216 protein-coding genes, 1 other RNA gene, 1 pseudogene and 1 riboswitch (2 of these 219 only partly in view) are annotated in these 230,686 nt (G+C 25.3%); of the genes and pseudogenes, 180 read left to right on the forward strand and 38 right to left on the reverse strand.

What is annotated here, in order from left to right; all coding sequences use genetic code 11:
• Window positions 1-590: the 3' portion of a type I phosphomannose isomerase catalytic subunit gene (locus T364_RS0100275; RefSeq protein WP_027127764.1), read on the forward strand. It extends 466 nt beyond the left edge of the window; the window shows 590 of its 1,056 coding nt (coding positions 467-1,056); the start codon falls outside the window, past its left edge; the stop codon is at window positions 588-590.
• 44 nt (window positions 591-634) lie between these two features.
• Here the strand turns inward: T364_RS0100275 and T364_RS0100280 are convergent, their stop codons facing one another.
• The gene (locus T364_RS0100280; protein ID WP_027127765.1) at window positions 635-1,327 is read right to left on the reverse strand and encodes a GntR family transcriptional regulator; all 693 of its coding nucleotides are present in this window, start codon (window positions 1,325-1,327) and stop codon (window positions 635-637) included.
• 97 nt (window positions 1,328-1,424) lie between these two features.
• Window positions 1,425-2,195, reverse strand: a complete 771-nt coding sequence (locus T364_RS0100285; RefSeq protein WP_035945154.1) for an IclR family transcriptional regulator — start codon at window positions 2,193-2,195, stop codon at window positions 1,425-1,427.
• A 234-nt stretch (window positions 2,196-2,429) separates the two neighbouring features.
• Here T364_RS0100285 and T364_RS0100290 point away from each other — a divergent pair, with 234 nt between their 5' ends.
• The 6 genes from T364_RS0100290 (at window position 2,430) to T364_RS0100315 (ending at window position 7,456) form a co-directional block, all read left to right on the forward strand.
• A complete protein-coding gene (locus tag T364_RS0100290) occupies window positions 2,430-3,440 on the forward strand; it encodes a TRAP transporter substrate-binding protein (protein ID WP_027127767.1) in 1,011 nt (336 codons plus the stop codon).
• A 25-nt stretch (window positions 3,441-3,465) separates the two neighbouring features.
• Window positions 3,466-3,933, forward strand: coding sequence for a TRAP transporter small permease (locus tag T364_RS0100295; protein ID WP_027127768.1), 468 nt, complete (start codon window positions 3,466-3,468; stop codon window positions 3,931-3,933).
• A 12-nt stretch (window positions 3,934-3,945) separates the two neighbouring features.
• Window positions 3,946-5,253 (forward strand): TRAP transporter large permease, encoded by a 1,308-nt coding sequence (locus T364_RS0100300; RefSeq protein WP_027127769.1) that lies wholly within the window; start codon window positions 3,946-3,948, stop codon window positions 5,251-5,253.
• Window positions 5,254-5,304: 51 nt separating this feature from the next.
• Window positions 5,305-6,135 (forward strand): 5-dehydro-4-deoxy-D-glucuronate isomerase, encoded by an 831-nt coding sequence (gene kduI / locus T364_RS0100305; protein WP_027127770.1) that lies wholly within the window; start codon window positions 5,305-5,307, stop codon window positions 6,133-6,135.
• A gap of 19 nt (window positions 6,136-6,154) precedes the next feature.
• A complete protein-coding gene (gene kduD / locus T364_RS0100310; protein ID WP_027127771.1) occupies window positions 6,155-6,928 on the forward strand; it encodes a 2-dehydro-3-deoxy-D-gluconate 5-dehydrogenase KduD in 774 nt (257 codons plus the stop codon).
• Between the two features lie 192 nt (window positions 6,929-7,120).
• On the forward strand, window positions 7,121-7,456 hold the full coding sequence (locus T364_RS0100315; RefSeq protein ID WP_035945155.1) for a cupin domain-containing protein: 336 nt from the start codon (window positions 7,121-7,123) through the stop codon (window positions 7,454-7,456).
• Between the two features lie 114 nt (window positions 7,457-7,570).
• Here T364_RS0100315 and T364_RS0100320 read toward each other — a convergent pair whose 3' ends face one another.
• A complete protein-coding gene (locus tag T364_RS0100320; protein WP_027127773.1) occupies window positions 7,571-8,479 on the reverse strand; it encodes an AEC family transporter in 909 nt (302 codons plus the stop codon).
• Between the two features lie 344 nt (window positions 8,480-8,823).
• Here T364_RS0100320 and T364_RS0100325 point away from each other — a divergent pair, with 344 nt between their 5' ends.
• From T364_RS0100325 to T364_RS0100340, 4 genes are all read left to right on the forward strand, one after another.
• Window positions 8,824-9,750, forward strand: coding sequence for a tripartite tricarboxylate transporter substrate binding protein (locus T364_RS0100325; protein WP_027127774.1), 927 nt, complete (start codon window positions 8,824-8,826; stop codon window positions 9,748-9,750).
• 66 nt (window positions 9,751-9,816) lie between these two features.
• Complete coding sequence (locus tag T364_RS0100330; RefSeq protein ID WP_027127775.1) at window positions 9,817-10,266, forward strand: tripartite tricarboxylate transporter TctB family protein; 450 nt, start codon at window positions 9,817-9,819, stop codon at window positions 10,264-10,266.
• Window positions 10,267-10,278: 12 nt separating this feature from the next.
• Window positions 10,279-11,748 (forward strand): tripartite tricarboxylate transporter permease, encoded by a 1,470-nt coding sequence (locus T364_RS0100335; protein WP_027127776.1) that lies wholly within the window; start codon window positions 10,279-10,281, stop codon window positions 11,746-11,748.
• 28 nt (window positions 11,749-11,776) lie between these two features.
• Window positions 11,777-12,439 (forward strand): RraA family protein, encoded by a 663-nt coding sequence (locus T364_RS0100340; protein WP_035945156.1) that lies wholly within the window; start codon window positions 11,777-11,779, stop codon window positions 12,437-12,439.
• A gap of 175 nt (window positions 12,440-12,614) precedes the next feature.
• On the opposite strand, the gene T364_RS0100345 is transcribed toward T364_RS0100340, so the two are convergent.
• Window positions 12,615-13,382, reverse strand: coding sequence for an IclR family transcriptional regulator (locus tag T364_RS0100345; RefSeq protein WP_035945157.1), 768 nt, complete (start codon window positions 13,380-13,382; stop codon window positions 12,615-12,617).
• Between the two features lie 130 nt (window positions 13,383-13,512).
• On the opposite strand from T364_RS0100345, the gene recG reads away from it, so the two are divergent.
• From recG to T364_RS0100405, 12 genes are all read left to right on the forward strand, one after another.
• Complete coding sequence (recG, locus tag T364_RS0100350; protein WP_027127779.1) at window positions 13,513-15,567, forward strand: ATP-dependent DNA helicase RecG; 2,055 nt, start codon at window positions 13,513-13,515, stop codon at window positions 15,565-15,567.
• A 78-nt stretch (window positions 15,568-15,645) separates the two neighbouring features.
• Window positions 15,646-17,361, forward strand: coding sequence for a proline--tRNA ligase (locus T364_RS0100355; protein ID WP_027127780.1), 1,716 nt, complete (start codon window positions 15,646-15,648; stop codon window positions 17,359-17,361).
• A gap of 71 nt (window positions 17,362-17,432) precedes the next feature.
• Window positions 17,433-19,220, forward strand: coding sequence for a GTPase HflX (hflX, locus tag T364_RS0100360; protein ID WP_027127781.1), 1,788 nt, complete (start codon window positions 17,433-17,435; stop codon window positions 19,218-19,220).
• A gap of 271 nt (window positions 19,221-19,491) precedes the next feature.
• Window positions 19,492-20,562 carry an aspartate carbamoyltransferase gene (gene pyrB, locus T364_RS0100365; protein ID WP_027127782.1) on the forward strand — a complete coding sequence of 357 codons (1,071 nt, stop codon included), beginning with the start codon at window positions 19,492-19,494 and terminating at the stop codon, window positions 20,560-20,562.
• A gap of 9 nt (window positions 20,563-20,571) precedes the next feature.
• Window positions 20,572-21,375 carry a dihydroorotate dehydrogenase electron transfer subunit gene (locus tag T364_RS0100370; protein ID WP_027127783.1) on the forward strand — a complete coding sequence of 268 codons (804 nt, stop codon included), beginning with the start codon at window positions 20,572-20,574 and terminating at the stop codon, window positions 21,373-21,375.
• A 13-nt stretch (window positions 21,376-21,388) separates the two neighbouring features.
• Window positions 21,389-22,315, forward strand: coding sequence for a dihydroorotate dehydrogenase (locus T364_RS0100375; RefSeq protein ID WP_027127784.1), 927 nt, complete (start codon window positions 21,389-21,391; stop codon window positions 22,313-22,315).
• 36 nt (window positions 22,316-22,351) lie between these two features.
• Complete coding sequence (gene pyrF / locus T364_RS0100380; protein ID WP_027127785.1) at window positions 22,352-23,077, forward strand: orotidine-5'-phosphate decarboxylase; 726 nt, start codon at window positions 22,352-22,354, stop codon at window positions 23,075-23,077.
• On the forward strand, window positions 23,071-24,267 hold the full coding sequence (locus T364_RS0100385) for a dihydroorotase (protein ID WP_027127786.1): 1,197 nt from the start codon (window positions 23,071-23,073) through the stop codon (window positions 24,265-24,267). The genes pyrF and T364_RS0100385 overlap by 7 nt, the downstream gene beginning before the upstream one ends.
• 3 nt (window positions 24,268-24,270) lie before the next feature.
• On the forward strand, window positions 24,271-24,894 hold the full coding sequence (gene pyrE / locus T364_RS0100390) for an orotate phosphoribosyltransferase (protein ID WP_027127787.1): 624 nt from the start codon (window positions 24,271-24,273) through the stop codon (window positions 24,892-24,894).
• A gap of 91 nt (window positions 24,895-24,985) precedes the next feature.
• A complete protein-coding gene (locus T364_RS10190) occupies window positions 24,986-25,534 on the forward strand; it encodes a YdcF family protein (RefSeq protein ID WP_027127788.1) in 549 nt (182 codons plus the stop codon).
• Window positions 25,535-25,548: 14 nt separating this feature from the next.
• Window positions 25,549-25,743 carry an ElyC/SanA/YdcF family protein gene (locus T364_RS10905; RefSeq protein WP_027127789.1) on the forward strand — a complete coding sequence of 65 codons (195 nt, stop codon included), beginning with the start codon at window positions 25,549-25,551 and terminating at the stop codon, window positions 25,741-25,743.
• A complete protein-coding gene (locus T364_RS0100405) occupies window positions 25,743-26,168 on the forward strand; it encodes a GNAT family N-acetyltransferase (protein ID WP_027127790.1) in 426 nt (141 codons plus the stop codon). The genes T364_RS10905 and T364_RS0100405 overlap by 1 nt, the downstream gene beginning before the upstream one ends.
• 50 nt (window positions 26,169-26,218) lie before the next feature.
• Here T364_RS0100405 and T364_RS0100410 read toward each other — a convergent pair whose 3' ends face one another.
• Window positions 26,219-28,516, reverse strand: coding sequence for a bifunctional dihydroorotate dehydrogenase B NAD binding subunit/NADPH-dependent glutamate synthase (locus tag T364_RS0100410; protein WP_027127791.1), 2,298 nt, complete (start codon window positions 28,514-28,516; stop codon window positions 26,219-26,221).
• A gap of 23 nt (window positions 28,517-28,539) precedes the next feature.
• Window positions 28,540-29,439 (reverse strand): LysR family transcriptional regulator, encoded by a 900-nt coding sequence (locus T364_RS0100415; protein ID WP_027127792.1) that lies wholly within the window; start codon window positions 29,437-29,439, stop codon window positions 28,540-28,542.
• Window positions 29,440-29,861: 422 nt separating this feature from the next.
• Here T364_RS0100415 and T364_RS0100420 point away from each other — a divergent pair, with 422 nt between their 5' ends.
• The 4 genes from T364_RS0100420 (at window position 29,862) to T364_RS0100435 (ending at window position 32,951) form a co-directional block, all read left to right on the forward strand.
• Entirely contained in the window at window positions 29,862-31,046 is a 1,185-nt protein-coding gene (locus T364_RS0100420; protein ID WP_027127793.1) for an iron-containing alcohol dehydrogenase, read from the forward strand.
• Between the two features lie 123 nt (window positions 31,047-31,169).
• Window positions 31,170-32,045, forward strand: a complete 876-nt coding sequence (gene lgt, locus T364_RS0100425) for a prolipoprotein diacylglyceryl transferase (protein ID WP_027127794.1) — start codon at window positions 31,170-31,172, stop codon at window positions 32,043-32,045.
• A gap of 44 nt (window positions 32,046-32,089) precedes the next feature.
• On the forward strand, window positions 32,090-32,491 hold the full coding sequence (locus T364_RS10195) for an META domain-containing protein (protein ID WP_027127795.1): 402 nt from the start codon (window positions 32,090-32,092) through the stop codon (window positions 32,489-32,491).
• Window positions 32,492-32,513: 22 nt separating this feature from the next.
• Complete coding sequence (locus T364_RS0100435; protein ID WP_027127796.1) at window positions 32,514-32,951, forward strand: ACT domain-containing protein; 438 nt, start codon at window positions 32,514-32,516, stop codon at window positions 32,949-32,951.
• A 44-nt stretch (window positions 32,952-32,995) separates the two neighbouring features.
• Here T364_RS0100435 and T364_RS0100440 read toward each other — a convergent pair whose 3' ends face one another.
• Both T364_RS0100440 and T364_RS0100445 read right to left on the reverse strand, forming a co-directional pair.
• Entirely contained in the window at window positions 32,996-34,102 is a 1,107-nt protein-coding gene (locus tag T364_RS0100440; protein WP_027127797.1) for a M20/M25/M40 family metallo-hydrolase, read from the reverse strand.
• Between the two features lie 100 nt (window positions 34,103-34,202).
• Complete coding sequence (locus T364_RS0100445; protein ID WP_027127798.1) at window positions 34,203-34,709, reverse strand: KdsC family phosphatase; 507 nt, start codon at window positions 34,707-34,709, stop codon at window positions 34,203-34,205.
• Window positions 34,710-34,843: 134 nt separating this feature from the next.
• Here T364_RS0100445 and T364_RS0100450 point away from each other — a divergent pair, with 134 nt between their 5' ends.
• The 7 genes from T364_RS0100450 to T364_RS0100480 are packed head-to-tail and all read left to right on the forward strand — an operon-like array spanning window position 34,844 to window position 41,292.
• Complete coding sequence (locus T364_RS0100450; protein WP_027127799.1) at window positions 34,844-36,067, forward strand: FtsW/RodA/SpoVE family cell cycle protein; 1,224 nt, start codon at window positions 34,844-34,846, stop codon at window positions 36,065-36,067.
• A gap of 48 nt (window positions 36,068-36,115) precedes the next feature.
• Window positions 36,116-36,304, forward strand: coding sequence for a DUF896 domain-containing protein (locus tag T364_RS0100455; RefSeq protein WP_027127800.1), 189 nt, complete (start codon window positions 36,116-36,118; stop codon window positions 36,302-36,304).
• Window positions 36,305-36,312: 8 nt separating this feature from the next.
• On the forward strand, window positions 36,313-37,704 hold the full coding sequence (gene asnS, locus T364_RS0100460; RefSeq protein ID WP_027127801.1) for an asparagine--tRNA ligase: 1,392 nt from the start codon (window positions 36,313-36,315) through the stop codon (window positions 37,702-37,704).
• A 36-nt stretch (window positions 37,705-37,740) separates the two neighbouring features.
• Window positions 37,741-38,781 carry an alpha/beta hydrolase gene (locus T364_RS0100465; RefSeq protein ID WP_051532583.1) on the forward strand — a complete coding sequence of 347 codons (1,041 nt, stop codon included), beginning with the start codon at window positions 37,741-37,743 and terminating at the stop codon, window positions 38,779-38,781.
• Complete coding sequence (locus T364_RS0100470; protein ID WP_027127803.1) at window positions 38,781-39,083, forward strand: hypothetical protein; 303 nt, start codon at window positions 38,781-38,783, stop codon at window positions 39,081-39,083. The genes T364_RS0100465 and T364_RS0100470 overlap by 1 nt, the downstream gene beginning before the upstream one ends.
• Window positions 39,084-39,095: 12 nt before the next feature.
• Window positions 39,096-40,880, forward strand: a complete 1,785-nt coding sequence (locus tag T364_RS0100475) for a bifunctional glycosyltransferase family 4 protein/polysaccharide deacetylase (RefSeq protein ID WP_027127804.1) — start codon at window positions 39,096-39,098, stop codon at window positions 40,878-40,880.
• A 19-nt stretch (window positions 40,881-40,899) separates the two neighbouring features.
• Window positions 40,900-41,292, forward strand: a complete 393-nt coding sequence (locus T364_RS0100480; RefSeq protein WP_035945160.1) for a YybH family protein — start codon at window positions 40,900-40,902, stop codon at window positions 41,290-41,292.
• 22 nt (window positions 41,293-41,314) lie between these two features.
• Here the strand turns inward: T364_RS0100480 and T364_RS0100485 are convergent, their stop codons facing one another.
• A complete protein-coding gene (locus T364_RS0100485) occupies window positions 41,315-41,773 on the reverse strand; it encodes a NanQ anomerase/TabA/YiaL family protein (RefSeq protein ID WP_027127806.1) in 459 nt (152 codons plus the stop codon).
• Window positions 41,774-41,869: 96 nt separating this feature from the next.
• Window positions 41,870-43,171 carry an ATP-dependent nuclease gene (locus T364_RS0100490; RefSeq protein WP_027127807.1) on the reverse strand — a complete coding sequence of 434 codons (1,302 nt, stop codon included), beginning with the start codon at window positions 43,169-43,171 and terminating at the stop codon, window positions 41,870-41,872.
• Between the two features lie 104 nt (window positions 43,172-43,275).
• On the opposite strand from T364_RS0100490, the gene T364_RS10200 reads away from it, so the two are divergent.
• The 10 genes from T364_RS10200 (at window position 43,276) to T364_RS0100540 (ending at window position 54,201) form a co-directional block, all read left to right on the forward strand.
• Window positions 43,276-43,980, forward strand: a complete 705-nt coding sequence (locus tag T364_RS10200; protein ID WP_051532584.1) for a murein L,D-transpeptidase catalytic domain family protein — start codon at window positions 43,276-43,278, stop codon at window positions 43,978-43,980.
• Between the two features lie 93 nt (window positions 43,981-44,073).
• Window positions 44,074-46,557, forward strand: a complete 2,484-nt coding sequence (locus tag T364_RS0100500; protein WP_027127808.1) for an AMP-binding protein — start codon at window positions 44,074-44,076, stop codon at window positions 46,555-46,557.
• A gap of 128 nt (window positions 46,558-46,685) precedes the next feature.
• Window positions 46,686-47,972: a GTPase ObgE gene (gene obgE / locus T364_RS0100505; RefSeq protein WP_027127809.1), complete on the forward strand. Its 1,287-nt coding sequence runs from the start codon at window positions 46,686-46,688 to the stop codon at window positions 47,970-47,972.
• Window positions 47,972-48,889, forward strand: a complete 918-nt coding sequence (gene miaA / locus T364_RS0100510) for a tRNA (adenosine(37)-N6)-dimethylallyltransferase MiaA (RefSeq protein ID WP_027127810.1) — start codon at window positions 47,972-47,974, stop codon at window positions 48,887-48,889. The genes obgE and miaA overlap by 1 nt, the downstream gene beginning before the upstream one ends.
• 67 nt (window positions 48,890-48,956) lie before the next feature.
• Entirely contained in the window at window positions 48,957-49,466 is a 510-nt protein-coding gene (locus T364_RS0100515) for a hypothetical protein (protein WP_027127811.1), read from the forward strand.
• Window positions 49,453-49,866: an ATP-binding protein gene (locus T364_RS0100520; RefSeq protein WP_027127812.1), complete on the forward strand. Its 414-nt coding sequence runs from the start codon at window positions 49,453-49,455 to the stop codon at window positions 49,864-49,866. Before T364_RS0100515 ends, T364_RS0100520 begins: the two co-directional genes overlap by 14 nt.
• 1 nt (window position 49,867) lies before the next feature.
• Window positions 49,868-50,218: an STAS domain-containing protein gene (locus T364_RS0100525; protein WP_027127813.1), complete on the forward strand. Its 351-nt coding sequence runs from the start codon at window positions 49,868-49,870 to the stop codon at window positions 50,216-50,218.
• A 25-nt stretch (window positions 50,219-50,243) separates the two neighbouring features.
• Entirely contained in the window at window positions 50,244-51,809 is a 1,566-nt protein-coding gene (gene rny, locus T364_RS0100530) for a ribonuclease Y (protein WP_027127814.1), read from the forward strand.
• Between the two features lie 232 nt (window positions 51,810-52,041).
• Window positions 52,042-53,172, forward strand: coding sequence for a cyclically-permuted mutarotase family protein (locus T364_RS0100535; protein WP_027127815.1), 1,131 nt, complete (start codon window positions 52,042-52,044; stop codon window positions 53,170-53,172).
• A gap of 27 nt (window positions 53,173-53,199) precedes the next feature.
• Entirely contained in the window at window positions 53,200-54,201 is a 1,002-nt protein-coding gene (locus tag T364_RS0100540) for a substrate-binding domain-containing protein (protein WP_027127816.1), read from the forward strand.
• A gap of 206 nt (window positions 54,202-54,407) precedes the next feature.
• Here T364_RS0100540 and T364_RS0100545 read toward each other — a convergent pair whose 3' ends face one another.
• The 6 genes from T364_RS0100545 to T364_RS0100570 form a co-directional block, all read right to left on the reverse strand.
• Window positions 54,408-55,631: a uracil-xanthine permease family protein gene (locus T364_RS0100545; protein WP_027127817.1), complete on the reverse strand. Its 1,224-nt coding sequence runs from the start codon at window positions 55,629-55,631 to the stop codon at window positions 54,408-54,410.
• A gap of 73 nt (window positions 55,632-55,704) precedes the next feature.
• Window positions 55,705-56,337 (reverse strand): thiamine diphosphokinase, encoded by a 633-nt coding sequence (locus tag T364_RS0100550; protein ID WP_035945163.1) that lies wholly within the window; start codon window positions 56,335-56,337, stop codon window positions 55,705-55,707.
• Window positions 56,338-56,382: 45 nt separating this feature from the next.
• Entirely contained in the window at window positions 56,383-57,219 is an 837-nt protein-coding gene (locus T364_RS0100555) for an endonuclease/exonuclease/phosphatase family protein (RefSeq protein ID WP_027127819.1), read from the reverse strand.
• Window positions 57,220-57,231: 12 nt separating this feature from the next.
• Window positions 57,232-57,807 (reverse strand): D-sedoheptulose 7-phosphate isomerase, encoded by a 576-nt coding sequence (gene gmhA, locus T364_RS0100560; protein ID WP_027127820.1) that lies wholly within the window; start codon window positions 57,805-57,807, stop codon window positions 57,232-57,234.
• A 16-nt stretch (window positions 57,808-57,823) separates the two neighbouring features.
• Window positions 57,824-58,696, reverse strand: coding sequence for a LysR family transcriptional regulator (locus T364_RS0100565; protein ID WP_027127821.1), 873 nt, complete (start codon window positions 58,694-58,696; stop codon window positions 57,824-57,826).
• 92 nt (window positions 58,697-58,788) lie between these two features.
• Entirely contained in the window at window positions 58,789-59,421 is a 633-nt protein-coding gene (locus T364_RS0100570) for a hypothetical protein (protein WP_027127822.1), read from the reverse strand.
• A gap of 145 nt (window positions 59,422-59,566) precedes the next feature.
• Here T364_RS0100570 and T364_RS10205 point away from each other — a divergent pair, with 145 nt between their 5' ends.
• The 8 genes from T364_RS10205 to T364_RS0100610 all read left to right on the forward strand — a co-directional run bounded on the left by T364_RS10205 (window position 59,567) and on the right by T364_RS0100610 (window position 65,917).
• Window positions 59,567-60,337: a phosphatase gene (locus T364_RS10205; RefSeq protein ID WP_035945164.1), complete on the forward strand. Its 771-nt coding sequence runs from the start codon at window positions 59,567-59,569 to the stop codon at window positions 60,335-60,337.
• A gap of 75 nt (window positions 60,338-60,412) precedes the next feature.
• A complete protein-coding gene (locus T364_RS0100580; protein ID WP_027127823.1) occupies window positions 60,413-61,366 on the forward strand; it encodes a nitronate monooxygenase in 954 nt (317 codons plus the stop codon).
• A 127-nt stretch (window positions 61,367-61,493) separates the two neighbouring features.
• Entirely contained in the window at window positions 61,494-62,459 is a 966-nt protein-coding gene (locus tag T364_RS0100585; protein WP_035945166.1) for a KpsF/GutQ family sugar-phosphate isomerase, read from the forward strand.
• 151 nt (window positions 62,460-62,610) lie between these two features.
• Window positions 62,611-62,814: a DUF1858 domain-containing protein gene (locus tag T364_RS0100590; RefSeq protein ID WP_027127825.1), complete on the forward strand. Its 204-nt coding sequence runs from the start codon at window positions 62,611-62,613 to the stop codon at window positions 62,812-62,814.
• A 115-nt stretch (window positions 62,815-62,929) separates the two neighbouring features.
• Window positions 62,930-63,027, forward strand: a riboswitch (purine riboswitch).
• A gap of 70 nt (window positions 63,028-63,097) precedes the next feature.
• On the forward strand, window positions 63,098-64,411 hold the full coding sequence (locus T364_RS10210) for an NCS2 family permease (protein ID WP_051532585.1): 1,314 nt from the start codon (window positions 63,098-63,100) through the stop codon (window positions 64,409-64,411).
• A 97-nt stretch (window positions 64,412-64,508) separates the two neighbouring features.
• Window positions 64,509-65,462, forward strand: coding sequence for an AEC family transporter (locus tag T364_RS0100600; RefSeq protein WP_081775635.1), 954 nt, complete (start codon window positions 64,509-64,511; stop codon window positions 65,460-65,462).
• A 24-nt stretch (window positions 65,463-65,486) separates the two neighbouring features.
• On the forward strand, window positions 65,487-65,624 hold the full coding sequence (locus tag T364_RS11170) for a hypothetical protein (RefSeq protein ID WP_169733513.1): 138 nt from the start codon (window positions 65,487-65,489) through the stop codon (window positions 65,622-65,624).
• A gap of 11 nt (window positions 65,625-65,635) precedes the next feature.
• Window positions 65,636-65,917 (forward strand): hypothetical protein, encoded by a 282-nt coding sequence (locus T364_RS0100610; RefSeq protein WP_035945167.1) that lies wholly within the window; start codon window positions 65,636-65,638, stop codon window positions 65,915-65,917.
• A 78-nt stretch (window positions 65,918-65,995) separates the two neighbouring features.
• Here the strand turns inward: T364_RS0100610 and T364_RS0100615 are convergent, their stop codons facing one another.
• Window positions 65,996-66,649: an HAD family hydrolase gene (locus T364_RS0100615; protein WP_027127828.1), complete on the reverse strand. Its 654-nt coding sequence runs from the start codon at window positions 66,647-66,649 to the stop codon at window positions 65,996-65,998.
• A 168-nt stretch (window positions 66,650-66,817) separates the two neighbouring features.
• Here T364_RS0100615 and T364_RS0100620 point away from each other — a divergent pair, with 168 nt between their 5' ends.
• Entirely contained in the window at window positions 66,818-67,798 is a 981-nt protein-coding gene (locus T364_RS0100620; RefSeq protein ID WP_027127829.1) for a hypothetical protein, read from the forward strand.
• Between the two features lie 96 nt (window positions 67,799-67,894).
• Here the strand turns inward: T364_RS0100620 and T364_RS0100625 are convergent, their stop codons facing one another.
• Window positions 67,895-68,785 (reverse strand): fumarylacetoacetate hydrolase family protein, encoded by an 891-nt coding sequence (locus T364_RS0100625; RefSeq protein ID WP_027127830.1) that lies wholly within the window; start codon window positions 68,783-68,785, stop codon window positions 67,895-67,897.
• A gap of 327 nt (window positions 68,786-69,112) precedes the next feature.
• Between T364_RS0100625 and T364_RS0100630 the strand changes: the two genes are divergently transcribed.
• Window positions 69,113-69,391 carry an HU family DNA-binding protein gene (locus tag T364_RS0100630; protein ID WP_027127831.1) on the forward strand — a complete coding sequence of 93 codons (279 nt, stop codon included), beginning with the start codon at window positions 69,113-69,115 and terminating at the stop codon, window positions 69,389-69,391.
• Window positions 69,392-69,453: 62 nt separating this feature from the next.
• Window positions 69,454-69,837 carry a methylglyoxal synthase gene (gene mgsA / locus T364_RS0100635; RefSeq protein WP_027127832.1) on the forward strand — a complete coding sequence of 128 codons (384 nt, stop codon included), beginning with the start codon at window positions 69,454-69,456 and terminating at the stop codon, window positions 69,835-69,837.
• A 49-nt stretch (window positions 69,838-69,886) separates the two neighbouring features.
• Here the strand turns inward: mgsA and T364_RS0100640 are convergent, their stop codons facing one another.
• Entirely contained in the window at window positions 69,887-71,026 is a 1,140-nt protein-coding gene (locus T364_RS0100640; protein WP_035945168.1) for a M20 metallopeptidase family protein, read from the reverse strand.
• A gap of 211 nt (window positions 71,027-71,237) precedes the next feature.
• Here T364_RS0100640 and T364_RS0100645 point away from each other — a divergent pair, with 211 nt between their 5' ends.
• The 31 genes from T364_RS0100645 (at window position 71,238) to nadD (ending at window position 102,045) form a co-directional block, all read left to right on the forward strand.
• A complete protein-coding gene (locus T364_RS0100645; RefSeq protein ID WP_027127834.1) occupies window positions 71,238-71,585 on the forward strand; it encodes a CidA/LrgA family protein in 348 nt (115 codons plus the stop codon).
• Window position 71,586: 1 nt separating this feature from the next.
• Entirely contained in the window at window positions 71,587-72,282 is a 696-nt protein-coding gene (locus T364_RS0100650) for an LrgB family protein (protein WP_027127835.1), read from the forward strand.
• 14 nt (window positions 72,283-72,296) lie between these two features.
• Entirely contained in the window at window positions 72,297-72,923 is a 627-nt protein-coding gene (locus T364_RS0100655) for a histidine phosphatase family protein (RefSeq protein WP_027127836.1), read from the forward strand.
• A gap of 10 nt (window positions 72,924-72,933) precedes the next feature.
• Window positions 72,934-73,770: a diaminopimelate epimerase gene (gene dapF / locus T364_RS0100660; RefSeq protein WP_027127837.1), complete on the forward strand. Its 837-nt coding sequence runs from the start codon at window positions 72,934-72,936 to the stop codon at window positions 73,768-73,770.
• Between the two features lie 168 nt (window positions 73,771-73,938).
• The gene (locus T364_RS0100665) at window positions 73,939-74,811 is read left to right on the forward strand and encodes an alpha/beta hydrolase (RefSeq protein WP_027127838.1); all 873 of its coding nucleotides are present in this window, start codon (window positions 73,939-73,941) and stop codon (window positions 74,809-74,811) included.
• A 12-nt stretch (window positions 74,812-74,823) separates the two neighbouring features.
• Window positions 74,824-75,477 (forward strand): N-glycosylase/DNA lyase, encoded by a 654-nt coding sequence (locus T364_RS0100670; RefSeq protein ID WP_027127839.1) that lies wholly within the window; start codon window positions 74,824-74,826, stop codon window positions 75,475-75,477.
• 74 nt (window positions 75,478-75,551) lie between these two features.
• Window positions 75,552-76,871, forward strand: coding sequence for a tRNA (N6-isopentenyl adenosine(37)-C2)-methylthiotransferase MiaB (gene miaB, locus T364_RS0100675; RefSeq protein WP_035945169.1), 1,320 nt, complete (start codon window positions 75,552-75,554; stop codon window positions 76,869-76,871).
• An 11-nt stretch (window positions 76,872-76,882) separates the two neighbouring features.
• Window positions 76,883-78,142, forward strand: coding sequence for a transcription termination factor Rho (gene rho / locus T364_RS0100680; protein ID WP_027127841.1), 1,260 nt, complete (start codon window positions 76,883-76,885; stop codon window positions 78,140-78,142).
• Complete coding sequence (locus T364_RS0100685; RefSeq protein WP_051532587.1) at window positions 78,142-79,260, forward strand: LysM peptidoglycan-binding domain-containing M23 family metallopeptidase; 1,119 nt, start codon at window positions 78,142-78,144, stop codon at window positions 79,258-79,260. The genes rho and T364_RS0100685 overlap by 1 nt, the downstream gene beginning before the upstream one ends.
• 157 nt (window positions 79,261-79,417) lie before the next feature.
• Window positions 79,418-80,446: a PTS sugar transporter subunit IIC gene (locus tag T364_RS0100690; RefSeq protein ID WP_035945170.1), complete on the forward strand. Its 1,029-nt coding sequence runs from the start codon at window positions 79,418-79,420 to the stop codon at window positions 80,444-80,446.
• A 457-nt stretch (window positions 80,447-80,903) separates the two neighbouring features.
• Window positions 80,904-81,947, forward strand: a complete 1,044-nt coding sequence (gene ispG / locus T364_RS0100695; RefSeq protein WP_027127844.1) for a flavodoxin-dependent (E)-4-hydroxy-3-methylbut-2-enyl-diphosphate synthase — start codon at window positions 80,904-80,906, stop codon at window positions 81,945-81,947.
• 73 nt (window positions 81,948-82,020) lie between these two features.
• Window positions 82,021-82,461: a hypothetical protein gene (locus tag T364_RS0100700; protein ID WP_027127845.1), complete on the forward strand. Its 441-nt coding sequence runs from the start codon at window positions 82,021-82,023 to the stop codon at window positions 82,459-82,461.
• Window positions 82,462-82,487: 26 nt separating this feature from the next.
• Window positions 82,488-82,937, forward strand: coding sequence for an RNA polymerase sigma factor (locus tag T364_RS0100705; protein WP_027127846.1), 450 nt, complete (start codon window positions 82,488-82,490; stop codon window positions 82,935-82,937).
• Between the two features lies 1 nt (window position 82,938).
• Entirely contained in the window at window positions 82,939-83,262 is a 324-nt protein-coding gene (locus T364_RS0100710) for a hypothetical protein (RefSeq protein ID WP_027127847.1), read from the forward strand.
• 11 nt (window positions 83,263-83,273) lie between these two features.
• Entirely contained in the window at window positions 83,274-83,708 is a 435-nt protein-coding gene (locus tag T364_RS10215) for a hypothetical protein (RefSeq protein WP_035945171.1), read from the forward strand.
• Between the two features lie 60 nt (window positions 83,709-83,768).
• Window positions 83,769-83,854: signal recognition particle sRNA small type (gene ffs / locus T364_RS11010), an RNA gene on the forward strand.
• A gap of 76 nt (window positions 83,855-83,930) precedes the next feature.
• The gene (locus T364_RS0100720; protein WP_027127848.1) at window positions 83,931-85,160 is read left to right on the forward strand and encodes a cation diffusion facilitator family transporter; all 1,230 of its coding nucleotides are present in this window, start codon (window positions 83,931-83,933) and stop codon (window positions 85,158-85,160) included.
• Window positions 85,161-85,173: 13 nt separating this feature from the next.
• Window positions 85,174-87,366, forward strand: a complete 2,193-nt coding sequence (locus T364_RS0100725; RefSeq protein ID WP_027127849.1) for an ATP-dependent helicase — start codon at window positions 85,174-85,176, stop codon at window positions 87,364-87,366.
• A gap of 8 nt (window positions 87,367-87,374) precedes the next feature.
• Complete coding sequence (gene lpxC, locus T364_RS0100730; protein ID WP_027127850.1) at window positions 87,375-88,202, forward strand: UDP-3-O-acyl-N-acetylglucosamine deacetylase; 828 nt, start codon at window positions 87,375-87,377, stop codon at window positions 88,200-88,202.
• A gap of 78 nt (window positions 88,203-88,280) precedes the next feature.
• Entirely contained in the window at window positions 88,281-88,718 is a 438-nt protein-coding gene (gene fabZ / locus T364_RS0100735; RefSeq protein ID WP_027127851.1) for a 3-hydroxyacyl-ACP dehydratase FabZ, read from the forward strand.
• A gap of 20 nt (window positions 88,719-88,738) precedes the next feature.
• A complete protein-coding gene (gene lpxA / locus T364_RS0100740; protein WP_027127852.1) occupies window positions 88,739-89,512 on the forward strand; it encodes an acyl-ACP--UDP-N-acetylglucosamine O-acyltransferase in 774 nt (257 codons plus the stop codon).
• Window positions 89,512-90,315: an LpxI family protein gene (locus T364_RS0100745; protein WP_027127853.1), complete on the forward strand. Its 804-nt coding sequence runs from the start codon at window positions 89,512-89,514 to the stop codon at window positions 90,313-90,315. The genes lpxA and T364_RS0100745 overlap by 1 nt, the downstream gene beginning before the upstream one ends.
• A 16-nt stretch (window positions 90,316-90,331) precedes the next feature.
• Entirely contained in the window at window positions 90,332-91,411 is a 1,080-nt protein-coding gene (gene lpxB, locus T364_RS0100750) for a lipid-A-disaccharide synthase (protein ID WP_027127854.1), read from the forward strand.
• Window positions 91,405-93,186, forward strand: a complete 1,782-nt coding sequence (locus T364_RS0100755) for an ABC transporter ATP-binding protein (protein WP_027127855.1) — start codon at window positions 91,405-91,407, stop codon at window positions 93,184-93,186. The genes lpxB and T364_RS0100755 overlap by 7 nt, the downstream gene beginning before the upstream one ends.
• 13 nt (window positions 93,187-93,199) lie before the next feature.
• Entirely contained in the window at window positions 93,200-93,949 is a 750-nt protein-coding gene (gene rph / locus T364_RS0100760) for a ribonuclease PH (protein ID WP_147386019.1), read from the forward strand.
• Window positions 93,950-93,958: 9 nt separating this feature from the next.
• Window positions 93,959-94,543: an XTP/dITP diphosphatase gene (locus tag T364_RS0100765; protein WP_027127857.1), complete on the forward strand. Its 585-nt coding sequence runs from the start codon at window positions 93,959-93,961 to the stop codon at window positions 94,541-94,543.
• Between the two features lie 145 nt (window positions 94,544-94,688).
• Entirely contained in the window at window positions 94,689-95,999 is a 1,311-nt protein-coding gene (gene hslU, locus T364_RS0100770; protein ID WP_027127858.1) for an ATP-dependent protease ATPase subunit HslU, read from the forward strand.
• Window positions 96,000-96,009: 10 nt separating this feature from the next.
• On the forward strand, window positions 96,010-99,525 hold the full coding sequence (smc, locus tag T364_RS0100775) for a chromosome segregation protein SMC (RefSeq protein WP_027127859.1): 3,516 nt from the start codon (window positions 96,010-96,012) through the stop codon (window positions 99,523-99,525).
• Window positions 99,526-99,616: 91 nt separating this feature from the next.
• Window positions 99,617-100,636, forward strand: coding sequence for a tetraacyldisaccharide 4'-kinase (gene lpxK, locus T364_RS0100780; RefSeq protein ID WP_027127860.1), 1,020 nt, complete (start codon window positions 99,617-99,619; stop codon window positions 100,634-100,636).
• Window positions 100,629-101,465, forward strand: a complete 837-nt coding sequence (locus tag T364_RS0100785) for a hypothetical protein (RefSeq protein WP_027127861.1) — start codon at window positions 100,629-100,631, stop codon at window positions 101,463-101,465. The genes lpxK and T364_RS0100785 overlap by 8 nt, the downstream gene beginning before the upstream one ends.
• Before the next feature lie 13 nt (window positions 101,466-101,478).
• Complete coding sequence (gene nadD / locus T364_RS0100790) at window positions 101,479-102,045, forward strand: nicotinate (nicotinamide) nucleotide adenylyltransferase (protein WP_027127862.1); 567 nt, start codon at window positions 101,479-101,481, stop codon at window positions 102,043-102,045.
• A 20-nt stretch (window positions 102,046-102,065) separates the two neighbouring features.
• On the opposite strand, the gene T364_RS0100795 is transcribed toward nadD, so the two are convergent.
• Both T364_RS0100795 and T364_RS10910 read right to left on the reverse strand, forming a co-directional pair.
• Complete coding sequence (locus tag T364_RS0100795; RefSeq protein WP_027127863.1) at window positions 102,066-102,608, reverse strand: DJ-1/PfpI family protein; 543 nt, start codon at window positions 102,606-102,608, stop codon at window positions 102,066-102,068.
• A gap of 7 nt (window positions 102,609-102,615) precedes the next feature.
• On the reverse strand, window positions 102,616-103,212 hold the full coding sequence (locus T364_RS10910) for a hypothetical protein (protein ID WP_051532588.1): 597 nt from the start codon (window positions 103,210-103,212) through the stop codon (window positions 102,616-102,618).
• A 109-nt stretch (window positions 103,213-103,321) separates the two neighbouring features.
• Between T364_RS10910 and yqeC the strand changes: the two genes are divergently transcribed.
• The gene (yqeC, locus tag T364_RS10225; protein ID WP_035945184.1) at window positions 103,322-104,014 is read left to right on the forward strand and encodes a selenium cofactor biosynthesis protein YqeC; all 693 of its coding nucleotides are present in this window, start codon (window positions 103,322-103,324) and stop codon (window positions 104,012-104,014) included.
• Window positions 104,015-104,055: 41 nt separating this feature from the next.
• Here yqeC and htpX read toward each other — a convergent pair whose 3' ends face one another.
• Window positions 104,056-104,895, reverse strand: a complete 840-nt coding sequence (gene htpX / locus T364_RS0100810) for a zinc metalloprotease HtpX (protein WP_027127864.1) — start codon at window positions 104,893-104,895, stop codon at window positions 104,056-104,058.
• 139 nt (window positions 104,896-105,034) lie between these two features.
• Between htpX and T364_RS0100815 the strand changes: the two genes are divergently transcribed.
• The 9 genes from T364_RS0100815 (at window position 105,035) to T364_RS0100855 (ending at window position 111,702) form a co-directional block, all read left to right on the forward strand.
• Window positions 105,035-105,952 carry a Ppx/GppA phosphatase family protein gene (locus T364_RS0100815; protein WP_027127865.1) on the forward strand — a complete coding sequence of 306 codons (918 nt, stop codon included), beginning with the start codon at window positions 105,035-105,037 and terminating at the stop codon, window positions 105,950-105,952.
• A gap of 9 nt (window positions 105,953-105,961) precedes the next feature.
• On the forward strand, window positions 105,962-106,231 hold the full coding sequence (locus T364_RS0100820) for an acylphosphatase (RefSeq protein WP_027127866.1): 270 nt from the start codon (window positions 105,962-105,964) through the stop codon (window positions 106,229-106,231).
• Between the two features lie 198 nt (window positions 106,232-106,429).
• Window positions 106,430-106,999: a J domain-containing protein gene (locus T364_RS0100825; RefSeq protein ID WP_027127867.1), complete on the forward strand. Its 570-nt coding sequence runs from the start codon at window positions 106,430-106,432 to the stop codon at window positions 106,997-106,999.
• Window positions 107,000-107,079: 80 nt separating this feature from the next.
• Complete coding sequence (gene glmU, locus T364_RS0100830; RefSeq protein ID WP_027127868.1) at window positions 107,080-108,426, forward strand: bifunctional UDP-N-acetylglucosamine diphosphorylase/glucosamine-1-phosphate N-acetyltransferase GlmU; 1,347 nt, start codon at window positions 107,080-107,082, stop codon at window positions 108,424-108,426.
• 5 nt (window positions 108,427-108,431) lie between these two features.
• The gene (locus tag T364_RS0100835; protein ID WP_027127869.1) at window positions 108,432-109,406 is read left to right on the forward strand and encodes a ribose-phosphate diphosphokinase; all 975 of its coding nucleotides are present in this window, start codon (window positions 108,432-108,434) and stop codon (window positions 109,404-109,406) included.
• Window positions 109,407-109,545: 139 nt separating this feature from the next.
• Window positions 109,546-110,154 (forward strand): L-threonylcarbamoyladenylate synthase, encoded by a 609-nt coding sequence (locus T364_RS0100840; protein ID WP_027127870.1) that lies wholly within the window; start codon window positions 109,546-109,548, stop codon window positions 110,152-110,154.
• 15 nt (window positions 110,155-110,169) lie between these two features.
• Window positions 110,170-110,610: a hypothetical protein gene (locus T364_RS0100845; RefSeq protein ID WP_027127871.1), complete on the forward strand. Its 441-nt coding sequence runs from the start codon at window positions 110,170-110,172 to the stop codon at window positions 110,608-110,610.
• An 18-nt stretch (window positions 110,611-110,628) separates the two neighbouring features.
• Complete coding sequence (locus T364_RS0100850) at window positions 110,629-110,895, forward strand: hypothetical protein (RefSeq protein ID WP_407717291.1); 267 nt, start codon at window positions 110,629-110,631, stop codon at window positions 110,893-110,895.
• 105 nt (window positions 110,896-111,000) lie between these two features.
• Complete coding sequence (locus tag T364_RS0100855) at window positions 111,001-111,702, forward strand: Bax inhibitor-1/YccA family protein (RefSeq protein WP_027127873.1); 702 nt, start codon at window positions 111,001-111,003, stop codon at window positions 111,700-111,702.
• A gap of 39 nt (window positions 111,703-111,741) precedes the next feature.
• On the opposite strand, the gene T364_RS0100860 is transcribed toward T364_RS0100855, so the two are convergent.
• Window positions 111,742-113,106, reverse strand: coding sequence for an MATE family efflux transporter (locus tag T364_RS0100860; RefSeq protein WP_051532589.1), 1,365 nt, complete (start codon window positions 113,104-113,106; stop codon window positions 111,742-111,744).
• A 216-nt stretch (window positions 113,107-113,322) separates the two neighbouring features.
• On the opposite strand from T364_RS0100860, the gene T364_RS0100865 reads away from it, so the two are divergent.
• The 9 genes from T364_RS0100865 to T364_RS0100905 all read left to right on the forward strand — a co-directional run bounded on the left by T364_RS0100865 (window position 113,323) and on the right by T364_RS0100905 (window position 121,439).
• Window positions 113,323-114,102, forward strand: coding sequence for a threonine/serine exporter family protein (locus tag T364_RS0100865; protein WP_027127875.1), 780 nt, complete (start codon window positions 113,323-113,325; stop codon window positions 114,100-114,102).
• A gap of 1 nt (window position 114,103) precedes the next feature.
• Window positions 114,104-114,544, forward strand: a complete 441-nt coding sequence (locus T364_RS0100870) for a threonine/serine exporter family protein (RefSeq protein ID WP_027127876.1) — start codon at window positions 114,104-114,106, stop codon at window positions 114,542-114,544.
• A gap of 3 nt (window positions 114,545-114,547) precedes the next feature.
• Window positions 114,548-115,018, forward strand: coding sequence for a Cys-tRNA(Pro) deacylase (gene ybaK, locus T364_RS0100875; RefSeq protein WP_027127877.1), 471 nt, complete (start codon window positions 114,548-114,550; stop codon window positions 115,016-115,018).
• A 12-nt stretch (window positions 115,019-115,030) separates the two neighbouring features.
• Complete coding sequence (locus T364_RS10230) at window positions 115,031-115,684, forward strand: NUDIX hydrolase (protein WP_035945172.1); 654 nt, start codon at window positions 115,031-115,033, stop codon at window positions 115,682-115,684.
• A gap of 9 nt (window positions 115,685-115,693) precedes the next feature.
• Window positions 115,694-116,485, forward strand: coding sequence for an HAD family hydrolase (locus T364_RS0100885; RefSeq protein WP_027127878.1), 792 nt, complete (start codon window positions 115,694-115,696; stop codon window positions 116,483-116,485).
• A 52-nt stretch (window positions 116,486-116,537) separates the two neighbouring features.
• Window positions 116,538-117,326, forward strand: coding sequence for an HAD family hydrolase (locus T364_RS0100890; RefSeq protein WP_027127879.1), 789 nt, complete (start codon window positions 116,538-116,540; stop codon window positions 117,324-117,326).
• Window positions 117,327-117,449: 123 nt separating this feature from the next.
• Window positions 117,450-118,835, forward strand: a complete 1,386-nt coding sequence (locus T364_RS0100895; protein ID WP_027127880.1) for a sodium/glutamate symporter — start codon at window positions 117,450-117,452, stop codon at window positions 118,833-118,835.
• 2 nt (window positions 118,836-118,837) lie between these two features.
• Entirely contained in the window at window positions 118,838-120,253 is a 1,416-nt protein-coding gene (locus T364_RS0100900; RefSeq protein ID WP_027127881.1) for a M20 family metallopeptidase, read from the forward strand.
• A gap of 16 nt (window positions 120,254-120,269) precedes the next feature.
• Complete coding sequence (locus T364_RS0100905) at window positions 120,270-121,439, forward strand: M20 metallopeptidase family protein (protein WP_027127882.1); 1,170 nt, start codon at window positions 120,270-120,272, stop codon at window positions 121,437-121,439.
• Between the two features lie 98 nt (window positions 121,440-121,537).
• Here T364_RS0100905 and T364_RS0100910 read toward each other — a convergent pair whose 3' ends face one another.
• Complete coding sequence (locus T364_RS0100910) at window positions 121,538-122,920, reverse strand: TldD/PmbA family protein (protein WP_027127883.1); 1,383 nt, start codon at window positions 122,918-122,920, stop codon at window positions 121,538-121,540.
• Between the two features lie 233 nt (window positions 122,921-123,153).
• Here T364_RS0100910 and T364_RS0100915 point away from each other — a divergent pair, with 233 nt between their 5' ends.
• On the forward strand, window positions 123,154-123,633 hold the full coding sequence (locus tag T364_RS0100915; protein WP_027127884.1) for a GNAT family N-acetyltransferase: 480 nt from the start codon (window positions 123,154-123,156) through the stop codon (window positions 123,631-123,633).
• Between the two features lie 344 nt (window positions 123,634-123,977).
• On the opposite strand, the gene T364_RS0100920 is transcribed toward T364_RS0100915, so the two are convergent.
• Window positions 123,978-124,547, reverse strand: a complete 570-nt coding sequence (locus tag T364_RS0100920) for a nitroreductase family protein (protein WP_027127885.1) — start codon at window positions 124,545-124,547, stop codon at window positions 123,978-123,980.
• A gap of 147 nt (window positions 124,548-124,694) precedes the next feature.
• Between T364_RS0100920 and trhA the strand changes: the two genes are divergently transcribed.
• From trhA to lsrF, 10 genes are all read left to right on the forward strand, one after another.
• Window positions 124,695-125,324, forward strand: a complete 630-nt coding sequence (gene trhA / locus T364_RS0100925) for a PAQR family membrane homeostasis protein TrhA (RefSeq protein WP_035945173.1) — start codon at window positions 124,695-124,697, stop codon at window positions 125,322-125,324.
• Between the two features lie 12 nt (window positions 125,325-125,336).
• Window positions 125,337-125,483: a hypothetical protein gene (locus T364_RS11175; protein ID WP_169733514.1), complete on the forward strand. Its 147-nt coding sequence runs from the start codon at window positions 125,337-125,339 to the stop codon at window positions 125,481-125,483.
• A 13-nt stretch (window positions 125,484-125,496) separates the two neighbouring features.
• Window positions 125,497-127,992: an AMP-binding protein gene (locus T364_RS0100935; protein WP_027127887.1), complete on the forward strand. Its 2,496-nt coding sequence runs from the start codon at window positions 125,497-125,499 to the stop codon at window positions 127,990-127,992.
• A gap of 154 nt (window positions 127,993-128,146) precedes the next feature.
• Window positions 128,147-128,350 carry a cold-shock protein gene (locus tag T364_RS0100940; protein ID WP_027127888.1) on the forward strand — a complete coding sequence of 68 codons (204 nt, stop codon included), beginning with the start codon at window positions 128,147-128,149 and terminating at the stop codon, window positions 128,348-128,350.
• 64 nt (window positions 128,351-128,414) lie between these two features.
• Window positions 128,415-129,005: a DNA-3-methyladenine glycosylase gene (locus T364_RS0100945; RefSeq protein ID WP_027127889.1), complete on the forward strand. Its 591-nt coding sequence runs from the start codon at window positions 128,415-128,417 to the stop codon at window positions 129,003-129,005.
• A 27-nt stretch (window positions 129,006-129,032) separates the two neighbouring features.
• Entirely contained in the window at window positions 129,033-129,881 is an 849-nt protein-coding gene (locus tag T364_RS0100950; RefSeq protein ID WP_027127890.1) for an alpha/beta fold hydrolase, read from the forward strand.
• A 173-nt stretch (window positions 129,882-130,054) separates the two neighbouring features.
• Window positions 130,055-130,681, forward strand: a complete 627-nt coding sequence (locus tag T364_RS0100955) for a dihydroxyacetone kinase subunit L (protein WP_027127891.1) — start codon at window positions 130,055-130,057, stop codon at window positions 130,679-130,681.
• 34 nt (window positions 130,682-130,715) lie between these two features.
• Window positions 130,716-131,714 (forward strand): dihydroxyacetone kinase subunit DhaK, encoded by a 999-nt coding sequence (locus T364_RS0100960; RefSeq protein WP_027127892.1) that lies wholly within the window; start codon window positions 130,716-130,718, stop codon window positions 131,712-131,714.
• A gap of 48 nt (window positions 131,715-131,762) precedes the next feature.
• A complete protein-coding gene (locus T364_RS0100965; protein ID WP_027127893.1) occupies window positions 131,763-132,095 on the forward strand; it encodes a VOC family protein in 333 nt (110 codons plus the stop codon).
• 29 nt (window positions 132,096-132,124) lie between these two features.
• On the forward strand, window positions 132,125-133,000 hold the full coding sequence (gene lsrF, locus T364_RS0100970; RefSeq protein ID WP_027127894.1) for a 3-hydroxy-5-phosphonooxypentane-2,4-dione thiolase: 876 nt from the start codon (window positions 132,125-132,127) through the stop codon (window positions 132,998-133,000).
• Window positions 133,001-133,030: 30 nt separating this feature from the next.
• Here the strand turns inward: lsrF and T364_RS0100975 are convergent, their stop codons facing one another.
• The 9 genes from T364_RS0100975 to codB form a co-directional block, all read right to left on the reverse strand.
• Window positions 133,031-133,972: a sugar-binding transcriptional regulator gene (locus tag T364_RS0100975; RefSeq protein WP_027127895.1), complete on the reverse strand. Its 942-nt coding sequence runs from the start codon at window positions 133,970-133,972 to the stop codon at window positions 133,031-133,033.
• A gap of 72 nt (window positions 133,973-134,044) precedes the next feature.
• Window positions 134,045-134,926: a homoserine kinase gene (gene thrB, locus T364_RS0100980; protein ID WP_027127896.1), complete on the reverse strand. Its 882-nt coding sequence runs from the start codon at window positions 134,924-134,926 to the stop codon at window positions 134,045-134,047.
• The gene (gene thrC / locus T364_RS0100985) at window positions 134,914-136,404 is read right to left on the reverse strand and encodes a threonine synthase (protein WP_027127897.1); all 1,491 of its coding nucleotides are present in this window, start codon (window positions 136,402-136,404) and stop codon (window positions 134,914-134,916) included. The genes thrB and thrC overlap by 13 nt, the downstream gene beginning before the upstream one ends.
• A 144-nt stretch (window positions 136,405-136,548) precedes the next feature.
• Window positions 136,549-137,946, reverse strand: coding sequence for an MATE family efflux transporter (locus tag T364_RS0100990; protein WP_027127898.1), 1,398 nt, complete (start codon window positions 137,944-137,946; stop codon window positions 136,549-136,551).
• A gap of 192 nt (window positions 137,947-138,138) precedes the next feature.
• Window positions 138,139-139,590, reverse strand: a complete 1,452-nt coding sequence (locus tag T364_RS0100995; RefSeq protein WP_027127899.1) for a TrkH family potassium uptake protein — start codon at window positions 139,588-139,590, stop codon at window positions 138,139-138,141.
• A 12-nt stretch (window positions 139,591-139,602) separates the two neighbouring features.
• Window positions 139,603-140,958 carry a Trk system potassium transporter TrkA gene (gene trkA / locus T364_RS0101000; protein WP_027127900.1) on the reverse strand — a complete coding sequence of 452 codons (1,356 nt, stop codon included), beginning with the start codon at window positions 140,956-140,958 and terminating at the stop codon, window positions 139,603-139,605.
• Window positions 140,959-141,041: 83 nt separating this feature from the next.
• Window positions 141,042-141,374: a DMT family protein gene (locus tag T364_RS0101005; protein WP_027127901.1), complete on the reverse strand. Its 333-nt coding sequence runs from the start codon at window positions 141,372-141,374 to the stop codon at window positions 141,042-141,044.
• A 160-nt stretch (window positions 141,375-141,534) separates the two neighbouring features.
• Entirely contained in the window at window positions 141,535-142,770 is a 1,236-nt protein-coding gene (gene codA, locus T364_RS0101010) for a cytosine deaminase (protein ID WP_027127902.1), read from the reverse strand.
• 10 nt (window positions 142,771-142,780) lie between these two features.
• Window positions 142,781-144,022 carry a cytosine permease gene (gene codB, locus T364_RS0101015; RefSeq protein ID WP_027127903.1) on the reverse strand — a complete coding sequence of 414 codons (1,242 nt, stop codon included), beginning with the start codon at window positions 144,020-144,022 and terminating at the stop codon, window positions 142,781-142,783.
• 239 nt (window positions 144,023-144,261) lie between these two features.
• On the opposite strand from codB, the gene T364_RS0101020 reads away from it, so the two are divergent.
• Genes T364_RS0101020 through T364_RS0101030 form a run of 3 tightly spaced genes read left to right on the forward strand, consistent with a single transcriptional unit; the run spans window position 144,262 to window position 145,733 of the window.
• Entirely contained in the window at window positions 144,262-144,552 is a 291-nt protein-coding gene (locus T364_RS0101020; protein WP_027127904.1) for a hypothetical protein, read from the forward strand.
• Between the two features lie 42 nt (window positions 144,553-144,594).
• On the forward strand, window positions 144,595-145,380 hold the full coding sequence (locus tag T364_RS0101025) for an HAD-IIA family hydrolase (RefSeq protein WP_035945175.1): 786 nt from the start codon (window positions 144,595-144,597) through the stop codon (window positions 145,378-145,380).
• A gap of 14 nt (window positions 145,381-145,394) precedes the next feature.
• Window positions 145,395-145,733, forward strand: a complete 339-nt coding sequence (locus T364_RS0101030; protein WP_027127906.1) for a hypothetical protein — start codon at window positions 145,395-145,397, stop codon at window positions 145,731-145,733.
• Window positions 145,734-145,757: 24 nt separating this feature from the next.
• Here T364_RS0101030 and T364_RS0101035 read toward each other — a convergent pair whose 3' ends face one another.
• Window positions 145,758-146,786: an aromatic acid exporter family protein gene (locus T364_RS0101035; protein ID WP_027127907.1), complete on the reverse strand. Its 1,029-nt coding sequence runs from the start codon at window positions 146,784-146,786 to the stop codon at window positions 145,758-145,760.
• 231 nt (window positions 146,787-147,017) lie between these two features.
• Here T364_RS0101035 and T364_RS0101040 point away from each other — a divergent pair, with 231 nt between their 5' ends.
• The 3 genes from T364_RS0101040 to T364_RS0101050 all read left to right on the forward strand — a co-directional run bounded on the left by T364_RS0101040 (window position 147,018) and on the right by T364_RS0101050 (window position 150,549).
• The gene (locus T364_RS0101040; protein ID WP_027127908.1) at window positions 147,018-148,334 is read left to right on the forward strand and encodes a tetratricopeptide repeat protein; all 1,317 of its coding nucleotides are present in this window, start codon (window positions 147,018-147,020) and stop codon (window positions 148,332-148,334) included.
• Window positions 148,335-148,555: 221 nt separating this feature from the next.
• Complete coding sequence (locus tag T364_RS10235) at window positions 148,556-149,956, forward strand: thiol-activated cytolysin family protein (RefSeq protein WP_051532590.1); 1,401 nt, start codon at window positions 148,556-148,558, stop codon at window positions 149,954-149,956.
• 8 nt (window positions 149,957-149,964) lie between these two features.
• Window positions 149,965-150,549 carry a hypothetical protein gene (locus tag T364_RS0101050; protein WP_027127909.1) on the forward strand — a complete coding sequence of 195 codons (585 nt, stop codon included), beginning with the start codon at window positions 149,965-149,967 and terminating at the stop codon, window positions 150,547-150,549.
• Window positions 150,550-150,676: 127 nt separating this feature from the next.
• Here the strand turns inward: T364_RS0101050 and guaA are convergent, their stop codons facing one another.
• Window positions 150,677-152,215, reverse strand: coding sequence for a glutamine-hydrolyzing GMP synthase (gene guaA, locus T364_RS0101055; protein ID WP_027127910.1), 1,539 nt, complete (start codon window positions 152,213-152,215; stop codon window positions 150,677-150,679).
• A 62-nt stretch (window positions 152,216-152,277) separates the two neighbouring features.
• Window positions 152,278-152,679 carry a single-stranded DNA-binding protein gene (locus T364_RS0101060; RefSeq protein ID WP_027127911.1) on the reverse strand — a complete coding sequence of 134 codons (402 nt, stop codon included), beginning with the start codon at window positions 152,677-152,679 and terminating at the stop codon, window positions 152,278-152,280.
• Between the two features lie 189 nt (window positions 152,680-152,868).
• On the opposite strand from T364_RS0101060, the gene polA reads away from it, so the two are divergent.
• From polA to T364_RS0101360, 58 genes and pseudogenes are all read left to right on the forward strand, one after another.
• Complete coding sequence (gene polA, locus T364_RS0101065; RefSeq protein ID WP_027127912.1) at window positions 152,869-155,574, forward strand: DNA polymerase I; 2,706 nt, start codon at window positions 152,869-152,871, stop codon at window positions 155,572-155,574.
• A gap of 21 nt (window positions 155,575-155,595) precedes the next feature.
• The gene (gene whiA, locus T364_RS0101070; protein WP_027127913.1) at window positions 155,596-156,519 is read left to right on the forward strand and encodes a DNA-binding protein WhiA; all 924 of its coding nucleotides are present in this window, start codon (window positions 155,596-155,598) and stop codon (window positions 156,517-156,519) included.
• Complete coding sequence (locus tag T364_RS0101075; protein WP_027127914.1) at window positions 156,503-157,435, forward strand: bifunctional riboflavin kinase/FAD synthetase; 933 nt, start codon at window positions 156,503-156,505, stop codon at window positions 157,433-157,435. Before whiA ends, T364_RS0101075 begins: the two co-directional genes overlap by 17 nt.
• On the forward strand, window positions 157,398-158,141 hold the full coding sequence (locus T364_RS0101080; protein ID WP_051532595.1) for a segregation and condensation protein A: 744 nt from the start codon (window positions 157,398-157,400) through the stop codon (window positions 158,139-158,141). The genes T364_RS0101075 and T364_RS0101080 overlap by 38 nt, the downstream gene beginning before the upstream one ends.
• A gap of 19 nt (window positions 158,142-158,160) precedes the next feature.
• Window positions 158,161-159,621: a murein biosynthesis integral membrane protein MurJ gene (gene murJ, locus T364_RS0101085; protein WP_027127916.1), complete on the forward strand. Its 1,461-nt coding sequence runs from the start codon at window positions 158,161-158,163 to the stop codon at window positions 159,619-159,621.
• The gene (locus tag T364_RS0101090; RefSeq protein ID WP_027127917.1) at window positions 159,621-161,195 is read left to right on the forward strand and encodes an Eco57I restriction-modification methylase domain-containing protein; all 1,575 of its coding nucleotides are present in this window, start codon (window positions 159,621-159,623) and stop codon (window positions 161,193-161,195) included. Before murJ ends, T364_RS0101090 begins: the two co-directional genes overlap by 1 nt.
• Before the next feature lie 109 nt (window positions 161,196-161,304).
• Entirely contained in the window at window positions 161,305-163,056 is a 1,752-nt protein-coding gene (locus tag T364_RS10240; protein WP_081775636.1) for a DEAD/DEAH box helicase, read from the forward strand.
• A 75-nt stretch (window positions 163,057-163,131) separates the two neighbouring features.
• The gene (gene mltG / locus T364_RS0101100) at window positions 163,132-164,145 is read left to right on the forward strand and encodes an endolytic transglycosylase MltG (RefSeq protein WP_081775640.1); all 1,014 of its coding nucleotides are present in this window, start codon (window positions 163,132-163,134) and stop codon (window positions 164,143-164,145) included.
• Entirely contained in the window at window positions 164,145-165,800 is a 1,656-nt protein-coding gene (locus tag T364_RS0101105; protein WP_245596488.1) for a B12-binding domain-containing radical SAM protein, read from the forward strand. The genes mltG and T364_RS0101105 overlap by 1 nt, the downstream gene beginning before the upstream one ends.
• Window positions 165,801-165,809: 9 nt before the next feature.
• Window positions 165,810-167,168, forward strand: coding sequence for a tRNA lysidine(34) synthetase TilS (tilS, locus tag T364_RS0101110; RefSeq protein WP_027127920.1), 1,359 nt, complete (start codon window positions 165,810-165,812; stop codon window positions 167,166-167,168).
• A gap of 130 nt (window positions 167,169-167,298) precedes the next feature.
• Window positions 167,299-169,479, forward strand: a complete 2,181-nt coding sequence (gene ftsH, locus T364_RS0101115; RefSeq protein ID WP_035945188.1) for an ATP-dependent zinc metalloprotease FtsH — start codon at window positions 167,299-167,301, stop codon at window positions 169,477-169,479.
• A gap of 113 nt (window positions 169,480-169,592) precedes the next feature.
• Window positions 169,593-169,850: a 30S ribosomal protein S15 gene (rpsO, locus tag T364_RS0101120; protein ID WP_027127922.1), complete on the forward strand. Its 258-nt coding sequence runs from the start codon at window positions 169,593-169,595 to the stop codon at window positions 169,848-169,850.
• A gap of 86 nt (window positions 169,851-169,936) precedes the next feature.
• Window positions 169,937-171,277 carry a TrkH family potassium uptake protein gene (locus tag T364_RS0101125; protein ID WP_027127923.1) on the forward strand — a complete coding sequence of 447 codons (1,341 nt, stop codon included), beginning with the start codon at window positions 169,937-169,939 and terminating at the stop codon, window positions 171,275-171,277.
• A 15-nt stretch (window positions 171,278-171,292) separates the two neighbouring features.
• A complete protein-coding gene (locus tag T364_RS0101130; RefSeq protein WP_027127924.1) occupies window positions 171,293-171,970 on the forward strand; it encodes a potassium channel family protein in 678 nt (225 codons plus the stop codon).
• Window positions 171,971-171,994: 24 nt separating this feature from the next.
• Window positions 171,995-173,884, forward strand: a complete 1,890-nt coding sequence (gene mnmG / locus T364_RS0101135; protein WP_027127925.1) for a tRNA uridine-5-carboxymethylaminomethyl(34) synthesis enzyme MnmG — start codon at window positions 171,995-171,997, stop codon at window positions 173,882-173,884.
• The gene (gene rsmG / locus T364_RS0101140) at window positions 173,884-174,585 is read left to right on the forward strand and encodes a 16S rRNA (guanine(527)-N(7))-methyltransferase RsmG (RefSeq protein WP_027127926.1); all 702 of its coding nucleotides are present in this window, start codon (window positions 173,884-173,886) and stop codon (window positions 174,583-174,585) included. Before mnmG ends, rsmG begins: the two co-directional genes overlap by 1 nt.
• Before the next feature lie 23 nt (window positions 174,586-174,608).
• Entirely contained in the window at window positions 174,609-179,006 is a 4,398-nt protein-coding gene (locus tag T364_RS0101145; protein ID WP_027127927.1) for a translocation/assembly module TamB domain-containing protein, read from the forward strand.
• 15 nt (window positions 179,007-179,021) lie between these two features.
• Complete coding sequence (locus tag T364_RS0101150; RefSeq protein WP_027127928.1) at window positions 179,022-181,106, forward strand: BamA/OMP85 family outer membrane protein; 2,085 nt, start codon at window positions 179,022-179,024, stop codon at window positions 181,104-181,106.
• Window positions 181,107-181,146: 40 nt separating this feature from the next.
• Window positions 181,147-181,623 (forward strand): OmpH/Skp family outer membrane protein, encoded by a 477-nt coding sequence (locus tag T364_RS0101155; RefSeq protein WP_027127929.1) that lies wholly within the window; start codon window positions 181,147-181,149, stop codon window positions 181,621-181,623.
• A 19-nt stretch (window positions 181,624-181,642) separates the two neighbouring features.
• Entirely contained in the window at window positions 181,643-182,656 is a 1,014-nt protein-coding gene (gene lpxD / locus T364_RS0101160) for a UDP-3-O-(3-hydroxymyristoyl)glucosamine N-acyltransferase (RefSeq protein WP_027127930.1), read from the forward strand.
• A 243-nt stretch (window positions 182,657-182,899) separates the two neighbouring features.
• The gene (locus T364_RS0101165) at window positions 182,900-183,490 is read left to right on the forward strand and encodes a TIGR03936 family radical SAM-associated protein (protein WP_027127931.1); all 591 of its coding nucleotides are present in this window, start codon (window positions 182,900-182,902) and stop codon (window positions 183,488-183,490) included.
• 40 nt (window positions 183,491-183,530) lie between these two features.
• Complete coding sequence (gene serS, locus T364_RS0101170) at window positions 183,531-184,799, forward strand: serine--tRNA ligase (RefSeq protein WP_027127932.1); 1,269 nt, start codon at window positions 183,531-183,533, stop codon at window positions 184,797-184,799.
• 526 nt (window positions 184,800-185,325) lie between these two features.
• The gene (locus tag T364_RS0101180) at window positions 185,326-186,315 is read left to right on the forward strand and encodes a class II fructose-bisphosphate aldolase (RefSeq protein WP_027127934.1); all 990 of its coding nucleotides are present in this window, start codon (window positions 185,326-185,328) and stop codon (window positions 186,313-186,315) included.
• 126 nt (window positions 186,316-186,441) lie between these two features.
• On the forward strand, window positions 186,442-187,119 hold the full coding sequence (locus tag T364_RS0101185; RefSeq protein ID WP_027127935.1) for a response regulator transcription factor: 678 nt from the start codon (window positions 186,442-186,444) through the stop codon (window positions 187,117-187,119).
• Window positions 187,120-188,451 carry a sensor histidine kinase gene (locus T364_RS0101190; RefSeq protein ID WP_027127936.1) on the forward strand — a complete coding sequence of 444 codons (1,332 nt, stop codon included), beginning with the start codon at window positions 187,120-187,122 and terminating at the stop codon, window positions 188,449-188,451.
• 97 nt (window positions 188,452-188,548) lie between these two features.
• Window positions 188,549-188,923, forward strand: coding sequence for a hypothetical protein (locus T364_RS0101200; RefSeq protein WP_027127937.1), 375 nt, complete (start codon window positions 188,549-188,551; stop codon window positions 188,921-188,923).
• Window positions 188,924-189,056: 133 nt separating this feature from the next.
• Entirely contained in the window at window positions 189,057-190,430 is a 1,374-nt protein-coding gene (locus T364_RS0101205) for an MATE family efflux transporter (protein WP_027127938.1), read from the forward strand.
• Between the two features lie 19 nt (window positions 190,431-190,449).
• Window positions 190,450-191,229 carry a Cof-type HAD-IIB family hydrolase gene (locus tag T364_RS0101210; RefSeq protein WP_027127939.1) on the forward strand — a complete coding sequence of 260 codons (780 nt, stop codon included), beginning with the start codon at window positions 190,450-190,452 and terminating at the stop codon, window positions 191,227-191,229.
• A gap of 28 nt (window positions 191,230-191,257) precedes the next feature.
• Window positions 191,258-191,821: a metallophosphoesterase gene (locus T364_RS0101215; RefSeq protein WP_027127940.1), complete on the forward strand. Its 564-nt coding sequence runs from the start codon at window positions 191,258-191,260 to the stop codon at window positions 191,819-191,821.
• 94 nt (window positions 191,822-191,915) lie between these two features.
• Complete coding sequence (locus T364_RS0101220) at window positions 191,916-193,970, forward strand: BglG family transcription antiterminator (protein ID WP_027127941.1); 2,055 nt, start codon at window positions 191,916-191,918, stop codon at window positions 193,968-193,970.
• Window positions 193,971-194,132: 162 nt separating this feature from the next.
• A complete protein-coding gene (locus T364_RS0101225) occupies window positions 194,133-194,564 on the forward strand; it encodes a PTS sugar transporter subunit IIA (protein ID WP_027127942.1) in 432 nt (143 codons plus the stop codon).
• A gap of 50 nt (window positions 194,565-194,614) precedes the next feature.
• Window positions 194,615-194,890 (forward strand): PTS sugar transporter subunit IIB, encoded by a 276-nt coding sequence (locus T364_RS0101230; RefSeq protein ID WP_027127943.1) that lies wholly within the window; start codon window positions 194,615-194,617, stop codon window positions 194,888-194,890.
• A 43-nt stretch (window positions 194,891-194,933) separates the two neighbouring features.
• Window positions 194,934-196,271 carry a PTS ascorbate transporter subunit IIC gene (locus tag T364_RS0101235; protein ID WP_027127944.1) on the forward strand — a complete coding sequence of 446 codons (1,338 nt, stop codon included), beginning with the start codon at window positions 194,934-194,936 and terminating at the stop codon, window positions 196,269-196,271.
• A 72-nt stretch (window positions 196,272-196,343) separates the two neighbouring features.
• Complete coding sequence (locus tag T364_RS0101240) at window positions 196,344-197,165, forward strand: transketolase (protein WP_027127945.1); 822 nt, start codon at window positions 196,344-196,346, stop codon at window positions 197,163-197,165.
• Between the two features lie 14 nt (window positions 197,166-197,179).
• Window positions 197,180-198,121, forward strand: coding sequence for a transketolase family protein (locus tag T364_RS0101245; RefSeq protein WP_027127946.1), 942 nt, complete (start codon window positions 197,180-197,182; stop codon window positions 198,119-198,121).
• Between the two features lie 18 nt (window positions 198,122-198,139).
• A complete protein-coding gene (gene fsa / locus T364_RS0101250) occupies window positions 198,140-198,784 on the forward strand; it encodes a fructose-6-phosphate aldolase (protein ID WP_027127947.1) in 645 nt (214 codons plus the stop codon).
• 20 nt (window positions 198,785-198,804) lie between these two features.
• Window positions 198,805-199,473: a deoxyribose-phosphate aldolase gene (gene deoC / locus T364_RS0101255; protein ID WP_027127948.1), complete on the forward strand. Its 669-nt coding sequence runs from the start codon at window positions 198,805-198,807 to the stop codon at window positions 199,471-199,473.
• A gap of 57 nt (window positions 199,474-199,530) precedes the next feature.
• A complete protein-coding gene (locus T364_RS0101260; protein WP_027127949.1) occupies window positions 199,531-200,337 on the forward strand; it encodes a Cof-type HAD-IIB family hydrolase in 807 nt (268 codons plus the stop codon).
• 96 nt (window positions 200,338-200,433) lie between these two features.
• The gene (locus tag T364_RS0101265) at window positions 200,434-201,192 is read left to right on the forward strand and encodes a transporter substrate-binding domain-containing protein (protein ID WP_027127950.1); all 759 of its coding nucleotides are present in this window, start codon (window positions 200,434-200,436) and stop codon (window positions 201,190-201,192) included.
• Between the two features lie 260 nt (window positions 201,193-201,452).
• The gene (locus tag T364_RS0101270; protein ID WP_027127951.1) at window positions 201,453-204,638 is read left to right on the forward strand and encodes a helicase-related protein; all 3,186 of its coding nucleotides are present in this window, start codon (window positions 201,453-201,455) and stop codon (window positions 204,636-204,638) included.
• Between the two features lie 110 nt (window positions 204,639-204,748).
• Window positions 204,749-206,089 (forward strand): AAA family ATPase, encoded by a 1,341-nt coding sequence (locus tag T364_RS0101275; RefSeq protein ID WP_027127952.1) that lies wholly within the window; start codon window positions 204,749-204,751, stop codon window positions 206,087-206,089.
• Window positions 206,076-206,798, forward strand: a complete 723-nt coding sequence (locus tag T364_RS0101280) for a hypothetical protein (RefSeq protein WP_027127953.1) — start codon at window positions 206,076-206,078, stop codon at window positions 206,796-206,798. Before T364_RS0101275 ends, T364_RS0101280 begins: the two co-directional genes overlap by 14 nt.
• 17 nt (window positions 206,799-206,815) lie before the next feature.
• The gene (locus T364_RS0101285; RefSeq protein WP_027127954.1) at window positions 206,816-210,499 is read left to right on the forward strand and encodes an Eco57I restriction-modification methylase domain-containing protein; all 3,684 of its coding nucleotides are present in this window, start codon (window positions 206,816-206,818) and stop codon (window positions 210,497-210,499) included.
• A 20-nt stretch (window positions 210,500-210,519) separates the two neighbouring features.
• On the forward strand, window positions 210,520-210,894 hold the full coding sequence (locus tag T364_RS0101290; RefSeq protein WP_027127955.1) for a hypothetical protein: 375 nt from the start codon (window positions 210,520-210,522) through the stop codon (window positions 210,892-210,894).
• Window positions 210,895-210,922: 28 nt separating this feature from the next.
• Entirely contained in the window at window positions 210,923-212,035 is a 1,113-nt protein-coding gene (tcmP, locus tag T364_RS0101295) for a three-Cys-motif partner protein TcmP (RefSeq protein WP_027127956.1), read from the forward strand.
• Window positions 212,036-212,050: 15 nt separating this feature from the next.
• On the forward strand, window positions 212,051-212,758 hold the full coding sequence (locus T364_RS0101300; RefSeq protein WP_027127957.1) for a DUF5131 family protein: 708 nt from the start codon (window positions 212,051-212,053) through the stop codon (window positions 212,756-212,758).
• 44 nt (window positions 212,759-212,802) lie between these two features.
• Entirely contained in the window at window positions 212,803-214,662 is a 1,860-nt protein-coding gene (locus tag T364_RS0101305; protein WP_027127958.1) for a hypothetical protein, read from the forward strand.
• Window positions 214,646-215,515 (forward strand): hypothetical protein, encoded by an 870-nt coding sequence (locus T364_RS0101310; RefSeq protein ID WP_027127959.1) that lies wholly within the window; start codon window positions 214,646-214,648, stop codon window positions 215,513-215,515. Before T364_RS0101305 ends, T364_RS0101310 begins: the two co-directional genes overlap by 17 nt.
• The gene (locus T364_RS0101315; protein ID WP_027127960.1) at window positions 215,515-216,261 is read left to right on the forward strand and encodes a DUF6339 family protein; all 747 of its coding nucleotides are present in this window, start codon (window positions 215,515-215,517) and stop codon (window positions 216,259-216,261) included. The genes T364_RS0101310 and T364_RS0101315 overlap by 1 nt, the downstream gene beginning before the upstream one ends.
• Before the next feature lie 6 nt (window positions 216,262-216,267).
• Window positions 216,268-216,966: a hypothetical protein gene (locus T364_RS0101320; RefSeq protein WP_027127961.1), complete on the forward strand. Its 699-nt coding sequence runs from the start codon at window positions 216,268-216,270 to the stop codon at window positions 216,964-216,966.
• Between the two features lie 20 nt (window positions 216,967-216,986).
• Window positions 216,987-217,688, forward strand: coding sequence for a hypothetical protein (locus tag T364_RS10915; protein WP_051532591.1), 702 nt, complete (start codon window positions 216,987-216,989; stop codon window positions 217,686-217,688).
• Between the two features lie 778 nt (window positions 217,689-218,466).
• Window positions 218,467-219,420, forward strand: a pseudogene (gene msrAB / locus T364_RS10250) (bifunctional peptide-methionine (S)-S-oxide reductase MsrA/peptide-methionine (R)-S-oxide reductase MsrB); the annotation flags it as partial.
• Between the two features lie 204 nt (window positions 219,421-219,624).
• Complete coding sequence (locus tag T364_RS10920; protein WP_027127962.1) at window positions 219,625-223,302, forward strand: S6 family peptidase; 3,678 nt, start codon at window positions 219,625-219,627, stop codon at window positions 223,300-223,302.
• Window positions 223,303-223,545: 243 nt separating this feature from the next.
• Window positions 223,546-224,568: an ABC transporter substrate-binding protein gene (locus tag T364_RS0101340; RefSeq protein ID WP_027127963.1), complete on the forward strand. Its 1,023-nt coding sequence runs from the start codon at window positions 223,546-223,548 to the stop codon at window positions 224,566-224,568.
• Window positions 224,569-224,662: 94 nt separating this feature from the next.
• Window positions 224,663-225,784, forward strand: coding sequence for an ABC transporter ATP-binding protein (locus T364_RS0101345; RefSeq protein WP_027127964.1), 1,122 nt, complete (start codon window positions 224,663-224,665; stop codon window positions 225,782-225,784).
• Window positions 225,774-227,429 carry an ABC transporter permease gene (locus T364_RS0101350; protein ID WP_027127965.1) on the forward strand — a complete coding sequence of 552 codons (1,656 nt, stop codon included), beginning with the start codon at window positions 225,774-225,776 and terminating at the stop codon, window positions 227,427-227,429. Before T364_RS0101345 ends, T364_RS0101350 begins: the two co-directional genes overlap by 11 nt.
• A gap of 56 nt (window positions 227,430-227,485) precedes the next feature.
• Window positions 227,486-229,210, forward strand: coding sequence for a sensor histidine kinase (locus T364_RS0101355; RefSeq protein WP_027127966.1), 1,725 nt, complete (start codon window positions 227,486-227,488; stop codon window positions 229,208-229,210).
• Window positions 229,188-229,994 carry a response regulator transcription factor gene (locus tag T364_RS0101360; protein ID WP_027127967.1) on the forward strand — a complete coding sequence of 269 codons (807 nt, stop codon included), beginning with the start codon at window positions 229,188-229,190 and terminating at the stop codon, window positions 229,992-229,994. Before T364_RS0101355 ends, T364_RS0101360 begins: the two co-directional genes overlap by 23 nt.
• A 25-nt stretch (window positions 229,995-230,019) precedes the next feature.
• Here T364_RS0101360 and T364_RS0101365 read toward each other — a convergent pair whose 3' ends face one another.
• Window positions 230,020-230,686, reverse strand: the 3' portion of a protein-coding gene (locus T364_RS0101365; protein WP_027127968.1) for an IclR family transcriptional regulator. The gene runs 107 nt beyond the window's last position; only the last 667 of its 774 coding nucleotides appear in the window; the start codon falls outside the window, past its right edge; it ends in the stop codon at window positions 230,020-230,022.

Here is a 230,686-nt window from a genome sequence, read left to right on the forward strand (position 1 = left end):
AATACTTCAGAGAACAAGATTTAAATGCGATGTTAAATTGTTTAAATAAAATTGAAGTAAAAAAAGGAGAAACATATTTAGTAAAGGGAGGAATTCCACATGCGATTGGAGCAGGGTGCCTTATTTTAGAAGTTCAAGAACCAACTGATTATACAATTAGAGTTGAAAAAACAACTCCTTCTGGATTTCTAATAGATGATAAAATGTGTCATCAAGGATTAGGATTTGAGAAAATGTTTGAATGCTTTGATTTTGTTGGTTATTCTGAAAAAGAGATAAGAAATAATTTTCAAATGAAAGAAACAGAAATTTTTTTTGAAGATGGTAGAGAAGTTAACGAAATAATAACTTATAAAGATACTTCGTGTTTTTCCTTAATAAGATTAGTGATAAATAATAAAATAAAAATAGAAAAGAATGAAACTTATACATGTTTATATGTTATTTCAGGAATAGGAAAAATAGAAGATGAATTACAGGAAATAAAATTAGAAAAAAATGTACAAATATTTATTCCAGCAAATAAAGAATTTAATATAGTGGGAGAAAAATTGAATATTTTATTAATAAAAGGACCAAATGTAAAATAAAAAATATAAAAATAGCAGATTTACTTTAATTAATCTGCTATTTTTTATTTTAAAAAATAATGAGGATATCTTTTTAAATATGTAGAAATAACATGCTTAAATTTAGATAAATGTTCTGAAACAAAAGAGTCAATAATATCTATTTTTTTATATTTAATGATATTTACTATTTCTTGGTGTTGTTCGAAAGTTTTTGTAGCATTTGAAATCTGTAAAGCATCGATAAGTCTTAGTCTATCAAAATGTGTTGCTAATCTTTTGATACTTTTCCAAACATTGGATTTACCATAATATTCAAATATAATAGAATGGAATTCATTATCAAGATCAAAAAATTTATGTAAATTTTCATCAAAATCAATGATAATTTTTTGATAAGCTAGATTTTTTTCTAATGATTTTAATAATGGTTCTGGAATTTTATCTTCACAAGCCATAGTTAAAAGTTTCTTTTCACATAAATCTCTTAAAAATAAAGCTTCTTCTACTAATTTTAAATCTATTTTAGAGACGAAAGAACCTTTTTGAGGGAAAACATCAATTAACTTTTCCTCGGTTAATCTAACAAGAGCTTCCCTTATAGGTGTTCTACTAATATTTAGAAGATTTCCTAATTCGATTTCACTAATACATTCACCAGGTTCAATATTCAAAACCATAATATTCTCTTTTATTACTCTATAGGCATATTGACGACTATTTTCATTTTTGTTTTTAATTACATTATCTAATTTCATTTTTTCTCCTTGATTCGCCAATAAACTTGGAATTTACATTTAAGATAGTATAATTATACCATAATAATACTAGAATACAAATAAAAAAATAAAAAAATTATACAATACTTTTTATATTTAATTCTTCAAATTCTTTAGATATTGTAGATGAGTGTTCTTTTAATAAAGTTTTTATATTAAGAATATGTTGTTCAGTAGCTCGAATGGTTGAAAGGCTAACTCCTAGAGCTCCTCTGATATTATTATTAATATAAATAGGAACAGCAATACAACAAGCATCTGATGTCACTTCTCCAAATTCAGAAGCAAAACCATTTTGTTTAGCTAGATTGATAATATTAAGTAAATCTTCAACATTATCAATAGTATTTTTTGTAAATTTTTCTAATTTATCAGAATATAAATTTCTAATAGCTGATTCAGAATATTCCATAAGGAAAACTCTACCTAAAGCTGTACAATATAAAGGCAAATTATGACCAATAGATGAAAGAAGCTTTATTGGATAAGAAGATTCAACTTTAGTAAGATAAAGAACTTCATGATTATTGTTAATCCCTAATTGACATGTTTCATTGCATTTTTCTGAAATGATTCTCATATGAGATTTTATAATATTTAATCCACTTTTATTTTCTAAATATGATTGTCCTATCTTAAAAACTGATAAACCGATAGAATATGTTTGAGATATTGGATCTAAAATTATCATTTCTAAATCTGTAAGAGTTTTTAATATAGGAGAGAGAGTACTTTTAGGGATATTTAGTGATTTTGAAATATTTGAAAATGTTAATTTACCAGAATTTTTTGCTATAGTATTTAAAATATTTATTACTCTTTCTGTTGGTTTGTGAATATTATCCATATTTTTCCTACTTTCTATAATTTTTCTATTTAAAATAATATCAGAAAAAAGAAAAAAAATCTACTTAAATATAAAGAAAATATATAATATGTATTTATTTAGAAAATATATCTATAAAAAAGACAAAAAATATAAAAAAAGTCTTGACACTATAAAAAAAATATAGTATATATTTAATATACTTAAATACGAACCAGTTCTTAAATACGAACATAAAAAATAGGGAGGATTTATATGAAAAAAGTATTATTTGTTGGAAGTTTATTAGCAATGGGAATTTTAATGGGATGTTCTGGAGACAAAGGAAAAGCTGAAGGGAAACAAGAGACTGTAAAAACTCAAGTTTTAAAAGTAGCATTTAACCAATCAGAGAATCATCCTCAATACAAAGCTTTAGAAGAATTTGGTAAAAAATTAGAGGAACAAACAAAAGGAGCATATAAATTAGAAATTTCTCCTAATGAATTACTAGGAGACCAAAGAGCAACAGCAGAATTAGTCCAAAATGGAGTTATTCAAATGTCTGTTGTTGGAAATCCTGTAGTTGAAAGTTTTAACTCAGATTTCGCTGTAATTGGATTACCATACTTATATGATAGTTTAGAGCATCAAAAGAAAGTATTTTTATCAGATGTGTTAGATCCATTATTTGAGTCAGTAAAATCAAGTGGATTTGAAGTAATAGGAGCCTTTACAGCAGGAGCAAGATGTTTATATACTGATAAACCAATGGTAAAACCAGAAGATTTAAAAGGATATAAATTTAGAGTAATGCAATCTGATACAATGAAAAAAATGGTAGATTATATGGGTGGAATAGGAACTCCTATGGGACAAGGTGAGGTTTATACAGCAGTTCAACAAGGAGTTATTGAAGGAGGAGAAAATAATGAAGTTACTTATGTTGATTTAAAACATTATGAAATAGCACCATATTTCTCTTATACTAACCACTTAATGGTTCCAGATTTAATTATAATTAATGAAAAATTATATAATGGAATGACACCAGAAAATAGAAAAATATTTGATGATTTAATGAAACAAACAATTGAAAATGAATTTGAAGTTTGGAATGAAAATGTAGAAGTAGCTAAAAAAGTAGCAACAGATAATGGAGCTAAATTTATAGAAGTAGATATAAAACCATTCCAAGAAAGAGTAAAACCACTACAAGAAGAAGTAGCAAATAGATCAGAAATGACTAAGAAAATATACTCAGATGTAAGAGCATTAGCACAATAATTAAATGTCTATTAGAGGTAAACATATGGAAAAAATAAAAAATATTTTAGACAAGATTATTGAAAAATTTTGTATAGCAATAATGGGTATAATGACTCTTCTAGTTACATGGCAAGTTATAACAAGATATTTTTTTAATAATCCTAGTATAGTAACAGAGCAAACATCACAATATCTTTTTGTTTGGTTAGTAATGTATGGTTCTGCTTATGTATTTGGGAAAAGAGAACATATGCAAATATCATTTATTAGAGATTTGGCTTCTCCATCTATCAGAAAAATAATTGATATTATTCAAGAAATAATTATAACTATATTTGTTATAACAGTTATGATTTATGGGGGGTATTTTACATCTCTTAGACAAATGGGACAAGTAGATGCAGCTTTACAAATACCTATGGGGGTTGTTTATTCTGCTATTCCAATAAGTGGGATATTTATAATATTTTATGCAATTTTAAATATAACAAAAATTGCTAAAAGAGATTAAAAGGAGAAATATATGGATTTAGCAGTACAAGTAGGATTAATAATATTTATATCATTGGCAATATTTTTAGCTTTAGGAGTTCCTATAAGTATTAGTATAGGTCTTTCTTCTACAATGGCAATGTTATTGATTTTGCCTTTTGACGGGGCTATGATAACATCAGCTCAGAGAGTATTTATAGGAACAAATTCATTTTCATTGTTAGCTATTCCATTTTTCATTTTAGCTGGGAATATAATGAATACAGGTGGAATAGCTATAAGACTTATAAATTGTGCTAAATTATTTGGTAGAAGATTCTATGGACCATTGGCACAAGCTAATGTTGTAGCAAATATGTTATTTGGGGCTATTAGTGGTTCAGGTGTTGCAGCTGCAGCAGCTGTAGGAGGAACAATTTCTCCAATTGAAGAAAAAGAGGGATATGATAAAAAATTCAGTGCTGCAGTAAATATATCCTCAGCTCCAACAGGAATGCTGATACCACCAAGTAACACCTTAATTGTATACTCAACAGTTGCTGGAAGTGTCTCTGTATCAGCTTTATTTATTGCAGGTTATTTACCTGGAATATTATGGGGAATTGGTATAATGATAGTAGCAGCTATTATGGCTAAAAAATTAAATTATAAATCTGAATCTGATATAAATAAAAAAATAATAATAAAAACAATATTAGATGCAATTCCAAGTTTATTATTGATTATAATAGTAATAGGTGGAATATTAAAAGGAATATTTACAGCTACAGAGGGTTCAGCGATAGCAGTTGTTTATTCACTATTTTTATCTTTTATTTATAAAGAAATGAAAATGAGTGATTTACCAAAAATATTTTTAAGTTCAGCTCAAATGACAGCAATAGTTATTTTTATGATAGGAGTTTCTTCTATAATGTCTTGGGTAATGGCATTTGCTCATATACCACAAAAAATAGCTGAAATACTTTTAGGTATTACAGATAGTAAAATAATTATATTAATAATAATGAATATATTATTATTAATAGTTGGTACTTTTATGGACCCAACACCAGCAGTATTAATATTTACACCTATATTTTTACCAATAGTACAAAGTTTTGGAATGACACCTGTTCATTTTGGTATAATGTTGGTATTTAACTTATGCATAGGAACTATAACACCACCAGTAGGACCAATATTATTTACAGGATGTAAAGTTGGGGGAGTGACCATTGAAGATGTATTTAAGTGGTTATTACCATTCTATGGAATAACAATAATAATTTTATTTATAGTAACATTTGTACCAGCATTTTCACTATTCTTACCTCAAGTTTTAGGTTTGATAAAATAATAAAGATTTGATAAAATATATATAATAGAAACAGATTATTAGGAGGATTATATGGAAATTCGTTATGCTTCAAGTAATAAAGATGCTAAGGCATATGATACAACAAGACTTAGAGAAGAGTATTTAATACAAGATTTATTTACACCAAATAATATAAAATTAGTTTATTCACATTATGATAGAATAATTGTTGGAGGGGTTTGTCCAACAACAGAAGAAATAAAATTAGAGGGAAGTAAAGAACTAGGTTCTAATTTCTTTTTAGAGAGAAGAGAAATGGGAATTATAAATGTTGGAGAAGCAGGTGTAGTTACATTAGATGGGGAAGAATATACTTTAAATAATAAAGATGCTATTTATATAGGAATGGGAATAGAAAAAGTAACATTTAAATCTTTGAATCCAGAAAAACCAGCTAAATTTTATCTAAATTCAGCACCAGCTCATCATAAATATCCAACAGTAAAAATTGGATTAGAGGATGCTAGAAAAGTAAAATTAGGAAGTATTGAAACATCAAATAAAAGAACAATAAACCAATATATACATCCAGATGTTTGTCAATCATGTCAACTAGTTATGGGAATGACTATGTTAGAAGATGGATCTGTATGGAATAGTATGCCTTGTCATACACATGATAGAAGAATGGAAGTTTATTTCTATTTTGATATGGAAGAAGACACAAGAATATTCCATTTAATGGGAGAACCAACAGAAACAAGACATATAGTGATGAAAAAAGAAGAAGCAGTGATTTCACCTTCATGGTCAATTCATAGTGGAGTAGGAACAGCAAGTTATACATTTATTTGGGGAATGGTTGGGGAAAATCAAACATTCACAGATATGGACCATATAGCAATGAAAGATTTAAGATAGTATTATTTAGGAGGAAATTATGTTAAACGAATTCTCAATGGATTTCTTTTCTTTAAAAGGAAAAGTTGCAATAGTAACAGGAGGAAATACTGGACTAGGGCAAGGATATGTAGTAGCTTTTGCTAAAGCTGGAGCAGATTTATTTGTAGTTACTTATGATAGAGAGTGGGAAGAAACAAGAAAATTAGTAGAAGCAGAAGGAAGAAAAGTTCACTTTTATCAAGCTGATTTAACAGATAGAAAACAAGTTACAGCTTCAGTAGAAGAGTGTATGAAAGTTTATGGAAAAATAGATATTTTAGTAAATAATGCTGGAACAATAAGAAGAGCTCCATTATTAGAGTATAAAGACGAAGATTGGGAAGCAGTAATAAATATAAATTTAAATGCTGTATATTACATGAGTCAAGATGTAGCAAAAGTTATGGCAAAACAAGGAAGTGGAAAAATAATTAATATAGCTTCAATGTTATCATTCCAAGGAGGAAAATTTGTACCGCCATATACTGCAAGTAAACATGGAGTAGCAGGAATAACAAAAGCTTTTGCTAATGAGTTAGCTTGTAAAAATATTCAAGTTAATGCAATAGCTCCAGGATATATAAAAACAGCTAACACAGCACCTATTAGAGCTGATGAAAAAAGAAATGCTGAAATATTAAGTAGAATACCAGCAGATAGATGGGCTGAACCATTTGATTTGATGGGAACAGTAGTATTTTTAGCAAGTAGAGCATCAGACTATGTAAATGGACATATATTAGCTGTAGATGGTGGTTGGTTAGTTAGATAATTATAATTTAAGGATAAAAGGTGTAATAGGAAGGTTATTACACCTTTTTTTATAAATAAAAAATAATATTTAAATTATTTTGTTGGTTTTTATTAGAAAATTATATATAAGGAATTATTCTAAATATAGAAAATAAATAATGATTTGGAAATTAATTTTAATATTAGTTAAATTGAATTGGAGTGTGAAGAAATGATACAAAATTTTTTTATAAATGATGAAATAAAATTTGAAGATTTAGGAGATGGAGTAAAAAGAAAAATATTAGCTCATAATAACCCTTTAATGATAGTTGAAGTTCATTTTAACAAAGGGGCTAAAGGATATCAACATAAACATAAGCATTCACAAGTTACATATATATTAGAGGGAAAATTTCAATTTATAGTAAATGGAAAAGAAAGAATAGTACAGAAAGGAGATAGCATTTATATAGAAAGTGAGACATTACATGGAACTACTTGTTTAGAGCAAGGAATATTATTAGATATATTTACTCCAGAAAGAGAAGATTTTCTAAAAATATAAAATATAATTAAAATTTACATATAATATTTTAAGAAGTTATATTATAATTTTAACTATTTTAGTTAAAATTAAGTAAAAACCTACTATATTAATCATATAGTAGGTTTTTATTTATCATATTATAAAAACTAGAGAAATCATAATAATTACACTAATAACAATAGAAATAGAGCTAATAAATCCAGCTAATCCTATATTACCATTACATTTATCTACAAATACAGGACTAAGCCCTGAAATAGGAGCAAACATTATAATTGTAATTATTTTCCTAATATCTAGGGGAAAAGGTAAAAAATTATAAAAAATTAAAGACATAATGGAAGCAAATAAATATCGTATTCCTAAAATACTTAAAGATTGAGTAAGATATTCTTTTTTAAATTCTATTTCAAACATCATTCCTATCATTAACATAGACAAAAAAGTATTAGATATTCCAATTGGTGTTATAAAATTTATAAAAGAAATAGGAATTTTAATATCATTAAATGATAAAATTACTAAAATAATGTATACTAAAAATGCTGGTGAAAAAAATAATTTTAATAAAATTTCTTTTAAATTTTGAGCAGAAGAGTTTTTTATATATAAATTGGCTATAGCATAAGCTCCTCCTATACAAAAAGGAGCATTACCAGTATCAAACATACAAGCTCCTATAACTCCAATAGGTCCTAAAATATTAGATAAAAAAGGAATTGTAAAAGAACCCATATTATATCCTGTACTAGATATTATATATAATGCTCTAGTTTTATTATCTTTATTCCTTGAAATAAAGGCCCCAATTTGTAAAAGTATAAGGTTACAAAAAACTCCCAAAAAGATAAAGATGATAAGAGAATTATTTTTATCAAAATTTTGAAAACTAATTATAGTTGCAGCAGGTAATGTAATATTTATAGCTATTTTGGATATTAATTTATAATCCTCTTTTTTAAAGAAAGAAATTTTTTTTAAAAAATATCCGAAAAAGATTATAAAAACAAGAGAAATTACTTTTAATAGAATTTTTTCCATAAATCCCTCCATAAAATAAAAAATATAATTTAAACTTAATTATATATTATCTATAAAAATATAAAAAGAAAAGTAAAAAAAAAATATTTATTTTCATATATGAAAATTTGATTACGAAATAAAATTTATAAAATATAGATTATAAAAAAATAGAATTAAAAAAATAGAATTAAAAAAATAGAAACGTTGTATTTTCATATATGAAATTTTTTTTAGAAAAAATAATTGATAAAAAATAAAAAATAATGTATAACTATATTAATTAATGATTAGAGATTATAAAAAATACTTAAATCTCTAAAAAAAAACAAAATGTATTGTATTTAAAACAAGGAGGAGTTGTTATGAGAAAAAAATTGGTAGCACTATTATTTATGATTTTAGGTATTTTTACCTTTGGAAAAGATTATCCAAGTAAAAATATCAACTTAATTGTTCCATTTGCAGCAGGAGGAGGAACTGATGCTGTAGCAAGAAAATTAGGAAGTTTATTAGAGAGAGAGTTAGGGCAACCAGTTATAATAGTAAATAGAACAGGAGGAGCAGGAGCTGTTGGAATGACAGCAGGTTCTACATCAAAGAAAGATGGTTATACAATTACAATGATAACAAGAGAAATTGTATCTTTACCATTAATGAAATTATCACCAATAACATATAAAAATTTTGATTTAGTTTCACTTGTTAATATGGACCCAGCAGTAGTTTTAGTAGGAAAAGATTCTAAATATAAAACTTTCCAAGATATTTTAGATGATGCAAAAGCTAGACCAGAAAAAGTTAAATTTGCAAGTACAGCTAAACCTAATTTCTATGCTTTAGCAATAGAAAATAAAGTTGGGGTCAAATTTAATCACATTCCTTACAATGGAGCAGGAGAAGTTGTTCCAGCTTTATTAGGAAATCATGCTGACTTTACTTTAATGGGACCAGGAGAAGCAATAGGACAAATTAAATCAGGACAATTTAGAGCATTAGGATTAATGGCTACAGAAAGATCTGCGACTTTACCAGAAATACCTACATTAGGAGAATTAGGATATAATATAGTTTCTGGAACTTGGAGAGGAATAGCTGTACCAAAAGGAACAGACCCTGAAATAGTAGCTACACTAAACAAAGCAATAGAAAAAGTTACAAAATCAGAAGACTTTAACAACTTTATGAATAATGCAAACTTTGGTGTAAAATATTTAGGACCTAAAGATTTTGAAAAATTCATAGAAGAAGATACAGCAGTAATAAAAGAAATTGTAGATAATTTAAAATAAGTAATTAATGTGTGTTAAAGAAGGGATTTTTATTAATCCCTTTTTTAAATGAAAAAGGAGGAAGTTTTGTTAGAAAAAGTATTTTCTATTTTATTATGTATTATTAGTGCAGTGGTATATTATTCTGCTAGTAATTTTGATATGAGTTATATTGGAGATAGTGGGTTAGGACCCGACTTTTTTCCAAAAGTGATTTCTGTTATATTATTTATATTAAGTACTCTAATTTTTGCTTTTAAAGTGATGGAAGAGAAAAAAGAAAGAAATAAAGAAAAAGCTAATCAAAGTCCTAAGTCGACTTTATTAACTATTGGTTTTTTTGCTGTTTATATTTTTTTAATAGGAAGATTAGGATATTTAACATCAACAATGTTATTTTCTTTTGCAGTAATTTCTATTTTAAAGAAAAACTCATTAATGTTAAAAATAATATATTCAGTAGTTTTTCCAGTAGGACTATATCTTTTATTCACATATGCGTTTAAAGTATCTTTACCAGTGGGAATATTAATATAGGAGGAAAAAATTATGTTAGGAAATTTATTAACAGGTTTAGGAACAGCTTTACAAATAGGAAACTTTATATATTTAGTTTTAGGTGTAGGTGGAGGGATAGTAATAGGGGCATTACCAGGTCTTACAGCAACAATGGGAGTTGCTATACTATTACCTTTTACTTTTGGAATGGATGCAGTTACAGGTCTTATAATGCTAGTTGGTATATATGTAGGGGCTATTTATGGTGGTTCTATATCAGCAATACTTTTAAATACTCCTGGAACTCCAGCATCAGCAGCTACATGTTTTGATGGATATCCATTAGTAAAACAAGGACATCCTGCTAAAGCTTTAAGTGCTTCAACTATAGCTTCAGCTTGTGGAGGATTAATAAGTTGTGTGGCTCTTGTAACAATTTCACCAGTTTTAGCGAAATTTGCTTTAAGGTTTTCAGCTCCAGAATATTTTGCTTTGGCTTTGTTTGGATTAACAATAATAGCAAGTATATCAGCTGAAAATTTCTTAAAAGGAATAACAGCTGGAGTTGTGGGATTATTAATCTCTACAGCAGGAATGGATTATATTACAAGTTATCCAAGATTTACTTTTGGGATAGTAGATTTATTAAATGGATTTTCAGTTATTCCAGTTTTAATAGGATTATTTGCTGTATCAGAAGTTTTTAACCAAATAGAAGCTTTAATAAATGAAAAAGAAATAAAAACAAATATTAAGATGGATAGATCTTACATGAATTTATCTGAGATTAAGTATTGTGCACCTACAATTTTAAAATCAGGAATAATTGGAACATTTATAGGAGCTATTCCAGGAGCAGGGGCAGATATAGCAGCTTTTGTTTGTTATAATGAAGTAAAAAGAAGTAATAAAAATGAAAAATTTGGAGAAGGAAATCTTAAAGGAATTTGTGCACCAGAAGCAGGAAATAATGGTGTAACAGGTGGAGCATTAGTACCATTGTTAACTCTTGGAGTACCAGGGGATGCAGTAGCAGCTGTACTTTTAGGAGCTTTAATAATTCAAGGATTAACACCAGGACCATTATTATTTGAACAAAATCCAGAAATTGTTTATGGATTATTTAGTTCAATGATTTTAGGTAATATACTTTTATTAGTTATTGGATTAGCAGGAATAAAATTCTATAGTAGAATAGTTGAAATTCCAAAAATAATGATGATTCCTAGTATTTTAATGTTATCATCAATAGGTTCTTATTCAATGAATAATAGTATATTTGATGTAGGAGTAACATTTGCTTTTGGAATAATGGGATATATTATGGGAAAAATAAAAATGCCTAGTTCACCTATTGTTTTATCTGTAATATTAGGACCTATGTTAGAAACAAATTTAAGAAAAGCAGTTCTTATGTATGAAGGGTCATATGCTTTTCTATGGACTAGACCAATAACTATAGTATTTTTATTGTTATCTGTGTTATCAGCATATTCAGCAATAAAAAAACAAAAAAAATAAAAATATAGTTTAGAGAGGGGAATCGATTATGGTAAATATAAATGAAAAAGAATTATTAGAAGTAATAAAAGAAAAATTAAATACTTCTGTTATTGGAGATATATTAGATTCTTATGGATATTATCATCAAATTTTACCTCCACAAATAAAAGCTATGAAAAAAGGACAAAGAATAGTTGGTTATGCAATGCCTGTATTAATGATAGATGTTTTTGGTCCTCAGGAAAAACCTTTTGGAAGATTAACAGAAGCACTAGACCAAATAGAAGAAAATGAAATTTATATTTGTACTGGTGGAACTCAAAGATGTGCTTATTGGGGAGAATTATTAACAACTACTGCTAAATATAGAGGAGGAGTAGGAGCAATAATAAATGGATATCATAGAGATACAAGACAAATTGAAAAAATAGATTGGCCTGTATTTAGTATGGGAAGTTATGCTCAAGATTCAGGAGTAAGAACTCAAGTTGTAGATTTTCGTTGTACTATTGAGATTGGAGGAGTTACTATTCATAATAGAGATTTGATAGTAGCAGACGAAGATGGAGTTGTAGTGGTTCCAAAAGAAGTAGAAGAAAAAGTTATAGAAGAAGCTTTAGAAAAGATAAAGGGTGAAAATAAATTTGTAGAAGCCATAAAAAACGGAATGAGTTCAACAGAAGCATTTAAGAAATTTGGGGTTTTATAGAATTTATTTTTATTAAAAAATTATTTCTAAAAATATATATTAATAAGGATTAACTTTTATATTTTTTATAGAAGTTAATCTTTTTTTATTTTGATATATTTCTTAGAAACTATAAATTAAAATAAAAAACTACATCTTTTTACTTATATTAAGTTATAAGATGTAGTAATTGTAATTATTTAAAATATTTTAATCTTTTTGAAATTTCAGAAGAAGATTTTTTCATTTCAGAAATTAAAAAATTAGTTTTTTCTTGAGTTAAATCATCAGAAAAACAAGGACAACTGATAGCAGCAATAATTTTATTTGTTTCAGTTAAAATTGGGACAGCAACAGCTTTAATTTCTTCTGAATGTTCCATATTGTCAAAAGAAAGTTTATTAATATTAATTTTAAAAAGTTCTTTTTTCAATTCTTCTCTATCAGTAATTGTATTCTCTGTATATTTTGGTAAAATAGGTGGAAGTAATTTATTTAATCTACTTTCACTAAGTTGACAAATTAAAATTTTACTAGCAGCACCTGCATGTAAAGGATAAATAGAATTTTCGTTTACTGAAACTTTAATTAAATCACCACTGACAATTTTTGCTATGCACCTAATTACATTATCATCTAATACACTTAATTTAAAAGTTTCTTTAAATTTTAAAGAAAGCTCTTCTAAATATGGGTGAGCTATATTTTTTATTAAGGTATATTTATCATTTTTATTTGAAAAAATAGAAAATTTTTCTCCAAGAGAATATAGATGGTCTTCAAAATTTAAATAATTTAATTCTGTTAATACAGATAATAATCTATGAGTAGTAGCTTTAGGTATATTTAATTCTTTTGAAATAGTAGCTTGATTTGCTTTTTCCTTATTATATAAAAAATCAAAAATTTTATCAGCCTTTTCAATGGCAGGAACTTTTTTTTCTGTAATAACTCTCTCTTTCAATTATATCACCTCTTATTTTTTTATATTATACAATATAATTTTTAAATATAAAACTTATTTTTATCTTTCTTTATTAAATAGAAAAATAAAATATGATATAATAAAAAATAAAAAAATATTGGAGAAACTTATGGAAAATAATTATGAAATAATTTTTGAAAAAGTAGAAAATTTAGAGAATTTAACTCCTAAAGAAAAGAAGAATCTTCTATCTTTAGGAATTTTAACATTAAAAGATTTGATTTATTATTTTCCTAGAGCCTATGATGATAGAACAAATATAAAAAAAATAGAAGAGTTAAGAGGAAATGAATATGTGGTATTAAAAGTACAATTTTTAACTATAACAAATCCATATCTTCCCTCAAGAGTAAAAATGACTAAAGCAAGAGCTACAGATGGAACTGGAGTTATAGATGTAGTTTGGTTTCAAATGCCTTATCTAGCAAAAACTTTAAAAGTTGGAGAAGAGTATATACTGATAGGTCAAGTAAAACCTGGATATAATTTTCAAATGACAAATCCAGAATATAAAAAAGTATCCAATCAACAGGAAGTTTCAAAGGGAGAAATATTACCTATATATAGTACAACAAAAGCATTTACTCAAAATTCTTTAAGAAAAATTTTAAAAAAAATATTAAATAATTATTCAAAATATTTTTATGAAAATATTCCAAATGAAATTGTAGAAAAATATAAAATTTTAGATAGAAAATCTGCTTTGAAAGAAATTCATTTTCCAGAAAATAAAAAATTATTAGAAGAAGGAAAAAGAAGATTTGCTATAGAAGAATTATTAGTATTAGAAATGGGAATTTTACAGAATAAATATGTATCTGGAAATTTACATGAAAGAAATTATAAGTTAAAAGATAATAGAAATTTAGTAAAAAATTATCTTGAAAATTTAGGTTTTCAATTGACAAAAGCTCAGAAAAAAGTTATTACAGAAATATATAAAGAATTAAATGAGGGAATATATATAAATAGGCTTATACAAGGTGATGTTGGAAGTGGAAAAACTATAGTAGCAATGGTTTTATTATTATATATAATAGAAAATAATTATCAAGGTGTAATAATGGCTCCAACAGAAATATTAGCTACACAACATTATCTTTCTGTAAAAGAAGAATTTGAAAATTTAGGAGTGAGGGTAGATTTATTAACTGGTAGTGTAAAAGGCAAGAAAAAAGAAAAATTACTTGAAGATATAAAAAATGGAGAAGCTCAACTTTTAATAGGAACTCATGCTTTAATTGAAGATAATGTAGAATTTAAAAATTTAGGATTAATAGTAATAGATGAACAACATAGATTTGGAGTTGTACAAAGAAAAAAATTAAGAGATAAAGGAATTTTGTCTAATTTATTAGTAATGAGTGCTACTCCAATTCCAAGGTCTTTAGCTTTAAGTATATATGGAGATTTAGATGTATCCATAATAGATGAATTACCACCAGGAAGAAAACCTATAAAAACTAAATGGATAAATAATGATAGTGATTTACAAAAAGTTTATGAGTTTATTGAAAAAAAATTAAAAGAGGGAAGACAAAGTTATTTTATAGTACCATTAATAGAAGACAGTGATAAAATTTCAGCAAAATCTGTTGAAGAATATAGAGTAGAAATAGAAAATATATTTTTTAATAGAAAAATAGGAATTCTTCATGGAAAAATGAAAAATCAAGAAAAAGATGAAATAATGAAACAATTTAAAAATAAAGAGATAGATATTTTACTTTCTACAACAGTAGTAGAAGTTGGGGTAAATGTGCCTAATGCAAGTATTATTACAATTATTAATGCAGAAAGATTTGGATTATCTTCATTGCATCAATTGAGAGGAAGGGTTGGAAGAGGAGAGTATCAATCTTATTGTTTCTTAATTTCTAATAGTGATAATGATAATACTAAAGCTAGAATGAGAATAATGGAAAAAACAAATGATGGTTTTGAAATAGCTGAAGAAGATTTAAGGCTTAGAAAAGCTGGAGAAATATTTGGTGTAAAACAATCTGGTTTTAGTGATTTAAAATTTATAGATATAACTCAAGATGTTAAAACTATAAAACTTGTAAAAGAAATTTGTTTAGATTATTTAAATAAAAATAATGGAAAAATAAATAACGAATATTTATCAAGAGATATTTTAGATAAATTTAAAGAAAGTATTTAAAAAACTTTTAAAAAATAAAAAAGTATGATAGAATGAAGAGTACAATTTGAAGAAATTTTAAGGAGGAAAGAGGGAATAATGAGATTTAGTAAATATTATATAAAAACTCTAAAAGAAACCCCAAAAGAAGCAGAAATAGTAAGTCACAAACTATTACTTAGAGCAGGAATGATAAAAAAATTGGCTAGTGGAGTTTATACTTATTTACCAATGGGATATAGAACTCTTAGAAAAGTAGAAAATATTGTAAGAGAAGAGATGAATAAAGCAGGGGCTGTAGAGTTATTTATGCCTGTATTACAACCAGCTGAAATATGGCAAGAGTCAGGAAGATGGGATGTAATGGGTGCTGAAATGATTAGACTTAAAGATAGACATGAAAGAGATTTTGTGTTAGGACCTACTCATGAAGAAGTAATAACTGATATTGTTAGAAGTGATATCTTTTCATATAAAGCATTACCAATAAATTTATATCAAATACAAACTAAATTTAGAGATGAAAGAAGACCTAGATTTGGACTTATGAGAGGAAGAGAATTCCTTATGAAAGATGGATATTCTTTTTCAGTAGATAGAGAAGGACTTGATAAAGAATTTGATAATATGCAACAAGCTTATTCAAAAATATTCTCAAGATGTGGATTAGATTTTAGAATAGTTGATGCTGATTCAGGGGCAATTGGTGGTAGTGGTTCAAAAGAATTCCATGTTATGGCAAACTCAGGAGAAGATGAATTAATTTTCTGTGATTCTTGTCATTATGGAGCAAATGTAGAAAAAGCTACAAATGTAATAACAAATCTTCCTAAAGAAGAATTAAAAGAACCAGTATTAGTTCCAACTCCAAATATTGCAAAGATAGAAGATGTTGTAAAAAGTTTAGAAGTAGAAATAGAAAGAACAGTTAAAGCTATAATGTATAAAGATGTAGTTAATGATAAACCTTATATGGTATTAATAAGAGGGGATATAGAAGTTAACGAAGTTAAAGTAAAAAATCTTATAGATACAATAGATATAGTTATGTTAACTGATGAAGAAATTCAAAAATTAGGATTATTTAAAGGATTCATAGGACCATATGGATTAGATTTAAAATCAAAAGGAATAACAGTTATAGCTGATGAGTCTGTAATAAATATTCCTAACCACACAGCTGGAGGAAATCAAAAAGATACTCACTATTTAAATGTAAATTATGGAAGAGATTATACAGCTGATATAGTAGCTGATGTAAGAAAAGTTAAAGAAGGAGATATCTGTTCAATCTGTGGAAAACCTTTAAGAGTAGCAAGAGGAATAGAATGTGGACATATATTTAAATTAGGTAAAAAATACTCTACTCCAATGCATGCAGTTGTATTAGATGAAAATGGAAAAGAAGTTGTTATGGAAATGGGATGTTATGGAATAGGAATTTCTAGAACAATGTCAGCTGCTATTGAGCAAAATAATGATGAAAATGGTATTATTTGGTCAACAGCAATTGCTCCATTTATAGTAGATGTAATAGCAACTAATATGAAAGATGAAGCTCAAGTTTCTTTAGCTGAAGAGTTACATAATTTATTAGAAGAAAATGGAATAGAAACTATTTATGATGATAGAAATGAAAGAGCTGGTTTCAAATTTAAAGATGCTGACTTAATTGGATTCCCATTTAAAGTAGTTTGTGGTAAAAAATCTTCTGAAGGAATTGTTGAATTAAAAATAAGAAGAACAAACGAGACTATTGAAATTGAAAAATCAAAAGTAGTTGAAACTGTAAAAGAATTAATGAAAAAATACTAATTAAAGAGAACGACTTTTTAGTCGTTCTTTTTAGAAAATAGAAAAATAAGTAATCAATATAGGAGGATAAAATGATAGGTGGAAATATCCAAGGAGTTAAAGATTATTTATTAAAAGAACTTGAAAATTTATTTGAAGAAAAAATAGAAAAAGGAAAATTTTTAAGAGAAGATATTATTTTAAAAATTGTAGAAATTAGTACTTTAATAAATAAAGAAATTAGTATAGCAATAGATAGAAATGGAAAAATTTTAGATATCAATATAGGGGATAGTGGAAGTGCTACTTTACCAAAAGTAGAGTATAAAGAAAGAAAACTTTGTGGAATAAGAATTATTCATACTCACCCAAATGGAAATCCAAAACTTTCAGATGTAGATATCTCAGCACTTATAGAATTAAAATTAGATGCTATTTCAGCTGTTGGAATTAATAAAGATGGAAAGATAAATGGAATTTCAATGGGATTTTGTAAAGTTCAAGACAATAATATTTTACATGAAGAGTATTTATCTAAAAATCTTTCTACTGTAGAAGATTATAATTATTTAGCTAAAGTTCAAGAAATTGAAAAAGAGTTAAGAGCTAGAAATATAGATGAAGATTATAAAGAATATGCTATTTTAGTTGGAAGAGAGAGTCAAGAAAGTTTAGATGAGTTAAAAGAACTTGCTAGTGCTTGTGATATAGAAACAGTACATATGATATTACAAAAAGGAAGTAAAATAGATAAAAGTTTTTATATTGGAAGTGGAAAAGTAATAGAACTTGCTAGAGCTAAACAAATTAGGGCAGCTAATTTAATAATATTTGATGAAGAGTTATCAGGAATACAAATAAGAAACTTAGAAGATAATATAGGGTGTAGAGTAATTGATAGAACATCTTTGATATTAGAAATTTTTGCAAGAAGAGCTAGAACAAAAGAAGCAAAAATTCAAGTGAAATTAGCTGAATTAAAATATAAAGGAACAAGATTAATAGGTTTTGGAACTGAGTTATCTAGAATTGGTGGAGGTTTAGGAAATAGAGGGCTTGGAGAAACAAAACTAGAGTTAGATAGAAGAAAAATAAAAGATGAAATATCTAATTTGAAAACAGAATTAGAAAAAATAAAAAAAATTAGAGGAACTCAAAGAGAAAAAAGAGAAAAATCTAATATGGGAAAAATTTCTTTAGTAGGTTATACAAATGTTGGAAAATCTACTCTTAGAAACTTAATTGTAAAAAATTATTGTAAAGACAATAGTAATAAAACAGAAGATGTTTTTGCTGAAAATATGTTATTTGCTACTTTAGATACTACAGTTAGAGTTGTAGAATTAAAAGATAAAAAAGAGGTTGCTGTGATAGATACAGTTGGTTTTATTAGAAAACTTCCACATGACTTAGTAGAAGCTTTTAAATCTACATTAGAAGAAGTAATTTTTTCTGATATATTAATACATGTAGTAGACTCATCAAGTGAAAATTTATTTAAAGAAATTTCTGTTGTAGAGGGAGTTCTTAAAGAACTTGGTTGTGAGGATAAGCCAACAATATTGGCTCTTAATAAAACAGATAAAATAAGTGAAGAAAAATTGTTGGAGATAGAGGAAAAATTATCAGCTTATGAAACAGTGAGAATAAGTGCAAAAGAGAATATAAATGTAGATTTATTATTAGAAAAAGCAATAGAAAAATTACCAGAAGATTTAAGAAAAATAGAATATATAATTCCTTATACAGATACTTCTGTATCAGCATATATTCATAATAATAGTTCTGTTTTATCAGAAGAATATCAAAATGAAGGAATATATATAGTTGCTATGGTAGATGAAAAAGTGTATAATAAATGTAGAAAGTATGAAAAATAAAGAATAATAAAATTTTTAGTAATAGTCCAAAAATATTCTTGAATAAAAAAGAAAAATGTGATATAATCTCTAAAATTGTGAAAAAACAAAAGGAGGGTATTGAAAACATAATGAAAGGACTTATAAAAAATTTTTCAAAATTTTTTTATAAAGAAAATCTTTTAAATCTTTTTATTTTTCAATACACCATTTATAATTATTTTAATATTTCAAGGAATAGGAATTACTAAAATTGTAATTTTTATTCCTTTTTTTATGAAAGGGGATAGCTGTGAGAAACTTTATTTCAATGAAAGAATTTGACAGAGAGGAAATTTTAGAAATCTTAAAAAGAGCTGAAGAATTAGAGAAAGACCCAAAACAGGAGTTAATTCATAATAAAATAGCTGCGACTCTTTTCTTTGAGCCTTCTACAAGAACAAGATTATCTTTTACATCAGCTTGTTTTAGAATAGGAGCGAAAGTTTTAGGGTTTGATAGTCCAGATGCTACTTCTTTAAAAAAAGGAGAAAGTTTAAGAGACACTATAAAAATGATAAATGGATATTCTGATATTGTAATAATGAGACATTTAAGAGATGGGGCAGCAAAATTTGCTGGAGATGTATCTGATATACCTATTATAAATGCTGGAGATGGGGCTAATGAACATCCTAGTCAAACTCTTTTAGATTTATATACAATAAAAAAAGAATTTGGAACTCTTGATGGATTAGTTACAGCTTTCGTAGGAGATTTAAAATATGGAAGAACAGTACACTCACTAGCAAAGGCTCTTTCAAAATTTCAATGTAAAAAATTCTATTTTGTAGCACCAGATGAGTTACAAATTACAAAAGAAATAATAGATGAGCTAGAAGAAAAAGGAATAGAATATGAATTAGTTGATGATTATAAAGAAATATTAAAAGAAGTAGATGTTCTTTATATGACTAGAATTCAAAGAGAAAGATTTGAGAAACCTGAATTATACGAAAAATTAAAAGATGTATATATTATTTCAAAAGATACAATTCTTGGAAAATGTAAAGAAAATATGATAATTTTACATCCATTACCAAGAGTAAATGAAATAAATATAGATTTAGATGATACAAAACATGCTTTATATTTCAAGCAAGCTAAAAATGGAGTTCCTATTAGAGAAGCAATGATAGGAATAGCTCTTGATAAATTAAATATAAATTACAAAGAAAAAGAAAAAAATGAAATAATTTTTTCAAAAGAACAAGTTTGTGAAAATCATAATTGTATAACAAAATTTGAGCAAACAGATAATAAGATAGAAATAATAAATGGTAAAAAATTCTGTTATTATTGTGGAAGAGAGATAAAAAAATAGGAGGAGAATATGTTTTTAGAAGATTGCAAAGTTTTAGAAAATAAGCAAGTTTTTGGTACTTATTATCTAATGAAATTAAAAGGAGAGAAGTCTATCAATGTAGCAAAAGCTGGACAGTTTTATATGTTACAATGTAAAGGGCAAGGAACAATCCTTAGAAGACCTATAAGTTTACACTACATTAATAAATCAGAAAATATTTTAGAATTTTATTATGAAGTAAAAGGATTAGGAACAAAAGAGTTTGCAAATTTAAAAGAAGGAGATACTTTAAATATCCAAGGACCATTAGGAAATGGATTTACAACTGATATTGAAAACAAAACAATAGTAGTTGTTGGTGGTGGAATGGGAATAGCTCCTACAAAACTTCTAGTAGAAAGATTAAAAGAAAATGGAAATAAAGTAATCTATATTTGTGGTGGAAGAAATAAAGGTGCTTTAGAAATAATAAAAAATATAAATCTTGAAGGAATAGAAACATATATAACTACAGATGATGGTTCTTTAGGAATTAAAGGAAATGTAACTATGCCACTAAGAACTTTATTAGAAAAAGGTGGAATAGATGGAGTTTATACTTGTGGACCTCATAAAATGTTAGAATTTGTAGGAAAAACTGCTCAAGAATTTGGAGTTTATTGTGAAGTTTCATTAGAAGAGAGAATGGCTTGTGGAGTAAAAGCTTGTGTAGGATGTTCAATCTTAACTAATGAAGGAATGAAAAAAGTTTGTCATGATGGACCTGTTTTTGATAGCAGAGTGATAATAGATATTAATCCAAAAAATCTAGAACCATGTGGATGTAAATAAGGGAGGAAATAGAATGAGTAATAAGTTAAAAGTTAACTTTTTAGGAGTTGAATTTGATAATCCAATTCTTACATCTTCTGGATGTTTTGGTTTTGGATTAGAATATAAAGATTATTTTAATCCTAATGAATTAGGTGGAATTGTATTAAAAGGTCTTACTTTAGAACCAAGAACAGGAAATATGGGACCAAGAATAGCTGAAACACCTAGTGGAATTTTAAACTGTGTTGGACTTGAAAATCCTGGAATAGATGTATTTGAAAAAGAGATAATTCCAAAATTAAAAAAAGAAGGAGTTACAACAAATTTAATTGCTAATATAAACGGAAGTACAGTAGAACAATATGTTGAAATAGCAAAAAGAGTAAATGAGATAGAAGAAATAGCTTTAGTTGAATTAAATATTTCTTGTCCAAATGTAAAAGATGGAGGAATGGCTTTTGGAGCTAATCCAGAAGTAGCAGGAAGAACAACTAGAGAAGTTAAAAAAGTTTTAACAAAAAAACCATTAATAGTAAAACTTTCTCCAAATGTAACTAATATAGTAGAAATTGCTAAAATAGTAGAAGCTAACGGAGCTGATGCTATATCAATGATAAATACTCTTTTAGGTATGAGAATAGATATAAAAACAGGAAAACCAATTTTAGGAAATATTATGGGTGGAATGTCTGGACCAGCAGTAAGACCAATAGCTGTAAGAATGGTATATCAAGTGGCTCAAAATGTAAATATTCCTATAGTTGGAATGGGAGGAATAAATTCTTGGGAAGATGCTATAGAATTTATTATGGCTGGAGCAACTATGGTATCTATAGGAACAGGAATATTCCCTAATCCAATGTTACCTGTTGAGGTAAAAGAAGGATTAGAAAAATATGTAGAAGAAAATAATTTAGAAAATTTACAAGATATAAGAGGAATAGCTTTTAGAAAATAATAAAATTAAAATAAAGTTTAAGGAGAGATAAAAATGATAAATGCAAAAGATAGATTAATAATAGCTTTAGATTTTCCTACAATGGATAAAGCAGTTGAATTAGTAGAAAAATTAGGAGATACAGCTTCTTTCTATAAAGTTGGTCTTGAATTATTTTTAAATTCTAAAGGAAAAATGGTAGAGTATTTAGCTGAAAAAGGTAAAAAAATATTTTTAGATTTAAAATTCCACGATATTCCTAATACTACAGCTATGGCTTCTGTATTTGCTGCTAAAGAAAATGTATTTATGTTTAATGTACATGCTTCAGGTGGTAAAAAAATGATGGCTAAAGTAGTTGAAGAAGCTAAAAAAATAAATGATAAATCTTTATTAATAGCTGTAACTATTCTTACAAGTTTATCAGAAGAAGAAGTAAAAGAAACATTTATGACTGAAGTAAGTATAAAAGAATTAGCTATGAATTTAGCAAGACTTACAAAAGAAGCTGGAATGGACGGAGTAGTTTGTTCTCCATGGGAAGCTAAATATATAAAAGAAGCTTTAGGAAAAGAATTTAAAACTGTATGTCCAGGAGTAAGACCAGCTTGGTCAGCTACTAACGACCAAACAAGAATAATGACTCCAAAAGATGCTATGTTAAATGGTTGTGATTTCTTAGTAGTTGGAAGACCTATAACAAAAAATGAAGACCCAGTAAATGCTACAAAAATGGTAATAGCTGAAATAGAAGAAGGATTAAAAGAGGGAAATCTATGCTAATAAAAAATGGATTAGTAGTTGTTGATGGAGAAATAAAATTTAAAGATATATTAATAGAAAATGAAAAAATTGTTGAAATTTCTGATGAAATTATAAAAGATGGAGAAGAAATTTTAGATGCAAAAGGTCATTATATAATCCCAGGAATAATAGATCCTCATGTACATATGAGAGACCCAGGACTTACTCATAAAGAAGATTTTGAAACAGGAAGTAAAGCTTGTGCTAAAGGTGGAGTTACAACTTTCTTTGATATGCCAAATACAATTCCTAATACAATAACAGAAGAAGAACTTTTGAAAAAGAAAAAAGATGCTATTGGAAGAAGTTATGTTGATTATGGATTTTATTTTGGTGGAAGTAAACTAGATAATAGTACAGAAGTAGAAAAAGTTAAAGATTTAGTGGTAGCTACAAAAGTTTTTATGAATGTTTCAACAGGAAATATGTTAGTAGAGGATGAAAAAATATTAGAAAATATTTTTAGAGCTTCTAAATTAGTGGGAGTACACGCAGAAGGTGAAATGGTACAAAAAGCTATAGAACTTTCTGAAAAAACAGGAACTCCTGTATATCTTTGTCATTTATCTACAAAAGAAGAAGTAGAAATGGTAAGAGAAGGAAAGAAAAAAGGATTAAAAATATATGGAGAAGTTACACCACACCATTTATTTTTAAATGAAAAAGATGTTTTAAAAAATTCTCTTTTAAGAATGAAACCTGAATTAAAAACAAAAGAAGACAATGAGGCTTTATGGGAAGGAATAATAGATGGAACTATTGATACAATAGGAACAGACCATGCTCCTCATAGATTAGAAGAAAAATTAGAAAAATTAACTTTTGGAATACCAGGAGTTGAGCATTCTTTAGAAATGATGTTAAAAGGTGTAGCTGGTGGAAGAATTACTTTAAATGATTTAACTAAAATAATGAGTGAAAATACTGCAAAAATATTTGGTATAAAAAATAAAGGAAAATTAGAAATTGGATATGATGCAGATTTAGTAATTATTAATTTAGAAACAACAGAAAGAATAAAAAAAGAAGAAGTTGTATCTAAATGTGGATGGACACCTTATGATGGATTCTTAAAAGGTGGAGAAGTTCTTACTACAATTGTAAGAGGAAATGTAGTGTATAATAATAAAAAATTTATTAATAAAAAAATTGGTAAGGAAGTGATGTAAAAGATGGATAGAGCAAGAGGAGTAGCACATTCATTATTATCTGTAGGAGCTGTAAAATTAAATGTAGGACAACCATTTACATTTGTATCTGGAATAAAAAGTCCAATATATTGTGACAATAGAAAAATGATAGGTTATCCAGAAGAAAGAAAAGTTGTAGTTGATGGATTTATAGAAGTTTTAAAAGAAAAAGAATTTGATGTAATAGCTGGTACAGCAACAGCTGGAATTCCTTGGGCTGCTTTTATAGCTGAAAGATTAAATGTTCCAATGGCATATATTCGTTCTGAGAAAAAAGACCACGGAGCTGGAAGACAAATTGAAGGAGCAGACTTTGAAGGAAAAAAAGTAATCGTTATAGAAGACTTAATTTCTACAGGAGGAAGCTCTATAAAAGCTGTTCAAGCTGCTAAAGAAGCTGGAGCTACAGAAGTTGAAGTTGTAGCAATATTCTCATATCAATTTACAAAAGCTGAAGAAAACTTTGCTAATGCTGGAGTAAAATTAACAAACATATCAGATTTTACAACTTTAATAGGATTAGCAACAGAACAAAAATACTTAACAGAAGAAGAAAAAGAAATAGCTTTAAAATGGAATAAATCACCTAATACTTGGGGTGTATAAAAAATTATTAGTTAATAGGTCAGATTATCTGACCTATTTTTTTATGAAAAAATTTATGATATAATTTATAAAAATTATTATGGAGAAAAAAATGTTTTATATTGTTAAAATAGTATCACTTTTAATATTTTCACCTTTAATATTTATTTTAGGATTTATAATATTTGGAATTTTATTTTTAAAAAATAAAAAAATAAAATTAGGAATATTTTCTTTTTTATTGGGAACTGTTTTATATTTATTTTCTTGTGATTTCTTCATATCTAAACCTATAATTTATCTTGAAAAACAAAATGTAAATTTGGAATATAAAATTGAAGATATGGATAGTTATATACTTCTTTGTGGTGGAATAAGAAGTAATACTTTAATGGGAATAATACCAGGACAAGAAGCAGTAGAAAGAATTATTACAGTAGCTAAACTTTATAACAAAAATCCTAAACCAATATATATTACAGGTGGGAAAGTATTAGAAAAAGCAGTGAGTGAAAGTTCTATATATAAAAAAGAATTAATTGATTTAGGAATACCAGAAAAGGATATTATATTAGAAGAAGATAGCAGAAATACTAAAGAAAATGGAATTTATACTAAAAAACTTATGAAAAAAATGAACATAAAAGAGGAATACTTGTAACTTCAGCTATTCATATGAAAAGAAGTATGGAAGTTTTTAAAGATAAGGAGATTGAATTTTATCCATATCCTTGTAATTTTTATGGAATTACTAAGAATAGAGGGATTCAAAGTTATATACCAAATTATCTAAATTTAAAAAATTTTAATTCTACTTTATGGGAATATTTTGGAATTATTTATTATAGATTGAGATATAAAGGAGAATAATGATAAGAGAATTTAGAAAAATTGACTTAGATGAGATTATGCAAATTTGGTTAGAAACAAATATAAAAACACATAATTTTATAAGTAAAAAATATTGGGAAAATAATTATTCTTTAGTGAAAGAAATAATTCCTAAGAGCAAAGTATATGTTTTTGAAGAAAATAATAAAATAAAGGGATTTCTTGGAATAGTTGAAGAGAATTATATTGCTGGAATTTTTGTAAAAGAGGAATTTCAAAATCAAGGAATAGAAAAAAAATTAATTGATTTTATAAAAAGTAAAAAAGAAAATTTGTTTTTAAATGTTTATGACAAAAATATTAGAGCTAAGAAATTTTATTTTTCTAATGATTTTAAAATATTGAAAGAGATAAAAGATAATGAATTTAAAGAAAAAGAATTTTTATTAGAATGGAAAAAATAAAAAATACAGGACTTTTTATTTTTAAAAAGGCCTGTATTTTAAATTATAAATTAATTATTTTTAAATTTTATATATTCATCAATAGCTTTGGCAGCTTTTTTTCCAGCTCCCATAGCAAGAATTACAGTAGCAGCTCCAGATACAGCATCTCCACCAGCAAATACTCCTTCTCTACTAGTTTGTCCATTATCATCAGCTACAATACATTTCCATTTATTAATATCAAGATTTTTTGTAGTAGATGAGATTAATGGATTAGGAGAAGTTCCAAGAGCCATTATAACAGTATCAACATCCATTATAAAATCAGAATTTTCTAACTCAATAAAAGAAGCTCTACCTGATGAATCTTTTTCACCAAGAGTAGTTTTGATACATCTCATACCAATGACTTCTCCTTTTTCATTTCCTAAAATTTCTTTTGGAAGAGTAAGAGCATCAATTATAATTCCCTCTTCTTTGGCATGATGTACTTCTTCTAATCTAGCTGGAAAATCTTTTTCACTTCTTCTATAAACAATATGAGCTTCAGCTCCTAATCTTTTGGCTGTTCTAACGGCGTCCATAGCTACATTTCCTCCACCAATAACAGCAACTTTTTTTCCTACTTTAATAGGAGTTTCATATTCATCAAGATATCCTTTCATAAGATTTACTCTTGTTAAAAATTCATTGGCTGAAAGAACACCATTTAAATTTTCTCCAGGAATATTCATAAATTTAGGAAGTCCAGCTCCACTTCCAATAAATACAGCTTCAAATCCCTCTTCATCTAATAATTTATCAATAAGTTTAGTTTTTCCTATAATTTCATTTGTTTTAAAAGTAACACCTAATTTTTTGATATTATCTATTTCTTTTTGAACAACTTCATCTTTAGGTAATCTAAATTCTGGGATACCATAAGTTAAAACTCCTCCAGTTTTATGCAAAGCTTCAAAAATAGTTACATCATATCCCATTTTTGCTAAATCTCCAGCTACAGTAAGTCCAGCTGGACCACTTCCAATAACAGCTACTTTATGGTTATTTTTTTTAGAAATTTGAATTTCAAAACTATTTTTTAATAAGTAATCTCCAACAAATTTTTCAAGTTTTCCAATAGCTACAGCTTCACCTTTTATACCTAAAATACATTTTCCTTCACATTGAGTTTCCTGAGGACAAACTCTACCACAAACAGCAGGAAGAGAGGTATATTTCATTAAAATTTTTCCAGCTTCATCAATATTTCCTTTTTTAATCTCTTGAATAAAAGCAGGAATATCTATACTAACAGGACATCCTTGCATACAAAGAGGATTTTTACAATTTAAACATCTACTAGCTTCTTTTTGAGCCTCTTCTAAAGTGTACCCAAAAGTAACTTCTTTAAAATTTGTAGCCCTTATTATAGGATTTTGTTCTCTTACGGGAACTCTTTTATTTTTTGGAAGATTTTCAAGAGAAGTATACTCTTCTTCATGATTATCAATTGGACAATCTTTAGCTGAATGAGTATCTCCATCATTTTCTTTAAGTAAAGCTCTTCCTTCTTCTGTTTTATACATCATTTGTCTTCTCATTGCTTCATCAAAATCAACTAAATGTCCATCAAATTCAGGTCCATCTACACAAGCAAACTTTATTTTATCTCCAATTCTTACACGACAAGCTCCACACATTCCTGTTCCGTCAACCATTAGAGGATTAAGACTTACAGTAGTTTTTATATTATATTCTTTTGTTTTTAAACAAACAAACTTCATCATAATCATAGGACCAATAGCAACAACACAATCATATTTTTTACCCTGATTTTTTATTAAATCATCAATAACATCAGTTACTAAACCATGATATCCATAACTTCCATCATCAGTAGTAATATAAAGATTTTCTGCTACAGCTTTCATTTCTTTTTCAAGAATTAAAAGATTTTTAGTTTTTGCTCCAATTATAACATCAGCTTTAAGTCCATTTTCATGGAACCATTTAACTTGAGGATAAACAGGAGCAGTTCCAACTCCGCCAGCTACAAAAAGAACTTTTTTATTTTTTAAATTTTCTAAATTCTCATGAAGAAATTCACTTTCTACTCCTAATGGTCCAACTACATCTTGGAAGAAATCTCCTTCATCTAAAGTTCCAATATCTTTTGTGCTTTTTCCTAAAACAAAAAATACAATAGTGACAGTTCCATTTTTTCTATCGTAGTCACATATAGTAAGAGGAATTCTTTCTCCAAACTCATCTTTTTTAACAATTAAAAACTGCCCTGGTTTAGCTGCTAAGGCTAAATCTTTAGCTTCTATATTCATAAGACAAATTTTTTCACTAAGCCACTCTTTTTTTAATATTTTATACATAGATTTTCACCTCTTTATGGAAATTAAATTTGTTTATTTTCTTTATTTATAGATAATAAAGCTAATTTTGTAAATTCAGAAATAATATAAGGTTTCTGAGTATTTTTTTTGTAAGCAATAAAAAATTCTCTTTGGCTATAAGAATTTCTTATTTTATAATATACAACTCCTTCTAATTTTTCTACAGAACCAGGAACAAAGCCAACACCTAAATTTTTAGAAACTAATGAGTTTACAGTTTCAAAATCTTTTGTTTCTAAAATACAATTTAGATTAAAATTTAAAGATTCACAAATTTTATCTATATTTTTTCTAGCTTTTATTCCTTTCATAAGTAAGATAAAGTTTTCATCTTTAAAAGAAGATAAGTCTATAAATTCATCTTTTATATTTGATGTAATAGGATTTGTTTTAGGAACTGCTAATAAAATATCTTCAGTAACAATCTTTTTATAAATAAGTTTTGGATTAAAATCCACAAAAGCAGATATTACTAAATCAACTTCATCTTCTAATAATATTTTCTCAAGATTATAAGGAGAATCTTCTATTATTTTTATTTGAACATCTGGAAATAGTTTTCTAAATTCAGGAATAATTTTTGGTAAAAAATATCTTCCATAAAACTGAAAAACTCCTATACCTAAAGTTCTTTTTTTACAACTGGATAAGCCTTCTAATTTTTCTTTTAAAATTTTGACCTCTGATATGATTTTTTCACTTTCTTTTAAAAAAAATTCTCCAGCATATGTAAGGGAGACTCCTTTACTAGTTCTTCTAAAAAGTTGAAGTCCTAATTCATCTTCTAGTTTATTAATGGATTGACTTAATGCTGATTGACTAATAAAAAGATGTTCTGCTGCTTTAGAAAAATTTTTAAATTGTGCTATATAAAAAACATATTCCATATCTTTTAAAGTCATAAATACTCCTTAAAATTTATTATAAGTTTTTCTAATAGTAGTATTATAAATTAATATTTCAAAAAAAGCAAATTTATTGTTATAATTATTTTATCAAAAGATAGGTATTAAAAGTATTAAGTATTTACCATCTTGTTTCCTTAAACTTATATTATAAAAAATAAAACAGATTGTTAGCCCCTCTCTGTTTTATTTTTTTATATTAAATAATGAATGAGATTAAAAATCAAGTTTTATATTAAAAAAAGTTTTTATATATGGAATTTTTTTTAAACAGTAATAAATATTATTGTAGAAATAAAATATAAAAATTTTCATATAAGGAAAAAAGAAAAAGAATAAATCTTGACGAAAGTTTTTAAGAAATATATACTATTTAATAAGAAAGATTTCATAATAAAAAATTTGAGGAGGGGTAAATAATGATGAATTTTAATTATTACACACCAACTAAAGTTATTTTTGGAAAAAATGAAGAAAATAATGTAGGAAAATTTGTTTCAGATTTTGGAGGAAAAAAAGTTTTAATTCACTATGGGGGAGGAAGTGCTGTTAGAAGTGGATTAATAGATAAAGTAAAGAAATCTTTAGAAGAATCAGGAATAGAATATGTTGAATTAGGAGGAGTAAAACCAAATCCAAGATTATCATTAATATATGAAGGAATAAAATTGTCAAAAGAAAATGGAGTAGATTTTATATTAGCAGTTGGAGGAGGAAGTGTAATTGACTCTGCCAAAGGTATAGGATATGGAATATCTAATCCTGAAATAAAAGATGTATGGGATTTATATCTAGGAAAAGAAAAGGCTAATACTTGTGCTCCTATTGGAGTTGTTTTAACAATAGCAGCTGCTGGAAGTGAAATGAGTGGAGGAAGTGTTGTAACAAATGAAGATGGACAAGTAAAAAGGTCATATAATACAGACTATTCAAGACCTAAATTTGCTATAATGAATCCAGAAATTACTTATACATTACCAGAATATCAAATTTCAAGTGGCTCAGTAGATATAATGATGCATATTCTAGAAAGATATTTTACTCCAGAACCAAACTTAGAAGTTACTGATGAAATTTCTGAAGGAATTTTAAGAACAATGATAAAAAATTCAAGACTTTCATTAGAAAATCCTAAAAATTATGATGCTAGAGCTGAAATAATGTGGTGTGGTTCATTGGCTCATAATGGACTTACAGGTTGTGGTGGAATTGGTGATTGGGCAAGTCATCAATTAGAACATGAGTTAAGTGGAGTTTATGATGTGGCTCACGGAGCTGGATTAGCAGCTGTTTGGGGTTCATGGGCTAGATATGTTTATAAAGAAAATCCTAATAAATTTGCAAGACTTGGAGAAAAAGTTTTTGGAATAGAGAAAATTGAAAATGTTGATAATATGGCTATAAAAACTATAGAAGCTATGGAAAATTTCTTTAGAAGTATAAAAATGCCGATTTCAATAAAAGAATTATTGGATAGAGAAATAACAAATGAAGAGGTTTTAATCTTAGCTGAAAAATGTAGTAATAATGGTCAAAGAACAATAGGAAGTTTTAAAAAATTAGATAAAGAAGATATGAAAAATATTTATTTAATGGCTAGATAAAAATAAAAAATAGTCTTTTCTTTGAATTTAAGGAGAAGACTATTTTTATTTATTGCAAAATATTTTTTTACATGATAAACTAAGTAGAAACCAAAAAATATTACTTGATTAAAGGTGATGAAGATGAATCCAATATTTTTAACAATAGGAAAAATAAAAATAACTTATTATGGACTTATGTATGCTATATCTTTTTTATTAGGAATTGAATTAGGAAAAAGAGCAGCGAAAGAAAAAGGATTTAATCCAGAACTTATAGAAAATTATGCTTTTGTAGCTATGATTTCAGGATTACTTGGTGGAAGAATTTATTATGTACTTTTTAATTTAGATTATTATTTACAATATCCAGAAGATATAGTAGCTGTTTGGAAAGGTGGAATGGCTATTCATGGTGGAATAATAGGTGGAATAATAGGAACTTGTATATATGGATATATAAAAAAAATAAATCCTTTACAATTAGGAGATTTTGCAGCAGGACCATTATTATTAGGACAAGGAATTGGAAGGATAGGAAATCTTATGAATGGAGAAATTTATGGGGTACCTACTTTTACTCCATTAAAATATATTTTTTCTTTAAAACCTAATTTTTATGAATGGTTTAATCAATATAATAGTTTATCAATTTTTGAAAAAGCACAATTTCAAGAAAAAGTTCCATGGGGATTAGTTTTTCCTCTTTCAAGTCCCGCTGGACAAGAATTTCCAAATTTACCATTACATCCAGCAATGTTGTATGAACTTGTTCTTAATTTTTTAGGCTTTATATTTATATGGTTTTTCTTAAGAAAAAAAGACTATCCTGTTGGAGTAGTTTGGTGTTCGTATATTATAATTTATAGTATTATAAGAATATTTGTAAGTTTCTTTAGAGCAGAAGATTTAATGCTTTTAGGTTTTAGAGCTCCTCATGTAGTAAGTTTAATAATGATAATAATAGCAAGTATTTTTATTGTTTTTTTAAACAAAAATAACCAAAGTTTAAAAAAATAAGTCAAAAGAATTGAAGTAATAAATAAAAACTTTTAGGAGGAAAAATGAAAAAAATATTTTTAGGATTATTATTTTTATTATCTTTAATGGGATGTACAAATTCAATGATAAGCAAAAATGAGAATCTTGTAGGGAAACAATATGTATTAGTTCAACAAGCAAAGGATTACCAAATAACTCTTAATTTTGCTGAGAATAATTTCTTTGGTTTTGCAGGGGTAAATAATTATTTTGGTAAATATGAAGTTCAAAATAAGAAAATAACTTTTGGTGCAATAGGAAGAACAATGATGGCAGGACCTCAAGAAATAATGAAAGTAGAAGATGAGTTTTTATCTAAAGTAGAGAAATCTACTTCTTATGAAATTACTAAAGATGAACTTATATTAATGACAGATAAAGGAGAAAAACTTATATTTAAGTTAGTAGAAACTCCTAAAAAATAATAGGCTTTGGAGATGAGAATAAATGAAGAATAAATATTTGATAGTTAGTAAAGAAATATTACCAGATTATTTTGATAAAGTTATAGAAGCAAGAGAATTATTAGAACAGGAAAAAGTTAAAAATATTAGTGAAGCTGTAAAAATAGTAGGAATAAGTAGAAGTACTTATTATAAATATAAAGATTTTGTTTTTCTACCTTCTGATAAGTCACATGGAAGAAAAGCTCTTATTTCAATAACCTTAGAACATACACAAGGGAGTTTATCAAATGTTTTAAATTATATTAGCTCAGTAAATGGAAATATTCTTACAATAAATCAAAATATGCCAATGAATGATGCAGCGACTGTAATTATTTTAATGGAAGTTCTTCATTTAACAATATCAATTGAAGAAACTATAGAAGGAATAAAAAGGCTTTCTAATGTAATAAATTGTAAATTAATGTCAATTGAATAAAAATTTAAAAAAACTGCCAATTTTAATTGGCAGTTTTAAATTTATTATTTTCTAATTAATTCAATAAGTAATTTTGTAGTATTTATTAAGTTATCAATAGTAATTTGTTCAGAAGTTGTATGAACTTTATCCATTCCACAACCTAAATTAACAGCTTTAATTCCTTTTTCTACCATGTTGTTAACATCACTTCCTCCACCACTAACAGCAAGTTCGGGAGTAAGTCCAGCTTTTTCACAAGCTTCTTTAATTTCTTTTATGAAACTATCATCTTCTGTATATTTATATCCAGAATAAGAATGAGTTAATCCTCCTTCAAAAGTTCCACCAAATTTTTCACAAGCTTCTTGGATACATTTCATCATGTGTTCTCCTTGAGCCTTTAATTTATCATTGTCTCTACTACGAGCTTCTCCTAAAATTTTAACTTTTTCAGGAACAATATTAGTAGCATAAGAAGCTTCTATTGTACCAATGTTAGCTGTAGTTTCTTCATCTATACGAAGAAGTTTCATATTAGAAATAGCATGAGCAGCCATTTGAATAGCACTTATTCCCTTCTCAGGAGCAACTCCAGCGTGAGCACTCTTACCTATAAATTCTCCAGTTAATTTTAATTGACCAGGAGCAGCTGTTATTATTTTTCCAGCATCTCCACCACTATCAAGAACAATTCCTTTTTTTGCAGTTATTTTAGAATAGTCTAAATTTTTAGAGCCTTTAAGTCCAATTTCTTCACAAATAGTAAATACAGCTTCTATAGTAGGATATTTTAAATTATTTTCTTTAGCGAAACGAACAGCTTCTAAAATACAAGTAATTCCAGCTTTGTCATCAGAACCTAGTATAGTAGTTCCATCAGATTTTATAATATTTCCTTCAATAATAGGAACAATTCCTTTTCCAGGTTTAACTGTATCCATATGAGCTGACATCAAAATAGGTTCTAAAGATTTATCTCCTTCTATTTTACAGTAAAGGTTTCCAACACTTCCTCCAACTATTTTATATGCCTCATCAAAAGAAACTTCTGCTCCAATTTCTCTAAAATCAGAAGCTACTTTTTCAGCAAAAACTTTTTCTTCTAAACTCTCACTATCTATTTTTACATAATTTATAAAAGTATTAATTAGTCTTTCTTGATTAATCATTAAATCACTCCTTTATAAAAAATTTCTATAAATATTATACTATAAACAAATAATAAAATAAAGCTTTTTTTGAAAATAATGTATTGTTATTAATCAAAAATTATTGAGCTGTAGAAGAAAAATTATTTACAATATTTTTCCATAAATTTTGTTCTTTTAGAATTTTTTCTAAAATTTCTCTAACAGCTCCATCTCCACCATTTTTAGAAGAAATAAAATGAGAAATTTCTATTATTTCAGAAGCAGAATTTTTAGGACAAGCAGAAAATTTACAAAGAGACATAACTTCTAAATCATTTAAATCATCACCAATATAAGCAGTTTCCTCTAAAGTTAAATTATATTTATTTAAAAGTTCTTTTAAAGCCATAATTTTATTGTGACATCCTTGAATAATATCAGTAATTCCTAATTCTTTTCCCCTTCTTTCAACTAAAATAGAAGTTCTTCCAGTAATAATAGCAATTTTTAAACCTTGTTTTATACTTTGAGAAATAGCAAGTCCATCTTTAGCATTGAAAGCTTTCATTTCATTTCCCATATTATCAAGATATATTTTTCCATCAGTTAAAGTTCCATCAACATCAAGAACAATTAATTTTATCATTTAGATAAATCATCTCCTCCCTTAAATTTTATTTTATTATATCATAGAACAATACAAAGTAAAAAAAATTAAATAATTATTATAAAAAATATATTCTTTATGATATAATTTAAAGAAAAAAATAGGTGGAAACTGTGAAAATAGAAAATAAAAGTATTTATTTTGAAAAAAATCAAATTGAAAAAAAAATAAAAAAAGATAGAATTTCAATCGAAACTAAGAGAAAAAGAAGAACAATTTTTACGATAATTTTTTTATTATTGATTATTTCAACTCTTAATTTATATAGTGTAGCTTATTATGAGGAAAATAGTTTTACATTAGGAAAATATTTATTTTTTGTATTTATTGGTGCTTTTAGTTTGATGTTTTTTAATATATTTAATTATAAAATATTTAAAAAAGAAAAAATGATAAAATTTATATATTCAGCATCAATTCTTTTATTGATATTTGTATTTATTGGTGGAAAAGTATTACCAGGAGTAGTAAAAACTATTAATGGGGCAACAGGATGGATTCGTTTAGGACCAATAAATATACAACCAGCGGAGATATTAAAAGTTCCTTTTATAATAATTGAAGCTTATATCTTTTATAAAAAAGAAAATGATTCTATATTTAAATTAATAGGGATAAGTTTTGGGATATTTTTAAGTTTTGCAGGATTTATTATTTTACAAAACGATATGGGAACTGTTATTCATTATTTTGCTATATATTTAGTTATGTTATTTATGAGTGGAATAGATAAAAAAGTTATAATAAAGGTTGTTAGTGGATTTGGAATTTTAGGAATAGTAGGATTAGTTGGACTTTATAAATATGGAAATATTTTTTTTGATGGATATAAAGTAAGAAGAATAACTATGTATATAGATGGATTATTTAACGATGGATATATAGGAAATATTGATATTGGTTATCAAGTAGCTCAATCACTTTTGGCTTTTGGAAATGGAGGTGTATTAGGAGTAGGTTATGGAAATGGAGTTCAAAAATATAGTTATTTACCAGAAATACACACAGATTTTATAATGGCTTTATTAGGTGAAGAAATGGGATTTTTAGGTGTATGTATTATTGTTTTATTTTTCTTTTTATTGTATAATATTATGATAGATATTGGGATAAATTCAAAAGACTTTTTTGGAAAATATTTGGCTATAGGAATTGGTGGTATGATAATGAGTCAAGTATTGATTAATCTTTTTGTAGCAGTAGGGTTACTTCCTGTATTTGGAATTCCAATGCCTTTATTTAGTTATGGAGGAAGTTCAATTTTAACTGTAATGACTTCTATAGGAATAGTTTTAAGTATAAATAATTATACTTCTATTACGTTTGACAAAATATAAAATAAACTGTATAATTATTTCATTGAGTATATGGAGGATTAAAATATAATGGAAATGAAAGATATAATAACTAAAGTAAATTATTTTTCAAAACTTTCAAAAGAAAGAGAACTTACTCCTGATGAAAAAGAAGAAAGAGAAAAATATAGAAAACTTTATTTGGAAAAATTTAGAGCTCAAGTAAGAGGGCACTTAGAAAATATAAAAATAGTAGATGCTAATGAAAAATTAAATTAGGGGGAGCAATGAGTAAAGTAACAGTTAGAGAGCTTTATAGAAGCGAAAAAGAATTATTAGGAAAAGAAGTAGAAATTTCAGGATGGGTCAGAAAATTAAGAGACCAAAAAAACTTTGGATTTATAGAAGTTAATGATGGTTCTTTTTTCAAAGGAATTCAAGTTGTATATGGAGCTGAATTAGAAAACTTTGAAGAAATATCTCACTTATCTATATCTTCAACAATAACAGTAAAAGGAATATTTAAAGAATCAGAAGGAAAAGGACAATCTTCTGAAATAGTTGCAAATTCTGTAGAGATAATTCAGAAAGCAAGTTTAGATTATCCTTTACAAAATAAAAGACAAACATTTGAATATTTAAGAGATATTGCTCATTTAAGACCAAGAACAAATACATTCTCAGCTGTTTTTAGAGTAAGGTCAGTATTAGCTTATGCTATACATAAATTCTTTCAAGAACAAAATTTCGTATATGTTCATACTCCAATAATTACATCTTCAGACTGTGAAGGAGCTGGAGAAATGTTTAGAGTAACAACTCTAGACTTAAATAATCTTCCTAAAAAAGAAGATGGAACAGTTGATGAAACAAAAGACTTTTTTGGAAAAACTACTAGTTTAACAGTTAGTGGACAATTAAATGTAGAAACTTATTGTTCAGCATTTAGAAATGTTTATACATTTGGACCAACTTTTAGAGCTGAAAATTCTAATACTTCAAGACATGCTGCTGAATTCTGGATGATAGAACCAGAAATTGCTTTTGGAGATTTAACAGCTAATATGGATTTAGCAGAAGCAATGGTAAAATATGTAATAAAATATGTAATGGATAATTGTCCTGAAGAAATAGAATTCTTTAATAAATTTATAGAAAAAGGATTAGTTGATAAATTAAATAATGTATTAGATAATGAATTTGCAAGAGTAACTTATACAGAAGCTATAGATATTTTACTTGCTTCTGGAGAAAAATTTGCTTATCCAGTTAAATGGGGAATAGATTTACAAAGTGAACATGAAAGATTTTTAGCAGAAAAACACTTTGGAAAACCTGTTTTCTTAGTAGATTATCCAAAAGAAATAAAAGCATTCTATATGAAACTAAATGCAGATGGAAAAACAGTTAGAGCTATGGATTTATTAGCACCAGGAATTGGAGAGATTATTGGTGGTTCTCAAAGAGAGGATAATTTAGAAGTTTTAGAAAAGAAAATGGATGAATGTGGATTAAATAAAGAAGATTATAAATTCTATCTTGATTTAAGAAGATATGGAAGTTTCCCTCACTCAGGATATGGATTAGGATTTGAAAGAATGTTAATGTATATTACAGGGATGACAAATATCCGTGATGTATTACCATTCCCAAGAACACCAGGAAATGCAGAATTTTAATAAAAACTAAAAATAATTGTGAAAGGAGATAAAATTATGATTAAACTTTTAGTAGTTATAATAGTGATTTTTCTCCTTTTTTATTTAGATAAAATGGATAAGAAAAAAGAAAAAACTTTAAAAAGAAAATTAGAAAGAGTAAAATCTTATAAAGAAGTTGTAAGTTTGGATGATTATGAAAAAATAATAAAAAAATATTCTTTAGAAGAAATTGATGAAAGAGTTAATATTCAAGAAAAATTTATAACTTCAAAACATGTAAATGAAAAGATGAGATATCTTTTAATTACTCCTAAAAATCAAGAGATAAAAAATTTACCTCTAGTATTTTTATTTCATGGAATAAGAGATTATCCAGAAGATTGGATAACTAGAGGAATGTTATTAGAAAATTATTTTGAATTATTAGAAAAAAAACTTATTAAGCCAATGGTATTTATAATTCCAGCAGCAGGATTTAATGGAGAAAGTTGGTATAGTAATTTTTATAAAGATGAGAAACATAAATATGAAAATTATATAATGGATGAATTATATAAAGAAGCTAAAAAAATATCTAATGGAAAAATAGGAATAGCTGGTTTTTCTATGGGAGGGTATGCAGCTTTAAAAATTGGATTAAAACATATTGAAGATTTTCAAATTATTGGAAGCTTTTCAGGAGCAGTAAGTATAATAAGAATGAGCTTAAATAGAAGAGTTATAAGACTTATGAAATATTTATACATACCAAAGATATTTTTTAAAAAAAGTCAAGATAAAATAAACTTTTTAAGAATATTTAGTCCTTGGGGATGGAGAATTTTAAAACAAGACCCATACACAATTATAAAAAAAATGGAACCTGAAAAATTTAAAGGAAAAAGTATCTATATAAGTGTTGGAGAAGAAGATAAAGAACCTTATTTAATGTTGCAACAATGGACAGATATAGTTGGAAGATTAAAAAAATATAATGTGGATTTTCAAGGATATATTTATAAAAATCAATATCATACTTGGAGTTTTATTTCAAAAGATATAGAAAATTTTCTTAAATATTTTAGTAAAAAAATAGATAAAGAGGTGGAAGAATAATGAAAAAAAATTATATAATATTATTACCTATAATTTTTTTATGTTCTTGTACTTCTATAAAATATTATGAACAATATGAATTTTTAATAAAATACGACCAATTAGTGATGAATTTTGATGAAACTTTGGAAAATCCAATAAAGAAATCCCAGTTAAAAAAATTAAATAAAGAATTTAGGTTAATGGAAAGACAATTATATGAAAAAAATGAAAACTTTATAAGAATAAATGAAAATATAGTTAAAGAATATAGTAAAAGTATAGAATATTATAAAAATATAATAAAAGATTTAGAAGATTAAGGAGAGTATTGTATGAATATATTAATGGCTCTTTCTCAATTAGAGGTTACAGGGGCTGAAGTTTATGGAGTAACTTTGGCTGATGAACTTATAAAAAGAGGAAATAATGTTTATATAGTTTCTGATACTTTAACAAAACCTACTAAGGCTGAATATTTTAAAATTGAATTTAATAAAAGAAGTTTATCTCAAAGAATTTCTCATGTAAAAGAGCTTCTAAGAATTATAAAAGAAAAAGATATTCAGGTGGTTCATGCTCATTCAAGAGCATCTTCTTGGAGTTCGGCAATAGCTTGTAAAATAGCAGGAATTCCTTTAATAACAACAACTCATGGAAGACAACCAATACACTTTAGTAGAAAACTAATAAAAGGTTTTGGAGACTATGGAATTACAGTATGTGAAAATATTTATAGACAACTTATAGATAAATTAGGAGTAAAAGAAAATAAAATTTGTGTTTTAAGAAATCCTGTAAGTTGTGAAGAATATGATTTTTCTGAAAATAGTATAAAAGAAAAAATAATTATTTCGATAATAGGAAGATTATCAGGTCCTAAAGGAGAAATTTGTTATGATTTATTAGAAAGATTATATAAAAATGAAAAATATCAAATCCAAGTAATAGGTGGAAAAGAAATTCCAGAAAGATTTAAAAAATTTCAAGAGAAAGTAAAATTTTTAGGATATGTAAATGATGTTCCTCAAAAAATAAAAGATTCTAGTATAATTATAGGAGCTGGAAGAGTTGCTATAGAGGGAATACTTTCTGGAAGACCTGTAATAGCAGTAGGAGAACAAGAATATATAGGGCTTGTATCAGAAAAAAATATTGAAAAAGCTCTTAGTGGAAATTTTGGAGATGTAGTAATTGAATATAATGGAGTAGATATTTCTAATATAGAAAAAGATATTGAAGAGGGAATAAATTTAAAAAAAGATGAACTTTTAAGATTAAGAGATATTATCAAAGAAAATTTTTCTATAAAAACTATTGTTGATAATATAGAAAAAATTTATTCAAAACAATATGTTTTAAAGAAAAAATATGAAATTCCAGTTATTATGTACCACAGAATAATAAGAGAAACTGATGAAAAAGGTGTTCATGGAATATATGTTTTAGATAAAGTTTTTGATGAACAAATGAAGTATCTAAAAGAAAATGGATATCAAACAATCACTTTTGAAGATATAAAGTCTGGAAAGTATAGAGAAAGATTTAATCGTGGAAATAAATGGATTATGATTACTTTTGATGACGGATATAAAGATAACTATGAAGTTGCTTTTCCAATTTTAAAAAAATATGGATTTAAGGGAACTATATACCTTTTAGGTGAAGCAAAATATAATAGTTGGGATGTAAATAATCCTAAAAATCCAGAGAAAAAATTTATTCTTATGGATGATGAAGAAATTTTAGAAATGCAAGAGTATGGAATAGAATTTGGAGGTCATACTTTAAATCATCCAATGTTGGCGAGATTAGATTTAGAAAAAGTTAAAAAAGAAATTTTAGAATCTAAAAAAATAACAGAAAAAATGCTTGGTAAAAAAATGAATTGTTTCGCTTATCCATATGGAAATTTAAGTGAAGAGGTAAAAGATATTGTAAAAGAAGCTGGTTATGAATTTGCTGTAGCTACTGATAGTGGAGATATAACTTTTGATAAAGATTTATTTCAAATAAGAAGAATAGCAATATTCCCTAAAAATAATATGTTTAATTTTAAAAGAAAAGTTAGTGGAAAATATAATTTTGTAAAAATTAAAAGAGAACAAAGAAAAAAATAAAATTAATAAGGAGAATATTATGGAGATAGAAAAAGAAATCAAAGAGCTTATAAAAAAAGCAGATTTAGCTATAAAAGAAGAAAGGTTTGATGATTTAGTTGAATTTTATTCAAAAGATGCTATCTTAGTTATAAAACCAGGAACTTATGCTAGAGGAAAAAAAGAAATTAAAGAAGCTTTTATAAGAATTGCTAAATATTTTAAAAATAGTATAGTTCCAACTCAAGGAAAAATGATATTTTTAGAAGCTGGAGATACAGTTCTTGTTCTATCACAAACTTTTTTAGATTCTAAAAATAAATTAGAATCTGAATACTCAATGGAAAGAAAAGCAACATATATTTATAAAAAAATAAATGGAAAATGGCTTTGCTCAATAGATAATTCATATGGAACAACTTTATTAGATTAAAAAATAGCACGATTATTTCGTGCTATTTTAATATTTTATAAACAACTTTTTTTATAGATTTTTTTTCATTTACTTTTAAGCAAGGCATATGAGGTTCATCAGTAAAGAAAATTATAAAATCTTCAGGAGAAAGAGTAAAAATTGTTTCTGGAGATTTTTTAAATAATTCAAAATCATTTTCAGTATTAAATGGTTCTGCTATTTCTAGTCCTTCATCAGATAATAGAACACCATAATTTTCTATACCATCTATAACAATTTGAATATCTATATATTTTTTATGAGTTTCAAAAAGAGCTTCTTCTATATCTTTAGTTGATTCAATTTCTTGAATATTAAAAAACACTTTTTCTCCATCAATTATATTTTTTCCAACAGTTCTTTTTTTATATTCCTCTTTTAGGATACTATCAATAGCTTTATCAAGATTTTCTGATAATCCTTTATATAGTCCTATATTTTTTAGTTTTCCTACTATCATTTGCAACCTCCTAAAGAAAATTTAATCTAATTTAATTATATTATATAAAATAAATATAGTAAAAGAAAAATCAAGAAAAAAATTCCATTAATGAAATTACTCATAAATTTTTCTTATTTTTCTTTCTAAAGAATCAGACATTTTGTAATTTTCTTCAGAAATATATTTAAGAGCATTAAAAGGTTTATTTTTATAAGAAGTTCTATCTTTTTTTTCATTATAAATTTCTTCTTCAATATCATTATCGAATGCAAGAGAAATTCCTAAATCTCCGTCAACAAGTGATTGAATTTGTTTATTTTTTTTATTTGAATTTTCTATTTCTTCTTCTGTTCTCCATGAATGATTGTCTTTATCATAAACAGCAACATAAGGAATTCTAAAATTATTTAATAAAGTAATAAATTGAGGAATTGTACTTTTACTACCACATTCAATAATAGAATAATCATATTTGAATATATTTAAAAGTTTTCCAAGAAAAGCAATAACAATTTTATCTGTTTGTCCTTCTACTAAAATTACTTTTTTAGCAAAAAATAATTCAGCACGGTCAGGATTAATCCAATAGTTCATATTAAAGGCTTTAATATCATCATCTTGAAAAATATCTTTATTAGTTTGCCAGAAAGAAATTTTATTTTTTAAATTTTTTATAATACAGATAGATTTATATTGTTTTAAACCTACAAAACAACTTGAAAAAGTTTTTAAATAAATATTTACACCTCTATTAGAAAGTTTTATAAAATAATTATATAACTCTCTTTGTTTTTGAGGATTAAGATATAGTTCAGGTTCTTCAAATAAGATAATGGCATTTCCTAAAAGAGTAGTTTCTTTATCTAAAGACTCTAATGTAATTTGTTTTATAAATTCAAAGAATAAATATCTATAAATTTCTCCGTTTTTATGTCCTAATTTAATTTCTTTGTATAAATTTTTTAAGTCATTCTCAATTTTTTGAGATTTTTCAGGATTTTTTATTAAAAGTTTGTAGAAAAAATTACCAACTTCTTTAAAATCTTCTTCTATTTTTCCATGAATATGAATAAAAGGAATTTTTTCAATAAATTCTAAGTATTCTTCAAAACTTATTTCTTTCCAGATATCTCCTGTTTTTAAATAAAAAGTTTTTTCTAAATTAGGTTTTATAACAATTTTTAACTTATAAACTTTAGAATTTTCTAATAATATAAGCTTTATTTGCGAATAATCTACTTTAGGTGGTATATCAGTCTTTTCAATTTTTGCCTTATTAAAAGCAAATGAAATAGCAGAAATAATATTATTTGTTCCCTCAATACTTTGACCTAAGAAAAGCATAAGTTCTCTAAAGTGTATATCTATTTTTTTTATCTTTTGCCAATTTCTTATTGAAATTAATTTTAATCTCATATGTCCTCCTAAAATAATTAATAAATTTTGATTTATTTTCTACTATATGATAATATTACAATATAAATAAAAAAAATTCAAAGGAAATTTAGAAAAGAGGTACAATGAAAAAGATTTTTTTTATATTTAGTTTTCTTACTATAAATTTTATTAGTTTTTCTCAAGAAGAAATTTGTAAAAATTTTCAAGAAAAAGAAATTATTAAACAAGAAAAAAACTTGTTAGAAAAAATTTCAATAAAGGAATTTTATAAAAAAAGTAAATTAAATGAAAAAATAGATTTTAAAATTTTTAAAATGTCTGTAGATGGTTATAATAAAATAAAAAATAAAAATGAGGATTATTTGATAATTATAGATTTTTCAAAAGAATCTTCTAAAAAAAGATTTTATCTCATAAATCTTTTTGAAGGGAAGATAGAGGCTGAAACTTATGTGGCACATGGAAAAAATAGTGGTATAGAAAAAGCAATTAGTTTTTCAGACCAAACTAATTCTTATAAAAGTTCTATGGGATTTTTTTTAACAAGAAATCACTATAATGGAAGATATGGATATTCAATTAGATTAAAAGGATTAGAAAAAGGAATAAATTCTAATGCTTTTGTAAGAGGAATAGTACTTCATGGAGCAAAAGAGTCGGAAGAAAGTTATTTAAAGCAATATGGTTTTTTGGGAAGAACAGAAGGATGTCCAGCAATTCCATTAAGTTTAGTAAAAAATATATTAGGAAGGATTCCAGAAAATACAGTTTTATTTATTTATGGAGAAGATGAAAAATATTTTGAAAAAAGTTGTTTAATAAAATAAAAAATAACTATTCTATGATATTGTCAAAAAAAAACTGCTGTGATATAATAATAGAAGATTTCTTACAACTGTTATATAAAAAGGAGAATTATTGTGATATTTTTAAAAGAAAGTGAAAAAGTTGCACTTATATATGATGATAGAAAAATAACTTATAGTGAAACAGCAAAAGGAGCAAAAAGTTTCTCAGAAAAATTAGATATTCAGAGAGATGATAGGGTAGTTATTTTTATGGAAAATAGACCAGAGATTTTATATGGTTTATTAGGAATTTTTGACAAAAGAGGAATATCTGTTAATCTAGATGGAAGTTTTACTGGAGAAGAATTAGTTTATTATTTAAAGGATTGTACACCTAAATATATAATTTGTTCTCATAAAACTTATGAAGAAGCTAAAAAAGGAGTAGAATTATCAGGGCTTGATATAGAAATTGTTATAGGAGAAGAAGTTCCTCTTGATTATAAAGGAACTGATTTAAAAATAGAAATTGACGAAAAAGAAGAAAAAGATAAAGTAATGTTTATACTTTATACTTCTGGAACTACAGGAAATCCTAAAGGAGTTATGCTTACTTTTGATAATTTATTAGTTAACTTAGAAGGATTAATGAAATATAAAATGTTTAATTCAGATGATAGAGTTTTAGGAATATTACCAATGCATCATATTTTACCTTTATTAGGTTCTGGGTTATTACCAATAGTTTACGGAGCAACATTAGTATTTTTAAAAGAAGTATCTTCTCAAGCTTTGGTAGATGCTTTAAAAAAATATAAAATTACAATTATTATTGGAGTTCCTAAATTATGGGAAATGTTGCATAAAAAAATAATGGGAAAAATAAATGAAAAAGCTATACCAAAAGGAATATTTGCTCTTGCAAAAAAAATAAATAATAAATCTTTTAGTAAAAAAATATTTAAAAAAGTTCATGAAGGATTTGGTGGTGCTGTTCGTTTCTTTGTTTCAGGTGGTTCTAAATTAGATAAACAAATATCAGAAGATTTTTTAACTTTAGGATTTGATATTTGTGAAGGATATGGACTTACAGAAACAGCTCCTATGATAAGTTTTACTCCTATTAATAAAGTAATTCCAGGTTGTGCTGGAGAAATAATAAATGATGTAGAAGTAAAAATTACTGATGAAGGAGAAATTTTAGTTAAGGGTAGAAATGTAATGAAAGGTTATTATAATAAGCCTGAAGCTACTGCAGAAGCTATAAAAGATGGATGGTTTTATACAGGAGATTTAGGACATGTAATTGGAAAAAATCTTTATGTTACAGGTAGAAAAAAAGAAATGATAGTTTTATCTAATGGAAAAAATATAAATCCTATTGAGATTGAACAGTGGTTAATTAGTAAAAGTGATTTAATAAAAGAAGTTGCTATAATTGATTATGAAAATAAATTAACAGCTTTAATATATCCTGATTTTTATAAATTACATGATGATGGAGTAACTAATATTTTAGAAACATTTAAATTAGGAGTAATAGATGAGTATAATAAACAAGCTCCAAGTTATAAAAAAGTATTAGATGTAAAAATAGTTCAAGAAGAATTTCCTAAAACAAAAATAGGAAAACTTAGAAGATTTATGCTTAAAGATTTATTAGAAGAAAAAAAAGTAGAAAAAAAAGAAATTGAAGAACCTAATACAAAAGAATATAAAGAAATTTCTAAATATATAAAATCATTAAAAAATAAAGTTATATCACCAAAAGACCATTTAGAATTAGATTTAGGTTTAGATTCCTTAGAAATAGTTGAGTTATTAACATTTATAGAAAGTAGTTTTGGAATAAAAATAGATGAAAAAACTTTAGTAGAAAATGCTACAGTTGAAAAATTAGCAGAATATGTAGAAAAAATATCAAAAGAAGAAGTTAATCATACTAATGTAAAATGGAAAGATTTGCTTACTGCAGAGGTCAATATTACAAGCTTCCCTAAATCTAATTTAGTTGGAAAACTTGTAAAATTACTTTTAAAAATATTTGTATTTACTTTTTATATAAAAATTGATAAAAAAGGTCTAGAAAATACAAAGACAAATGAACCTGTTATTTTTGCTGGGAATCATCAAAGCTTTTTAGATGGATTTATGTTAAATCAAACTTTTTCTAATGATGTATTAGATAAAACTTGTTATTTTGCGAAATCTAAATATTTTGTAAAACCTCACATGAAATTTATGGGAGAAAATTCAAATATAATTTTAGTTGATATTAATAAAAATTTGATTAATTCTTTACAACTTTTAGGAAAAGCTATAAAGTCAGGGTATAACATAGTGATTTTCCCTGAAGGAACAAGAACAAGAGATGGAAAATTAGGTAAATTTAAAAAATTCTTTGCCATATTAGCTCAAGAATTAAATATTCCAATAGTTCCATTTGTAATAAAAGGAGCTTATGATTTATATCCACCAAGTGCGAAGTATCCTCGTTCAGGAAAAGTAAGTATAGAATTTTTAGATAAAGTTTATCCAGATAAAAATCTTTCTCATGAAGAATTTGCTGAAAAAATAAAAGAAATAATAGCTAAAGAATTAAAAGAGGATAAATAAAATAATTTTGAAATAAAAAGTTCTCAAATATTAAAAAAATATTTAGAGAGCTTTTTTTTTATAATAAAAAATGATATAATAAAATAGAGATAATCTGTAAAAAAATAAAAATGAAATAAGGAGAATACATGTTTATAGATGAAATAATTATTACAGTAAAAGCTGGAAATGGTGGAGATGGAGCTGCTACTTTCAGAAGAGAAAAATATATTCAATTTGGCGGACCAGATGGTGGAGATGGAGGAAAAGGTGGAGATGTTATATTTTTAGCTGACCCTAATATCAATACTCTTATAGATTTCAAATTCAAAAAGAAATTTGCTGCTGAAAATGGTGGTAATGGAGCAAAAAAAAGATGTTTTGGTAAGAATGGAGAAGATTTAATAATAAAAGTCCCTGTGGGAACTCAGGTAAGAGATTTTGAAACAGGAAAATTATTATTAGATATGAATGTTCCTAATCAAAGTAGGGTATTTTTAAGAGGAGGAAAAGGTGGATTTGGAAATGAACACTTTAAAAACTCTATAAGAAAAGCTCCAAAAATGGCAGAAAAAGGAAGAGAGGGAGCAGAAGTAAAAGTAAAATTAGAATTAAAACTTTTAGCTGATGTAGCTTTAGTAGGATATCCTTCTGTTGGAAAATCAAGTTTTATTAATAGAGTTTCTGCAGCAAAATCAAAAGTTGGTGCATATCATTTTACTACTTTAGAGCCAAAATTAGGAGTTATCAGAATGGCTGAAGAAAAATCTTTTGTTATTGCTGATATTCCAGGACTTATTGAAGGAGCAAGTGAAGGAGTAGGGTTAGGAGATAAGTTCTTAAGACATATTGAAAGATGTAAAATGATTTATCATATAGTTGATGTAGCTGGAATTGAAGGAAGAGACCCAATAGACGATTATAATAAAATCAATGAGGAATTAAGAAAATTTAGTGAAAAGTTAGCAAATAAAAAACAAATAGTTTTAGCTAATAAAATGGATTTATTATGGGAAATGGATAAATATGAAGAATTTAAAAAGTATGTGGAAGAAAGGGGAGCAAAAGTTTATCCTATTTCAGTAATATTAGGAGATGGAATTAAGGAAGTTATAAATGATACATATGGACTTTTAGAGAAAATTCAAAGAGAACCATTAGAAGAAGAGGAAGATGTATTAAAAGTTATAAAAGCACAAAAAACTGATAAAGCACCATTTATAATTACTAAAGACGAAGATGGAGTATTCCAAGTTGAAGGAGCAATGGTAGACGGAGTATTATCAAAATATGTAATAACTTATGATGAAGAATCTGTAATAACTTTTGTACATATGTTAAAAAATCTTGGAATGGAAGATGCTCTTAGAGAAGCTGGAGCTGTAGATGGAGATACAATAAGAATTATAGATGTAGAATTTGAATATGTAGAATAATAGAGGTTTTTATGAAAGGAATAGTTATAGCTGGACCTACAGGTGTTGGAAAAACAGATTTATCTTTAAAATTAGCAAAAGAATTAGATTGTTATATTATTTCTTCTGACTCAGCACAGGTTTATAAAGATATGAATATAGGAACTGCAAAAATTTTAGAAGAAGAAATGAAAGGAATAAAACATTTTATGTTAGATATTGTAGAACCTATTTCAAAATATAGTGTTGGTGACTATCAAAAAGAAGTAGATAAGATATTACAAGAGACAGAAAAAGAAAATAAAAATATCATTCTGACAGGAGGAACAGGTCTTTATATAGGAGCCATAACAGAGGGACTTTCTGATTTGCCTTCAGGAGATGAAAATTTAAGAAAAGAATTATCAAAACTTTCTACAAATGAATTATATGAAAAATTAAAAGTTTTAGATTGTGAAAGTATTAAAAATATCCATATTAACAATAGAAAAAGATTAGAAAGAGCATTAGAAGTTTGTCTTTTAACAGGAAAAAAATTTTCAGAACTATCTAAACAAAATATTAAAAATAACAATTACTCATTTTTAAAAGTTTGTTTAACAAGAAATAGAGAAAATCTATATAAAAGAATAGATAAAAGAGTAGATATAATGGTTGAAAATGGTCTTGTTGAAGAGGTTAAAAATATTTGTGAAAAATACGGTAAAGAAATAATAAAAAAAATAAATATAATAGGTTATAGTGAAATTATAGATTATTTTAATGGAGAAATATCATTAGAGGAAGCTATTTCTAATATAAAAAGAAATTCTAGAAGATATGCTAAAAGACAACTTACTTGGTTTAGAAATCAAGATAATTATATTTGGTTTAATTTAGATGAGGAATCGGAAGAAAGTATATTAATTCAGATAAAAAACTTATTTTACAGATTATAAACTAACAATTAGCTTGATAAAATCAAATACTTATGATATTATAGAATAAGATTTCTAGGAGAAAAAGATGAAAAAAATATTATTCTTAATTATGTTTTTATTGTTTATAGGTTGTAGTAATATTCAAAATAGAGATACTGAAAATATAAATAATTTAAGAATATGCGAAAAATATTGTGATAATTGGGAATTAGATAAATTAGAGTCAGAACTCCAAAAAATTCAAAATAAAGATTTAGTAAAAAAATTTGAGAAATGTTTAGAAGAAAAAATACTTTATAAAAAAGAATTAGATAATTTTTTACAAAAAATAATAATTTCTATAAAAAATAATCAAATTTCAGAGATAGAAGATAAATTTCAAAATAGTATTTCAAATAAAAAAATTATAAAAATATTAAAAAATTCTGATTTTTCAGAAGTAAATATAATATTTAGTAAACCAGAATTTTATAAAAAAACTGCAAAAAATAAAGTAGCTTTTATATTTTTGGAAGAAGTTATTTATCTCTCTATAGATTATAAGATTATTAATGGAGAATGGAGGATAATAAGAGTAAAGGATGGAAGAGAATAGTAATTCAAAAAAAAATGAAATAAAAATTTCAATATCATCAACTTTAGAAAATTTATCTGTTATAAGAGCTCTTATAAGAACTTATTTAAATAGTTATAAAATAGATGAAAGAACTATTATGGAAATATTAACTATAACTGATGAATTAACTACTAATGTTGTAGAACATGGATATCAATATAAACCTGGAGAACTTATTATTTGTATAGAAAAAGATGAAAATCTGATAAAATTAGTTGTAGAAGATAATGGAGTAGGTTTCGATGACTCAAAAATGAGTAAAGAAGAAGGCGGAATGGGTTTAATGATAGCAAAAAAAATGTCAGATAATTTTAAAATTGAAAAAAAGATAAATGGAACTAAATTTAAAGTAGAAAAGAGATTAAAGGAGGAAAAATAATATGAATACAGAATTTAGTATTGTAGAAAAAAGAGAAGGAGAGGTTATTATATATAGTATAACTGGTGAGTTAGATGCTTTAGTGGCTCCTCAATTAAAAGATAAAATTTCTCATGAAATTGAAGAAGGAGAGAAAAATTTTATTATTAATTTTGAAGAGGTTGTTCATATTAATAGCTTAGCTTTAGGAATATTAAGAGGAAAATTAAAATCAGCTAGAGAAGCTGGTGGAGATATAAAATTGGCAAAATTAAATGAACATATAAAATCAATATTTGAAATGATAGGATTAGATGAATTATTTGAGATATATGAAACAGAAAAGGAAGCATTAGAAAATTTTAATAAATAATAAATTATTATAGAAAGGATTGAATATGAATTATATATTAGGAGTAGGATTAGGAATAATCGGACTTAGTATAATTTTTGCTTTATTATACAAAAAGTCTGTTATAGATAAAAAGATAGAAGAATTAAAAAATATGGAAGATGAACAATTAAAAGGGCAAATTAAAGCTAAAGAAATAATAAAAAATGCTGAATCAGAAGCATTAATAGTAAAGAAAGATATAGAATTAAAGGCTAAAGAAATAGCTTATCAAATAAAAGAGGAAGCTGAGAAAGAAATAAAAGCTTCTAAAAATGAAATATTACAAAAAGAATTAAGAATAACAAGAAAAGAAGAAAATATTGATAATAAATTAGAAAAAATAGAACAAAAAACATTAGAACTTGAAAAGCAAGAAGAAGTTTTAGAAGAAAAATTACAAGAAATAGAGAATTTAAAATTAAAAGAAGAAGAAGAACTTGAAAAAATATCAGGACTTTCTAAAAATGAGGCTAAAGAACTTCTTATTTCTAAATTAAAAGATAGTTTAACACATGAAACAGCAATGGTTATAAAAGATTATGAAGCTAGATTAGAAGAGACAAAAGAAGATATGGCTAAGAGAATAATTTCAACAGCAATAGGAAAAGCTGCTTCTGAATATGTTGTCGACTCAACAGTGTCAGTTGTAAATCTTCCAAATGACGAAATGAAAGGAAGAATTATTGGAAGAGAGGGAAGAAATATACGGACTATAGAATCTTTAACAGGAGTAGATGTAATTATAGATGATACTCCAGAAGCCGTAGTTCTTTCAAGTTATGATGGAGTTAAAAGAGAAGTAGCAAGAAGAGCTATTGATAAATTAATTTCTGATGGAAGAATACATCCAGGAAAAATAGAAGAATTAGTTAATAAAGCAAGAAAAGAAATAGAAAAAGATATTATAGATACTGGAGAACAAGCTATCTTAGAAGTTGGAGTACAAGGACTTCATCCAGAAATTGTAAAAACTTTAGGAAAATTAAAATATAGAACAAGTTATGGACAAAATGTGTTAGTGCATTCAATAGAAGTTGCAAAACTTTGTGGAGTATTAGCTGCTGAATTAGGATGTAATGTAAAATTAGCTAAAAGAGCTGGGCTTTTACATGATATAGGAAAAGTTTTAGACCATGAAACTGAATCTTCTCATGCAATAATTGGAGGAGAATTTTTAAGAAAATTTGGAGAAAAAGAGGAAGTTATCAATGCTGTAATGGCTCATCATAATGAAGTTGAAAAGAAAACGGTTGAAGCTGTATTGGTTCAGGCAGCAGATGCTGTATCTGCTTCTAGACCTGGTTCGAGAAGAGAAACTTTATCTGCTTACTTAAAGAGATTAGCTTCTCTAGAAGAAATAGCAAACTCATTTAAAGGAGTTGAATCTTCTTATGCTATTCAAGCTGGAAGAGAAATGAGAATAATTGTAAATCCTGAGACAATTTCGGATGATGAAGCTATAATTATGGCTAGAGAAATGGCTAAAAAAATTGAGGATACAATGCAATATCCAGGTCAAATAAAAGTTACTATTTTAAGAGAAACAAGAGCTACAGAATATGCAAGATAAATAAAAATTAATTTTAAATAGCTGAGTTAAAATAAAATTTTACTCAGTTATTTTTTTTAAAATTATTATATAAAAATTAATTTTCAATAAAATTAATGTACTAAAAAAGTTTAAAATATTTTTTTTTAATAAAAAAAGAAAAAAGTGTTGACTTTTTTTTAAAAAAAAGGTATATTTTAAATATGAACGCGAGAACAGTTTTTATAAAAATTATAAATTATGGAGGGATTGTATGAAAAAATTTGCTTTAGTTTCACTTATTTCTATTTTAGCTTTAACAGGATGTACAAATGTAAAAGCTCCTAATGTTGAGAAAAAAATAACTTGGGAACATGCAGGAAATTTACCAGCGCAAAAAGGATTTGAGAAAAATATTGGAGTAGCTGGAGTTTTATCAGGAACACTTGAAAATAAATATGTTGTTGTAGGTGGAGGAGCAAATTTCCCATTTGAACCAGTTGCTGTAGGTGGAGCAAAAAAAACATATTCAGATATTTATTTATTAGAAGCTGATGGAAGTAAATTAAATACAGTTGATCATATTAATTGGATAAATGAAATAGGATATGGAGCTTCTGTAACAACAAAAGACGGAGTATATTATTTAGGAGGATCTACTAATCCAGAAGGAGATAATGATATCTTATTAGTGAAAGTTGTAGAAGGAAAATTAAAAGTTGAAAAAATAGGAGATTTACCTTTTACACTACAAAATGGTGGAGCAGTTGAAAAAGATGGAAAATTATATGTATTTGCTGGAAAACAAGATGGTCAAGCTACAAATAAATTATGGTCTTATGATTTAGCAACAAAAGAAGTTAAAGAATTAGCTCCAATACCAGGAGCATCTGGAAGAACTCAAGCAGTAGGACAAATATTAAATGGAGAATTATATGTATTTGGTGGAGGAACTTCAGTAGCTTATACAGATGGATATAAATACAATTTTTTAACTAATGAATGGACAAAAGTTGCTTCTGTAGAATTAGATGGAAAAGGAATATCAGTATTAGGAGCAAACTCAGTTAAATTAAATGATTCTGAAATGTTAGTTATTGGAGGATTTGATAAAGCTATTTGGGATGATGCAAATTATAATTTAGGAACTTTAAAAGGTAAAAAATTAGAACAATATAAAGCTGGATATTTTGGAGCAGATCCTAAAGATTTCAATTGGAATAAAAATATATTAGTATATAATGCTACTAAAAATGAATGGAGAACTTTAGGAGAAATACCATTTGATGCTCCATGTGGAGAAGGATTAGCTATAATTAATAATAAAATTTATTCAATAAATGGAGAAATAAAACCAGGTGTAAGAACAGATAGAATGTTTGCTGGAACAATTTTAAGAAAATAATAAAATATAAAAAAGAAGGAGCTTACTATGATTACTCAAAAAGAAATAGCAGAAAAATTAGGAATTAGTAGAACAACTGTTGCAAGAGCTATTAATGGAAGCCCTTCTATAAAAAAAGAAACAAAAGAAAAAATAATGGAGCTAGTGAGACAATATAATTATGAAAAAAATTATATAGGTAGCTCACTAGCTATAAAAAATAAAAAAATTATTTATGCACTTGTTGTAAAATCTAAAAATGAATATTATACAACTGAAATAAATAGAGGTCTTCAAGAAGCAAAAGATGAATTTAAAGCTTATAATATAAAATTTAAAATAATACAAACAGATATAAATGATGAAAAGGCCCAGTTAATTAAATTAGAAGAAATATTAAAAGAGAAAATAGATGGATTAATAATAACACCATTAGCTAAAGAAAAAGTCTATAAAATGTTAAAACCATATATTCCAGAATTGAAAATAGTATCTATTGGAATAAGGTTGAATAGAAATATATCTCATGTAGGACCTAACCATAAAAAAATGGGTAGAATAGCAGGAGAAATAATGAAAAATATTCTACGAGATGATGAAAAGATTTTAATTATAGATAATGGTAATGATAAAATTTCTTCTAAAGATTATTTAGAAGGATTCTTAAGTAAGATTAAAGAAACTAAATTAACTATATTAGGTCCTATAAAAGGAGAAGGAATAGACAATACAGTTTCAATATTAAAAAAATATGCTAAAGATGGAGAATTGAAAGGAATATATATAAATAGATATTCTCATGATTCTTTAGAAAAAGTTCCAAAAGAATTATTAATGAATAAGAAAATAGTTACTAATGGAATGGAAGATAAGATAATAAAACTTATCAAAAATAAAATTGTTACAGCTACTATAATGGAGGAAGTTTTTTTAGAAGGTTATACTGCAGGTAAAAAGATATTTGAATTGTTAATTAAAAATAAAATAGTTGATAATAATTGGGAAATATTAAAGCCTAGAATAATTTTTTTAGAAAACTTAACAGATTAATAAAGTTAAAAGAAACAAATATGTTTCGATTCTTATATTTTTAAATTTAATATTCATAATAATTTTTTTAAACAATGATATTTTTACTTAATTTAATAATGGAAATTTGAAGTTTATAAATTGTTATAAAAACTAAAATATAAAAAGCTGGAGAAATTTTAATTTCTTCAGCTTTTTTCATTTAAATTTATAACTAAAATTAAAAATTAATCAACATCAGGAAAAATTTTATTTAAAATAATTCCAACAATAGCAGCAATAGCAAGTCCAGAAAGAGAAACTGTTTTCCAAATAACAATGTTATCAATTCCAATTCCTAAAACTAAGATAAGAGAAGAAATAAGTAAATTTCTTGATAATGAAAAATCTAATTTAGATTCAATAAGAGTTCTCATACCAATCGATGCAATCATTCCAAATAATATTACAGAGATTCCACCCATGACAGGAGAAGGAATTGTTTGTAAAATTACTCCAAATTTTCCAATAAAAGATAGAATTATAGCATAACAAGCCGCAATTCTTAAAATAAAAGGGTCATAAACTTTTGTTACTGCTAAAACTCCAGTATTTTCTCCATAAGTTGTATTAGCAGGACCTCCTAAAAAACCAGCAGCAATAGTAGCCAATCCATCACCTAAAAGTGTTCTACTTATTCCAGGATTTTTAAAGAAATCTTTTCCAACTACAGCTCCATTAGTAGTAATATCTCCAATGTGTTCTATGAATACTACAAGAGCTATAGGAGCAATTGCAAGAACACTAGTTAAAGAAAATTTAGGAAGAGTTGTAATTGAAGTTATAGCATCATTAGAGAATCCAATCCAATTAGCTTGTAAAATAGGTGTAAAATCAACTAATCCCATAAATATAGAAATAATATATCCAATTGTTACAGAGATTAAAATAGGTATTAATCTAAAAAATGATTTTCCAACAGATGAAAAGAAAACCATACTTATAACTACAACAAGAGCAACTATAAAACTTTTTATATCAAAATGTCCATTAGAATATCCAGACATAGAAATAGCAGTAGGACTAAGTCTTAATCCAATGACTACTATAATAGGTCCAACTATGATTGGTGGAAAGAAAGATTTAATTTTTTCTATTCCATATATTTTAACAAGATAACTCATTATAACATAAATTAAACCAGCACTAATAATACCACCTTTTACTGATGCAATTCCTTCTTCTTTTAAAACTAAAGATATAGCCCCTATAAAAGCAAAGGAAGAGCCTAAAAAAACTGGAACAATTTTTTTAGTACAAAAATGAAAAATGAGAGTTCCTATACCTGCACAAAGTAAAGCAACAGAAGGATTTAATCCAGTTAAAAAGGGAACTAATACAGTTGCTCCAAACATAGCTAAAACATGTTGAAGACCTAATATTAATTTTCCTTTAGTAGAAATTTCATTCATAAAAAAACCTCCAAATAAAATAATTTTCGGAGGTAATTTTATCATAAATAACATAAAATATCAAATAAAAAAATTAAATATTTTCTATAATTCCAATTAATTTACCAGAAGAAAAACTAATATTAGCTGAATTAGAAATAATAATATTACTATTACAAAGACTTTCTCCTCTTTTTAAATTATAATTAGAGAGAGGATACTTGAAACCTGAAAGAGAAAGATTAGTAACTTCATCACTCATAGGAATAAAAGAAATAATAAAATTTACTTTATTATAAATTGTATGTTCATTTTCAACTTTGAAAATGAATTCTTTTTCATCAATATAAAAAATATTTTTATATTTGAAAAGGAAATTAAGATTAGTAAGAAAATGGTCAGTTCTTCCTCCTAATCCACCTAAGATATAAATTTCATCAAAATTTAAATCAGTGACATATTTTATGATAAGCTCACCATCAGTAAAATCTTTATCTTTATTAAATTTTACAACTTTACAATTTGATTTTTTTAAATTTTCTAATTGATAATTTCCTAAAGAATCAAAATCTCCCCATATTTCTAGTGGGGTAATACCTAAATCTAAAGCATATTTTAATCCACCATCAGCACAATAAATATATTTTTCATTTTTTAAAAGTTCTTTATAAAATTTATTTTTAGAATCCATTATTCCATTTAGAAAAATAAAAGCTTTTTTTTTCATAATTCTCCTTAAAAATTAAGAAAGGTTGACTTAGTTGTCAACCTCTTAATCATCATCAATTAAAATATTAACTTGAATAAAAATAGGAAGATGATCAGAAACTTCTTTTCTAGCTTTTAAATAATTTCCATTAGTAAAATCCAAAGCTCCACTAATTCCTGTGAATTCAGTAGTATATTTAGTAGAAATAAAAATATTATCATATTGATTAGCTAGACCTTTAGTTCCAATAGTAGTTTTAATATTAGGAGATATAGTATAAATAATTTTATCTTTATGAGAAAGTAATTTTTTAAATCCGCTATTTCTAACAGATAAATTAAAATCTCCACCTATTATTATGTCATTTTCTTTAGGATCTAAATTTTGAAAATAATTATATACTTTGTCTAAAGCTAAAGCTTCGGCTACTCTTTGACTTGTTTTACTTCCATAAATAGAATGAAGTAAAACAAAAGTGAAATCCATATTTCCTATTTTAAAGTCTGCACCATAAGGTTCACGAATGAAATTATTATCATTATCTTTAAAGTATTTTCTTGATTTTAAAAATTTAACATTTTTAGTTTTATATACAAAAGCATAATATTCTTTATATTTATTAGTTCCGACAGGATAGGGAGAAATATGATAATCCCAATCCTCATTACTATATTTTTCAAGATTATCAATAACTTTTAAAACACCATTTTTAGAAAATACTTCAATAAAACCAATTATATCAAATGAATTTAAAATTTTACCAATTTCTTCATAGTCTTTTTTATTACTTCCTAATCTTAAAATATTAAATGAAGCAATATATCCAGTTTCATTTTTTAATTGAGAAAAAGATAATAAAGCATTAAGAATAAAGAAGATTAAAATAAATATTTTTTTCATATTTATCACATTTTAGTAATTTTCAGGGAACATAATTCTTTCAACACCTTCAATTATGATATGAAGTATCATCATATGAATTTCTTGGATTCTATCAGAAGTATTTCCAGGAATAATAAATTCATAATCACATGTTCCTTTAATTTTACCTCCATCTTTACCTAATAAAGCTACAGTTTTTAATCCTTGTTTTTTGGCTATATCAATAGCTTTTATTATGTTTTCAGAATTTCCACTAGTAGAAATTCCTATAAACATATCTCCTTCTTTTCCAAAAGCTTCAACACCCTTAGAAAAAATATAATCAAAGCCATAATCATTTCCAACACAAGTGATATGAGAAGATTCAGATAAAGCTATAACAGGAAGAGCTTTTCTTTCTTTTCTAAATTTTCCTGTAAATTCTTCAGCAAAATGCAAAGCATCACAGTTACTTCCACCATTTCCACAAATAAGTGCTTTATTTCCATTTTTAAATATTTTAGCTAATTCATGGGATATTTTTTCAGTAACTTTTTCTTTTTCTTCTTTTTCAATAAAATTTTTTAGTAATTCAAATTCTTCTTTATAAGATTCAATTAAATTAATCATTATCCCTCCATAATTATTTAAGCAATTTGTAATTAGAAATAAAATTCAAAAACTTAATAATAGGGACTAAAGAATTTTTATCTTTAGTAACAATAACTTGATATCCATCTTTTACTTCACTAATTTCTTCAATAACTCTGAATTCACCATTAATGATTTCCTTATGAATAGCATAATAAGGTAGAATTACATTAGCTAATTTATTTTTTACCATTCCTTTAATAATTTGTAAACTTCCTTGAACTATAATTCTATTATCAAAATTAATTTGATATTTTTCTTCTAAAAAATTAATAGCTTTTAAATTGTTAGGAACATTATTTCTACTTATAAGTGGATGTTCAGTAACATTATTTATATTTACATTTTCATCAGCAGTAATTAAATAATAAGGTACTTTTTCTACAGTTAATATATCCAGATTAGGGTCTACAATATGTTCTTCATCAACTAGAGCTATATCAATACTACCTTCTTTTAAAATTTTTAAAAGAGTTGGTTTATCAGCAATTTGAATTTCATACTCTATTTCAGGATATTCCTCACTAAACTCTTTCATTAATTTAGGTAATAAAGGGTCTCCAATTATAGAAGTAGAACCTATGATTATTTTAGCTTTTCCAAGTTTTATAATTCTATTAATTTCTTTTTCAGCTCTTTGAACTTTGTTAAAAATATCTTCAGCCATTCTATAAAGAGCTTCTCCAGCATAAGTAAGTCTTATTTTTTTTGAACTTCTATCAAATAATTTCGCATTTAAAAGTTCTTCAAATTTTTTTATTTGAATAGAAACGGCAGATTGATTAATATATAATTTAGTTGCAGCTTTTGTAAAACTCTTTTCTTTAGCAACTTCATAAAAGATTTTTAAATAATGCAAATCCATTGTTTCTTCCCCCTATATTAATAATAAAATAATTTACTAATATATTTTATCATATAAATAATATATAGTACATATATTTTTAAGAAATTTTATTATTTTTTTAAACAAAGTTCTTTAAATTTAGGTAAAGTAAGACACCAATCACAAAATGTTCCCCAGTCTTCTTTAAGTTTATGATGTCTTCTTTGCTTATAAATAGTTTTTAATTGCAAATAGTTTGTAGTGACTCTCATAGTTTGTTCAAGTCCTAATGGAGCATTAGAAATAATTTTCATAAATATTTCATATTTTGAATAAGTTTTTCCATCAATATTTTTATCTTCTTCATTTTCTTCAAATGAATTATAAATATCTACCCATTTTTGAAGATTTTCAATTACAATATCATCAACATATTTATTACAAGTTTCTTTAAGATTCATTTTAGTAATTCTGTGCATTTTAGAAGTTGAACTTACTATATCAGCAAAGTGATATCTTTGAAATTGTGGAGTCCAATAGTTAGGATATGTAATATCAAATTGCACAGTAATTCCTTTTAGAAAACAATCATGACCACTAGCTGGAATAGCATTTCCAAGATGTTCTATTCTTTTTAAATCTTTTTCAGAAAGCTCACAAATATCATCTTCATAAGGTAAAATATTTCCACTAATCATAGGATATCCACTAGCTTTGGCACTTTCTTCAAGTCCGTATACTCTTACATTAAATATATTTAACATTAAATTATAACCTCCAAATAAAAAATTATACAATATATTATATCATTCTATATATAAAAAAAAAAGAAAAAATTAAAATGATAAATAAAATTTGTGATATAATAAGTAATATGTAAAATTTATAGTAAGGAGGCCAATAAAAATTATGAACTATAAAATAGATTTACATGTACATAGTAATACTAATCCACATGCATTTAGTACAATAGAAGAAAATGTAAATTTTGCTTGTGAAAATGGAATGGAAGTTATAGCTATTACAAACCATGGACCAGCACTTTTAGATACACCTCATTGGTGGCAATTATTAAATATAAAAATATTACCAGAATATATAAAAGGTGTAAGAGTTTTAAAAGGTGTAGAAGCTAATATTATAGGAGAAAATGGAGAAATAGATATAAATCAGGCAATTTATAAAAATTTAGATATAGTATTATGTGGATTTCATGGATGTCCAGAATATCATAAAAATCAATCAATTGAAAAAAATACTAAAGCAGCAATAAATATTATAAAAAGTCAAAAAATAGATATTTTAGTTCATCCAGGGAATAAAGAGTTTCCTATAGATTTTGAAAAAGTTATAAAAATTGCAAAAGAAAATAATGTAGCCATTGAAATAAATAATAGTTCATTAAGTGGAACTAGAGAAGGTTCTGAAATAAGATGTAGAGAAGTAGCTAAAATAGCTAAAAAATATGGTTGTTATTTAACTGTTAATACAGATTCTCATTATTGTAGATTAATAGGAAAAACAGATTTAGCAATGAAAATAGTAGAAGAAATAGAATATCCAGAAGAGTTAATAATAAATAGTTCAGTTGAAAGATTAAATAACTTTTTAGAATTAAGAAAAAAATTAAGAGTTAAAGAAATATTTGATGATTATATTGAAAAAAGATTTAAATATTAAAAATAATTAAATTGAAGAAATAAAAAAAAGATGGTATAATTTTTTTGGGAAAGATAAATAGTGTTAGGAGGAAGAATGAAAAAAAATAGAATATGTCAATTATTAGGAATAAAATATCCTATCTTTCAAGGAGCTATGGCTTGGTTAGCTGATGGAAACTTAGCAGGACATGTTTCAAAAGCTGGTGGATTAGGAATAATAGCTGGTGGAGGAATGCCAATAGAGGTTTTACGTCAAGAAATAAAAAAGGCTAAAATGATAACTGATAATCCATTTGGAGTAAATTTAATGTTAATGATGCCAAATGTAGCTGAACAAATAGATGTATGTATAGAAGAAGGAGTAAAAGTAGTAACAACAGGTGCTGGGAATCCTGGGGTTTATATGGAAAAATTAAAAGGAGCAGGGATAAAAGTTATACCAGTTGTTTCTTCTGTAGCTTTAGCTAAGAGAATGGAAAAAATAGGAGCAGATGCTTTAGTAGCAGAAGGATTAGAAGCAGGAGGACATATAGGAGAGATAACAACAATGGCTCTTACTCCACAGATTGTAGAGGCTGTTTCTATACCAGTTATTTTAGCAGGAGGAGTTGGAGGAGGAAAACAATTCTTAGCAGCTTTTGCTTTAGGAGCAGAGGGAGTACAAGTAGGAACTAAATTTATAGTAGCAAATGAATGTAATGTACATGATAATTATAAAGAAGCAATAATTAAGGCTAAAGATAGATCTACTGTTGCAACAGGAAATTATACTGGACATCCAGTAAGAGTTATTGAAAATAAATTTGCAAAAGAACTTTTAGAAATGGAAAAACAAGGAGCTTCTATAGAAGAATTGGAAGCAAAAGGAACAGGAAGATTAAGATTAGCTGCTATTGATGGAGATGTAAAAGAAGGAAGTGTAATGGCTGGTCAAGTAGCTTCTATGGTTACAAAAAGAGAGAGTGTTATAGAAATAATAGAAGGACTTATGAAAGATTTAGAAATAGAAAAAGAAAGATTAAATAAATACTTTGAAGAAATAAAATAAAAAATTTAAACTATCTTTAATAAAAAAATTAAAGATAGTTTTTTTTATATTAATAAAATGTTATAATGTATTATATTAAAAATAAAGGAGGATATATAAATATTAATTATTTATATAAAATAAAATTATGAATTCAATAGAAATGGCAAAAAAATTATTTGATTCAGAAATAGAAGAACTTATAAAAGTAAGAAATAAAATAGATGATAATATAGAAAAAATTGTTGAATTAATTTTAAATTCAAAAGGAAAAGTTGTTATAACAGGAATAGGAAAGTCAGGACTTATAGGAAAAAAAATAGCAGCTACTTTAGCTTCTACTGGGACTCATGCAATATTTATGAATTCAGCAGAGGGACTTCATGGTGATTTAGGAATGATATGTGAAGAAGATGTAGTTATAGCAATTTCTAACAGTGGAAATAGTGAAGAAGTATTATCTTTAATACCATCAATAAAGAGAATAGGAGCCACTTTAGTTGCAATGACAGGAAATAAGAAATCACCTCTAGGTAGAGAAGCAAAATATATATTAAATATAGGAATAGAAAAAGAAGGGTGTCCTTTAAATTTAGCTCCTATGTCTTCAGCTACTTCTACTCTTGTTATGGGAGATGCTTTAGCTTCTATTTTAATAGAAAAAAGAAAATTTAAACCTGAAAATTTTGCAATTTATCATCCAGGAGGAACATTAGGAAGAAGATTATTAATGAAAGTAAGAGATGTTATGCATACAGGAGACAATCTTCCATTAGTAAATGATATTTCATCAGTTGATGAAGTTATTTTAAGAATGACTAAAAAAAGATTAGGAGCAGTTTGTGTTATGAATTCAGAAAATAAAATGGTAGGAATAATAACAGAAGGAGATTTAAGGAGAGCTTTAAGTAAGAAAGAAGAATTCTTTAAAATGAAAGCTGAAAATATCATGACGAAGAACTTTACTTATGCAGATGAGGGAATAATGGCTATTGAAGCCTTGGATTTAATGGAAAATAGAGAAAATCAAATATCAGTTTTACCTGTTATGAAAAATGGAGAGTTAGTTGGAATAGTAAGAGTACATGATTTATTAAATGTAGTAGGAAGATAAAAAATATTTTGATTTTAAAAATATGAAGTATAAAAAATAATTTTATAAACTAAAGTATTTAATTTCATATTTATTGACAAAACAAAAAATATTTAGTATAATATTTTTTGGAAAGAAATGTAATAATATAAAAATTAAGGAGTGAATTTATATGGTAACAAGAGATAGTAATATATTAGAAGTAGCAAGAAAATATCCAGTAGTAGGAATGGTATTTAGAAAATATGGATTAGGTTGCATAGGATGTATGGTTGCAGCAGGAGAAACTTTAGGAGAAGGAATTGAATCTCACGGATTAAATGCTGATATCATAATTGATGAAATCAACAGACTAATAGAAGAAGAATCTAAATAAAAAATTGAATTATAACACCTTAATTTTTTAAGGTGTTTTTTTATTTTTAATAAAATACTAATGTAATGTTTTTATTTTTCTTGACAAAAAAAATAAAATATATTATTATGTGATATAAAAATAATAACAAGGATTTCATATAAGCCTATAATATGGTTAGGCGTTTCTACATACAACTGTAAATTGTATACTATGGCCAGCTCATATTTTATTATTTTCTGTTAATAAAAGGCCTTTTAAAAAGGCCTTTTTATAATTTTATTAATTTTTATGGAGGATTTTTATGGAAAAGTTTTTTAAACTTAAAGAAAAAAACACAACAGTAAAACAAGAAATCATTGCTGGTATCACAACATTTCTAACTATGGCTTATATTGTATTTGTAAATCCAGCTATTCTTTCAGCTACTAAGATGGATCAAGGAGCTTTAATAACAGCTACTTGCTTATCAGCAATTATTGGTACAGGACTTACAGGAATTTGGGTAAATGCACCTTTTGCTATGGCTCCAGGAATGGGATTAAATGCTTTCTTTGCTTTTACACTTGTTTTTGGACAAGGAGCAACATGGCAAGAAGCTTTAGGGGTTGTATTTTTATCAGGAGTAATATTTGTTATATTAACAGTGACTGGAGTTAGAAAAGCTTTAATAGAAGCAATTCCTATAGAATTAAGATTGGCAACAGGAGCTGGAATTGGATTATTTATAGCTTTTTTAGGAATGCAAACAATGGGATTAATCGTAGATAATCCAGCTACTTTAGTTGGACTTGGAAAATTTACAAAGCCTTTAACATTATCTGTAATTGGTTTAATTATAATGGGATTTTTAGAAGTTAGAAAGAAAAAAGGTGGAATTCTTTTAGGGATATTAATAACAACTATTTTAGGAATTATGGTTGGAGAAATAGAAATGCCAAAACAATTTGTATCAATGCCACCTAGTATAGCTCCAATAGCTTTTAAATTAGATATAATAGGAGCTTTGAAACCAGCTTTAATAGGTTCTATTTTTTCATTCTTATTTGTAGATTTATTTGATTCATTAGGAACTATATTAGCTTGTGCTAATGAAGCTGGACTTATAGACAAAGATGGAAAAGTAGATAAAATTGATAAAATATTAGAAGTTGATGCAGCTTCTACAATAATAGGTTCTTTATTAGGGACTTCAACAGTAACAACTTTTGTTGAATCAGCTTCAGGAATAGCTGCTGGAGGAAGAACAGGATTGACATCATTAACTACAGCCTTTTGTTTCTTTTTAACACTATTCTTATCACCAGTAATAGGAATAGTTCCAGGGTATGCTACAGCACCAGCTTTAATAATAGTTGGAGTATTTATGTTTAAAAACTTACTTGATATAAATTTAAAAGATTTAGAAACAGCTATACCTTGTTTCTTAACAATAGCTATGATGCCATTATCATATAGTATTTCAATAGGATTAGCTTTTGGATTTGTATCATATGTTTTAATAAAAATATTTGTTGGAAAAATAAAAGAAGTCAATTTAATTCTTTGGATTGTAGCATTCTTTTCATTTTTAGAAGTTTCAGGATTAATGAGTAGTTTTGTAGCTAAATTTTTCTAGCATAAATTTAAGAAATATTATATAATAGATAGTGTAATTAATTCATTACACTATCTTTTTTTATAAGGAGGAAGGTAATAAATACCTGATAAAAACTATGATGATTGAAAATTTATTAGTATCTTTAAATGTTGTCTTTCCTATTTTTGTGATGTTAACTATTGGAGTATATGTGAGAAAGAAAAAAATGGTGACAGACGAGTCTTTAGGGATTATGAATAAATTAGTTTTTAGGATATTTATGAGTTCTTTACTTTTTATAAATATATCAAATATGGATGTGAAAGCTGTATTAGATGTAAAAAATCTAAAGTTAGTAGGAATTATATGGGGGTCATTATTTTTTATAACAGTATGTTGTTATTTTTTATTTGAGAGAACAATGACAGATAGAAATAAAATTCCTGTAATGATACAAGGGGCTTATAGAGCAAATTTAGCTTTATTTGGAATTCCTATGGCAATGTCACTATATGGAGAAAAAGGTTTAGGAGTAATGTCATTAGTTAGTGCTGCTGCTATACCACTTACTAATATGATGGCAGTAAGTTTATTAGAAGGTTATGCAACTAAAAAAGTAAATTTTAAGAAAGTAGTTGTTTCAATAGCTAAAAATCCTTTGATAATTTGTAGTACATTAGCATTAATGGTTGTATTTTTAGATATAAAATTACCAAAACTTATAAAAAATCCTATAGTCAGTTTAGGCCAAGTTGCTACTCCATTATCATTTGTTGTATTAGGAGCTACTTTAAAATTTGATAGTTTGGTAAAAAATTTAAAATTAAGTATGGTGGCCAATACAATAAAATTAGTAATTCTACCTTTAATAGCTATGACAATAGGAATAAAAGCAGGGTTTACAAATGAACATTTATTAGGAATATTAGGGGCTACAGGAGCTCCTGGAGCTGTGTCTTCATTTATAATGGTAAAAGAAATTGGAGGAGATGAAGATTTGGCTGCTGAATTAGTAGTATCTTCAACATTAATATCTATATTAACATTATTTTTATGGATATTTATTTTAAAAACTTTTAATTATTTATAAAAAAATTTAATTAAGGAAAAAGAAATGAATAAAAATTTTGATAGAGAAATAGAATTACAAATGGAAAAATCATTGAAAAAAATTCCTTGGGAAATAAAAAAAATAAAATTTATTTTGACAGTTATAAAAAAATGGAAAAAATTTATAAGTTTATTTAGATAAGAGGAGAAAAGATGGATAAAAAAATAGAAAAAATTGTAAAAAAAATAGATGAAGAATTTAAAAATAGAGGTTTTGAGATAACAGAGGATTTAATTGAGTTGGTAGAAACAACAGAAAGTGTTTCAAAAGCTTTAGCTAATACTAATTTCAATAATATAGAGATATTTCAAGTGGATGAAGAAAATGCTATAGGATTTACTTTAGATGAAATGCAGGTAAATTTTTTTATAGAGTATGGTGAAGATGAAGAGGGACCTTGGTATGAAGCATCAGTTGAGATTATAAATTTCTAAAATAAAAAGAGATATTATAATATATAATATCTCTTTTTTATATAATTTCAATAAATTTATTTATTAAAAATTAATAAATTAAAAAGTTTCTAATAATTTTTCTAGTTCTTTTGAAGTTTTAGCAAAAATTTTACCACCTTTTTTTATTAAAAATTCTTTATCTCTAAATCCCCATAAGACAGCTATAGTTTTTACATCAGCATTTTTTCCTGTAAGTAAATCTACTTCGGAATCTCCAATATAAATAGTTTCCTCTTTTGAAATATTAAAATATTTAATAGCTTCATTAATAGTATCTGGATTTGGTTTTAAAGGAAATTTCTTATTATCTCCAATAACTAAATCTATAGAATTTTTAAAAAATTTATTAACAATTATATCAGCAGAATTTTGAACTTTATTAGTTATAATTCCTATTTTTATTCCCTTAGAATGTAAATTTTTTATTAAATCAGTAACTCCAGGATAAGGAGAAGTTTTAATTAAAGAGTGGTCTTTATAGTATAATATCATTTCTTTATAACATTTTTCTATAATAAGTTCAGAGGTATTTTCTGGAACAGCTCTTTCTATTAATTTTCTTATTCCATTTCCAACAAAATTTCTGATTTCTTCAATAGTTCTTGTAGGAAAATTATTTATTGTTAAGATATGATTTGTACTATCTGTTAAATCTTCCAGTGTATTCATAAGAGTTCCATCTAAATCAAATAAAATTAGTTTTATAGCCATATTATCTCCTTTAATATTTAGTGTACAATAATATTATATCATATTTTTTGTTTTAAAATAAAAGTTAGATAGTTTTTCTTTACTCAAAAGTTATTTTATGATACAATAAAAAGTGTTGAAAATTATTGTAATTATTTTATATATAGATAAGTAAGGTTAGGAGGAATTATGTTTATTTTTAAAAATGGAGCTGTTTTAAATCCAGAAACAGAAGAACAAATTAATGAAGAGAAAGGATTTATTAGTGCAACTGAAATTAGTTTTACTACAGTAGATGATGTAATTGAAAATATAATAAATAAAATAAAAATTTTTACAGAAGTAGAAAATCAAAAATTAATTTCAAAATACTCAGCAGAATTTGCTTCTAAAAAGGAAGAATTATCAAAAACTGAAAATGAATTTAATTCTTCTTCAAATATTAATATAGAAGAATTAGATAAAATTTCTCAGATAAAAGCAAAGTTGAAAATGGCTTCTTATGAAACAAAAATGAAAAGATTAACAATGGATATAAATGAATTACAAAAAAAAGAAGAAGAAGAATTAAGAGAAAGAGATTTTGAATTAAAGAAAAAAATTAGTTTATACAGAGAATCATTATTAGAGCTTGTAAAAACAAGTGAACTTTTAATTGAAAATAACTTAAAAGGAGAAAAAATAGAAATAATAAAAGGAAATGGAATAAATATTTCAACTTTACCTAATATTCCTTTAAGAAATCTAGCTCCTATTTCAGTAGAGTTATCTCTTGATAAAAATTATGATAAAAAAATAAAAGTATTAACAGAAGATAAATATACTTTATCAAGAAATTTAGACATGATAAGAAATAAAATTGAAATTATAGAAGGACCATGGCTTGAAATAAAAACTTATGCTGAAGTTTATGCAGAAGAATATTCAATATTTGAAAAATTAACTAATGATATAGTTGAAATTTTAATGGAAAGAAAAGAATATAGTGATGTTACTAGAAGAAAAAATGAAGAAGATGGAATATATATTGAAAGAGATGAATCTAAGAAAAGATTATTAGATTTAGATGAGATGTTGAATTCTCTTATAAAAGAAACTATAAAAGAAAGAATTATAGCACAAAATATAGAAATTCCAGGATTTTTAATGGAGTCTAAATATTTTAATTAATAAAATGATTTATAAAAGCTTAGAAGAAAAATCTTTTAAGCTTTTTTTATAAAAAAAGTCCAAGAGAAACACTCAAGGACTTTTTTCAAAGAAACTTTATTTTATTTTATTTCTTAAAGTTCCAATTTTTTCTATTTGACATTCAATAATATCTCCAGATTTCATATATTTAGGTGGGTCAAATCCAACTCCCACTCCAGAACAAGTACCTGTTGCTATAATATCTCCAGGCTCTAAAGTTATACCTTGAGAAATTTCATTAATTAATTCAGCGACTCCTCTAATCATTAAATTAGTATTAGAATGTTGTCTAACTTCACCATTTAAAATACTTTTAATTTCTAGATTAAGTGGCATAGGCAATTCATCTTTTGTGACAATAACAGGGCCTAAACATGTAAAAGTATCTAAACTTTTTCCTATATACCATTGACGATGTTTACCTTGTAAAGTTCTTGCTGAGACATCATTTATAATCGTGTAACCAAAAATATAATTTTCTACATCTTCTTTTTTTATTTTTTTACCTGTTTTACCAATAATTACAGCTAATTCCACTTCATAATCAAGAGCAGGATCTAAATCCAAATGACCATCAATTTCATCATCTAATCCAAGAAGTTTTGTTGCTCTTTTAGAAAAATAAACACTATTCATAACTTTATTAGATGAATCTTTTTTAATCTCTTTTAAATGATCTGCATAATTAAAACCAGAGCAGATAATATCATGAATAGTTTTTTTTAAAGGAGATAGAATTTTTACTTCTTCTAATTTATATTTTCCTTGTCCGTTTAAATTACCAGATAATAAATTTCTAACAATTTTTAATTCAACTTCATTAAAATTTTCTATAATTTCTTGCATAGAAGAATATTTTTTTCCTAATTCAAAAAAGTTTAAATCAAAAACTTCTTTTTCATCTTTAGAAAGGACTCCAATTAATTCTTCATATCTTTCTTTGGGAGTAAATCTTAAAAATTTCATGGTACCACTTCCTTTCGAATAATGTAAATTTTACTACAATAATATTATATTATAATCTAAAAAAAATATCAAAAAAAAACTTAATAAATTGTTAAAAAATGGCTTCTAATAAGGAAAAAGCAAAAAATTATTTTTAAAAATAAATAATTATTATTTTTTTAAAAAAAAAGTAGAAAGTATAACGGTGATATAATTTCACATTTTATGGAAAATAAGAAAAAAAGATAAAAAATTAAAAAAAAAATGATAAAAAATTTGTTTTACATTCTTTCAAAATGTGGTATAGTACTGATAGTAGCATTACATCAAGTAAGGAGGGATATATTTATGTTAAAAAAAGATTTTGTTGAAAAATATTATGTAAAAGGTGAATTTGCATCTAAAGCTGAAGCTGAAAGAAAAATAGCTGCTTTCTTAGAATGTATAGAAGAAGTTGTTTTAGCTGGAGATGAAATTTCTTTCTTAGGTTTTGGAAAATTCTGTGTTGGAGAAAGATCTGCTAGAACAGGAAGAAACCCTCAAACTGGAGAAGAAATGGAAATACCAGCAAAAAAAGTTGTTAAATTTAAAGCTGGAAAATCTTTCAATGATAAATTAAACAAATAATAATTTTAGATAGCTATCAATTTTTGATAGCTATTTTTATAAAATTTAATGGAGGAAACACTTTGACTAGAACAATAGCTCTTATAGCTCATGATAAGAAAAAAGATGAATTAGTTGATTTTGTAAAAAAACATAAAGATTTTTTTATAAATTATAATTTAGTTGGAACAGGAACAACAGGTGGAAGAATAGTTCAAGCAACAGATTTAGAAGTTACTAGATATTTATCAGGACCTTTAGGTGGAGATCAACAAATAGGAGCTGATATAGCTTCTGGAAAGATATTAGCTGTATTTTTCTTTAGAGATCCATTATCAGCAATGCCTCATGAACCAGATGTTCAAGCTCTCATCCGTCTTTGTGATGTTCATAAAGTACCAGTTGCAACAAATTCAAGAACAGCTGAACTTTTAATAGTTGGATTAAAAGAGGAAGTTAATAGATAAAAATAAAAAGGATTGATACAAAATATATCAATCCTTTTTATTTTTTAGTTTATTTAAAAGCTTTCATTTCTAATAATAATTTTTTAAAGATATCAAAACTTTCTTTTAAAACATTTGGATTAAAATCAAACTTTGAACTATGAAGGGGATAAGTAAAATTTTCTTTTTCATTTCTAATTCCTAATAAAAACATTAAACCTTTATTTCCATTTTGTAAATAAAATGAAAAATCTTCAGAACCAGATAATTTAATATTTTTTATAAATTTATCTTTAGAAATTATCTTTTCAAATTTTCTATATAATTCAGGAGAATTTATTACAGGAGGATAAAAAGGAACAAATGACATTTGGATTTTAACTCCAAAAGCTTTTTCAAATCCCTCGTTAATAGAAGTAACTCTTTCTTTTAAAAATTCAATTAATTCAGTATTAAAAAATCTAATTGTTCCTAAAATTTTAACCTCATCAGGAATAACATTTCTAACTTCTCCAGCTTTAAAACTTCCTATAGTTAAAACGATAGGTTCTAAAGGGTCTATATTTCTTGAAACTATTGATTGATAAGCTTCCACAAGTTTAGCTCCAATAAGAATAGAATCAATCCCCTTATGCGGTTGAGCACCATGACAACCTTTTCCAGTAAGAATTATATCAAAATTTATATTTTGAAAACTCATTGGACCAGGACAAGCAGTTATTTTTCCTTCTTCTAAATCTGGAGTAACATGAAAAGCAAAGATTCCTTCAAAATTTTTACTTTTAAAAAATTCAGAATTAGCTATAAATCTAGCTCCTCCTTTTCCTTCTTCTCCAGCTTGGAAAATTAACATAATAGATTTTTTTAAAATTTTTCCATTATTAATTTCAGATTGTAACCATTTTGCAAAATAAAGCAAATTAGTAGTATGCCCATCATGTCCACAAGCATGCATCATACCATTTATTTTTGATTTATATTGTTTATCATTTTCTTCTTGAATAGGTAAGGCATCAATATCAGCTCTAAATCCAATCCAATTATCTTCTTCACCATAAAAGAGAGCAAGAGTACTAGTACCAATTTCTATATATTCTATATTTAGATTTTTTAAAAAATTTCTAATAAATTTAGAAGTATTATATTCTTCTAAAGCAATTTCTGGCATTTCATGTAATTTTGACCTAACTTCATAAAAAAAATTTTCCAAAATATCACCTCATACAATATTTTAAATTATTATACTTCTCTATATTTTACTTGTCAATATAACTGATATTTATAAAAAGAATTAAGTGATTAATATACAAAAAAAGTACATAAAAACATTTATGTTTTAAAACAATAAAATAATATTGACTAAAAAAATATAACCTAATATAATATTAAAATACATCAAAAAATAAATAGAGGAGATAAAAATGTTTATTCAGCTTTTAATTTTATTATTAATTAATTTTTTAGGAATTTTAATACAAAAAATTTTTAATCTACCATTGCCAGGAACTATTATTGGAATGATAATTTTATTTATTTTATTATATAAAAAAATTCTTAATGAAGAAAATATTGGAAATATTTGCGATAATTTAATAAAAGTTATGGTATTATTATTTTTACCAGCAGTAGTAAATTTAATGGAACATTATCACTATTTAAAGGCTGATATAATAAAAATAATAATTTTATTAGTTATAACAACTGCTATAACAATGGGAATAACAGGAAAAACTGTTGAATTTTTAATAAAGAAAATGGGAGGAAAATAAAATGAATATAAAATTATTAGATACTCCTTTTTTTGGAATAATAATAAGTTTACTTGCTTTTAATATTGGATTATATATTTTTGAAAAAGCTAAAAAATTTCCATTATTAAATCCTTTAGTAACAAGTGGATTTATAATAATATTGTTTATAAAAATATTTAATGTTCCAATGGAATATTATGAAAAAGGTGGAAATTTAATTTCATTTTTTTTAGCTCCGGCTACTGTGGCTCTATCAATGCCACTTTATAGACAAATAAATAAATTAAAAGAAAATTTTTTACCTATAATAATAGGTTCATTAGTAGGAGCAATTACAGCTATAATTTCTATTATATTTTTAGGAAAATTATTAGGAATTGATGAAATTTTAATAAAATCTTTTATACCAAAATCTATAACAACACCTTTAGGAATGGAGTTAAGTGCTTTAATAGGTGGAATTCCTCCTATTACAGTTTTTGCTATAATAGTAACAGGGGTTAGTGGAAATGCAATGGCTCCATATGTATGTAAAATTTTTAATATAAAACATCCTGTTGCCAAAGGATTAGGAATAGGAATATCAAGTCATGCTGTAGGAACAGCGAAAGCTATTGAAATGGGAGAAATCGAAGGAGCAATGAGTGCTTTATCAATAGTTATAGCGGGAATAATAACTTTTATAGTAGCACCAATATTATTAATATTAGTATAAATGGAGGAGAGAAAATGAAAATTTACTTTGTTCGGCATGGAGAAACAGAGTGGAATCTAAAAAAAATATTTCAAGGTATCAAAAATTCCCCTTTAACAAAGTTAGGAAAAGAACAAGCTAGAAAATTAAAAATAAAATTAAATTCTATAGATTTTACACATTATTACTCATCACCACTTGGAAGGGCTGTTGAAACATTAGAAATTTTAACAGAGGATAGAAAAGAAAAAAAATTAGAGACAATAGAATATTTTAGAGAAATAGATATGGGAGAAATGGAAGGAGTTCCTAGGGATGAATTTGAAAAAACTTATCCAACTCAATTTTATAATTTATGGTATAATGGAAAAGAATATGACCCAAGTGAATACAAAGGAGAAAGTTTTCAAAAAGTATTAGAAAGAGTAAGGAACGGTCTAAATTATTTAGAAAATAATCATAAAGAAAATGATAAAATTTTAATAGTTTCTCATGGAATTGCTTTAGAAGCCATATTTGCTTGTATAAATAATCAGGGAGTAGAAACTTTTTCTGAAAGACAAGTTCCTAAGAATACAAGTTTAACAATAGTAGAATATAAAAATAATAAATTTAAAATTTTAGATTTTTCAAATACTTCACATTTGGATGAAGAAAATTAGGGAGGAATATATGAAATTTACAAAAATGCAAGGAGCTGGAAATGATTTTTTATTAATAGATGGTTTCAAATATAATTTAGAAGAAATTATTCCAAAAATAAAAAATTTATGTGATAGAAGATTTGGAGTAGGTGGAGATGGAATAATGGTAGCTCTACCAAGTGAAACTTGTGATATAAAGATGTTTTATTATAATAGTGATGGTTCTCAAGGTGAGATGTGTGGGAATGGCTTAAGATGTTTTGTAAAATTTGTATATGAAAAAGGAATTGTACAAAAAGAAAATTTAAAAATAGAGACTTTAGCTGGAGTTCAATATGCTGATTTAACAGTTAAAGACGGAAAAGTAGAAGCTATTGAAATAGAAATAGGAAATCCTATTTTTAATCCTAAGGATATACCTGTTAATGTAGCTGGAGAAGAGGTATTTAATAGAGAAATAGAAATTTTTGGAGAAAAAATAAAATTTTCTACTATTTTTTTAGGAGTTCCTCATACAGTTATATTTATGGAAAATGAAAATCAATATGATATAAATAAAATTGGAAGGGAGATAGAAGTACATCCTTTATTTCCTAAGAAAACAAATGTAAATTTTATTTTTGTAAAAGACAGAAAAACAATAAAGATATTTACATGGGAAAGAGGAGCAGGAAGAACTTTAGCTTGTGGCACAGGCTCTTGTTCAGCAGGATTAATATCTTATAGATTAGGATATACAGAAAAAGAGGCTAAAATAATTACTGAAGGTGGAGATTTGTATATAAAAATTTTAGAAAGTGGAGTAAAACTTCGTGGTGGAGCTGAAATTACTTTTGAAGGAGAAGTTGATTTAAAGAAATATTAAATTCCTGTGTGAGATTAATAAAGTTTAAAAATAATTAAAATTTTATTAATCTCTTTTTTATTTATAAAACTTTTTTGTAAAAAAAAAGTCTATAATAAGAGAAAATAAAAATGACTATTTTAAAATTTTATTATATAATGTAATGTAAAAATATTTTGAGGTGAATATATGAAATTACTCCATAGATATACAAAAGATGGATTAAATTTAGTTGGAGCTTATTGGGAACCAGAAGAAAAAAAAGCTTGTGTTGTTTTTACTCATGGAATGTTTGATAATATAATAGAGAATAACTTTATAGAATTAATAGGAGAAAATCTTTCAAAAGAGGGGTATGGATTTATTTTCGGGCATAATAGAGGTTATGGAGTTATTAATAGTATAATAGTTAGAGACCCTATAACTAAAAAAGCTGGAAATAAGATAATTGGTTCTACTTATGAAAAATTTGGAGAGTCTATTTATGATGTAGATTTGTGGGTAGAAACAGCAAAAGAATTAGGATATAAAAAAATTATATTAGCTTCTCATAGCTTTGGATGTTTGAAAAATCTATATTATTTATCAAAGAAAGGAATGGATATTATAGAAGGCTTAATTCTTATTTCTGCTCCAGATACAGCAGGATTAGTGGGAAGACGAGAAGAAACTAAAGAGATGTTTTTGGAAGCTGAAAGAAATATAAAAACTGGAAAATCTAAACAAATAATGGAAGGGAAAATGTTAAATATATTTCCTATAAGTTCTAGAACTTTTTATACATTTAGAAAGGGAAGTATTTTAGATATATTCCCATTAGTAGAAAAACCTAAAAATTTTGGAATTTTTAGTGAAATAAAAAAACCGATACTTGTAATTTTAGGAGAGAAAGATAGTGTTATTGTAGACACACCTGAAAAAGATTTAGAAGAATTAAAAAGAAGAGCAATAGGAACAGAGGATTTTTCAAGCAAGTTAATATACGGTGCTAGTCATAAATATATAAAAAAAGAAAGAGAATTATCTTTTACTATAGTAGAATGGATAAAAGAAAGATATTAAAAAAGGAGAAAAATGAAAAATCAATATTTTTATGAAATAGAAAAAAAATATAACGAGATAAAGCCAGATATAGAAAAAAGATTAAATGAATATAAAGAAATTTGGAAAAATGGGACTAATGAAGATATACATGCAGAATTATCTTTTTGTATTTTAACACCACAGTCTAAAGCTCGTAATGCTTGGAAAGCTATTACAAATATGAGAAATGATGGAGTATTATTTACAGGAACTTCTGAAGAATTAACTGAATATTTAAATATAGTTAGATTTAAAAATAATAAAGCAAAATATTTAGTTTTACTTAGACAACAAATGACCAATAAAGATGGTAAAATTATTACTAAAGATTTTTTTGAAAGTTTTAAAACAGTAACAGAAAGAAGAAATTGGATAGTAGAAAATATAAAAGGAATGTCTTGGAAAGAGGCGGGACATTTTTTAAGAAATGTGGGATTTGGGCAAGAGGTTGCTATATTAGATAGACATATTTTAAAAAATTTAGTGAGATTGGAAGTTATCAATGAGATTCCTAAAACTCTTACAAAAAAATTATACTTTGAAATAGAGGAAAAAATGAAAAAATATTGTAAAGAAGTAGGAATTCCAATGGATAGCTTTGATTTACTTTTATGGTATTTAGAAGCTGGAGAAATATTCAAATAAAAAGTGAAATATTTGAAAAAAAATATAAATCATGATATAATTTTCAAGATTGATAAAAATTTTTTGGAGGATTAATGAAAAAGAATGCTACTGTTATAACTTATGGTTGCCAAATGAATGTAAATGAGAGTGCAAAAATAAGAAAGATAATGGAAAACTTAGATTATAATATGACTGAAGATATAGAAAGTACAGATGTGGTATTTTTAAATACTTGTACTGTAAGAGAGGGAGCAGCTACTCAAATTTATGGAAAATTAGGTGATTTAAAGAGAGTTAGAGATAAAAGAGGAACTAAAATTATAATAACAGGTTGCTTTGCTCAAGAACAAGGAAAGAAATTATTGGAAAAATTTCCATATATTGATATAATAATGGGAAATCAAAATATTGGAAGAATTCCAGAAGCTCTTGATGAAATAGAAAGTAATAAAAAAGTTAAACATGTAATTTTGACAGAATATGAAGAACAATTACCACCTAGAATAGATGCTGATTTTGATAATAAAATAACAGCTTCAATATCTATAGGATATGGATGTAATAATTTCTGTACTTATTGTATAGTACCTTATGTAAGAGGTAGAGAAAGATATGTTCCAATGGCAGAAATCGTAGAGCAAACTAAAGAGTTTGTAAAAAAAGGTTATAAAGAAATTATGTTATTAGCTCAAAATGTAAATTCTTACGGAAGAGGGTTATCAAAGGAAGAAACTTTTGCTAATTTATTACAAAATATTTGTGATATAGATGGAGATTTTATTGTAAGATTTGTTTCTCCACACCCAAGAGATTTTACAGATGATGTAATAGATGTTATTGCTAAAAATCCTAAAATAGCTAGATGTTTACATATACCTTTACAATCTGGTTCTACTAGAATATTAAAATTAATGAATAGAGGATATACAAAAGAACAATACTTAGCACTTATAGATAAGATAAAAACAAGAATACCAGATATAGCTATAACAACAGATATTATAGTTGGATTCCCACAAGAAACAGAAGAAGACTTTTTAGATACTTTAGATGTAGTAAGAAAATCAAAGTATGATACAGCTTTTATGTTTATGTATTCTATAAGACAAGGAACAAAAGCAGCTGAAATGGATGGACATTTAAGTGATGATATAAAACATGAAAGACTTCAAAGATTAATAGCTCTTCAAACTGAAATTTCTAAAGAGATAAGTGAAACTTATGCAGGAAGAGTAGAAAGAGTATTAGTAGAGGGACCAAGTAAGAAAAATAAAGATGTTTTAAGTAGTAGAACTTCTACAAATAAAATAGTTTTATTTGAAGGAGATAAATCTTTAGAAGGGCATTTTGTAGATGTAAAAATAAATGAATGTAAAACATGGACTTTATATGGAGAACTAGTTCAAGAATAAAGGAGAAAAAAATGGAATTTGATAAATTTCTATTGAGAGAGCTTCTTGAAATTTGTAAACAATTAGATATAGAAAATGTATCTGGTAAGAAAAAAAGTGAATTAATCACTTTAATAGAAGAGTATTTTAAAAATTCAGATGATTTTACAATAGCTAGTGGAAAATTAGATATAATGGCTGATGGATATGGATTTTTAAGAGATACAACAGTAGAAGGAAAAAAAGATATTTACATTTCATTATCACAGATAAAAAAATTTAAATTAAGACCACAAGATATTATTATAGGTGTAGTGAGAAAACCTAAAGATGATGAAAAAAATTATGCTTTGAGAAAAGTTTTATTTGTTAATAACGAATCTACAGATAAAGCAGAAGCAAGAGTTCCTTTTGAAGAATTAGTACCATACTATCCTACAGAAAAATTGACTTTAGAAACGAACTCTTCTAATATTTCAGGAAGAATAATAGATTTAATTGCTCCAATAGGGAAGGGACAAAGAGGACTTATAGTAGCTCCTCCAAAAGCAGGAAAAACAATTCTCATAAGTACAATAGCAAATTCTATAATTGAAAATTATAAAGATATTGATGTATGGATTTTATTAATAGATGAAAGGCCAGAAGAAGTTACTGATATAAGGGAAAATGTAAAAGGAGCTGAGGTATTTTATTCTACTTTTGATGAAGACCCTAAGAATCATATAAAAGTTACAGAAGAAATTATAGAAAGAGCTAAAATAAAAGTAGAAAATGGAGAAGATGTTATAATTTTGATGGATTCTCTTACTAGATTAGCAAGAGCATATAATATAGTTATTCCTTCTAGTGGGAAATTAATTTCAGGTGGAATTGACCCAAGTGCTTTATATTATCCAAAAAATTTCTTTGGTACTGCTAGAAATATAAAAAACGGAGGAAGTTTAACTATAATTGCTACTGCTTTAATTGATACAGGAAGTAAAATGGATGATATAATTTATGAAGAGTTTAAGGGAACTGGAAATATGGAAATTCATTTAGATAGAAGTTTGGCAGAACTTAGAATATATCCAGCTATTGATATACAAAAATCAGGAACTAGAAAAGAAGAACTTTTAATAGAAAAAGAAAAATTACCAGTTATTTGGAATTTTAGAAGATATTTATCAAGTTTAGACAAAGCATCATCAACAAAATACCTTATAAATGAATTAAAAAAAACAAAGAGTAATGAGGAAATGATAGAAAGGTATAAGAAGAGTTTTGATGAAAAGGAGAATAAGTTTTAATGAAGGTTAAAAGAAATAATAATTTTTATCAAATATCAACTTTAGCAAAAGTAAGAAAAACTTTAAAAAATAAAGATATTATAATTATTACAAGTTTTTTTCTTTTGTTAAACCTTTTTATTGTTAATATTTTTTTGAAACCATTTAGTAAAGAAGTGGTAAATACTTCAGAATTTACAGAATATTATCAAAAAGAATCTAATGATAATATAGAGGATGTTTTTTCTGTTTTAGGTAGAAATTATTTTACAATAAAGAGAAATTATAATTTAAAAACTAAAGAAGTGGAAGAAACAACTTTAGAAGAAAAAGTGGAGAATAAAGTAGTAGAAGAAAAAATAGAAGTAAAAAAAGATCCTTTTGAGGAATTTAAAAATGAGTTTTATACAAAAAGAAAAAATGATGTAGTTGAAAAAATGGAATATATAGTTAAAGAAGGAGATAACTTAAGTGTAATATCAGAAACTTTTTCTCAAAGTATAGCAATTATAAAAGAAAATAATCCTAAACTTAATTCTACAATATATGTTGGACAAAAAATAATTTTATCTACTATAAATGGAATATATTATAAAATAAAATCAGGTGATACTTTATATGATTTAGCTAGTAAATATCAAGTAGATGTAGAAGTAATAAGAAAATATAATAATTTAAAAAATGATGTTTTGATAATAGGAGATGAAATATTTTTAAAAAATCCAGATGTAAATTCTTTGAAAAACTTAGGTGAGAAATTTATTATGCCTGTAAAATATAAAGGTGTTACAAGCCCTTATGGAAATAGATTTCATCCTGTTCTTAAAAGATATATACTTCATTCAGGGGTAGATTTAGTAGCAAGATATGTTCCTGTATATGCAGCAAAAAGAGGTGAAGTTATATTTGCTGGTGTGGCTGGTGGTTATGGAAATCTTGTAAAAATAAAACATTCAGATGGTTATGAAACAAGGTATGCCCATTTGAATAAAATAAATGTAAAAAAAGGGCAAAAGATTCAACAGGGGGATATAATAGGTGAAAGTGGAATGACAGGTAGAGTTACAGGTCCACATCTTCACTTTGAAGTTAGAAAAAATGGAAAAACTTTAAATCCTATGGAGTTTTTGAGAAAATAATTTTAAGACTAAGAGGTATTGAAAATTATACAATACCTCTTTTTATTATGTAAAAAAATAAATAAATGTTTGCAAAAATTTAAAAAAGAATATATAATAGTATCTGTGTTTTATATGACAAGACATATAAACAAAAATATGTAAACAGGAGAAGAAAATGGGATTAAAGGAATTTTGTAAAAAGAAAGATGTTGTATTTAGTACAGAAAGATATTTAATAAGTGCTATGAGTAATATGGCTATGGGACTTTTTTCATCTTTACTGGTAGGAACGATTTTAAAAACAGTAGGAAGTAAATTTAATATATCATATTTAGTTGACGAAGTAGCTCCTTTGGCCATGAGTATGACAGGAGCAGCTATAGGAGTGGCTATTGCTTATGGATTAAAAGCACCTAATTTAGTATTATTTGCTTCTACAATAGTGGGAGCCTTTGGAAATAAAGTAGGAGGACCAGTTGGGGCTTTTGTAGGAACAATAGTAGGAGTTGAGATTGGTAAACTTATATCAAAAGAAACTAAAATTGATATTATTTTAACACCTTCAATAACAATAATATCAGGAATGTTGGTTGGAGAAATTGTAGGGCCAAGTATTTCTAAATTTATGACTTCCTTTGGGAAATTAATAATGATTGCAACAGATTTACAGCCTTTTTATATGGGAATATTTATATCAGTTTTAGTAGGGATAGCTTTAACTTTACCAATAAGTAGTGCAGCAATATGTATGATGTTACAACTTAGTGGATTAGCTGGAGGGGCAGCTACAGTAGGATGTTGTTGTCAAATGGTAGGGTTTGCTGTGATGAGTTTTAGAGAAAATGGTTGGGGAGGTTTAGCAGCTCAAGGAATAGGAACTTCGATGTTACAAATGAGTAATATTATAAAAAATTGGAAAATTTGGATACCCCCAACAGTAGCTTCTGCTATTTTGGGACCTGTCTCAACAATGATATTTAAAATGGAGAATAGTCCTATAGGTTCTGGAATGGGAAGTTGTGGTTTTGTAGGACAAATAGCAACAATAAGTACTATGGAAGAAATAGGGAGAGGTGGTGTAAAATTATATCTAATAATATTATTACTTCACTTTATTTTACCGGCTATTATAACAATAGCAATTTCAATTGTTATGAGAAAAAAAGGGTTTATTAAAGAGGGAGATTTGAAGTTAAATTTATAACAAAAAATGAAAAGGAACCGTCTGGGAAAACGGCTCCAAATCATAAAAATTAATGGGAAAATATTATGATGCTCTAATTATAGAGAAGTAATATGTCAGAAATATGTCAATTGTAGAAAAAAATAAAAAAAAGAAGCTATTATTGGGGGATAGCCTCTTTTTTCATTATAACTAATGGGGAAAATATTATGATGGTTTAATTATAAAAGAACAATGTGTCACAAAAATGTCAAAGGGGAAAATAAAAAAATTAAAAGTAAAAAAGAAGTCATTTTCGTTTTTTGAAAATAACTTCTTTTTTATGATAATTAATTGGGAAAATATTATGATAGCCTAATTATATATATCTATAGTGTCAGAAATATGTCAAATTAAATATGCTATAAAACTTTAAATATTAAATTATATATGATAAAATATTTTTATATGATTTAATATTTTTGAGGTGAAATGTTTTATGAAAAATACAAGAGAAATAAAAGTAGGAAATATATATATAGGAGGACATAATCCTATTGTGATTCAGTCTATGACAAATACTCCTACAGAAGATATAGAAAAAACTGTTAGTCAGATAAAAGAATTAGAAAAAGTTGGTTGTCAATTAGTAAGAGTGACTGTAAATACAGAAAAAGCAGCTGAAGCTATAAAATATATAAAAGAAAAAATAAATATTCCTTTAGTAGCAGATATACATTTTGATTACAAATTAGCTTTAAAAGCTATGGAAAATGGAATTGATAAATTAAGAATAAATCCAGGAAATATTGGTGATGATGAAAAAGTAAAATTAGTTGTAGAAAAAGCAAAAGAATTAAATATTCCTATTAGAATAGGAGTTAATAGTGGGTCTATTGAGAAAAAAATTTTAGAAAAGTATGGAAAAGTTACTTCAGATGGGATGGTAGAAAGTGCTATGTACCATGTCAAACTTATAGAAAAATATAATTATCATAATATAATAATTTCTTTAAAAGCAAGTAATGTAGGTATGATGGTAGAAGCATATAGAAAAATTTCTAATTTGGTAGACTATCCTTTACATTTGGGAGTTACAGAAGCTGGAACTGAGTTTCAAGGAAGTATAAAGTCAGCCATTGGAATAGGAAGTCTTTTAGTAGATGGGATAGGAAATACCATAAGAGTATCTTTAACAGAAAATCCTGTTGAAGAAATAAAAGTAGCAAAAGAGATATTAAAAGTGTTGGGATTGAGAGAGGGAGTAGAAATAGTTTCATGTCCAACATGTGGAAGAACTCAAATAGATTTAATAGGACTTGCTAAAAAAGTGGAAAAAGAATTTGGAAATATACAAAAAAATATAAAAATTGCTGTTATGGGTTGTATTGTTAATGGGCCAGGAGAATCTAAAGAAGCAGATATTGGAGTTGCTGGAGGAAAAGGAGAAGCTCTTTTATTTAAAAAAGGAGAAATTATAAAAAAAGTAAAAGAAGAAGAAATTATTCCTGAATTAAGAAAGATGTTAAATGAAATTTTATAATTATTAAACAAAATTAAAAAAAAATTAGTCAAAAGATTAAATTCATAAAAAAAATTGATTTTAGGAGAAAAAAATGAGAATAAAATCAGGAATTTTATTGACGACTTTATTATTAACTTTAGGGATATCTGGATGTAAAGCTTTAGACCCATTTTTACCAAAGGAATATAATCAAGAGATTGGATTAGAAAAACAAGAGGGAAGATACTTATTTCAAGTAAATTATGACCCTCAATATACAAGACATGTATTTTTAGATAATGTTCAAATAAAACCAGGAGTAAAATACTATGTGAAAGAAGGGAAATATTGGTTTAGATATACAGAGGAAGAAAAATATAGAATATCTCTTTTGTTTTCTAGAAATTCGTTAGATGATGATGATGGTGGAAGTGGTGGTTATTATAATGATTATGAAACAGTTAGAAGAATTAACATGACAGAAGATAAAGTTATAGATATTAAAGGGAATAACTGTAGAATAGAATTTCAAGTAGGAAAAGGATGGAAGTAAATAAAACTGAATATAGGGGGAGAGAGATGGATTTTGATCAAATATATGATGAATATTTCGATCGTATTTATTATAAAATCCTAAGCTCGGTAAAAAATGCAGAAGATGCAGAAGATATAACTCAAGAAGTGTTTGTGAGTGTATATAAAAATTTATCTAAGTTTAGAGCAGATAGTAAAATTTATACTTGGATATATAGGATAGCTATCAATAAAACTTATGATTTCTTCAGAAAGAAAAAAATTGATTTGGAATTAAATGAAGAAATATTAAATATAGAAGATGGAACAGATTTAAACAGTCCTATGATTATTCAAGAAAATTTAAAAAAATTAAGTAAAGAAGAGAGAGAAATATTATTATTAAAAGATGTTTATGGATATAAGTTAAGAGAAATATCTGAACTTAAAGGAAGAAATATTTCAACAATAAAATCTATATATTATAAAGCTTTAAAAAATTTAGAGGAGGAATAAAATGTCACCTAAGGAAAGAGTAAGAATAAATATATATAAAACACTATTAAAAGAAGAACAACAAAAAAATAAAAGAAAATCATATTTAACAATGTCAGTTTTTATAATAGGAATATTTGCAGGTTCTATTTACAATTTTATTCCTTCTAAAGAAACTAATATTAATAATCTTGGAGAATATGCAAATATATCTACTTATAAAAATTTAGATACAAAAAATAGAAATACAAATGATATTATAGATAATTATTTTAATGTTAACAATATTCAAGATAAAACAGAATTAAAAACAGATGAATATTTTGCTATAAATATGCAATCTTAGTGGAGGCAAAAATGTTAAAGAGAAATATATTGACATTATTTTTTATACTAGGAACTTTAGTTTTTTCAGAGGATAATCTTGAAAGTTTAGGAATGATTACTGAAAAAGATTTTGCTAAAGTAGGAGTAAAAAAAGAGAATATAATAAAGGCAAAAGAAATAATAAATAATTCTAGAAATAAATATAATTATCTTTTATTGGATAAAAAAAGTAAAGAGTTAGAAATAAATAAATATTTAATAACAGGAATAGAAAAAAATTGGGATAAAGTTTATAAATTGATAGATGAAATAGGTGATATTGAAGCAGAAATTTTAAAAGATAAAATAAGAGCTCAATATGAAGCTCAACAGTGTATAACACAGGAGCAATATTTAAAAGCAAGGGAGATAGCTATTCAAAGATTACAAACAGTTAATGAAAAGCAACAATTAAATAAAAAATAAAGAAATTTTATTGACTGAAAAGAATAACTATGGTATAATTATTAGGCCGTGAAAATTAATGGAGGTTCATAGCATAAAGATATCGAATCGTGTCAGGTCTGGAAGGAAGCAGCACTAAGGTATTTTTGTGGGTGTGAATTCAAAGTTGTTTTCACGGTATTTAAAGAATATACTTAGGAGAGGGAAACTTCTCCTTTTTTTTATAAACTTAGAGGTGTTATAATGTATAAAGTTTTAAGTGGTGAAGATATAATAAAATATAGTGATACTTTTAAAAGCTTTGATAAATTTAAGAATAATTTAAATGAGGTTGAATGCATTGTTTTAGAAGATAAATCTGAAAAAATAGGATATATATCAGCATGGAAAAAAAATAAAAGTTATTTAATAGAAAATATTTTTATTAGAGAAGAAGATAGATATAAATCAAGTGGAACTAAGTTAATAGATTTCTTTATAACACATAGCAAAAAGAATAATAAAGAAATTATAGAATATATTGGAGAAGAACCTAAAATAAAATCTTTTTTAAAAAAATATGGTTTTAAAGTTGAAGAAGAGAAGGTATTTTATAATTTGAAAGAGGATTCTAGAAAAAGAGATGGAATAATAGTTGTGTTAGGTTCTATAATTTTCAATATATTTTTAGCTGTAATAAAAATTTTTGGTGGATTAAAGGGAAAATCAAATGCTTTGGTAGCTGATGGGTTTAACTCCTTATCTGATGTTGTAAGTTCGATAGCAATCCTTTTAGGAATACATTTTAGTAATATGCCAAAGGATGAAAAACATCCATATGGTCATGAAAAAATAGAAAGTGTAATAGGAATAATGGTAGGATTATTTGTTGTAATAACAGGAATAGAAATAGGAAAAGATTCTATTTTAAAAATTATTTCAAAAGATTATTCTCATATTCCTGAGTTTTCAACAATTTATTTAGCTATAATTTCAATAATTGTAAAATATGGAATGTATTTTTATAAAATGAAGATAGGGAAAGCAACAAAAAATTCTGCTTTAATTGCTGATGCAAGAGATAGTAGAAGTGACGTATTTTCTTCAGCTGGAGTTATTATAGGAATATTATTATCAATCTATATTTCTCCAATATTTGATATTATAGTTAGTATGATAGTAGCACTTTTAATATTAAAAGAGGGAGTTAGTACAATATTAGAAGTTTCAGATGTTATTTTAGATAAACAAGAGAATGAGTTTATAAAAAAAATTGAAGATTATCTTTTGACAAATACTCAAGTAAAAAATGTTCATGATATATATATGAGAAGGTCAGGAGATAAGATATTTTTAAGTTTTCATATAAGAGTTGATAAAAATATGACAGTATATGAAGCTCATAATCTTTCAGATGATTTAGAAGAATCGCTTATAACAGATTTTAAAGAAATTCAAGAAGTTATGATACATATAGATTATTTTATTGAGTAAGGAGTTAATATAAATGAGTATATTAGATGCGTTAAATGAACAGCAGAAAAAAGCTGGAGAAAAAATAGAGGGGCCTGTATTAATTTTAGCAGGAGCAGGTTCAGGAAAAACAAGAACAATTACTTATAGAATAGCTCATATGATATTAGAAAAAGGAATATCACCATATTCTATTTTAGCAGTTACATTTACTAATAAAGCTGCTAAGGAAATGAAAGAAAGAGTTGAAAATTTAATAGGAGAAGATGGAAAAAAAATAATGCTTTCTACATTTCACTCTTTTGGATTAAAACTTTTAAGAATATATGGAAATAAAATAGGATATAACCCTAATTTTACTATTTATGATGTTGATGACCAAAAGAAAGTTATAAAATCAATATTAAAAACTTTAGTAGTAGAAGATAAAGATTTAACAGAAGGAAAAATTGCTTCTATAATTTCAAGATTAAAAGAAGATGGAAAAACTCCTGATGATTATTTAAAAGAGAATACTTATGATAGTAATCATAAAATTATATATGAAGTTTATACTAGATATGATAAAGAATTAAGAACTAATAATGGAATGGATTTTTCAGATATACTAGTAAATACTAATAAACTTTTAGATAATTCTGAAATATTAGATAAAGTCCAAGAAAAATTTAAATATATAATGGTAGATGAATATCAAGATACAAATAATATTCAATATCAAATAGTGAATAAAATTGCTAAAAAATATAAAAATATTTGTGTTGTTGGAGATGAAAATCAAAGTATATATGGATTTAGAGGAGCTAATATTCAAAATATTTTAGATTTTGAAAAAGATTATAGAGAAGCTACTGTTATAAAATTAGAAGAAAATTATCGTTCTACAAAAGTAATATTAGAGGCAGCAAATACAGTTATAAGAAACAATAAAAGTTCTAAGAATAAAAATTTATGGACAAAAAAAGCTACAGGAAATAGAATCTTATTGAAAGCTTGTGAAAATGGTAGACAAGAAGTTAATTTTGTAATTGATGAAATTAAAAAATTAAAAACATCTGGAAAAAGATATAATGATTTTACAATTCTTTATAGAACAAATGCTCAATCAAGACTATTTGAAGAAGGTTTTTTAAGAGAAGGAATCCCTTATAAAATTTTTGGCGGAATTCAATTTTATCAAAGAGCAGAGATAAAAGATATATTAGGATATTTATCTGTAATAAATAATCAGATGGATGGAATAAATTTAGATAGAATAATAAATGTTCCTAAAAGAAAAATAGGAGAAAAAACTGTAGAAAAAATAAAAAATTATGCTTTAGAAAATAATTTAACTTATTTTGAAAGTCTAAAAGAAGTTGAAAAAATAGACGGAGTTGGAAAATCTGCTGTAGAAAAAATAAAAGAATTTACTAAAATTTTAGATACTTTAATAGAAGATAGCATGGAACTTCCTGTATCTGAATTATTTAATGAATTAATACAATTAATAGAGTATAAAAAATATTTAGAAACAAATTATGAAGATTATGAAACAAGAATTGAAAATATAGAAGAGTTAAGAAACTCAATATTTGAATTAGAAAAAATTGTAGATAATTTAACTTTAAGAGAATATTTAGAAAATGTATCTTTAGTAAGTGCAACTGATGATTTAGATGAGGAAAAAGAATATGTTAAACTTATGACAATTCATAACTCAAAAGGTTTAGAATTTCCTATTGTATTTTTGGTAGGATTAGAAGATGAAGTATTTCCTAATACAACAAAAGTTTTAATCGATAATGAGCAATTAGAAGAAGAAAGAAGAATTTGTTATGTGGCAATTACAAGAGCTGAGGAAAGATTATTTTTATCTTTTGCTTCTCAAAGATATAATTATGGAAAAGAGCAATTTATGACTCCGTCTAGATTTATAAAAGAAATTCCAGAAGATTTAATTGAAAGAGCTGTGGTTATACATAGTAAAATAGAAAAAAGTGTAGATGAAAAAATTTATGAAAAAATAAGTAAAAAATCAATTAGCACTTTTGAAAATACAAAAGAATTGAAAAAATCTGTAGAAAATATTAAAAATAATCCGTATAATATAGGAGATAAGGTTACTCATATAAAATTTGGATTAGGAAAAGTAACAAAAATTACAGAGAAAAAAATAACAGTACAATTTGTAGATGGAGAGAAAGACATAGCTTTAATTTTAGCTAGTAAATTTTTAAAGAAATAGGAGGTAAAATGAAAAGAAAAACTCTTAAAAATGAAATGTTTTATGAAGGAATAGGACTTCATAAAGGAAAAAATATAAAACTTCACTTAATTCCTGTAACAAATGGAGGAATAGTTTTTAAAAGGATAGATTTAGAAGAAGGAAAAAATAAGATAAATCTTGATATAAATAATACTTTTGATTTAACTAGAGGAACTAATTTAAAAAATGAATATGGAGCAGCTGTTTACACAATAGAGCATTTTTTATCAGCTTTATATGTGTTAGGAATAACAGATTTAATAGTAGAATTAGGAGATAATGAGTTACCAATTTGTGACGGAAGTGCTAGAATTTTCATTGAGGAAATAGAAAAAGTTGGAATAAAAGAATTAGAAGAAGATATAGATGAGATTGTTGTAAAAGAACCTATATATCTTTCAAAAGAGGATAAACATATAGTAGCTTTACCTTATGATGGATATAAATTAACTTATACAATAAAATTTAATCATACTTATTTAAAAACTCAAATGTTAGAAACTGAAATAAATTTAGAAAATTATAAAAAAGAAATAGGAAATGCAAGAACTTTTGGGTTTGATTATGAAATAGAATATTTGAAAAAGAATAATTTAGCCTTAGGTGGAACTTTAGACAATGCTATTGTTATTCAAAAAGATGGAGTTATGAATCCAAGTGGCTTAAGATATGAAGATGAATTTGTAAGACATAAAATGTTAGATATTATTGGAGATTTAAAAATATTAAATAAACCAATAAAAGCTCATATAATAGCAATAAAAGCAGGTCATGCTTTAGATATAGAATTTGCTAATATTTTAAAAAAAATTTAAAATAAAAAAATAAAAAATATACAAAAAAAACAGTATATATAGTATAATAAAGCTAAGAAAAAAATTGGAGGTAAATTGATGTTAACAGTAACAGAAATAATGGAAAGAATACCACATAGATATCCATTTTTATTAGTGGATAGAATTATAGATATTGATAGAGAAAATAGTACAGTAACAGGAGTTAAAAATGTAACAATAAATGAAGCTTGTTTTCAAGGTCATTTTCCAGGACATCCTATATTACCTGGAGTATTAATAGTAGAAGGAATAGCACAAGCTTTAGGTGTTTTAGTATTTGAATTAGCAGGGGAAGATGGAAAAAATAAAGTTCCTTACTTTGCGGCTTTAGAAGAGGTAAAATTTAAAGCTCCAGTAAGACCTGGTGACCAATTAGTATATGAGGCAAAAATATTAAAACAAAAGAGAAACATAATAAAAGCTGAAGGTGTAGCAAAAGTAGATGGTAAAGTTGTAACTGAAGTTAAATTTACTTTTAGTATAATGGATAAATAATTGTGAATGGGGGAATTAATGTGGTAGAAATACACAGTACTTCAATAATAGAAGATGGAGCAATTATAGGAGATAATGTAAAAATAGGGCCATTTTGTTTAATAGGAAAAAATGTAAAAATAGGGAATGGAACTACAATACAATCTCATGTAGTAATAGAAGGAATAACGGAAATTGGAGAAAATAATACTATTTATTCTTTTGCTTCAATAGGAAAAGCTTCACAAGATTTAAAATATAAAGGAGAACCAACAAAAACTATAATAGGAAATAATAACACTATTAGAGAATTTGTTACTATTCATAGAGGAACAAATGATAAGTGGGAAACAAAAATAGGGAATAATAATCTTTTAATGGCTTATGTTCATGTTGCTCATGATGTAATAATAGGAGATAATTGTATATTTTCTAATAATGCTACTTTAGCAGGACATGTAGAAATAGGAAATTGGGTAATAGTAGGAGGACTTACAGGAATACATCAATTCTGCAAAATAGGGGACCATGCAATGGTTGGAGGAGCTTCAGCTGTAACTCAAGATATATGCCCTTTTATATTAGCTGATGGAAATAAAGCTATTCCAGTAGGACTTAATACAGTAGGACTTAGAAGAAGAGGATTTACTGATGAAGAGTTACTAGATTTAAAAAGAGCTTATAAAATATTATTTAGAAAAGGTTTACCTTTAAAAGAAGCATTGAGTCAATTAGAAGAAATATATAGTGAAAGTAAAAATATAATGACAATGGTTAATTTTATAAAGCAAAGTAGTCGGGGGATATCAAAATAATGGAGAAAATAGGTGTAATAGTTGGAAATGGAAAGCTTCCTTTTTCAATTATGAAAGAAATAGAACATCATAATAATATAGAAATTTTCCCCATTGGACTTTTTGATACAGTAGATGAAAATGTAAAAAAACATATTAACTTTAAAAATTTTAATATAGGTGAAGTAGGAAATATAACAAAGTATCTTATAAAAAATGGAATATTTAAAGTTATAATGTTAGGAAAAGTAGAGAAAGAATTGATTTTTAAAAATATAAAATTTGACAAATTTGGAGAGGAACTTCTTGCTAATCTTCCTGATAGAAAAGATGAGACTCTCCTTTTTGGAGTTATAGCATTTTTAAAATTAAATGGAATAAAAGTTATTCCTCAAAACTTTTTTTTAAAGAAAATAATGTTTGAAAATAAATGTTATACAATGATAAAGCCAAATTCAGAAGATTTATATACTATAAAACTAGGAAAAGAAGCAGCTAAAGCTTTAAGTGAGGTAGATGCTGGACAAACAGTAATTTGTAAAAATTCTTCAGTAATAGCTCTAGAAGGTATAGAAGGAACAGATAAAACTATACTAAGAGGTGGAGAATTAGGTGGAGAAAATTGTATAATGGTAAAAATGGCAAGACCACAACAAGATATGAGAGTAGATATACCTACAATAGGAATAGAAACTATAAAAACTTTAGTAAAAATAAAAGCTAAAGGAGTTGTGGGAGAAGCTGGAAAAATGATTTTTACAGAACAAGAAGAAGCAATAAAATTAGCTGATGAAAATGATATTTTTATTATTGGAATAAAATAACAATGAGGTAATTATTATGAAAATATTTGTTTCAACTGGAGAAGTTTCTGGAGATTTACATCTTTCTTATTTAATAAAAAATATTTTAAAAGAAGATAATACAATTGAATTTTATGGAGTAGTAGGAGAAAATTGTAAAGCTTTGGGAGTAAAATCCTTATTAGATATAAAAGAATTGGCTATAATAGGTTTTTTAGAAGCTATAAAAAAATATAAATTTTTAAAGAAAAAGGCTTATGAATATTTAGAGTTTATTGAACAAAATAATATAGAAAAAGTTATTTTAGTAGATTATGGTGGATTTAATTTAGCTTTTTTAAAACTTTTAAAAGAAAGAATGCCTCAAGTGGAAGTTTTTTATTATATCCCTCCAAAATTATGGATTTGGGGGAAAAAAAGAATAAAAACTTTGAGATTGGCTGACCATATAATGGTAATATTTCCTTGGGAAGTTGAGTTTTATAAACAATATGGAATAAATGTTATTTATTATGGAAATCCTTTTATAGAAAAATATCCTTTATTAAATAGTGAAAATGGAAATAAAATTTTGTTACTTCCTGGAAGTAGAAAACAAGAGGTAACTTCTTTATTACCTGAAATGCTTAATTTAGTTGAAAAAAATAAAGAAAAAGAATTTATTTTAAAACTTCCTGATAAAAAAACTTTTAAATGGATAAATAGAGATTTAAGTATTTATAAAAATTTAGAAATTTTTCAAGGAAATTTAGAAGATGCTGTAAAAAAATCTCAGGTAGCTATTGCTGCTTCTGGAACAGTAACTTTAGAATTAGCTATTATGGGATTACCTGCAATAGTTGTATATAAACCTAGTTTATTAAATCTTTTAATAGGAAGATATTTATTAAAAATAAAATATATCTCTCTTCCTAATTTAACTGAAAATAAAGAAGTTTATCCAGAACTTATAGGAAATCAGTATAATGAAAAAAATATTTTAGACAAACTTCAATTTATAATGTCTAATAGAGAGAAATATCAAATTGATATAGAAAATATTAGAAAAAAACTTTATGGAAAAGATATAATTAGAAGTTATTCTAAATATATTTTGGAAGGAAAAAATGAATGTTAAAAGAAAAATTAGCAAAGATTTATAAAAGTGATGCTTTGGGTGGCTTTATAAAATATAGTTTTAAATATAAAACATGGCTTATAGGAACAGTAAGTTTATCTATAATATCTTCAGCAATGGGAGCAGTACCAGCTTGGTTATCTAAATATTTAGTAGATGATGTTTTAATTTCAAAAAATGGAAAGATGATGATATTAGTAGGTGGAGGAATTTTTCTAACTACTTTAATAAAATCTTTGACAGCTTATTATGCAGAAACTACATCAGTTTATTTAAGTGAAAAAATAAGAAGAGAGATAAAAATAGATATATTTAGACATTTAGAACATTTACCTATATCTTATTTTAATCAAAATAAGTTAGGGGACATTATGGCTAGACTATCTGGAGATTCTTCAAATTTAGGGAGAATAGGTTTTCTTTTATTTGATATGTTAAGAGAAATGATAACAGTTTCAGCTTTTTTAGTTAGAATGTTTCAAGTGGATGTTATCCTTTCTTTGATAGCTTTAGTAGTAGCTCCAGCTATTTTTATTATGGTAAAAAAATATACTAAAAAACTTAGAAATACAGGTAAAGAAAGACAAGATACAATTGGAGATGCTACAGCTTTTATGCAAGAATCTTTAGCTGGAGTTCAAGTTATAAAAGGTTTTAATAAAATAGATGATGTTATAACGAAATACGAAAATGTAACTGATGGAGAGATGAAAAAGATATATAAAGCAGCTAAAATAAAAGCAAAAATATCTCCATTAAATGAAGTTTTAACAGCTTTAATGTTGGTTTTAGTGGCTGCTTATGGAGGATATTCAATTATATATCTAAAAACTTTTACTCCAGGAGATTTGATTTCTTTTTTAACAGCAGCTGGACTTATGCAACAACCTCTTAAAAGATTTGTAAGAAGAAATAGTGAACTTTATGAAATAGTTCCTTCAGGTGACAGAGTAATGGAAATATTTAAAATAGAACCTGAAAGAGATTGTTTTATAGAAGAACCAAAAGTCTTTAGTGGTGAAGTTGAAAAAATTACTTTTGAAAATGTTGACTTTACATATCCAAATACAGAAACAAAAGTGTTAAAAGATGTAAGTTTCCAAGTAAAAAAAGGAGAAGTAGTAGCCTTTGTAGGAAGTAGTGGAAGTGGAAAAACTACAATAGTTAATTTACTTCCTAGATTCTATGATATAGATAGTGGAAGTATAAAAATAAATGATGTAGATATAAGAGAATACTCTTTAAAACAATATAGAACTCACATAGGAATGGTTCCTCAAGACACATTTTTATTTAGTGGAACAATAGCTGAAAATATTTCTTTTGGAAAACCAGGGATTTCAAGAGAAAAAATTGAAGAAGCTGCTAAAATGGCTAATGCTTATAATTTTATTATAGAATTAGAAAAAGGTTTTGAAACAGAAGTAGGAGAAAGAGGAGTTCTCCTTTCTGGAGGACAAAAACAAAGAATTGCTATTGCAAGAGCTTTAATTCAAGACCCAGCTATAATGATATTAGATGAAGCTACTTCAGCTTTAGATACAGAATCAGAAAAACTTGTACAAGAGGCGTTAGATAAGTTAATGGAAGGAAGAACAACTTTTGTTATAGCTCATAGATTATCTACTATAATATCAGCAGATAAGATAATAGTTATGGATAAAGGGATAATAAAAGAAGTAGGAAAGCATGAAGAATTATTAGCCAAAAAAGGATTGTATTCTAAATTATATAATATTCAATATAATAGAGAAAAAGAATTAGCAACATTATAAGAGGAGAGAAAAAATGAGTAAAATTTTAAGAGAAGATGGAAGAGATGTAGATAATATTAGAAAAATAGAAGTAGTAAGAAATTATACAATACATGCAGAGGGTTCCGTTCTTATTTCATTTGGAAATACCAAAGTTATATGTACTGCTTCTATATCTGATAAAGTACCTCCATTTTTAAGAAATACAGGAAAAGGATGGATAACTGCTGAATATTCAATGTTACCTAGAGCAACAGAAGAAAGAACACAAAGAGAATCAGCCAAAGGAAAACTTAGTGGAAGAACTATGGAAATTCAAAGATTAATAGGAAGAGCATTGAGAGCTTGTGTTGATTTAGATAAAATAGGAGAAAGAACAATAACAATAGATTGTGATGTTATTCAAGCTGATGGAGGAACAAGAACAGCCTCAATAACAGGAGGATATATTGCTTTAGCTATGGCTATAGAAAGAATGGTAAAAATAGGAACTTTATCAGAAAATCCTTTAAAATCTAAAATAGCAGCTATAAGTGTTGGAATTGTAAATAGAATACCAATGTTAGATTTAAAATATAGTGAAGACTCAGCAGCTGAAGTTGATATGAATGTAATTATGAATGATAAGGGAGAATTTGTAGAAATTCAAGGAACAGGAGAAGAAGCTACTTATAGCAGAGCAGAATTAAATCAATTACTTGATTTAGCTGAAAAAGGTCTTAAAGAGTTATTTGAAATACAAGATAAAAATCTAGTTGAAGAATTTGGTACAGTTGAAAGATAAGGTGGAAAAATGAAAATCTTTTTAGCAACAGGAAATAAACATAAGATAGAAGAAATAAAAAAGATATTTTCAAGAGAAGATATTGAAATTTTATCTATAAAAGATGGAATAGAAATACCTGAAGTAATAGAAGATGGAAAAACTTTTGAAGAAAACTCAAAGAAAAAAGCTTTAGAAATTTCAAAATTTACAAATATGATAACAATAGCTGATGATTCAGGAATATGTGTTGAAGCCTTAGGAGGAGCTCCTGGTGTTTATTCAGCAAGATATTCAGGAGAAAATGCTACTGACGAATCAAATAATAAAAAACTTATTGAAAATTTAAAAGGTATTGAAAATAGAAATGCCAAATTTGTCTGTGTAATAACTTTAGCAAAACCTACTGGAGAAACTTATAGTTTTACTGGAGAAATTTCTGGAGAGATAATAGATGAACCTCGTGGAAAATTTGGTTTTGGTTATGACCCATATTTTTATGTAAAAGAATATGGGAAAACAACAGCTGAAATGGAAGATTTCAAAAATAAAATCAGTCATAGAGCTAGAGCATTAGCAAAACTTAAAGAAAATCTAGATAATATATTAAAATAAGCTAGTTGAATAAGCTAGCTTTTTTATATTTATATAAAATTTATAAAAATATAGAAAAATTTTAAAGAAATAAATTAAAATTTAATGGTAAATTATAGTATAATATAAAGGTATAGAAATTTTTTGAATGTATTAAGGAGGAAATATGATTCCAAGTGAAATAGTAAAAGAATTGGATAAATATATTGTTTCACAAGATGAGGCAAAGAGAAATTTAGCAATATCATTAAGAAATAGATATAGAAGAAAAAATATAAAAGATAAAAATATGAGAGAAGAAATAACTCCTAAAAATATTATTCTTATGGGTTCAACAGGAGTTGGAAAAACAGAACTTGCTAGAAGATTAGCTAAAATTACAAAATCACCATTTTTAAAAGTTGAAGCTACTAAATATACAGAAGTGGGTTATGTAGGTAAAGATGTAGAAAGTATAATAAAAGATATAGTTTCTCTTACAGTTAAAAGATTTACTTCTGAAAAAACAGAAGAGTTAAAAGAAAAATATTATGATATGGCTGTAGAAGAAGTAGCTAAAAAAATAAATAATTTAGATACTTTAGATGATAATTTTAAATTTAATTTAATAGAAGAAATAAAAAAAGGAAATTATGATGAAGAAACTATTGAATTAGATAAAAGTCAATATGAACAAGGAAATAAATCTCCTATAATAGAAATAATGGGTTATTCAGAAAAAGGTGATATTGGAGATATAATCCAAAATGTAATGAGTATGGGAGAGGGACGAAAAGGAAAAAAATCTAAGGTAAAAGTAAAAGAAGCAATTAATTTAATAATAAATAAAGAAATTGAAGAAAATTTAGATTATGACGAAATAGGAAGAGAAGCAGTAAAAAAAGTAGAAAATGATGGAATTATTTTTATAGATGAAATAGATAAGATAGCTGGAACTAATAGTGTAGGAAGAGGAGAAGTTTCCCGTCAAGGAGTTCAAAGAGATATTCTTCCTATAATTGAGGGAACAACTGTTATGACAAAATATGGTCCTGTAAGAACAGAACATATTTTATTTATAGCTGCTGGAGCTTTTAGTGAAGCAAGTTTTTCAGATTTAATGCCAGAACTACAAGGAAGATTCCCATTAGTTGTATCTATGGAAGATTTAACAAAAGAAGATTTTGTAAAAATTTTAACAACAGTAGATTATAATTTAATTGAACAATATAGAAGTTTGCTTTTAGTTGATAATGTAGAAATAAATTTTACTAAAAGTGCAATAGATAAAATAGCAGAGTATGCATATGAACAAAATTGTACTGTAGAAAATATAGGAGCTAGAAGATTGGCTGCTGTAATAGAGTTGATTTTAAGAGATATAATGTTTGAAGCTCCATATAAAGAATTTAAAAAAATAAATATAGATAAAAAAATGGTTGATAAAATCATAAAAAATGAAAAAGAAGATGAAAATTTAGATAAATATATATTATAGGAGAAAATTTATGCATTTAAAAGGAATAGAGATATACGGATTTAAATCTTTTGGTGAAAGAATAAAAATAGATTTTAATAAGGGAATAACATCAATAGTAGGACCTAATGGGTCAGGAAAATCAAATATACTAGACTCTATTCTTTGGGTGCTAGGTGAACAATCATATAAAAATATAAGAGCTAAAGAAAGTAAAGATATAATATTTTCTGGTGGAGAATCTAAAAAAAGTGCAAACAATGCTGAAGTTTCTCTTTTTATAGACAATAAAGATGGATATTTTTCAACTGATGAAGAAACTTTAAAAATAACGAGAAAACTTTATTCTAGTGGGGAAAATGAATATTTAATCAATGATAAAAAAGCTAGACTTAAAGATATTAGTGATATGTTTTTAGATACAGGAATAGGAAAATCAGCATATTCTGTAATAGGTCAGGGTAAAGTAGAGAGAATAATTTCATCTTCTAAAAAAGAAGTAAAAGAAATAATTGAAGAAGCTGCTGGAGTAAAAAAATATCAAATAAGAAAATTAGAAGCTGAGAAAAAGTTAGAAAATGTAGTAAATGAAGTTGAAAAAATAGAACTTATTTTAACAGAAACAGGGGAACAAAGAACAAAAATAAAAAAACAAGCTGAAAAAGCTTTGGAATTTCTTCAAATAAAAGAAGAAAGAGACTCTCTTAATAAAGGAATAAATATTTTTGAACTTTTAAAAAATAGAGAAAATCTTGAAAAAACTCAAGAAAAAAATCAGGAGTTATTAGAATCTCTTAATAAAATAAAAAATGAAAAAGATGAAAAAGAAAAAGAAATTAAAGAGGTTACAGAAAATATTCAAAAAATAAAAAATGAAATTCAATTATTAATGGATAAAAATGAAAATTTAAAAAAAATAATAAATGATTTTGAAAAAGAAAAAGCAAAACTTCTAGAAAGAGAAGAGGGATTTAAAAGAGAAGAAAAAGACAGAAGAGATAGAATAGAATCTTTTAAAGAAAAATTAAATAAAAATCAAGAAAATCATAAAATCCTTTTAGAAGAAAAAGAAAATTTAAAAGTAATTTTAGAAGATGGAGAAGATAAAGTTTCATCTTTAGAAGTTCAAATTAAAGAATTAGAAAGTAAAAAAACAACTTTAGAAAGAGAAGTTGATTTAAAGAAAAGACAATTAATGGATTTAGAAGTTGAAAAGTTACATTATGAGAATGCTCTTGAAAACTCTGAAAAAAGAATAAAGGGAAGTACAGTTAAAATAAATAATCTTATAAAAGAAATAGAAGAAATAGATAAAAAAATATTAGATAGTAATCAATTATTTGAGGAGTGTAAATCTAAAAAAGAAAATTTAGAGAAACAAATTGCTGAAAATGACGAAAATCAACTTCAATGTGAAAAAAATATTTCAGATTATAGTGTAAAAATAAATAGAATAAATGATGAAATTAGAAAAGCTGAATTTGATTTTTCCAAAAATAAAGAGAGATATGATTCCATTCATAGATTTGAAGAGAATAACGAGGGATTTTATAAGGGAGTAAAGGAGATATTAAACTTAAATATAAAAGGTGTAGAGGGAGCTCTTATTTCAATAATAAATATCCCAGAAAAATTTGAAAAAGCAATAGAGGCTTCGATTTCAGGAAATTTACAAGATATTGTTGTAGAAAATAGTGGAATTGCTAAAAAATGTATAGAAATTTTAAAGGAAAAGAAAGTGGGTAAAGCTTCTTTCTTGGCAATGGATACTATAAAAACTTTCCCTAAAAAAGATATTCCAAAATTAGATGGAGTTATTGGAAGAGGTTCTGAATTAATCTCATTTGAGGCTAAATACCAAAAAATTATTGATATGGTATTAGGAAATCTTTTAATAGTAGAAGATGTTGATACTGCAATTAATATTTCAAAGAAAAATATTTTTTCAGGAAATATAGTCAGCCTTTCTGGAGAATTTATAAGTGGAACAGGTAGAATAACAGGTGGAGAAAATAAAGTTACTGCTATTTCTCAAATGTTTGAAAGAAGAAAAGAAGCAAAAAGATTAGAAGAACTTTTAAAAAATTTAAGTAATAGTATCAAAAAGAATAAAGAATTATATGAAAAATTAAATGAAACATTAGTGGAATTAGAAAATAAAACTCAAACTTTAGATACTCAAAATTTAAGTTTAAGGAAAGAGATAAAAAATCTATCAGAAGAATTTGAAAATTTGAAAAGTAAAAATGAAAGATTTATTAAGGAAAAAAGAGTAGCTATTTCTGAAAAAGAAGAGGAAGAGAAATATCTTTTAGAATATAATAAAAGAATAAAAGAATCTTTAGATACTAAAGAAACTATTGAAAAAAATACTAAAGAAACAAAAATGTATATAGAAATAAAATCTAAAGAACTTGAATTGTTATCTGAAAATATTAAAAAATTAAATGATGAATTTTCAGATATAAAGATAAAATTTTTAAATACAAAAGATAGAAATATCCAAATAGAAAATGACATAGAGAAAAATAATAATGAAAAAAAAGAGCTTATTGAGGAAGAAAAAATAGCTAAAGAAAAATTAGAAACTCTAATAAAGGAACTAGAAAATATAAAAAATACTTTAGAAAAAATAGAAAAAGATAAGATGGAAAAAGACTTACAATTTGAAAAAGAAAGTAGGGAATTGTTAGTTACTAATGAAAAAGAGCAATTTTTCCAATTAAAAGAAAAAGAGTTAATAGGAATTATAAAAGATATTGAAAGTAAACAATATAAAGAAGAAGAAAAATTAAAAAATGAATTAGAAAAAATAGAGGAATATCAAAGAAAAATATCTTTTTTAGAAGAAAATATAAATTCTATGAAAGAAATCAAGGAAAAATTAGTAGAAGAAAGTATTTATAAATCTTCTATTGATAGAGTTAAGTACTTAAGTAATAAACTAAAAGATTTTGAAACTGTAAATTTATTGGCTGTAGAAGAATTTAAAGAGTTAGACCAAAAATATAATTTTATAAAAACTCAAAAAGATGATTTAGAAACAAGTAGAAGTTCTCTTCTAGAAATTATAGAAGAAATAAGTCAAGCTATAAGAGAAAGATTTTTTGATGCTTATAATAATATTAATATTAATTTTAATCAAATGTGTATGGAAACCATTGATAATTCTGAGGGAAGTTTAACTCTTTCAAATGAAGAAGATTTTGAAAATTGTGGTGTAGAAATATTTGTAAAATTTAAAAATAAAAAAAGACAATCTCTCACTTTATTGTCAGGTGGTGAAAAATCTATGGTTGCAATAGCTTTTATAATGGCAATATTTATGTATAAACCAAGTCCTTTTACTTTTCTTGATGAGATAGAAGCAGCTCTTGACGAAAAAAATACTAAAAAGCTTATAAATAAACTAAAAGAATTTACTGATAAATCTCAATTTATTTTGATAACACATAATAAAGAAACTATGAGGTCATCAGACAGTATTTTTGGAGTTACAATGAATAAAAAAATAGGAATTTCTAAGATAGTTCCTGTAAATTTATAAAAAAATAGCAAATATTAAAATTTTCTTTGATTTTTATCAAAATAAAAGGTAAAATATAATGTGTTATTATAACTGAAACGAAGAGGGAAAAATGAAACTGTTAGCATATATATATTATCTTATCACGACCTTTAGAAATTGGCTTTATGATAAGAAAATTTTAAAAATAAATAAAGTAGATGATGTTTTTGTTATTTGTATTGGAAATATAACTGTTGGCGGTACAGGAAAAACTCCAGCAGTACAATATTTTGCTAAAAAACTTCAAGAAGAAGGAAGAAATGTTGTTGTTGTTTCAAGAGGATATAGAGGTAAGAGGAAACAAGACCCTTTAATTGTTTCTGATGGGAAAAAAATATTTGTTACTTCAAAAGAAAGTGGTGATGAGCCATACAGCCATGCAACAAACTTAAAAGTTCCTGTAATAGTTGGAAGGAATAGATATGAAGCAGCAAAATTAGCTAAAGAAACTTTTAATGCTGATACAATTTTATTAGATGATGGTTTCCAACATAGAAAATTTTATAGAAATTGGGATATAGTTTTAGTAGATGCTACCAATCCTTTTGGATGGGGAGCACTACTTCCTAAAGGAACATTAAGAGAAAGATTTGAAGATGGAGCAAAAAGAGCTTCAGAATTTATTATAACAAAAGCAGATTTAGTTCCAGAAAGAGATTTAGAAACAATAAAAAGATTTTTAAGAATGAGATTTGGTAAACCAGTATCAGTTGCTATGCATGGAATAAAATCTTTGTATGATATGTCAGGAAATATGAAACCACTTTTTTGGGTAAAAGGTAAGAGAGTTTTATTATTTTCTGGGCTTGCTAACCCACTTAATTTTGAAAAAACTGTTATTTCGTTAGACCCATCTTATATAGAAAGAATAGATTTTTTAGACCATCATAGTTTTACTCAAAAGGATATAGATTTAATTGAGAGAAAAGCTAATGAAATGGGAGCATCATACATAATAACTACTGAAAAAGATGCTGTTAAATTACCAAAAAATATAGATTTAAAGAATTTATTTGTTTTAAAAATAGAATTTGAAATATTAGAAAATAATACTTTGCAATGTTTGAGAGGAGAAGAAAATAATGACTGAGATTTTAAGCCTAAATGGGCTTAATAAGAAAGAGTTAGTTTTAAAATTAACTGATTTTTATAAGAAAAATGAAAATTCAAGAAATATACTTTTAAAAAATGTGATTCATACAACAAATAAAAGAGCTTTTTTTACAATAGATGAAAATTGTAACATAAAAAGAAAAAGTGGAAATTTTGTATTAGCTAGTACAATATTTGTAGATGAAGATGAAAAATTTTTAGAATATCTTGTAGATAATATAGATTTATCAGACCAAGATAAATATAATGAAATTTCTATAAAAAGAATGTCAAATGAAAAAATAGAAGTTTTAGAAAAAAATTCTATAAAATTAATAGTAAATGGAAAATTAGAATTTGGTATAAAATATCTTTATGAATTATATAAAAGAGATGAGGAAAGATTTTTTAAATTTTTAAGTAAAATAGCTTTAATGGATAATATAGATTTTAATAAAACTTTATATGTTTATTCTTTAAAAAAATATTTTGAAAAATATGGATATTCTTTAGAAATTTTTTATTATGTAATTTCTTATATTATCAAAGCAAGATTTGATTTATATGAATTTGAAAATATAAAAGTTTTTGAAGATATAAGAAAAGAAGAATTAAAAAATAGATTTTTAAACAATATAGAGAAATATAAAAATTTAGAAGGATTAAAACTTTTAAGTTATTTAAAAACTTTATTAGAATATGATTTTGAAAATGAAGAGAAATATATAAATATTTTAAAAATTAGAATGGATAAGTTAGAAAATAAAAATTCTTTGGAAAAATTAGATAGCATAACTGAAGAAATTTTTAATAAACTTATAAAATAATGGAGAATTAAAAGTGAGAATAGGGATTTATGGAGGAAGTTTTGACCCCCCACATTTAGGACATAAAAAAGTAGCTGAATTTGTAGTAAAAAATCTTAATTTAGATAAACTTTTAATAATACCTGTTGGAATTGCTTCTCATGGAAAGAATAATCTTTCTAATAGTATTTTAAGATATGAAATGTGTGTTTTAAATTTTTCAGATATAGAAAAAGTTGAAATTTCAAAAATAGAATTAGAAAAAGATGAGTTGTCTTATACATATAGAACTTTAGAAAATATTATAAATATTTATGGAAAAAATAATGAATATTTTGAAATAATAGGAAGTGACTCAGCAGCTTATTTTACTAAATGGAAAAATTATAATAGTATTCTAGAAAATTCAACAGTAGTTATATTGAGAAGAAAAGGTTATACAAGCGAGATAAAATCAGAAAAAATTATTGAATTTGAAAATGAATATTTTGATGTATCTTCAACAGAAATAAAAGAAAAATTAAAATATAATGAAGATTGTAGAGAATTTTTAGATAAAAAACTTATTAATTTTATAAAAGAAAATAATTTATATAAATAAAAGAGAGGGTAACCTCTCTTTTATTTTATATTCATACCTTTTTTTACTTTTTGAAGTTTATCAGGAGATAAAATTTCAATAAGTTTAAATCCTAAATCTTGCATATAACCTGTACCACAAACAGTAATAAGATTATCATCTATCATAATAGGATTATCCAAAATATTACAAATATCACCTACTAAATTAGAGTTTGAATAATGAATAGTGATATTTTTTTCATTAATTAAATTATTTTTTGCAAGAAATAAAGGAGCTCCTGATATAGCAACTACAAGTTTTTTATTTTCTAAATAATATTTAATAAGTTTTAGACATTCTTCACTTCTAAAAAGATTTTCATATCCAGAATAACCACCAGGTAAAATTATACAATCTCCATCTTTATATTCATTAAACATATCATCAGCTTTGATAAGAATATTTTGTGCAGAATTAACAAAAATATCTTTATTTAATGAAAGAGTAACCACTTTTATTTTAGCTCTTTTTAAAATATCAATAGGAACAGTAGCTTCTATTAACTCAAATCCCTCCCCTAATAAAACATAAACTTTCTTCATAATTTAACTATTTTTTCTTAGTTTCAACTTTTTTATTTTCTTTAGTTTCAGTTTTTTCAGGAGTAGTTGTTTCTTTTGCTACTATTTCATCTTTTTTATCTTCAACTTTATTTTCAGGATTTTGTACTTCTGGGAAAGCAGCTTTTAATTTTGAATTTAAATCATATTTTTCAACTAAAGAATTAACATAATTAATTTTTTCTTGATTAGTTTTTTGTATTAAAAGTTGTTCTCTAATTTGAGGTAAAACAATTTCAGGATCTAATTTTTCTAATTTATCAGCATTTTCTTGATAAACTGATAAAAGCTCTCCATCACTTACAACAGCTCTTTCTCTACCCATTTTTGTTAAGAAAAATTCTTTTTCAAGGTTTTCTTTTAATTCATTTAATTCTTTCAATTCTTCATCTGTATATTTAATTTCACTCATTTCTTTAGATATAGCTTTATTAACAAGAATGGCAGCAGCTTGGTTTTGGTCATCTTTAACATTTTGTATCTCTTCTTGAGTAAGAGTAATCTCAATATTTTTATTTGATTTAGGAGCTTCACAACCTCCTAAAATTAATATTCCTGTTAAAAATAAAAATAAGTGTTTTTTCATAGTAAATCCTCCAATAAACTTTAATTTTATTTATTTGATGATTTATACTAATAAAAGGTTTAAAAAAAAATAAATTTATTATAAAATTATTATAAGGTGGTGAAAATCAATGTATGAAAAATTTAATATAATAAAAAAAGATATAATTACTATAACAGGAGCAGGAGGAAAAACTTCATTAATGTTTTTATTAGCTAGGGAGTTGTCAAAATTTGGAAAAGTTTTAGTAACAACTACAACAAAAATAAAAATTCCTAATGAAGATAGTTTTGAAAAATTAATTATAAATAGTGAAATACAAGAAGGAAATAATAAAAATATTTTTGTTATGGGAGAAAAAATAGAAAATAATAAAATAGTAGGTTTAGACTATTTAAAGATAGAGAATTTAAAAGATAAGTTTGATTATATTTTAATAGAAGGAGATGGAGCAAAAGAAAAATTAATTAAATTTTGGAATAACACAGAACCATGTATACCTAAATATTCTACTAAAATTATAGGAGTGTTAAATTTAGATGTTTTTAATCTAAAGTTAGATAGTGAAAATGTTCATAGATATGAAATTTTAGAAAAAGTTTTACCAAATTATAGAGAAAAAAATATAGATGAAAATTTTTTGATAGAGTATATAAAAAAAGCAAAATATTTCGATAATAATAAAAATAGTGAAAAATTTTTATTTATTAATGGGATAGATGGCATAGCTAAAGATAAAAAAGAAAAAATAGGGATATTTATAAAGAAAAAATTAGAAGATGAAAAATATAAAGTTAAAATAATTTTAGGAAGTATAAAATAAAAAAGGAAAATAATTTCTATTTTCCTTTTTTTATTTTAATATTAAAGATTAGCCATTTCATAAAGTCTAGCTATTCTATCTTTAGTTGATGGATGAGTACTAAATAATGTAGCCATTTTATCTCTTGATGAAAGAGGACTTACAATAAACATATTTTCTGTAGATGGACTAGCATTCATAGGATTTCTAGCCACTCCAATTTCAAGTTTTTCTAAAGCATTAGCTAAATATAAAGGATTTCCACTAAGTTTAGCTCCATATTCATCAGCTTTATACTCTCTAGTACGAGATATAGCCATTTGAACAAGCATAGCAGCAATAGGAGCAAGAACAGCTACAAGTAAAAGTGCTATTGGATTTCCTCTATCTTCATCATCTCTATTTCCACCAAAAATAGCTCCCCATCTAGCCATATTAGCTAAGAAAGATATAGCTCCAGCAAAAGTAGCAGCCACTGTTCCAATTAAAATATCTCTATTATTTACATGACCTAGTTCATGTCCTATTACTCCAGAAAGTTCATTATCATCTAATATTTCCATAAGTCCAGAAGTAACAGCCACAGCAGCATTTTTTGGATTTCTTCCTGTAGCAAAAGCATTAGGTTGATTTGAATGAATTATATAAACTTTAGGCATGGGTAAATCAGCTTTTTTTACCAATCCTTGTACAAGTTTATAAAGGTCAGAATTTACAGAAACTGGTTTAGCATTATACATTTTAAGAACAATTTTATCACTGAACCAATAAGAAATAAAATTTGTAAATCCAGCTAAAATAAGGGCAAAATATACCCCTTGTTTTCCTCCAATAAGATTACCTATGAAAAGCATTATAAAAGTCATTACTCCCATAAGTATAAAAGTTTTAAAATTTTTCATTTACTCCTCCTGAATTTTTAAAAATAATTGAATATTATACAAAATTTAAGTATAATTAATTATAATTTTTTTTAGTGTTATTTAGATGTTAAAATATTCAAATTAGTTTAAAATAAATAAAATATATTAAGGAGAACAGATGAAAAAAATATATAAAAAAGCAATAATAGATATTGGAACAAATTCTTGTAGATTATTTATTTCAGAAGTTGAAGAAGAAAATGAAAAAGTTAAAATTTTAAAAAAATTATATAAAGAGACAAGTATTACAAAATTAGGTAACTATATGGATAAAAATTTAGTTATATCTGTAGAGGGTATTAACAAGTTAATAGAAGTTATAAAATATTATAAAGATATTTGTACAAAATATTTTTGTGATAAAATCATAGCTTTTGGAACTTCAGCCATAAGAGAATCTAAAAATAAAGATGAAATTATAAATGAAATCTTTAATAAAACGGGAATAAAAATAGAAGTTGTTTCAGGAAATCAAGAGGGAGAGATGACTTTTTTAGGTTCAAGTACAGAATTTTCAGAAAAAATAATGCTAATAGATATAGGGGGAGGAAGTACAGAGTTTATATTTGGAGATTCTGAAGAAATAAAATATTTAAAAAGTTTTAAGTTAGGAGCAGTAAGAGAAACAAAGGATTATTTTTCTAATGATAATTATGAAAAAATAAAAATTTGTCAAAACTCTATAAGAGATAGAATAAAAGAAGTAGAAATTTTTAAAGATGAAAAATTTATTCTTGTGGGAGTAGCTGGAACTGTAACAACTAATGTAAGTGTTTATAAAAAAATGAAAATATATAATTCTGAAAAAGTCCATTTATATAAATTAACTAAATCTATGTTAGAGGAAAATTTAAAAAAATATTTAGGTTTAAATTTAGAAGAAAGAATGAAAATGATTGGATTACAACCTGAAAGAGGTGAAAATATAGTAGCAGGAACAATTATAGTTTTGGAAATAATGAATATATTAGGAAAAGATGAAATAATTGTATCTGAATGTGATGGATTAGAAGGGGCTATGATAACTCTTAAATAAGGAGGAAAAATGAAAACATATCATTATATAGTTAGTGGAAAAGTTCAAGGAGTAGGATATAGATTTTGTGTTGGATATAAATTAAAAAAGTTGGAAATGAAAGGAATAATTAGAAATTTAGATTCTGGTGATGTAGAAATATATCTTCAAGGTGAAGAGGAAAAAATAAAAGATTGTGAAAGACATATAAAATTAGGTTCTCCTTATGGAAAAGTAACTAACATTGAAAGAGAAATTGTAGATATAAAGGAATTTTCAAAATTTAATATTGAATATTAATATAGTAAATGATATAATTTCTATTGGTTAATAATTAGAGGGTAATAATCATAAAAGTATATTAAAGAATATTTAGAACAAAAATATCAAGTTAAAAGAGAAAATAATATAAAAATATCAGTCTAAATATTAGTGAAAAAATAGACTAAGTTAATAGAAATTTATAATTTCTTAGATTTTAAGGAGTGAAAAAGAATAATGGAAATAGCTTTAATAATAGCATTGATTTTATTTTTTATAATAGCTGGTATTTTAGGACCACAAAGAGCATTAGGATTTATCCCTATATTAATGATAATGGCTGTACTATTTGTATTTTTTGGATATATAATTGTAGCTTTTTTCCCATTTATATTAATATTTTTAATTTGGAATTTATTAACAGGAAAAAATAATACTAATAATGGAAGAACTAGAACATATTATTATAGAACTAGTACTAATGCAGAAGATTTTGAAGAATTTTTTAGAAGAGCTAGCGAACAAAATAATGGTGGATATTATTATGGTGGAAGTTATGGAAATACAAATAATGGAAGCAATAACTATGGTGGATATAGAAATTATTTTGAAGATAAATCAAAATATTATAAAATTTTAGGAATTCAAGAGGGAGCTAGTCAAGAGGAGATAAAAAAGGCTTTTAGAACTCAGGCAAAACTTCATCACCCTGATAAATATGCAAATGCTTCTCAAAGTGAAAGAGATTATCATGAAAGAAAATTTAAAGAGATAAATGAAGCATATGAAAAATTAAGTTCACAATAAAAATTCTTTATTTTGATTTGGAATAACCATTATTATGTGGTATAATGTAGTAGATTAATTTTACTTTGAAGGAGAAAAACATGGAATTAAAAGCTTTAATTCTAGCTGCTGGAAAAGGAACTAGAATGAAATCTGAAAAACCAAAAGTTATTCATGAAGTAAATGGAATACCAATGGTTAAAAAGATTTTAAATGAGTTAAAGAAAATTGATATAAAAGAAAGTATATTAATTTTAGGACATAAGAAAGAAGAAATTTTAAAAACTTTAGGTGAAATTCCTTATGTAGTTCAAGAAGAACAATTAGGAACAGGACATGCTATAATACAAGCAAAAGAATTATTAAAAGATTATGATGGAGATGTAATGATTCTTTGTGGGGATACTCCTCTTTTAAAAGGGGAAACTCTAAAGAAGATGTATGAATATCATAAAACTAATAATTGTATCACAACAGTTCTTACAGCTATTTATGAAAATCCATTTGGGTATGGAAGAATAGTAAAAGAAAATGGTAAATTTATAGGAATAGTTGAAGAAAAAGAAGCAACAGAAGAAATAAGAAAAATAAAAGAAGTAAATGCTGGAGTATATTGTTGTAATTCTAAAGAGCTTTTTAAAGCTTTGGACAAAATTGATAATAACAATGAAAAAGGTGAATATTATTTAACTGATATTATAAAAATTCAAGTTAATGAAAACAAAAAAGTAGATAGTTTTGTTTTAGAGGATAGTCAAGAAATTTTAGGAGTAAATTCAAAAGTTGAATTGGCCTTAGCATCTAAAATATTAAGAGAGAGAAAAAATAAAGAACTTATGGAAGAGGGAGTAATCCTTATAGACCCAGATAATACATATATTGAAGAAACAGTAAAAATAGGTATAGATACAATTGTTTATCCAGGAGTTGTATTACAAGGAAATACAATTATTGGAGAAAATTGTGAAATTATAGGAAATACTAGAATAATAGATAGTACATTGAAAAATAATATAAGAATAGAATCTTCTGTTATAGAAGAAAGTATATTAGAAGATAAAGTAACAATGGGACCTTTTGCTCATTTAAGACCAAAAGCACATTTAAAAGAAAAAGTACATATTGGAAACTTTGTTGAAGTTAAAAAATCTACTTTAGAATCAGGAGTAAAAGCAGGACATTTAACATATTTAGGAAATGCTACAATAGGAAAAGATACAAATATTGGCGCAGGAACAATTACATGTAATTATGATGGAGTCAATAAATTCAATACTAATATAGGTGAAAAAGTATTTATAGGAAGTAGTACAATGTTAGTTGCTCCAGTAAATATAGGAAGCAATTCTGTTACAGGAGCAGGATCTGTTATAACTAAAGATGTTCCAGAGGACGCTTTAGCAGTAGAAAGAAGTAAGCAATTAATAAAACTTAAATGGAGGAAATAAAAAACATGCAAATTGATATGAAAGAAGTTAAAATTTTTTCAGGAACATCAAATGTAGAATTAGCTGAGAAGATAGCTAAAAGATTAGGACAAAAGTTAGGAGATGCTCAAATCGTTAGATTTAAAGATGGGGAAATCTATGTAAGAGTAGATGAAACTGTCAGAGGAAGAGATGTATTTATTATTCAACCTACTTCAGGTCCAGTAAATGAAAATTTAATGGAACTTTTAATTTTCATTGATGCTTTAAAAAGAGCATCAGCTAAAACAATTAATGTTTTAATGCCTTATTATGGATATGCTAGACAAGAGAGAAAATCAAGTCCAAGAGAACCAATTACAGCAAAATTAGTTGCTAACTTACTTACTACAGCAGGAGCAAATAGATTAGTTGGTATGGATTTACATGCTGACCAAATCCAAGGATTCTATGATATTCCAGTAGACCATTTACAAGCATTACCTCTTTTAGCAAAATATTTCTTAAGTAAAGGATTTAAAGGTGATGATGTAGTAGTAGTATCTCCAGATATTGGTGGAGTAAAAAGAGCTAGAAAATTAGCAGAATGGTTAGATTGTAAAATTGCAATAATAGATAAAAGAAGACCAAAACCAAACTTATCAGAAGTAATGAACTTAATAGGAGATGTAGAAGGAAAAATTGCTATCTTCATAGATGATATGATAGATACAGCTGGAACTATAACAAATGGAGTAGAAGCTATAATGAATAGAGGAGCAAAAGAAAGTTATATTTGTTGTAGCCATGCAATTCTTTCAGACCCAGCAGTTGACAGATTAGCAAAATGTCCTGTAAAAGAAGTTGTTATAACTGATACAATAAGACTTCCAGAAGAAAAAAGAATAGATAAAATAAAAGTTTTATCAGTTGATGTACTATTTGCGAAAGCAATAGAAAGAATTGTTAAACATGAATCTGTTTCTGAACTATTCGATAGTATAGATACTTTTGAAGAATAATAATCTTTATAATCTTAGTAAAAATTAAAAAAAAGCTAGTGTTTTCACTAGCTTTTTTTTTATTTTTGTGATAAAATATAGTGCGAAAGTTTGAATTGTAAACTAGAGATTTTTATTTTAGAAAATGAGGTATACAATTATGGAAATTTCAATAAAAGAAATAGGAGAAAAATTAAAAAAAGGAAATATAATAATTTATCCAACTGATACAGTTTATGGTGTTGGAGGAATTATTGAAGAAGAAACATTAATAAAAATTTACAAAGCTAAAAGTAGGAGTTTTTCATCACCTTTAATAGCATTAGTAAATAGTTTGGAAAAAGTTAAAGAGATAGCTTTTATAGAAAATAAAAATCAAGAGAAAATGGAGAAATTAATAAAAGCTTTTTGGCCTGGAGGACTTACAATTATTTTAAAGAAAAAAGAAGTAGTACCTTCAATAATGGTTTCTAATGGAGAAACTGTTGGGGTAAGAATGCCCAATCATAAAAAAGCTTTAGAAATTATAGAAAGTGCTGGAGGGATATTAGCTACTACTAGTGCTAATATTTCAGGCGAAAATACTCCTTCATCATTTGAAGAACTTTCAGAGGAATTTAAAAAAAGAGTTGATATTATAGTTAATGGAGGAAAATGTCCTATAGGAACTGCTTCTACTATAATAGATATGAGCAGCGAAAATGTTAAAATTTTAAGAGAAGGAAGTATCTCTAAATTAGAAATAGAAAATGTAATAGGGAAAATATAAGAGTGGAGGTTATTAATGAAAGGACAAAGAATCAATCCAGAGAAAATCAATCCTATGGAAATAAATGCAATGTCATCTATGATGGGAATGATGGGTATTTTACAAAAAATTGGAAAAGGAAAAAGAAAATATTCTATAAAACTTGATAAAAATCATAAAAAATTTCTATCAAGATTTATGGTAGATATAAAGAAAGAATTTGAAAAAACATATTCTAATATACCTCAAATGAAGGGGGTTTTAGCATTTTTAGATTATGTAAAAATTTCTTGTGAAAATAAAGATTTAAAAGAATTAAATGTTAGTTATGAAGAGTTTGATTTTTTAAAAAGAATGTTAATGGATTCTTTAAGAGGAATTGAAACAATGAAATTAAAATGGTATCAGTTAGTAAAAAAAGCAACTATAAAAATGATGAAGACACAATATAAAGCAATTTTAGAGCAATTAAAATAATTAGGAGGAATAATATAAATGGAAGATATGTTTGATATACATGATATATCAGAAGTTGTATATCAAGAAACTTTTGATAAAATGTATGATTCTTTAGTGGCTGAATATAAAAATGGAGAAATAGATTTAGAAACTTTAGAAAGAAATGAAGAAGAACAACAAAAAGTATTAATGAATGGACTTTATGAAGGGGAAACAAAATTTGCTCACACAAACGCAATAGTAGATGCTCATCAATTTGTTATTACATTAATAAAAAATGGAAAAATAAGAAAAGAAGATTAAGAAATTTATAGGTGCTGATTTAAAATCAACACCTATTACTTTTATTAAAGACTTTTACGCAAAAAAAATTGTCTAAAGAAAGAAAATATATGAGGAGGTACAAATATGTATTATAATGATGAAAAAGAGTATATGAGTTTTGATGTAAACAATAAATTATTGAGGTCATCTTTTGCTTATATGATAATAGGACTTTTTATAACTTTTTTAGTTCCAGCATATATAATATTCTATAATCAAAATTTGATTTATACAATAATGAACTTATATTTACCAATAGTAATTTTAGAGTTTGTAGTAGTAATAGGATTATCAGGAATGTTACATAAAATCTCTACTATGACAGCAAGATTATTATTTTTCTTCTATTCATTTTTAAATGGATTAGTTTTTTCATTAATAGGAGTAATGGTAGGAGATATTTATATTATAGGATACACTTTATTTACAACAATAATAATGTTTGGAGTAACAGCTGCTTATGGATATTTTACTAGTGAAGATTTGAGTAACTATGGTGGGTATTTAAGAACAGGTTTAATATCAATTATAATAATTAGTATAATAAATATATTTTTAAAAGCTCCATCATTATATTGGATGGTAACTATAATGGGAGTAGTGATATTTTCAGCTTTAACAGCTTATGATGTTAATAAAATAAAAAATATGGCTTATGAAATTTCATATGGTGATGAAAGTACTATAGAAAAATTAGGAGTAATAGGAGCTTTGACTCTTTATTTAGATTTTATAAATTTATTCTTATATCTATTAAGAATATTTTCAAGAAAAGGAAGAGATTAAAAATAATAAAAGGAGCTATATTGTAGCTCCTTTATTTTTTTATACTAAAGCTTTAATCCATCTTTTAGAAATAAATCTAGGGAAACCAAATAAAAGTCTTCCTACTTCTTCTAAGCAAATTAATAAATATAAGATTTTTATATCTATATTAAAGAAAAATACTGAGAAAAACCCAAGTGGTATAGCTAAAAGCCACATAGAAACTCCTTCAGCAATAGTAGCATATAAAACATCTCCACCACCTCTAAAAGAACCTATAATAAAACTCATTCCTAAAAATCTAAAAGGTAAAATAAAAGCCATTATTTTTAAAATTATTAATATATTTTCTTTTATTTCAGTTGATACATTGAAAAATAAAGGTATTAAAGGAGAAGTAATAAAAAATAAAATTCCAACAACAATTCCAACTAAAAAAGAAAAAGAAGCCATTTTTTTTCCTTTTTCAAAAACTTCTTGAATAGATTCTCCAGCTCCTATACTATGTCCAATAATAATTGAACTAGCCACTCCAAGTCCTATTCCAAAAATATGAAATAAATTATTTGTTATTCCAGCTATTTGCATAGTAGCTATAGCATCAGCACCTAATAAAGAATAAGATTTTGAATAAGCTGTAACTCCAGAAACCCATATAAAATCATTAATAACTACTGGAGTAGCAGTTTTAATAAAAAGTTTCACATCATAAGAATCAAATGAAAATAATTCTTTAAAAGTAGCTTTTATTATATGATTTTTTATATATACTATATAAGTAAGATATAAGAATTCGATAAGTCTTGAAAAAGTTGTTCCTAAAGCAGCTCCAACAACTCCCATAGGCTCTAATCCAAGCTTTCCAAAAATAAAAATATAATTCAATATTCCATTAAAAAGAAAACCAATTATACTCCCTTTCATAGGAGTTGAAGTTTCTCCAACACTTCTCATAGTTGCGCAAAAATTAAATGATAAACAAGTAAAAATATAACTAGGAGCAACTGTTCTTAAATAATTAGAACCAATTTCAATAACTTTTTCATTATTTATAAAAGCTTTTATAATAATTTGAGGAAAAAATAAAGCAATTAGTGTAAAGATTAGTGTAACTAATAAGGAAATAATATAAGAAATTCCAGAGAATTTTTTTATATTATGTAATTCTCTTTTTCCCCAGAACTGTGACATAAGAACACTTCCTCCTACACAAACAGCAGTCATAGTAAGGAAAAATACTAAATAATATTGATTAGCCAATCCAACAGCAGCAATTTCGTTAACTCCTAAATGTCCTATCATAATATTGTCAAGTAGATTTAAAGAAGAAGTAACTAAATTTTGTCCTATTAATGGTAAAGATAAAATTAATAAATTCTTAATAAATATTTTGTCATATTTGAAAAGCAATAAAATTTTATTCATAAAATTCTCCTATAAAAAATGAAAATAAAAAAGCAGTGGGTTATTAATAGCTGCCCACCTGCTTTTAACTAAAATATTATACTTAAAAAAATTTGATTAGTCAATAAAATATAAAGAATTTAATTAATAAAAATATTAATTAAGCTAGATAAAAATAAAAAATTTTGTTATAATTTTTTTAATGGGAGAAAATTATAACAAAGGAGATTTTAGTTAATGGATAAAACTCTTAATAAATTAGAAAGTGAAATTTTAGAATTAACTTCATATACAGGTAAAGTAATTCTTCAAAATGGAGGAGAAGTTTATAGGGCAGAAGATGTTATTTGTAGAGTAGGAAGACATTATGGATATGAAATAGAAACTTTTGTTACCTTGACTTGTATAGTTGTATCTATAAAAGGAAAGGATGAGCAGTATCATTCTTTAGTTACAAGGATATCAGAGAGAAGTTGGAACCTAAATAAAATTCATAAGACTAATAAACTTATAAGAGAAATAGATAATTATACTTTTGATGAATTTTATGAAAAATTAAAAAAAATAGATAATAATTTTTATATTGAATTATACAGATATATGGCAGGTTTTGTTTTTGTATCCATTTTTTTTACCCTACTTTTTGGTGGAAATTTTAGAGATTCTTTAATAGGTGGACTTACAGGAATAACAGTTGGAGTAGGAAGTTATTATTTAGGAAAAATGGGAGCTAATGGAGTTTTAATAAATAGTATAGGAAGTATGATATGTACAACAATTCCTTGTATAGGAAATTATTATGGGTATACAGAAAATACATCTATAATAATAATTTCTTGTTTAATGAATTTAGTTCCAGGATTAGTATTTGTGAATGCGATAAGAGATTTTATTTCTGGAGATTTAATAGCAGGAAGTTCAAGACTTATGGAAGCTATTATGATAGCTACTTCTTTGGCTGTTGGAGCTGGGGTTATTTTAAAAATTTATACTACTATTGGAGGTGTAATTTATTAAAATGATAGGACAATTTGGATATTCAGCATTGGCAACTTATGGTTTTTGTCTTATTTTTAATGTAAGAGGAATCATTGGATTTTATGCTTCAATAGTAGGAGGGCTAGGTTGGTTGGTATATTATATTTTTAATAAAATGGGATATTCTCTAGCTATTTCTTTTTTCTTGGCTGGAGCAGTAGCTACATTAGGTTCAGAAATTATAGCTCGAAAATTAAAAACTCCTGTAACTTCATCACTTATTCCAACATTTACTCCTTTAGTGCCAGGAAGTGGTGCATATTATACAATGTTATATCTTGTAAATGGTGAATATGAAAAAGCCATGGAAAAAGGAGCAGAAACTTTTATAATATCAATAGCAATAATATTTGGATTTTTAGTAATAACAGATTTTTTTAAACTATACACTAAATATAAAAATAGAAAAAAGAGAGGTTAAAAATTGAAAAAAACAAATGCAGTAAGAGAGTTAGAGCAACATAAAATAAAATATTCTCTTAGAGAATATAAAGTAGATGAAAATGATTTAAGTGCTATTCATGTAGCTTTAGAAACAGGATTAGAATTAGAAAGAGTTTTTAAAACATTAACTTTATTAAATGAAAAAAATGAATTAATAGTAGCTTGTATTCCTGGAGGAGATAATATTGATTTAAAAAAATTAGCAAAAGTGGCTAATTGTAAAAAAGTTGAGATGTTACCTCTAAAAGATTTAACAGCTTATACAGGCTATGTAAGAGGAGGATGTTCTCCAATAGGGATAAAAAAGAAACACACAAGTTTTATTCATGAATCATCTTTAAAATATGAAACAATAATTTTTAGTGGTGGAATGAGAGGACTTCAAATAGAGATGTCAGCAAAAGATTTAATAAATTATTTAAAAATGACAGTAGGAGACATTATAGTATAAAAGAGGAAAAAAGTGGAAAAACAATTATTAGAAGATTTTTTACAAAATAAAATAAAAGATAAAATAATTGGTCAAGAAAAGAAATTATTATTTTCTGTTATGGTATTATTTTGTGAAGTTAATGGGAAGTTAAATTTACTTTTTGAAAAAAGAGCTATGAATATAGCTCAAGGTGGAGAAATATCTTTTCCAGGGGGAAAAAAAGAGAAAGGAGATGTAGATTTTACAGAAACAGCTCTTAGAGAAACAGAAGAAGAAATAGGAATCTCAAGAGATAGAATAGAAAAAGTAATAAATTATGGGAAATTAGTGATGGCTACAGGTCAATTAATAGAAGTTAAATTAGGATATATAGAAAATTTTAATTTGAATGAAATACAATTAAATAAAGATGAAGTAGAGAGAGTTTTTTTAGTTCCTTTGGAATTTTTATTAAAAACAGAACCTTATATAGAAAAGGTTATGGTTCAAAATAATCCTCATTATGAAAATGGAAATAAAAAAATAATATTTCCATCAGAAAAATTAGGACTTCCACAAATTTATTGGAAGCCATGGGGAAGGGAAAGAGAGATTTATTTTTATAAATATAAAGATGATATTATTTGGGGAATAACAGGAGAGATTATTTATTCCTTAATTAATGATATAAAAAATAGTAAATAGGATGGTAGTATGATAAAATTAATAGTAACAGATATGGATGGGACCTTATTAGATGATAATAAAAAAATAGATGAAAGTTTTTGGGAAATTCATAAAAAAATAACGGACTTAGGAATACAATTTGTAGTAGCAAGTGGAAGGCAATATTATAATATAATTAAAAATTTTGAAAGATTAAATAATAAAAATATAATTGTAATGGCAGAAAATGGGGCTATTGTTATGGAAGAAGAAAAAGAATTGTATTCTCAAGGTCTTCCTTTTGAAGATGCAGTAGAACTTATAAATGTTGGTAGAAAAATTTCTACAGCTCATCTAGTATTTTGTGGGAAGAAAAAAGCATATTTAGAAAATAATGATGAGGATTTTATAAAAGAAGTTGAAAAATATTATGAAAAATATGAAATAGTAGAAGATTTAACAAAAGTAGATGACATTCCTTTAAAAGTAACTATCTGTGATTTAACAGGAAGTGAAAAAAATTCATATCCTTATTATAAAAAATATGAAGAAATATATAAAGTGGCAATTTCTGGAGAGATTTGGTTAGACATTACAGAAAAAAATGTAAACAAAGGAATAGCTTTAAAAAATTTACAAGAAAAGTTAGGAATAAAAAAATCAGAAACAATGGTATTTGGAGATTTTTTAAATGATTATGAACTGATACAACAAGGAGACTATAGCTTTGTTATGGATAATGGACATCCAGAGTTAAAAAAGATAGCTAAATATAGTGGTGGAGATAATAATAAAGCAGGGGTAGTAAATTCCATAAAGAAATATATATTGAAAAAATAAAAAATTTAGAGGATAAACAGAGATGTTTATCCTTATTTTATAGGAGGAAAAAATGATAGATATAAAATTAATAGCAACAGATATGGATGGAACATTATTAGATGATAATAAAAAAATAAATGAGGAATTTTGGGAGATACATAAAAAAATAACAGATAAAGGAATTTATTTTGTAGTAGCAAGTGGAAGACAATATTATAATATAAAAAAGAGATTTGAAAGAGCTAAAAATAATGTAATAATGATAGTAGAAAATGGTGCTTTAGTCATAAAAGATGGAGAAGAAATATATTCAAAAGGATTTACAAGAGAAGATACTTTAAAAATAATTGATATAGGAAGAAAAAATAAAAGTTCGAATATAATTTATTGTGGAAAAACAAAAGCATATATTGAAGAAAGAGATGAAAAATTTTTAGAAGAATTTAAAAGGTCATATGATGCTTATGAAATAGTAGAAGACTTAACAAAAATACAAGAACCAGCTTTAAAAATATCTATTTGTGATTTAACAGGAGTAGAAAAAAATTCATATCCTTTCTTTAAAAATATTTCTCCTAATGTAAAAGTAGCTATTGGAGGAAAATGGTGGCTTGATATGACAGAGATAGAAGTCAATAAAGGGGTAGCTTTACAAAAAATTCAAGAGTTGTTGAATATAAAAAAATCAGAAACAATGGTATTTGGAGATTTTTTAAATGATTATGAATTAATCCAACAAGGAGAATATAGTTTTGCTATGGAAAATGGACACCCAGAATTAAAAAAAATAGCTAAATATAATGGAGGAAACAATAATGAGGCTGGAGTAATAAAAAATATAAAAAAATTTATTTTATAAAAAAATAATAAACAAAATAAATTATATACTTGCGAAAAATTAAATGTATAAATACTTGACTTTTGGGAATAATTGAACTAAAATGTAATATCTTAAGAAATTAAACTTTAGGGGGGTAATAATATGACTAGTGCAATGTTAACAGATTTTTTAAAAAGTTTAGGGCTTCTTGGGGCATTTTTACTTTTAGGTGTTTTTATAAGAGCTAATGTAAAAATTTTTCAAAAAACATTTATACCAGCAGGAGTGATAGGAGGATTTTTACTTTTAATATTAGGACCTCAATGTATAAATATATTACCTGTGCCAAAAGAATGGTTTAGTATTTATTCTTTACTTCCAGGAGTATTAATAGTACCAGTAGTTGCTGCAGTTCCATTAGGCTTAAATATAGGAAGTGGAAAAAATACAGATTCTGATGTTTTAAAAAATGTAATACCATTAATAGGAATAGGACTTGGAGCTTCAATGTTTCAATTTGCTGTAGGATATGGGACTCATGTATTATTTTCAGGACAAGATTTATATGATGTATTTGGAATAGAATTAGCAATAGGATTTGTTGGAGGACATGGTACAGCAGGAACTTTAGGAAATATTCTTTCAGGATTAAATTTACCATATTGGCAAACTTCACAAGGTGTTGCTACAACAACTGCTACATTTGGAATTGTTGGAGGAATATTAATAGGAATAGGATTAATAAACTGGGCAGCTCGTCATGGACATACAGCTTTATTAAAAAAACCAGCTGATATTCCAGAGCCACTTCGTATTGGGTATCAAAAAGATATGTCAAAACAAAATTCAATTGGACGTGAAACAACATTATCTTCTTCAATAGATACTGTGGCTTTTCATGCTGCTATAATTTTTGTTGCTTGTGGACTAGCTTATATAGTTTTATCTTTTACAAAAAAATTTAAAATTCCTGTATTAAGTAGTATTTCAGTATGGGCTTATGCAATGATAGTAATGTTTATTATTTGGGGAATAATGAGAAAATTAAATCTAAGTTATTTAGTAGATGATAAAGTAAAAAGTAAAATTTCAGGGTCTTTTACAGAATATGCTGTAATAGCAGCAATAGCAAGTTTACCTATAAAAGCAGTAGCTGCTTATATAGTTCCAATTCTTGTTATGGTTGTTGTAGGTTATATAGTAACAACAGGTATTTTATTTATATTCTGTAAAAAATATTTAAAAGGATATTGGTTTGAACAAATGATTGGGACTTTTGGAATGAGTACAGGAGTATTTTTAACAGGAGTATTATTACTTCGTGTATGTGACCCTAACTTAGAAAGTCCAGCATTAGCTAATTATTCATTATCTTATACAATAACAAGTATAATTTATTTTGCTATGTTAAATTTATTTATTATGTTACCAATGTCTTCTGGAGCTGGAGTAACTACAATGGTTGCTACAGGAATAGGAACTGTTATATTAATAGCTACAATAATAAGTAGTAGAATTTTATTTGGAAAAGAATTTAAAGGAAATTAATAATGAAAAATTATGATAAAATTTTAGAAGAATTAAATGGAAAAATTTGGGATTATTCTGAATTAAAATTTAATGAATATAAATCTTCAAATGATATGATAGAAATTTTAAAAAATGAAAATTTTATAATAAAAAAAGGTTTGGCCGGAATGGATACAGCTTTTACAGCTACTTTTGGAAGTGGAAAACCAGTTATAGGAATTTTAGGAGAATTTGATGCTCTTTCAGGATTAAGTCAAAAACCAGGAGAAGATAAACCTGTTCCAAGGGAAGAAACAAAAAATGGACATGGTTGTGGACATTGTTTATTAGGAACAGCTGGAATAGGAGCCGTTTTAATGGTTAGAGATTTTTTAGTAGAAAATAATAGAGAAGGAACTATTGTTTTTATTGGTTGTCCAGGAGAAGAGGGAGGTTCAGGAAAAGCTTATTTAGCTAGAGAAGGAGTATTTGATAATTTAGATATAGCTTTAACATGGCACCCAGCTGGTGGAAATGCTGTAATAACAGGTTCTTTTCAAGCAAATTGTCAAGTATATTTTAAATTTAAAGGAGTATCTTCACATGCTGCTGGTTCTCCTCACTTAGGACGTAGTGCTTTAGATGCTGTAGAATTAATGAATGTTGGGGTAAATTATTTAAGAGAACATATAGAACCAACAGATAGAATTCATTATGCAGTATTAGATACAGGAGGAACATCTCCAAATGTTGTTCAAAGTCATGCTAAAGTACTTTATTTAATTCGTTCTACAGATACAGAGAAAGTAAAAAAATTGTATGAAAGAGTTTGTAAAGTAGCTAAAGGAGCAGCTTTAATGACAGAAACAGAAGTTGAGATTGTATTTGATAAAGCTTGTTCAAATGTAATATCGAATAGTATTTTAGAAGATGTATTATATGAAACAATGAAAGAAATTTCTTTGCCAGATTATGATGAGAAAGATTTAGAATTTGCTGAAAAAATAAAGAAAACTATAACAGATGTTGACAGAAATAGTGATATGTCTTTAATGTTTGTATCAAATTTTAGAAGAAAAGAATTAGCTAATAGATATAAAGAAATATTAATGTCTGATTTTGTAGTAGAACATACTCATCAAGATATTAACATTCCAGGTTCATCAGATGTTGGTGATTGTAGTCATGTAGTACCTACAGCTCAATTTTCAGGAGCTTGTTTTGTACCAGGAACTCCAGCCCATTCTTGGCAAATGGTTTCTCAAGGTAAAGAGGGAATAGCTGTAAAAGGAATGTTGTATGCTTCTAAAGTATTAGCAAAATCAGTAGAAAGACTTATAAAAAATCCTCAATTAATAGAAAAAGCAAAAGAAGAATTTAATAAAGTTACTGAGAAAAAAGCATATTCTTGTCCTATTCCTATAGAAGTAAAACCAGATATATTAGGAAATAGATAAAAAAAAGGAGGAAAAAATGGAAATTGTAAATTCTGCAAAAGAAATTCAAGAATATTTACAAAATACAAGAAGAGAATTACATGAAAATCCAGAAATTTCTAATAAAGAATCAAAAACTTCTGAAATAATTTTAAGAGAATTAGAAAAATTTGGAAATTTTAATATAAGAAAAAATGTAAATGGGAATGGAATAATAGCAGAACTTATAGGAGCTAAAGAAGGAAAAACTATAGCATTGAGAGCTGATATGGATGCTTTACAAATAGAAGAAGAAACAGGAGTTTCTTTTGAATCTAAAAATAAAGGTGTTATGCATGCTTGTGGTCATGATAATCATATGACTATGGTTTTAGGAGCAGCCTATCTTTTATCCAAAAGAAAAGATGAACTTTCAGGAAAAGTAAGATTTATTTTCCAACCAGCTGAAGAGCTTTCTCCTAATGGAGGAGCTAAAGGAATGATAAAAGAGGGAGCTTTAGATGGTGTTGACGCTATATTTAGTATGCATGTATGGCCTGATTTACCATTAGGAAAAGTTGGAATAAAAGAAGGACCATTAATGGCAGCCTCTGACCACTTTACAGTAACTATAAAAGGAAAGCCAAGTCATGCAGCAAAACCAAATGAAGGAATAGATGCTTTAGTAACAGGAGCTCAATATGTAACAGCTGTTCAAACTATTGTAAGTAGAAATGCAGACCCAATGAAATCTATGGTTATAACAATAGGAAAAATGCAAGCTGGAAGTAGATATAATATAGTAGCTGGGGAATGTGTTTTAGAGGGAACTTGTAGAACTTTTGCTCCAGAGATGAGAGATTTAGCAGAAAAAAGATTAAAAGAAGTATTAGATGGAATATGTCTTCTTTCAGGATGTACAGGAGAATTAAATTATGAAAGAGGATATATGGCAGTGTTAAATGAAGAAAAGATGACAAAATATATGTCAGATAAAATAAAAGAACTTTATGGAGATGAAGCTTTAGTAGAAGTAGAACCAGCTATGACAGCTGAAGATTTTTCTTTCTATTTAAATGAAGTTCCAGGAGCTTTTGCTTGGATAGGAACAACAGGAGAAGGAGAAAAAGTATGGCCTTTACATAATAGTCATTATAATCCAAATGAAGGAGTATTATGGAGAGGAGCTGCTTTACTTACAAAATTAGTTTTAGATTTTAATAAATAAATTTAAAATATTATAAATTTATAAAAATCAAAAAGAGTGTTGTAAACTTGTTATTAATAATTTTACAACACTCTTTTATTATAAAATATTAAAATTTTTTATTTTCTACCACCAACGGTAATTTCACTAATTCTAATAGTAGGTTGTCCTACATTTGTGGGAATACTTCCAGAGGATGCTCCACACATACCTTGACCATAGCTTAAATTATTTCCAACCATATCAATTTTTTTAAGAACTTCTCCACCATTTCCAATAAGAGTAGCTCCTCTTACAGGTTCTTTAATCTCTCCATTTTCAATAATATAACCTTCCATAACAGCAAAATTAAAATCTCCAGTAGTTGGATTTACAGAACCTCCACCCATATATTTAGCATAAATTCCTTTTTCAGTATTTCTGATAATATCATTGAAAGAAGATTTTCCTGGAAGAATAAATGTATTTGTCATACGTGAAGTAGGAGCATATTTATAAGACTCTCTTCTTCCACTACCTGTAGAATTTTTATTCATTCTTCTACCATTTAATTTATCTATCATGTAACCTTTTAAAATACCATTTTCAATTAATAAATTTCTTTGAGATGGAGTTCCCTCATCATCAATTGTAATACTTCCCCATTCATTAGGAATAGTACCATCATCTACAGCACTAACTAGAGGATTAGCAATTAATTTCCCCATTTTATTGGCAAAAATAGAGTTACCTTTAGATACACTAGAAGCTTCTAAACTATGCCCACAGGCTTCATGGAAAATAACACCTCCAAATCCATTATCTAAAATAACAGGCATTTTTCCGCTAGGACAATAATTAGCATTCAACATTGTTTTTGCTATTCTTGAAGATTCACGAGAGATATTTTCAATATCTAAATTTTTAAAAAATTCAAATCCTGATGAGGCTCCAGGACTCATACGACCTGTCTGCATCTCTCCATTTGCTTCAGCTATACTTTCTATTGAAATTCTTCCTCTAACTCTTTCATCAGTTACAAAACTTCCTTCACTATTTGCAATTAAAATATTTTGCTTAACATCAGCATAGGAAACTCTTACTTGAGAAATTATACTATCATAATTTTTTGCACTATTACAAGCTATTTTCATTAAATCAATTTTTTCATTTTTTGAGATTGTTTCGGGAAAAATTTGAATTTTATTAATATTTTCAATATCTTGTTTTATAAGATTTAAAGTTATATCTTCTTTAGTTCCCTTTACAGCTTGAGCTATTTTTTTAGTAGTTTTTAAAAGATTTTCTTCCTCCATATCATTTGTAAAACCATATACAGAAAATAAACCTTTAAAAATTCTAATTCCTACTCCAAAATCTCTTCCAGAAATTGTAGATTCTAATTTTCCATCAATCATAAAAAAACTATTATTATTTTTTTTCTCTATAAAAATTTCAGCAAAGTCTCCACCAGTAGATAAAGCTTCATTTAAAATTTTTTCAATAAGACTTTTACTAAGCATATTACCTCCAAAGTAAAATAAATATAAATTTATTATATCATAAAATAATCTAAAAAATCTTAAATTTCATAAAAAGGATATTGATTTTTTTATATATTTATAAACAAAAATTTATTTTAGAAAGAATTATAATTAAAGAAATATAAAAATTAGAAAAAGAAAAATATAAAAAATATTATTTTTTATAAAAATATTATATAATTAAAAAAATAAAAATATTGGAGGATAGAATCATGAAAGAAAAAATAAATTTTCGTTTTGCAGAAGAAAAAGATACAGAATTAATACTAAAATATATTATAGAATTAGCTAGTTATGAAAAGTTAGAGCGTGAAGTAGTGGCAACTAAAGAGCTGTTAAAGAAATGGATATTTGAAGAAAAAAAGGCAGAGGTAATTTTTCCAATAGTAGATAATAAAGAGATAGGATTTGCACTTTTCTTTCATAATTTTTCAACTTTTTTAGGAAAGGCAGGTATATATCTTGAAGATTTATATATAATTCCTCAATATAGAGGAAAGGGTTATGGAAAAGCACTTTTAAAAGAATTAGCCAAAATAACTGTTGAGAGAGGTTGTGGAAGATTAGAATGGTGGTGTTTAGATTGGAATAAACCAAGTATAGATTTTTATTTATCTCTAGGAGCAGAACCAATGAAAGAATGGACTGTATATAGATTAGCAGGTGATACCTTAGAAAAAATGGCTAAATAGTGATGTAAAGAGATAAGACTAAAGTTTAGATTTTATTATATAAAAGGTTTAAAATTATAGAATATAGACTAAATATATTAGAAATTATTTTTTTAATAATAATAAAAATGGGTAATTAAAAAGTAGAGTAAAAAAATCACTCTTAAAATTAAGGGTATATACCTTAGATTAAAAAAGAGTGATTTTTCTTTATAATTAATAGGTTATAGATTGAATAATTATTTTAAGAAGTTAAAACTTCTATTTTTCTAGAAAAAAATATTTTTCACCAGCCAAAAATTTTTATAACAAAAAATACTTTTTCAATAGAATTATATCATTTTATTTTTTTCTTGTAAAATTAATTAAAAAATTAATTTACTTAAAGGGATTTTAGGGACATAATTATGTCTTTTTTCAACATCTCGATAATAATTAGTATTTCCATCAGTAGCTTCAACAACTGTAGCAATTTCAAAAGGTTTTCCTAAAGCTATAAGAATTTCACAATTATAATTTTCAGGAATATTTAATAAGTTATGAACAGATTTTTTATCAAATGAAGCAAGAATACAACCACCATATCCCATATTAACAGCTGTAAGTAAAATATTTTGAGCTGCAAGTCCCATATCAAAATAATTTAAATTTATATTTAAAGGAGTGTCGTTAGGTAAACACATTACAATATAAGCTACAGGAGATTCTTCTACAGAAGGATTCCAATCAGGAAGAGCTCCAGCCCATCTTGTAAGAGGAAATATTTTATCACATATATTTTCATTTTCAACTAAGGCATATCTAATGTTTTGAGAATTCTTCGCACTAGCAGCCAATCTAGCATTTTCAATCATCATTAAAAGTTCTGTTTTACTAATCTTATCATTAGTAAAAGTTCTGTAAGACCTATTTTTTAAAAAAATATCTTTTTCCATTGAAGTAACCTCCTAAGTATTTTAAAGTTGTATTGTGTTAATACAAAATTTAGTCTAAATATATATTATTTTAGTCTAAAATATAAAAAAATAAATAAAATTATAAAAAATAAAAAAATATGATAAAATATTAAATGGAGGGAAATTATGAAACGAACAATAGAAGAAATTTTAAATGCAATTACTCACTATATTGGAGCTATTTTATCTTTAATTGGTCTAATATTTATAATCTTTCATTCAATAGAAACTAAAGAAATTGGTTATACTTTAGGTTGTATAATTTTTGGAATTGCCTTAATTTTTTTATATTCAATGTCTGGGACTTATCATATATTAATAAATGAAGATTTAAAAAAATTTTTTAGAAAATTGGACCATATTGGAATTTATTTTTTAATTTCAGCTTCATATACTCCATATATTTTTACTGTTTTAGACGGAAAAACTAAATGGATAGTTTTTATAGCTCAATGGACATGTACTATGTTTGGAGTAATTTATAAAATTTATTTTACAGGAAAAATGAGATTATTATCAACTATTATTTATTTAATAATGGGTTGGATGGTTATATTTGTTTTCAAAGATATAAAATCAGCTTTAAGTGCTGTATCATTTAATTGTTTATTGGTTGGAGGAATAGTTTATTCTGTTGGAACAATTTTTTATATGATGAAAAAGTTAAAATATAGCCATGTTATTTGGCATATTTTTGTAATTTTTGGTAGTTTTTTTAATTATCTTTCAATATATTATATAGCAGATAAAATTTAACATGGAGGTAATATGAATTTTTATATAAAATTAATAATAAAGATTTTAGAAAGAAGTATGTCGGGACAAGATTCTGAAATTTTGAGAAAATTAAAAAGTGGAATAGATTTAACAACTGAGGATAAAAAAGAATTAGAAGAAATGATAGATAATTTATAGGAAGGAGAAGAATATGGCAATAAAATTTGTTACAGACTTTAATAAGGAAGCCGTATTTTATAAAGATAAGGAATTTACATATAAAGATTTGATAAAAGAAGCAAAATATATCTCATCTTTATTAGGAATAGAGAAAGGTGATAAAGTTGTAAACTTTATGGAAAATAGACCTGAATTTATTTGTAGTTTTTTTGGAGTTTGGAATAGTAAGGGAATTCCTATAAATATAGATGCAGGTTATGATTCAGAAGAGTTAGAATATATTTTAACTGATGCAGACCCTAAAATTATAGTAACATCTAATAAAAATTTAAAAGTAGCCCAAAAGGCTGTGGAACTTTCAGGAAAAAATATAAGAATAATAAATAGTGATGAAATAAAAGTTCCAGAAGATTTTCAAGTAGATGAGTATGTAATTTATTCTCCAGAACTTGAAGATATAGGAGTTTTATTATATACTTCTGGAACTACAGGAAAACCTAAAGGGGTTGTACTTACAGTTGATAATTTAATGTCTAATGTGGATGCTATCACAGAGATAAAGATGGGAACACCAAAGGATAGATTATTAGCTTTATTACCATATCATCATGTATTACCACTTTCTATAAATTTGTTGATGGCAATTCATATAGGAACTTTAATAGTTTTAATAGATGAACTTTCAGCTTCAGCTATTTTAGGAGCCTTACAAAAATATAAAATAACAATTGTTGTAGGAGTTCCAAGACTTTGGGAAATGATACATAAAGGACTTATGAATAAAATAAAAAGTAGTAAGATAGCTACAATGTTATTTAATTTATGTAAAAAAATAAATAATAGAACTTTTAGTAGAATTGTATTTAAAAAAGTCCATGAAACTCTTGGAGGACATATAAGATTTTTAGTTTCAGGTGGGGCAAAATTAGAAGCTGGGATAATGGATGATTTCAAAGTTTTAGGAATAAAGGTTTTAGAAGGATATGGTCTTACAGAAACTTCTCCAATCATAGCTTTTAATAGAGAAGATGATGTAAAAATAGGAACAGTTGGAAAAGTTATTCCTGGAGTAGAAGTAAAAATTGCTGATGATGGTGAATTAGTAGTTAGAGGAAGAAATGTTCTTAAGGAATATTATAATAAACCAGAAGCAACAAAAGAGGCAAAAGATTCTGAGGGTTGGTTTCATACAGGAGATTTAGGAAAAATTGAAGATGGATATATAAGTATAATTGGAAGAAAGAAAGAGATGATAGTTTTATCAAATGGTAAAAATATAAATCCTGTTGATATTGAAAATGAAATTGTTAGAGGAACAGATTTAATAAAAGAAATAGCAGTAGTAGAATATAATAATCATTTATTAGCTTTGGTATATCCTGATTTTAATTTAATAAAAGAAAGAAATATTGTCAATATAACAGAAACTTTAAAATGGGAAATAATAGATTCATACAATGTTAATGCACCAACTTATAGAAAAATATTAGAAATTAAAATTGTAAAAGATGAATTACCAAAAACTAAACTTGGAAAATTAAGAAGATTTATGTTAAAAGATGTTTTAGCAAGTTTAGAAAAAGGTAATATAGAAAAAGAAGAAACTATTGAAAAAGACCCAGAGGAAGATACTTTAGAATTTAAAACTTTATCAGAATATATAAAAGATGAAAAGGGAGAAAATATTCGTCCTAATTCACATATTGAGATTGATTTAGGTTTAGATTCTTTGGATATAATTCAAATGAATTCATTTATTGAAAAAACTTTTGGATTTAAAATAAAAGAAGAGGAAGCTGTTGATTTAAAAGTAATAAAAGATATATGTGAATATATTAGAAAAAATAGTAGTACATATCATATAGAAAAAATGAATTGGGGAGAAATATTTAAAGAAGACATAGATTATCAATTACCAAATCATAAAGCTATATGGTTTATAAAACTTATATTTACTCCAGTTTTAAATTTGTATTTAAGATTAAGAATAAAAGGTAGAGAAAAATTATCTAATGATACAAGAATAATTATATGTAATCATGAAAGTTTTATAGATGCTTTTGCTGTTCAAAAATTATTTAAAGGAGAACAAATAAAAAATACTTATTATTTTGCTATAAAAAAACATTTTGATAAACCTGTATTGAGATTTTTTGCAAATCATGGAAATATAATTTTAATGGATTTAAATCAAAATTTAAAAGAAAGCTTACAAATTTCAGCTAAAGTATTAAAATCTAAGAAAAATTTAGTAATATTCCCAGAGGGAGCAAGAACAAGAAATGGTAAGATTCAAGATTTTAAAAAATTCTTTGCAATATTGTCAAAAGAATTAAATATTCCTGTAACCGTTTTAGGAATAAAGGGAGCTTATGAGTCAATGCCATATGGAAGTACTTTTCCAAAACCTGGTAAAGTAGAGGTTGAAGTATTAGGAGAAGTATATCCAGATGATTTACCTGTGGATAAAATCGTTGAAAATTCTAGAAATTTAATAATAGAGTGGCAGAATAAAGATAGAAAATAACTTGACAAAAGTACTTAAATAATATATAATTGTTCCATGCAGTACAGATTTAAGTAAAGTATAGATTCTGAAATAGGGGTATCAATATAAAATACTGAAGTTTCAAAACTAGTCTTTTTAAGTCTATGCAAAAGTATTTTATGGAGGTATCACAATGAACAAAGGAACAGTAAAATGGTTTAATGCAGAAAAAGGATTCGGATTTATCACTTCTGAAGAAGGAAAAGATTTATTCGTACACTATTCTGAAATTAAAAAAGAAGGATTTAAAACTTTAGAAGAGGGACAAAAAGTATCTTTTGATGTTAAAGAAGGACAAAAAGGACCTCAAGCTGCTAACGTAGAAATCCTTGGATAATTAAAGAGATTTTTAAAGCCCACTCTTATGAGTGGGCTTTTTTGTATATAGATTTGGAGAAAAAATGAGATTAAAGAGAGAGTTTTATACAAGAGATACAATAACAGTTGCTAAAGAATTACTAGGTAAAATTATTGTAAAAAAAAGAGATGATGGAGAAATTTTTAGTGGTAGAATAGTTGAAGTAGAAGCATATTTAGGAATAAAAGATAAAGCAAGTCATTCATATAATGATAGAAGAACAAAAAGGACAGAGATTATGTATAAAAAGGGAGGATATTCTTATGTTTTTTTAATTTATGGAATGTATCAATGTTTTAATGTAACTACTTCATATGAAGGAAATCCAGAAGCTGTTCTTATAAGAGGGATAGAACCTTTAATAAATAAAGAAAAGATGTTTGAAGAGAGAAAAGTAAAGAAAGAAAAAGATATTTCTAATGGACCTGGAAAATTAACAAAGGCTTTGGGAATAACTAAGTTAGACAATGGAAAAGATTTAGTAGAAGGCAGTAACCTTTGGTTAGAAGATGATGGATATAAAGTTAAAGAGATTATAGAAACAACTAGAATAGGAATTGATTATGCTGAAGAAGACAGTTTAAAACCTTGGAGATTTTATATAAAAGATAATAATTTTGTTTCAAAAAAATAAATCTAACAAATGAAGTTGGAGGAAGAAATGGACAATAAAAAAGGTGTAATTCAAATTATTCACGGAATGAGTGAACATAGAGGAAGATATAGTCATTTTTTTAAATATTTTGAGGAACAACAATGGATAATTGAGATGGAAGAACATATTCACCATAGAGATAAAAAAGAAAGTGATGAAAAAATTGGAATATTTCAAAATGATTTTAATAAAATGATAGAAAATCAAATTAATTTTACAAAAAAATTAAGAGAAAAATATCCTGATAAAAAAATATATATATTTGGTCATAGTATGGGCTCTTTTATAGCTCAAGAACATATGAAAAAATTTAATAAAGAAGTGGCAGGATATATTATTTGTGGTTCTTGTTATGAACAAAAAATATTATGGAATTTAGGAAAAATTTTTAGTAATCTTTTGGATAAAATTTATAAAAATAAAAGAGCCTCTATAATAAGAAAACTAATTTTTTTAAACTCCAATAAAAAAATAAAATCAAATAATTATTATAATGAAAATTCCTGGCTTTCAAGAGACATAGAGGAAGTAAAAAAATATTCATCAGATAAAAATTGTGGTTTTACTTATAGTAGTAGTTTTTATAAAGAGTTTTTTATATTTTTAAATAAATTATATAATAGAAATGAATTTGAATTAATAAATAAAGATTTGCCAATTCTAATTATATCAGGTGATATGGACCCTGTAGGATTACATGGAAAAGGGGTTAGAGCATTAGAAAAATTTTATAAAAAATTAAATTTTAAAAACCTAACTTTAAAATTATATAAAGAAGCTAGACATGAGTTACATAATGAAATAAATAGAGAAGAAGTATTTGAGGATATAAAAAAATGGCTTGAAAAAAATTAAAATAAGAAAGAGCTTTAAAAAAATTATTTAAAGCTCTTTTTTTATAAGAAATGAGAAAATATAATACAAAAAATATTAAATTCTTATAAAAAATAATTAAAAACATATTGACATTTGTAAAAAAATATGGTAATAATTATTAACAAATGTAAATTTAAAAAAGAGGTGTTAGTATGTCTATTACAAAAAAAGAGCTAAAAAATATGTTTTTAACAGCAGCATCACTTTTAAAAGAAAATTGTGAGGAATTTTCAAAAATAGATTCACAATTTGGGGATGGGGACCATGGAATAACTATTGGTAAAATAGCAAAATTGATAGAGGAGAAAATAGAAGCATGGCCAGATGATGAATCTATAAAAGACTTTATAGATGACTTAGGAACTGGTATAATGGGAGTAAATGGTGGTTCAGCTGGACCTTTATGGGGAACTTTAATATCAGGTTTAGTTGTTGATTTAGATGAAGAAGAGGAGTTAACAATAGATGATTTTAAAAAGATGTTAAAAAGTTCTTTAAGTGAAATGCAAGATATAACAACAGCTAAAGTTGGAGAAAAAACTATGATGGATACTTTAATCCCAGCTGTAGAAACAGCTGAAAATTCAAAATCTACAGATTTTAAAGAATTTTTTGAAGAGATAGCCAAAGCAGCTGAACAAGGGGCTGAGGATACAAAAAAATATATTTCAAAATTTGGAAGAGCAAAAAGTTATAAAGAAAAAACTCTAGGATACAAAGATGCTGGAGCTACATCATTAGCATGTTTATTTAGAGGACTAGCAAATGGAATAAAATAAATTTATTTATAAAAAATTAGGAGGCGAAATTTTTATGAAAATGAAAAAATTTATTAATGACCCAAGCAATTTAACAAAAGAACTTTTAGAAGGATTAGCACTATCAAACAAAGATATAATAGAATATGTTGATGGTGAATTAATAGTAAATAAAAAATTAAAAGATGCAGACCGTGTAACAATAGTTACATTAGGAGGAACAGGACACGAACCAGCTCTTAGTGGATTTGTAGGAGAAGGAATGTTAGATATATCAGTACCAGGAGATATATTTGCAGCTCCAGGACCACAACCTTGTATAAAAGCTATAAAAATGGCTGATAAAGGAAAAGGAGTTTTATTTGTAGTTCTTAATCATGCTGGAGATATGCTTACAGGAAATCTTACAATGAAAGCTCTAAAAAAAGAAGGAATAAAAGTAGCAAAAGTTGTTACTCAAGAAGATATTTCTAATGCTCCAAGAGAAAATGGAGATGATAGAAGAGGACTTGTAGGTTGTGTACCTTTATATAAAATAGCTGGAGCAGCAGCAGCTTCTGGAAAATCTTTAGAAGAAGTAGCTGAAATAGCTCAAAAATTTGCTGATAATATGGCAACAATAGCAGTTGCTACTAGAGGGGCTACTCATCCAACAACTGGAGAACCTATAGCTGTTTTAGGTGAAGATGATATGGAAATTGGAATGGGACAACATGGAGAAGGTGGAGGAGGAAGAATGCCTCTTAAAACAGCTGATGAAACAGCTCAAATAATGTCTGATGCTTTAATAAAAGATTTAAGCTTAGTTTCTGGAGAAAAAGTCTTAGTTGTTATAAATGGAAGTGGAGCAACAACTCTTATGGAACAATTAATAGTATTTAGAAAAGTTCATAATTATTTAGCTGAAAAAGGAATTGAAGTTGTAGCTAATGTTGTAGGAGAAGTATTAACAGTTCAAGAACAAGCTGGATTCCAAATGATGTTTGCTAGAATGGATGATGAGATGTTAGGATATTGGAATGCTCCATGTAATACACCATATTTTAAAAAATAATTTTATAAAAGTATAAAAAATATTAATTAAAAATTTTAGGAGGGAATTATGGCAGCTGAATATATGCATATAGGAATACCAGTTACAAATTTAAAAGAAGGAATGACTTATAATGAAGATATGAAACTTTGGATGAGTAATCCAGATGATTATGATTTTAAAATAGAATATTTAAAATTTGAAGCAGGAACTCCTTTCCCTGAAATAATCCACAAAAATCCACATGTAGCTTATAAAGTTGATGATGCTGAGCCTTATATGGCAAAAGCTCAACAAATAATATTTGGACCAGCTGAAATAGGTCCAGATGTAAGAATAGCTTTTATAATTTTGGATGATACAATAATAGAATTATATGAAGACAAAAATTGGAAAAAATAGGAGGATGTGATTTTTATCACATAAAAAATATGGCAGATAAATTTGGAAATAAAATTGCAAAAGATTATGAAGTTAATACTCCTTTTGCTAATCAAGGAAGTTTTTTTGTAAAAGGAATGCAAAATATGGATTGGGGAATGAAAGCAAGATTCTCAAGAATTTTTAATCCAAAAACAGGAAAAACAGTTATGCTTGCCTTTGACCATGGATATATTATGGGTTCAACAGCAGGACTTGAAAGATTAGATTTAGCTATTCCACCATTAATGGAAGATGTTGATGTGTTAATGGGAACTCGTGGAGCAATAAGAACTTGTATTCCACCTACTTGTAAAAAAGGAATAGCTTTAAGAGCTAGTGCTGGAAGTTCTGTATTAGATGATGATATGAGTCATGAAGTAATAGGAGTAGATATAGAAGATGCTATAAGATTAGATGCCACTTGTTTAGCTGTACAAACTTTTATAGGAGCTCCAGGGGAGAAAACTTCTCTTGAAAATTTAGTAAGAACAGTTGACATGGGAAATAAATATGGAATCCCTGTATTAGGTGTAGTAGCAGTTGGAAAAGATATGGAAAGAACTCCAAAATTCTTTAAGTTAGCTACTAGAATGTTGGCTGAATTAGGAGCTCACATTATAAAAACATATTATTGTGAGGACTTTGAAGAAGTGGTAGCAGCTTGTCCTGTTCCAATAGTTGTAGCTGGTGGAAAAAAAGTTCCTGAAAAAGAGGCTTTAGAATTGGCTTACAATGCAATAAGTAAAGGAGCAGTCGGAGTTGATATGGGAAGAAACATATTCCAAGCTGAATCTCCAAAAGCTATGGCTCAAGCAATAGGAAAAATCGTTCATGAAGGATATACAGCAGAAGAAGCTTATAAATTTTATGAAGAAAATAAATAAAAAGAAAAAGTAGAGTGGAAAATTTCCACTCTATTTTTCATTTAATATTTCTTTTGCTACCTCACTTGTAATAATAAGATGAGTAATAATTCTAGAATTTAAAGCTCCAATAATAGCATTTTTATTTACTTTGGATGAAGCTATTCCTATAACTTTTTTTGTCTTTTTTAATAAATCTAAAGGAATTTCAACAGAAAAATTATTTTCTCCTTGAATAACCTTTCCCTTTTTATCAAAATAATAAGATAAAATTTTTCCAACAGCCCTTTTTTTAGAAAGGGCATCACCAAATCTTAAAGCGGTAGCTAAATCTGGAACAGAAGGATGACTATTAATTCCAACTATAGCTAAATCTAATTTTTTCCAAATTGTAAATATTTCTTTATAATTTTCTACTGATAAAAAAATTTCTTTTTCTTGATAAGAAGTTAGAAAAGCAGGAGAAAAAAGATAACTAGGTGTAAGGCCAGTTTTTTCTCCTATGATACGAACTAATTCATTAGGATGATATCCTTTGAAAGGAATATTTGTATTTCCAATAAGAGGGACAACCTTTCCTTTTAGATTTCCTATAACTTTTTCTTTTTTTTCTAAATTATCAGTAAGATTACTAATAATACTACCCCATCCAATACCTAAATATTTGACATCTACTAATTCTTTAGTAATATATTCAATAGCTTTTTCAGCAATATAATTATCAGTATTAACAGTTGGAGTTTGAGAAATTATATAAATATCATCAATATTAAATAATTTTTTTAATTCTTGAGCTAAGTCAGTACTATATGAACGAGGATAATTGATATTTATAGTAACAATTCCCATTTCAATAGCATCATTTAATAATTTACTGACTAAAGGCCTAGAGATAGAAAATTCTTTTGCAATTTCATTCTGTGTCATATTATCAAGATAATACCTTTTAGCAACTTCAATCAATCTGTGTATTTTATCATTATCTTTGATCATAAAAAACTCCTAATTTAAAAAATTTAATCATATAATATTATATAATATTTATTAAAATAATAAAAGAAAAAATTACAAGTATTCAATTATAGTTCCTGAAAAATCTACATCTAATTTTTTTATTTTCCAATTGTTATTTAAAAGTTTTACTTGAGAAAAAATTTCATTAATCAAATTACTATTTTTAGTAATTCCTAAAAGAGTTGGACCAGCTCCACTTATAACAGTTCCTAACACATTATTAGAATTACAAATTTTTATTATTTCAGAGCTTTCATCAATTAATGGAAGTCTATATTGTTGGTGAAGTTTATCAGAAAGAGAAATTTTTATAAGTTTTTCATCACCTAATTCTAAGGCTTTTAATAAAACACCAGTTCTAGAAATATTGTAGATACCATCTTTGAAAGAAATTTCTTTTGGGAGAACATTTCTTGCTTTTTCTGTTGAAAGCTCAAACTCTGGGATAAAAACATAAAAATTAAGGTCTTTACTTATATTATACTTTACTGTATAAGGAATATCATTTTCAACTAAAGAAACAGTAAGCCCTCCAAAAAGAGCTGGAGCTATATTATCAGGATGTCCTTCAATGCTATTACAAATTTTAAATATTTCTTCCATAGGAAGATTTTTTCCTGAAAGAATACTAGCCCCTAAAACTCCTCCTACAATACAAGTGGCACTACTTCCAAGTCCTCTACATACAGGAACTGAACTTTCAATATTTATCTCTACATTCATAAGAGGGAGATTCATATATTCAAAAGTTTTTTTAAAAGAATAGTAAACTAAATTATTTTCATTTTGATATTTTTCTTCACAACCTGTTATTATCAAAGGTTTATCAGATTTTTTAAAAGTAAAATATGAATATAATTTAAAAGCAAGTCCTAAGGAATCAAAACCTGGACCTAAATTTGCAGTAGTAGCTGGAACTTTTACTCTGAACATAGTATCACCTCTATAGTTTTATCTATATTATTTTTCTCTATTATATTTTTATGTAATTCTTTTTTATTTTCTAAATCTTTTAGATTTTCAGGAATAGAGAATTTTGTTTTTTCACTCAATTTTTTCATAATTTCAAATTCATTTAAAGAAGTTTCTTCAAAAATACTTTCATATACAGATTTTGAGAATTTAAATGGACTAGCTGTAGATAGTAAAATATTTTTACAATTAGAACTATCTAATTTTTTAAATTTTTCCATAACAGAATACCCAACAGCTGTATGAGTATCTAAAAGATAATTATAATTTTCAAAAACTTTTTTAATAGTTTTTCTAGTAGTTTCTTCATCAGTATAATCAAAATAAAAATCTTTCTGTAATTTTTCTAACATTGATTCTGAAATTTGATATTGACCATTTTCTTTTAAATCTCTCATAATTTTTTCTATATATTTATCATTATCATTACTTAAATGAAATAATAAACGTTCTAAATTACTTGAAATTAAAATATCCATAGATGGAGAAAGTGTTTTTAAGAAATCTCTATTCTTATTATAAATTCCAGTATTATAAAAATCAGTTAATACTTTGTTACTATTAGAAGCACAAACCAATTTATTTACAGGTAATCCAAGAAGTTTAGCATAATATCCAGCAAGAATATCTCCAAAGTTACCACTTGGAACTATAAAATTAACTTTTTCTCCAAGAGAAATCTCATCTTTTTTTAGAAGATTAATATAAGAATAGAAGTAATAAATAATTTGTGGTATAAGCCTTCCTATATTAATAGAATTAGCAGATGAGAATGAATAATTTTTTTCTTTAAGATAATTTTCTATATTTTTATCTGTAAATATATTTTTTATTCCAGATTGAGCATCATCAAAATTTCCTTTTATTCCATAAACAAAAGTATTATTTCCTTCTTGAGTTGTCATTTGTTTTTTTTGAACTATACTAGTTCCATCATTTGGAAAAAATACAGCAATTTTTATATTTTCTATATTTTTAAATCCTTCAAGAGCAGCTTTTCCTGTATCTCCAGAAGTTGCAGTAAGAATTAAAAGTTTTTTGTCAATTTTATTTATTTTCATAGCTTCCACAGTAAGATGAGGGAGTAGAGAAAGAGCAACATCTTTAAAAGCACTTGTTGGACCATGAAAAAGCTCTAATATATAATCTTGATTAACTTTAACTAAAGGAGTAACTTCTTTACTAGAAAATTTATTATAAGCTAAATCTATAGAATTTTTTAAAGATGAATCTGAAAAATCAGATAGTAATTTTTTTAAAATATTAAAAGCAATATTTTTATAAGATAAATTTTTTAAATTTCCAATTTCTTCTAAAGATAATTTTAAATTTTCAATATTTTCAAAAATAAATAATCCTCCCTCTTCAGAAATTCCTTTTATAATCCCAAGTGAGGGAGAAATAGATATATTTTTATTTCTAGTACTTATGCAATTCATATAAACCTCCAATTTTAAATTTGTATATATGATACTATGTTTTTGAAATAAAAACAAGTGTTTTTATAATAAAAATGTTAAAATTTATATATAAAAAACTGTTATAAATTAATTACTAATAATTTATAACAGTTTAACTAAAAATTATTCTATTGGTCTATTTAATTTTAAATATCTTTTAATCATCTCATGACGCATATATTTTCTATCTAATAGTTTTACTTCTTTCCACATTAAATATCCTGCTACTAATGCTGTAGTACAATCAGCTATAGGGAAACTTATCAATACTCCCATTGCTCCAAATTTTAAAGGGAGGATATAAGCAAGTGGAATGGAAAGAACAACAAGTCTTAAAAATATAAGTCTAGTAGTAATAAATCCTTTTCTAATTGCTTGGAAATATCCAGCACAACATAAATAAATAGCCGTTCCAGTCATATACATTAAATGATATCTTATAGCTTGAGAAGTGTATTCAACAACTTCAGAGTCATTTTTTATAAATATTTGAACTATTTTATCAGATAGAAGAACGACAATACCTACTAGAAAAACTGAAGAAATGCCAGAAATTATAAGAGATAAAATAAAAGTATCTTTAACTCTTTTAAAATTTTTTGCTCCCCAGTTAAAAGAAATAATAGGTTGTCTTCCCTGATTTAGACCACTGTAACTTGTATTGATAAAACTTCTAAGTATAGTCATTATTCCTAAACTTATAAGAGCAATTTCTCCACCATATTTAAGTAATTGAACATTTAATACAAGAATATAGGTACCATATAAAAATTCATTAGAAAAAGAAGAAAAACCTGTTGAAAACATTCTTTTAACAATAGAAAAATCCCAAGAAATATATTTATTTTTTAAAGTTAATATATCACTTTTATAAAAATGATACAATAATAACATTGCTGGAACAAAGTTAGCAAAAGATGTGGCTAGAGCAGCTCCTTTCATTTCCCATTTTAAAACTATAACAAATAAATAATCTAATATAACATTGACAATTATAGAAGCAAAATTTATCATCATAGACATAATAGGATTTCCTTCACTTCTAACAAAAGCACAAAAAGACCAAAATGCCATTTGGAAAGTGACAGATGGAAGAAAGAAAAAACAATAATCTTTTACATAGTTGATGTTAGAATCTGTAGCTCCTAAAAATCTAACTAATGGTTCTAAAAAAGTGAAACCTAAAATAGTATAAACTATTCCAACAACAATAACTGTATAAATACAAGCTCCTAAGGTTTTTCTTGCATCTTCCAAATTATCTTGCCCTAATTGAATACTTACTAAAGATGAACCACCAGCATTGAAAAACATTCCTAGAGCATCTCCTAAAACAATTAAAGGATAAATTGTTGCAATAGAACCAATTCCAACTCTACCCATTGCTTGTCCTATAAAATATCTATCTGTTGTATTTAACAAAATAGAAGATAAAGCTACAATGGTACTAGGAACAGAGAACTTAATAAGTAAAGGTAAAAGTTTTGCATCTCTAAATTGAGAACGTTGATCTTTATTCATAGGGCCTCCTTAGTACTTTATAAAAATTTAAGTAAAGAGTATGAAAAGCCTCAAGAAAAACTTGAGACTTTTCAAAAAGTGTATATTTATTATTTATAGTACCATTAAACCATAAAAAAAATAAAAAATCAATAGTTATAAAAAAAGAATTTTTTATTTAAAAAAAAGAATAAAAAAGAAAAAATAAATTAATTATTTTAATTTTTTATAAAGTGATGGAGAAAATAATATAAGAATAGGGAAAATTTCTAATCTTCCTAATAGCATACTTAAAGATAAAATAATTTTATTAAAATCGGAAAAATGAGAAAAATTTCCAGTTGGGCCAACTGCTTCAAGACCAGGACCAATATTATTAAAAGTAGCAGCTACAGCACTAAAAGCTTCTGTAAAAGTTTTTGTTTCAAAAGAAACAGACAAAACAATTAAAAAGAAAATGAAAATATATAAAATTAAATAAGTACTTATGCTATTAAATAAATCTTTAGATATAGGCTTTCCATCCATTTTTATACTAAAAATTCTATTTGGTGTACTGATTTTTTTTAATTCGTTAATACAAGTTTTAAAAAGAACTAGTATACGAGAAACTTTTAAACCTCCAGCTGTAGAACCAGCACAACCACCAATAAACATTAATATAAGTAATATAGTTTTTGAAAAAATAGGCCATTTATCAAAATCTACAGTAGCAAAACCTGTAGTAGTTATAATAGATGATACTGTAAAGAAGACATCTCTAAATAATTTCGAAAAGCTTTCATAAGAAGAAGAAATGTTTATACAAATTAAAATAATTGATATAGAAACAACTCCTAAATAAAAACGAAGTTCTTCATTTTTCAAAACTTGTTTAAAGTTTTTTAAAATTAAAGCATAAAAAAGGTTGAAGTTCATTCCACATAAAAGCATCCCAATTCCTAAAACATATTCTATATAAGGATTATTGTAATAAGCTATACTTGTATTTTTTATTCCAAATCCTCCTGTTCCAACAGTACCAAATGCATGAACAACAGAATCAAATAGAGGCATTCCACCTATGAAAAGAAAGAAAATAATTAATAAAGTTATAAAAATATAAATCATATATAAAATTCTTGAATTATAAGACATTTTTGCAACTAATTTTCCAAATGTTGGTCCAGGAACTTCAGCTTTCATTATATGTAAAGCTTGGTTATTATTTTTAGGTAAAATTGCTAGAGCTAAAACTAGAACTCCCATCCCTCCAACAAGATGCGTAAAACTTCTCCAAAATAATAAAGAATTATCTAATGCTTCTACATTTGTTAAAATACTAGCTCCTGTAGTTGTAAAGCCACTTACAACTTCAAAGAAAGCATCAATATATGATGGAATTTGTCTACTTATAAAGAATGGTAAAGCAGCAAATATGGAAAGAAGAATCCAAGATAAAGAAACAATAAGTAATCCTTCTTTAGCAAAAATTTTAGTATTTTCTGGAGTTTTTCTTGAAAGAGAAAAACCAATTATAAAAGATAAAAAAATAGTAATACTATGTGAAAATTTAACAAGATCACTTTCTTTATAAAAAAAACTTAAAAATAGAGGTATTAACATAAAACTAGCTTCTAGTTTTAAAATAACTCCAATTATATATTTTATCATTTTAGTATTCATAATATTTCACCATTATTTTAAAATTTTATTAACATCATTTAGATATTTTTCAGTTGTAATAATGATAATTTTATCTTCTGGTAAAATTACATCATCTCCTTTAGGGAAAATAACTTTGTTATTTCTAATTATATAAAGGATTAAAAGATTTTCTTTAATATCTAATTTTTTAAGAGGAACATTAATAATCATACTTGTTTTAGGAACTTTAAACTCTATTGCCTCAACTTTATTTTCAGCAATTCTATATAAAGTTTCTATATTTTCTTCTTGTGAACTAATTAATGACCTTACTATTTTAATAATATGGTCAGCTACTATCTTTTTGGGTGTTATGATTGATTGAAGACCAACAAGTTCTAAAACATTAAAAAGAGATATTCCATTTATTTTAGTAATAGTTTTTTTAATTCCTACTTTATTAGCATATAATGAAAGAATAATATTTTCTTCATCTATTCCAGTAAGAGAAATTAAAGCATCATAATTTCTAAAGTTTTCTTCTTCTAATAATTCATTATCAGTCCCATCTCCATGAATAATAGTAGCATCCTCAAAAGTTTCACTTAATATTTTGGCTTTTTCTGAATTAGCCTCAATAACTTTTACATTAATTTTCTTTTCTAATAGAATTTTTATAAGATAGTGAGTTATTTTTCCACCACCAATAATCATAACAGATTTTATTTTTTCATCATTATTACCTAGAGATTTAGAAAATTCTTGAATATCATTTGGATTTCCAGTTATATAAATTTTATCTCCAGATTTTAAAATAAAATTACCTGTTGGAATAAAAACTTCTTGTCCTCTTTGAACAATACAAACTAAAATATTACTAAAATGATTATGTTTAAAATCTTTTAATTTTATACCATCAATATAGCTTTCTTTTTGTACTAAAAATTCAACCATAGTAACTTTATTTTTAGCAAAAGTCTCAACATTTAAAGCATTAGGAAATTCTAAATTTTTAGATATAAAAAAAGCTGCTTCAGCTTCTGGATTTAGGAGTCTATCAATTCCTAAAGATTCACTCATAAATTTCATTTGAGAGAAATATAAAGGATTTCTAACACGAGCAATAGTATATTTAGCACCCAATTTTTTAGCCATAATTGATGAGATAATATTTATTTCATCAGATTGAGTTACTGCAATAAAAATATCTGTATTTTCAATGTAAGCCTCTTTTAAAATTTCACAATCAGTTCCATTTCCTACAATTCCCATAATATCATTATATGATAAAACTTTATCTAAAATTTTAGAATCAGTTTCTATAAGAGTAATATCATTACCTTCGTTAGAAAGGTCATTACACAATAATTCTCCTACTTTTCCAGCCCCGACAATAATTATTTTCATTTACAACTCCCTATAGTTATTTATTCTTAATCTTAATAAATTATATCAAAAAATTAAAAAATAAACAATAATGTAAAAAATAGTTATTTTTTAAACATAAAATAGACAGCCCCTATTAAACAAAGAAAAGCATAAATATAATTTAATTTGAATTCTTGTTTTAAATAAAGCACAGAAAATCCAGAAAATACAACCAAAGTAATAACTTCTTGTATAATTTTTAATTGAGCTACAGTAAAATATTGGGAACCAATTCTATTTGCTGGAATTGAAAAACAATATTCTAAAAAAGCAATTCCCCAACTAGTAACAATAGCATACCAAAGAGCACTACCAGTATTTTTTAAATGACCATACCAAGCAAAAGACATAAAAATATTAGAAACAAATAAAAGACCAATGGGCAAAAATTTCATAAAATCCTCCTTATATAAATAAAAATATTAAGAAACTACAATAAAAAGGGGATGTTACAAATTTTTGTTATAAAAATAAACTTTATTTTAATAAAAATATTTTATTTTTATTAAAAATTTTATAAAATGTAACAACCCCAAAATATTATTTAAAATTTACTTAAAAGAAAATTTCTTTTACAGCAGGTTTTGTGGAAGCAATAACTTTTCCTTTATTAAAATGATATAAAATTTCACTTTGATTATTTAAAGCATTATAAAAATTATCACTATTAATTATTAAAAAACTTGCTGGATTTCCCTCTTTAATTCCATAAGAATCTCCAAGATTTAAAGTTTTTGCAGCATTATAAGTTATTAATTTATAACTATTCATAATTTCTTCATATCCCATCATTTGACATACATGTAATCCCATATGGGCAACAGTTATCATATTTCCTGTTCCTAATGGATACCAAGGATCAAAAATATCATCATGTCCAAAAGAAACATTATTCCCATTAGCTAATAATTCTTTTACTCTTGTAACTCCACGACGTTTTGGATAAGTATCAAATCTACCTTGTAAATGAGTATTTACTAAAGGATTACATACAAAGTTTATATCACTCATTCCTAAAAGACGGAACAATTTACTACAATAAGCATTATTATAACTATGCATTGCTGTAGTATGACTAGCAGTAACTTTATCTTTTAATCCAGTTTCTAAAGCTCTACAAGCTAAAACTTCTAAACCTTTAGATTGTTCATCATCAATTTCATCACAATGAACATCTACTAATTTATTATATTTTAAAGCTAAATCAATACAATAATTTATACTTTCAACTGCATATTCACGAGTAAATTCAAAGTGAGGAATAGCTCCTACACAATCAGCTCCCATTTTTACAGCATTTTCTAATAATTCTTTTCCATTAGGATAACTTAAAATACCTTCTTGAGGAAAAGCAACTATTTGAATATTAACAATATCTTTTAATTCTTCTCTTAACTCTATCATTCCTTGCATCGCAATAAGAGTAGGGTCAGTAACATCTACATGAGTACGAATATGTTGAACCCCATTAGCAACTTGCATTTTTATAGCACGACGAGCTCTATCTTTAACATCTTCTTTACTTAATTTTTCTTTTCTTTTAGACCAACATTCAATTCCTTCAAATAAAGTTCCAGACATATTCCATACAGGGTCTCCAGCAGTAAGACAAGTATCTAAGTGAACATGACTTTCTATAAAAGGAGGAAAAGCAGATTTTCCTGTACAGTCTAAAACTTCTTCATCAGGTAAAGGAGATAAATTTTTACCTATTGTTTTGAAAATACCATTTTCTATTCTAATATCACTAGCCTCTTTACTGTTTTCAATAAAAATATTTTTTATTAACATATATCCTCCTTTAATTTTTTTTAGTTAAAATTTTATCTAAAATAATAAATACTATAGCAGCGCTTATTAAAGAATTTATTGGTTTTATTCCCATAGGAAGAAAGATTCCTATAAGAGAACCAACAATAACCCCTATAATTCCACTCATATTGAAATTAGGGATTTCTTTTTTTGAATATTCATTTTTATGTAAGAAATAATGAAGAATAATTATAGCTCCAACTGGAGGAATCATTCCACTTAAAAGACTTAAGAACCCAACAAAATTATAATATAACCAAATAGCTGTAAGAGTACCAATAAATCCTCCAACTAAAACCATAGGTTTCATATTAATTTTTGTAATATTTGAAACTCCAAGTCCAGCTGTATATAAGGCATTGTTATTTGTAGTCCATATATTTAATCCAAGAGTAATAGTAGCTGGAATAGCCAATCCTTGTAAGATTAAAATATCAAATATATCAGGAATTCCGGTAACAGCTCCACCAACAGCTCCAAAAATCATCATAATTGAGTTTCCAACAAAGAAAGCTATAACAGTGGCTACAATTGCTGTTTTAGAATCTTTAGCAAAACGAGTAAAGTTAGGAGTAGCAGTTCCTCCAGAAATAAAAGAACCAACAACAATAGCAATTCCTGTAGAAAGAGTTAGAGGATTAGGTGGATTTTCTTTAAAGACATTTATGAATCCACCAACTTCTGAAATTCCCCAATTAATAGAATAAACTCCCAAAATAGCAATTAAAGGAACAGCAATAGAACCAAGAACAGCTAAAGCTTTTATACCTTTATAAGCAGTTATAGTCATAATAATTCCTGTAACTAAAATTAAAATCCAAACAGGAATTTTAGTAAGTCCTGATACAGGAATAGCAAACATAGCCACTCCAACTCCAAACCAACCAATTTGAGTAAAACTTATTAAAGCTGATGGTAAGTAAGAACCAACTTTACCAAAAGAATAACGTCCAAGAAGATCTAAAGTTAATCCTGTTTTTTGTCCAATATAAGCAAGTAATCCACAATAAACTCCTAAAAAAGCATTTCCCAAAGCAACAACAGTAAAGAAATTTTTTATATTCATTCCAATACCAAGATTTCCTCCAGCTGTCATACTAGGAGTAAAAAAAGTAAATCCTACAAGTACTACCATTGCAGCCCAAAGTCCTTGAGTTTTTTTCGATTTTGGTACTTCAGACAATGAATACTCACTATCTTCAAATTTTTCCCTTTTAATATTTGATGACATCATACTCTCCTTTTATTTTTGATAATTTTATTAGCAAAATATTATATCAAAAAAAAAGAAATATAACAAGGGTGTTTTAAATTAAAAAATAAATTTAAAATTTTTGATAAAATATTTTTTATTTTTACGTCTAAAAATTAAATATAGATATATTTAAAAATTAAGAAATATAATTGATTTTTTTTAAAATATAAGCTATATATATAATATAGAATTAAAAGAGAAAGGTGGTAAAATTTATGAAAAAAATAATACTTTATGATTGTTTTGGTGATTTTGTAAGAGAAATAGTTTGTACAGAAGAAAAAATTATCAATGAAACTGCCTTAGGTTCTTCATTTAAAGTAAATTCTAGATATGATTTTAATATAGATTTTACAATTTTTTTAAATAAGAAAAAAGAAGTAATTGAAAAAATAAAAAAAATATTAGAGGAAAAAGATGAAATAAATTTTGTAGTAGAAGAAAAAGAAGGACAAATATATATAAAGGCATTAATAAATCCAAATTTTCAAATAATAAAGCCTTAGATTAATCTAAGGCTTTTAATAATTAAATATAAAGGAGAAAAAATGATAGAAAACAAAAAATATTTTCTGTTGGATATGGATGGAACATTATATCTAGGTAACCAATTAATAGAAGGAGCAAAAGAATTTTTAGAAAAAATAAAATTAAAAAATAAAAAATATATTTTTATGACTAATAATTCTTCTAAAAATAGAGAAGCTTATGTTGAAAAATTAAAAAAATTAGGAATAGATGCCAATGTAGAAGAAATCTTTGGTTCAACAGAAGCAACTATTATTTATTTAAATAAAATAAAAAAAGGGGCTAAAATATTTTTATTAGGTAATGAATTATTAGAGGAAGCTTTTTTAAAAGCAGGATTTGAAATAATTAAAGAAAAAGACAAAGAAATAGATTTTGTTGTTTTAGGTTTTGATACAACATTAACTTATGATAAAATTTGGAAAGCTTGTGATTATATTTTTGCAGGAATTCCATATATAGCAACTCATCCTGATTTTGTTTGTCCTTTAGATGGGGGAAAATGTATGCCTGATACAGGTTCTATGATAGAAATGATAAAAGCAGTAACAGGAAAAACTCCATTAGTAATAGGAAAACCTAATAAGCATATAATAGATGGAATTATAGAAAAATATAATATTTCAAAAGAAGAAACTGTTATTGTTGGAGATAGACTTTATACAGATATAAGAACAGGATTAGATAATGGAATAACATCAGTTTTAGTAATGAGTGGAGAAACAACAGAAGAAACTCTAAAAGAAACTATTTATAAACCTGATTATATATTTAATTCTGTAAAAGATATGATAGATATTATTTAAAAAAGGTGGCAATGATGATAAAAAAAATAGCAGTACTATTAGGAATAGGACTATTATTCTCAAATTGTACTAATACTCAGGTAAAAGAATATGAAGGAGTATATACTTTTGGACATGAAGTAAGAATTTTTAAAGATACAAATACTAAAACAGATTATTGGTTATATAGCGATGATAAAAAAATACAAGAATTAAATAACTATATGGAAAGTTTAAAAGAAAAAGAAAAAAATAATTATTCAGAAGTAAATATAAGAATAAAAGGAATAGATGAAGGAAAAGCAACAAATGGTTTTGCTGAACCAAATGATAAAAAAATGAAAGTAATTAAATATGAAATAATAGAAAAATAAAAGAAGAGAGTTTTATCTCTTCTTTTATTTTAAAGCTTTTGAGTTTAATATTTTTATAATTTCTTTACAACGAATAAAATTTGAAAAAATAATAATTTCAAAAGAGTTTTTAAATGTTGGATATTTTTCAAAAGGGGTATATGAGTAATTAATATTATTTTCAAGATATTCAATAAATGAAAAATAAAAATTACTTATATTATTAATCTCATTTTCAATAATATTTTTAAAATTTTCAGATAATTCTTTTTCATATTTTTTTATATCTTTTTCTAGAGTTTCTAGTTGATTTAAAAGAATTATTAAATTAGATAAATAAAATATTTTTTCTTCAGGATGTTTATATTTTTTTCCAAAAGGAAGAGTATTTTTACTATCTTCTTTTAAAAGGTCTATATTTTTTTGAAGAATTCCTTTTATATTTGTAAAATTAACTTCATTTAATGTAGAAAAAGGAAGATTAGAGATTTTAAAATTAGGAGTTAATTTTTCTAAAATAAAAGAACCACAATTTTTTAATTGGAAAAGAGCAAGTTTATAACGGTCTTTATGTGGCATAAAAATCCAATTTATAAAATAAGCTATAAAAAAACCAGCTATACAATGAGATAGTCTAAAATATAAATATTTTCCATTTCCTACATATCCAATAGCAATAATAAAAATAGAAACAATTAGAGTAATTGGAAGAGGAGCTATTTGCCATTTATAATTAATAGGAAGACTTATACAGATGGCAATACAAGAAGAAATTATAATTAAAAGAGGAATAGGAAATTGTATTTTTAAATATTGAAAAAACATAATTATTCCAATAACTAATATACCTTCTAAAATTTGAACTAAAATTCTTTTTCCGCCATATTTTAATGAACCTACATAACCTCTATCTGTATAAACTATAAGACTTGATGTAACAGGTGCAGCTATACTAAAAGGTTCATTTATCATCCATGCAAAACCAAAACCTAAAACAGAGCAAAGAAGAAATTTAATTAAAAGTTCTTTTTCACTTTTTGACATTTCAAAATAAATACTTTTTAAAAAATTCAATATAAATCCTCCCTATATAATATTATTCAAATATTATACCACAAAAAACTATTTCTATAAAAATATAAAAAATAATAAATATAAAATTATTAAATAATATAATTATTTTTGAAAGAAATGTATATTTTTTATAGCACTATATAATATCACCTAATATTTTTTAGATAAAAACTGAATAAATATAAAATTATGATATAATGAAAATACAAAAGATATTAAAGGAGGTTTATAGTGGAAAATTTAAAAATAGAAGAACTAAAAAAAGAAATATATAAAAATAATGATGTTAAATCTATGATTGAATTAGGAAAAATTTATTATGAATTGAATAGAGTATCTTTGGCAGAAAAATATTATAAAATGGCTGTCAATAATAATAGTATTGAAGGACAATTAAGATTAGGAAAATTATATTTAGAGAATAAAAAATTAAATTTAGCAGAAAAATATTTAAAAGAATTTGCTGATAAAGGAAATTCAGAATTTCAAAATTATTTAGGAACAGTTTATAAAAGGCAATTTCAGTTTGAATTGGCAATAAAATATTATAATTTAGCAATAGAACAAGGAAATGAAAAAGCTATTTTTAATTTAGGATATTTATATTATGAAAATGATGAAGATGATTTAGCATTAGAAGTATGGAAAAAATTATCATTAATAGAAGATTCAGACTTATGTATATTTTTAGCTGAAATTTATCATAGAAAAGATGATTTTGGGAAATGTGAAGAATACTTGAAATTAGCAAGAGAAAATTCCACAGCTTATTACTTATTGGGTGATTTATATAGAGAATATCATGATTGTGAATTATCAGAAAAATATTTTTTGTTAGGAGCTGAAAGTGATGATGTAGATTGTCAAATAGAACTTCATAAATTATATGAACAACAAAATAAGTTGGAATTATCAGAAAAATATTTAAAATTGTTAGTTGGAAATTCTCAATTAAAATATGTTTATGATTTTGCTGAAAAATGTATGAAAAAAGAAGAATATAGTAGAGCCATTAATTATTATAAAATGTTAGAAAATAAAAAATTAAATTTTTATACATGGTGTGATAAAGAAGAAAAAATAAAATATAATCTATGTAAAGCTTATCTTAAATTAAAAAATTATGAAGAAGCAGAAAAATATTTGATTGTTATGGAAGAAAGTAAAGTTTTTGAGTATACTTATGAAATAGCGAAAATTTATGAAGAAAATAATAAGTTTAATGAAGCAGAAAAATATTATCTTCTTTCATTAGATTATGTAAAAAGTTTAGAACCTCTTGACTATTTAATAATGGAGAGAGAAGTTTGCTTTAATTTAGGAAAACTTTATTTAAAATTAAATGAAATTGAAAATGCTAAAAAATACTTAAAATGTGCAATAGAAGATGATTATATGTCTGATGAATATAATTCAGAAATAAAATATTTGTTAGGAGAAATTTATGAAAAAGAAGGTAATTTTGAGTTAACTAAAAAATATTATTTAGAATCAAATATTGAAAAAGCAAAAATTAGATTAAATTTGATTAATAAAAATATGATATAATCATGTTATAGAATAATTTATTTTTTTGAAGATTACAAACTTAAAGATATTTTTTATTAAATATAAATTATATAGCTTTTATTATTTTATAAGTAAAAATTTTATTAATTTTATAGTTAGTAAAAAAAGAATATACAATTTTATATTTTCTTAAATTATTTTAGCTATATAAAAAATATTATAATAATGTAATAAAAATATATTCAAAGTGGGAGGAAAATATGACAATTAATGAGGGAATTAGAAGCCTTAATTATGATTCAAAAAAAGTATTAGCATATAATGGAGAAACTATTAGTCAATTTATACCTAAAATTGGTAATTTTAGTACTGATAAATTTATAGTTACTACAAGAACAAAAAGAAATATAGAGGATAAACTTTTTGATATTTCTGTGGTAACTAGTACACTTGATAGAATTTATTTAGGGGCTATACTTTTAGCAAATCAAAGATTAATGGAGAATTTACCGACTGAAGTTACTTGTGAAAAAAAATCTCTTTCATTTAGAATAAATAATTTAAATGGATTAAATAGTTCTGAGGCAAACGTTACCATTCAAAACCCTACTTCTAGTAGTGTAATGGGAAAAATTAATGATATAGCAAATTTATGGTTAAAAAAATATAGTTCAACTAATAAACATTCTACAATTTTAGATTATAAAGAAAGTATGCTTTATTCAGAAGCTCAAATGATAGCAGAATTTGGTTTAGAAGCTAAAAATTTAATTAATAAACTTAATATAAATTATGAGAATAATGACAAGAAACAAATATATTTATGTAGACTTAAACAAATTTATTTTTCTGCTACTATGGATGCTCCTAATCAAATTTCAAATCTTATATCAGATAATGTTACTTGGGAAGAATTACAATCTAAAGGAGTAAATAATGATAATCCACCTGTTTATGTTTCTAATATAGATTTTGGAAGAATAGTATATATAAAGTTTGAAACTACAGAAACTAGTGATAAGGTAAAGGAAGCTTTTTCAGCAGTAGTAAGAGGTAATGATATTAGTCAAAATTTAGATTATACAAATATTATAAAAAATTCTTCTTTTAGTTTAATAGTAGTAGGGGGAACAATAAATGAAACTAAAGGTATAGGGTTAGAATCTTTGGAAGATATGAGAGTAATATTAAGTTCAGGATTAATATTTTCAAAAGATAGTCCTGGTTTTCCAATATCTTATACAACTACTTTTTTAAAAAATAATGAGTTAGCTATTACAAGTACTAAAACAGATTATATAGAAGTAAAAACAGAAATTTTTACTAGTGGAGAAATTATATTAGAACATTATGGAGCATATGTAGTTAGATTTTTTATTGATTGGGAGGAAATAAATTATAACGAAAAAGGAATTAAAGTAATAACAAAGAAATCTTGGAATGAAAATGGATTTTATAAAACAGCTCCATTTAAAACAGTTATACCTTTACCAGCTAATAGTAGTAATATAAATATTAAGGCTGAGGGAGCAACAGGACTTGTATGGGATCCTTGGAGAGTGTCTATAGATAAAAAGAATCTTCCTTTAGTTAATGTTAGAAATGTAATTATTAGTGGAACAACTTTAGCACAAACAGGAGTAGTAACACCTGATAGATAGGAGAAAATATGTTAGGAATTATTGATATTAGGGATAAAAATAGTTATAGAAATGGGATAAAAAAATTAAGAGAGTGGTTAAAAAAAGGAAAAAGTATTTCAGAAGAAATTATAATAATTGATGGAAATATTCCAAATAAAAAAATTACTTTATTTTTTGATAATTTAACTGGAACATATACTCTTAGAAGTATACAAATAAATGAGGATGAAAAAAGAGAAATTGCTTATAATTATGTAATCTCAAATAAAACTCTTTATGGAGCATTTAGTGATATTGTAAATAAAGGAATAAATTTTCCAGATTTTAATGCATGTAAATCTATAATTATTAATATAATATTTGATTCAGCTAGATTTGAATATTTTTTTAATTATATTGAAAAACATATTAGATTACAGGATATTAGAAATATTCCTATAGAATTTTATAATTTTAGTTTTAGAGATTATGCTCATATAAGAGAATTTAATAATAAGAAATTATATGAGGGTCTTACTATTTTAGATGCTGAACGTTATTATTTTAGCAATAAATTTACAGGGAATAAAAATGATGCTTTAAAAACTATAAGATTTTTTAAAAGTTTATAAAAATTAATAATATATAATAAAAAAGCAGCTTTTTTAAGCTGCTTTTTATTATACGGCCAATTTGCGGCCAATTATTTATTTTTTTTTCTAAATCTTTTAAATTAAAGAACTTTAAAAAACTTATCAACTATTCCCACTCAATTGTTGCAGGTGGTTTAGAAGAAATATCATAAGTTAATCTGTTAATTCCTTTAACTTCATTGATAATTCTATTAGAAACTTTTTCTAAGAATTCATAAGGTAATTTAGACCAAGTAGCAGTCATGAAATCTATAGTATTAGCAGATCTTAAAACAGCAGTATATTCATAAGTTCTAAAATCTCCCATAACTCCAACAGATTTTACAGGTAATAAAACTACAAAAGCTTGGCTAACTTTGTTATAAAGGTCAGCTTTTCTAAGTTCTTCAATAAATATAGCATCAGCTTCTCTTAAAATATCAGCTTTTTCTTTAGAAACTTCTCCTAAGATTCTTATTCCAAGTCCTGGACCTGGGAATGGATGTCTATCAATCATATGGTCAGGAATTCCTAATTCTCTTCCAACTTGTCTAACTTCATCTTTAAATAATTCTCTTAGTGGCTCTAATAGAGTGAATTTCATTTCTTTCGGTAATCCACCAACATTGTGATGAGATTTTATAGTCATTGAAGGTCCTTTTACAGATTGAGACTCAATAACATCTGGATATATAGTTCCTTGTGCTAAGAATGTAACATCGGTAAGTTTAGAAGCTTCTTCATTAAATACTTCAATAAATTCTTTTCCGATTATTTTTCTCTTAGTTTCAGGGTCAGATACACCTGCTAATTTAGAAAGGAATCTTTCTTCGGCATCAACACATTTAATGTTCATATGGAAATTTTCTCCATATACTTGCATAACAGTTTTAGCTTCATCTTTTCTTAAAAGTCCTGTATCAACAAAAATACAAGTTAATTGGTCTCCAATAGCTCTATGGATAAGAGTAGCAGCTACAGAAGAATCCACTCCTCCAGAAAGACCAAGTAAAACTTTTTTATCTCCAACTTTTTCTTTTATATTTTTTATAGTTTCTTCAATGTAGTTATTCATACTCCAATTTTTTTCACATTTAGCTACATTAAATACGAAGTTTCTATAAATTTCTTTTCCATATTCAGAGTGAGTAACTTCTGGGTGGAATTGAACACAATAAATATTTTTCTCTTTATTGTAACAAGTAGCAATACAAGAATCAGTATGAGCTATTTGAACAAATCCAGGCGCCATTTTAACAACATGGTCTTGGTGGCTCATCCATACTTGAGAATTATTAGGGATCCCTTCAAATAATGGATTTGTAGCATCATCAAGAACTAATATAGCTTTTCCAAATTCTTGTTTATCAGCAGCTTCAACTTTTCCTCCAAGTAAATGGTTTGTAAGTTGCATACCATAGCATACAGCAAGAACAGGAATACCTAAATCATAAAGAGCTTTATCTATCATATATGCATCTTCTAAGTAAACAGAAGCAGGTCCACCAGAAAGAATAATTCCTTTAGGTTCTCTTTCTTTTATTTTTTCAAGAGGCTCATAATAAGGAACTATTTCAGCGTAAACTCCCATCTCTCTAATTCTTCTTGCGATTAATTGGTTATATTGAGAACCAAAGTCAAGAATAACAATACTGTTTTTTTTCATTTTTCCTCCATAAATTAAAAAATATATATAAAAAAATTTAATAACTAAAAATTAAAATATTTTTAGAATGGAAATTCATCATCATCCATTTGGCTAAATGATGGAGTTGGTTCTGATACAGAATCATGTGAAGAATAATTATCGTCAGCACCAGTTGAAGTTCCTTTTGATTCTAAAAATTCTAAACTATTAACTAGAACATCATATGAAGTTCTTTTTTCACCATTAACTTCATATCTATTCATTTGAAGAGAACCATTTATTCCTACTTTTCTACCTTTTCTTAAATATTCTCCAACAAGTTCTGCTGTTTTTCCAAAAGCAACACAGTTAATAAAATCAGCTTCTCCTTTTGAAAAAGGTCTATCAACAGCTAAAGAAAATCTAGAATAAGCTTTTCCACTTTGTCCATATTTTAATTCGGGGTCTCTAGTTAATCTTCCAGTTAAAATTACTATGTTCATAATAAAAAACCTCCATCTTAATTTTATTAAATAATATATTTTTAATTATACCAAAAAAATACAGCCTTGACAAGAAAATAAAAAAAGTCATTAAAGAAAAATGTAAAATATATATAAGATTTTATGAAAAAAAATGGAAGATATGATATAATATTATGCGGAAATTTGTAAAAATATTTGGGAGGAAAAATGAAAAAAATAGTCTTATTAGATACTAGTGCAATTATGTATAGAGCTTTTTATGCAAATATGAATTTTAAAACAAAAGATGAGCCAACAGGAGCTGTTTATGGTTTTACCAATACATTACTAAGTATTATAAAAGAATTTTCTCCTGATTATATATGTGCAGCACAAGATGTAAAAAGAGCTACATTAAAAAGAAGTGAGATATTTGAAGATTATAAAAAAAATAGAGAAGCAGTACCAGAAGATTTACTTGTTCAAATTCCTAGAATAGAAGAAGTGTTAGATTGTTTTGGAATTAAAAGATTTAAAATAGATGGTTATGAAGCAGATGATGTTATGGGAACTATTGCTAAAAAATTTTCAAAAGAAAATTATGAAATATATATAATTACTGGAGATAAAGATTTAGCTCAATTAGTTGATAAAAATATAAATATTGCTCTTATGGGAAAAGGTGATGATGGAGGATTTAAAATTCTAAGAACAGATGAAGATGTAGTAGAGTTTTTAGGAGTAACTCCAGAAATGATACCAGATTTATTTGGACTTATAGGAGATAAAAGTGACGGAATTCCAGGTGTCAGAAAAGTTGGAGAAAAAAAAGCTATTCCAATGCTTGAAAAATATCAAAATTTAGAAGGAATATATGAAAATATCTCTTCTTTAAGAGAAATTTCTGGAATAGGACCAGGACTTATAAAAAACATAGAAGAAGATAGAGAAATGGCTTTTTTAAGTAGAAAATTAGCTACTATTGATAAAAATGTTCCTATTGACATAGAAATTTCACAAATATCTTATAATATAGACAATAAAAAAACTTTAGAACTTTTTAAAATTTTAGGTTTTAAAGCTCTTATAAAAAGAATGAATTTAGAAGAAGAAGTTGAAAAGTTAAAATTAGAAAGTTCAAATTCTCAATTGGGGCTTTTTGAAAATTTATCAGAAAAAGTAGAAGTAAAAAAAGATGAAGAAATTTTAATAGTTGACAATAATGAAAAATTTGAAATATTAAAAGAAAATTTAAAAAAAGAAAATGAAATTTTCTTTTATACTGAAAATATAGGAATTGCTTTCTCAACATCTAAAAAAGATTACTATTTACCTTTTGCTCATAATTTAAAATTAGGAGAAAAATATCAAAATTATTCAAAAGAGAAAGCTCAAGAAATTTTTGATTTAGATAAAAAATTTATAACTTATGGATTTAAAAATGTAATTAAAAATATAGGAAAAATTCCTACTAAAAATATGGAATTTGATATGATGTTAGGGTATCATTTACAAACAGCTCAAACTAAAGAGGGCTTAGAAATGGTAGCTTTAAATGAGGGAATAGATATAAAAAGTTATGCAGACTTATTTGGGAAAGAGGAAAGAGAAAATACAAATATAGAAGAATATGGAAAATATTTATGTAGATTATCATCCCTTATTCAAGAAGTTTATCCTAGTATGAAAGAGGATTTAGAAGAAAAAGGTTTAATAAAAAATTTAAAAGATACAGAGATACCTTTAATAGAAGTTTTAGCTTCTATGGAACAAGAAGGAATAACTATTGACCCTAAATATTTTCAAAACTATAGTATAGAACTTACAGAGTTAATTGAAAAATTAGAAAATAAAATATATGAGGAAGCTAATGAGAAATTTAATATAAATTCTCCTAAACAATTATCAGAAATTTTATTTTTTAAATTAAATATTACTCCTGTTAAGAAAACAAAAAGTGGTTATTCAACAGATGTGGAAGTTTTAGAAGTTTTAAGAGATAGAGGGGAAAAAATAGCAGAATATATACTAGAATATAGAAAATTTACAAAATTAAAATCTACATATGTAGATGCTTTGTTAAAAGTAAAAGATGAAAATAATAGAATTCATACTACTTTTAATCAAACAGGAACAGCTACTGGAAGATTGTCATCTTCTGACCCAAATTTACAAAATATTCCTGTAAAAACAGATGAAGGTATGAAAATAAGAGAGGGATTTGTAGCAAAAGAAGGAAATAAACTTTTAGGAATTGACTATTCTCAAATAGAGTTGAGAGTTTTAGGAGAAATGTCTGGTGATGAAAATTTAATAGAAGCATATGGGAAAAATGCAGATTTACATAGTTTAACAGCTAGAAAAATTTTTGATTTAAAAGAAGATGAAGAAGTAAGTAGAGAGGAAAGAATAATAGCAAAAACTATAAACTTTAGTGTTATTTATGGAAAAACTCCTTTTGGTCTTGCTTCAGAATTAAAAATAAGTCAAAGTGAAGCAAAAGAATATATAGAAAAATATTTTAGTGAATATCCTAGAGTTAAAGAGTTTGAAAAGGATATCATAGCAGAGGCTGAAAAAAAAGGATATGTTGAAACATATTTTAAAAGAAGAAGAAATATAGATGGAATTAACTCAAAAAATAAAAATATAAAAAATCAAGGGGAAAGAATGGCTGTTAATACAGTTATTCAAGGAACCGCAGCTGAAATTATAAAAAAAGCAATGATAAAAATATATAATGAAATAAAAAATAAAGATGATATAAAAATGTTATTACAAGTACATGATGAACTTATTTTTGAAATAAAAAAGGAAAAAGTAGATTATTATAGAGAAATAATAGAAAATATAATGAAAAATAGTGTAGATTTCAAAAAAGTACACTTAGAAGTAAATAGTGCTGAAGGTAAAAATTGGGCAGAAGCTAAATAGTTTTGAAGAAAGGAGGGTGAAATGTCTTACACTTCTCAAGTAAAAACAGAGATAATAAAAAAAACAATATATACAACGAAAGAGAAAATAGCAGAATTACGAGGAATATTAGATGTGAAGAATGCTATTCAACCTAATAAAATAGAGTTTAAATTAGAGAGTATAGAATTAGCAAATAGAGTATATAGCCTTTTAAAAGAAGTAACTCAACTAAAATTAAGCGTAAAATATTCTATAAGTATGAATTTTGGAGAGCATAGAGTATATATAATTACTATAGAAAAACAAAATGGATATACTGATTTCATAAAAATGTTAGAGGGATTTAGGGGAGAAAAAATAGAAGAAGATGAAGAAAGAGTAGCTGGTTTTGTAAGAGGGTTATTTTTATCAACTGGCTACGTTAAACCTCCAGAAAAAGAATATGCTATGGATTTTTTTATAGATGATGAGGAAATGGCAGAAGAATTATATAGAATATTATTAAATCTTGGGAAAAAAGTTTCAAAAACTAAAAAAAGAAATAAAAATTTAGTTTATTTAAGAAATTGTGAAGATATAATGGACGTATTAGTTATGATTGGTTCTATAAAAGAGTTTTATAAGTATGAAGAAATAACTATGATGAAAGATTTAAAAAATAAAACTATAAGAGAGATGAACTGGGAAGTAGCTAATGAAACTAAAGCTTTAAACACAGGGCTTAAACAGATAAAAATGATAAATTATATAGGAAAAGTTATAGGAATAAATAAACTTTCATCTGTTTTAGAGGAAGTTGCTTTTCTAAGATTACAAAATCCTGAGAGCTCATTACAAGAATTAGCTGATATGATAGGAATATCAAAATCAGGAATAAGAAATAGATTTAGAAGAATAGAAGAAATATATAATGAATTATTAGAGGAAAATAAAGGGAGAGTTTCTGATGAAAATCATAATTGATATACAAAATACAAAAGAGAGGTTGAAAAATAGTTATATTGCTTTAGGAACTTTTGATGGAATTCACAGAGGACATAGAGTTCTTATAAATGGAGCAATAGAGAAGGCTAGAAAAAATAATGGAATATCTGTAGTTTATACTTTTTTAAATCATCCATTAGAAATTGTAGCTCCAGAAAGAGTACCTAAAATGATAAATACTATAGATGAAAAATTAAGATTATTAGAAGAAATGGGAGTAGATTATGTAGTCTTACAAACATTTGATAAAGAATATGCAAAAACAACAAAAGAAGAGTTTATAGATAAATTTTTGATAGAATATTTAGGAGCTAAAGAAATTTTTGTTGGATTTAATTATACTTTTGCAGAAAAAGGAAGTGGAAATGTAGAATATTTAAGAGAAGTGGCTTCCAAAAAAGGAATTATATTAAATGAAATTCCTGCTATAGAATATAAAGGAAAAGTTTTGAGCTCTACCTTAATTAGAAAGTTAATTTTAGATGGAAAAGTAGAAGAAGCAAATATGTATTTAGGAAGGCCATTTTTTATTTCAGGAGTTGTAGAACATGGAAAAAAACTTGGAAGAGTTTTAGGTTTTCCAACAGCAAATTTAAAAATAGTAAATAAAGTATATCCTCCTTTTGGAATATTTGGAGGAACAGTTTCAATAGAAGGAGAAAATAAAAAATATAATGCTGTTATAAATATTGGAAGAAATCCTACATTAAAACCAGGAGAGTTAAGTGTAGAAGTTCATATATTAGATTTTGATAGAGAAATTTATGGAAGAAAAATAGATGTTAGTATAGAGAAGCATTTAAGAGATGAAAAAAAATTTAATTCTATGGAAGAATTAAGGCAAGGAATAAAAAATGATGTTGAAAACTGGAGAAAATTTTCAAATAGAAAATAAAAAAGAGATAGAATCAAATAAAGAGATAGTTTTAAAAATAGATAATTTTGAAGGTCCTCTTGAACTTTTATTATATTTAATTGAAAAGAAAAAAATGAAAATTTCTGAAATTAGAATAACTCAAATTATTGATGAGTATTTATCTATATTAGAAGATAGTAAAAGGGATAATTTAGAAATAAAAGTTGAATTTGTTTTAATAGCAACAGAGCTTTTAGAAATAAAAGCTTATTCTGTATTAAGTTTTGAAAAAGAAAAAGAATCAGAAAAAGAATTAAAAAGAAGATTAGAAGAATATAAAATTTTTAAAGAAGTAACTAAAGATGTAGCTAGATTAGAAAATGAATTTAATATTAGTTATTCTAAAAAAGAAGGAAGAAGAATTACAAAAGTTGATTCTAAAGAATATAACTTAGATACTTTGACTTTAGATGATATATATGAAAGTTATAAAAAGTATCTATTAAAACAAAATACAGAAATAATGCAAATAAAATATGAAAGAACTTATATATTAGAAGATGAAGTTGAAAAATTAAAAATTTTTGTCTATGATAAAATAAAAACATTGGGGGAAATATTTCAAAGAGCCGAAAATAAAATGCATCTTGTATATATTTTTTTGGCAATATTAGATACTTATAAAGAGGGAAGTATTGATATATTAAAAATAAATGAGGAAATATATATAAAAAGGATAAACTAATATATTTTTTGGAGGTACAATGTTTAGAAGTGGAATATTAGTAATGATAGTTACATTAATAAGTAGAGTGTTGGGATTAGCAAGAAGTATGATTGTAGCTTATTATTTTGGAGCTACAGCGGCTACTGATGCTTTTTTTAGTGCTTTTAAAATAAGTAACTTTTTTAGACAATTATTAGGAGAGGGAGCTTTAGGAACATCTTTTATCCCATTATATAATGAGAAAATAAAGGAAGAAGGAGAAGAAGAAGGAAGAAAATTTATATTTTCTATTTTAAATATAATTTTTATTTTTTCTATTATAATTTCTCTTTTAATGATTATATTTTCTGAACAAATAATAGCTTTGATAGTTAATGGTTTTTCACCAGAAACTCGGCATGTAGCTGCAGAACTTTTAGAAATTATGTCACCATATTTTATTCTAATAGCAATAGCTGGAATGTTAGGAGCTATACTTAATAATTTTAAAATTTTTGTAGTACCAGCCTCTACAGCTATATTTTTTAATATAGCGATATTAGGGTCAGCTGTATATTTTGGAAAAACTTATGGAATAAAGGCTATGGCTTATGGGGTTTTAGTAGGAGGAATTTTACAACTATTAGTACAGATACCACAATTTATAGGGAAAACAAAAGGATATAGTTTTAAAATTTATTGGAAAGATAAGTATTTAAAAAGATTATTTTATATGATGCTCCCAATGTTAGTTGGAATAGTGGCAAGACAGTTTAATACAATAGTGGACCAATTTTTTGCTTCATATTTAGAGGCTGGAGGAATATCAGCTCTTGAAAATGCCACAAGACTTTATACTTTACCAATAGGTGTTTTTGGAATATCTGTATCAACAGTTGTTTATCCTACTCTTTCTAAAAAGATAGTTAATAAAGATTTTAAAGGAGTAGAAGATAATTTACTAAAGGGATTAAATATTTTATTATTTTTAATAGTTCCATGTATGGCTGTATTTTGTTTTTATTCTAAAGAAATAGTAAAATTCTTATTTGGATATGGGAACTTTAATGAAAGAGCCATAGTAATAACAGGAGAAGCTTTATTTTTCTATTCAGTAGGACTTTATTTTTATAATGCTATTCATGTACTTACAAGAGCTTTTTATGGAATGAAAAATAGTAAAGATCCTGTTAAATTTTCAATAATGGCAATAATTATAAATATAGTTTTAAATATGATATTGATCAAACCAATGGCTTATAAAGGATTAGCTTTAGCCACTTCAATAGCTGCAATAGTTAATTTTACTTTGCTTTTATATACTTTTAGAAAAAAATATATTAATTTTAAATTAAAGAGACTTTGGATATTTGGAATAAAAACTATAATAGCTTCGATAATAGGAATTATAAGTAGTTTTTATATAAATAATGTAATTTTAAAATTAGTTGTATTTTCTGTTATCTATTTAATATTATGGGCTTATCCGATTTATAAAAAAAGATTAGAGGTATTTTAATGGGAATTGTTAATTATAAAATTTATACGCCTTATAAATATGCAGATGAAATAACAAGAGAGGGATTTAAAGAATATTTTCAAGGAGAATACTCTAAAGAGAAAATAAATAATTTAAAAATAGCTGATCTTTCTTGTGGAACAGGGAACCTTTTGTGTGTTGCTCTTGAAAAATTAATAAGACTTTCAAAAAAGATTTTTGGAAAATATGTATATAAAGAAAGTTGGATAACTGCATATGATTTAGATGAATTAGCTTTACAACAATATAAAGAAAATATTTTAAAAATATTAAAAAAATATAATTTATCTGGAGAAATAAAAACTTATTTAGGAGATAGCCTTACTACAGAGATAAATGAAAAATATAATTTAGTATTAGGAAATCCTCCATATATAGGAGAAAAAAATAATAAGGAATTATTTTCTAAAATAAAAGAAACTTCATTTGGTAAAAAATATTATCAAAGTAAAATGGACTATTTATATTTTTTTATTGAAAAAGGAGTTGATATATTAGAAGAAAATGGGATACTTTCATATATAGTTACAAATTATTGGTTAAAAGCTGATAGCGGAACCACTCTTAGAAATAAGTTAAAAGAAGAGGGAAGTTATAAATATTTGAATAATTTTAATACATCTGTATTTAAAGAGGTAAATGGACAACATAATGTGATATTTGTTTGGAGAAAAAAATTAGAGAATACTAAATGTTTTATAAAAAATTCAAATCTTGATGAAGAAGAATTAGAAAATAATAAAGAAAATACAGATTTAATTCAAGAAAAATTTGAGATTTTAAATGAAGAACTATATGATGAAAAAGGAAATATAATTTTATTAAATCCTAAAAATAAAAAAATAATAAAAAATATCTTAGAAAAATCAAATTATAGATTAAAAGATTTTGTAAATATTAATCAAGGAATAATTTCAGGATATGATGGAGCTTTTATAACAGAAATGTATTCTGATGATTATAAAGATATTTTAAAGCCTCTTTATAAAAATAAAGATATAAATAAATATAGTCATAAAAAAGAAAATAAGTTTTGGATATTTTATGTAAATACGGATACAGAAGTTGATAATAATTTTTTAGATTATTTGAGCATTTATCAAAAAAGATTAAAAGAGAGAAGAGAAGTAAAATCTGGAAAAATAAATTGGTGGGAACTTCAATGGGGAAGAGAAGAGAAGATATTTAAAGGTGAAAAAATTGTTGTACGTCAAAGATGTAAAACAAATATTTTTGCTTATAGTAATGGAGATTTTTATGGAAGTGCTGATATTTATTATCTTTCTGTAATAGATAAAAATATAAATATTTTTTATTTGTTAGGATATTTGAATTCTAAAATATTTTATAAATGGTATAGAATAAATGGAAAATCTAAAGGATATAATTTAGAATTTTATACAACACCATTAAAAGAAGTTCCTATATATTATCCTGATAATATTCAAGAAATAAAATTTATAGAAGATTTAGTAAAACAACAAATAGAAAATTATTCTGAAGATACTCAGGGAAAAATAGAAAAATATTTTTCAAATATTTATGGAGTTTAAGAAAAGAATAAAAAATAAAATATAGTAATAAAAAGTAAATTGTGATATAATTATTAGGTTACAAATAAAAATATTTATAATTTTTTGAAAATAAATGAGGAAGTGATAAATGAATAAGTTAGAGAAATTTAGAGAGCTTGGTTTAAGTGATAAAACTTTAAAAGCTTTATCCAAAAAAGGGTTTGAAGAACCAAGTCCAATTCAAGCATTAACAATACCTGTTTTATTGAAAGGTGAAAAAGATGTAATAGGACAAGCTCAAACAGGAACAGGAAAAACAGCAGCTTTTGCTTTACCAATACTTGAAAAAATAGAAAAAAGTACAGGAAAAATAAGAGCCATAATACTAGCTCCAACAAGAGAGTTAGCTATACAAGTAGCTGAAGAAACAAATTCTTTTGCTTTTGGAAGAAATTTAAAAGTAGTACCAGTTTACGGTGGACAGTCTATAGAATTACAAATTAGACAAGTAAAAAAAGGTGTAGATATAGTTGTTGGAACACCTGGAAGAGTTTTAGACTTAATAGATAGAAAACTTTTAAAGTTGGATGAAATAGATTACTTTATTCTTGATGAAGCTGACGAAATGCTTAATATGGGATTTATAGAGGATATTGAAAAAATATTAAGTTATACAAAAGCGGATAAAAGAATGTTATTTTTCTCAGCTACAATGCCAAAAGAAATTTTGAAAATAGCTGAAAATCATATGAGACCTGGTTATGAAATTTTAAAAGTTGAAACAAAAGAACTTACAACAAACTTAACAGATCAAATTTATTTTGAAGTTAAACAAAAAGATAAATTCGAAGCTTTATGCAGAATTATAGACTTAGAACCTGATTTTTATGGAATAGTTTTCTGTAGAACTAAAAATGATGTAAATGAACTTGCAGGAAAATTAAATGATAGAGGATATGATGCAGGTGAGTTACATGGAGATATAACTCAAAACTATAGAGAAACTACTTTAAAAAGATTTAAAGATAAAAAACTTACTATATTAGTAGCAACAGATGTGGCAGCTAGAGGAATAGATGTTAATGATTTAACTCATGTTGTAAATTATTCAGTTCCTCAAGAGGCAGAAAGTTATGTTCATAGAATAGGAAGAACTGGAAGAGCTGGAAAAGAAGGAACAGCTATAACTTTTATAACTCCATCTGAATATAAAAGATTACTTCAAATAAAAAGAATAACTAAAACTGATATTAGAAAAGAAAAAATTCCTGGAATAAAAGATGTAATAATTTCAAGAAAATACAGGATAAAAGAAAGTGTAAAAAATGAGATTCAAGAGGGAAATATAAATAATTTTGTAGAAATGGCAAAAGATTTATTAAAAGAGGGAACTCCAGAAGAAATAATTGCTTCTCTTTTAAAAATAAATTATGAAGATGTTTTAGATAGTTCAAATTATAATGAAATTGAAGAAGCAACTGTAGATAAAACAGGAAAAACAAGATTATTTATAGCCTTAGGAAGAGTAGATAAAATTACTCCTAAGAAAATAGTTGATTTAATTGCAAAAGAATCAAAGATTGATAGAGATAAAATAAAAAATGTAGAAGTTTATGAAAACTTTTCATTTATGAATGTTCCTTTTGCTGAAGCTGAATATATTTTGGATATATTTAAAAAGCAGAAAAAAGGAAGAAAACCTTTAGTAGAAAAAGCAAAAGTAAAATCTAATGAAGAGGAAAAAGTAGAAGAGGTTACACCTAAAAAAAGAGGAAGAAAACCAAAGTCAGAAGTAGAAGAGAAGAAAACTAACAAAAAAAATTCTTCAAAAGAATCTGTTTCTAGTGATAAAACAAAGAAAACTAGAAAGAAAAAAGCAGAAGGTAGTACAAAAAAATAATAACACATGTTACTCCCTTATTTAATGGAAAAATTATTTGAGGGAGTTTTTTATAATTTTATTTTAGGAGAAAATATGAAAGAAATTTTAAATAAATTAAGAGAGAATGAGTCAATAAATAAATTTTTTAAGTTTCCACTAATAATAGTTCCAACTTTTATATGTGTACTTTTGATAGTTTCAAGTTTCTTATTATATCAATTAACAGAAAAAAAATATTATGATGAGATAGTGGAAATAAAATCAGGAGATAGAATTTTACCAATATTAACAAAACTTTATCCAGAAAAAAAAGATTATTTTAGAGGATATCTAAAACTTAAAAGTGGTGGTAAGAAAATAAAAGCTGGTTATTATCAATTAAAAGGAAATTATTCAGTTATAGGTTTAGTTAATTTATTAGAAGAGGGAAGAGATAAAATGTTCTCTGTAACTATTCAAGAGGGGTTAACTGTAAATGAAGTAATAGATAAATTAGAAAAAGATAAGAGAATAGATAGAAATAAATTTATGGCAGAATTAAAAAATATAGACTTTCCATATCCAACTCCCAATGGAAATTTTGAAGGATATTTTTATCCAGATACTTACTTTATTCCAGAGAATTCAAATGAAAAAGTAATTATAAAAGCTTTTTTAAATGAGTTTTTAGAGAAGTTTCCACCAGAAAAATATCCAGATAAACAAGATTTTTATAATAAACTTATATTAGCTTCAATAATAGAGAGAGAGGCAGTAAAAAAAGAGGAAAAACCTATAATTTCTTCAGTATTCCATAATAGATTAAAAATAGATATGGTTTTAGCTTCAGATGCAACAGTAAATTATCTATATAATTATACAAAAAGAAAAATGTATTATAAAGATTTAGAGGTAGATTCTCCATATAATACATATAAATATAAAGGACTTCCACCAGGACCAATAGGAAATCCTGATAAATTATCTATTGATGCTGCTTTTAATCCAGTAAATACTCCTTATTACTTCTTTGTGGCTTCTGGAGGAGGAGCTCATCATTTTACAGAAACTTATGAGGAACATTTACAATTTCAAAGAGAAAATCTTATGAATGGAGATAAAAAATAATGAAAAATATTTTAGTTGGAATTAATAGTAAATATGTACATACAAATTTAGCTATAAGATACTTAAAAAAATATGTTGAAGAAAATTCAAATGAAAAAATAAAAATATATGAAAGTAGTATAAATAACAATATACAAAAAATTATAAGAGATATAATAGAAGAAAAACCAGAAAATATATTTTTTTCAGTATATATTTGGAATGTTGAAATGGTTTTTAAAATTGTTAAAGAAATTAGAAAAGTTTTAACAAAGGAAAAAATCTATTTAGGTGGTCCAGAAGTAAGTTATAATCCAACTGAAATTTTAGAAAAAAATAAAGAGATAGATGGAATTTTAGTAGGAGAAGGAGAGAATATTCTATTAAATCTTCTAACAAAAAATATAGAAGAAGTAAAAGGAATTTATTATAGAAATAATAATAAAATTATATTTAATGGATATGAGCCATTAATAGAAAACTTAGATATTATACCTTTTCCTTATGAGGATTCAGAATTAGAAGATGTACATAAAATAGTATATTATGAATCATCAAGAGGTTGTCCTTTTAATTGCTCATATTGTATGTCTTCTATAGATAAAACTGTAAGATATTTTTCTTTGGATAGGACAAAAAAAGATTTAAAAAGATTTATTGATATAGGAACAAGACTTGTAAAATTTGTAGATAGAACTTTTAATCTTGATAAAAAAAGATATTTAGAAATTTGGAAATTTTTATTAGAAAATTATAGAGAAAATATAACTTTCCATTTTGAAATAAATGCTAATATCTTTGATGATGAAGTATTGACTTTTTTGAAAAAAGTACCTAGAAAATTATTTCAATTTGAAATTGGAGTTCAGACAATAAACGAAGATACAATGAGAATAATTAATAGAAAAAATGATTTGGAAAAATTATTTCATAATGTAACAGCGATAAATAAAAATATACATTTACATTTAGATTTAATAGCAGGTCTTCCTTATGAAAATTATGAAACTTTTAAAAAATCTTTTGATTATGTTTATAATACAAAATGTGAGATGATACAGTTAGGTTTTCTAAAAATGTTAGAAGGAACAGAAATGAAAGCTAATGGACATAAATATAATTACAAATATTTAGATTTTCCACCTTATGAAGTAATATCTAACGATTTTATTTCTTATGCTGAATTATGTAAGTTAAAAGATGTAGAGGAAGTTTTAGATTTTTATTATAATTCACAGAAATTTTTAAAATCTTTAGCTTTTGTGGTAAAAAATTTCTTTGAAAGTCCTTTTAATTTTTTTGAAAGTATAGGAGAATTTTATAAAAATAAAGGATATTTAGAAATAGCTCATAGAGAATTAGCTATTTTTAATAATTTTGTAGAATATTATAAAGAAATGAAATTTCCTAAAATAGAGGAATTTTTAGAATATTTAAAATTCGATTATTTATTCTTGGGAAAACCGGGTTATTATCCTGAGTGGATAAAAGAAGAAAAAGATAAGGAGTTATATAAAAATATTATAGAAAAGATGGAGTTTAAATCTTCTAGAGAGGCACACAAGTCAACAGAGTTGGAAAAATTTTCTATTAATATGGAAACAGATAAGAAAGAAGAAGTATATATATTCTTTGAGTATACGAAAGATGGAACAAAATATAGAATTATAAAATAGAGGTTAAATATGAGCATAATTGATAAAGTAATAGAAAGAATAAAAGAAAGTAAAATGATAGAAAAAAATGATAGAATAGTTGTTGGATGTTCAGGGGGCCCAGATTCTATATTTTTATTGGAAGTTCTTTTAAAAATAAGAAAAGAATATAATCTTACTTTAGCATTAGCTCATATAAATCACCTTTATAGAGGAGATGAAGCTCTTAGAGATGAAAATTTTGTAAAATCTTTAGGAGAAAAGTATAATATCCCTGTTTTTGTTAGACAAAAAAGTATGGAAGCTCTTTCTATAGAAAAGAAAATAACTTTAGAAGAAGCGGGAAGAGAAATAAGATATTCATTTTTTGATGAAGTCTTAAGTGAAATAAATGGAAATAAAGTAGCATTAGCTCATAATTTAGATGACCAAGTAGAAACTTTTTTATTTAGGCTTATAAGGGGAGCTTCGTTTGAAGGATTAGAGGGAATAATAGATATTAGAGATAAAATTATAAGACCTATAAATGAAGTATATAAAAGTGAGATAGTTGAATATTTAGATACAAATATGATAGAATATAAAATAGATTCAACAAACTTAGAAAATAATTATACAAGAAATAGTATAAGATTAGATTTAATTCCTTTTATAGAAAATAAATATAATCCTAAATTTAAAGAGAAAATATTTAATTTTATAAAAGAAATAAGGGAAGTTAATGAATTATTAGAAATAGATTATAATAAATATATAAAAGAAAATCAAATTGATGTAAAAGAACTATTAAAAGAAAAAAAATATATTATAAAAAAAATAATAAATTATTATTTGAATATTAATAATTTAATTAGCTCTAGAAATAAAATAGAAGGGATATTATCTATTTTAAATGTAGGTGGTACAAAAAAAATAAAATTAGATAAATACTATACTCTAATTAAAGAGTATGATAAAATATATATAGATTTAAACAAAAAAGAGGAAAATAAAGTCAAAGAAACAGTATTGAAAATACCTGGAAAAGTAGAGTATGGGGATTATATACTTGAAGCTGTGATACAAAATGAAGACTTTAAAGGGGGAGAAGAAGAATTTGTAACAAATCTAAAGAAAGATGATGTTCTTATAATAAGAAGTAGAAAATCAGGAGATACCATTTTATTAAAAGGAATGGAAAATTACAAAAAAGTAAAAGATATATTTGTTAATTCAAAAATTCCAAAAGAGGAAAGGGAAAATATTCCCATAGTAGTTCATAAAGATAAAAATGGACTTGAAGAAATAGTTTGGATAGCAGGTATAAGAAAAAGCAAAAAATATTTTTTTACTTTACAGCAAAAAGAAAAGATAGTACTAAAATTGAGGAGGAAATATAGTGGAGGATAAGGACTTAAAAAAAGTTTCTGAAGTAGAAGAAAAACAAACTACAGAAGAAATAAAAGAGACTAACCAAAATGAAAAAGAGATAGAAAGAGAAATAAAAGAAGATGAAGAGTTAGATAATATAATTCCTAAAATGTTAAATGAAAGAAAGGAATATGAGAACGAAGAATTAGAAGAGATAAAACCATCATTTAAAGAAGAAAAGAAAGAAGAGAATGAAAAAAATCCAGTAAAGGAAGAAAAAGTAGAAGAGAAAAAAGTTGAGGAGAAACCAGAGGAAACTCCAAAAGAAGAGCAAAAAGAAAAAACTAAAATAGAAGAAACTATTGAAGAAAGAAGAGAGGAACTAAAATCAAGACTTTCTTCAGGAATGAAAAATGTAAAAAAAGGAAAGTTTAACTTTAAAGGATTAGTAATGTTAATATTTGTAGTAACATTATTAATGTCATTACCAAGTATAATGAAGAGTGAAAAAACTACTCCTACTACAACAGTATCTTACACAGAATTTGTATCAAATATAAAGAACAAAAAGATAGATTTTGTTGAAGAAAGAGAAGGATATATTTACGGATATTATGGTAACGAAGAAAATCTTCAAGGATATAAAACTAGATTAATCACAGATAGATTAGGTCATGATACAGAATTAGTAAAAACTTTAGAAGCTAATAAAATAAAAGTAGAATCATTACCACCACATGAAATGCCATTATTATTAAGTTTATTAGCTTCTTGGTTCCCTATGCTTTTATTAATAGGAGTATGGGTATTTATGTTAGGAAGAATGAACAAAGGCAGTGGAGGACCTCAAATATTTAATATGGGAAAATCTAAAGCCAAAGAAAATGGAGAAGAAATATCTAATGTAACCTTTAAAGATGTTGCTGGAATAGATGAGGCAAAACAAGAATTAAAAGAAGTTGTTCAATTCTTAAGAGAACCAGAAAAATTCAGAAAAGTAGGAGCTAAAATACCTAAAGGGGTGTTATTATTAGGAAGTCCTGGTACAGGAAAAACTTTATTAGCTAAAGCAGTAGCTGGAGAAGCAAAAGTTCCTTTCTTTAGTATGTCAGGTTCTGAATTTGTAGAAATGTTTGTTGGAGTTGGAGCTTCAAGAGTAAGAGATTTATTCTCTAAAGCAAGAAAATCTGCTCCATGTATAGTATTTATAGATGAAATAGATGCTGTTGGAAGAAAAAGAGGTTCTGGACAAGGTGGAGGAAATGATGAAAGAGAGCAAACTCTTAACCAACTACTTGTTGAGATGGACGGATTTGGTACTGAAGAGACAATTATAGTTTTAGCAGCAACTAATAGACCAGATGTATTAGATAGAGCTTTAAGAAGACCAGGAAGATTTGATAGACAGGTTTTTGTAGACTCTCCAGATATAAAAGGAAGAAAAGAAATATTAGAAGTACATGCTAGAGGAAAGAAATTTGCTAAAGATGTTAATTTTGATACAATAGCTAAGAAAACAGTTGGGCTTGTTGGAGCTGATTTAGCAAACTTATTAAATGAAGCAGCTATATTGGCAGCTAGAGATGGTAGACAAGAAATAACAATGGCAGATTTAGAAGAAGCATCTGAAAAAATAGAGATGGGACCAGAAAAAAAATCAAAAGTGGTTCCTGAGCATGAGAAAATTAAAACAGCTTATCATGAGGCTGGACATGCTGTAATAAATTATTTATATTTAAATGATACAGACCCTGTTCACAAGGTAACAATTATACCAAGAGGAGCAGCTGGTGGATATACAATGGCTTTACCTGAAGAAGATAGACACTATTACTCAAAAGAGTGGTTTATTAATAAGATGAAAATGTGTTATGGTGGTAGGGCAGCTGATGAATTAGTTTCGAATGAATTAACTACAGGAGCTAGCCAAGATATTAAAGTAGCAACAAGTATAGCTCATGGAATTGTAACAAAATATGGAATGAGTGAGAAATTTGGACCAATTTTATTAGATGGAACAAATGAAGGAGATGTATTCCAACAAAAATATTATAGTGATGTAACAGGAAAAGAAGTTGATGAAGAAATTATAAAACTTGTTAAAGAAACATATAGAGAAACTGTTCAAGCATTAATTGATAATAGAGATAAATTAGATGCTTTAGCAATGGCTCTATGTGAAAGAGAAACGATAATGAGAGAAGAATTTGAAGCTCTTATGAGAGGGGAAAAATTAGAACCTTTAAATAAAGAAGATGAGGGAATCTCTGTTGATGAATTAATTGATGAAAACTTAACAATAGAAGAAATAAAAAATCTTAGTGAAGAAAAAAATCATCAAAATAATTAAAAATACTTTACAAATCATATAAGTTATGATATAATCAATGAGAATTTATCCTAGGATATAGGAATAGCCACCTATTTCGTGGGATAGATAATATTAATCAGGAGGAAGGCTAAATGAAAACTAAAGCAGAATTAATTAAAGAATTCGGTAAAAACGAAAAAGATACTGGTTCTACAGAAGTACAAATCGCAATATTAACAGAGGAAATTAAACACTTAACTGAACACTTAAAAGTTCATAATAAAGATTTCCATTCAAGATTAGGATTACTTAAAAAAGTAGGACACAGAAAAAGATTATTAAATTACTTAGCTTCTAAAGATATAGAAGGATACAGAGCTCTAATTGCTAAATTAGAAATTAGAAAATAATCAAAATAAAAACTATCTCTTCTTGAGATAGTTTTTTTAATAATATAAATGAAAATTTTATAAATTTTCAATAAATGGGGGAAATAATGAAAAAAGTAAATTTTTTTAAAAAATTATCCCTTTCTAGAAAATTGATATTAGGATTTATGGCGACAATAATAGTGGGAACTTTATTATTAATGTTGCCTATTTCAACTACATCAGGAGAAGGATTAGATTTTTTAACAGCATTATTTACTATAACATCAGCAGTTTGTGTAACAGGATTATCTGTAATAGATATAAGTAAAGTCCTTAGTATACCAGGACAAATATTTTTACTAATTTTTATTCAATTAGGTGGATTGGGAATAATGACTTTTTCTTCTTTTATTTTTCTTTTAATAAAAAAGAAAATCACATATGAAGAAAAAGAACTTTTAAAGGAAGAAAGAAATATTGAAGATATAGGTGGAATATTAAAATTTTTAAAAAAAATTATAATTACAGTTGCCATAATTGAAGGAATAGGAAGTTTCTTTTTAACTATTAAATTTTTAGAAGAAATGCCTATTAGAAGGGCAATATATTTTGGTATTTTTCATAGTATATCAGCTTTTTGTAATGCTGGATTCAGTTTATTTACTACAGGATTGGAAAAGTATTCAGACTCAATTATAATAAATTTAACAATAGCATATTTAATTATAATAGGAGGAATAGGATTTGGAGTAATAGATTCTTTGGTAAAAAATATTAGATATAAAAATAAAAAATTACATTTAACTGCTAAAGTTGCAATATTAATATCTTGTTTTTTAACTTTTTTAGGAATGATTTTATTCTTTTTATTTGAAAGAAATAATCCAGAAACTATTGGAAATTTAGATTTTGGACATCAAATAATAGCATCATTTTTTCAAAGTGTTACTACTAGAACAGCAGGATTTAACACAGTTCCTATAGGAAATTTAGAAAGTTCATCTATTTTTTTATTTTGTATTTTAATGTTTATAGGAGCTTCTCCAGGATCAACTGGAGGAGGAATAAAGACTACTACAATAGGTGTTTTAATATTTTATGTTTATTCAATAGTAAAGAAGAGAGAACATACTGTTATATTTAATAGAAGAATAGATTGGGAGGTTATGAATAGAGCTATAGCTATATTGATTATATCTCTTTTATATGTTATTATTATTATTATGATAATGTTGACAGTTGAAAATTTTGAATCAGAAGCTATAATTTTTGAAGTTATTTCTGCTTTTGGAACTGTAGGATTAAGTGTAGGGATAACTCCTGATTTAGGAGTAATTTCAAAAATTTTAATAATATGTACAATGTTTTTGGGAAGATTAGGACCAATGACTTTTGCACTTGCTTTTGGAGGGACTAAAAAAATTGAAAAAATTACTTATCCAAAAGAAAATATTATAGTTGGATAATAAAAAGGAGAAAAAATGAAACAATATTTGGTAATAGGATTGGGAAGCTTTGGAACAAATGTTGCTAGAACTTTATATGAAGCAGGAGAAGAAGTTGTAGGGATAGATTTGGATGAAACAATAGTTCAAGAAACTATAAATAATGATTATTTGGAAAATGCTTTAGTATTAGATGCAACTGATGAAATTCAGTTAAAAAAACTAGATGTGCAAAGCTTTGATGTTGTATTTATTTGTATTGGACTTATAGAACCTAGTATAATGATAACACTTAATTTAAAAGAAATGGGAGTAAAAAAGACAATAGTAAAAGCAATTAATGGAAAACATAGAAAATTATTAGAAAAAATAGGAGCTGACCAAGTAATTTATCCAGAAGAATATATGGGAAAAAGAACAGCTTTAGTAGCAATGGAACCTAATATGATAGAACATCTTAGATTTTCACAAGATTTTTTACTTGTAGAAGTAAAAGCTCCTTTAGAATTTATAGGAAAAAATTTTATTGAATTAGATATTAGGAAAAATTATAATATAAATGTAATAGGAATAAAAAAAATTTCAGGAAGATTTATTCCAAATCCTACAGCAACAACAATTATAGAAAAAGATGATACTTTAATTGTGGTTACTGATACAAAATCAGCAAATAAGATAAACGATATATTAAAAAAGGAATACAAAGAAGATTAATAATTTCTATTAGGAGGAAATTAAATGATGAAGTTTGATGTAATAGTAGTTGGAGCAGGTCATGCTGGTTGTGAAGCGGCATTAGCAACAGCTAGAATGGGAATGAAGACAGCTATATTTACAATAAGTTTAGATAAAATTGGTTATATGTCATGTAATCCTTCACTAGGAGGACCAGCAAAATCTCATTTAGTAAGAGAAATTGATGCTCTAGGAGGAGAAATTGCAAAGAATATAGATAAAACTTTTATACAAATAAGAGTATTAAATACTAAAAAAGGTCCAGCAGTAAGGTCTTTAAGAGCACAAGCTGATAAAGCACAGTATACTGTTCAAATGAAAAAAACTTTAGAAAATACAGAAAATCTTGATGTAATTCAAGGTATGGTTACTGATATAATAATAGAAGATGGAAAAGCTATTGGTGTAAAAACAAGAGAAGGTGTAGAATATAGAGGAAAAGCTATCATAATAGCTACAGGTACTTTTATGAGAGGGCTTATCCATATAGGAGAAAGTAAATTTCAAGGAGGAAGATTAGGAGAACTTTCTTCAGAAGATTTACCTTTGTCATTAGAAAAAATAGGTATAAAATTAGGAAGATTTAAAACAGGAACTCCTGCTAGAATTGATGAAAGAACAATAGATTTTTCTAAAATGGAAGAACAACCTGGAGATACATCTCCACTTAGATTTTCAAATTCTTCTTCATATGAAGAATTAGCTAAAAGAAAACAAATTCCATGTCATTTACTTCATACAAATGAAAAAGTTCATGATATTATAAGAGCAAATAAAGATAGGTCGCCATTATATAATGGAACAATAGTTGGAACAGGACCTCGTTATTGCCCATCAATAGAAGATAAAATTTTTAAATATCCAGATAAAAAACAACATCACATATTTTTAGAAAAAGAAGGATATGATACTAATGAAATATATGTAGCTGGACTTTCCAACTCATTACCAGCTGATGTACAATATGAAATTTTACATTCAATAGAAGGATTAGAAAATGCTAAAATAATGAGATATGCTTATGCTATTGAATATGATTATGTTGCTACTGAAGAATTAACATATTCCTTAGAAAATAAAAATATAAAAAATCTTTATACAGCAGGGCAAATAAATGGAACTTCTGGATATGAAGAAGCTGCAGCCCAAGGGATTATGGCTGGAATCAATGCTGCTAGAAAAATTCAAGGAAAAGAACCTATAATATTAGATAGAGCTGATTCTTATATAGGAACTTTAATTGATGATATAGTTTCTAAAGGAACTAATGAACCTTATAGAATGTTTACAGCAAGAAGTGAATATAGATTGATTTTAAGAGAAGATAATGCTGACTTAAGATTATCTAAAATAGGTTATGAGGTAGGGCTTGTTTCAAAAGAGGAATATGAAAAAGTTTTATTTAAAGAAAAAGTGGTAAAAGAAGTTATTGAAAAACTAAAAAAACAATATGTAGGAAGTTCAAATTCTAGAGTAAATGAGGTTTTAGAAAAGTATAATGAAAAACCTGTGAGTAATGGAATTTCTCTATTTGAATTTTTAAGAAGACCTGATGTAACTTATAAAGATATAAAATATGTAGCAAAATTAATAGAGGATTTTTCTTTAGAAGATTATATAGATGACATAGAATATCAAATAGAGATACAAGTAAAATATTCTGGATATATTGAAAGAGCAATGAAAGCTATAGAAAAACACAAAACTTTAGAAGATAAAAAAATACCAGAAAATATAGATTATGATTCTTTAGAAAATATTCCTAGAGAAGCTAAAGAAAAATTAAAGGCAGTAAGACCAATGAATATAGGACAAGCTTCTAGAATATCAGGAGTATCTCCAGCAGATATTCAAGTTTTACTTATTTATTTAAAAATGAGAGGAAAAAATTAATGAAAGAATTTTTAAAAGATGGTATAAAAAAAATAGGACTAGATATTTCAGATGAAAAAATAGATAATCTTATGGAATATTTAAAACTTCTTATAGAATATAATTCTCATACTAATTTAACAGCTATAAGAGATGAAGAAGGAATAATAGAAAAACATTTTTTAGACTCACTTTTGGTTATGAAATATATGAGAATAACAGAAGGAAAAGCTATAGATATTGGAACAGGGGCTGGATTTCCCGGAATGGTTTTAGCAATTTGTAATCCTCAAATAAAATTTACTTTAATTGATTCAGTAGGAAAAAAAATAAATTTTTTAAAACAAGTTATTGAAAAATTAGGACTAAGTAATGTAGAAGCAATAAATGTTAGAGCTGAGGAATTTATAAATGAAAAAAATCGTGAAACATATGATATAGGATTATGTAGAGGAGTTTCAAAATTAAATATAATTCTTGAATATGTTATACCTTTTTTGAAGGTAAATGGAAGATTTTTACCTCAAAAAATGGAAGGGACAAACGAAGAAAAAGATGGGGAGAATGCATTAAAAGTCTTAAATTCCAAAATAGAAAAAATTTATATTGATGAATTACCTTATATTAAAGATAAAAGGGTAATTATTGATATAATAAAATTAAATAAAACTAACAAAAAATACCCAAGAGCAAATGGAGTACCATCAAAAAAACCATTATAAAAATTTAAGAAGAGGAGATAAATATGAAAAATTTTTTAATAAAAAACAAAAAAATATTTTTTATAAGTCTACCTCTTTTTTTAGTTTTTTGGATTAGTTATATGGCTATCTATAAAACAGAAACCTTAGTTGGAATGGGATTTTCTCTATTTACAAAAGGGGGATTAAAAATAGAAAAACTTACTTTTCAAGAAGGTAGTAATAAAGAAAGAGGAAGAATAGAATTAAAGAATTCAAAGCTTTATGGGGAAAATAAAGAATTGATTGCTGATATTCCTCAGCTTTCACTAACTTATGATAATTGGAAGATAACAAGTATAGATATTTATGACCCTGAGATAAATTTTGTAAGAGATAGAAATAGTTATAATATAGTAGATATATTTACAGGTGGAAAGAAAAAAGCAAATGCTCCACAAAAAGAATCAGAAGAAAAAATTGAAAAAACAGAAGATTTGAGTGAACCTATATTAAAGAAAATAAATGTTTATAATGCAAATTTACTTTATCAAGATGAAAGTTATACTGAGAAAATAGAGAAGGCAGTAGATAATGTAAATGGATATATAAAATTTTATAATGGATATAGGACAGATTTAGAGTTTACAGGAGTAGGAAAAGAAAATAATAATGAAAAAATATTTGTAAAATATGATAGTTCAACAGGGAAATATGCCTTTTATTTAGATTTAAAAAATATTGATTTTAATGAAAAATTATTTCAATATGCTTATGATAGTAATGGAGCAATAAAAGATGTCTATGGTTTGGCAAATCTTAAATTAAAAATTTCAGATGAAGGTTTTTTAGGAGAGGCTACTTTAGAAAATGGTGGTCTTAAATATGAAGATTTAGATATGCCTGTAACAAATGTAAAATTAGATATAAAATTTTTAGGCGAACAAATCCTTATAGATGGAGATTATTTAGTAGGAAATTACCCTGGAAAATTTTCTTTAGATTATAATAATGAAAATGGTGTTAAAGTGGGATTTTTCTTAAAAGATATATTGTATAAAGATGTAGAAAAATACAAGTATTTAAAAAGTTTAAACTTAGGGTTTGAAAATCTAAAATTAGATAAAGCAGATATAATTTTATCATATAAAGATAAATTTAGGGCTGATATAGATTTTGAAAGTAAAAATGGAGATAATTTAGATATTTTATATTTTGAAGATGTAAGTGGAAGATTTACTTATGTTGATGATACTTTTTATTTAGAAAATTTAAAAACTTCTCTTTCAATAAATGATAAATTTACTTCAAGAAAAGTAGTAGGAAATTTAAAATTAAAAGATGGAAAAGGAGAAACTAAATTAAAAGTATTGGGAGATAAAAGACATCTTTTATCAAATTTTGATTTAGATTTTAATTTTGAAATAGCTGAAAATAATTTTCTTTTTGATATAAAATCTAAAATTTTAAATTTAAATGGAGATTATGACTTTGAGAAAAAAGAAATTATTTTAAAAGAAGAAGATGATTTTTATTTAAAATATAATTTAAAAGAAAAAATATTAGAAGAAAGTAAAGGAGATATTACTGCTTACTTTAATGGCTATACAATAAAATCAAATTTAAAATTAGATAGAGATAAAAATGAATTAGGTATTGCTTCTAATATAACAAGAGACAACAAAAAAACAGATGGAAAAATAGATGTAAAAATAAATTTAGATACTTTTAATTATATTACAGAATTTGATTTGAATAACATAAGACTTGTTGATAAATCTGGAACTTTAGCAGGTAGTTTTAAAGGAAAAATAGAAAATAAAAATGATACTTTAGAAGGACAGATATTTATTGAAAAAGGTCTTGTTGTTGATAATCAAAATGGAATAAGAATTAGAAAAATTTATGGAATAACAAATATTAATAATAAAAATAAAGATAAATATTTAGATATAACTTTTGATGGAGAAGTAGGTAAGTTAATAACTCCAAATATTACTCTTAATGGTTTAAAAATAGGAATTAGATATTTTGATAAAGAAATTCAAATAAAAAATATTAATAATAGATACTTAGGAGCTACAGGAACTTTATTTTTAGATGATTTATCGATAAATGGAAATATTAAATTTAATGGAATAAATCAAGATGTAGTTAAATTAGGAGACTTTAATTATGAAATTACAGATGCTTCTGGTCAAATTTCTGGAAAGATAACTCCTGAACTAGATAAATTAAAAGGAGATATTTTAGTAAAAGATGCACATCTTTTATTAGGAGAATCAGTAGTAGATTTCCATGGAAATATAAAATATTTAAATAGAGAGATATCCTCAAAAGAATTTTTTATAGGAGAAAATACTTTGGATTTTTTATACTCTATAAAAAATAAAAAAGGAAGTTATGATTTAATAATTAATGAAAATGAAATTATAAATATTATTCCTGGAACGAAATTAAAATTAATTGGAAAAAGTGAAGGAATTTTAGAAAATGGATATATAAATGGAGATTTTTATGGAGAAATTGAAGGGATTAGAGTAGGAGAAAATTATCTTCCTAAAATTTCTTTAACAGGAAAGTATGATAATAATTATATTAATTTTAGAAATATAAGTTTTTTATTAAAAGATGGAAGAAAAATTATCAATACAAAGGGAAAAATTGATATTCATACTAAAGAATTAGAATTTGAACTTCCAGAACAAAATATTAATTTAAAAGATTTAAATTTATTTAAAGATTTAAATATTCAAATGTTAACTAAAGGAAAATTAAAGGGAACTTTTGATAACTTAGAATATGAAATAATTTCAGAGAAAGGAAAAATTTATTTTAAGAATAAATTTATAGCAAATGAAAAATTTAAAATTTTTGGAGATAAAGAATTTATAAATATAGAAAAAATAAATTTATTTAGTGATAATAATAAAATAGATATTTTAGGAAATTATAATATCAAAGATAAATTGACTAATGGAAAAATAGAAGCAAAAATAAAAGAAGTAGACTCATTAAAGGAAATAGCTGAAAAATACAATATAGAAAATTTATCTGGAAAAATAGATTTAGATTTTGAATTTATAGATAATATTCCAAAAGGAAGTTTAAAATTTAATAAATTTAAAGCTGATATGCCAAATTTTAATTTATATATAAATAATGTAAATGGAAATTTAGGAATAGATAGACGAAAAATAGTAATAGATAGTTTTGATGGAAATATTAATGATGGAAAACTAAAAGTATTTGGAGATGTAGTTTTTGAGGATACTTTAGAATATTTAATAGGAGATAATTTTGAAAAAATAAGATATAATTTAACTTTAGAAGGGAAAAATATAAATTATTTATATAAAGATTTTGTAAAAATAAACTTTAGTACAAGATTAAGACTTGTAAAAGATAATTTATTTGGAACTATTAATATTAATAGTGGAAAAATTACAAATATAACAGATAAAAATTTTGGAATTATATCTACTATTAAAGAATATTTAAAAAGAAAATCTATGAAATCAAATCCTATAGTAAAAAATACAGCAGTTTTTTCTCCAAGGGGAGGTTTAGATATATCTCCTTCAGAAATTGAAACTAATATAAAAATAAATATTGAAAATGGTGTTAATATAGATATAAAAGATATTTCTGGATATGTAAAAGATATAAAAGGAGAAGTAAATGGTTCTGGAGTTTTAAAAGGAACTTTAGAAAATTTAAACTTTTTAGGGGAAACTAACATCAAAGAAGGAGAATTCATATTTAATAATAGAAAGTTTTATATTGATAGTGCAGCAGCATTATTTAATAATCCAAATCAAACTATTGAGAATATAAATCCAGAAATTGTTTTTATAACAAAAACTACTATTAACTCAAAAATTTATGAAATTTCTTTAATAGGTCCTGCTAGAAATATGGAACTCTATATAAAAAGTGGTGATGATGTAGCTATTAGTGATTTAAATAGTATATTATCATCTGACAAAAACAAAAATTTAAATCAAAAAGAAATGGATGAAACTACAGCTATTCTTATAGCAGAATTAGTTGGAGGTCAAATTTCAGATATTGTTGTAAGTCCAATAGTTGATGTAGTGAGAACTTTGTTTGGTTTTTCTGATTTGAGAGTTTCTTCAAGTATAATTACTCAAGATAAAAAGAAAAACAGAGATGATGAGTTAGGCGTAACATTTGGTGCTTATATAGAAGCTGAAAGTCCAATATATAAAGATAAAATATATTGGAGAGCTAAATTTAATTTTGTAGATACTACATCTGAATTAGATAGAAGTCCTGGAGAATATGGGATAGCAGAATATGATTTAGGTGTATATTATAAAATAAATAAAAATTTATCTTGGGGAGTTGGTGCACAGAAAATAAGAAATGATTTAGAAATACTAGATAGTGATAAAAATTACTATATAGAAATGAACTTTGAGAAAAAGTTTGATTTTTAATAACGGGGGTTATTTATGAAGAAACAGTTAATGGTTTTACTGAGTTTTATTTTAATGATGTTTGCTTATGGAGAAGAAACTCAAGTAACAAACTATAAAATTCAAAAAATTATAGTTGAAAATACAAAAGAAGTTCCAGAAGCAACAATATTAAATATAATGACTCAAAAAGTTGGGGATAATTTTTCAACAGAAAATATGATTAATGACTACAGAAAAATAAAACAATTTGATTTTATTGATGATGTAGCATTATATCCAGAATATTATGATAGTGGAATAAAGGTAGTTGTAAATGTAAGAGAAAAATCTGATGCTAAAGAATTACTTATCAAACAAGGAATAATTCCAATGTCTGAAAGAGATGTTGTAGATAAAAGTGTCATAGTAAAAGGTATTAATATTTATGGAAATATAAATGTTAAAGAAAAAGAAATTTTATCTAAAATACCAGTAAAAGTTGGAGGATATTATTCTAAGAAAAAAGTAACAGATGGTTATAAAAATTTAGTTGAATCAGGATTATTTAGACAAGTAGTTCCAGATATTAGTAAAGAGGGAAATGGAGTAACAGTTGATTTCTATCTTACAGAAAATCCTGTTATTACAGGAGTAAATATTATAGGAAATACTTTATATACAACTGATGAACTTTTATTAGGATTAAAAACAAAACCTAATCAAGTATTGAACTATAATAATCTTAGAGAAGATAGAGATTTCATACTAAAAAAATACAATGATGATGGATATGTACTTGCTAAAATTGTTGATATGAGTTTAAATAGCTCTTATGAGTTAGAAATCTTTTTAAGTGAAGGAATTACAAGAAATATTAATTTTAAAAAAATGGTAACTAAACAAAGAGGAGAAAGAAGAAAAGCTACTGATAACTTATTAAAAACAAAAGATTATGTAATATCAAGAGAAGTTGAACTAAAAGAAAATGAAATCTTTAATATTAATGATTATAATGAAACTGTAAAAAATCTTATGAGACTTGGATATATAAAAAATGTTAAATATGAAACAAGAGATATTATAGGAGATTTTGATGGACAAGACATTACATTATTAATAGAAGAAGATAGAACTGCTAGATTACAAGGAGCTATTTCTTATGGTTCTGAATTAGGACTTTTAGGAATGCTTTCATTAGAAGAAACTAACTGGAAAGGTAAAGGACAAAATTTATCTTTTGCATATGAAAAATCTGATGAAGATTATTCAAGTTTCTCTATAAATTTCTCAGACCCATGGATAAAAGATACTGATAGAATTTCTTGGGGATGGAGTTTATATAGAAATGAATATGAAAATGATGATAGCCGTGCTTTCAATCAAATAGATACTAGCGGATTCAAAATAAATGTAGGAAAAGGATTATCAAAATATGTTAGATTAAACTTAGGAGCAAAAGTTGAATATATAGAAACAAATCCTAAGAGTTTTTCTGAATTAAATGAAACAGAAAGAAAATTATATTATGATGATAAGTATTGGTTATATAGTTTGACACCATCTATTTCTTATGATACAAGAAATAGTTACTTTGACCCTACAAAAGGAGAATTTTATAAGTTTGGTGTAGAATTTGGTTATGCTGGTGGAGTAGATTCTGATTATTTTTCTATTGCTACAATAGAAGCTAGAAAATATCATAGAGGATTCTTTAAAGATAATACATTTGCTTATAGATTAGTTCTAGGAATTCAATCTGATGGAACAAAAGAATCACAAAGATTCTGGGTTGGAGGAAGTTCAACTTTAAGAGGATTTGATGGTGGAGAATTTAAAGGAAAACAAAAAGCTGTACTTAATATAGAAAATAGAACTAAATTTAATGATGTATTAGGTGGAGTTATATTTGTTGATATAGGAAGAGCTTGGGATTATGATGGAATAGACCAAGGATATATAGGAAATAGTACTTTAACAGATTATGACAAAAAATTCCCAGATAAAATTGCTATATCAGCAGGGGTAGGATTAAGAATAAATACACCAATGGGACCATTAAGATTTGACTTTGGATGGCCAATAACAGATAGTAAAGAATCTGGAATGCAATTCTACTTTAATATGGGACAAGCATTCTAGTACTTAAATAAAAGAACCAAAGAAATATGGAGGTAACACAGTGAAAAAAATAGCATTAGTGGCATTAGCTGTAGCAATGTCAACACAAGCATTAGCATTAAAAATAGGAGTAGTAAATAGTCAAGAATTATTTTATAAATATTCTAAAACAAAAACAATGGAGGAAAACTTAAAAAAACAAACAGCATCTTTAGATAATACATTAAAACAAAAACAAGTTGAAATCCAAAAAATGGAATTAGAATTAAAAGCTAAAGGAAATAAAGCTACTGATAAAGATAAAAAAGCTTTTGAAGATAAAATAAAATTATTAGAAAAATTTGTTAAAGACTCTCAAATAAAATTAAATAAAGAGAGAAGCACAAGAATGGCTGAAATTGAAAAAACTATGAATAATGCTATCAATAAAATAGCTAAAGCTGAAAAAGCTGATTATGTATTAGAAGCAGGAGCTGTAAAATTTGGTGGTGTTGATTTAACAGATAAAGTTTTAGCTGAAATGGAAAAAACTAAATAAAAAATAAAGGAGGGAAGCAATGGAATATAAAATTATAGATGTTGCTAATCTCCTTGGTTGTGAAATTAAAGGGGACAAAAATCTTTTAGTAAAGGGACTTGCCCCTTTTTTTCAAGCAAAGGAAGATGAGCTTACATTTGCATCAGATGAAAAATTTTTACATAAACTAGGAGAAACAAAGGCTAAAGTAATAATTGTACCTAATATAGATTTACCAGAAATAGGAAAGACTTATTTATTAGCTAAAGATGACCCAAGAAAATTAATGCCTCTTTTATTAAATTACTTTAAAAGAAAAACTAAAAAAATGATAAAACCTACAGAAGATTCAGCTAAAATAGGAAACAATGTAGAAATAGCTCCTCATGTTTATATAGGACATGATGTTATTATTGGAGATAATTGTAAGATTTACCCAAATGTAACAATTTGTGAAGGTGTAAAGCTTGGAAAAGATTGTATCATATATCCAAATGTAACTATAAGAGAATTTTGTGAGATTGGAGATAGAGTAATTTTACAACCTGGAGTAGTTATAGGTGGAGATGGATATGGATTTGTAAAAGTAAATGGAAATAATATTAAAATAGAGCAAATTGGAAAAGTAATAATAGAAGATGATGTTGAAATAGGAGCAAATACAACAATTGATAGAGGAACTATTGGAGATACAATAATAAAACAATATTCTAAATTAGATAACTTGATTCAAATAGCTCATAATGTAATAATTGGTAAAAATTTCTTAGCAGCTTCACAAGTTGGAATAGCTGGAAGTACAGAAGTTGGAGATAATGTTACTTTTGGTGGACAAGTTGGTGTAGGTGGACATATAAAAATAGCAAATAATGTAACTGTAGCAGCTAAAGGTGGAATTACAGGAAATATTACAGAAGAAAATCAAGTTTTAGGTGGATATCCGTTGATGCCATTAAAAGATGATTTAAAAGTAAAAGCCACTATAAAAAAATTACCTGAACTAATGAAAAAAATAAAAACTTTAGAAAAAGAGTTGGAAAAATTAAATAAATAAATTTAAGAAAAGAGGATTGTATAATTTTTACAATCCTCTTTATTTTTTCTAAAAAATTTATTTTAAATCATAGAAATAGTAATTTTCTATATATAATAAATTTTAAATTTTGTAAATTTTTTTATTATTTTATAAAAATATTTTTAAATTTTAAAAAATTCCGTTTAATATATTTAATAAATTTTAATTTTATGATACAATATAAGGTATCAAGTAATAAAGATGTAAATTAAGAGAGGACTAATGAAAAAAAGATTATTTTTTAACAAGTATGATGATATGAAATATATTTCTCATCTTGACCTTTTAAGAGTAATGGACAGACTTCTAAGAAGAAGTGGTGTACCAATGAAATATTCACAAGGATTCCATCCTAGACCAAAAATCTCTTTAGGAAATCCAATATCTCTAGGAACAGAGGCTTTTAATGAACCAATGGATATTGAACTTCGTGAGGATATGACAAATGAAGAATTATTAAAAAAACTTAATAGTAAAAGTGTTTTAGGATTTGAATTTGTGAAAGTAATAGATATAGATAATAAAGCTGCTTCTATAGCTGATGACTATAAAGAAATGAGATATGAAATAATAGGAGATGAATCTTCCTTAAAAAAATTATATAATCTTTTATCTCAAGATGAAATTCTTCTTGTAAAGGAGAAAAAAGGAAAAGTAGAAACAAAGGATATTAAACCAAGAATAAAATTCTTTGAAAAAAAAGAAAATATGATAAATTTAATAATTGAAAATATGTCACCAAATTCTCTATTTAACATATGTGACATAGATGTTAAAGATATATCTATAAAAAGATTTTGTGTAGAAAAATAAAAAAACAAATAAATTTATTTAAAGTATAAAGGGGGACAACATGCTAGATTTGAAATTTATGCGTGAAAACAAAGAACTTATTGAAAAAATGTTAAAAAATAGAAATAGTGATTTAACATTAGATGAGTTTGCAAAATTAGATGAAGAGAGAAGACAAATATTATCGGAAGTAGAGGCTTTAAAAAATAAAAGAAATATTGAATCTCAAGAAATTGCAAAATTAAAAAAAGCTAAACAAGATGCTTCTGAACTTATAAAAGAGATGGGAGAAGTTTCATCTAAAATAAAAGAATTAGATGAAAAATTAGCTGCTGTTGATGAAAAAATAAAATATATTCAAATGACAATTCCTAATATGTGTCATGAAACTACTCCAATAGGAAAAGATGAAGATGAAAATGTAGAAATCAGAAGATGGGGAACACCTAGAGTTTTTGATTTTGAACCAAAAGCTCACTGGGAAATTGGAGAAAAATTAGGAATATTAGACTTTGAAAGAGGAGCAAAACTTTCTGGTTCTAGATTTGTATTATATAGAGGAGCTGCTGCAAGATTAGAAAGAGCTTTGGTAAACTTTATGTTAGATATGCACGTTGATGAACAAGGATATACAGAAAATATCACTCCATTTATAGTAAATAGAGAGATTTGTGAAGGAACAGGACAATTACCAAAATTTGAAGAAGATATGTATAGAACAGATGATGATATGTTCTTAATTTCTACTTCAGAAATAACTATGACAAATATTCATAGAAAAGAAATATTAGAAGAAAAAGAATTACCAAAATACTATACAGCATATTCACCATGTTTCAGAAGAGAAGCTGGTTCTTATGGAAAAGATGTAAAAGGATTAATAAGAGTTCACCAATTTAATAAAGTAGAAATGGTAAAACTTGCTACTCCAGAAACTTCATATGATGAATTAGAAAAAATGGTAGTAAATGCTGAAGAAATATTACAAAGATTAGGATTACCATATAGAGTAATTTCTCTTTGTACAGGAGATATAGGATTTGGTTCAGCTAAAACTTATGACTTAGAAGTATGGTTACCATCTCAAAATAAATATAGAGAAATTTCTTCTTGTTCAAACTGTGAAGATTTCCAAGCTAGAAGAATGGGATTAAAATATAGACCAAATGGAAGTAATAAAAGTGAATTTGTTCATACTTTAAATGGTTCAGGACTTGCAGTAGGAAGAACTTTAGTAGCTATTATGGAAAACTATCAACAAGAAGATGGTTCATTCTTAATACCAGAAGCTTTAGTTCCTTATATGAAAGGATTAACAGTTGTTAAATAGTATTTTAATAATATTATTAATTTTAAATCTCTTATTAAATAATTTAAAAATAATAGGAGGATTATTTGGAATTATACTGATATTAAATATTAGTTATAATAAAAATCTATTGTCAAGAATAAAAAAATTAAAAATATTGATTTATATTTATATTTTAACTTTTTTTATGTATGTTTTTTCTCAACAAGAGGGAGAAATAATCTGGAAAATTGGTGGGATATATTTAACCAAAGAAGCTATAGAGAATTTTTCTTTAAATTTTTTGAGAATTATAAATTTTATAATGATATCGTGGCTTATTAAAGGAGACAATATTATTTTTAATAAGTTTAGCGGATATAAAGATGTAATTGAGAAAGTGATTCAATTAGTACCAGAAGTTTTTGTTTTATTTAGAAAAAGGTTAAAAATTAAATCATTTTTAAGGCATATTTTGACATCTATAAGAATAGAAAAGAATTAATATTGATTTTATAATTTACATTTGATAGAATGAGACATAAACAAAAATTAAGGAGGAATGGAAATGTCTTACAATTATAAAGATTTAGGGCTTTCAAACACAAGAGAAATGTTTAGAAAAGCTAATGAAGGTCAATATGCAGTACCAGCTTTCAACTTCAATAACATGGAACAAATGATGGCAATTATTGAAGCTTGTGCTGAAATGGGTTCACCTGTAATATTACAATGTTCAAAAGGAGCTATGGAATATATGGGAACATATATGGTTCCAATGTTAGCAAAAGCTGCTGTTGATTATGTAAGATTATCTGGTTCAGATATCCCTGTAGCTTTACACTTAGACCATGGTCCAAACTTTGAAACTGCTAAAAAATGTATCGACTCTGGATTCTCTTCAGTTATGATAGATGGTTCTCACTTACCATTTGATGAAAACGTAGCTGAAGCTAAAAAAGTTGTTGACTATGCTCATCAATTTGATGTAACAGTAGAAGCAGAATTAGGAGTACTTGCTGGAATAGAAGATGATGTTCATGCTGAAGAACACATTTATACAAATCCTGATGAAGTTGAAGCATTCGTAAAAGGTTCAGGAGTTGATTCATTAGCAATCGCTATCGGAACTTCTCATGGAGCTCACAAATTCAAACCAGGAGATGACCCTAAATTAAGACTTGACATATTAGCTGAAATCGAAAGAAGAATCCCTGGATTCCCAATCGTATTACATGGTTCTTCTGCAGTTCCAGGACAATATGTTGAAATGATAAAAGAGTATGGAGGAACTATAAAAGATGCTATAGGAATTCCAGATTCTGAATTAAGAAAAGCAACTCAATCAGCAGTAGCTAAAATAAACGTTGATACAGACGGAAGATTAGCTTTCACAGCTGGATTAAGAAAAGCTTTATTCACTAAACCAGGAGAATTTGACTTAAGAAAATACTTAGGACCAGCTAAAGCTGAAATGAAAGCTTACTACAAAACTAAAATAGTTGATGTATTTGGTTCTGAAGGAAAATACAAAAAAGCTACTATAGAAGTTAAATAGTTTATAGTTTTTAAAATTAAAGCAAGAGATTTATTTCTCTTGCTTTTTTGTATTTATAAAATTTTAATGTTTTTTTAATTTTTGTGTAGTAAAATATAATAGGAGAATTATATTTAGGAGGGAAAAATGAGAGTACTAGTAGTAGAAGATGAAAAAGATTTAAATAGAATAATATATAAAAAATTAAAAGTTGAAGGATATAGTGTAGATTGTTGTTATAATGGAGAAGAAGCTTTAGATTATATAAATAGTACTAATTATGATATTATTATTATGGATATAATGATGCCAAAGAAAAATGGTTATGAAGTTTTAAAGAATATGAGAGAAAATAAAAATAATACTCCAGTACTTTTTTTAACTGCTAAAGATACAATAGAAGATAGAGTTATAGGTTTAGATTTAGGAGCTGATGATTATCTTATAAAACCTTTTCATTTTGATGAACTTATGGCAAGAATAAGAGTACTTATAAGAAGAAAACATGGAAATATAAACAATGAATTAAAAGTGGCTGATTTAGTATTAAATGTAAATACTCATATAGTAAAAAGAGGAGATAAAGAAATAGAATTATCTTCAAAAGAATTTTCAATATTAGAATATATGATGCAAAATGTAGGAATTGTCTTAAGCAGGGAAAAATTAGAAGAACATATTTGGAATTACGATTATCAAGGAGCCTCAAATATGATAGATGTTTATATTAGATATTTGAGAGTAAAAATAGATAAAGATTTTGAAACAAAACTTATATATACTGTAAGAGGTGTAGGTTATGTATTAAAGGACAAGGAGTTATAAATGAAAAAAATAAATTTAAGTATAAAAACTAAAATAACTTTATGGTACACCTTTTTTATGGTAGCAATAGTAAGCATAATATTAGGAACTTTAGTAGAGTTTACAGATATGACTTTATTGAGTAATCAAAAAAATCAACTTATGGAAGTTGTAGAAGATATAGTAGAGGATATAGAAGATAAAGATGAAGTTGAATTTTTTGATGATGGAGTATTTGTAATAATCTATAATAAAGAGGGAAAATATATAAATGGAAGTATACCACATGATTTTCCTATAAATATTCCTCTAAAAAATGGGACTGTAGAAAAATTAGATAATAAGTTTTACTATTATGATAGAGAAGTAGTATTATCAAAAGATGAAGTTTATTGGGTAAGAGGAGTAATTTCAGATGTAGCAATAAATGATTTAACTCAAAAAATTTTAACAGGAGCTTTTATTCTTTTACCATTTTTAGTCATAGTATCTACATATATTGGGTATTTTATTACAAAGAAAGCTTTTTATCCTGTTAAGAGAATTCAAGAAACAGCTCAAAATATTACAGAAAATAATGAGTTATCTTTGAGAATAGGTTTATCTGATGGAAAAGATGAAATATCAAAACTTGCCAAAACAATAGATGAAATGTTAGAAAAATTAGAAAAAAGTTTTTTAAAAGAAAAACAGTTTACTTCTGATGCTTCTCATGAATTAAGAACACCTATATCTGTAATATTAGCTGAAAGTGAATATATATTAGAACATGGAGAAAGTTTAGAAGAAGCAAAAGAATCTATGGAAGTTATTAATAGACAAATAAAAAAAATGTCTGCATTAATTAATCAATTACTACTTTTTACAAGAATGGATAGAGAAAATATAAAATTAAACTACGAAAAAATTGATATTTTAAAAATAGTTGAAGAATTAAAAATAGATAATGAGTTAGAAGCTAAAGAAAAAAATATATCTTTAGAAATTGAAAATAGTTTAAAAAATAATTTTCAAAAAGTAGATAAAATTTTATTTATAAGAGCAACTCAAAATATAATTCAAAATGGAATAAATTATGGAAAAGAAAATGGATATCTAAAAATAAAATTATTTGAAAATCAAGAATATTTTGCAGTAGAATTTAAAGATAATGGAATAGGAATAAAAAAAGAAAATATAGAAAAAATATGGAATAGATTTTATCAGGAAGATGAATCAAGAAATAGTAGAGGAAGTATGGGACTTGGACTTCCAATGGTAAAGTGGATAGTAGAAAAACATAGAGGTTATGTTGAGGTAGAAAGTATAAAAGATATTGGAAGTATATTTAGATTATTTTTTAAAAAAATTTAAAAAAATAAAAAATTTTAATCTTTCTTTAATAATTCTATATTATAATTATGTCATACAAAGAAAAGATAAAGAAAAATAAAAAATGGAGGTAATAAATATGAAAAAAATATTATTAGGATTATTTTTAAGTTTAACAATGGTTAGTTTTGCTAATGACATGTATGATTATGTAGAGGATAAATTAGAGTTAAAGTACCAACAATTAGTTGATAATAAAAATAATAAACTTGATATTGAAGGAATTGATGTTGGAACTTTTGGAAATAAATTATATGTAAAAATAGAAATGGAAACATTCTCTGGTGATGGAGGATGGGAAAAATTTGATAAAGTTTCTTATGAAAAAATTGCTAAAAATATAGCTGATGAAGTTAGACAAATGTTAGATACAAATAGTGAAGTAGAAGTAAGTTTAATTCTTGAAAAAGAAATGGGAGATAAAGATATATTATTAGCTTCTAAAATTTACTAAAATAAATAATTTAAGAGGATATTATAGAGGTAATATCCTCTATTTTATTTTAAACTTCCTTTTTGATTTTTATTGAGAGATATTTTTTAGTATGTTATAATATTAGTAATGGAAAAAGTTTAAGGAGGAAGTTATGACTAGACAGGAGTTAGAATTTAGAGAGGGGAATATAATCAAACTTCTTATAAAATTTTCAGTACCAGCTACATTTGCTAGTCTTATTACTATTATTTATAATGTAACAGATAGATATTATATAGGACAAGCTGTAGGGAGAAATGGAATAGGAGCTATAGCAACTATATTTCCTTTAATAATGTTATTAAATGCTTGTGGAACTTTATTTGCTATAGGTGGTGGAGCTTTATCAGGAATTTATTTAGGAAAACAAGAAATAGGCAATGCTAGAAAAATTTTAGGAGTGTCCTTTTTCTGTCTCTTAGTGATAGGATTATTTTTTACAAGTTTTGGAACTATTTTTATGAAACAAATAATTTTATTTTTAGGAGCAACAGAAAATACTATTGAATATGCTATGGATTACTGTAAATATTTTTTTCCATCAATGACTTTCCAAATTCTTATTTTAGCTTTTAGTGCTTTTTTAAGAACAGATGGTCGTCCTATACTTTCAATGATGACAAATTTTATTTCAGCTATTTCTAATATGGGATTAGATTATTTATGGGTAGTAAAATTATCTTATGGAATGAAAGGGGCAGCTCTAGCTACAACAATTTCTAATGTAATTCCAGGAATATTTTTAATAACATATTTTTTAAGAGGAAAACTTTTAAAATTGGAGTTTAAACATGTAAGAGGAGATATAAAAACTATTAGAGAAATTTTATCTGTTGGGATATCTGGATTTTTTAATCAATCTTTAAATGGAGTTTATGCCTATGCTTTAAATACTAGACTTATAAAATATGGAGGAGATTTAGCCATTGCTGGTATGGGAATAATGACCATAGTTAGAAACTTTTTAAATACAAGTTATTTAGGTTTAAATCAAGGAAGACAACCAATACTTTCATATAATTGGGGAGCAAAAAATTATAGAAGAGTTTTAAAAACTTTTGCTTATTCTATAGGAATATCTATTTTTTTAGCTATATTTTTAGTTTTTCTAATAAAATACCATGCTAGAGAAATAGCTGGATTTTTTGTAAAAAATGACCCTGAACTTATAGAATACACAGCTAAAGCTATTCCTATTCATTTGGGGATGATGATGAGTACAGCTATTTATCTTTCTTGTGCAAATTATTTCCAAGCTGTTGGAAAAGGAATGGTTACAACAAAACTTATAACTTTAAGACTTTTGATTCTTACAATACCATTAACTTATATATTACCACTTAAATGGGGAGTGATGGGAGTTCTTAGAAGTTTTCCAATTTCTGATACTATTGCTGCCATAACTGCTGCTATAGTTGTAAGTAAAGAGATAAAACATGTAAGAAAATTAATGAAAGAACAAGAAAAAATAGAAATGGCATATTAATAAAATTTTGGGAGGGAAGATGAAACTAGTTGTATCTGACTTAGATGGAACACTTTTTTATAAACTAAATGAAGTTGGAGATTATACAATAGAAATATTACAAAAATTAATTGATAAAAATATAGAGTTTGCTGTAGCTTCAGGAAGAGGAAAACAGGGAGTAGATTTTTTAGTAGATAAATTACAAAGAGATGTATATTTAATTTGTAATAATGGAGCAACGATTTTTGATAAATCTGGAAAATGTATATATGAACAGGTTATTCCAAAGGAATTATCAATTAAAATATTAAAAACAATAAGAGAAAATGGACTATTTTTTAGTTCGTTTTATAATGAAAATTTTTATCATCATAAAGATGACCCAGAAGATTATACAAATAGAAGAAAAACTTTTAAAAGAAATGTTTTAGAAAAAATAGAAGATACTCCAGCTCTTAATAAAATAATTATAACAGAAGATGAAAAAACAATCCTTTCTATTAATAAAGTATTAAGAGAAAAATATGATAATGAAGTTGAAATAACTATATCAGACCCTAAATGTATAGATATAGTTCCAAAAAATTGTAGTAAAGGGAATGGAATAAAAATAATAGCAGATATTTTAAATATTCCTATTGAAGAAACTATGGCTTTTGGAGATGGAGAAAATGATTTGGATATGCTTAGAAAAGTTGGATATCCTGTTGTAATGGAAAATGCACAAGAAATATTAAAAAAAGAGATAAAAAATGTGGCGTTACCTAATAGTGAAGAGGGAGTTGCAAAATATTTAGAGAAATATTTTAATTTATAGGAATTTTTATAGAATTAAGGAGAAAAACATGGGAAAAACTTTTGTAATAGCAGATACACACTTTGGAGATGCTTCTATAATAAGAGCAATAGGAAGACCTTTTGATTCAATAGAGGAAATGGATAATTTTATGATAGAAAAATGGAATAGTGTAGTATCAAAAGATGATGATATTATAGTAGTAGGAGATTTTTTAGCTTTACCTAAAGAAAATAAAAAAGAGTATGTATTTGATATATTATCAAAACTTAATTTTAAAAATTTAGAACTTGTAATGGGAAATCATGATACAGAAGAATTAATAAAGATAATGAAAAGTTTTTCAGAAAATATTGATATATACAAATATCCAATAGTAAAAGATGAATTTTGGATAATTAGTCATCACCCAATGTTTGTAAATGAGAGAACAGTTTGGGTAAATGTATTTGGTCATGTACATAATAATCCAACTTATAGAGATGTAAGTACTAGAAGTATTTGTGTAAGTACAGAAAGATTAGATTATACTCCAATAGAGTGGCAAAAAGTAAAAGAATTAGTAGTTACTGAATCAAGAAAAGATTTAGAAAAGTTTAAAAAAAATAAATAAAATTTCAATGGAAAAAATTGTAAAATTAAAATTACAATTTTTTTCATAAAAAATGTGTTAAAATAGAAAGAAAAACTAAAAAAGGAGGGCAAAAGTGCTAGGGTCAAAAGGAAATAATATCCTTAGAAACTTGTGCAACAATCAAGGAAAAGGAACTATAAAAAAACTTTCTACTGAATTAGAAATTTCTGAAAGAAGTATAAGATACGAGCTTGAAAAAATAGATGATTATCTAAAGAGTATAAAGATGAAACCTTTAAAAAGAGAGTTTGGTGGAAATATATATTTTGAAGAATACAAAATTTTTCTTGAAAATGAAATAATAGTAGAAGAAAGTAATTTAGATACAGCTGAAAGAAGAGAATATTTATCTTTTATTTGCGTATTTGATGAAAAAATAAATCTAACAAAAGCTAGTGAAATATTAGATGTAAGTAGAACTACAATTAGAAATGATATAAGAGATATTAAAGAGGAATTATCAAAAAATAATTTAAAATTAAAAATTTCTCAACAAGAGGGTTTAATTTTATCTGGTGAAGAGATTGATATAAGAAAGCAACAATTAAAATTTTTATGTAAATATTCTAATTTTATTTTTTATTCTAATCCAGAATTTAAAAATAAAAAAGAAACGATAGTAGAAGAATACATAAAATATATAGATATAAATATTATAAAAAATTTCATTAATTACATTCAAAAAATTCTTGATAAAATAATTTCAGATGAGGCTTATAATATTATAGCTATTTATTTAATTATAGCTATAATAAGAATAAAGCAGGGAAAAGTATTAAATAAAATTCCTAATAAACAATTTTTAAAAGAAACTGATGAATATGATACTATTTTAAAAGCAAAAAGTATTTTAGAATCTTCTTATGATATTATTTTAGAAGAAAATGAAATTTTACAAATAACAGATTATTTTTTAGGAAGTCACACATATAATTTTAATAAATCTTATTATAGAAATTGGATTGAAATTGATATTTTAGTAAAAAAATTTATAGATAGTTTCAATCAAAAAATAGATGTGGATATATCTAAAGATAAATTATTGTTAGAAGGAATATTAAATCATATAAAACCTACAATATATAGACTAAAAAATAAAATTAAATTAGAAAACTCAATATATTTAGAAGTTTTAAATAGTTATCCAACTATATTTTATAATACTAAAAGTGCTGTAAAAGAGATAGAAGAATATACAAATTTAGAATTTTCAAATGATGAAATAGCTTTTTTAGCTATCTATTTTAAGTCAGCCATTGATAGAAATAGATATAAAAGTAAAAATTTGAAGAAAGTTTTAGTTGTTTGTGGTTATGGATATGGAACTTCGAGCTTACTTGTACAACAACTTAAAGAGATATATACAATAAAAATTGTAGATACAATTCCAAGGCATCTTTTAGAAAAAACTATAGCCAAAGAGGAAGTAGATTTAATAATAAGTACAGTGGAAATAGAAAATGATATAAATATCCCTGTTGTAAAAGTAAAATCTATATTAACACAAGAAGATATAAATAATATAGATAAATACTCACTATCAAAACAAAGAAAAAGATATATGCTTTCTGAATTGATGAATATAATAGAAGAAAATTGTGAAATCAAAAATAGAGAGGAATTAATAAAAGGTTTAAATATATATTTTGAACAAAGACTTATAAATGATACAGAAACTAATGAGTATAAAATTTCTGATTTTTTAAAAGAAAAAAATATTTTATTAAATCAAGAAGCAGAAAATTGGGAAGAAGCTGTAAAATTATCAGGACAAATTTTAGTAGATAATGGAATTACTACAAAAGAATATATAAATTCTATGGTAGAAAATGTAAAGAAATTTGGTTCATATATAGTAATTGGAGAAAATATAGCTATTCCTCATGCTCAAAAAGATGAAAGTGTATTAAAAACAGGGATGGGGTTAGTAGTATTAAAAAAACCTGTAATTTTTCCAGGAGAGAGAAAAGTACAAATATTATTGTCTTTTTCTTCTAAAGATGATAAAGAACATTTAAATGCTTTGACAGATTTAATTGAGTTAATTTCAAATTACAATTTTATAGAAAATATGTTAAAAGTAAAAACGATAAAACAAGCATTAAAATATATAAATTTTCAAAAATAATATTTTTAAAAGTGGTAATTTAAAAAAGTTATCACTTTTTTTTATATAAAAAATATAGTTGTCAAAAAATGTAAAGTTTATTTTGAACAAAAAAGATAGTTGTCAAACAAAAAAAACTAAGGTAGAATTATAATATAAAAATAAATTGGAGGAGGAAATTAAATGGGAATAAAGAAAATATTAGATGGAAATATCCAAGTTATAGAAAATATTGATTCTTGGGAAAAAGCTATAGAAATTGGAGCACAACCTCTAATAGAAAAAGGAAAAATAAAATATGGATATGTAGAAGGAATAATCCAAAATATAAAAACATTAGGACCATATGTAATCTTAATACCTGGTGTGGCTATGCCCCACGCTAGACCTGATGAAAATGTTTTAGAAAGTTCTTTAGCATTTTTAAAAATAAATGAAGGAGTAAAATTTACAGAGGATACAGATAAGGTTTATTTAATGTTTATCTTAGCAGCAAAAAATAGTGATTCTCATATAGAAATCATAGAAAAATTAACTGATGTTCTTGGTGATGATGAAAAAATAGAAAAACTTATAGAATCAAAAACATTAGAAGAAATAATAAATTGCTTATAAAAAATAATTATAAATAAAAACAAGATAAAATCTTTAAGGAGGAATTAATTATGAAAATAACAGCAGTATGTGGAACAGGATTAGGAAGTAGCTTTATGCTAGAAATGAATGTTAAAAAAGTTTTAAAGGAATTAGGAATTACAGCTGAGGTAACTCATACAGACTTAGCTTCAGTTATAGAAGGAGATTCAGATTTCTTTATTATGTCAAGAGATATAGCTGGAAGTGCTAATGTTTCTAACAAAATAGTTTTAGCTAATATTATAAATGTAGCTGAAATTAAAGAGGCTATAACAAAAGCATTCCAAGAAAAAGGAATATTATAGTTTAAGAAATTAAAAACTATATAATATTAAGGAGGAAAAGGTTATGTTAAAATTATTAGTTGATATTTTAAGTGTGCCTGCTATACTAGTAGGATTAATTTCATTAGTAGGATTACTATGTCAAAAGAAAAACTTTTCTGATACAGTAAAGGGAACAATTAAAACAATTTTAGGATTTATAGTTCTTACAGGAGGAGCTGGAATCCTTGTAGGAGGACTTACTCCATTTGGTCAAATGTTTGAAGTTGGATTTAAAGTTCAAGGAATTGTTCCTAACAATGAAGCAATAGTTGCTTTAGCAATGCAAAAATTTGGAACAGCAACAGCTTTAATTATGACTTTTGGAATGTTAGCAAATATAGTAATAGCTAGAATTACAAAATTAAAATATATTTTCTTAACAGGACACCATACATTCTATATGGCTTGTATGATAGCTGTTATCCTAGCTGTAGCAGGATTTGAAGGAGCAATGTTAGTATTTGTTGGGTCTGTAGTATTAGGATTTGCTATGGCTTTCTTCCCAGCTCTAGCTCAACCAACAATGAGAAAAATAACTGGTTCAGATGATGTAGCTTTTGGACATTTTGGAACTGTTGGATATGTTTTATCAGCTAAAATTGGTCAATTAGTAGGAAAAGGTTCAAAATCTACAGAAGAAATGAATCTTCCTAAAAACTTAACATTCTTAAGAGATAGCTCAATTTCAATTTCTTTAACAATGTTAATATTATATTTAATTACAGCTTTTGCTGCTGGTAGAGAATATGTAGAAACTACTTTAAGTAATGGACAAAACTTTATAATCTACTCTGTACTTCAAGCTATAACATTCGCTGCTGGAGTATTCGTAGTATTACAAGGTGTAAGATTAATTCTTGCTGAAATAGTTCCAGCATTTACAGGAATTTCTCAAAAAATAGTTCCTAATGCTAAACCAGCTATTGACTGTCCAGTTGTATTCCCTTATGCACCTAATGCTGTATTAATTGGATTCTTATGTAGCTTCTTAGGAGGAATCGTAGGATTATTCATTTTAGGAGCTTTAAATTGGGTATTAATCATACCAGGAGTTATACCTCACTTCTTCTGTGGAGCCACAGCTGGAGTATTCGGAAACGCTACTGGAGGAAAAAGAGGAGCTGTTATAGGTTCATTTATTCATGGAGTATTTATAACATTTGTTCCTGTTGTTTTACTTCCAATATTAGGAGAATTAGGATTTGCTAATACAACATTCTCTGATGCTGACTTTGGAGTTGTTGGAGCACTTTTAGGAGTATTAGCTGGAAACTTTAATAAATATGTAATACTTGTAGTATTTGCTGTATTTATTGCTTTAGCATTTGTTTTCCCAAGAGATAAAAAAGAAGAAAATTAATAAATTAATAAGATTTTGATTAAAGGCTATTGAAAAATAGCCTTTAATAATTAAGGAGGGCTTACTAAAAATATGGAAAGATATGTAGAAATGAAAAAATTTAGTAACAGAATAAGAATAGAAACTTTAAAAATGTTATTACATAGAGGATTTGGACATTTAGGTGGAGCTATGTCAATAGTAGAAACTTTGTCTGTTCTTTATACAAATATGAAAATAGACCCAAAAAATCCTAAAATGGAAGATAGAGATTTCTTAGTATTATCAAAAGGACATGCTGGACCAGCTCTATATTCAACATTAGCATTAAAAGGATATTTTGATTTAGAAGTATTAAATACATTAAATAATAACGGAACTATATTACCAAGCCATCCAGATAGAAATCTTACTCCTGGAATAGATATGACAACAGGTTCTTTAGGACAAGGAATTTCTGTAGCCACTGGAATAGCTATTGGATTAAAAAGAAAAAATAGTGAAAGAAAAGTTTATTGTATAGTTGGAGATGGAGAATTAAATGAAGGACAATGTTGGGAAGCTATACAATTTGCTGCTCACAATAAATTAGATAACTTTACAGTATTTATAGATGAAAATAAAAAACAATTAGATGGAACAACAGAAGAAATTTGTAATCCATTTGATTATGTTAAAAAAATGGAAAGCTTTGGATTCCATACTGTAAGAGTAAATGGGGCAGATGTAGAGGCTATAGATAAAGCTGTAAATGAAAAAGTTGAAGGAGCTCCAAAATGTATTGTACTTGATACAATAAAAGGTCAAGGAGTTAAATACTTTGAAGAATTAAAAGCAAATCATCATATTAGATTTAATGATGAAATGAAAGAAATTTTAAAAGTAGAAATTGAAAAATTAGAGGCTGCTGAATAGGAGGAAATTAAAAAATGGCAAAATATGAATTAGAGAACGTAGAATTAAGAAAAGCATATAGTACAACATTAGTTGAAATGATAAATGAAGATAAAAGGGTATTTGTTCTTGAATCAGATTTAGCAGAAGCAATTTCAACAAATTCAATAGCAAAATCTAATAAAGAAAACTATATAAACTGTGGAATAATGGAAGCTAATATGGTTGGAGTGGCTAGTGGACTTTCTTTAGTAGGAGATATTCCTTTCATTCATACATTTAGTCCATTTGCTACAAGAAGAATGTTTGACCAAATTTTCTTATCTGGAGCTTATGCAAAAACAAATATAAAAATATTAGGTTCTGACCCTGGAATATATACACAACACAATGGTGGAACTCATACATCTTTTGAAGATATTGCTTTAATGAGAACAATACCAACAGCAACAGTTATATCTATTACAGATTCTACTATGATGAAAAATATCTTAAGACAAATAAAAGATATTTATGGAATTCATTATTTAAGTGCTGTAAGAAAAGGTTCATACAAAATATATAATGATGACGAAACTTTTGAAATTGGAAAAGGGAAAGTTTTAAGAGAAGGAAAAGATGTTACAATAGTAGCTTGTGGAATAATGGTAGTAGAAGCTTTAAAAGCTGCTGACATGTTATTAGAAGAGGGAATTGAAGCTACTGTAATTGATATGTTTACAATAAAACCAATAGATAAAGATTTAATTGTAAAATATTCTAAATTAACAAAAGGATTTGTTACAGCTGAAAACCACAATATTATAGGTGGATTAGGAAGTGCTGTAGCTGAAGTATTAGTAGAAAATAATCCTGTTCCAATGAGAAGAGTAGGTGTAGAAGATAGATTTGGACAAGTTGGAACTTTAGATTATTTAAGAGAAGAATATAAACTAACAGCTGAGGAAATTGTAAAAAAAGCAAAAGAATTATTATAAAATATAGAGGTGTGTATAATGAAAATATTTATAGATACAGCAAATATTGATGAAATAAGAGAAGCTGAAAGTTATGGAATTTTAGCTGGAGTTACTACAAATCCATCACTTGTGGCAAAAGAAAATGGAGATTTCAAAAAAATAATTACAGAAATTACTAATATAGTAGATGGACCAATTAGTGCTGAAGTATTATCTTTAGAAGCTGATAAAATGGTAGAAGAGGGAATTGAATTAGCAAAAATTCATAAAAATGTAGTAATAAAATTACCTACAACTTTTGAAGGATTAAAAGCTTGTAAAAGATTTAAAGAATTAGGAATAAAAACAAATTTAACTTTAATCTTTACATTAAATCAAGCTTTACTAGCAGCTAGAGCTGGAGCTTCATTTGTAAGTCCATTTATCGGAAGATTAGAAGATACAGGAGTAAGTGGAGTAGAACTTATTAAAAAAATAAGAGAAACTTTTGATAAACATGGAATTACTACAGAAATTATAGGAGCTAGTATAAGAAATCCTTATCATGTAGAAGAAATTGCTCAAGCTGGAGCTCATATAGGAACTCTACCTTTCAAAGTAATTCAATCTATGATAAAACACCCTTTAACAGATGCTGGAATTGAAAAATTCTTAAAAGATTGGGAAGCTACAAAAAAATAAAAAATTAAATGAGGTAAAAAATGGATAAAAAAGAAATTTTAGAAATAGTAGACCACACACTTTTAACCCAAACAGCTACTTGGGAAGAAATAAAACAAATATTAGATGACGGAATAAAATATGGAACTGCCTCAGCTTGTATTCCAGCTTCTTATGTAAAAGAAGCAAAAGAATATGTAGGAGATAAATTACCTATTTGTACAGTAATTGGATTCCCAAATGGATATTCAACAACAGCTGTAAAAGTATTTGAAACAAAAGATGCCATAGAAAATGGAGCTTCTGAAATTGATATGGTTATCAATATCGGAGATGTAAAAAATAAAAGATATGAAAATATTTTAAATGAAATTAAAGCTATTCATGAAGCTTGTAACGGAAAAATATTAAAAGTTATTATTGAAACTTGTCTTTTAACAGAAGAAGAAAAAATAAAAATGTGTGAAATAGTAACTGAAGCTAAAGCTGAATATATAAAAACATCTACAGGATTTTCTACAAAAGGAGCAACATTTGAAGATGTAGCTCTTATGAAAAAATATGTGGGAAAAGATGTAAAAATAAAAGCTGCTGGTGGAATTTCATCACTTGATGACGCAGCTAAATTTATGGAACTTGGAGCTAATAGATTAGGAACAAGTAGAATTGTTAAAATAATAAAAGGTGAAGAGTCAAAAAATATGTATTAATAAGTAATAAAAAAGGTGGCTTTTATTAGTCACCTTTTTCTAAATAAGGAGGGACAAATGAAATACAAAATGATAGTATCGGACTTAGACGGAACTCTTTTAAACTCAGAACATAAAATATCTCAACACACAATAGATACTATAAGAAAAGTAACAGAAAAAGGAATAAAATTTTCTATAGCTACAGGAAGACATTTTAAAGACGCTGAATTTTTCTTTAAACAAGTGGGAGTAGGGTCATATTTAATTTCTGGAAATGGTTCTCTTATCCATGATAAAAATGGAAATGAAATTGGAAACACAAATATGAGTAGTGAGATAACAAAAAAATTAATAGAATTAAAAATAGATGATGAAATTTCAAGAAATATTTACTATAAAGATAAATGGTATACTCAAAAAATGATACCAGCTTTTAGAGAATATCATGTAGAATCAAAATTTTCTCCATTAGAATCAGATTTAGAGGAATTTAAAAATAAAAGAATAGAAAAAATGTTTTTCTATTGTGATGATTCTAGTAAAATAGCAAAATTAGAAAATGAATTATTAGAAGATGAATGGTTTAAAGGAAAAGTAAATATTACAACATCTCACCCAAGTTGTTTAGAAATAATGGATATATCAACAAATAAAAGAGAGGGAATTATAGAAATAATGAAGCATGAAAATATTGAGGCTAGTGAAATTTTAGCTTTTGGAGATGCTTTCAATGATAATGAAATGCTTTCTTTTGTTGGTAAAGGAATAATAATGGGGAATGGAGATAAAAAATTAAAAGAATTATTACCTGATTGTGAAATAATAGGAACAAATAATGAAGATGGAGAAGCTAAATATTTAGAAGAAATGTTTTTAAAATAAAAGCATTACGAACATATAATTAAAAAAATTGTTCTCTACAAAAATTATTTAACTATTGCTATAATTTTCATATAAAATACTGAGGGGAGGAATTATATGAAAAAGATTTTAGCAATAATAATGATGTTACTTTGTTGTACTTTAGGTTATGGAAAGGATAATGTTAAAACTATTATGAAAAATAAAGTTTTAAGAGTAGGAACAACAGGGGATTATAAACCTTTTACTTATTTAAAAGATGGAGAGTATAGTGGGTATGATATAGAAGTAGCAAAATTAATAGGAAAAGAGTTAGGTGTAGAGATAGAATTTGTCCCAACAACTTGGAAAACTATGTTAGAAGATTTGAAAAAAGGAAAATATGACATAGGAATGGGTGGAATAACAAGAACTGCAGCAAGACAAGTTGAAGGAGAAATGACAAAAGGGTATCTAGTATTTGGAAAATGTTTCCTTGTTAGAAAAGGACAAGAGAAAAAATATGATAGCATAGAAAAAGTTAATAAACCAAGTGTAAGAGTTGGAGTAAATATTGGTGGAACTAATGAAAAATTTGCTGATACTTATTTAACTAATGCAACTATTATTCGTTATAAAAATAATTTAGATGTTCCTGTGGCTGTAGAAAAAGGAGAAGTTGATGTAATGGTAACAGAAACTCCTGAAGCTATCACTTATGAGAAAAATAATAAAAAATTAGAGGGTGCTAGTGTAAATAAGCCATTTACAAAGAGCCAAATGGGATATTTAGTAGCTAAAGACCAAGTACACTTATTAAATACAATTAATTTTGTTTTAGAAGAATTAGAAGTAAGAGGAGAAATAGAAAGACTTCAAAAAGAATATTTAAGATAAGAAGTTTTTAAAGAGTTATTGTAAATTTTACAGTAACTCTTTTTTTGTGGAAAAAAATTTATAAGTTATAACTGATAAAAATATCAAAAAATACTTTTTTGTAAGTTATAACTGATAAAAATAGAAAAAAATAAAAAATTGTAAGTTATAAGTAATAAAAGTTATAAAGAAAAACAAGAGAAAAGATATTTTCCTTATATTTATAAAAGAAATGTGGTAAAATAAGAGAGATAAGAGAAAAATGAAAAAGAGGGATAAGTATGAACGATTTAACTTTTTTTACAAATGAAGAGGGAAAAACATTATCAGATAGATTTAAAAAAATAATAAAAAGTAATACACAATTTTTTGATGTTTTAGTTGGATATTTTAGAGCTAGTGGATTTTATGAATTATATGAAGCTTTAGAAGAAGTTGAAAAGATTAGAATATTGGTAGGAATTAATGTTGATGAGGAAATAATTCGTATAAATAATATTGCTAGAAATGATGATAAAATATTTTTATCTCCATCAGAAATAAGAAAATATACTAAAGATTCTGTAAAAGATGAAATGGAAAATTCAGAAGATACTTATAAAGTAGAACAGGGAGTAAAAAAGTTTATAGAGTTTATAGAAAATGGAAAAATTGAAATAAGAGTTTATCCTTATGATAAAATTCATGCAAAAGTTTATATAATGAGAAAAAATCAAGAAAAATCTGATGATTATGGAAAAGTAATAACAGGTTCTAGTAATTTTTCATATAGTGGTTTTAGAGGAAATTTAGAATTTAACGTTGAACTAAAAAATTCTATAGATGTAAATTTTGCTTTAGAAAAATTTGAAAAATTATGGAATGAAAGTGAGCCTTTAAGCGAAGAGTATGTATCTACTTTAAAAAACGATACATGGATAAAAGAAGATATAACACCTTATGAATTATATTTAAAATTTTTATTTGAATATTTTTCAGAAGAGATAAATGAGGATAAATTAGAAATAAATGTTTTAGATTTACCAACAGGATTTGTAAAGTATAAATATCAAACAGACGCTGTAAATCAAGCTAAAAGAATGTTATCAAAATATAATGGGGTATTTTTAGCAGATGTAGTAGGATTAGGAAAAACATATATTACAGCCTTATTAGCAAGAGAATTATATGGGCAAAAATTAGTTATTTGTCCTCCTGTATTAAAAAATTATTGGGAATCTGTATTATTAGATTTTGGAGTAGTAGCTAAAGTTGTTTCATTAGGAAAATTAGATGAAATTATAAATAATTATGACAAAGATTATTTTAAATATGTATTTATAGATGAAGCTCATAGATTTAGAAATGATGGAACAGAAGGATATGAAAATTTACATAAAATATGTTTAAATAAAAAAGTAATATTAATATCAGCAACACCACAAAATAATAGTCCATTAGACTTATTACATCTTATTTCTTTATTTCAATATAAGAATGAATCAAATATAATAGAAGATGAACCAAATATAGAAAAATTTTTCTTAAGATTAAATACTAGAGAAAAAAATGCTGTAAAATTATATAAAAATAATCCAACAGATATTAATAAAGAGAAAGTTAATGAAGTTATAAAAGCAAATTCATCAGAAATAAGAGAAAAAGTTTTAAAGAAAATAATGGTTAGAAGATTAAGAAATGAAATAAAAAAATATTATAAAAATGATATAGAAAAACAAGGTTTGGTATTTCCTAATTTAGGAGAACCTGAACAAATAGTATATACTTTTGATGAAAAAACAAATGAGATATTTGAAAAATTATTAAAAGCTATTGGAACTTTAAAATATTCAAGATATAAAACTTTATATTATTTATTAGACCCGGATAGTGAAGAAAAAATATTGATGGCAGGTCAAAATAATATGCAAGGATTTATGAAAGCATTACTTTTAAAAAGATTAGAAAGTAGTTTTTTTGCTTTTAAAAATACAATAAGAAGATTTAAAGAATCTTATGAAAGATTTATAAAAATGTATGATACAGGGGTTGTATATATTAGTAAAAAATATAATGTATATGATTTATTAGACAATGAAGATGACGAAAAACTTTTAGAATTAGTAAATAATGGGGAAATAGATAAATATTTTTCATCAGAGTTTAGAGAAGAATTGAGAGAAGATTTAGAAAAAGATTTAGAAATTTTATCAGAGATGTATGATAGCATAGAAAAATTAGGTGAAAAAGATTGTAAATTAGAATATTTTTTAAATGAGTTGAAAAATAATAAAATTTTAAAAAAATCTAAATTAATCATATTTACAGAATCAAAAGAAACAGCTGAATATTTAAGTAAAAACATAGAAAAAGAAATAGAAAAAGATGTAATTTGTTATACAGGAGATTCTTCACTTTCTAAAAAGGAAATAATAACAGCAAACTTTGACCCTACTTTTAAAGGAAAAAAAGAAGATAGATATAATATTTTAGTTACAACAGATGTATTAGCAGAGGGAATAAACTTACATAGAAGTAATGTAATTATAAATTATGATTTACCATGGAATCCAACAAAGATAATGCAAAGAATAGGACGTATAAATAGAGTTGGAACTAAATTTGATAAAATATATGTATTTAACTTTTTCCCAACATCAAAAACAGACGAACATTTATCATTAAGAGATAATATTTTAAATAAGATACAAGCTTTTCATAATACTTTAGGAGAAGATTTTAAATATTTATCTGATGATGAAGAAATAGATTCTTATGGACTTTATGATAAATTAATGGCTTCTTTAGAGGATGAAAATGAAATAGGAGAAACAGAATTAGAGTATCTATCACTTATTAGAAAAATAAGAGATGAAAATGAAGAATTATATTTCAAAATAAAAAATCTTCCTAAGAAAAGTAAAAGCGCAAGAGAATACACAGAAACTTATATAGAACCAAGTACAATATCTTTTTTAAAAAAAGGAGATATTAAAAGAATATATATAACTAATAGAAAATTAGATGTTAAAGAGTTAAATTTCTTTGACGCTGTTAAATATTTTAAGTGTGAAGAAGATGAACCTAAGAAAAAAATTGATATGGAGTTTTATCAATTATTAGCAATAAATAAAGAACAATTCTCTGTTGATAGTGAAAGTAAAAAAAGTGAAGAGGGAAGAAAAGCTGGAACAAGTAGAGAGATAAATAAAATAATTTTAGGATTAAAAAATTATAAAAAATTTAGTGAAAGTGAAGAGAAAAAATTAGAAAAAATTATAGAAATTTTTGAGGTAGGAAAACTTTCTAAAGCAAATGTAAAAAATATTTTAACTCAATGTAAAAAAGTATTAGAAACTTTAAATCCACATAAAATATTAGAAGTATTTTATGAAAGTATACCAGAAGAATATAAAGGTGTAACTCAAAGGAAAGTAGATAAAACTCAAGGAAAAATAGAAGTATTATTGTCAGAATATTTAATTTAAAAAAATATTTAAAATCGTAATTTTTTATAACGATTTTGATAAAAATATTGATAAAAAATCATAGAAGTGATAGAATCTATTTATATTATAGTTTGAGGGGTACATAAAAAATGGAAAGAATAGCTAAGATATTTAAAGTAGAATTAAAAAATATAAAAAATGTTAAATCAGGTATAATTGATTTTAAAGAAAATATAACAGGATTATATGGACAAAATGGTTCTGGAAAAACAGCTTTAGTAGATTCTATGAATATATTAAAAAATATTTTATGTGGAAAGAAACTAGATTATATATATGACTTAATAGGAGTAGATACAAAAGTTTGTGGATTAAAATTTCATTTTGATATAGAAACTTCAATGAAAAAATATAAAATTATTTTAGAGTTATCATTAAAAAAATTAAAAAAAGAAATAAATGGAGAAGAAGAAAAAAGAGTTTTAGTAGAAAAAGAGATAATAAAGTATTCTGAAGTAATAAATGAAAAATCTAGTCATAAAAAAGTTTTAATAGGAAGTACAAGAAAAGAATTATTAAAAAATGTTGAGAATTTTAAAGAATTAATTTCAAAAAAGGAAATGGAATTAAAACTCGCTAAAATATTATCTGAACAAAGTTCAGTTTCTTTTCTCTTTTCAAATGATTTAATGGAAATATTAAAAGATGAGAAAAAAGAATACGAGGATATAATCGAAATTATTAATCTTTTAAAGAAATTTGGATTGATGGATTTAATAGTAATTTCAAATGAAAATATGGGAGTTATAAACTTAAATACGGTATTTCCTTTAAATGTAAAGACAAATAAAACTTTTGGAAGTTTTATAATAACAGATAAGAATATAGTTATAAATGAAAAACTTTGTGATGAGTTACATAAAGTTATAAATCAAATAAATGTTGTTTTAAATTCAATAATTCCTAATATGAAACTTGAATTATTTGAAAAAAATAAAGAGTTTGTAGCTAATGATAAAATTAATGTCGTTTTTCAATTAATTTCTATTAGGAATAATAAAAAAATTCCATTTAAAAATGAATCAGATGGAATAAAGAAAATAGTATCTATATTAAGTGCTTTAATAGCAATATATAATGATAAAAAAGTATGCTTAGTTATAGATGAATTAGATTCAGGAATTTTTGAATATTTATTAGGAGAATTACTTTCAATATTAGAAGATGGAACAAAAGGACAACTTATATTTACTTCTCATAATTTAAGAATACTAGAAAAGCTTCATAAAGACTCTATTGTATTTACTACAACAAATGAAAATAATAGATATATAAGATTAAAAAATATAAAACCTAGTAATAATTTAAGAGATGTTTATATAAGAGAAATGACAATGCAAGAACAAAATGAAAAATTATATGAAGAAACTAATAATGGTGATATAGAATTTGCTTTATATGAGGCAGGTGTTTTAGATGCCAAAAAATAAAAAAGAGGAAGTTATTAAAAGAAAAGTTGTTATTTTATTAGTTGAAGGAAAAAGTGATAAAACAGCACTTAATTTAATAGAAAAATTTTATACTAGTAAAAATATAAAAGTTTATACTACAGATGGAGATATTACCTCTAATTTTTTAGTAACTTATACTAATTGTGTAGAGAAATTAAGTGAAAAAATAGAAAGTATTAGAGATGATATGAAATTAAAAAGAGATGATATATATGAAGTTATTCATCTTATAGATACAGATGGGGCTTTTATTCCTGATAGTTGTATTGTAGTTGATAGAAATATTAAAGAATTTTATTATACTTTAGATTGTATTAAATCAAATAGTAAAAATAAAGTTATTAAAAGAAATAATGATAAGATAGGAAAAATTAGAGTCTTATTGAATACAAAAAAAGTAGATGAAGAAATAAAATATAGAATATTTTATATGTCATGTAATTTAGACCATGTTTTATTTAATGAAATGAATTTATCGAATGATAAAAAAGTAGAAAAAGCTTTTGAATTTAGAAGAACTTATCAAAATAATAAAGAGGGATTTATAAATTTTTTTAATTCAGAAGGATGTAAAGCAAATGGAGATTACAATACTACTTGGAATTTTATTCAAAAAGATAAAAATTCCTTACATAGATATAATAATTTATATATCTTTTTAAATGAATTGGAAGAGGAGAATAGTTAATAGGAGAATAAGGGAATATGGACTTAGAAAATAAAAAAAGAATTATCAACAATTTATTTGATAATAAATTTAATTTGGATAATTTTAAAGAATTTACAGCAAATATATTAAATGTTAATGTAGCTAATAGTAGTGAATCTAAAAAAGTTTATGCAGTATTTTTATCATATATAACAAGTTATCAAGTAATAGCTAATTACACAGATAGAGAAAAAAATAAAATACTTATAATGTGTGTAAAAGTGAAAGAAGATAAAGACCCAGTAAGAGCAAGAGTAAAGCAAAGAGAATTTATTGCAAAATTATTGAGAATTGATGAAAAAGATGGAGCTTTAGTTGTATTTTATAATGAAGAAAGTAAACATTGGAGAATATCTTTTATAAAACTTAATTATGAGTTTACAATGAAAGGTGTAGAAGAAAAGATAACTCCAGCTAAAAGATTGTCTTATGTAGTAGGAGAGGGAGAGGCTTGTAAAACAGCTAAAGACCAATTTTATACTTTAAATAGCATAGAAGAAAAAGTATCTTTAAATCAATTAGAGGAATTATTCGCTCTTGAAAAAGTAACAAATGAATTTTTCAAAGAATATAAAAATAAATATCTTGATATAAAAGAAACTTTAATTAATGATAAAAACTTTATGGACGAAGCAAAGAAACATGATACAGAAAAACCTGAAAGTTTTGCAGAGGGATTCGCTAAAAAGCTTATGGGACAAATTTCTTTTATATATTTCTTACAGAAAAAAGGTTGGTTAGGAATAAAAATAGTTCCTGAATCTTTGGATTATAATGAATATAATAGAATATATAATAGGGCTTTGGATAAAGAAAGAGAAATCTTAGAAAAAGTTTATGAAAGAGTAGATAGAGATTTATATTCTTTAAATAGTGAAAGTTTAAGAAAACTTGATAATAAAACAGAAAGTGAACTTTTAGCAGGACCATTTAAAAATACAGGATATTTTAAAGATTGGGGAGTTGGAGATAAAAAGTTTCTTAGAAATTTATTTGAAGAACATAAGAAAAAAGATACAGAAAATACAAAAACTTTCTTTGAGGATTATTTAGAGATTTTATTCTATAATAATTTCAGTGAAGAAAGAGGAGAAATTCAATATTCAGCAGAATTTAATAGTCGTATTCCATTTTTAAATGGGGGATTATTTGACCCTTATGGAGATTATAAATGGAGAGAAACAAAATTTAATTTAGATGATAAACTTTTTTCTAATGATGAAAAAACAGGTATTTTAGATATATTTGATATGTATAATTTTACAATTAATGAAAATGATTCATATGAAACAGAAGTAGCAGTAGACCCTGAAATGTTAGGTAAGGTTTTTGAAAATCTTCTTGATGTATCTGATAGAAAATCAAAGGGAGCATTTTATACTCCAAGAGAAATAGTTCGTTATATGACTAATGAAAGTATAATGAATTATCTTTTAACTAATTTAGAGGGAAAAGAGATTACAAAAGAAGATTTAGAATATTTATTTAATTTAGGAGAATTTACAAAGGAATATGACCAACAAATCTTTGAAAAGGATTATATAAAGGATAAAAAACCTTTAACCAGAGATATTTTTGGTATGCCTAGAAATATAATAACAAATTCAAAATTGATAGATGAATTATTAATAAAAGTTAAAATTGCTGACCCAGCTTGTGGTTCTGGAGCATTTCCATTAGGAATTTTAAATGAGATAGTAAGAGCAAGAAATATATTAACTTTCTATATTAATATGATAGAAGTATTAAAAGAAAAAGATGAGAATAATTATTGGAAAAGAATAGATAAAAAACAAAGAAATAGAAAGTTATATAAGTTAAAATTAGAAACTATTCAAAATTGTTTACATGGAGTAGATATAGAGCCAAGTGCTATTGATATTACAAAATTAAGACTTTGGCTTTCTATATTGGTAGATAGTGATAATGATAATGTGAAACCACTACCAAACTTAGATTTTAATTTTATGATAGGAAATTCATTAATAGATGAATTTGAGGGAATGAAACTTTTTGATGAATCATTATTAAATGATGAGATATTAGAAAAAGAATTAAAAAAGAAAAAAACTTATCAACAAATGTCATTAATCAGAGGAACAGAAGAAGAAAAAGCAGATATATTAGAAGAAATTTTCTCTAAACAAGCTGAATATTTTAATGAAAAAAATTCTGAAAAGAAAAAAGAATTAAAAAATGAGATAGAAAATTTAGAAAATGATTTAATAAAAATTACTTTAGAAGCAAATGGAAGATTAGATAAACTTCAAGAGATAGAAAAAGGAAGAAGAGAGAGAAGAAAACCATATTTCTTATGGAAACTTGAATTTGCAAAAGTATTTAAAGAAAATGGGGGATTTGATATAGTAATAGGTAATCCACCATATGTTGGAGAAGGAAAAAAGAAAGAAATATTTGTTCCTGTACAAAAAACAAGTTTTGGAGAAAAATATTATATAGGGAAAATGGATTTTTGGTATTTTTTTACTTCTTTAGGAATAGAAATTTTAAAAGAAAATGGAATACTAAGTTATATAGCTCCAAATAATTGGACTACCACAGCAGGTGGAAAGAAAATGAGAAATCATATAATGAAAGAAATGATAATAAAGGAATTTATTGATTTTGGAGATTATATGGTCTTTGAAAATGCTATGCAACAAACAATGATATTCTTACTACAAAAAAATAAAAATTTAGAAAATTCTATAAAAGTTGCAAAAGTTTTAGATAAAACAAAATTTAAATATGTAGAATTTTTTAATAGAATAGAGCAAGATAAAAGTTATTCATATTATATTTCTAGTTTGAATAGAAAAGAATATAAAGAAAATGATAATATTGTATTTTTAAATTTAAGTTTAAAAAATATGCTAGATAAAATAAAAGTTAAAACGATAACTTTAAAAAAAGATGAAATTGCACAAGGAATTGTATCTCCACAAGATTTTTTAAATAAAGAAAATGCAATAAAATTAAATAGAAAAATTGGTGAGGGAATTTTTGTTTTAAATAGTGATGAAATTAGACAAAAAAACTTTTCGGAAAATGAAATAAAAGATTTGATAAAACCTTATTATACTACTGATGAATTAAAAAAATATGCTTTAATAAATAAAAATAAATATTGGATAATCTATACTAAATCTTCAATAAAAGAAAATATCGAAAATTATCCTAAAATAAAGAAACATTTAGATATTTATTCAGAGATAATAACTTCTGATAATAAACCCTATGGCTTACATAGGGCAAGAGAAGAAAAGTTTTTTCAAAGAGAAAAAATAATTTCTTTAAGAAAATGTGTGAAAGAGCCAACTTTTACATATTGTGAAGAAGATTGTTATATTCCTCAAACTTTTTTTTCTATTAAAACTGATAGACTTAATATGAAATATTTAACAGGTCTGTTAAATTCTAAATTAATTGCTTTCTGGTTAAGACATATGGGAAAAATGCAAGGAAGCAATTATCAAATAGATAAAGAACCTTTAATGAATATTCCTATAAAAATAGCTAATATTGATATTGAAGAAAAAATAATAAATTTAGTTGATAGAATTATGGAATTAAAAAAATCAGATAAAGATACACAAGAACTTGAAAATCAAATTGATGAAATGATTTATGATTTATATGAATTAACAGAAGAGGAAAAAGAATTAATAAGAAATTTTTAATATAATAAGAGGAAAATAAAATGAATAAAAAGGAATTTAAATTAGAAGTAGAAGAACTTTTAAAACAAGAAGTGGATAATTTAACATTTGAAGAAAAAATAGAATATATTAAAAAGATACTTTTAGATTATGAAATAGAAATTAGTTCTGAAAGAGTTTTAGAAAATAAAGGAAAAAAATGGGAAGACTATGAATTAGAAATAATTTTAAATTCAGCTCCTTCAAAAGAGAATATTTTAAAATATGCAAAGCTATTTAAAAGAGGTTATGGAAGTATTGAACAAATATATAGGTGGGCATATACACCTTTTAAAAATATGACAGATGAAAGAAAAAATGATAGTTTTATACTTCAAATAAAAAGAATAGCTAAAAAAATAGGTTTGAGAGGATAAATAAAAAAATTCTAAAATAGGGGGTATTATGTCGAAGTTAGAATTAGATGAATATAAAGAACAAACAGAACACAAGCATGAGTATTTAAAAGAATATTTACCAGTTTGGTTTTATATTTTAATAAATCGTAAAATATCAAATAATATTAAATATAATAATATTATTTATGTTGATAGTTTTTCTAATGCAGGAGAATATAAAAATGGAGAAGAAGGTTCGCCTATAATAGCTTTAAAGATTTTTAATGATATTTTATTAAAAAATAAAGATAAAAAAGTTCGTGTAAAATGTTATTTTAATGATTATAATGAAGAAAGAATAATACATTTAAAAGAATTAATAGAAAAAATGTCTTTAGATAATAGAATAAAAGTAGAATATGATGAAATAACAGCTAATGAACATATAAAAAAAGTAATGAAAATAATAAAACGATATTCTAATAAAAAAGTGTTATTTTTTATTGACCCTTATAAAATAGCTGATGATATAGTTTCAATGAGCAATATGAAGCAAATTTTAGAAGATGATGATACTGAAATAATATTTAATCATATGGTTTCAGATGTTGTAAGAAATATAAAAGAATATCCAGAGAAGTATAAAAATTTTTATAGATTAGATAAAAATTTGCAAAAAAGTGGTAAAGAATTTAATGAGATTTTCATTAATAATTTGAAGAAAGAGGTAGATAAGGAAATCTATACAGCATCTTATGAGTTTTTAAATACTAAAAATGTTACAATATATTTTCTTGTATTTATAACACATCATCCTAGAGGATATGAAAAAATAAAAGAGGCTATTTGGAGAGTATCAGATGGAGATTTACAACATAAAAATAAAGGAGAGAAAAACAATTTAAACTTATCATTATTTTCTGATGAAGCAAATAAAAAATTAAAAAAAGAAAAAAGAGAAATAAATATAAAAAATAAAGTAGAAGATTTGAAAGAAATTTTAATTAATGAATTTAAAGGGAAAAAAGTAACTTATCAAGATATTTGTAAATTTGTAGTAGAAAAAACTATTTTTATTGAATCTCATATTCAAAGAAAAACTTTAACACCATTACAAGAAGAAGGAAAAATAATAAGAGAAGGAACTAATAAAGTGAATTCTACTTATATATTTAAATAATATTAAGGAGTAAAAATGAGTAAAAGTAGAATTGAATGGACAGAGGAAACTTGGAATCCTATAACAGGATGTACTCCTATAAGTGAAGGATGTAAAAATTGTTATGCTAAAAAAATGGCAAAACGTTTAAAAGCAATGGGAAATAAAAGATATATAAATGGTTTTGTACCTACATTTCATGAAGAAATTTTAGAATTGCCATTAAAATGGAAAAAATCAAGAATGGTTTTTGTAAATTCTATGTCTGATATTTTTCATGAAAATATAAAAGATGAAGAAATTGAAAAAATTTTTAAGATAATGAATTTAGCAAAAGAACATACTTTTCAAGTTTTAACAAAGCGTTCTAAAAGAATGGTAGAACTTTCTAAAAAATTAAATTTTACTGATAATATTTGGATGGGAGTAACAGTAGAAAATAAGGATTCACTATATAGAATAAATGATTTATTAAAAATAAAATGTAAAATAAAATTTCTTTCTTGTGAACCTTTATTAGAAGATTTAGAAGATGTAAAATTAAAAGGAATAGATTGGGTAATAGTAGGTGGAGAATCAGGAACAAAAGCAAGAGAAATAAAAAAAGAATGGGTAGAAAACTTATTAAAGAAATGTAGAGAAGAAAATATAAGTTTTTTCTTTAAACAATGGGGTGGATTTAATAAGAAAAAAAATGGAAATTTATTAAATGGAAAACAATATTTAGAATATCCTAAAAAATAGAAAAGAAGGGGGAAATAACTAATAAAGTTAGTTATAAAAATATTATGGAAATAGGTTGGAATTTTCCTAGTAATAATTATGGAAAAATAACAGGAATAAGTGAAGCAGGAATAGAAACATTTAAAGGAAATTTATATGGTTCTTTAGCAAGAGAGATATGTCAGAACTCATTAGATGCAAGATTAGATTTAACAAAACCAGTTTTAGTAGAATTTAAGCTAGATGAAATAGATATAAAGAAAGAGCCAAGAATATATGAATTAGAAGAAATTTTTGAAAAATGTAAAAAATATTGGATAGATAATAAAAAAACAATGACTTTTTTAAGTAAAATAGATAAAATTTTTTTAAGTTCAAAAATAAGAGTATTAAGAATAAGTGATTATAATACAACAGGATTAACAGGAGCAAATTTAGAAAGAAATTCTTGTTGGCAAAATTTAGTAAAAGCTTCAGGAGTTTCAGATAAAGGTGGAAATTCAGGTGGAAGTTTTGGAATAGGAAAATCAGCTCCTTTTGCTTGCTCTGATTTGAGAACAATATTTTATAGTACAATAGATAAAGATGGAATAGAGGCTTCTCAAGGTGTTGCAAATTTAGTTTCTTTTGAAGAAAGTGGATATGTAACTCAAGGAACAGGTTATTATGGGAATAAAAGAACTAATTCTCCTATTTTTGAAAAAACTTCTTTTAGTAACTTTGAAAGAAAAGAGATAGGAACAGATATTTTTGTTTTAGGTTTTTTAAATGATGAAAATTGGATAGATGAAATAATAAAAGCTACTTTAGAGGGATATTTAATAAGTATTATAAATGAAAATTTAGTTGTAAAGGTAGAAAATATAGAAATAAAAAAAGAAACTTTAGGATTTCTTATGGAAAAATATAAAGAAGAAATACCAGTAACATATAATTATTATGAAGTTTTATTAGAAGATAAAGAACCTGTAGAATATAATTTTATGGGATTAGGAAAGTTAAAATTATATCTTCAAATTAAGAAAAATTATAAAAGGTCTATTTTAATGGCTAGAAGTAATGGAATGAAAATATTTGATAAAAAAAGAATTTCTTCAAGTATTCAGTTTTCAGGAGTGTGTATTTTAGAAGATGAAGAAATAAATTCTTATTTTAGGGAAATGGAAACTCCTCAACATAATGATTGGGAACCAGATAGACATCAAAAACCAAAAGAAGCAAAACAAATGAAAAAAGAATTATTTTCATATTTAAAGAATGCTGTATTTGAAAAAGGAAGAGAAACAATAACAGATGAAATGGACGCTGTTGGAATAGGGGAATATATTCCTGATATAAAAGATTCTTGTTTAGAAACTCAAGATAATAAGAAAGAAACTATTTCAAATGAAATACATGATATTTCTTTAGAAAAAATTCAATTAATAAATAGTAAAATGAATAATGTAAGAAAAGAAAATAACTTTTATGATGAAATAGAAGGAGAGGGTTATATGACAGATGAAGATATATTAAACTCTCATTTTTCTAAAAATAAATCAAAGAAAACAAGTGAAAAAAGTAATTATTTTAATGGAACAGGTAACGAAGGAGAAGGAAATAATAAAATAAATAAAACTGTACAAGTAACACCAACTAAATTAAGATTACTAGTATCAGATGATATAAAAAAAATATATAGATTAAATTTTTTAATAGAAGAAATAATAGAAAATTCTATAGTTGAATTATTTATAGCAGGAGAACAAGGAAATGGTTTTTTAACTATAAAAGAAGCATATTATAATAATAAAATAGCAACGTTTAGAGATAATAAAATTTTCTTAGGAAAATTAGAAAAGGGAATAAATTATTCAATATTTTTTATTTTGAATGATGAAGATACCTATTCTATGGAGGTAAAAATAAATGGAAATAAGATATAAACTTTTTCCTCATCCTGTTTTGTGGGAAAAAACAGATGATTATATAAATTCTGAATTTTCTTCTATTGTAGAGATAAAAAGAGAAATAAGAAGTATAAAATTACAAGTAGGTTTTAAATTAAAAAATAAAGAATTAGAAAAAATGTTATCAGAAGAAAAAATAGAATATGTAATACATATAGAATGTCCAAGAACATCTTATAGGAAAATAATAGCAACATCAGATAAATTAGTAGTAGAAACTATAAAAGATGAAAATATTTTAGGAAAGATACAAATATCTACATTTATCGTAGCTAAACAAGAATTAATAAATTATAGTAATTTAAACTTTAATCAAGATTATTTTGGAATAAAATTTAATTTACAAAAAGGAACAATTTTAGCTATTGGAAATCAATATAGATTAGAAGTTGAAAAAGAAAAAGAAGAATTAGGAACTATTCCGTCAATATTTACTATTTGTAAAAGAGAAACAGAAGAAGAAATTGGAATGGGAATAGAATATAATTCAGAAAAAATAAAAATAAGTTTGAATAAATCAGATTATGAAAATTATAACCAATTAGTATTAAATACTTCTAAAAATAGAGATTCAATAAATATAGGAATTATTTTTCCTGCTTTAATTTATGTTTTAGAACATTTAAAATTAGAGTTTGAAGAAATAGAAAATAATGATTATAGATGGTTTAGAGCTTTAAAACATATTTTTAAAAATTATAATTATGAATTAACAAAAGAAACTTTAGAGGAAGATTCAATAGTATTAGCCCAAAAATTATTAAGTTATCCTTTAGGAAGAGCATTGTCAGCATTAAGACAAGAAGATAATGAAGGAGAGGAAGAATAATGAAATTATACTTTATGAAAGAAGAAGCATTAAATTATTTTAAAGATAATGTAAAATATAACTTAAAAAATTATACTTTAGATGATAATAATTGGATTTATGAAAAATATGAAGAACCACTTCAAGAGTTTAAAATTCCTGTTCCTGATTTTTCTTTAGAAATGAATTCGGATAAACCAGAATCATTAGACTACATAAATGTAAAAATTTTGTATGATAATTTAAAAGAAATTAGTGATACCCAAGCATCAGATGAAAGATTTTGGGTAGGATTATCTCATACTCATTTTTGGAAGTTTTTAAAATATAGATGTAAAATACAAAATTTTGAAGAAATAAAAGAAGAAAAAATATTAAATAATTATTTCTTTAAACAAGGACATAAAAGAAGTTTAATTACCAACCCATTATCTCGTTTATGGTGGGTAGGAAGATTAATATATGATAAAGAAAATAAAGAGAATCCTTATTATGCTTTAGAATTTTTAGAAAATGATTTTTCTACTAAAGTTTTAAGCTTGTTTTCAAGTAATTATACAAATAATCCAAAAATAGCAAGAGCAGTTTTAGTAGCATTAGCAGAAATAGAAAAAGAAGTAGGAAAAATTGAAAGAAAAAAATTTCATGAAATTCTAAGATATACAAATATGATAGCTGGAATAATTATAATAGATTATTTAACACAAGATGAATTAAAAGAAAAAATAAAAAAACATTTTTATGAAAAGTATTTGAAAGGAGAATAATTATAAATGGAAGAAATAATAGAGTTTTTAGAAAAAACAAAAATAAAAAAATATGAAGAATTATTATCCTGCTTAGAGTTACAAAAAGATATATTAGATGAAATTTCAAAAGAATTAGCAAATAAATATATTTCTGAATTAATAAATAATAAGGAATTTGAAAAAGCAACAGAATCAATAGAATTTATAAAAGAAATAAATAAAAAATCTCAAGAAATAGAAAAATTATTAGATAAAAGGTTAGAATTAGATGAAGAGATAAAAGAAGCTTCAGAAGTTAATAATTTAAAAGATTATGATAAATATAGAGTAGATGAAAATGAAAAACATAGTTTATATGAAATTTTTAGACATAAAAGACCCTGTGCTTTTATTATAGAAAACAAAAGAATAGAAGCTAATAGTTGGAAAGAAGTTTTAATAAATACTTGTGAATATTTAGGAGAAAAAGATTCAAGAATTTTATCAAAAATAGTAAAAGAAGAAAAAATAAAAGGAAGAAAAAGAAGTTTATTATCCACTAATAAAAAAGATATGTATGGACCTGAATATCTAAAACTAGTTGATGGATATGTAGAAACAAATTTAAGTGCAGATGGGATAAGAAATTTAATAAAAAAATTATTAAAAGAGTATAATATACAATTAACAAAATACTTTGTATTTTTAAGAGCTGATTATACAGAATTAAATTCAGATGACTAAATAAAAAGTAGGAAAATAATATGAAAAATAATTTAACAGGAAATGAATTTGAAAAAATTGTAAAAATTATATTAGAGGAATATTTAAAGGAAAAATTAGAAAAACAAAAGAAAATAGAAATAGGTTATTCAATAAAAAAAGAACATAAATTTGATTTAGGAAATGAAAATTATATAATAGAATGTAAATCATATGAATGGACAAAAAATAAGAATAATCCTAGTGGAAAAATTTCAACATTAAGAGAAACTATTTTATATTTTTCTTTAGTTCCTAAAAGTTATAAAAAAATATTGGTTCTGAAAAAAAGTAGTTTAAAAAATAATGAAACAATTTTTGATTATTTTATAAGACTAAATTCTCATTTAATACCAGAAGATTTAATTTTATTGGAAATAGATATGGAAAATAATGGAATAGTAACTAAATCAGTAAATTTAACAAAAGAATTAAAGAAAGAGAAAATCAAAAAAAAGAAAAAAACAGATAATCCAAATATTGAAGAAGTAAGAAAATATATAATTGAGCAATTAGACAATTTTAAAAAAATGGGAATAAAAGAAATTGAATTAGTTTCAGGAAATATTATAAATGAAATGAAAATAATAAATGCAGCACCTACAGTATGTTCAGCCATGAGAAGTTGTGGATACGAATATGAAGAAATATATTCTCCACCTAAAGGAAATGGAACTAGATTGAAATTAAGGTATAAGTTATAAAATTAAGATAAACTCAAGTATGTATATTTTAAAAATCTTTTTTTAAAATTAATAAAAGAGATTGATAAAGATTTTTCAAAAATAAATTTAAAGTAATTGAGAAACTTTATAAAGTTTATAGAATTTCTTAAACAATGTCTGAGAAATTTAAACTACTATATATCTTCATATCTTCTAGTTTATCCTACTAAAGCTATAACTAGTAAAGGTCTTAACAAATAATTAAAATTATTGATAAAATTTTAGAAATCACTATTTTTATAACTATAATAAAAACCAATAATTACGAAATATAAAAGGGAAAAAACAGCCAAAAAAGGCTGTTTTTTCATAAAAATTAAGGGTATAAATATATTAATCAAGTTAAAACCCAAGTAATTTAAGATAAATTAAAAGGTTATAACATTAATAATTATTTTCATAAGTTAAAAATTCCGTTGGCGAAGAAAAAATTTTTTCTACAAAAATATTATATCATTTTTTTAGAAAAAAATAAAATTAAAATTTTGAAAAAAAATTTCATTATTATGATTTTATTGTTTATTAAAAATTAAAGAAAATAATAAAAAATAATTAAGAAAAAATAAAAAGAATATAATATTTTTATTTTTAAAATTATAAAAAAATGATATAATATCAATATAGATATGATTCAAAAAAAGAGAAGAAGGAGTGTGATTTATTGAAAAAATTAATAAAAATTTTTATAATGTTTTTAGTAATATTTAATTTTATTTTCTCTACAGAAAATAATTTAGATAAAAAAATGGAGGTAAAAAATAATATGAATATAAAAGAAATATATTTAGCTGGAGGATGTTTTTGGGGAGTTGAAGCATATTTTGAAAGAATAAAAGGAGTAATTGATGTACAGTCAGGATATGCCAATGGAAAAACAGAAAATCCTAAATATGAAGATGTAGTGTATAGAGCTACAGGACATGCAGAAACAGTTTGTGTAACTTATGATTCTGATAAAATAAATCTTGAAACTTTATTACAATATTATTTTAGAATAATAGACCCAACAAGTATAAATAAACAAGGAAATGATATTGGAACACAATATAGAACAGGAATTTATTATACAGATGAGAAAGACAGAGAGATAATTCAAAAAGAATTAGATGACCTTCAAAAAGGATATAACAGAAAAATAGTAGTAGAAAATAAAAAATTAGAAAATTTTTATTTAGCAGAAGATTATCATCAAGATTATTTAAAGAAAAATCCAAATGGTTACTGTCATATTGATTTATCAAAAGCAGATGAGGTAATAGTTAATAAAAATAAATATAAAAAATTATCAGAAAAAGAATTAAAAGAAAAATTAACAGATATACAATATAAAGTAACTCAAAAAGCTGATACAGAAAAACCATATCAAAATGAATATTGGGATTTTTATGGAAAAGGAATATATGTAGATATAACCACAGGAGAACCATTATTTTCTTCAAAAGATAAATTTGATTCTGGGTGTGGATGGCCAAGTTTTTCAAAAGTTATAGCTTCAGAAGTTGTAAATTACTCAATGGATAAAAGTTATGGAATGAGAAGAGTAGAAGTAAAAAGTAGAGTGGGAGAATCCCATTTAGGTCATGTTTTTGATGATGGACCACAAGATAAAGGAGGATTAAGATATTGCATAAATAGTGCTTCTATAAAATTTATTCCTTTAGAAAAAATGGAAGAAGAGGGATATGGAGATTTAATTCCTTTTGTAGAATAGTTATAAGAAAAGGGACTTATAATAGTTCCTTTTTTATTTTATATAATTTTTGACATTTGTTAAAATATGATTTTCTTTATCATAATTCAAAGTAAAATAATATAGTTATAAAAAAAATAACATTTGACAATTTTTGTTTAATATATTAAAATATAAGAAGTGCCTAAATTACTAAAAATAAAAAATATTAAGAAAGGATGAGTAATGAGTTTAAAAAGAAGATTATTTTGTTATTTTTTAGCAATTCAGACAGTATATGGGGGAACGGTATCAGATATTATTGATTATCAATTATACAAAGATTTTGCTATGAATAAAGGACAATTTAAAGTAGGAGCAACTAACGTAGTAGTAGAAAGAAAAGATGGAAGTTTTAAAGTAATTAATTTACCTATTCCAGATTTTGCTTCAACAGATTCTAATGCAGTAGGAACTTTAATAGACCCAAATTATGTAGCTGGGGTTAAACATAATAAGGGATATACTACAGTAAAATATGGATACAACACAGGACATACTTATAAATTAATAGATAGAAATGAAAAATCTAATAGAGATTATCATACACCTAGATTAAATAAAGTAGTAACAGATGTAGCACCAACAAAATACAAACAAGATGATACTTTAGAACAAGATTGGAAAAATAAATATTCAATGTTTGCTAGAGTAGGAAGTGGAATACAATATACTCAAAAGGAAAATGGAGATAAAATTTATGAAGCATATGCTTATGAATATCTTACAGGTGGAATTATAACAAGTGATATGTTATATAAAGGAATATGGATAAATGATAGAGGACCAAATATGAATAATTATTTAGATAAAAGTCCTTTACCAATATATATTGAACAAGGTGATAGTGGTTCACCATTATGGGGATTTAATAATGAAACTCAAGAATGGGAATTAGTTGCTTTTGGGATGGCAATATCAGATAAGGTAAGTATATATATTCCAGTAGATAAAGCTTTCATGGAACAAGTAATGAAAGAAGATTATTTACCAGAAATAGAAGATATAAAAACTGATGGAGAAATTGTTTGGAATGGAATTAAAGAAGAAGATGGAAAAAATCAGGGTATAGGGACAATAGTTCAAGGAAATAATAAATGGGACTATAATGGATTAAAATCAGAATTGAACCTTGCTAATGCTAGTAATGATGAATTGAATTTTACAAAACATGTTACATTTGCTGGAGAAGGAGGAACAATAAAATTAGCTGATTCTATAAATATGGGAGCAGGAAAACTTACTTTTAAAAACAATTACATAGTAAAAGGTGAAACAGGAAATGAAACTTGGGTTGGGGCTGGAATAGAAATTGACAAGGATAAGGAAGTTATTTGGCAAGTAAATGGAGTTGAAGGAGATGCTCTTCATAAAATTGGAGAAGGAACTTTACATGTTAATGGAACAGGAATAAATAAAGGTGCTTTAAATGTTGGAGATGGAATAGTTGTATTAGACCAACAAGAAGATATTAATGGAGAAAAACAAGCTTTTGAATATATAGATATTGTTAGTGGAAGAGCTACAGTAGTTTTAAAAGATTCAGAACAAATAGATACTTCTAAAATAAATTTTTTATTTAGAGGTGGAAGATTAGATGTACATGGAAATGAAATTACTTTTGGAAAAATAAATGCTGTTGATAGTGGAGCTATGATAGTAAATCATACTGATAAAAAATCTACAATAAATATTGATACAGATAAATTTATAGGGGATTCATCAATATACCATGGACAATTTGGAGAAAAGGATGAAGAAAAAATAAATGGGGAAATGGATGTAAATATAGGTGGAAAAAATAATAAAACTTTTGCTATTACAGGTGGTTCAAATTTAAATGGAGATTTTAATCTTACATCTTCTGGTACAACTTTAATTCTTTCTGGAGAAAGAGATTTGCATGCTGGAGAAAAAATAAAAGAAACAACAGTAAATGGAGATTACTATTTTAGTGAATTTACTTTTAAAAATATAAATATGGCACAAGGAAGTAATTTCTATGGAAGTGTATATTCTGTAATAAATGGAGATGTAAAAACAGAGGGAGAAAATAATGTTGTTTTAGGATATATTAGTGATGAAACAAAGATAGTTTATGATAGTACTCAAGAAACTAAAGAACAAAATGCTGTTGAAACAACATTAAGTGATAAAGTAAGTGGAGATAGATTTAAAAATATAACAACTTTTTATACAGGAAATTTAGATATAAAAAATAATTCTAATTTAAAAATGGGTTATACTCAATTAAAAGGAGATATAAATTTAGAAAATAGTGATGGTTATTTTTCTAATTCTATAGTTACAGGAAATGTTTCTCAAAAAGGAAGTAATTCTATTATAGAAAACACTACTCTAGTTGGTAATTTAAATTTATCAGGATTATCTAATTCAACTTTAACAAATTCTTCAATAAATGGAGATATAAATTTAAGTAATAGTAATTTGAAATTAGTAGATTCAGTATTAAATGGAACTATAGGAACTATAGATGGAGAATTAAATTTATTAAGTACAATTTGGAATATATCTGGAGATTCTCAAGTAAATACACTATTATTAGGAAATAATACTAAAATTAATTTTAAGAAAAATCCATTTGAAAAAAGTGCTGAAGAATTTTCAACATTAACTGTTGGAGATTTTTATGGAAATGCAACTATTAATTTTAATACAGATTCAAAAACAGGAAAAAGTGATAAAGTAATTATTAATAATTTGGCTGAAGATAATTTAAAATTAACAATAGATTTTAATGATAAAGCAGAAGTTCCTGATTTTGGAAATAGTTTTAGTTTAATGGAAATTCAAGCATCAGAAAATAAACAATTAGAAATTGTTGGAAATGATGGAAGCAATGTAGTTGATATTGGTTCTGTAAAAACAGAATTAAAAGTAAATAAGGATGAAAATGACAAAATGGATATATCAGTATATATTCCAAGTGAAATAGATAAAAGAACAGCAGGGTCTACTACTAATGCTATGTTATCAGAATATGCTGCTAGAATGGAATTGATAAAATCTCAAAGAAATTTAGTAAAAGATTCGATGTTAGCTATGGATGGAGAAAATTTCCAAGAAGGATTCTCATATAGAGGAAATTATTCAGAATCAAATTATGAAAGTAATAAATTTAGAGAATATAATCAAAATATAATTAACCATGGAGTTTCATATGAAAATATGGAATATTTAAATAATATGAATTATTATAAAGGAATATCTTTTATATATGGAAAATCTAATATTGATTATGATGGAAATTATTCAGGAAATATGGAAACTTATTCAGCTAATGTATATGGAAAATTCTTAAGAAATGATGGATATTTTATAAAAGGAAATTTAGGATTTAACTATGTAAAAGATGAGATAGATTCAGAAAGCTTTAATACAGGAATATTTAATTTTGGAAGTGGAATAGGAATTAGTAAGAAGGTGAATGATTTAAAATTAACAACAGGAATAGATTTTAATATGTATTATATTCCAGGTGTAGATTACCAATTAAGATTTAAAGATAAAGTTCAAAAAGCTTCTATTGATGATGAATTTATTTTAGAAATAAATCCAGAAGTTAGAATAGAAAAAGAATTTGAAAATAATACTCCAATCAAAGTAAATAGTTATGGAGTATTAGCTTATGAATTAAATCAAAATTTAAGTGGAAAAAGTTTAGAGGTAACAACAGTAGAAAAACAAGTACAAACTGCTTTAATAGAAAAAGGAGCTAGTTTAAAAGTTGGAACGGATTTACAATATGAAAATATAGGAGTAAGTGCAGAACTTAAATATTATATGGGAGAATATGGAGCTGAAAAATTAACAGGTACTATAAAAGGAAGTTATAAGTTTTAATATTAAAGAGGTTATTACAATTTTTGTGATAACCTCTTTTTTTACAGTAAAATAATGAAAAATATATTAAAAATAATAGAAAAATAATGAAAACGAACAAAAAATTTATAAAAAATAAAAAAAGGTCATTTTTTAGTATAAAATAATATGAAAAAGTATTTAAAAAAATAAAAAAATATACTATCCTATTAATATAAAGAGAAAATAAAAATGTATTATATTTGAAGAATAAGGAGGAAAAATATGAAAAAAGGTGTATTAATGACAGGTATTGCTTTAATGTTATCTGGACTTTTAGTTGGTTGTGGTGGTGGAAATAAAGAAAAAGCTAAAGATAATGGAGCAGGAAATCTAACTATTTATTGTCCACATCCATTGGAGTTTATTGACCCTCTAGTAAAAGAATTTGAAGTAAAAACTGGAGTATCTGTAGAAGTAATAGCTGCTGGTACAGGAGAGTTAATGAAGAGAGTTGAATCTGAAAAAGATAATCCTCTAGCAGATATATTATGGGGAGGAACAATAAGTACAGTAGAACCTATTAAAGATTACTTCCTACCTTATACAAGTGTTAATGAAGATTCATTCTATGACGCTTATAAAAATAAAGAAGGAAATATGACTAGATTTACAGCTGTTCCAAGTGTATTAATGGTAAATACTAATTTAATAGGAGATATAAAAGTTGAAAGTTATGAAGATTTATTAAATCCAGCATTAAAAGGAAAAATAGCTTTTTCTGACCCAGCTAAATCTTCATCATCATTTGAACATTTAGTAAATATGCTTTATGCAATGGGTAATGGAGACCCTGATAAAGGTTGGTGGTATGTAGAAAAATTAATGAATAACTTAAACTATACATTACTTTCTGGTTCATCAGCAGTTTATAAAGGTGTAGCAGATGGAGAATATACAGTTGGACTTACATTTGAAGAAGGTTCAGCAAAATATGTAAATTCAGGAGCTCCAGTAAAAACAGTTTATATGAAAGAGGGAGTTATTGTTAAACCAGATGGTGTATATATTATAAAAAATTGTAAAAATGAAGAAAATGCTAAAAAGTTCGTAGACTTTGTAACAGGTAAAGAAGCTCAAACAATGATTACATCTGAATTAAATAGAAGAAGTATAAGAAAAGATGTTGGAGCAGGAAAAGGATTAGAAGCTTTAGAAAATATTAATGTCATAGAAGATGATATAAATGTAGTAAATGCTTCTAAACAACAATGGCTAGACAAATTTAAAGATATATATACTAAATAGTACAAATAAATAATCCTGAAAAAATATCCATTACTTAGCTGTGGGTTATAACTAAGTTTTGGATATTTTTTAAATAAGAATAGAGAGGTGTAAAATGAGTGTTGAGATAAAAGTAAAAAATGTAGTAAAAAAATTTGGAAATAATGTAATTATTCCTGATATGACAGTTGATATAAAAAATGGAGAATTTTTTACATTATTAGGACCATCAGGTTGTGGAAAAACAACTTTACTTAGAATGATAGCTGGATTTAATAGTATAGAAGGTGGAGAGATTTATTTTGGTGACACAGTTATAAACGATATGCCAGCTCATAAAAGAAATATAGGAATGGTTTTCCAAAGTTATGCAATTTTTCCACATATGACAGTTAGAGAAAATGTTGAATATGGATTAAAACTTAGAAATATTCCAAAAAATGAGATGAAAGAGAAAGTTGATAACATATTAGATGTTGTAAAAATTTCTCAATATCAAGATAGATTACCAGAAAGATTATCTGGAGGACAACAACAAAGGGTAGCTTTAGCAAGAGCTATAGTTATTCATCCAAGTGTACTTTTGATGGATGAACCTCTTTCAAACCTTGATGCTAAATTAAGATTAGAAATGCGTTCAGCCATAAGAGATGTACAAAAGAAAGTTGGAATAACAACAGTTTATGTTACACATGACCAAGAGGAAGCCTTAGCTATATCAGATAGAATAGCTGTTATAAATAATGGAGTTATTCAACAATTAGGAAGACCTCATGATATTTATACAAGACCATATAATCAATTTGTAGCTACTTTTATAGGATATTCAAATTTATTTTATGGAAAAATAGAAATTCAAAATAAAAATACTTATATTGTATTTAAATCAGGTTATAAAATTTTAATGGATAATTTAGTTGATACAGTAAAAGATGGACAAAAAGTTATTGTTGCTATCCGTCCAGAAGAATTTTCAATAGCAGAGTCAGGAATAGAAGTAGAAATAAAAACAAGTACTTTCTTAGGAAAATATAATACTTATGAAATAGAACCATTAAACGAAGAAATAGTTGAAAATATGCCAGCTTTAGAATTTTCTCAAGATATAGGTCATGCAGAAAAAATTTATAATGTAGGAGAAAAAATTTTCTTAAAACCAAATTCTCAAAAAATAAATATATTTACAGAGGATGGTGAAAAGAGCCTAATCAAAGGAGTTGAAATATATGTTGAGTAAAAAAATAAAATGGGATTTCTGGACAGTGGTTACTTTAGTAATAGCATTAATTTTTACATTATTTCTTATCTATCCATTATTCTCATTATTTATAAGTGGATTCCAAAATCCTAATACAGGAGAATGGGGATTGGATAATTTTACTAGATTTTTTAGTAGAAAATATTATTATCAAGGACTTTTAAACAGTTTTAAAGTTACTTCATGTGTAACTATTTTGGCAATTTTTATAGGTGTACCTATTGCTTATTTTATGACAACATATAAAATAAAATTAAAAGGTTTAATAGAAGTTTTAATAATTATTTCTATGTTGTCTCCTCCATTTATAGGAGCTTATTCATGGGTTTTATTATGCGGAAGAAGTGGAGTTGTAACACAATTTTTTAGAAATTCATTAGGGATAAAACTTCCAACTATTTATGGATTTACTGGAATACTTTTAGTATTTACTTTAAAGTTATATCCATTTATATATCTTTATGTTTCAGGAGCTTTAAAAAAAATAGATGTATCATTAAGTGAAGCAGCTGAAAGTTTAGGATGTACATCTTTTAGAAAAGTTTGGACAATTATAATGCCTCTTATTTTACCTACATTGATGTCTGGAGGACTTTTAGTGTTTATGAATGCCATGGCAGACTTTGGAACTCCAATGTTAATAGGAGAGGGATTTAATGTAATGCCTGTATTAATTTATTCTGAGTTTGTAGGAGAGATGGGTGGAAATGCCAACTTTGCTGCTGCAATGGCTACTATTATGGTATTAATTACAATAGTTTTATTTGTTGGACAAAAATATATTGTTAATAAAAAATCTTTTGTTATGAGTTCGTTAAGACCTATTCAACCAACAGAGATAAAAGGAGTTAAAGGAGTATTAATACATATTTTCATATATTTTGTTGTATTTTTATCAATAATTCCACAAATTACAGTAATCTATACATCTTTTTTAAAAACAAGAGGTTCAATGTTTGTTGATGAATTTTCTCTAGAAAGTTATAGAAGAATTTTCTCGAGAATGGGAAGTGCTATATTAAATACATATATTTATGGGGGAATAGCTATTGTAATAATCATAATTATGGGGATGTTTATTGCATATATTTCTACTAGAAAAAGAAATTTCCTTACAGGAATAATAGATACAATGACAATGTTTCCATATATTATTCCTGGTTCTGTAATAGGTATAACTTTATTACTAGCTTTTAATAGTAAACCAATAATATTAAGTGGAACAGCAATAATTATTATAATTTCATTTGTAATAAGAAGATTACCTTATACCTTACGTTCATCAGCAGCTATTTTATATCAAATAAGTCCAAGTTTAGAAGAAGCTTCTATAAGTTTAGGATGTTCACCAGTAAAAACTTTCTTTAAAATTACTGCTATGATGATGTTACCAGGAGTATTATCAGGAGCAATACTAAGTTGGATAACAGTTATAAATGAATTGAGTTCTTCTGTAATTTTATATACAGGAACAACAAGAACAATGTCAGTTTCAATTTATACAGAGGTAATAAGAGCAAGTTATGGTACAGCAGCAGCTTTATCAACAATTTTAACTGTAACTACAGTTATTTCATTGTTAATTTTCTTTAAAGCTACTGGTGGAAGAAATGTAAATGTATAGTAGATGAATTTACTTATTTATGATAGAATAAAATAAAAAGTATAGAGGGATAGCTTATGAAAAAAAGAGAATTTATTAGTTTTAAAGAACAAATGAAAAAAACTCTTATTTTTTATTCACTTATTCCTCTTCTTTTAATTACTTTTATGGGATATTGTAGTGTTTATTTAACAAATTATTTAGTTATAAAAAAAGAAAATCAAGAAGTAAGTAAAATATTATCAAAAAAAATAGATATTATGGTATCAGAAGCTTTTGAAAAAATAGATATCCTATCTAGAAATGAAAAAATAATAGAGGAGTTAGTTAATAAAAAAATAACAAGTATAACATATCAAGAAATATATAATATTATAAATAATATTGAATTGGAAGGTAATTTAATCATTTTTGATAAAAATAAAAATTCTTGTACAAATATAAAAAGTAAAAAATTAACTTCAAGAAATGTTTTTAACTCTATGATTTTTACTAGAATGGATAATAATCCTAACAATATAGTAGGAGTTACTGGAAAATTTTATTTTTTAGATGGAGAAGAAAGTGACTATTGTATTTGTAAAGCAATAAAAAAAAATGGAGAGATAATAGGTTATGTAGCATATTATTTATCTGATAGTTTTTTAAAAGAAACTATTGGAAAATATAGTCAAAACACAATTATTTTAGTTGATAAATATAATAATATTATTATGACAACTAATGAAAGTTTTAGAAATGGAATTAATAAAATAGGAAAAAAATTACAAATTAGTGAAAATTTTTCAAAAATAGATGAAAATAGATATTTTATTAGTCAAAGAAAAATATATTATTCAAATATGTCAATTTATTGTATATCTTCTTTAGATTATATAATAAAGAGTTTTTTTAATACTTTTATATATAGTATTTTTGTATTGTTTATTTTAACTTTTATTATGGCTAAAGTAGTTAGAAGAGTAGCAATAAATAAAACAAAAGCTATGGAAGAAATTATTTCAGGAATTGAAAAGTTAAAAAAAGGAGATTTAAATGCAAAACTTATAATAAACTCTAATGATGAATTTCAAATAATAGCTGACTCATATAATAAAATGCTTGAAAGTATAAAAGAGTTAATCGAGAAAAATAAAGAGGAAACAGAACATAGTATAATTTCAGAGATAAAACAATTAGAAAGTCAGTTTAATCCCCATTTTTTATTTAATACTTTAGAAATGTTAAGATATACGATAAAAACTGATATTTCAAAGGCTAATAAGATAATATTAAATATTTCATCTATTTTAAGATTTAGTATAGAAAATAAATCTTCAGAAGTTACAATGGCAAGAAATATGTTTTATATAAAAAATTATTTAGAAATACAAAAATTTAGATTTGGAGAAAAATTTCAATATGAAATTAATATGAAAGAAGAATTAAATGATATATTATCTCCAAAATTGATAATGCAACCAATAATAGAAAATTCTATAAAATATGGCTTTATTCAAGAAAAAACTTTTAAAATAAATATCTTTATAAAAGAAATTAGAAATAATTTAATTATAATAATCTATAATAATGGTAAAGGAATGACAAAGAATGAATTATATTTAGTTAGAGAAAAACTTAATAAAGAGAAATTAGAAACAAAAGAACATATAGGACTATATAATGTTCAAAGAAGAATACAACTTATGTATGGAAAAAATTATAAATTAATTATAAAAAGTATATTAAATAAAGGAACTTTTGTAAAAATAATTCTTCCAATATCTAAAGGAGAAAATTATGATAAAGATATTAATAGTTGAAGATGAAGAAATAATAAGAAAAGGATTAATAAATACTATAGATTGGTTATCTAAAGATTGTACAATAATAGGTGAAGCTATAAATGGAAAAGATGGTTTAGAAAAAATAGAAAGTTTATCTCCAGATTTAGTAATTACTGATATAAGAATGCCTGTATTAGATGGATTAGAAATGATTAGAGAGGCCATGCAACAAGGAAAAACTTTTGAAAAAATTATATTGACTAGTTATGGAGAATTTGAATATGCTAAGGAAAGTATTAACTTAGGTGTAGTTGAGTATATTTTAAAACCTATAGATGAAGATATTTTATATGAAGCTTTAGATAAGGTTAGAGAAAAATTAAGTGAAAAAGAACTTTTGAGAAAAGTGGAAGAAGTAGTGGATACTAAAGATGATATGGAATTTTTTAATATTGAGTTTTATTTTGACAATAATATAGAAAATAAATATGTGAGAAAAAGTTTGGAAAAAATAAAAAATTATTATTATGAAAAATTAAATATAAAAGATTTATCAGAGGAATTTGATGTAAGTACAGGATATTTAAGTAGAAAATTTAAAGAAGAAGTTGGAGAAACTTTTTTAGATATTTTAAATAAATATAGAATCCAAAAATCTATAAAGCTTTTGATGAAAGAAGAATATAAATTATATGAAATTTCTGAAAAAGTCGGTTTTACTGACTATAAACATTTTTGTACTGTCTTTAAAAAATATCTTAATGTTGCTCCAGGAGATTTTTTAAAACAAAAATTAGTTTTAGTAAAGGAAGAAAAATAAAAACAGCCTATTATAGGCTGTTTTTTTATACCTTATTTTTAAAAACTTTTAATTCATTTTCTATATGAAAAGATATTTGAAGTAAATCTCTCTTCATTTTTTCTAAAATATCTTCTGTAAAACGAGTACTAGGACCAGAAATAGTAAGTCCATATAAAAGTTCATTTTCAGCTCCTAAAATAGGAACACATATAGCAGTTACTCCCTCAGTTACCTCAGAATTAGAAATTCCAAACCTATTTTTATAAATAATTTTAATATCTTCTAATAGTTTTTTCTTTCCAAGAGTTTCTTTGATAATGAGAGAATTTTTTTCAAGAAATTCATTTTTAAAATCATCATCTTTAAACGCTAATAAAGTTTTTCCAGTAGCTCCTATATGCAAAGGAACAGTATAACCAGATTCTACGTCTTCAGATAATACATGAGTACTTTTAATCATATTAATCCAAACCCCTATTTTATCAATAATAGTTGTTAAGACAATATTTTCATTATATTTTTTACTTAATTTCTCCATTTCAGTTGAGATAATTTCTTTTAAGTCGAAATTATTTCTAACTCCAATAGAAGCTCTTAATATACTTGTAGTTAATTTGTATTTACTATTTTCTTGATGTTGTTCTATCCAACCAGCATATTCTAGAGTTTTTAAAATTCTAAAAGTAGTTGTTTTATGTAAACCTAAATGT

This window comes from Fusobacterium perfoetens ATCC 29250 (assembly GCF_000622245.1).
GTDB lineage: Bacteria > Fusobacteriota > Fusobacteriia > Fusobacteriales > Fusobacteriaceae > Fusobacterium_B > Fusobacterium_B perfoetens.

Bases quoted from the DNA above. Each gene is read 5' to 3' on its own strand.
- T364_RS0100280 (WP_027127765.1), bottom strand. From the start codon at position 1,327: ATGAAATTAGATAATGTAATTAAAAACAAAAATGAAAATAGTCGTCAA.
- T364_RS0100285 (WP_035945154.1), bottom strand. From the start codon at position 2,195: ATGGATAATATTCACAAACCAACAGAAAGAGTAATAAATATTTTAAAT.
- T364_RS0100290 (WP_027127767.1), top strand. From the start codon at position 2,430: ATGAAAAAAGTATTATTTGTTGGAAGTTTATTAGCAATGGGAATTTTA.
- T364_RS0100295 (WP_027127768.1), top strand. From the start codon at position 3,466: ATGGAAAAAATAAAAAATATTTTAGACAAGATTATTGAAAAATTTTGT.
- T364_RS0100300 (WP_027127769.1), top strand. From the start codon at position 3,946: ATGGATTTAGCAGTACAAGTAGGATTAATAATATTTATATCATTGGCA.
- kduI (WP_027127770.1), top strand. From the start codon at position 5,305: ATGGAAATTCGTTATGCTTCAAGTAATAAAGATGCTAAGGCATATGAT.
- kduD (WP_027127771.1), top strand. From the start codon at position 6,155: ATGTTAAACGAATTCTCAATGGATTTCTTTTCTTTAAAAGGAAAAGTT.
- T364_RS0100315 (WP_035945155.1), top strand. From the start codon at position 7,121: ATGATACAAAATTTTTTTATAAATGATGAAATAAAATTTGAAGATTTA.
- T364_RS0100320 (WP_027127773.1), bottom strand. From the start codon at position 8,479: ATGGAAAAAATTCTATTAAAAGTAATTTCTCTTGTTTTTATAATCTTT.
- T364_RS0100325 (WP_027127774.1), top strand. From the start codon at position 8,824: ATGAGAAAAAAATTGGTAGCACTATTATTTATGATTTTAGGTATTTTT.
- T364_RS0100335 (WP_027127776.1), top strand. From the start codon at position 10,279: ATGTTAGGAAATTTATTAACAGGTTTAGGAACAGCTTTACAAATAGGA.
- T364_RS0100340 (WP_035945156.1), top strand. From the start codon at position 11,777: ATGGTAAATATAAATGAAAAAGAATTATTAGAAGTAATAAAAGAAAAA.
- recG (WP_027127779.1), top strand. From the start codon at position 13,513: ATGGAAAATAATTATGAAATAATTTTTGAAAAAGTAGAAAATTTAGAG.
- T364_RS0100355 (WP_027127780.1), top strand. From the start codon at position 15,646: ATGAGATTTAGTAAATATTATATAAAAACTCTAAAAGAAACCCCAAAA.
- hflX (WP_027127781.1), top strand. From the start codon at position 17,433: ATGATAGGTGGAAATATCCAAGGAGTTAAAGATTATTTATTAAAAGAA.
- T364_RS0100370 (WP_027127783.1), top strand. From the start codon at position 20,572: ATGTTTTTAGAAGATTGCAAAGTTTTAGAAAATAAGCAAGTTTTTGGT.
- T364_RS0100375 (WP_027127784.1), top strand. From the start codon at position 21,389: ATGAGTAATAAGTTAAAAGTTAACTTTTTAGGAGTTGAATTTGATAAT.
- T364_RS0100385 (WP_027127786.1), top strand. From the start codon at position 23,071: ATGCTAATAAAAAATGGATTAGTAGTTGTTGATGGAGAAATAAAATTT.
- pyrE (WP_027127787.1), top strand. From the start codon at position 24,271: ATGGATAGAGCAAGAGGAGTAGCACATTCATTATTATCTGTAGGAGCT.
- T364_RS10190 (WP_027127788.1), top strand. From the start codon at position 24,986: ATGTTTTATATTGTTAAAATAGTATCACTTTTAATATTTTCACCTTTA.
- T364_RS10905 (WP_027127789.1), top strand. From the start codon at position 25,549: ATGAAAAGAAGTATGGAAGTTTTTAAAGATAAGGAGATTGAATTTTAT.
- T364_RS0100405 (WP_027127790.1), top strand. From the start codon at position 25,743: ATGATAAGAGAATTTAGAAAAATTGACTTAGATGAGATTATGCAAATT.
- T364_RS0100410 (WP_027127791.1), bottom strand. From the start codon at position 28,516: ATGTATAAAATATTAAAAAAAGAGTGGCTTAGTGAAAAAATTTGTCTT.
- T364_RS0100415 (WP_027127792.1), bottom strand. From the start codon at position 29,439: ATGACTTTAAAAGATATGGAATATGTTTTTTATATAGCACAATTTAAA.
- T364_RS0100420 (WP_027127793.1), top strand. From the start codon at position 29,862: ATGATGAATTTTAATTATTACACACCAACTAAAGTTATTTTTGGAAAA.
- lgt (WP_027127794.1), top strand. From the start codon at position 31,170: ATGAATCCAATATTTTTAACAATAGGAAAAATAAAAATAACTTATTAT.
- T364_RS10195 (WP_027127795.1), top strand. From the start codon at position 32,090: ATGAAAAAAATATTTTTAGGATTATTATTTTTATTATCTTTAATGGGA.
- T364_RS0100435 (WP_027127796.1), top strand. From the start codon at position 32,514: ATGAAGAATAAATATTTGATAGTTAGTAAAGAAATATTACCAGATTAT.
- T364_RS0100440 (WP_027127797.1), bottom strand. From the start codon at position 34,102: ATGATTAATCAAGAAAGACTAATTAATACTTTTATAAATTATGTAAAA.
- T364_RS0100445 (WP_027127798.1), bottom strand. From the start codon at position 34,709: ATGATAAAATTAATTGTTCTTGATGTTGATGGAACTTTAACTGATGGA.
- T364_RS0100455 (WP_027127800.1), top strand. From the start codon at position 36,116: ATGGAAATGAAAGATATAATAACTAAAGTAAATTATTTTTCAAAACTT.
- asnS (WP_027127801.1), top strand. From the start codon at position 36,313: ATGAGTAAAGTAACAGTTAGAGAGCTTTATAGAAGCGAAAAAGAATTA.
- T364_RS0100465 (WP_051532583.1), top strand. From the start codon at position 37,741: ATGATTAAACTTTTAGTAGTTATAATAGTGATTTTTCTCCTTTTTTAT.
- T364_RS0100470 (WP_027127803.1), top strand. From the start codon at position 38,781: ATGAAAAAAAATTATATAATATTATTACCTATAATTTTTTTATGTTCT.
- T364_RS0100475 (WP_027127804.1), top strand. From the start codon at position 39,096: ATGAATATATTAATGGCTCTTTCTCAATTAGAGGTTACAGGGGCTGAA.
- T364_RS0100480 (WP_035945160.1), top strand. From the start codon at position 40,900: ATGGAGATAGAAAAAGAAATCAAAGAGCTTATAAAAAAAGCAGATTTA.
- T364_RS0100485 (WP_027127806.1), bottom strand. From the start codon at position 41,773: ATGATAGTAGGAAAACTAAAAAATATAGGACTATATAAAGGATTATCA.
- T364_RS0100490 (WP_027127807.1), bottom strand. From the start codon at position 43,171: ATGAGATTAAAATTAATTTCAATAAGAAATTGGCAAAAGATAAAAAAA.
- T364_RS10200 (WP_051532584.1), top strand. From the start codon at position 43,276: ATGAAAAAGATTTTTTTTATATTTAGTTTTCTTACTATAAATTTTATT.
- obgE (WP_027127809.1), top strand. From the start codon at position 46,686: ATGTTTATAGATGAAATAATTATTACAGTAAAAGCTGGAAATGGTGGA.
- T364_RS0100515 (WP_027127811.1), top strand. From the start codon at position 48,957: ATGAAAAAAATATTATTCTTAATTATGTTTTTATTGTTTATAGGTTGT.
- T364_RS0100520 (WP_027127812.1), top strand. From the start codon at position 49,453: ATGGAAGAGAATAGTAATTCAAAAAAAAATGAAATAAAAATTTCAATA.
- T364_RS0100525 (WP_027127813.1), top strand. From the start codon at position 49,868: ATGAATACAGAATTTAGTATTGTAGAAAAAAGAGAAGGAGAGGTTATT.
- rny (WP_027127814.1), top strand. From the start codon at position 50,244: ATGAATTATATATTAGGAGTAGGATTAGGAATAATCGGACTTAGTATA.
- T364_RS0100535 (WP_027127815.1), top strand. From the start codon at position 52,042: ATGAAAAAATTTGCTTTAGTTTCACTTATTTCTATTTTAGCTTTAACA.
- T364_RS0100540 (WP_027127816.1), top strand. From the start codon at position 53,200: ATGATTACTCAAAAAGAAATAGCAGAAAAATTAGGAATTAGTAGAACA.
- T364_RS0100545 (WP_027127817.1), bottom strand. From the start codon at position 55,631: ATGAATGAAATTTCTACTAAAGGAAAATTAATATTAGGTCTTCAACAT.
- T364_RS0100550 (WP_035945163.1), bottom strand. From the start codon at position 56,337: ATGAAAAAAAAAGCTTTTATTTTTCTAAATGGAATAATGGATTCTAAA.
- T364_RS0100555 (WP_027127819.1), bottom strand. From the start codon at position 57,219: ATGAAAAAAATATTTATTTTAATCTTCTTTATTCTTAATGCTTTATTA.
- T364_RS0100565 (WP_027127821.1), bottom strand. From the start codon at position 58,696: ATGGATTTGCATTATTTAAAAATCTTTTATGAAGTTGCTAAAGAAAAG.
- T364_RS0100570 (WP_027127822.1), bottom strand. From the start codon at position 59,421: ATGTTAAATATATTTAATGTAAGAGTATACGGACTTGAAGAAAGTGCC.
- T364_RS10205 (WP_035945164.1), top strand. From the start codon at position 59,567: ATGAACTATAAAATAGATTTACATGTACATAGTAATACTAATCCACAT.
- T364_RS0100580 (WP_027127823.1), top strand. From the start codon at position 60,413: ATGAAAAAAAATAGAATATGTCAATTATTAGGAATAAAATATCCTATC.
- T364_RS0100585 (WP_035945166.1), top strand. From the start codon at position 61,494: ATGAATTCAATAGAAATGGCAAAAAAATTATTTGATTCAGAAATAGAA.
- T364_RS0100590 (WP_027127825.1), top strand. From the start codon at position 62,611: ATGGTAACAAGAGATAGTAATATATTAGAAGTAGCAAGAAAATATCCA.
- T364_RS10210 (WP_051532585.1), top strand. From the start codon at position 63,098: ATGGAAAAGTTTTTTAAACTTAAAGAAAAAAACACAACAGTAAAACAA.
- T364_RS0100600 (WP_081775635.1), top strand. From the start codon at position 64,509: ATGATGATTGAAAATTTATTAGTATCTTTAAATGTTGTCTTTCCTATT.
- T364_RS11170 (WP_169733513.1), top strand. From the start codon at position 65,487: ATGAATAAAAATTTTGATAGAGAAATAGAATTACAAATGGAAAAATCA.
- T364_RS0100610 (WP_035945167.1), top strand. From the start codon at position 65,636: ATGGATAAAAAAATAGAAAAAATTGTAAAAAAAATAGATGAAGAATTT.
- T364_RS0100615 (WP_027127828.1), bottom strand. From the start codon at position 66,649: ATGGCTATAAAACTAATTTTATTTGATTTAGATGGAACTCTTATGAAT.
- T364_RS0100620 (WP_027127829.1), top strand. From the start codon at position 66,818: ATGTTTATTTTTAAAAATGGAGCTGTTTTAAATCCAGAAACAGAAGAA.
- T364_RS0100625 (WP_027127830.1), bottom strand. From the start codon at position 68,785: ATGAAATTTTTAAGATTTACTCCCAAAGAAAGATATGAAGAATTAATT.
- T364_RS0100630 (WP_027127831.1), top strand. From the start codon at position 69,113: ATGTTAAAAAAAGATTTTGTTGAAAAATATTATGTAAAAGGTGAATTT.
- T364_RS0100645 (WP_027127834.1), top strand. From the start codon at position 71,238: ATGTTTATTCAGCTTTTAATTTTATTATTAATTAATTTTTTAGGAATT.
- T364_RS0100650 (WP_027127835.1), top strand. From the start codon at position 71,587: ATGAATATAAAATTATTAGATACTCCTTTTTTTGGAATAATAATAAGT.
- T364_RS0100655 (WP_027127836.1), top strand. From the start codon at position 72,297: ATGAAAATTTACTTTGTTCGGCATGGAGAAACAGAGTGGAATCTAAAA.
- dapF (WP_027127837.1), top strand. From the start codon at position 72,934: ATGAAATTTACAAAAATGCAAGGAGCTGGAAATGATTTTTTATTAATA.
- T364_RS0100665 (WP_027127838.1), top strand. From the start codon at position 73,939: ATGAAATTACTCCATAGATATACAAAAGATGGATTAAATTTAGTTGGA.
- T364_RS0100670 (WP_027127839.1), top strand. From the start codon at position 74,824: ATGAAAAATCAATATTTTTATGAAATAGAAAAAAAATATAACGAGATA.
- miaB (WP_035945169.1), top strand. From the start codon at position 75,552: ATGAAAAAGAATGCTACTGTTATAACTTATGGTTGCCAAATGAATGTA.
- rho (WP_027127841.1), top strand. From the start codon at position 76,883: ATGGAATTTGATAAATTTCTATTGAGAGAGCTTCTTGAAATTTGTAAA.
- T364_RS0100685 (WP_051532587.1), top strand. From the start codon at position 78,142: ATGAAGGTTAAAAGAAATAATAATTTTTATCAAATATCAACTTTAGCA.
- T364_RS0100690 (WP_035945170.1), top strand. From the start codon at position 79,418: ATGGGATTAAAGGAATTTTGTAAAAAGAAAGATGTTGTATTTAGTACA.
- ispG (WP_027127844.1), top strand. From the start codon at position 80,904: ATGAAAAATACAAGAGAAATAAAAGTAGGAAATATATATATAGGAGGA.
- T364_RS0100700 (WP_027127845.1), top strand. From the start codon at position 82,021: ATGAGAATAAAATCAGGAATTTTATTGACGACTTTATTATTAACTTTA.
- T364_RS0100705 (WP_027127846.1), top strand. From the start codon at position 82,488: ATGGATTTTGATCAAATATATGATGAATATTTCGATCGTATTTATTAT.
- T364_RS0100710 (WP_027127847.1), top strand. From the start codon at position 82,939: ATGTCACCTAAGGAAAGAGTAAGAATAAATATATATAAAACACTATTA.
- T364_RS10215 (WP_035945171.1), top strand. From the start codon at position 83,274: ATGTTAAAGAGAAATATATTGACATTATTTTTTATACTAGGAACTTTA.
- T364_RS0100720 (WP_027127848.1), top strand. From the start codon at position 83,931: ATGTATAAAGTTTTAAGTGGTGAAGATATAATAAAATATAGTGATACT.
- T364_RS0100725 (WP_027127849.1), top strand. From the start codon at position 85,174: ATGAGTATATTAGATGCGTTAAATGAACAGCAGAAAAAAGCTGGAGAA.
- lpxC (WP_027127850.1), top strand. From the start codon at position 87,375: ATGAAAAGAAAAACTCTTAAAAATGAAATGTTTTATGAAGGAATAGGA.
- fabZ (WP_027127851.1), top strand. From the start codon at position 88,281: ATGTTAACAGTAACAGAAATAATGGAAAGAATACCACATAGATATCCA.
- T364_RS0100745 (WP_027127853.1), top strand. From the start codon at position 89,512: ATGGAGAAAATAGGTGTAATAGTTGGAAATGGAAAGCTTCCTTTTTCA.
- lpxB (WP_027127854.1), top strand. From the start codon at position 90,332: ATGAAAATATTTGTTTCAACTGGAGAAGTTTCTGGAGATTTACATCTT.
- T364_RS0100755 (WP_027127855.1), top strand. From the start codon at position 91,405: ATGTTAAAAGAAAAATTAGCAAAGATTTATAAAAGTGATGCTTTGGGT.
- rph (WP_147386019.1), top strand. From the start codon at position 93,200: ATGAGTAAAATTTTAAGAGAAGATGGAAGAGATGTAGATAATATTAGA.
- T364_RS0100765 (WP_027127857.1), top strand. From the start codon at position 93,959: ATGAAAATCTTTTTAGCAACAGGAAATAAACATAAGATAGAAGAAATA.
- hslU (WP_027127858.1), top strand. From the start codon at position 94,689: ATGATTCCAAGTGAAATAGTAAAAGAATTGGATAAATATATTGTTTCA.
- smc (WP_027127859.1), top strand. From the start codon at position 96,010: ATGCATTTAAAAGGAATAGAGATATACGGATTTAAATCTTTTGGTGAA.
- lpxK (WP_027127860.1), top strand. From the start codon at position 99,617: ATGAAACTGTTAGCATATATATATTATCTTATCACGACCTTTAGAAAT.
- T364_RS0100785 (WP_027127861.1), top strand. From the start codon at position 100,629: ATGACTGAGATTTTAAGCCTAAATGGGCTTAATAAGAAAGAGTTAGTT.
- T364_RS0100795 (WP_027127863.1), bottom strand. From the start codon at position 102,608: ATGAAGAAAGTTTATGTTTTATTAGGGGAGGGATTTGAGTTAATAGAA.
- T364_RS10910 (WP_051532588.1), bottom strand. From the start codon at position 103,212: ATGAAAAAACACTTATTTTTATTTTTAACAGGAATATTAATTTTAGGA.
- yqeC (WP_035945184.1), top strand. From the start codon at position 103,322: ATGTATGAAAAATTTAATATAATAAAAAAAGATATAATTACTATAACA.
- htpX (WP_027127864.1), bottom strand. From the start codon at position 104,895: ATGAAAAATTTTAAAACTTTTATACTTATGGGAGTAATGACTTTTATA.
- T364_RS0100815 (WP_027127865.1), top strand. From the start codon at position 105,035: ATGAAAAAAATATATAAAAAAGCAATAATAGATATTGGAACAAATTCT.
- T364_RS0100820 (WP_027127866.1), top strand. From the start codon at position 105,962: ATGAAAACATATCATTATATAGTTAGTGGAAAAGTTCAAGGAGTAGGA.
- T364_RS0100825 (WP_027127867.1), top strand. From the start codon at position 106,430: ATGGAAATAGCTTTAATAATAGCATTGATTTTATTTTTTATAATAGCT.
- glmU (WP_027127868.1), top strand. From the start codon at position 107,080: ATGGAATTAAAAGCTTTAATTCTAGCTGCTGGAAAAGGAACTAGAATG.
- T364_RS0100835 (WP_027127869.1), top strand. From the start codon at position 108,432: ATGCAAATTGATATGAAAGAAGTTAAAATTTTTTCAGGAACATCAAAT.
- T364_RS0100840 (WP_027127870.1), top strand. From the start codon at position 109,546: ATGGAAATTTCAATAAAAGAAATAGGAGAAAAATTAAAAAAAGGAAAT.
- T364_RS0100845 (WP_027127871.1), top strand. From the start codon at position 110,170: ATGAAAGGACAAAGAATCAATCCAGAGAAAATCAATCCTATGGAAATA.
- T364_RS0100850 (WP_407717291.1), top strand. From the start codon at position 110,629: ATGGAAGATATGTTTGATATACATGATATATCAGAAGTTGTATATCAA.
- T364_RS0100855 (WP_027127873.1), top strand. From the start codon at position 111,001: ATGTATTATAATGATGAAAAAGAGTATATGAGTTTTGATGTAAACAAT.
- T364_RS0100860 (WP_051532589.1), bottom strand. From the start codon at position 113,106: ATGAATAAAATTTTATTGCTTTTCAAATATGACAAAATATTTATTAAG.
- T364_RS0100865 (WP_027127875.1), top strand. From the start codon at position 113,323: ATGGATAAAACTCTTAATAAATTAGAAAGTGAAATTTTAGAATTAACT.
- T364_RS0100870 (WP_027127876.1), top strand. From the start codon at position 114,104: ATGATAGGACAATTTGGATATTCAGCATTGGCAACTTATGGTTTTTGT.
- T364_RS0100885 (WP_027127878.1), top strand. From the start codon at position 115,694: ATGATAAAATTAATAGTAACAGATATGGATGGGACCTTATTAGATGAT.
- T364_RS0100890 (WP_027127879.1), top strand. From the start codon at position 116,538: ATGATAGATATAAAATTAATAGCAACAGATATGGATGGAACATTATTA.
- T364_RS0100895 (WP_027127880.1), top strand. From the start codon at position 117,450: ATGACTAGTGCAATGTTAACAGATTTTTTAAAAAGTTTAGGGCTTCTT.
- T364_RS0100900 (WP_027127881.1), top strand. From the start codon at position 118,838: ATGAAAAATTATGATAAAATTTTAGAAGAATTAAATGGAAAAATTTGG.
- T364_RS0100905 (WP_027127882.1), top strand. From the start codon at position 120,270: ATGGAAATTGTAAATTCTGCAAAAGAAATTCAAGAATATTTACAAAAT.
- T364_RS0100910 (WP_027127883.1), bottom strand. From the start codon at position 122,920: ATGCTTAGTAAAAGTCTTATTGAAAAAATTTTAAATGAAGCTTTATCT.
- T364_RS0100915 (WP_027127884.1), top strand. From the start codon at position 123,154: ATGAAAGAAAAAATAAATTTTCGTTTTGCAGAAGAAAAAGATACAGAA.
- T364_RS0100920 (WP_027127885.1), bottom strand. From the start codon at position 124,547: ATGGAAAAAGATATTTTTTTAAAAAATAGGTCTTACAGAACTTTTACT.
- trhA (WP_035945173.1), top strand. From the start codon at position 124,695: ATGAAACGAACAATAGAAGAAATTTTAAATGCAATTACTCACTATATT.
- T364_RS11175 (WP_169733514.1), top strand. From the start codon at position 125,337: ATGAATTTTTATATAAAATTAATAATAAAGATTTTAGAAAGAAGTATG.
- T364_RS0100935 (WP_027127887.1), top strand. From the start codon at position 125,497: ATGGCAATAAAATTTGTTACAGACTTTAATAAGGAAGCCGTATTTTAT.
- T364_RS0100940 (WP_027127888.1), top strand. From the start codon at position 128,147: ATGAACAAAGGAACAGTAAAATGGTTTAATGCAGAAAAAGGATTCGGA.
- T364_RS0100945 (WP_027127889.1), top strand. From the start codon at position 128,415: ATGAGATTAAAGAGAGAGTTTTATACAAGAGATACAATAACAGTTGCT.
- T364_RS0100950 (WP_027127890.1), top strand. From the start codon at position 129,033: ATGGACAATAAAAAAGGTGTAATTCAAATTATTCACGGAATGAGTGAA.
- T364_RS0100955 (WP_027127891.1), top strand. From the start codon at position 130,055: ATGTCTATTACAAAAAAAGAGCTAAAAAATATGTTTTTAACAGCAGCA.
- T364_RS0100960 (WP_027127892.1), top strand. From the start codon at position 130,716: ATGAAAATGAAAAAATTTATTAATGACCCAAGCAATTTAACAAAAGAA.
- T364_RS0100965 (WP_027127893.1), top strand. From the start codon at position 131,763: ATGGCAGCTGAATATATGCATATAGGAATACCAGTTACAAATTTAAAA.
- lsrF (WP_027127894.1), top strand. From the start codon at position 132,125: ATGGCAGATAAATTTGGAAATAAAATTGCAAAAGATTATGAAGTTAAT.
- T364_RS0100975 (WP_027127895.1), bottom strand. From the start codon at position 133,972: ATGATCAAAGATAATGATAAAATACACAGATTGATTGAAGTTGCTAAA.
- thrB (WP_027127896.1), bottom strand. From the start codon at position 134,926: ATGTTCAGAGTAAAAGTTCCAGCTACTACTGCAAATTTAGGTCCAGGT.
- thrC (WP_027127897.1), bottom strand. From the start codon at position 136,404: ATGAATTGCATAAGTACTAGAAATAAAAATATATCTATTTCTCCCTCA.
- T364_RS0100990 (WP_027127898.1), bottom strand. From the start codon at position 137,946: ATGAATAAAGATCAACGTTCTCAATTTAGAGATGCAAAACTTTTACCT.
- T364_RS0100995 (WP_027127899.1), bottom strand. From the start codon at position 139,590: ATGAATACTAAAATGATAAAATATATAATTGGAGTTATTTTAAAACTA.
- trkA (WP_027127900.1), bottom strand. From the start codon at position 140,958: ATGAAAATAATTATTGTCGGGGCTGGAAAAGTAGGAGAATTATTGTGT.
- T364_RS0101005 (WP_027127901.1), bottom strand. From the start codon at position 141,374: ATGAAATTTTTGCCCATTGGTCTTTTATTTGTTTCTAATATTTTTATG.
- codA (WP_027127902.1), bottom strand. From the start codon at position 142,770: ATGTTAATAAAAAATATTTTTATTGAAAACAGTAAAGAGGCTAGTGAT.
- codB (WP_027127903.1), bottom strand. From the start codon at position 144,022: ATGTCATCAAATATTAAAAGGGAAAAATTTGAAGATAGTGAGTATTCA.
- T364_RS0101020 (WP_027127904.1), top strand. From the start codon at position 144,262: ATGAAAAAAATAATACTTTATGATTGTTTTGGTGATTTTGTAAGAGAA.
- T364_RS0101025 (WP_035945175.1), top strand. From the start codon at position 144,595: ATGATAGAAAACAAAAAATATTTTCTGTTGGATATGGATGGAACATTA.
- T364_RS0101030 (WP_027127906.1), top strand. From the start codon at position 145,395: ATGATAAAAAAAATAGCAGTACTATTAGGAATAGGACTATTATTCTCA.
- T364_RS10235 (WP_051532590.1), top strand. From the start codon at position 148,556: ATGACAATTAATGAGGGAATTAGAAGCCTTAATTATGATTCAAAAAAA.
- T364_RS0101050 (WP_027127909.1), top strand. From the start codon at position 149,965: ATGTTAGGAATTATTGATATTAGGGATAAAAATAGTTATAGAAATGGG.
- guaA (WP_027127910.1), bottom strand. From the start codon at position 152,215: ATGAAAAAAAACAGTATTGTTATTCTTGACTTTGGTTCTCAATATAAC.
- T364_RS0101060 (WP_027127911.1), bottom strand. From the start codon at position 152,679: ATGAACATAGTAATTTTAACTGGAAGATTAACTAGAGACCCCGAATTA.
- polA (WP_027127912.1), top strand. From the start codon at position 152,869: ATGAAAAAAATAGTCTTATTAGATACTAGTGCAATTATGTATAGAGCT.
- whiA (WP_027127913.1), top strand. From the start codon at position 155,596: ATGTCTTACACTTCTCAAGTAAAAACAGAGATAATAAAAAAAACAATA.
- T364_RS0101075 (WP_027127914.1), top strand. From the start codon at position 156,503: ATGAAAATCATAATTGATATACAAAATACAAAAGAGAGGTTGAAAAAT.
- T364_RS0101080 (WP_051532595.1), top strand. From the start codon at position 157,398: ATGTTGAAAACTGGAGAAAATTTTCAAATAGAAAATAAAAAAGAGATA.
- murJ (WP_027127916.1), top strand. From the start codon at position 158,161: ATGTTTAGAAGTGGAATATTAGTAATGATAGTTACATTAATAAGTAGA.
- T364_RS0101090 (WP_027127917.1), top strand. From the start codon at position 159,621: ATGGGAATTGTTAATTATAAAATTTATACGCCTTATAAATATGCAGAT.
- T364_RS10240 (WP_081775636.1), top strand. From the start codon at position 161,305: ATGAATAAGTTAGAGAAATTTAGAGAGCTTGGTTTAAGTGATAAAACT.
- mltG (WP_081775640.1), top strand. From the start codon at position 163,132: ATGAAAGAAATTTTAAATAAATTAAGAGAGAATGAGTCAATAAATAAA.
- T364_RS0101105 (WP_245596488.1), top strand. From the start codon at position 164,145: ATGAAAAATATTTTAGTTGGAATTAATAGTAAATATGTACATACAAAT.
- tilS (WP_027127920.1), top strand. From the start codon at position 165,810: ATGAGCATAATTGATAAAGTAATAGAAAGAATAAAAGAAAGTAAAATG.
- ftsH (WP_035945188.1), top strand. From the start codon at position 167,299: ATGTTAAATGAAAGAAAGGAATATGAGAACGAAGAATTAGAAGAGATA.
- rpsO (WP_027127922.1), top strand. From the start codon at position 169,593: ATGAAAACTAAAGCAGAATTAATTAAAGAATTCGGTAAAAACGAAAAA.
- T364_RS0101125 (WP_027127923.1), top strand. From the start codon at position 169,937: ATGAAAAAAGTAAATTTTTTTAAAAAATTATCCCTTTCTAGAAAATTG.
- T364_RS0101130 (WP_027127924.1), top strand. From the start codon at position 171,293: ATGAAACAATATTTGGTAATAGGATTGGGAAGCTTTGGAACAAATGTT.
- mnmG (WP_027127925.1), top strand. From the start codon at position 171,995: ATGATGAAGTTTGATGTAATAGTAGTTGGAGCAGGTCATGCTGGTTGT.
- rsmG (WP_027127926.1), top strand. From the start codon at position 173,884: ATGAAAGAATTTTTAAAAGATGGTATAAAAAAAATAGGACTAGATATT.
- T364_RS0101145 (WP_027127927.1), top strand. From the start codon at position 174,609: ATGAAAAATTTTTTAATAAAAAACAAAAAAATATTTTTTATAAGTCTA.
- T364_RS0101150 (WP_027127928.1), top strand. From the start codon at position 179,022: ATGAAGAAACAGTTAATGGTTTTACTGAGTTTTATTTTAATGATGTTT.
- lpxD (WP_027127930.1), top strand. From the start codon at position 181,643: ATGGAATATAAAATTATAGATGTTGCTAATCTCCTTGGTTGTGAAATT.
- T364_RS0101165 (WP_027127931.1), top strand. From the start codon at position 182,900: ATGAAAAAAAGATTATTTTTTAACAAGTATGATGATATGAAATATATT.
- serS (WP_027127932.1), top strand. From the start codon at position 183,531: ATGCTAGATTTGAAATTTATGCGTGAAAACAAAGAACTTATTGAAAAA.
- T364_RS0101180 (WP_027127934.1), top strand. From the start codon at position 185,326: ATGTCTTACAATTATAAAGATTTAGGGCTTTCAAACACAAGAGAAATG.
- T364_RS0101185 (WP_027127935.1), top strand. From the start codon at position 186,442: ATGAGAGTACTAGTAGTAGAAGATGAAAAAGATTTAAATAGAATAATA.
- T364_RS0101190 (WP_027127936.1), top strand. From the start codon at position 187,120: ATGAAAAAAATAAATTTAAGTATAAAAACTAAAATAACTTTATGGTAC.
- T364_RS0101200 (WP_027127937.1), top strand. From the start codon at position 188,549: ATGAAAAAAATATTATTAGGATTATTTTTAAGTTTAACAATGGTTAGT.
- T364_RS0101205 (WP_027127938.1), top strand. From the start codon at position 189,057: ATGACTAGACAGGAGTTAGAATTTAGAGAGGGGAATATAATCAAACTT.
- T364_RS0101210 (WP_027127939.1), top strand. From the start codon at position 190,450: ATGAAACTAGTTGTATCTGACTTAGATGGAACACTTTTTTATAAACTA.
- T364_RS0101215 (WP_027127940.1), top strand. From the start codon at position 191,258: ATGGGAAAAACTTTTGTAATAGCAGATACACACTTTGGAGATGCTTCT.
- T364_RS0101225 (WP_027127942.1), top strand. From the start codon at position 194,133: ATGGGAATAAAGAAAATATTAGATGGAAATATCCAAGTTATAGAAAAT.
- T364_RS0101230 (WP_027127943.1), top strand. From the start codon at position 194,615: ATGAAAATAACAGCAGTATGTGGAACAGGATTAGGAAGTAGCTTTATG.
- T364_RS0101235 (WP_027127944.1), top strand. From the start codon at position 194,934: ATGTTAAAATTATTAGTTGATATTTTAAGTGTGCCTGCTATACTAGTA.
- T364_RS0101240 (WP_027127945.1), top strand. From the start codon at position 196,344: ATGGAAAGATATGTAGAAATGAAAAAATTTAGTAACAGAATAAGAATA.
- T364_RS0101245 (WP_027127946.1), top strand. From the start codon at position 197,180: ATGGCAAAATATGAATTAGAGAACGTAGAATTAAGAAAAGCATATAGT.
- fsa (WP_027127947.1), top strand. From the start codon at position 198,140: ATGAAAATATTTATAGATACAGCAAATATTGATGAAATAAGAGAAGCT.
- deoC (WP_027127948.1), top strand. From the start codon at position 198,805: ATGGATAAAAAAGAAATTTTAGAAATAGTAGACCACACACTTTTAACC.
- T364_RS0101260 (WP_027127949.1), top strand. From the start codon at position 199,531: ATGAAATACAAAATGATAGTATCGGACTTAGACGGAACTCTTTTAAAC.
- T364_RS0101265 (WP_027127950.1), top strand. From the start codon at position 200,434: ATGAAAAAGATTTTAGCAATAATAATGATGTTACTTTGTTGTACTTTA.
- T364_RS0101270 (WP_027127951.1), top strand. From the start codon at position 201,453: ATGAACGATTTAACTTTTTTTACAAATGAAGAGGGAAAAACATTATCA.
- T364_RS0101275 (WP_027127952.1), top strand. From the start codon at position 204,749: ATGGAAAGAATAGCTAAGATATTTAAAGTAGAATTAAAAAATATAAAA.
- T364_RS0101280 (WP_027127953.1), top strand. From the start codon at position 206,076: ATGCCAAAAAATAAAAAAGAGGAAGTTATTAAAAGAAAAGTTGTTATT.
- T364_RS0101285 (WP_027127954.1), top strand. From the start codon at position 206,816: ATGGACTTAGAAAATAAAAAAAGAATTATCAACAATTTATTTGATAAT.
- T364_RS0101290 (WP_027127955.1), top strand. From the start codon at position 210,520: ATGAATAAAAAGGAATTTAAATTAGAAGTAGAAGAACTTTTAAAACAA.
- tcmP (WP_027127956.1), top strand. From the start codon at position 210,923: ATGTCGAAGTTAGAATTAGATGAATATAAAGAACAAACAGAACACAAG.
- T364_RS0101300 (WP_027127957.1), top strand. From the start codon at position 212,051: ATGAGTAAAAGTAGAATTGAATGGACAGAGGAAACTTGGAATCCTATA.
- T364_RS0101305 (WP_027127958.1), top strand. From the start codon at position 212,803: ATGGAAATAGGTTGGAATTTTCCTAGTAATAATTATGGAAAAATAACA.
- T364_RS0101310 (WP_027127959.1), top strand. From the start codon at position 214,646: ATGGAAATAAGATATAAACTTTTTCCTCATCCTGTTTTGTGGGAAAAA.
- T364_RS0101315 (WP_027127960.1), top strand. From the start codon at position 215,515: ATGAAATTATACTTTATGAAAGAAGAAGCATTAAATTATTTTAAAGAT.
- T364_RS0101320 (WP_027127961.1), top strand. From the start codon at position 216,268: ATGGAAGAAATAATAGAGTTTTTAGAAAAAACAAAAATAAAAAAATAT.
- T364_RS10915 (WP_051532591.1), top strand. From the start codon at position 216,987: ATGAAAAATAATTTAACAGGAAATGAATTTGAAAAAATTGTAAAAATT.
- T364_RS10920 (WP_027127962.1), top strand. From the start codon at position 219,625: ATGAGTTTAAAAAGAAGATTATTTTGTTATTTTTTAGCAATTCAGACA.
- T364_RS0101340 (WP_027127963.1), top strand. From the start codon at position 223,546: ATGAAAAAAGGTGTATTAATGACAGGTATTGCTTTAATGTTATCTGGA.
- T364_RS0101345 (WP_027127964.1), top strand. From the start codon at position 224,663: ATGAGTGTTGAGATAAAAGTAAAAAATGTAGTAAAAAAATTTGGAAAT.
- T364_RS0101350 (WP_027127965.1), top strand. From the start codon at position 225,774: ATGTTGAGTAAAAAAATAAAATGGGATTTCTGGACAGTGGTTACTTTA.
- T364_RS0101355 (WP_027127966.1), top strand. From the start codon at position 227,486: ATGAAAAAAAGAGAATTTATTAGTTTTAAAGAACAAATGAAAAAAACT.
- T364_RS0101360 (WP_027127967.1), top strand. From the start codon at position 229,188: ATGATAAAGATATTAATAGTTGAAGATGAAGAAATAATAAGAAAAGGA.